A 230686-nucleotide genomic window follows, 5' to 3' on the forward strand; every position below is an offset into this window, starting at 1 on the left:
CCTGACCGGCGGTGTCGTCAGCGTCATCATCGATGGAACTCTGACCGATGTGCAGATCACCGGTGGAAACGCCACGGCGGACTTCGCCGGCGGCGCCGCGATCGTCACCGTGGACGCAGGCAGCAGCATTGAAGACAGCGCCATCACCGGCGGCAACGCCGGCGCCGGGGGCGCAGGTGGCGATGCCATCCTTTCTGCGACCAACGGAGCCGCGGTCACCGGAAGCACGGCCACCGGCGGCGACGGCAGCGACACCGCAGAAGGCGGTGCGGCCGCCATCGTCGCTGACGGGAGCGGCGCCACCGTCACCAACGTGACAGTCGCGGGCGGCAACGCCGGTAGCGGCGGCGACGGTGGCAGTGCCACCGTGACGGTCACGACGGGAAGCTCCGTCACCGACACCGAGGCCACGGGCGGCGACGGCGGTGCGGGCGGCGCCGGTGGGGCGGCTGCAGTGTCCGCCAGCGACGGCAGCACGATTGAATCGAGTTCGGCGACCGGCGGCAACGCTTCGGCCAGCGCCGCCGGCGGCGACGCATCGATCACCGCCGACGATGGCAGCCACATCACCGACAGCCACGTCACGGGTGGCGACGGTGGCGGCGGTGGCGAGGAGTTTGCGCGCGGCGGCTTCGGTATCTTCTCCGTCGGCGGCACCGATGGCGTCGGCGGCGCGGCCAGCATCACCGCCCTGAACGGCGGTGTGGTGAACGAGGCGTACGCATACGGCGGCAAGGGCGGCATCGGCACCAACGGCGGCACCGGCGGTGCCGGTGGGGTCGGTGAAGTTGTGGCCGATGGTGCGGGCAGCACCGCAACCGGTGAGGCTTACGGCGGCAGCGGCGGTGACGGTGACGGTGGTATCGGTGGCGTCGGCGGACGCGGCGCTGTCGAAGCACTTGGCGAGCAAAGCTCTGCCAGTGGTACCGGCACCGGCGGTAACGGTGGTGCCGGCATCGACGGCGGCAAGGGTGGTGCCGGTGCCGAGGGTTCCACCAATGCCACGACGAATGGCACCGCGAGCGGCGACAGCTACGGCGGCAACGGCGGGACGGCCACCGGTGACAACAGTGTCGGCGGTAACGGCAGTGGCGGCTGGGTTCAGGCCGGTTATGGCTCACCGTATGGCGGCAAGGCGACCGGAGAGGCCTATGGCGGTGACGGTGGCGCGGCCACCGGTGGCGGCAAAGGCGGCACCGGCGGCCAGGCCGTCATCCTGAGCAACGGCAACGGTTCGCAAGCTTCCGGCAGTGCGTATGGCGGCAACGGTGGCCGCGGTCTGGACGGCGGTACCGGCGGCAACGCCAGTGGCGCCACCGGCCAGGTGGGCGCGCTCTCCGACGGGGCCCATGCCGACGGTGTTGGCAAGGGCGGTAACGGCGGCGACGGTATCGGCCTCGGTAACACCGGCGGTAGCGGCAGGCTTGGTTGGATCGTGGCCCAGGGTGTGAACAGCACAGTCACCGGAAGCGGCACGGGCGGTAACGGCGGCGACGGGCACGACGGCATCAACGGTGCTGACGGAGGCTGGGGTTGGCTGCGGGTAACCGGTGAGGGCGGACAGATCCTCGACACCCATGTCGTCGGTGGTAACGGCGGGCCGGGCGCTACCGGTGGTTTTGTCACGGTGGAAGTGACTGGCGACGGCAGCATCGCGGGAAGCAGTTTCACCGGTGGTGACGCGGGGGCGGGCAGCGCCCATGTTGGCGCGGGCGGTGCTGTCAACGTGACCGTGACCGGTGGCGGCAGCGTCACCGACGTGCACCTCCTCGGTGGTGACGGCGGGGCCGGTGGCGCTGGTGGTGCGGCCTCGTTGACCGCGACCGACGGTGGCACCATCTCCGGCAGTCAGGCGATCGGTGGTAAGGGCAGTGACAGTGCTGCCGGTGGGGCGGCGCGCATCACCGCGACCGGTGTGGACAGCAGTGTCACTGGCTCCACTGCCACTGGTGGCAATGCCGGTATCGGGACCGCCGGTGGTGTCGGCGGTGCTGGTGGGGTGGCCGCGATCGTCGCTGAAAGCGGCGGCAAAGTGATCGGCACTGAGGCGACTGCTGGGGCTGGAGGTAGCGGCACCAATGGCACCGGAGGTAGGGGCGGCAACGCTGATGTCGAAGCCACCGATGGCGGCACCGTGCAGAACGGGGTCAGTGTCGGCGGTGTCGGCGGTAACGGTGCGGACGGTGGCACGGGCGGCAACGCCGGCCGGGGTTACCTGTGGTCGGTGAACAACGGCACCGTGGAAGGTGATGCCACCGGTGGCGACGGCGGTAACGCCAGCGGCGCGGGCAGCGTCGGTGGAAACGGGACGGTCGGCTACATCGCCGCGGGCCGCAACTTCGGGACGTCCACCGCAGATGGCGGTGGGCACGCGTCGGGGTCGGTGCAGGCGGGCAGCGGTGGTGACGCCATCGGTGCGGGCTCGCGCGGCGGCGACGGGAACCGGGCGGCCATCCAGGCCAGTGGTACCGGTGCGGTAGCCAGCGGCACGGTCACCGGTGGCAACGGTGGTGACGGTCAGGATGGTGGAAAGGGCGGCAACGGCAGCACCTTGGTCACCCAGATCACCGCATTGGGCAACGGTGCCGTTGCGACCGGCACCGTCGTTGTCGGCGGCACGGGTGGGCTGGGCATCAACCCGGGAGGAGTTGGTGGAACCGGCGGGTACGCCAATGTCGGGTCTTCCACCGGTGGGACCTACACCAACGGCGATATCACTGCGGGTAGCGGCGGGACCGGTACCGGCGTCGATAACAGCTCCGGGACGGGTGCGGGCCGTTCCTACGAGAAGTTCGCGGGCTCAGGCCAGACCATCGACGGTGAGGCGTGGACCGGTCCCAACGGGTCGGACAAACCCTAGTCCCCACCTGTGAGAACGCCACCGCGGGACCGGTCTATCAGACCGGTCCCGCGGTTGTCTTCTCAGCGCGTTTGGAAGATCAGGGTTCGCTGCACCACGAAATTGATGACGGTCGCGGTCCCCTGCGCGGCCACGAAAGCCACCGGCAGCGCCCACCGCTGATAGTCCAGCAGGTGCAGACACAGGTGATTGATCCCCACCTGCACGCCGAACGTCAGTGCGTAGAGCGCCATCACCGCGATGAAGCGGCCGGCATGGGCGGCGGACTGGAACGTCCAGCGCCGGTTGATCAGATACGCCGTTGTGGTGCCGGCGACGAAACTGAGCGCCTTGGCCAGGTCGACCGGAGCCCCTGCCCCCAGGTAGAGCAGCAGGTACAACCCGAAGTCCACCACCGCCGACAGTGCCCCGGTGATGAGAAACCGCCAGACCTGGGTCGACAGTTGCAGGGAGCGGGGCGTCGTCTCGGTCACCCGGGAAGCTTAAACAGCGGACCGAGTGCCCGCCGTCGTTATACCTGGCTACTGAGCGGCGCGAGTGGGGGTACGCGCCGACCACTGCCCATCTGCGGTGGTCAGGCGCGGCTGTGAATCGTCCGAAGCGTCCCCGAGAGATACCCCAGCAACCTAGGCGGACTCACAGTATTCCGCGCATTGCGAGCGAAAATCCGCCGCAGCATATCTTTGTGAATATGTGGACAATCTTCCACGGACCAGGCAGATGCTGCCAAGCAGTAGCAGGTAGTTCGGCCTGTTGAGTGCCACGGGGCGTCGTTGTCACGATGTGGTTGCCCCAATATTGTCGCCCGTGATAGCTTAACGCAAGCTAAGTAATTGACCGCTCCGTAAGCCGCCACCAGCTAACCGCACATCCGAAGGGGAACCATGTCGCATCGATCTGCTGCTAAGGCAAAGTCTGCCGCTAAGGCCAAGACCAGTCGACTCAGCCGTGCTGTAGGTGCTACCAGTGCTGCGGGTGCGTTCCTGGCTTTTGGTCTGACGCCCATCACGGCGGCGCCGGCCAGCGCCGACCTCGAGGACTTCGACTTCAGCGACCTGTTCAGCTGGATTGTGCCATCGTCGGCGGACTCGCCGTCGTTTGACTGGAGCAGCTTCGACTCGCTGTTTGACGCCGGTCTGCCGGGCTCGGCTGCCGTCAGCCCGATCGACAGCCTCAACGAGTTGGTGGCCAACACCCTCAACACAGTCATCTACCAGCCGATTTACGGCATCGGCCAGTTCCTGATCAGCGGCCTCGGCCTGCAGATCGACGGGGTCTTCGGCAACGGCGACGATGCCTTCGTCAGCATCGCCGGCAACGGCGACCTGGTCTACAACGCCGCCTCTGCCGGTGGCTTCCTGTTCGGTGACGGCGGTGACGGTGTATTCCTCAACGCCGACGGTGAGGTGCTTGGCGCGGATGGCGTGGTGCTGGTCGACGCCAGCGACAACGTGGTGACCCTGGCCGGAATCGAGGACGGCACGTATTCCTTCGGCAGCGCGGCCTTCAACCTCAATGGTGGCGACGCCGGCCTGATCGGCAACGGCGGCGACGGCGGCAGCTTCTTCGGTCTCGGTGGTGATGGTGGCGCCGGTGGCTACTTGATGGGCAACGGTGGCGCCGGTGGTCAGGGCGGCATCGGTGACATCGGCCTGATCGGTTTCGCTGGTGGCACCGGTGGTGACGGTGGCTTCCTGATCGGCAACGGCGGAGTCGGCGGTACCGGTGGTACCGGTGGCACGGGTGCCGCCGGTGGTATCGGTCAGGCCGGTGGCGCCGCCGGTAACGGTGGTGCGGGCGGCAACGGTGGGGTGGCCGGACTGTTCGGTAACTCCGGCGCTGGTGGCACCGGTGGTGTCGGGGGTGCCGGTGGCGCTGGTGGTGCTGGTGCTGCCGGTGACGAGAACGAGCCCGACGGCGGCGACGCCGGCGTCGGTGGCGCGGCCGGTAACGGTGGTGTCGGCGGTAACGGCGGCGCGGGTGGCTTCTTCGGTGTTCACACCGTGGGTGCCGCGGGCAACGGCGGTGCGGGCGGCGTCGGTGGCGCCGGCGGCAACGGTGGCGCCGGTCTGGCCGGTGCGGCGGGCACCTTCGCCGACGAGGGCGACGGTAACGGCGGTGCCGGTGGTGCCGGCGGCAACGGCGCACTCGGCGGTGCGGGCGGCGTCGGTGGTGCTGCCGGTGTCGGCTCTGTTGACGGTGTCGCGGGTGTCGACGGCAACGGCGGCGTCGGTGGTGCCGGCGGCGATGGTGGAGCTGGCGGCAATGGGGCTGTCGGGTTGGTCGATGCAGTCGGCGGTAACGGCGGCGCGGGCGGTAACGGTGGTGCTGCTGCAGCCGGTGGTGCGGCTGGTGGTGCAACCGGTAACGCCGGTGCGGCGGGCGTCGACGGCAATGGTGGCGACGGCGGCGCCGGTGGAAACGGCTTTACCGGCACAGCTGGCCTCGGCGGTCTGATCGAAAGCGGCGATGGTAGCGATGGTGTTGCCGGTGGCGACGCGGGTAACGGTGGCGCCGGTGGTCAGGGCGGCGGTGAGGCCGGCAACGGCGGCAACGGCGGCGCCGGTGGCGTCGGTGGCGCTGGTGGTGCTGGCGGCGCTGGCGCGACGGGTATTAACGACCCCGGCGGCAACGGTGGCAACGGTGCGGCCGGTGGCCAGGGCGGTGTCGGCGGTGCGGCCGGTGCCGGCGCCGTTGACGGTAACGACGGCAACGTCGGTGCTGACGGCAACGGCGGCGTTGGCGGTGCCGGTGGCGCTGGCGGCGCCGGGACGAACGGCAACGACGGTGCGGAAGACGGTGCCGCAGGTGGGACTGGCGTTGCCGGTGGCAACGGTGGCAACGGTGGAGCCGGTGGCGAGAGCGGCGGTGCGACCGGTCTCGGTGGCGACGGTGGTGCCGGCGGTCTCGGCGGCAACGGCGGCAACGGCGGCAACGGCGCGGCCGGAGCGCTGGCGGACGAAGGCGAGCCCGGTGGAGACGGCGGCAACGGCGGTAACGGTGCCGGAGGTGGCGCCGGTGGTGCCGGCGGCACTGCCGGTACCGGCGGAACTGACGGTGTCGACGGCAACGGCGGCAACGGCGGCAACGGCGGCAACGGCGGCAACGGAGCTGACGCCGTTGGAGCGCCGGGCGGTGTCGGAGGCACTGGCGGCACTGGTGCTGGCGGCGGCGCCGCTGGTGGCGGAACTGGTACGCCGGGTGCGAACGGTGTCAACGGCCAGAACGGCGCCAACGGTCAGGGCGCTCAGCCGTAGTAGTTCGCACAATGTAAAAGAAACACCCCGCACATTTGTGCGGGGTGTTTCTTTTACGATGGAGTCACTGCGCGGGCGGGTCGTGGCCTTGCAGTGCGAAATCTCCAGGCGCGAAAAGAATCTCGACACCGCAATACCCAGGTGATCGTTTGAACTGAAACGCTCCGTGCAGGGTCTCACTTGCCGCCGCAACAAATTCGCATCAGGTCGGCTTCCGCGCTCGAATATCAGCTTGCACTGCAATACAATTTGTCGCTATGTGGACAGTGTCGAGCGGACATCCCCGCGTCTTTCTCAGTGTTGCGACGGCAGGCATGGTCGCGCTGGCGGCCAGCGGCGTCGCGGCCATGCCCGACACGATTCCTGCAGTTCCTGCCCCGCCCGCGACGGTCTTCGCCCCGGTCGACCTCACGGCGTTGTCCGCCGATTCCAGCTTGATGGACATAATCGGTTCCCTGACCGGGTTGAATTTCATCATCCCGTTTCTGAACAGTCCCGATACTCCGCTGTTCCCGTTCGTCACCGCGTTCGAGACCCTGGGCCAGGCTTTCTTCGTCATTCCCGTGACCGTGGCAATCGGCGCCCCGCTACTGCTGCTCACCGAAGGATTCGAGGGCGTCCAGGACCTGTTCGTCGAGTTGGGCGCAATATTCGGGGTGGTGCAGGAAGCCTTCGACAACATCATGGACTGGTATGCGACGCGTAACTGGTTCACCGGCGAATTGCTCGACCCCGGTTCCAGTGCAGCGCTCGACCTGGCGGGCTGGGCCGATGTGTTCCTCGGCGCCGATGCGCAGGACCTCGTCCCGCCGACGGATCTCGACGCGGTGTTGCCCGCCGACGGTGTCGATTCCGGGGCCGTCCTGGACGGCTTCGAGGCCGTACTGGCCGACTTCGGTCTCGCCGACCTGATCGGCTGAGGTCCCGCCCGGGCCGACCCATCACGAAAGAGCCATGCGCGTTCTCGGGCGTGGTCCTGCAGAACGGCGCCGGCTACACCCAGTAGGCGACTCGCGAGCGGTACTTACGCAGCACCAGGGCCGCCACCGCCCAGCCGAGGACGGTCAGTGCCACCACCACCGCCCAGTGCCGCAGCGGCTGGTGGGCCCCGAGCAGCGGCAACCGCACCAGGTCCAGGTAGTGCATCAGCGGATTGAACTCCACCACCGCTGTCCAGCGTGAGGCGCCCTGCGCCCGCAGGGTGTCGTAGTTCCAGATGATCGGGGTCATCAAGAACAGCAACTGCACCACTGAGAACAGCAGGGGAGCGATGTCGCGGTAGCGGGTGGCCAGAATCCCGAAGCACAGCGATACCCACACACAGTTCAAGGCGATCAGGAGCAGGGCGGGAATCACCGAAAGATCAGCCCACGACCAGGGTTTCGGGAAGATCAGCGCAATCGGCAGGTAGATGACGATGTTGTGCGCGAAGAGGATCATCTGGCGCCACACCAGCCGGTAGACGTGCACGCTCAACGGCGTGGGGAGTTGCTTGATCAGGCCTTCGTTGGCCACGAACACGTCGGCGCCTTCCAAGATGGCGGCGTTGAGCAGGTTCCACACGATCAGGCCCAGCGTCACATACGGCAGGTGCACCGCCAGGTCCAGGTGGAACAGCTTGGAGTACAGTCCGCCCATCGCCACCGCGGTGGTGGCGGTGCCGATGGTGATCCAGAACGGGCCGAGCACGCTGCGGCGGTAACGCTGCTTGATGTCCTGCCAGCCCAGGTGCAGCCACAGCTCGTGACGGCGGAACCCGTCCACCAGATCAGCCCGCGCCCGTGCGAAGGTGTTGGACTGCGCGGCAATGTCGTCGAAGCTCATTGCTGCCCTTCTGGTTTGGTGAACTTTTCCCGTCGTCCCTGTCGGCGCAGCCGGGCCCACTCGAACAGGCCGGCCGGGTCGCGGCGCGTCACCAGGAAGTACCAGCCGAACCGCAGCCACTCCTGGATCAGCAACCGGCGCATCCCGGGCTGCGCCATCAGGTAGCCGCGGTTGCGGTAGGTGTAGAACCGCTTGGCGGCGCTGTCGGGATACTGGGCGTGCATGCGGCCGGCCAGAATCGGCTTGAACTCCTCGGAGCCGCACGGATGCAGGTATGCCGCGGACAGGCACGTCCCGAACGCCAGTCCGGACCGCGCCAGCCGGCGGTGCATCTCCACCTCGTCGCCGCGCATGAACAGTCGCAGGTCCGGTACGCCGATCACGTCCAGCGCGTCGGCGCGAAACAGTGCCCCGTTGAACAGCGAGGCGATCCCGGCAAGCACGTCCTGATCTGGTGCACCACTGCGCAATTCCTCCACTTTGCGTCGCCACACCAGCCCGCGTCGCAGCGGGAACGCCAACCGGGACGGGTCCTCGATGTTGCACACCATCGGTGATACCTCCGCCAGCTGATGCCGAGTCGCGCAGTTCAGCAGCGCCGCCAGCACCCCGGCATCCGCCGGGCGCCCGTCGTCGTCGGCCAGCCACAGCCAGTCCGCGCCCGCCGCCAGGGCGTGCAGCATGCCGAGGGCAAAGCCGCCCGCGCCTCCGAGATTTCGGCGCGACCCGAGGTAGGTGCAGGGCACCGGTTGCGCGGCCACCAGATCGGCCACCGCGGTGTCACCGGAGGAGAAGTCGTTGTCGACGACGATCACGTGGTCGGGCGCCCGGCTCTGGGTCGCCAGCGCCTTGAGGGACTCGGCCAGCTGCAGGGGCCGCCGATGGGTGACGACGACGGCATAGACGGTCTGGGTCACGCCTGGTCACCGGCCCGCGTCTCGGCAAGCACCTCGCGTACGTGCCGGGCCGCGTCGGGGCCTTCGTAGGCGCCGACCACTTCCTCGATCCCGCCGGTCATCCGCACGGTGCCGTGGTCGATCCACATCGCGGTCTTGCACAACCGGGCCAGGAACTCGTTGGAGTGACTGGCGAACACCAGGATTCCGGACCGTTCGACCAGTTTCTGCAGCCGGGTCTGGGCCTTTTTCAGAAACTCCGCGTCCACCGCGCCGATACCCTCGTCGAGCAGCAGGATCTCCGGGTCGATGCTGGTGACCACGCCCATGGCCAAACGCACCCGCATGCCGGTGGAGTAGGTGCGCAGCGGCATCGCCAGATAGTCGCCCAGCTCGGTGAACTCGGCGATCTCATCGACCTTGGCCGCCATCTGCTTTCGGGTTTGGCCGAGGAACAGCCCGCGGATGATGATGTTCTCGTAGCCGGAGATCTCCGGGTCCATCCCGACGCCCAGGTCGAACACCGGTGCCACCCGGCCCACCACCTTTGCGGACCCGCGAGTGGGCTCATAGATTCCCGAAAGCAGGCGCAGCAGTGTCGATTTGCCGGCGCCGTTGTGGCCCACCAGACCCACCCGGTCGCCCAGCGACAGTGACATGGTGATCTCGCGCAGCGCCTCCACCACCACCACGTTGGAGCTGTTGCGTCCGATCGCGCCGCCGGCCTTGCCGAGGAACGCCTTCTTCAGCGATCGCGACTTGGCGTCGAAGATCGGAAACTCCACCCAGGCGTCGCGGGTTTCGATACGGGGATCGTTGGCAGACAAGGTGATACCGAGGCTTACAGGTACTGGCCGGAGCCGGTGTGACCCGGGGTGTGCCCCCCGCCGGTGCCACCGGGCGGCAGTGCGCCGTGACGCATCTGCTCCAGCTGCGCCCGGGCAGCCATCTGCTGAGCGAACAACGCGGTCTGGATCCCGTGGAACAGACCCTCCAGCCAACCGACCAGCTGGGCCTGGGCGATGCGCAGCTCGGCGTCTGAGGGGGTGGAGTCCTCGCGCAGTTGCAGCGTCAGCCGATCCAGTTCCTCGCGCAGCTCCGGGGCCAGGCCGTCCTCGAGTTCGCGGATGCTCGCCGAATGAATCTCGCGCAGCCGGGCACGGCTGGCATCGTCGAGCGGTGCGGCCCGCACCTCTTCGAGCAGCTGCTTGATCATGGTGCCGATCCGCATCACCTTGGCGGGCTGTTCGATCAGATCGGTCAGCGGCGCCTCGTCGTCGGCGGCGGCGGCGGCGGCGCCGGCGGCGCCGGCGGCCAGCAGCCGCGGGTCGGCGCCGCTGATGATCTCGACGCCGTCTGAGTCGTCCGCGTCATTCCTGCCGGTGCTCACCGCGCCCGCCTCCCTGCCATTGATAGATGCTGGCCTCGCCATTGTCGTAGATCTTGGCCCACGACCGTGATTTCCCCAGTGACACTAGTCCGTCGGGCAGGGAGAACCCGCGCACCGTGGGGCTGCTGATCAGCACGTAGCGGATATTGAGGTCCGCCACCGCGGCCGCCACCCGGGGATCGTTGTCGGCGTCGTCGGCGTAGGCCCAGAAGATGTAGCGCTGCGGGCCGGGGCCCTGCTGCTGCGGAAAGTCGTAGTGCGTCCACAGCGGGTGCAGGCCCGCGACCGCATACATCCAGGCGCTGCCGTCGACGTTGGCGTTGCCGATCACCGTCTCGCGGGCTCCGGGCAACGTGGCCAGGTATGCGTATGCCTGCAGGTCGCAGGTGTCGACCATCACCGAGTCGTACTTGTCGCCGAATAAGAACGCGTGCCGGGGCAGGTAATGCCAGGCCAGCCCTACCGCGGCGGTGAGGACCAGCAGCCCGGTCACCGCAGGCCGCAGCCGCGCTCCCAGCGGCTTGCCCACCAGATCGGCCAGCGCCGCCAGACCGATCCCGGCCATCGGCACCAACAGCAGCGTCATCGCCGCCATGATCCGGCGCGGATCGTTGTAGAACAGGCCGGTGAAGGGGCCCAACAACGAACCGATGGGCCCACCGAGCGGAGCCGAAGACTGCACCACCGCCACCACCAGCACCGCCCACAGCCCCAATGGCCACCACACCCGGCGGGCGAGCAGCAGTACCGCTCCGGTCGCGGCCAGGGCCACCAGCGCGTACTGGATCGGGAAGTCATTGAGGTGGCGGGTGTGCATCAGCAGCGCGTCCCGCAGACCCGCCTTACGGCCCTCATGGGTCACGAAGGCGTGGCCGGCGATGATCTCAGCCTGCTTGCGTACGCTCAGCAGCTGCGGCACCAGCAGCAGGCCGGCCGGGATCAGCGCACCGGCCAGCGCGAGGGTGTCTCGCCGTTTCCCGCGCAGCGGATTCCACAGCGCCCCGTCCCGGGGGCTCAGCCACCAGGCCGCCAGCAGCAGGCCCGTCACCACCGCCCCGGTCGGGTGCACCGAGAACACCCCCACCAGCGCCAGTGCCGCCGCCGAGATGCGGTCGCGCAGGGTGCGCACCGAGGTGATCAGAGCGAAGGCCGGGGCCACCAGCCCGTAGGCCACCAGGTTGGGCATCGCCGCGGTGCCGAACTCCACGTAGGGCAGGGCGGTGAACGACGCCGACAGCGCGGCGGCGGCTGCTGACACGGCGGTCGCCGCGGTGCTCGCCGCCCGCTGCAGCAAGTTCCAGGTGAGCAGTGCGGCGCTCACCGGGAACAGCCATACCGAGGCGGCCAGGCCGGCCAGGGTGTAGCCGGCGGTGGGTGCGGCGCCGGTCAGCTGGCACAGCACCGCGGTCAGCGCGTGAAACGCCGACGGATAGTACAGCGCGGCGTGTGTTTCGACGTTGCGCAGCTCGCCCATGTGGGTCGGCGAGGCCTGGCCGGTGTCGAGAATGAAGCGAACGGTGTTGGCGTGCCACACCGCGTCCCAGGTGCTGGGAATGCTTTGCCAGTCGGGTAATCCCCGCACCGCGGCCCAGCCGATCAGCAATGCCCCCAGCAGCGTCCCGGCGGCCACCGTCAGGACCGGCCACCCGGCGGTCGAAGGCGCCGCCACATGAATGCCGGGGCGGCGTTGGAGCAAAGTTCGTGTGGCCTTGGCCAGGGCGCCGGTCAGGGCGCAGGTCGCCACCAGTGCAATCGCTGCTGTGCTTGCGTTCCAAGGGATTCCGAGCGCCCCGAAAGGGACGATGGCCAGGCCCACCGCGCCGTAGGTCAGTGCCGGTCCGACGGCGATGGCTAGCGGCCAGGCGAGCCGTGCGCTGATCGCCACTAGGGCGCCGGGCAGCACCAGCAGCAAAAGCGCTGCGACCATTCCGCACCCCAGAACCACTGCACTAGTATGTCTGCCAAGGTGGCGTAGCTGCGCAATGCGGGCGAGCTATCTCGTTTTGCGAGAGTTCACCGATCGCCGATCGCGAGAAGTTTGAGGGTGGCTGATATGGCCTATGACGTCGCTCGAGTGCGTGGACTGCACCCGACGCTCGGTGACGGATGGGTCCATTTCGATTCGCCCGCGGGCATGCTGATTCCCGACTCGGTGGCGACCACGGTGTCGACGGCGTTCCGCGGGTCGCTGGCGAAGGCCGCGGGTCCGCACCCGGCGGCGCGCCGCAGCGCCGCGGTGCTGGTCGCGGCGCGCCAGGCGGTGGCCGATCTGGTGGGCGCCGATCCTTCCGCGGTGGTGCTCGGTCCGGACCGCGCGGTGCTGTTGAGCGCACTGGCCGACGCCTCGTCATCGCGCGTGAGCCTGGGCTACGAGACCGTGGTCACCCGCCTCGACGACGAGGCCAACATCGCCCCGTGGACGCGGGCGGCCAACCGCTACGGCGCCAAGCTCAAGTGGGCCGAGGTGGACATCGAGACCGGGGAGCTGCCCAGTTGGCAGTGGGAGAACCTGATCACCCCGGCAACCCGCCTGGTGGCCCTCACCTCGGCGTCGGGTGTGCTGGGCACCGTGACCGATCTGCGGCCGGTCACCAAGTTGATCCACGACGTCGGCGGAGTGGCCGTCGTCGACCACTCGGCCGCCGCCCCGTACCAACTGTTGGACATCAAGGACGTCGAAGCAGACGTGGTGGCGCTCAACGCGGCGTCGTGGGGCGGGCCGCCGGTGGGCGCCCTGGTCTTCCGCGACCCCGCGCTGATCGACACCTTCAGCTCGGTGTCGCTGAACCCGCACGCGGTGGGCCCGGCCCGGCTGGAGGTGGGACTGCACCAGTTCGGCCTGCTGGCCGGGCTGGTCGCCAGCGTGGAGTACCTGGCGTCGCTGGATGAGTCGGCCCGGGGGAGCCGGCCCGAGCGGCTGGCGGTCTCGATGCGCTCGGCCGGGCAGTACCTGAACCGGTTGTTCGACTATCTGCTGAGCTCCCTGCGGTCGCTGCCGCTGGTGATGCTGATCGGCGAGCCGGAGGCGCGCATCCCGGTGGTCAGCTTCGCCGTGCAGAAGGTGCCGGCCGAACGCGTGGTGCAGCGCCTGGCAGACAACGGCGTACTGGCCATCGCCAACGCCGGGTCCCGGGTGCTCGATGCGATCGGCGTCAACGACATCGGCGGTGCGGTCACCATCGGGCTGAGCCCGTATTCGACGACAGCCGAGGTGGACCAGCTGGTCCGGGCGCTGGCGTCGCTGGGCTAGGTCGGGGCCGCCAACTCGGTTTATCGCCGGATGCGCTTCTGCCGGCTCCGCCGCGCAGGCGATCCGGCTACGCTGTGGGCCGTTACCCCAGCACTTTCGAAGGCAGACGTGACGATGGCAGAACCGACGAGTTCCCTGGCTCCCTTGGCCCTGGACACCCTCATTGACTTGCTGCAGCAGCAGGCTGCGCGTTTTGGGGACACTCCCGCGTTCATCTTCTGCCCCGAAGGCGATGCCGAAGAGAACCGGATCACCTACCGCGAACTGGACAGTCGCGCGCGTTCGATCGCCACAACTTTGCAGCGCCAAGGCGCCGCCGGTGAGCGTGTGCTGGTGCTGTGTCGCCCAGGTGTGGACAGTATCGTCGGGTTGTTCGGCTGTTTTTACGCCGGCGCCGTCGCCATTCCGGTCGACGAGCATTGGCCGATCCGGCGGATCGAGACCGTCGTCCCCGAAGCGGATGCCCGATTCGCGCTGGCGACGGCCAAGACCCAGGACAAGATGAAGTCGGCCGTGGATGGTCTCAGTGCCGGCCCGAAACTGACCTGGCTGGCCATGGATGAGGTCTCCGACGACGGCTCGGCCTGGGAACGGCAGAACGTCGCTGCGGACAGCCTGGCCATGATCCAGTACACGTCGGGGTCGACCGGGGTGCCGAAGGGTTGCGTGCTGACCCACCGGAACTATCTGAGCAACCTCGAGATCATGCGCTGGGCCCTCAATCCTGCCGACGACGCACCAGTGATGAACAGCCCGATCAGCGGGGTGTCTTGGCTGCCGCAGTACCACGACATGGGCTTCGTCGGGGGCATCCTCGGTACCATCTACGGCGGCCGCACCACGGTGCTGATGGCGCCGAGCGCCTTCTTGATGCGCCCGATCCGCTGGATGCAGGCCATATCGCGCTACCAGGCAACGATCACCGCCGGACCCAACTTCGCCTACGAGGCCTGCGTCAAACGCAGCACCCCACAGCAGCGCGCCGAACTCGACCTGTCGAGCCTGTCGATCGCCGTGCTCGGCGCCGGGCCCATCAGCGCTGAGACGCTGCGGTCCTTCACCGAGGCGTTCGCTCCCGCAGGATTCCGGCCCGAGGCATTCCTTCCCGCCTACGGGCTGGCCGAGGCCACCCTGGGCGTGACGGGAATGTCGGAGTCGCCGCTGCCGGTGGTGCGGCACTTCGACCGGAGCGCGCTCGGTGAGGAACGGGTCGTCGAGGTGAACATCGACGCAGCCGGGGCGCTACCGCTGGTGGGCTGTGGCGTCAAGCCGGAGACGCTGGAAATCCTGATCGTCGATCCCGAGACGCGGCTGGACCGCGGCCCGGAGGAGGTCGGCGAGATCTGGGTGTCCGGGCCGAGCGTCGGCGTGGGCTACTGGAACCGTCCCGAAGAGACGGAGCACGCCTTCGACGCACACTTGGCCGACACCGGCCAAGGCCCCTACCTGCGCAGTGGCGACCTGGGCTTCTTCCGTGACGGCGAACTGTTCGTCACGGGCCGGTGCAAAGACCTGATGACGATCGGCGGCTACAGCCATTACCCGAACGACATCGAATTGACCGTGCAGGACTGCCATCCGGCGCTGCTGCCCAGCCGTGGCGCGGTGTTCCAGTTGGAGACCGAGCGCTACGCCCCGGAGTACATGGTGGTGGTCCAGGAGATACAGCACCACCACGCCGAAGGGGTCGACCTCCCCGAACTGGTCGAAAAGATCCGCGCGGCGATCCGAACCCACCACGGGATCGAGGCGAAGGCGGTCATGTTGCTCAAGCCGATGCGGATACCGACTACCACCAGCGGCAAGATTCAGCGCAGCGCATGTCGCGACCAGTACCTCGCAGGTGAGCTGGTCGCGATGGCCCATTGGTCGGAGCCGCTGCCCAAGAGCGAGACCTCGATCGTCCAGAAGACCCTGCTCGCCGGCCTGGGCCGGTTGGTCGCGAACAACCTGGGGTTGAGCCGGGACTGATCGGGCCGGGGAACCCGCCGCGCTCTATAAGGCGGTTCGGCCACCCGCGCTCGCTGTCCGGCCGCGCCGAGCGCTTCGACGGCCCTCGGAGCGGCGGCTAAAGGCCGACTTCTCGCCCCCGCCCGCTCCTAAGCAGCGTCATCAGGATAATTTGGGCCCGGCGCTGCCCTACCTTAGCGATCAGCCAGACCGATTACAGGGTGTTAAGTAAGCGCGCGGCACAGCGCCTTGCCCCGGCTGAAGTTCCGCCACCTGGCCTTATAGGCCCCCAGACCCCTTGGTATCTATCGCCACACGTGGGATCTGGCAGTTTCCATGAAGTTTTTCCTTACTAAAATTCCCGTTCGACAAAACGGAAAACTCATGTAAGTTTAAGCAACGTCCGTAGTCAGTGTCCGTAGGAGAGCATGATGCAGCTGGCGCTTCGCCCGTACGTCACCCCCGGTGTCGCCATCGCGGGTGCCGCGTTGATCGCGGTAAACGGGGCCGTTCCCGCGGCGGTGCTGCGGCCCCAAGCTGAGCCACGCCAGGCTCTTCAAGTGGTGGAACACCTCCCCGTGAAACTCACGGCGGACTTCTTCGGCCCGTGGGCCGATCTGTTCACCAACACCGCCACCAACTTGGTGGCGATGGGCTCGGACAACGGCTGGGGCAACCTCGTCGAGCAGATCTTCACCGACCCCAGCTCGCTGACGCGGTTGCCGGAGGTCTTCGAGTTCCTGACCTCGATCATGCCCTCGATCAGCGGCTCCGACCCGCTGGAGGTCCTGCTCTCGCCGTTCCTGACGATCGGCATGGGCATGATCGGCCCGCTGGTCACGGTCAACGACGCGCTGCAGGACATCCTCAACCAGATCTTCAACCCCAATGACTTCCTGGACCCGTTCGCGGCCATCTTCACCGCCGTGCCGCGCCTGGTCGACGCCTGGCTGAACGGCACCAGCACCATCGACGTGGCCGGCATCAGCATTCCGGCGTTCAACGGCCTGCTGGTCCCCGGTCAGAACCTGATCATCGACCTGACCGGCAGCGAGCTGGCCGACAACCTCGGCATCGGCGACCAGACCATCGCCAGCCTGCTCGACCAGACCGGAATCGGCACGCTGGTGGTGTCGAACATGCTGACCGGGCTGCTCGACAGCGTCGGACTGGGTGACCAGACCCCCGTCGACGTGATCGACGCACTCGGTCTCGGCGACCTCCAGGTCGCCAACGTGCTCAGCACCGTCTTCGACGCGGTGGGAATCGGCAACCCCACCATCGCCGACATCATGGACCAGATCGGCATCGGCGACGTGCAGCTCGCCGACATCGCAATCGACTTCACCAACGCACTGGGCTTTGACAACCCGACCATCGTCGACCTCGCCGGTGACATCGGTCTGGCCGACCTCAAGCTGGCCGACCTCGGCCTGGATGTCCTCGAGGCGCTGGGCATCGGGGACCCGACCGTCAACGAGCTGCTCGGCACGCTTGGCGCCGACGATCTGACGCTCAACGGCCTGCTGCAGACCGCCCTCGAGGCGCTGGGTCTTTCCGGCTCGACCCCGGCCACCATGCTCGACGCGATGGGCATGGGTGACACCACCACCCACGAGTTCGTCAACAACCTGCTCGGCGGACTTGGTCTGGGCAACCAGACGATGATGGACCTGCTCGGTCAGGCCGGACTCGCCGACGCCGACATGTCGCAGCTGATCATCAGCATCCTCGGCTCATCGGGCGACGCCACGGTGGCCGACCTCATGGGCTACGCCGGGTTCGGCGCGGTCACGGTCAAGGACGTCACCGACCTGTTGGGCATCACCAACCTGTCGGTGGGCACGATCATGGGCAACCTGTCCTACATCACCGGCAACCTCACGATCAACGACATGCTCATCGCCACCGGCATGACCCCGCTGGACAAGGGTGGTGACGACCTGCTGTCCAACGCTCTGCAGGGCACCACCATCGCCAGCGTCCTGGGTGACCAGCTGAACGACCCGCTGATCTCGATGCTGGGCGCCACCGGCGAGATGACGATCGCCGACATGATCCAGACGAACTTCTCGATGACGCTGGGCCAGATGCTCGTCGACTCGGGCATGGCCGACCTGACCCTGGCGGACCTGGTGCTGGGCGGTTTGCCCGACGAGCCGCTGGCGAACCTGCTGGGGCCGCTGGGCACCACCACCTTCGCGGAGCTGGTCAACCAGATGGTGCCCGCCGACCAGACCATCGCCGACATGCTGAGCGAAGCCGGTATCGGTGACCAGACCCTGAGCCAGCTGCTCGACCAGACCTTCGGCGACCAGACCGTGGCCAACGCGCTCGACGACGCCGGCCTGGGCAGCATGCAGCTCGACGACATCATCCGGCAGGCGCTGGGCCCGCAGACCGTCAACGAGATGCTCAACGAGTTCGGTATCGGCGGGCAGTCGCTCAGCGATCTGTTCGACCAGTTCTTCGGCACCTCGACGATCAGCGACTGGATGATCGACCTGGGCCTGGGCGACCAGACTCTCAACGAGCTGATCGACTCGCTGTTCGGCCCGGCCACCGTGAGCGCGCTGCTCGGCGACTTCGGGCTTCAGACCGTCGACGAACTCTTGGCGTCGCTGGGCCTCGGCGACATCACCGTCATCAACGCACAGATCGGCGAATTCTTCGGTTCGATCTCCTACTGGCTCGACGGGCTGGGCGACCAGATCACGGCGGTGCTCGGTGGTTAATCGACAGGGAAGCTTCGGAACTTCAGTCCGGGAGGGCGTCATGCAGCAAACACTTCGTCCGTACGTCACCAGCGGCATGGCCGTTGCCGGGGTGGGCCTGGTCGCGGTGCCTTCGGTGGCCGCGACCCTGCCTCAGCTGCAGCACCAGATCGCGATCGCCCAGCAGCAGAGCGTCGCGCTGACGTCGGGCTTCTTCTCGCCCTACACCGACCTGTTCGAGAACACCATCGCCAACCTGCAGGCGTTGAACCAGAACTCCGTCGACATGTGGGGTCTGCTGCAGCACATCTTCACCCACCCCGACCAGGCGATCTCCGGCATCCCCGATGTCATCAACATCTTCACCAACTCGATGCCGTCCATCAACGTGCAGGCGCTGCCCTTCCCCGTCGGTGTCGACATCGAGCTCCCGCTGTGGATGAACTCGCTGCTGGCGGGCGTCGGTCCGTGGGTCACACTTTTCGAAGCCATGGGCGACGTGCTCCGCCAGGTCTTCGACTGGAGCGACCCGATGGCTGCGCTGTCCGCGCTGATCGGTGCGCCGGCGACCCTGCTGGACGCCTTCCTCAACGGCAGCAGCGGTCTGACCTTCGGCGACGCCAGCGTCCCGCTGTTCAACGGCGTCCTGACTCCGGGACAGCCGATCGACGCCAATTTCACCATCGGCAGTGTGGTGGAAGCCTCTGGCTTCGGCGACCTGACCATCACCCAGATGCTCTCCGACGCCGGAATCGGCGATGTTCCGCTGGAGACCCTGATCATCGATCTGCTGGACCAGGCTGGCTTCGGCCACATGACGCCGGTGGATGTGCTCAACGAGTTCGGGATCGGCACGCAGACGCTGTCCGAACTGCTGATCGGCGTGTTCAACGAGGCCGGCATCGGTAACCCGACGATCGCTCAGCTGCTCGAAGACCTCGGTGGCTTCACCGCGGACGACTCGGTCGCGAGCCTGCTGATCGCCCTGCTGAACTCCCCGGAAGTCGGGATCGGCAACCCCACCCTGTCCGAGATGATCCTGGACTTGGTGGGCGGTGACAACCAGACCGTGGGCGGGCTCATCAAGGATCTGCTCGGCGCTCAGGGCAACGAGTCGCTGGCCAGCCTGGTCGACCCGAGCTGGACTGTCGGCGGACTGATCAAGGACTCGATGCCCGATGTCCCGCTGACTGACTTTTTCGAGCAGATGGGCCTCGGCAACATCACCATCGGCGCGCTCCCCGCAATGTTGGGCGAGTACGGCGACCAGACACTGGTCGACCTGATCAACAGCGGATTCCTCGGGCCGGACATCACCGGCTCCACCCCGCTGATGGAACTGATGGCCGGCATGATGCCGCCCGGCTCCACCTTGGACAGCCTGCTGGGTGAGTTCGGCGACCAGACTCTCGGTGAGTTGATGGAGGGGATGCCGATCGGTGAGAACACCATCGGGTACGACCCTGACACCCCGATCACCGACGTGATCCTCGGGGACTTGCTGAAGACCCTGCCGGGCCAGGGCGGGGCGGCGACTTTGTTCGACACGCCGCTGGGTGTGCTCGCCCCCGACATGGCATCGCTGCTTGAGAAGGCCGGCAACCCGACTCTGGGCGCGGTGTTGGGTCCCAACACCGTCGGCGAGACCGTGCAGAACATGAACATGTACGACGTCACCGTTGTCCAGATGATGAACGCGATGGGCATCGGCAACTTCTCGGTCGAGTACCTGTTCGAGCAGCTCGGCGACATGACCGGCAACGTCACCCTCGAGCAGTTCTTCGACGCGTGGGGCTTCGACCCGACGCTCACCGCCCTCATGGAGAACGCGATCGCCGGCCTGGGGCTGACCGACACCACGCTGCTGCAGCTGTTCGAGGACTGGGGCATGGGCAGCCTCGGCCTCTACAACCTGATCGACAGCCTCGGCTTGGACAACATCTTCCTCCAGGAGACGCTGAACAACCTGGGCCTGAACAACATCAGCATCGACATGTTCATCGACCGCTTCGGGTTGAGCAGCATCTCGATCGCCGGGCTGCTCGCCGACCTCGGGTTCGACGTCCGGACTCTCGACGAGGTCATCGAGAGTCTGCTGGGTGGAGTGTCGATCGGCAGCATCCTGGGTGGACTGGGTCTCGACGAGGTCTACCTCGACACCTTCATCACCGACCTGATGACCAGCGTGCTCGGCGACCCGACCCTGGGCACGTTGCTCGGCTGGCTGGGCCTGGACACCTACGACCTGGACACCATCGTCGCCAACCTTGGCCTCGGCGGCGTGACGATCAACTCGCTGCTCACCGATCTCGGCCTCGGCAGCCTCGACATCAACGGTTTGGTCGAGGGCTTGGGCTTGGCGGACATCGGCCTGCTCAGCATCAACGGCGACTTCTTCGGAGTGGCCGCCGAATGGCTCAACGACATCCCGCAACAGATCGCCGCGGCGTTGGGCTACACAGGCTGAGCCTGCTGACGCAGGCAAGGCGCCGTACCAGACCAAATGACAGACAGAGCTAGCACAACTGTGGGCCACACAGATAGGAAATCCCAAATGGCAGTAGGGCGTAACACTTCGGGTCTCGGTCGGCAGAGTCGGCGCAGCCGACGACTGTTGGGTGCCGGTAGTGCGGTTGGGGCGTTTTTGACGTTTGGGATGGCGCCGTTGTCTGCGGCGCCTGCGGCGCATGCTGATGAGTTTGATTGGGTTGTGGACCTGCTGGGTGATGACCTGGCGGGTGCGTTCGCGGATCTGAGTCAGGCGTCGTCGTGGGAGACGTTGTTTGACGCGGGTTCGTGGGAGCCGTTGCTGTCGAACGTGGGGTTGTCGTTTGATGCGTCGGTGGCGGACCTGCCGGGTGGGGCGGCTGCGGATGACTGGTTCGGTTCGCTGTTCTACCAGCCGTTGTATGAGCTGGGGCAGGCTTGGATTCTGAGCCCGATCGGTGAGCAGGTCAATTCGTTTATCAACCTGTTCGGTTTCGGTCAGATGCTGATCGGTAACGGTGAAGACGGTATCGACGGTGGCACGTTGGCTGAGGCTGCTGGTGGTACCGGTGGTCTGTGGTTCGGTGATGGTGGTGCTGCGGGTACGTCGCTTGACGGTATCGGTGGTGTCGGTGGTTCGGCGGCATGTTCGGTAATGGTGGCGTCGGTGGTGACGGTTTTGACGGCGGCGATGGTGGTGCTGGTGGTGCCGGCGGTTGGTTGATGGGCATCGGTGGTGATGGTGGTGCTGGTGGCGCTGGCATTGCTGGTGGTGATGGTGGCCTCGGTGGCGCCGGTGGTGCGGGTATCGGTCTGTTCTACGGCGTTGGTGGTAACGGTGGTCTCGGTGGCGACGGCGCGTTGGGTGCGGCCGGTGTGGCTGGTTTGGCCGGGCTGGACGGGTTGGCCGGTGACAACGGTGGTGCCGGCGGTGCTGGTGGTGCCGGTGGTCGGGGTTCGTGGCTGATCGGTTCCGGTGGTAAGGGCGGCGCCGGTGGTGCCGGTGGCGCCGGTGGTGCCGGCGGCAATGGTGGTGCCGGTATCGACGGTGTGCTGGCCGGTGAAGACGGTGGCGACGCCGGTGACGGTGGCAACGGCGGTAATGGTGGTGCCGCGGGTGCTGCCGGTGCTGGTGGTGTCGGCGGTTGGATCGGTTCCAACGGTCTGGCCGGTGCGGTGGGTATCGGCGGTAATGGTGGCGCTGCCGGTATTGGTGGTAACGGTGGTGCGGGTGCTGACGGTGACGCGTCGAATCTTGATGGTGGTGCCGGTGGTCGTGGTGGCGACGCCGGTGTAGCCGGTAACGCGGGCGGCGCTGGTGGTGTCGCGGGTGCGGCGGCGACCTCCGGTGGTAACGGTGGCCGCGGTGGCGATGCTGCCGATGCGTTGGTGGCCGGTGGCAATGGTGGTGTGGGTGGTCGCGGTGGTGACGCGGGCAACCTGGGCGATGGTGGCGCCGGCGGTAATGGTGGCGCGGGTGCGGTCGGTGTCGCGGGCGCGACGGTCGGTGCCGATGGCACCGATGGCCTGGCCGGTGGTAACGGTGGCGCTGGTGGTGCCGGTGGTGCGGCCGGTTCGCTGGCCGGTAACGGTGGCGCTGGTGGTGTCGGTGGTGCCGGCGCCGCGGGTGGTGCCGGTGGTGCGGCGGCTGATGGGGACGCGGGTCTTAACGCGGTGGCCGGTAGCGGTGCTGACGGTGGTAACGGTGGCGATGCGACCGGTACCGCGGGCAACGGTGGCGCCGGTGGTGTTGGTGGTGACGGTGGCGCTGGTGGTGCGTCGGCGAAGGGTCTGGCCGGTGTGCACGGTGCCGGTGGTGTCGGTGGCGACGGTGGCGCCGGTGGCGCGGCCGGTAACGGTGGCACCGGTGGTGCTGGTGCCGGCGGTGGACTTTCCGCGGTGGCCGGTGCCGGTGGTAAGGGCGGTAACTCCAGCTCGGCGGCCGGTGCCGGTGGCGTCGGTGGTGCGGGTGGCTCCAGTGGCGGGTTGTTGGCGGCCTCGGGTGCTGACGGTGGCGAGGGTGCGGCCGGTAACGGTGGCGACGGTGGTGTCGGTGGCGCGGGCCAGGTCCTCGGTGATGGCACCGTCCAGGCCGGTGGTGCCGGTGGTGCCGGTGGCGACGCCGCCGACCACGGCAACGGCGGTAACGGTGGAGCCGGCGGCCAGGGCGCAACCGGTGTCGACGGCGAGACCGACCTCAGCGGCAACGGGACAGCTGGTGGCACCGGTGGCGTCGGCGGCAACGGTGGCACCGGCGGCGCGGGCGGTGCCCTCTCCGGTGTCGGTGGTACCGGTGGCGCTGGCGGCGTAGGCGGTACGGGCGGTAACGGCGGTACGGCAGCGGATGCGACGGTCGCAGGCGGAACCGGTGGTACCGGTGGTGACGCCGGCGCCGGTGGCCTCGGTGGTGACGGTGGCGCCGGTGGCGTCAGCAACACCGGTGGTGACGGTGGTGCCGGTGGCGCCGCGGGCAATGGTGGCGCGGCCGGCCAGGCCGCGGCTGGCGGTAAGGGCCTGGGCGGCGGCGGCCTCGACGCCGCCGGAGCGGGCGGCGCGGGCGGTAACGGCGGCGTCGGTGGCGCGGCCGGTACGGCCGGTCTGGGAACCGACGGCGGTGCGGACGGCAGTGCGGGCAGCGTCGGTGCCGGGAGTGCCGGTGGCGTCGGTGGTGCTGGTGGCGACGGTGTCGGTCTGGGCAGCGACGGCGTGACCGGCCAGGCCGGTGGCGCGGGTGGCGCTGGTGGTGACGCGGCGATTGACGGCAACGGTGGCGCCGGTGGTGCCGGCGGCCGTGGTGCGGACGGAACGGACGGAATCACCGACCTCTCCGGTAACGGCATCGCCGGCGGCAACGCCGGTGCCGGTGGTAAGGGCGGCGTCGGCGGTGCGGGCGGCAGCAACTCCGGTGACGGTGGCGCCGGTGGTGTCGGCGGTGCGGGCGGCATCGGCGGTAACGGTGGTGCGGCAGCTGACGCGACGGTCGCCGGTGCTGACGGCGGCAACGGCGGCGACGCCGGCTTCGGTGGCGCCGGTGGCGCGGGTGGCGCGGGCGGTACCGCGACGAACGGCACTGGCGGTGTAGGCGGCGACGGCGGCAACGGTGGTGCGGCCGGTCTGGCGGCTGCCGGAGGTACGGGCCTCGGCGGCAACGACCAGGACGCGGCCGGCAACGGCGGTAGCGGCGGAAACGGCGCCGACGGTGGCGCGGGCGGTAAGGCAGGCGCCGGTGGTGTCGGCGTTGACGGTGGCGCGGCCGGTGTCGCGGGCCTGGCAGGACTCAGCAGCGACGGGGCCAACGGTGGCGCCGGTGGCGCCGGTGTCGGTCTGGCCAGCGATGGTGCGACAGGCCAGGCCGGTGGTGCAGGTGGTGCCGGTGGAAACGCGGCAAGCATCGGCAACGGTGGCGACGGCGGTTTCGGTGGCATCGGTGCGACCGTGGCCGGCCTGACCGACATCAGCGGCAACGGGACCGCCGGCTTCCTCGGCGGCACGGGCGGCGCCGGTGGTACCGGCGGTGCCGGTGGATCGACCGCCGGTAACGGTGGTGCCGGCGGACACGGTGGCGCCGGCGGCAACGGTGGTGCCGGTGGCGCCGGAGCAGACGCGACGGTCGCCGACACCGCGGGCGGTCACGGCGGTGGCGGCGGTAGCGGCCAGCGGCCAGCAATGGCGTCGGCGGCGGTGCGCCGGTGCGGTGACGCGGCGGTGGGCGGGGCGGCGGCGCCGGTGGTGTCGGTGGTGGCGGCGGCTTGACCGGCAACGGTGGTGCCGGTGGTGCTGGTGGCGCCGGTGCGACGGTCAATGGAATTACGGCGGGCGACGGCAACGGCACCGACGGTGCCGACGGTGGTCTCGGTGGCCAGGGTGGCGCCGGTGGCGTCGGCGGGTCGCTCTCCGGCAACGGTGGCGCCGGCGGTAACGGCGGCGCGGCCGGCCACGGCGGTAACGGCGGTAACGGAGCGGACGGAACAGCGGGTGTTGACGCCGCTGCCGGCAGTGGCGGCGACGGTACCGACGGTGGCGACGCCGGAAACGGCGGAATCGGCGGTAACGGCGGAATCGGCGGTAACGGCGGCGCCGGCGGTGCTGCCGCCAACGGCGCGGCAGGAGCCGAGGGCCTCGGTGGGGCCGGTGGCAACGCGGGCGACGCGGGTAACGCCGGTAACGGTGGTGCCGGTGGTGCCGGTGCCGGCGGCGGGGTCGGCCTCAAGGCCGGCAACGGTGGCGACGGCGGCCAGGGCGGTGTCCGCGGGGTCGCGGGTGGCCACGCCGGAGTCGGCGGCTGGAACTCCAGCGGGACCGACCAGGCTGCCGGCGGTGCCGCGGGCGCCCTGGCGACCGGCGGTAACGGTGGTGCCGGTGGTGCCGGCGGTATCGGTCTGGTCCACGCGGACAGCACTCCGCAGGCCGGTGGCGACGGCGGTAACGGTGGCGCGGCCGGTCCGGTCGGCCTCGGTGGCGCGGGTGGTAACGGTGGTACCGGTTCGACCGGCACGGCCGGAACCGACGGCACCGTGGACGGCTTGGGCAACGGCGGAGACGGTACCCACGGCAGTGTCGGTGGTCTCGGCGGCAACGGTGGCAACGGTGGTGCCGGCGGCACCATCTCCGGCGACGCGGGCAACGGTGGCGCCGGTGGCGCCGGCGGTGCTGGTGGACGCGGTGGTTACGGCGCCGACGGCGCGAATGCCGCTGCGGTGGCGTTCGGCAGCGGGCTCGACGGCGGCAACGGTGGCCACGGCGGCAGCGGTGGCATCGGTGGACTCGGTGGCAACGGTGGCAACGGCGGCCAGGGTGGTCTCGCCACCCTCGGCGCTGACGGCCTGGTCGGTGCCGGCGGTGTCGGCGGCCAGGGTGGTGCCGCGGGTAACGCCGGCAACGGCGGTATCGGTGCCAACGGTGCCGGTGGCGGCCTGAACGCGATCGCGGGCAAGGGTGGTAACGGCGGCGACGGCGGCGACCGCGGCCAGTTCGGCTTCGGTGGTGTGGGCGGCTTGAGCGGCGCCGGCCAGCAGGCCGGCAACGGCGGCAACGGCGGCATCGGTTCGGGCGGCAACGGCGGGGCCGCTGGTCGCGGCGGCAACGGCGCGGTCCTGCCCAGTGGCAACCCGCAGGCCGGCGGTGCCGGCGGCGCGGGCGGTAACGCCGGAACCATCGGCAACGGTGGCGCAGGTGGCGCCGGTGGCTCGGGCAGCATCGGCGGCAACGGCGCGAACGGCAATGCGCTCGGCGTGATCCACGGTGCGAACGGTCAGTCCGGTGGGGACGCCGGTGCCGGTGGTGCCGGTGGTGCCGGTGGCTCGATCTCGGGTAACGGCGGTGCGGGCGGTGGCGCCGGCGTGGCGGGCACCGGAGGCAACGGTGGTAACGGCGCGCTCGGCAAGGCCGGTCTCGACGCCCCGGCAGGCAGCGGCGGTGTCGGCAGCAACGGCGGCAACGGTGGCAACGGCGGCAACGGTGGCCACGGTGGTGCCGGCGGTAACGGTGGTGTCGGCGGTGCCGCCACCAACGGTGTGGCCGGCGCCAACGGCCTGGGCTCGGTGGGCGGCAGCGGCGGTAACGCCGGCACGGGTGCCGACGGTGGCCGCGGTGGTCACGGTGCCGGTGGTGGCGTGAACCCGATCGCCGGCACCGGTGGTAACGGCGGTAGCGGCGGCGACATCGGCGCGGCCGGCATCGGAGGCACGGGCGGCTTCAACGGTGACGGCACCCAGCGTGCCGACGGCGCGGACGGCGCGGCCGCTGCTCATGGCGGCAACGGTGGGGCCGGCGGCAACGGCGGTAACGGGGCGCTCGGCTCCGGCCAGGCCGGCGGCAAGGCCGGCCACGGTGGCGCCGGCGGCAACGTCGGTAACGGTGGCGCGGGCGGTAACGGTGGTAACGGCGCGGACGGCTCGGCCGGAGTCACCGGCGGCGACGGCAACGGCACCAACGGTGGTTCGGGCGCTGCGGCAGGTATTGGCGGTAACGGTGGCGCCGGCGGTTCCCTCGCCGGTGACGGCGGTGCGGGCGGTAGCGGTGGCCGCGGCGGTAACGGCGGCAACGGCGGTAACGGTGCTGCCGGCGTCAGCGGCAGTAATGGCGGCCACGGCGGTAACGGCGGCCACTCGTCCGACGGCGCGGCCGGCGGTCTGGGCGGCAACGCCGTGGCGGGCAACGCGGGTGTCGGCGGTAACGGCGGCGCGGCCGGTAACGCCGGCAACGGTGGCGCTGGTGGTGTCGGCGGTGGCGGCGGCAACAACGCCGTGGCCGGCAACGGCGGCAACGGTGGCGTGGGTGGCAACCGGCTCGGTATCGCCGGCACCGGCGGTGCCGGTGGCTTCGGCCAAGGCGGTCAGGCGGACGCCGGCGCCAACGGCGCTGCGGGCAGTGGCGGCGACGGCGGCGCCGGTGGAAACGGTGGCGCCGGTCAGGTCTTGGCCGACCGGTCGTCGCAGGCAGGCGGTAACGGTGGCATCGGTGGTGCCGCGGGCATCATCGGCAACGGTGGCGCCGGCGGTAACGGTGGCGCCGGTGCGACCGGTGCCACGGGCCTCGTCGACCTCAACGGCAACGGCACCAACGGTGTCGGCGGCGCTACCGGTGGTAACGGCGGCGTCGGTGGCGCCGGCGGCAGCCAGTTCGGTAACGGTGGTGCCGGTGGACGCGGCGGTAACGGTGGTGCCGGTGGCGGCGGTGGCGTGGCCAACGGCATCGACGGCGCGCACGCAGCGGCGGGCAGTGGCAACTCCGGCGGCGACGGCACCGACGCGGGCCTCAGTGGTAACGGTGGTGTCGGCGGCCAGGGTGGCGCCGGTGCGCTCGGTGGCACCGCCACCAACGGTGCCCAGGGCGCTGCGGGTGTCGGCGGTAAGGGTGGCGACGGCGGTGTCGGTGGTGACGCCGGTCGCGGTGGTAACGGCGGTAACGGTGCTGGCGGCGGCGTGAACAACATCGCCGGCGATGGTGGTGCCGGTGGCCGCGGCGGCTTCGCGGGCGTCGGTGCGGCCGGCGGCGCGGGCGGCATCGGCGCCAACGGCCAGATCGCTGCCGGTGGAGCACACGGAGCGGCCGGTAACGCCGCCACCGGTAACGGTGGTAACGGCGGTCACGGCGGCGCAGGCGTCCTGCTGGGCAGCGGAATCTCGCAGTCCGGCGGTGACGGCGGCGCCGGTGGCGCGGGCGGCGCAGTGGGCACCGGCGGTGCCGGCGGTAACGGTGGTGCGGGCGCTGCCGGCACCAACGGCGCCACGCAGGGCACCGGCGAGGGTTCGCACGGCACCAACGGCGGCCACGGCGGTTCCGGCGGCACCGGCGGCAAGGGCGGCCTGACCTCCGGTAACGGCGGCGCGGGCGGTTTCGGTGGTGCCGGTGGCATCGGCGGCAACGGCGGAAACGCGGCCAACGGCGCCAACGGCGCCAACGCGGCTGCCAACAGCGGCTTGGCCGGCGGCAACGGCGGCGACGCCAACGGCCACGGCGGTAACGGCGGCGTCGGCGGTAACGGCGGCAACGGCGGCCTCGGCGGTACCGCGACCAACGGGTCCGCGGGCACCAACGGCGTCGGCGGCGCCGGCGCCCGGGGCGGCAACGCCGGTAACGCCGGCAGCGGTGGTAACGGTGGCAACGGCGGCACCCTCACGGTCGGTGCCGGCACGGTCGCCGGCGCCGGCGGCAACGGCGGCAACAGCAACAGCAACGCGGGCGCGGCCGGCATCGGCGGAACCGGCGGCTGGAACGGCAACCACACCGCGCAGGCAGCCAATGGGGCGATCGGTTCGGCCGGCGCCGTGGGTCACGGCGGTAACGGCGGTAACGGCGCCAACGGTGCCAACGGCAACGCCTCCAACCACGGCCAGTCCGGTGGCGCCGGTGGCGCCGGCGGCAGCGCGTTGCTCGACGGCAACGGCGGCAAGGGCGGTAACGGCGGTAACGGCGGCACCGGCAACACGGCCGGTACGGCGGGTACCACCGGAACTCAACCGGCAGCCCAATCCGGCCTCAAGGGTGGCACCGGTGGTGCCGGCAACGACGGCAAGAACGGCGGGAACGGCGGTGCGGGTGGTACCGGCGGTGCCAGCGGCTCCAACTCGGGTAACGCCGGGTCCGGCGGTAACGGCGGCAACGGTGCTACCGGTTCGGCCGGTGGCGCCGGTGGTAAGGGCGGTACCGGTGCTACGGGTAACAGCGCCACCATGGTCGGTGGCGAGGGCGGTGACGGCGGCGTCGGCGGTAAGGGCGGCAACGGCGGCACTGGCGGTACCGCGGGAGCGGCCGGCGCCCTCAACAACGGCAATGGAACTGCCGGCAGCAGCGGCACCACCGGTAACAACGCGGCCGGCGGCGCGGGCGGCAAGGGCGGCACCGGCGGCAACGGCGGCACGACCAGCAACTCCGGCGGTACCTTGCAGGGCGGCATAGGCGGTACCGGCGGCACCGGTGGCCAGGGCGGCACCAGCGGCGGCGGCAACATAGCCAACCCCGGCACCCCCGGCAACGCCGGCGGCAACCCGTCGGGTACCGGCAGTCGCACCGGCGGCACCGGTGGTGCCGGCGGTGCCGGCAGCGCGGGGGCCACCGGATGATGACCCGCGCCTGCCCACCCCAGCCAGGACGTCCGTGGACGGCGGCGCCGTCGGCGATCTGCTCGCCGACGGGGCTGTCGCCCCGGGCCCGCGTCGGCGTGCCGCGCGGCGGCCTGACTGATCTTCGACCTCTTCCCCGCGGTGCTGAGACCTCGGTACCGACAACATCAAAAACTTGATCCGAGAAAGCATCACCGACATGGGTTCGTCGCAGAATAGGGAGTCCCGCATGACTGGTAAGCAGCACCGCACAGGGCGTCGTGGTTTCACGGGCGCAGAGGCCCGACGGCGTAGTCGGAGCGTTGCGGCGGCCGGTAGTGCGGTTGGGGCGTTTTTGACGTTTGGGATGGCGCCGTTGTCTGCGGCGCCTGCGGCGCATGCTGATGAGTTTGATTGGGTTGTGGACCTGCTGGGTGATGACCTGGCGGGTGCGTTCGCGGATCTGAGTCAGGCGTCGTCGTGGGAGACGTTGTTTGACGCGGGTTCGTGGGAGCCGTTGCTGTCGAACGTGGGGTTGTCGTTTGATGCGTCGGTGGCGGACCTGCCGGGTGGGGCGGCTGCGGATGACTGGTTCGGTTCGCTGTTCTACCAGCCGTTGTATGAGCTGGGGCAGGCTTGGATTCTGAGCCCGATCGGTGAGCAGGTCAATTCGTTTATCAACCTGTTCGGTTTCGGTCAGATGCTGATCGGTAACGGTGAAGACGGTATCGACGGTGGCACGTTGGCTGAGGCTGCTGGTGGTACCGGTGGTCTGTGGTTCGGTGATGGTGGTGCTGCGGGTACGTCGCTTGACGGTATCGGTGGTGTCGGTGGTTCGGCCGGCATGTTCGGTAATGGTGGCGTCGGTGGTGACGGTTTTGACGGCGGCGATGGTGGTGCTGGTGGTGCCGGCGGTTGGTTGATGGGCATCGGTGGTGATGGTGGTGCTGGTGGCGCTGGCATTGCTGGTGGTGATGGTGGCCTCGGTGGCGCCGGTGGTGCGGGTATCGGTCTGTTCTACGGCGTTGGTGGTAACGGTGGTCTCGGTGGCGACGGCGCGCTGGGTGCGGCCGGTGTGGCTGGTTTGGCCGGGCTGGACGGGTTGGCCGGTGACAACGGTGGTGCCGGCGGTGCTGGTGGTGCCGGTGGTCGGGGTTCGTGGCTGATCGGTTCCGGTGGTAAGGGCGGCGCCGGTGGTGCCGGTGGCGCCGGTGGTGCCGGCGGCAATGGTGGTGCCGGTATCGACGGTGTGCTGGCCGGTGAAGACGGTGGCGACGCCGGTGACGGTGGCAACGGCGGTAATGGTGGTGCCGCGGGTGCTGCCGGTGCTGGTGGTGTCGGCGGTTGGATCGGTTCCAACGGTCTGGCCGGTGCGGTGGGTATCGGCGGTAATGGTGGCGCTGCCGGTATTGGTGGTAACGGTGGTGCGGGTGCTGACGGTGACGCGTCGAATCTTGATGGTGGTGCCGGTGGTCGTGGTGGCGACGCCGGTGTAGCCGGTAACGCGGGCGGCGCTGGTGGTGTCGCGGGTGCGGCGGCGACCTCCGGTGGTAACGGTGGCCGCGGTGGCGATGCTGCCGATGCGTTGGTGGCCGGTGGCAATGGTGGTGTGGGTGGTCGCGGTGGTGACGCGGGCAACCTGGGCGATGGTGGCGCCGGCGGTAACGGTGGTGCCGGTGCGGCCGGTGTCGCGGGCGCGACGGTCGGTGCCGATGGCACCGAGGGCCAGGCCGGTGGTAACGGTGGCGCTGGTGGTGCCGGTGGTGCGGCCGGTTCGCTGGCCGGTAACGGTGGCGCTGGTGGTGTCGGTGGTGCCGGCGCCGCGGGTGGTGCCGGTGGTGCTGCGGCTGATGGGGACGCGGGTCTTAACGCGGTGGCCGGTAGCGGTGCTGACGGTGGCGGCGGTGGCGATGCGACCGGTACCGCGGGCAACGGTGGCGCCGGTGGTCTTGGTGGTGACGGTGGCGCTGGTGGTGCGTCGGCGAAGGGTCTGGCCGGTGTGCACGGTGCCGGTGGTGTCGGTGGCGACGGTGGCGCCGGTGGCGCGGCCGGTAACGGTGGCACCGGTGGTGCTGGTGCCGGCGGTGGACTTTCCGCGGTGGCCGGTGCCGGTGGTAAGGGCGGTAACTCCAGCTCGGCGGCCGGTGCCGGTGGCGTCGGTGGTGCGGGTGGCTCCAGTGGCGGGTTGTTGGCGGCCTCGGGTGCTGACGGTGGCGAGGGTGCGGCCGGTAACGGTGGCGACGGTGGTGTCGGTGGCGCGGGCCAGGTCCTCGGTGATGGCACCGTCCAGGCCGGTGGTGCCGGTGGTGCCGGTGGCGACGCCGCCGACCACGGCAACGGCGGTAACGGTGGAGCCGGCGGCCAAGGCGCAACCGGCCAAGGCGGCAGCACCGACCTCAACGGCAACGGCACGACCGGTGGCACCGGCGCAGCCGGTGGCGTCGGCGGTACCGGTGGCGCCGGCGGACAGTACTCCGGCAACGGCGGTAACGGTGGTACCGGCGGCGTAGGTGGTACCGGTGGTGTCGGTGGCCGCGGCTACGACGGCGAGGACGGCATCGACGCGGCGGCCGGCAGTGGCGGCAGCGGTACCGACGGTGTGGACGCCGGCAACGGTGGCAACGGTGGCGTCGGTGGTGTCGGCGGCCAGGGTGGTGCCGGTGGTACGGCCGCAGCGGGCGCCGCCGGTCTCCAGGGTGACGGTGGTGCGGGTGGCCTCGGCGGTGCCGCCGGCGACGCCGGTAACGGCGGTAACGGTGGTGCGGGCGCCGGGGGCGGCGTCAACGCCACGGCGGGATCCGGCGGTAACGGTGGCGCCGGTGGTAACCGCGGTACGTCCGGTGCCGGTGGTGCCGGCGGTTGGAACGCGGACAACACCGCCCAGGCATCCTCCGGTGAGGCCGGGGCTGCCGGCAACGGCGGCAACGGCGGCGCGGGCGGTAAGGGCGGCGACGGCGACCTGCTCGGCGGCATCGTCGCTCAGCACGGCGGCAACGGTGGCGCGGGTGGCGCCGCCGGAAACGACGGCGACGGTGGCGCCGGTGGCGCCGGCGGTATCGGCGCATCCGGTGTTCACGGGACGACCGTCGTCATCGACGGCACCGCTGGTGGTGCCGGTGCTCTTGGCGGCAACGGCGGCGCGGGTGGTGCCGGTGGAGCCAACTCCGGAACCGGCGGCGCCGGTGGCGCCGGTGGCGCCGGTGGTCACGGTGGTAACGGCGGCGCCGCAGACGACGGTTACCTGCTGGACGGTGCGGGCGGCAACGGCGGTCACGCCGGCGCCGGTGGCGCGGGCGGCAGCGGCGGCGTCGGTGGTAACTCGGCCACCGGCACCGGTGGTGCGGGCGGTGACGCGGGTACCGGCGGTAACGCCGGCACCGCAGCAGCCGGCGGCCAGGGCAGTGGCGGTGGCGGCGGCACCAACGCCGGCGCGGGCGGCAACGGTGGCGATGGCGCCGTCGGCGGCGCGGCCGGCAAGGCGGGTGCAGGCGGCCTCGGCGTCATCGGTGGTGCCGCGGGTGCCGCGGGCGCGGCAGGCAGCAACACTGACGGTGCCGACGGCGGTCGTGGAGGCGACGGATTCGGGCTGATCACCGCGACCAACGTCGGCCAGGGTGGCGGCACCGGCGGCAGTGGCGGTAACGCCGCTGCGGTCGGAAATGGCGGCGCGGGTGGCACCGGTGGAACCGGCGCCACTGTCGACGGTGTGACCGGGAACGACGGCCACGGCACCGAGGGTGCTGTCGGTGGCGTCGGCGGTGACGGCGGGGTTGGCGGCGCGGGTGGTAGCACCTCCGGCAACGGTGGCGCGGGTGGCTTCGGCGGTATCGGCGGCCAGGGCGGTGCCGGTGGAGCCGGCGCGGACGCCACCGTCGCAGACGCGAACGGCGGCAACGGCGGTAACGCCGGGGTCGGCGGTTCCGGCGGCAACGGCGGTCAAGGCGGCTCGGCCACCAACGGCACCGGGGGCGACGGCGGGAACGCCGGCGTCGGCGGAGACGGCGGTGTGGCCGGGGCTGGTGGCGCGGGCCTCGGTGGCGGCGGTGCCGCGACCGCCGGCAACGGCGGTACCGGCGGTGACGGTGCCCTCGGTGGTTCGGCCGGCAAGGCGGGTGTTGGCGGTACTGGAACGACCAACGGGGCCAATGGATCCGCTCGCGAAGACGGGGTCGCCAGCGACGGCGGCGTCGGCGGCCAGGGCGGCCACGGCAGCGGCCTGTGGGGCCTCGTCGGCCAGGGCGGCGGTAACGGTGGTACCGGCGGCAACGCGGCCGCGGTCGGCAATGGTGGAGCCGGTGGAGCCGGTGGCATCGGGGCGACCGTCGACGGCATCACCGCTGGAGACGGCCACGGCACGAATGGTTACGTCGGTGGTGTCGGCGGAAACGGTGGTGTCGGCGGTCTCGGTGGCACCACGTCCGGTAACGGTGGCGCCGGTGGTAACGGTGGCGCCGGTGGCAAGGGCGGCGCCGGTGGCGCGGGTGCGGACGCGACGATCGCGGACGGCCACGGCGGCAACGCCGGCAACGCCGCAGCTGGCGGCGCGGGCGGCCACGGTGGCCAGGGCGGCGTGGCGAGCGCCGGTGTCGGTGGCGTCGGCGGTGACGCAGGCGACGGTGGTGCCGGCGGTGCCGGTGGTATCGGCGGTACCGGCCTCGGTGGCGGTGGCGGCACCAACGCGGGCAACGGTGGCGCGGGCGGTAACGGTGCCGATGGCGCCGCCGCAGGTGTCGCGGGTCTGGGTGGCGTCGGTTCGGAGGGCGACGGTGCCTCTGGAAGCAGCGGTGTTGCGGGGCTCGGCAGCGATGGTGGCGCGGGCGGTAACGGTGGTGCCGGCCTCGGCGTGATCGGCAGCACCGACATCGGCCAGGGCGGTGGTACCGGTGGCCTGGGCGGTAACGCGGCGACCTCTGGTAACGGTGGCGCGGGCGGTGCCGGTGGCGCGGGTGCAGCGGGCGCGGCCGGGATCACCGAGGTGGATGGCCACGGCACCAACGGCACCCACGGCGGCGTCGGCGGATCCGGCGGTATCGGTGGCCAGGGCGGCTCGGCCGCGGGCAACGGTGGCGCCGGCGGTGTCGGTGGCGCTGGTGGTGCCGGTGGTGACGCGGGTCATGGCGCGGACGGCATCAGCGCTGCGGTGGTCGCGATCGGCAGCGGTGCGTCCGGTGGCGACGGCACCGACGGCGGTAACGGTGGCATCGGCGGTAACGGTGGTGCCGGTGGCACCGGTGGAGTCGGCGGCACGGCGGCCAACGGCGCGGCGGGCGTTCAAGGCGCCGGCGGTGCCGGCGGTAACGCCGGTAACGCGGGCAACGCCGGTAACGGTGGACGCGGTGCCGACGGCACCGGCGGCGGTAGCGGTGCGGTTGCGGGCTCCGGCGGTAACGGCGGGCACGGTGGTGACCGTGGTTCGGCCGGCACGGCGGGTGTCGGCGGCTGGAACGCCTCCCACACCAGCCAGGCGGCCGCCGGCAGCGCCGGTACTGCGGCAATCGGCGGTAACGGTGGCGCGGGCGGTAAGGGCGGCAGCGGCTTGCTGCTGGGCGACGGCACCGCGCAGATCGGTGGCGCCGGCGGTCACGGCGGTAACGCCGGAACCATCGGTACCGGTGGCGCGGGCGGTAACGGCGGCGCGGGCGCGTCCGGTGCGACCGGGTCGGTCGCGACGGCCCACGGCGGAACGGGCGGCAACGGTGCCGCCGGCGGCAACGCCGGTAGCGGCGGTAAGGGCGGCACGATCTCCGGTAACGGCGGTCTCGGTGGTGTCGGTGGCGCCGGAGGTAACGGCGGCACCGGCGGCGCGGGCATCCAGGGCATCGCGGGTGCCGATGCGGTCGCGGGCAGCGGCGGCAACGGCGGCGACGGAACCAACGGTGGCAACGGTGGCGACGGCGGCCACGGTGGCGCCGGCGGTAACGGCGGCAAGGGTGGCTCCGCAACCAACGGTGCCGCGGGCCTGGAAGGCAGCGGCGGCCTGGGCGGCAACGGCGGTGCTTCCGGGCAGGCCGGCAACGGTGGTCACGGCGGCGCGGGTGCCGGCGGCGGTGTCGGCGACACGGCCGGAAACGGTGGCAACGGTGGAACCGGTGGCGACCGTGGTGTCGGCGGTGCGGCCGGCAAGGGCGGCCTGAGCGGTGACGGCGTCACCTACCGTGCCGACGGTTCGCTGGGCGCTGACGGCGGCGGCGGCAACGGCGGTAACGGCGGCGCCGGCGGTAACGGTTCGCTGCTCGCGGACGGCGTGAACGGCCAGGCCGGTGGCCTCGGTGGTAACGGTGGCGCCGCAGGCATCATCGGAACCGGTGGCGCCGGCGGTGCGGGCGGCCACGGCGGTAGCGGTGTCCTGGGTATCACCGACATTGACGGCAACGGCACGCTCGGCGGCAACGGTGGTGTCGGTGGAGCCGGTGGCCACGGCGGCCAGGGTGGTGCCGTCTCCGGCGCCGGTGGCCTCGGCGGCGCCGGAGGCACCGGCGGCAGCGGTGGCAACGGTGGCGACGGCAACCTCGCCGTGGCCGGTGGCACCGGTGGTAACGGTGGCCAGGGCGGCAACGCCGCCGCCGGTGGTGCCGGTGGTCTCGGCGGTAACGCCGCCAACGGCGCAGGCGGTGTCGGTGGTGCCGGCGGTAACGCGGGCGACGCCGGTAACGGTGGTGCCGGTGGTCACGGCGGTGACGGCGGTGTCGGCCTGGCTGCCGGTAACGGTGGCCACGGCGGCACGGGTGGTGACCGCAGCGTCGGCGGTGCCGGCGGTGCCGGCGGTCTCGGCGCGGGCGGCCAGGCCGGCAGCGGCCTGACGGGCACCAATGGTGCCGGCGGTGACGGTGGTGCCGGTGGTAACGGCGGCCACGGTGTCCTGCAGGCGGGCAACGTCGCCCAGGACGGTGGCGCCGGTGGTAGCGGTGGCGCAGCGGGTGCGATCGGTACCGGTGGCGCGGGCGGTAACGGTGGTGCCGGTACGGCCGGCGTCGACGGGATCACCGACGGGCTCGGCGATGGAACCGCGGGTACCGCGGGCGGTAACGGTGGCAGCGGCGGCCAGGGTGGTGCCGGTGGCACCACCGCGGGCAACGGTGGCACCGGCGGTCTCGGCGGCGGCGGTGGCGCGGGTGGCCACGGTGGCGCGGGTGCCAACGCGGCGCACGGTGGCGACGCGGCTGCCGGCAGCGGTGGCAACGGTGGCGACGGTTCCGACGCGACCAGCACCAACGGCAACGGTGGCGCGGGCGGTAACGGTGGCGCCGGTGGTGCCGGCGGCAACGCCAGCAACGGCGAGGCCGGACTGGACGGGGCCGGTGGCGCCGGTGGCGCCGGTGGAAACACCGGTAACGGCGCGAACGGCGGCAACGGCGGTCATGGCGCAGGTGGCGGCATAGAGGCGGTCGCCGGCTCGGGCGGTAACGGTGGTGCCGGTGGTATCGCCGGTACGGCGGGTGCCGGTGGCGCCGGTGGTCTCGGCGGCGATGGCATCGCGGCCGGCGCAGGCCTGGACGGCGCGATCCTCGGCGGAAACGGCGGCAACGGCGGTACCGGCGGTAACGCCGCGCTCGGACAGCTCGGCGGTAACGGCGGTAACGGTGGTGCGGCGACCACCATCGGCACCGGTGGCGCCGGTGGTGACGGCGGCGCCGGAGCCGACGGCGTGGCCGGCAGCACCGACGGATCCGGCAACGGCACGGACGGTACGGCCGGCACCGCGGGTGGTCACGGCGGCCAGGGTGGTGCCGGTGGCGCCATCGCCGGCGACGGCGGCCTCGGCGGTAACGGTGGCGTCGGCGGACACGGTGGTGCCGGTGGCCATGCGGCCAACGGCGCGGATGGCGTCCACGCCACTGCGGGCAGCGGTGCCAACGGTGGTGTCGGCGGCAACGCGACCGGAGTCGCAGGTCACGGCGCCGCAGGTGGTGCGGGCGGTAACGGCGGTACCGGTGGTGCCGCAACTGTCGGCAACGCCGGCGCGGACGGCGCCGGTGGCGTCGGTGGCGACGGTGGCGCGGGCGGTAACGCCGGCGTCGGCGGCCGCGGCGGCGACGGTGCGGGCGGCGGTTCCAACCTGGTGGCCGGTACCGGCGGTAACGGCGGTAACAGCAGCAGCATCGCGGGCACTGGTGGCGCGGCTGGCTCCGGTGGCCTCGGTGGCGACGGCGTGACGCAGGCCGACAGCGGTGCCGCGGGCAACGGCGGCAACGTCGCTACCGGTGGTACGGGCGGCAAGGGCGGCAACGGCGTGGTGCTGGGCAGCGGCCAGGCCCAGGCCGGCGGTAACGGCGGCTCGGGCGGTAACGCCTTCGGCGAGTACGGCAACGGCGGTGTCGGCGGTAACGGCGGTAACGGCGCCAACGGCACCTCCGGTACCAGCGCCGTGAACGGTGCCGGCGCCGCCGGCGGTAACGGCGGTAACGGCGGTGCGGCTGCCCAGCACGGCACCGGCGGCAATGGCGGTACCGCCGGCAACGGTGGCAACGCCGGGAACAACACCTCGGTTGCGGCGAACGGCGGGACCGGTGCCGTCAGCAAGGACATCAACGGCAACTCGATGCCCGGTGGAATCGGCGGCACCGGAGTCAAGGGCGCTAGCGGGTTTGCCGGCGGAGCCGGCGGCCGCGGTGGCGTGGGCGGTGCCGGTGGCACCGTCACCGGTGACGGCGGCCAGGGCGGCCTCGGCGGTAGCGGCGGCATCGGCGGCGGTGGCGGCAAGGGCGGCAACGGCGGTACGGGTGGCGCCGGTGGCGCCGGTGCCCTCGGTCTGCCCGGCCGTACCGGTGGTACCGGTGGCTTCGGCGGCCAGGGTGGCGACGGCGGCGTCGGCGGCGCGGCCGGCCTGGGCGGCGCCGGCGGTGTCGCACTGGGTGACGGGCAGTCCGGTGCACAGGGCGCCGGGGGCGTCGGCGGTAAGGGTGGCACCGGCGGTGTCGCCGGTAACGGTGGTCTCGGTGGTGCTGGTGGCGCCGGCTACAACGGCCTCGTCGGTCAGGGCACCGGCGGTGGTGGTACCGGTGGCTCCGGCGGCGTCGGCGGCCAGGGTGGCACCGGCGGTCAGGGCGGCCTGAACCCCGACGGCACCTATGGCCCGGGCGGTTCCGGCGGTCTTGGCGGTAACGGCGGCAATGGTGTCAACGGTGCCTCCCGGCCGAGCAAGTCCAACTGGGCAGGCGCCGGCGGTAGCGGTGGCCAGGGTGGTTCCGGCGGCACCAACGGCGACGGAGTCACCGGCGGTGCGGGTACCAACGGTGTCGCCGGCACTCCGGCGGGCGCTGGTAAGGGCCCGGCCGGCGTGGGCGGTGCCGGCGGTAAGGGCGGCGTCGGCGCACCGTAACGGGCGGTCAGTCCGGGCGGTCCGAGAACGGCTGCACAAGGACGAATCCCCGGTCCGACACTTCGGTGTCGGGTCCGGGGATTCGTCCTTTTCGGGTGAGCGGTGGTGCCGGCAAACGCACAAGGGCGGTGACGGAGTTGATCCGTCACCGCCCTTGTGGCGCTGGTCTATGGCCTCAGGCCGGGGTCTCCTCTGTGGGCCGCGGCCAGGCGAACAGTGCGATGTGCTGGTCCCATTTGGCGATGTAGTGCTCGCCGAGGAACTGCCCGCCCCGTCGCTCCCAGAACCGGCGGCCATGCGAGCCGGCGGCCTGGGAATCCCCGATGACTCGTCGACACTGCGACTCGGCCGCGAAGATGCTGGTGACCAGCGGGCCGAAAATGTTTGCCCCGTGGCCCTTCTCGACCATGTTGGGGTCGGCCATGGCACCGTGCAAGCCGATGTCGTACGGGTGAGCGTCGTAGACAGTCGCGATGTCGTCCTGTGCGGCCCGGAACAGCTCCATGTATCCCAACGGCTCGCCATGCAGGTTGTAGACGTAGGGGCGCGAGTAGGCGCCCTCGTGCTGGATCTCCAGGTGGCGGCGCCATTGGTCGGGCGGGTAGTCATAACCCCAGGTCGCGGCAAGGTGGGGCCGATTCATCCACTCGGAGATCATCGCGGAATCTTCGACCGGGTCCGCGAACCGGATGCTGTAGGGCTCGGCAAGGATCGGCAGTGGCGGTGGTGGAACCGCGAGTACCTCAGCGCTCAGGCCAACCCGCTGACGTGGCATGGGCGCGCTCATGATGCAGCCGATCCACTTGTCGCCGGGCCGGATTCGGTAGCCATGAAAAATCCTCCTGAAAGTGCTTAGACGGCAACGCCGTCACCGATCGGTGCATCGCTAATGCTACGTGCATACCGCCGGTATCAGCGTTGATATGCCGAACCCCTACAGCGTCAGGATCACCTTGCCGGTCACCTCGCCCGAGGACAGCAGCCGGTGCGCCTCACCCGCCTGCTCGATGGGCAGGCGGGCGCCGATCACCGGTGTGATCCGGCCGTCGCCCACCATCGGCCACACCTTTTCGGTCACCGCGGCCACCACCACGGCCTTACCGTTCGGTCCGTCCACCGGCCGGGCCCGCAGCGCGGTGCCGATCACCCGGGCCCGCTTGGCGATCAGCTTGCCCAGGTTCAGCTCGCCCTTGACCCCGCCCTGCATTCCGATCACCACCAGCTGCCCGTCGTTGGCCAGGGCGTCGATGTTGCGGTCCAGGTACGCCGCACCCATGATGTCCAGAATCACGTCGGCGCCGCCGGCTTCGCGAATCCGCGATACGAAGTCCTCATCCCGGTAGTTCACGGTGATCTCGGCGCCCAGGTCTCGGCAGAACGCCAACTTGGCCGCTGAGCCCGCGGTGACCGCCACCCACGCACCGAGTTGACGCGCGATCTGGATGGCGTGGCTGCCCACGCCGCTGGCGCCGCCGTGCACCAATAGCAGCTGCCCCTCGGACAACCCGGCCGTCAGCACCAGATTCGACCACACCGTGCACGCCACCTCGGGCAGGGCGGCGGCATCGGCCAGGTCCACGCCTTTGGGGATCGGGAGTACCTGTTGCGCCGGCACCGCGACGTACTCCGCGTAGCCGCCGCCGGCCAGCAGTGCGCAAACGCCTTGGCCAACCGCCCATTCCGTCACGCCGTCGCCCACCGCCGCGACGATTCCCGAGACCTCCAGGCCGATGATCTCGCTGGCCCCCGGCGGCGGGGGATACAGGCCGGCGGCCTGCAGCAGGTCGGCCCGGTTCACCCCGGCGGCCGCCACCCGGATCAGCACCTCGCCCGGTGCGGCGGTGACGTCGGGTACTTCCTGCCAGCTCAGTTCCTTGGGGGATTCGGCGATGATCGCACGCATGATGGCCAGGGTACGATCTCCCACGGTGGCGTGGCAGAGCGGCCTAATGCACTCGCCTTGAAAGCGAGAGACGGCTAACACCGTCCGGGGGTTCAAATCCCTCCGCCACCGCCACGAGGTCAGCTCATCGACTCTGCGTCCACCAGGCATCGCACTCGAACTTCTGCCTGGTGGGCGCAGAGTCAACGCGAAGAGATGGGGATCTGCGCGGTGATGGTGTTCATCAACGCCGTATAGCGTTTGACCTCCGGATCCTGTCCGGGCTTGCCGCTGGAGATCAGGCCGGCCGACAGCCCCCGCTCGGGGTCGGTCCAGATGGCGCAGTTGACCAGCCCGAGATGCCCGAAGGCGGCCGGCGCGTTCCGCCCGAAGGGCCCGAACCGCGCCGAACCCAACATGAATCCGGTTCCCCAGCGCAGCGGCGCCAGACCGGTCGCGACATCCGGCCGCAGCCGGCGGCACTGCGCCGTCGCGGCCCGCAGCGTCTGCGGTGTCAGCACCCGCACCCCATCGAGTTCGCCACCGCGGCGCCAGATCTCGGCGAACCGGGACAACTCGAACGCGGTGGAGATGGTGTTCGACGACGGCACCACCGTGGTGAGGAAGAACGGACTGTTGGTCACCGGGATGATCTCGTACACCGAGCCGCCGATGGCCTTACGGAACACCGCGACCGCCGCGCCCGTAGGCTGCTTGCCGGTCGCGTGACTGGGCGCCACCAGTGGAATGTCCTGCGGTGCAACGCCGTAATTGGTCCATCGGAATCCCAGTGGATCCAGGATCTCGGTCGCCAGGACCTCCCGGATGTCCTTACCGGTGGCCGCCCGCACGATCTCGCGGGTCAGCGGCCCCCAGGTCAGCGCGTGGTACATGTGCATCAAACCTGGGCGATACACCGGCCGCAGCTTGGCCAGCTGTGCCTGGGCGTACTCGGGGTCGTCGGCGCGGTTCAGGTCGGGCTTGGGCCCGGTGGCGAACGGCACCCCGGCGCTGTGGGTCATCACGTGCCGAATGGTGGTGCGGTGCTTGCCGTGACTGGTGTATTCCGGCAGGTAGTCGCACACCTTGTCGTCGAGTGCGAAGGCGCCGCGCTCGGCCAGCATGTGCATCACGGTGCTGGTGATGGCCTTGGCGGTCGAATACACGCAGAACGGGGTATCGACGCTCACCGGAACGTGTTCGGCGTCCTCGGGATCCTCCGGGCCGTTGCCCCAGCCGTGCCCGATCGCCCGGTTGAGGATTACGCGGCCGTTGTGGCGCAGGCACAACTGGATGGCGGGGTGCAGGCCGCCGGCATACCAGTACCGGGCGGCCTGCCAGATCCGCTCCACGGCCGCCGGGTCGATACCGGAGTGGTCCTCTTCGCCGACCGCGGTGACGGCGTCGAGGTCGGCGGGGATACGGACGGTGCCGTCGGGTGTCATGCCCGCCAGGTTACGTGGGCGGGTCGGCAGGCCTCAGCGTCGCGCGCCGCGGCCGAAATAGAGTTCCTGGGTGGCCAGGCAGACCAGCTGCCCCGTCCGGTTGTACATGGTCGAGGTCGTCAGGCCGCGCCCGGCGATGCCGCTGGGCGTGAACTGATCCGACAGCACCCAGTCGGCCAGGTCGACGGGCCGCTGAAACCACAGGGCGTGGTCGATCAGAGCGTTGAAGGTGCTGGCCTGGTCGGTGCGTCGCATGGCCAGCGCCGCCTCGACCATCTTCGTTCCGGACAGGTACGTCAGCAGGGCGCTGTGCATCACCGGATCAGCGGACACCGCCTCGACCGGCTTCCACCACATCCGCAGCCGCGGCGACGGCTCCCCGTGTTCCGCGGCCAACCGCGGCGGCGTGTCGACATAGCGCACGTCGAACGGGTGGGGCTGCACCCAGTAGCCGCCCAGTTCCTCGGCGTAGGCCGCGTGTTGCTGCTGCGCCGTCGGCAGCGACTCCGGGTCGGGAACGGCCGGCATCGGCTGCTGGTACTCGGGGGCGTCGACGGCGGTGGTGAACGACGAGAGCACTTCCAGCAGGATCTGGCCGTCCTGGCGGGCGGTGACCTGCCGCGTCGACAGCGTGCCGCCGTCGCGGGCCACCTCGACGTGCAGGTCGACCGGGCGGCGCGCATCCCCGGCCCGCAGGTAGTAGACGTGCATGCTGTGCGGCACCCGTTCCGGCGCGGTCCGGCTGGCGGCGATCAGCGCCTGACCGGCGATGTGCCCGCCGACGATGTGGTGAGCCGGATTGTCGAGTTGGGTGGCCACGAAGTGTTCGTCGTCCACCCGGTCGACGTCGAGGGTGGCGACGATGTCGGCCAACTCCGGTTGACGGTGCGCCATCCGGTCGCTCATGCGTGTGCCCCGATCTCCAGCAGGTAGACACCCGCGCCGATCAGCACCACGCCGCCGGCCATCGTCGGGGTGAACGGATCGTCGAACAGGAACCGGGCCAGCACCGCGGTCAACGTCAGCCCCACCCCCGACCACACTCCGTAGGCCACACCGACCGGGACGCCGCGCTTGAGCACCATGGCCAGCAACACGAAGGACACCACGTAGCCCACGGCGACCGGCAGCGCCCACTGCCACCGGCTGAAGCCGTCGGAGGCGCGCAACGACAGCGTCCCGGCAACCTCGAACCCGATCGCCCCGAGCAGCAGCAGCCAGGCCATCACTCGCCGGTGAAATGCGGCTTGCGTTTGCCCATCACGGCGCCGATACCCTCCAGCAGGTCCTTCGACGCCAGGAAGGCCGAGTTCCAGGCCGCGACGTAGCGCAGGCTGGCCGACACCCGGTCGGTGCGCTGCTGGTCGAGCACATCCTTGACCCCCGACACGGTCAGCGGAGGGTTGGCGGCAATCTCTGCCGCGGTGGCGTGTGCGGCGGCCAGGCAGGCGTCGGCGTCGGCGTAGACGTCATTGACCAGACCGATCTTCTCCGCCCGTGCCGCGTCGATGTCCTTGCCGGTCAGCGCGAGTTCCCGCAGGTGGCCGTCGGACAGGATCAGCGGAAGCCGGGCCAGGCTGCCGACGTCGGCGACGATCGCCAGCTTGACCTCGCGCACGCTGAACTTGGCGTCGGCAGACGCGTAGCGGAAGTCGACCGCGGAGATCAGGTCGACCCCACCGCCGATGCACCAGCCGTGCACCGACGCGATGGTCGGCGTCCGGCAGTCGGCCACCGCGGTGATCGCGGCCTGCATGCTCTGCAGGTCGCGGTGGAACTCCGCCCGCGGCCGGGCCAGCGCGCCCTCAGCCAACATCGGGGTCATGGTGCCGCCCATCGCGGCCAGATCCAGCCCGTAGCTGAAGTTCTTGCCGGAGCCGCTCAGCACGATCGCCCGCACGTCGCGGTCGGCGTCCAACGCGGCGAAGGCCTGCGGCAACTCCGCCCAGAATGCGGGGCCCATCGCGTTGCCCTTGCCCGGCCCGATCAAGGTGACCTGGGCAATGTGGTCTTTGATCTCTACGGTGAGCGACTCATAGGTCTCGGCCATACCACAGACCGTAGCGTGGTCACATGGCCTCCGATCTGCGACCCGGTCCCAACGATCCGCCTGCCGACGAGCTCGCCGCGGCCGAAGCCGCGTGGGCGGTGCTCGAGCAGGTGCTCAGCGGCATCACCAGCGACCAGTGGTCCAATCCGACGCCGTGCTCGGAGTTCGACGTGGCGCATCTGACCGAGCACCTGCTGCGCTCCATCACCCTGCTCGGCGGCGTGGCGGGCGCGCAGTTCGGGCCCGGCGAGCCCGGCGAGGCGCTCGCCGCGCGAGTCGGCTCGAAGGCCCGGCCCACCCTGGACGCCTGGCAACGCCGCGGGCTGGACGTAACCGTGTCGATCGGCGAGCATGAGCTGCCGGCGAGGGTCGCGGCCGGAATCCTGTCGGTGGAATTCCTGGTGCACGCCTGGGACTACGCGCAGGCGACCGGCCGCAGCGTGGACGCCGGCGAGCCGCTGGCGCAGTACGTGCTCGACTTGGCGCGCGCGATCATCACCCCGGAAGGCCGGGTGCAGGCGGGGTTCGACGAGCCTGTCGCGGTCGCCGACTCCGAACCGGCATTACGCCGGCTCCTCGCTTTCACCGGCCGGTCATAGCTTCGCTACCTGCGCGCCAGCCGTCTGTCGCCCACGCCGTCTAGCGTGGGTGACACATGAACGTCGCGGGGTGGGTTTGGGGGCTGACCGTCGTCGGCCTGATGGGGCTCGTGGTTTTCGACTTCGTCTTCCACGTGCGGGAACCGCACGTCCCGACGCTGCGGGAGGCCGCGATCTGGTCGGCCGGCTATGTCGGCGTCGCGGTGGCCTTCGGGCTCGGCCTGCTCGTGTTCGGCGGGGCCGGCGCCGGCTCGGAGTACTTCGCCGGCTACATCACCGAAAAGGCCCTCTCGGTCGACAACCTCTTCGTCTTCCTGGTCATCATCACCTCGTTCGGTGTTCCCCGCGAGCAGCAGCAGAAGGTGTTGCTGTTCGGGATCACCCTGTCCCTGCTCGCCCGGACCGGCTTCATCTTCCTCGGCGCCGCCCTGATCAGCACCTTCTCCTGGGCGTTCTACTTCTTCGGTCTGATCCTGCTGCTCACCGCTCACAAAATGCTGCGGTCGGGTCGGCGCGAAGCGTCGCACCAGGCCCACGCCGGCGTCGTCCGGTTGGCCCGGAAGGTCGTCGGGGGCCCGATGCTGCTGGTGATGACCGCTATCGCCGGCACGGATGTGATCTTCGCCCTCGACTCGATTCCGGCGATCTTCGGGCTCACCCAGAACACCTACATCGTGTTCACCGCCACGGCGTTCTCGCTGCTGGGCCTGCGGCAGCTCTACTTCTTGATCGACGGCCTGCTCGACCGGCTCGTCTACCTGTCCCAGGGCCTGTCGGTGATCCTCGGGTTCATCGGGGTGAAGCTGATCCTGCACGCATTGCACGACAACAACCTGCCGATGATCAACGGCGGCAAACCGGTCAACGTCATCGAGATCGGCACCGGGCCGTCACTGTTGGTGATCCTCGGCATATTGGGCGTCACCGTCGTCGCGTCGCTGGGCCACCGACGGGAAGCGCGGGACGCACATCAGAGCGAGACCGGGCGCCATCGAGAGCTTGCGCGGCGGCGCTGAGTCCCTGATCGCCGCGCAACGGCTTTAGCGGCGGTCGCCCTCGGTGTCGTCGAAGAACCGCCACTGGCCGTCGAGATCGACTTCCATCCGCCACCCCAATTCGGTGTTGTCGGCCTTGACGTCGACAAACCAGGCGTGCGCGTCTTCGGCACTGGCGATGTCTTTGGTGTCCACGACTTCGCCTCGTGGGTCCAGTACTCGATAGGTTGACATGCATTGGGGGTTCCCGCACGTCGGCGCGGCGAATCGTGGTTGTCCGCCGCAATCACGCTGAAGCGCGGCGCTACACCCGCTCGAGATAGAAGTAGAAGTACTTGCCGTTGTCCAGCACGCCCTTGCCGTTCATGATGCCCAGCACGGTGTCGTTGTCGATCCGCTTGAAGTGGTCGTGAGTGGGCTGGCCGTCGTAGACCATGGTCGCCACGACCTCGCCGCGGAACTCCTCGGCCCACAGGCTCGCCTCGCCCTTGCCGAGCTTGACGTTGGAGAACTTGTTGCCGTCGTCATCCAGGCACACCAGCGGCTGGACATCGGTCACCGAGTTGAAGGTCTTGCCGAACCAGCGGGCCTTTTCCAGCAGGCCGTTCATCCGGTGGCCGGTGACGAACTCCCCGCCGTGCCACTCGCCGATCATCTGGTCGAGGGTGGCCGGCGGCAGCAACGCCCAGAACTCGTCGATCTCGGCGTCGGGGATCTGCCCGGTGCGCTCCCGCAGGGCATTAAAGGTGGTGCGGGCCTGTTCTTCGTTCATGGTGGACATTCCTTTCAGGCGGCCTTGTTCACGGCCCGCTTGAGGCCGAACAGCAGGGCGTGGGAGAGCGCCGTGGCGATCCCGGGCAGGCGATTGTCGGCGCTGACGGTGTAACGGATCTCGGTACCGGATCCCGTCGGCCGCAGGGCCACTTCGCCGACGTAGTTGCGGAACGGGATGCCCGACACGCCCCGGTAGCTCAACCGCTGTTCCGGCTCGAACGCGATGATCTCCTCCACCAGCGGCGCCATCCCCGGCACGGCCTGAATACGACGCTGGGCGCCGACGCCGTTGGGCGCCGGGGTTCCCGGCGCGATCACGGTGATCTTCAGACCGGGTGCCCAGGCGGACATGCCCTCATAGTCGGTGAGCACCGCCCACACGTGAGCCGCGGATGCGGCGACGTTGGCAGTCGCGGTCGCGTGCATAAGTTCCTCCTCAGCGGTACGTCTGTGCGAACCGTAACAGCGCGTCGTTCTCCTCGGGCGCGCCGATGGTGACCCGGACGCCGTCCTGCCCGTAGGGGCGGACCACGATGGCCGCCGCCGCGGCGGCAGCCACGAAGTCGCCGGTGCGCTCGGCCAGCGGCAGCCACACGAAGTTGGACTGCGAATCCGGCAGTTCGAACCCGGCCGCTCGCAGCGCGGCGGCAACCCGGGACCGTTCGGCCACGACCGCGTCGGTGCGGGCCATCAGCTCATCTGCGGCGTCCAGCGACGCGATGCCGGCGACCTGCGCCGCGCTGGAGACCGTGAACGGGACGTAGACCTTGCCCAGCGCGGTGATGATCTCCGGATCGCCGACCGCATAGCCCAGTCGCAGGCCGGCCAGCCCGTAGGCTTTCGAGAAGGTCCGCAGCACAACCACATTCGGGTACCGGCGGACCAGCCCCAGGCTGTCGGGAACCAGGCCGTCGCGAATGTACTCCACGTAGGCCTCGTCGATGGCGACCAGAATGTGCGAGGGCACCGCGGCGACGAACCGTGCCAGCGCGGCGGGGTCGACCACGGTGGAGGTCGGATTGTTGGGATTGCACACGAAGATCAGCCGCGTGCGGTCGGTGATGGCGGCCAGCATCGCGTCCAGGTCGTAGGTGTGTTCGCGTAGGGGCACCTGCACCGGCACGGCGCCGGCGGTGCGCACCTGCAGGGGATAGATCTCGAAGCTGCGCCAGCCGAACACCACCTCGTCGCCCGCGCCGGCGCTGATCTGGATGAGCTGCTGGCACAGACTGACCGACCCGCAGCCGGCCGCGACGTGCTGCGGGCCGAAACCGACGTGCTCGGCCAGTCGGGCACGCAGGGCGGCGTAGCCGTTGTCGGGGTAGCGGTTCGTGTTGGCCAGGGCGGCCTCGACGGCCTTGACCACGCTGGGCAGCGGGGGCAACACCGTCTCGTTGCTGGCGAGTTTGATCGAACCCGGGACCGTCTTGCCCTCGACGTAGGCTGGCAGAGCGGCCATCTCGGGGCGCAGTCTGGCGGTCACGGACCACAGCATATGTGGGCCGGTACTGGCGTTGTGCCCCGCGGTTTCAGAAGTCGGGGAGTGATCCGGTACCCTCAACGAGTTCGAGGAGGCGTGCCAGAGCGGCCGAATGGGACTCACTGCTAATGAGTTGTCCCCTTTACGGGGGACCGGAGGTTCAAATCCTCTCGCCTCCGCAACGGCCGAGCTTGCTCGACCGACAACTGAAGACCGGCGCCCGTAGCTCAACGGATAGAGCATCTGACTACGGATCAGAAGGTTGGGGGTTCGAATCCCTTCGGGCGCACGCACGGTTCGTCCCGGCGCAGGTTGGGCCGGAACCACGCGTTCTTGGCCTGCCACGATCGCGCCAGTCCGTAGGCGAAGACAGCCACCGACAGGCTGACGCATACCAAGATGGCCGGGCCGCCGAATCGGCCCAGACAGATCGAGACGATTGCGACCACGCCGCCGGCCACCGCGAACCCCATGGCTGTCGAGTAGAGGACCAGCGTCGTCCTGGCCCGCTGATCGCGCCGTAGCGACCACATCAGCCGGCCGACATAGCCGGTCAGGAACGTCAGCAACGTGCACGTCGTCACTGCGAAGACGGTCAGCCAGCGATCGCCGGTCTGCCGGGTGAGCATGTCCGGCTCAAACGTGAGTGGGGAACTGACGAACGCCACCAGCATCACCGCGACACCCAGGCCCACCGGCATCAGGAGGTGCTTGCGCATGATCGGCCACACGTGCGGCGGGGCGGTGAGGCGCACCAGCATGTGGTAGATGTTGCCGATCACACCGGCGATAAGGCACAGCCAACCGGCCAGCTGCTGTACGTACCACAGCCCGAACAGGCCGTGCAGGGCCGGGCCCAGCTGGGTGCCGACCCACGGCGTCAGCAGGAACAGCGCGCACCCCTCCATCGCGATGGCGAAGGTGGCGCCGGCCTCCCACCGCGACCGCCAGGTGTCGCGGCGAACCCACAGGCAGTAACCGACGATCATCAGGGTGGCCGCGGTGATGGCAGATGTCAGCACTGGCCGTTCACCGCCGCCTGTCGCCGGGGGCGAACCAGGCGCTCTTGGCCTTCCAGGACCGAGCAGACCCGTAGGCGAAGGTTCCCCCCGCCACACAGATGCAGAACCAGATGCCGGGGCTGGCGTCGTCCCCGGCGACCCAGGACGAGCCGACCACGAGCAGGCCCGCGGCGATGGCAGCCGTCATCGAGACCAGGTGCAGGTCCAAGGTGCGCTTGGCGCGCGGATCATGGCGCAACGCCAACATCAGCCGGCTGGAGTAGGCGCTCAGGTAAAGCGCCAGCGAGCCGCCGACCAGGAAGTACACCAGCATCCAGCCATCGGCCCGGGGTGCGGCCAGCACATCGCGCTGGTAGGTCTGATCGGAACGCAGGTAGGCCAGCACCATCACGGCAACCCCCAGAACGATCGGAATCAGCAGGTGGCGGCGCATGATGACCCGCACGTGAACGGGGTCGGCGAGCCGCAGCAGCATGTGGTAGATGTTCGCCGTCACGGCCACGATCAGGCATAGGTGGCCGACCAGCGCCGGGGTGTTCCACACCCCGAGGACGTCGTGGAGCACTGGGCCGATGTCGGCTGCGGCCCACGGCGACATCAGGAGCAGCGCACAGGCCAGGAGCGCCAACGCGAGGGTGGCGGCGTTCTCCCAGCGCGTCGACCAGGTGTCGCGGCGCACCCAGAGGCTATAGGCGAGCAGCGCCAACGTGGCGATCAGGATTCCGGTCATCGCGTGTTCTCAGGACAGGGCTTGCGGGGGATTCGGCTGCGCCACCGGGCGTTCGGAGCTGGTGAACCACGCGGCTTTGGCCTGCCAGGACCGGGCCGAGCCGTAGGCGAAGATACAGATGGCTGCGCACACGCACAGCCAGACCAGGGTGCTCAGGTCGGCGTGGATCCAGGTGGTGCTCAACTGCGCCAGCATGCCCGCCAGGCCGAAGCCTGATGACAGCGTGTAGAGCTCGACGGTCTCCTTGGCCCGCGGATCCGACCGCGATATCAGTAACAGCCGGGTAGCGACGATGCCCAGGTAGATCAGCGTGGAGGAGACCACCGCCCAGTACGCGGTGTGCCAGTGGTTGGAGCCCACGGTTGCGAAGCCGTCCGCGTTGTAGCCGGAGTCGGCGGCCAGGAACAGCGCGACCATCGCGACCATGGCGACCTGGACTGGGCGCGCCACCCTCCGGCGGAACCAGGGACCCATCTGGTCCAGCGAGGCCACGCGTGCCAGGACGTGGTAGGCATTGGCCGCGACGGCGATGACGAAGCAGAGGTGACCGGCCAGCTGCTGAAGGTTCCACACCCCGGTGGCCCGGTGCATCAACGGCCCGAGAGTTTCGGAGACCCACGGCGACATCAGCGCCAATCCGATGGCCTCCAGCGCCAGGGCCAGGGTGACGCCGATCTCCCAGCGCGACCACCAGGTGTGGCGGCGCACCCACAGGCTGTACAGCGTCACCAGCACGGTGACACCCATGAGGGCCGACATCATGGGTCGACCGTACTTCGTGGCGACGCCGCTATACGGGCGGTTTGTCCAGATTGGCTTTGAGATCACCCAAGCGCAGCGGGGGCGTCGGGGGCGGCGCCGTTTCCAGGTATTCGGCCACGGCGTCGTGCTCGATCAATCCGAACCGCACCTGAAGGTCGACGGGATTGAGCCCGAAATACCTCGCCACTCGGATCAGGTTGTCCGCACTGATCAACCGCCCTTCATGGGCCGCTTTGTAGTAGGCGGACTTGCGGTAGCCGAATGCCTCGTAGACCTCGCTCGCGCCGAGCGGCCTGCCCACAAGGTACGGCAACACTACGGTTGGGTCTTTGTGACGATCGTCCACAGCAATACACCTTAGCTCTCGTTCGTGGACCGCACAAGTATTTTAGCGACTCGGCGGAGCGTAATTCCTACTGAGACCGACTGGGAGTAAGCAATTCAAGCATCCCACGGGCCGCAATCCTGGTTCCGGCCGGGATAGCGGAAAGGTCGATCACATAGTCCGGCGAATGCGGGGCATAAGGGAACAATTGACCCCGTTCAGCGCACTTCGCGTACACCTTCGGATCGGCGATTCCGACCAGGAGATACGCCAGCGGCACCTCATGATGTGGCCCTTTGAGCAGGTGACAGTCCTCCGAGCCCGTCCCCGCCGGCAGGTCACGCAAGACGTGGGATTCGCCCAGCAGATCGCCCAGCGCGGTGGCCACCCGATCGGTGAGAGCCGGGTCGTTGACCAGCGGGGGTGCGCCGCCGGCCATGGTGATGGTGGGCAACCGGTCATCGGGCATGCCGTAGCTGCGCGCTATCCCGGTGCAGATCGCCCGAATGCCGGTGAGCATCTGCTCGCGCACCTGCGGGTTGAACCAGCGCAGGTTGACCTTGAGCAGCGCCCGGTCCGGGATCACGTTGTAGGTGCCGCCGGCCTGCACCGAACCGACTGTGAGCACCGCGGTCTCGTTCGGCGCGATGGTGCGGCTGACGATCGACTGGAACTGCACGACGGCCTGCGCGGCCATCAACACGGTGTCGCGGGCCAACTGCGGCATCGACCCGTGCCCGCCGACGCCGTGGAAAACCACGTCGAGCTGGTCGGTGCCGGCCATCCGCTCGCCGCCGGCCGCGGCCACCATCCCCACCGGTAGCGGGACGGTGTGCAGGGCCAGGAACGCATCCGGCCGTGGGGCGACGTCGTAGAGGCCACCGGCGACCATGGCCGCCGCGCCGGCGATCAGCTCCTCGGCCGGCTGACCGACCAACACCGCCGTACCCGACCACGAGTCGGTGGTCTGGGCCAGCACCTTGGCCATCCCCAGCATCCAGGTGACGTGCGCGTCGTGGCCGCACATGTGGCCCAGTTCCGGGCTGCTGCTCGCGTAGTCCAGTCCGGTGGCCTCCGGCACGTGCAGCGCGTCCATGTCGGCGCGGTACATCACCACCGGGCCCGGGCCGTTGGCCAGCACAGCGACCACCCCGGTCTGGCCGATCCCGGTGGTCACCGTCAGGCCCAGGTCACTGAGTGCCTGTGCGACGGTTCGCGCGGTACGCACTTCGTGAAACCCCAACTCGGGGTGACGATGCAGATCCTTGAAGATCTCGACCAACCGCCGGGTATCGGCGGCGACGATGTCGTCGACGCGCTCGGCCAGGCCGGTCACGTCGCACCCGCCATCCAAGTGGTCTGGGCGCGCTCGAAAAGCCAGACGGCGGCCTGGTGCAAGGTCTCGCCGACTTCCCGGTCGGCCATTCCGGCGGAGGCCCGTGCCAGCGTTCCCTCGATCACGATGGCCAGTTTGAACCCGGCCATCACCGTGTACCACCCGATCTGCGACAGATCGCGGGAGCTGCCCGCGGCGTAGCGCTGAATCAGATCAGCGGTGGAGGCCAGCCCATCCATGCCCGTCAGCGTGTGGCTGAACACGCTCGACCCGTCGTCTTGGCGCCAGGTGGCCAGCAACCAGCCCAGGTCCAGCAGCGGGTCCCCGATGGTCGACATCTCCCAGTCCACGATCGCCGCCACTTCCGGTCCGGTGGGCGAGAACATCACGTTGGCAGCGTGATAGTCGCCGTGCAGGATTCCCGGTTGCCACGATGTCGGCACGTTGCGCTGCAGCCAGGCGGCGACCTCGTGCAACCCCGGCAGGTCCGGCCCCGGATAGTTCTCGAACTGCCCGTAGGAGTCCAGCTCGGCCAGCCAACGCGGAACCTGGCGTTCCAGGAAGCCGTCCGGCTTTCCGTAATCCGCCAACCCCACCGCGACATGGTCGACGGCGCCGAGCTTGGCCAGCGCGTCGGCCATCGACAGCCCCATCCCATACCGGACCGTCGGATCACCGGCGTGCAGGGCCGGCAGGTCGCCGCTGGCGTTGAACCCGTCGACGGGCTCCATCAGATAGAACACGGCGTCGCCGAGCACCGCCGCGTCGTCGCAGACGGCGATCAGGCCCGGGTGCGGCACATCGGTACCGGCCAGCGCGGCCAGCAGCCGGGTCTCGCGCAGCATCACCGCGTTGCTCCGTGGCCGCAGGTGCCGCGGACCGCGCCGCAGGACGTAGCTGCGACCGGCCCGGGTGAACCGCAGCATGACGTTCTGGGTGCCACCGGACAGCTCGGTGACGTCGTCCAGCGGGCCCTCGCCCAGGCCCTGAGCGGACATCCACGCCGCCACCGCTTCAAGGTTCACGGGGGGAAACCTACCCCCCGCCGCAGCGCGCTTGCGTGGAATTGCCGACCCGCGTCAGCTTTTCGGCCGCGCCTGCTGGGAGATCGTCTGCACCCGGATCGAGTCGTCGCCGAACACGAAGGTGTCCACCCCGTCGACTTCGAATGCCGCGGCCGCCAGCGACCATTCCAGCAGCAGCACATCGCCGCTGTAGGTCTGCGACTTGATCTCGAACTCGGCGTCGGCCAGTGCTGCCGACAGCTGGCTGAACGCGGCCCGGATTTCACCTCGGCCCCGCGCCACGCCGGCGGCGGTGATCAGCTCCGAGTCGTCGCTGTAGTCGACCAGCAGCTCGTCGACGTCGCCGGCGAGCAGGGCCTTGAGGTGGTGGTCGAAGATCTCTTGCGGTGAACGTGCCATCGGAAGAACATATCCGCGCGACCGACATACTGGAAGGCGATGACGGCGCCACGGGGATCGGTCGAGCGGGTGGTGATGGCGCGCGCCGACGGAAAGCCCATCACCGTGCTGGTGGTCGACGACGAGACGGTGCTGGCCGAGATGGTGTCGATGGCGCTGCGCTACGAGGGCTGGACCACCGTGACCGCCGGTGACGGCGCCTCGGCGATAGCCGCGGCGAAAGCCGAGCGTCCCGATGTCGTGGTGCTCGACGTGATGCTGCCCGACATGAGCGGGCTGGACGTGCTGCACCGGCTGCGGGACATCAACCCGCGGCTGCCGGTGCTGTTCCTGACGGCCAAGGACGGCCTGGAGGACCGCCTCGCGGGGCTGACCGCAGGCGGCGACGACTACGTCACCAAGCCGTTCAGCATCGAAGAGGTGGTGCTGCGGCTGCGGGCGCTGCTGCGCCGGTCCGGGGTGAGCACCGCCGAGGCCGGCGCTCAGATCGTGGTCGGGGACCTGGTGCTCGACGAGGACTCCCACGAGGTGACCCGCGGCGGTGACCCGATCACGCTGACGTCCACCGAGTTCGAGCTGCTGCGGTATCTGATGCACAACGCCAGACGGGTGCTGTCCAAGGCGCAGATATTGGACCGGGTGTGGGGCTATGACTTCGGTGGCCGGGCCAATATCGTCGAGCTCTACATCTCCTACCTGCGGAAGAAAATCGACAACGGTCGAGAACCGATGATCCACACGCTGCGCGGCGCCGGCTATGTGCTCAAGCCGGCTGGGTAAATCGCCGCACGCCGGCACCGGGCGAAACTGGTCGCTGCGGGCGCGGCTGCTGGTCAGTCAGATCGTCCTGCTGACCGTGGCCTGCCTGGGGATCGGCGCGGTCACCGAACTGGCCCTGTACCAGTTCTTGGTCAGTCAGCTCGATCACCAGCTCCAAGACGCCTCGCATCGCTCGGCGCGGCTGCACGGTCATCCGCTGGCCGCGCACCGGCATCACCGGCCCCGTCCGGGTCCCGGCCCGGACTTCCTGGACGCGCCCGGGCAGCCGGCGGGCATGGTCGGTGCGGTGGTGGATCCCGGCGGCCCGACCGCAGAAGGTCCCGATGTGCAGGCCGGCTATCTGAGTACCTCCGGCCAGCGCGAGCAGCTGAGTCCGTCGGCCGCAGCGCAATTGAGCGAGGTGACTGCGGGCGCCCCGGCGGTGACGCGCCGCCTCGAGGGGATCGGCCGCTACCGCGTGGTGGCGACCACCGCCCGTCGCGGTGACGATGTGGTGGTCACCGGGCTGCCGCTGGCGGCGGTGGAGGACACCATGGTCCGGGTGCTGCTGATCTTCGGGCTGGTAACCCTGGTTGCGGTGGCCGCGGTGGCCGCGGCCGCAGGCGTGGTCACCCGGCGCGCGCTGGCGCCGCTGCGCCGCGTCGCGCAGACCGCGGGCGAAGTAGCCGGCCTGCCCCTGGACCGCGGTGAGGTGACGCTGCCGGTGCGCGTCGCCGAATCCGACGCCAACCCCCGCACCGAGGTCGGGCAACTGGGCGCCGCGGTCAACCGGATGCTCGATCACATGGCCGCGGCACTGGCGACCCGGCAGGCCAGTGAGACCCGGGTGCGTCAGTTCGTCGCCGACGCCAGTCATGAGCTGCGCACGCCACTGACCGCGATCCGCGGTTATACCGAACTGGCGCAGCGTATTCCCGTCTCGGACGGTGCGGACTCCGCAGCGCTGTCGCACGCGCTGAGCCGGGTGCAGTCCGAGACCGAGCGGATGACCCAACTGGTCGAAGATCTGCTGCTGCTGGCGCGGCTGGACTCCGGCCGCCCCTTGGAGCACGAGCCGGTGGACCTGTCGCGGCTGGCGGTCGACACGGTCAGCGATGCCCACGTCGGCGGCCCGGAGCACCACTGGCGCCTCGAGCTGCCCGACGAGCCGGTGATCGTGCCCGGCGACGCCGCCCGGTTGCACCAGGTGGTGGCCAACCTGCTCACCAACGCCGCCGTCCACACCGGTCCGGGCACCATGGTCACGCTGCGGCTGGGCGTCGACGGCCGGGAGGCGGTGCTCAGCGTCACCGACGACGGCCCCGGCATCCAGGCGCAGTTCGCGGCGGAGATCTTCCAGCGGTTCGCCCGCGGAGACACCTCACGGTCCCGCACCGGGGGCAGCACCGGCCTGGGGTTGGCGATCGCCTCGGCGGTGGTCCGGGCGCACCGCGGGAGCATCGCCGTCAGCAGTGCACCGGGCCGCACCGTGTTCACCGTGCGCCTGCCCCGCTAGCACATCCCGGGTTTGCGCCCGGCCCCAGGCGGGTAGGCGATCGGGATGAATCCCGAACTGCCGCCCGAACCGGGCCGGCCGGACGAGCCACCGGAGCGCTTGGCGCCCGCGGAGACACCGGAACGCCTGGCGCCCGCCGAAGTGCCGGAACGGCTGGTCCCCGAAGACCCGCCGGAGGACTCCGCGCAGGCGGTGACCGATGCGCGCTGAAGAAGGCGACGAATCGATCCGCGACTACGCCCGCGAGGCACGCGAGACCCGGGACCGGGTCGCCCGCCCCTCGTGGCCGGCGCGGCTGCGCCACGCATTGACCGCGTTTCGGCGCCGCCGCTGACGCCTGCGGCCCGGCCCGCGGTGGCAAGCTGTGCGCCATGGACAACCAGCCGGTCAGCGCGTCGATCGAGGCCGCCCACGCGCAGCTGCGCGCCACCCTGCCCTTCGATGACACCGCCGATTTCGCCGATGCCGACCGCGGGTTCATCGCCGCCCTGACGCCCTGCGTCATCACCGCCGCCGACGGCCGGGTGGTCTGGGACAACGACAGTTACGACTTTCTCGCCGGCGATCCGCCCACATCGGTGCATCCCTCGCTGTGGCGACAATCCCAACTGGCCGCCAAGCAGGGTCTCTACGAAGTGGTCGAGGGCATCTACCAGGTGCGCGGCTTGGACATCTCCAACATCACCTTCGTCGAGGGCGACCACGGGGTCATCGTCATCGACCCGCTGATCTCCACCGAGGTCGCCGCCGCGGCACTGGCCCTCTACCGCGCGCACCGCGGCGGTGACCGGCCCGTCACCGCGGTCATCTACACGCACAGCCACATCGATCACTTCGGCGGCGTGCTGGGCGTGACGTCCCAGGTCGACGTCGACGCCGGCCGGGTGGCCGTGGTCGCGCCGGAGGGCTTCATCGAACACGCGGTGGCCGAAAACGTCTACGCCGGCACCGCGATGCTGCGCCGGGCCGGCTACATGTACGGCACCGTGCTGGCGCGGGGCCCGCGCGGGCAGGTCGGCTGCGGACTGGGGCAGAACACCTCGACCGGGGAAGTGTCGGTCATCGTCCCGACCGTCAGCATCTCCCATACCGGCCAAACACTGGACATCGACGGAGTGCGGATCGAATTCCAGATGGCGCCGGGAACCGAGGCGCCGGCGGAGATGCACTTCTACTTCCCGCAGTTCCGGGCGCTGTGCATGGCCGAGAACGCCACCCACAATCAGCACAACCTGCTCACACTGCGCGGCGCGCTGGTGCGCGACCCGCGGGCCTGGGCGGGCTATCTCACCGAGGCCATCGACACCTTCGCCGGGCGGTCCGATGTGGTGTTCGCCTCGCACCACTGGCCGACGTGGGGAACCGAGCGGATCGCGCAATACCTGGGGCTGCAGCGCGATCTGTACGCCTACCTGCATGACCAGACATTGCGCCTGCTCAACCGCGGTTTCACCGGAGCCGAGATTGCCGAGGAGTTCGCGCTGCCGCCCGCCCTGGACAACGCGTGGCACGCCCGTGGCTACTACGGGTCGGTGAGCCACAACGTCAAAGCCGTCTATCAGCGGTACCTGGGCTGGTTCGACGGCAACCCCGCCCGGCTGTGGCCGCACCCGCCCGAAGCCCTGGGCCCGCGCTATACGGCGGCTATGGGCGGGCTGGACCGGGTGGTCGAACTGGCCGCGGCCGCCTTCGAAGACGGTGATTTCCGGTGGGCGGCAACACTGCTCGATCATGCGATGTTCACCGACTCCGATCACGCCGGGGCGCGGGCGCTCTACGCCGACACGCTCGAACAGCTGGCCTTCGGCTCGGAGAACGCGACCTGGCGCAACTTCTTCCTGTCCGGGGCCACCGAACTGCGGACCGGCACCTTCGGGACTGCCGGCAACGTCACCTCGGCGGCGCTGCTCGCCCAGCTGAGCCCCGAGCAACTCTTCGAGAGCCTGGCGATCCGGGTCAATGGGCCGCGGGCCTGGGACCTGGAGCTGGCCCTGGATGTCGTGTTCGCCGACACCGGTGTCAACTACCGGCTCACCCTGTGCAACGGCGTGCTGGTGCACCGCAAGACGCCCGCGGACCCGGGCAGTGCGGATCTGACCGTCACGGCGGCCGACAAGTCGGCACTGCTGATGGCGCTGGTGGGCGCCGGGACTGTGGAGTTCTCCGGCGACCCCACCGCGTGGACCACCCTGCGCGACGTGCTCGAGCACCCTGACCCGAACTTCAACATCGTCACCCCGTGATGCCGGGCGTAACCGGCCCCTTAGGGTGGCAGGCGTGCAGTTGCTGCTGATCCGCCATGCGCTCCCGCTGCGCAGCGAGTATGGCCAGGGCTCAGACCCGGAGCTGTCCGAGACCGGATTCGCCCAAGCCCAGCGCCTGCCGGATGCGTTGGCTCGCTTCCCGATCACCCGCCTGGTCAGCAGCCCGCAGCGCCGGGCGATCCAGACCGCCGAGCCGCTCGCGGAGCAGCTCGGTCTCGGTATCGACATCGATGAGCGGTTCGCCGAATACGACCGGGAACTGGCCGGCTACCTACCGATCGAACAACTGCGCACCGAGCGGCCCCAGGACTGGGCGCGCATGGCCCAGGGGCATCTGCCCGCCGGTGTCGACGAGGCCGCGTTCTGCGCGCGGGTCGCCGCCGCCCTCGCCGATGTGGCCGCCGGCGCGGCACCAGACGACACCATCGCGGTATTCAGTCACGGCGGTGTGATCAACGTGGTGCTGCACCAGATTCTGGGCACCCAGCGGCTGCTGTCGTTTCCCATCGACTACGTGTCGGTCACCCGGCTGCTGTACTCCCGGTCGGGTCAGGCCGCGGTGGCGTCGACGAACTGCACCGAGCACGTGTGGGACCTGCTGCCGCGCAACCAGGCCCGGTTGCCCGGCGGCCAGCACGCCGCGGGCTGAGCGGCGGGTTACCGCTGAGCCGCGATGTTGCGCTTGGCGGCGCGCCGCAGCTGGAAGATCCGCGCGGTGCCGACCAGGGCGGTCAGCAGGCCGCCGCTGATCGCGGCCAGCAGGATCGCCACCCCCTTCGGCAGATTCCAGGTCCAGGCGAAAAATGCCAGGTCCACCGGTCCGGTGTTTTGCATGATGAATACCAGTAACACGATCAGGACCAGGAACCCGGCGATCAGCGCGCTCCACAGCGCACCGGCTCGGGTGAACGGCATCGACGCCGGCGGCGGCGGCGGTGTACTGGGGTGGCCCTGCGGGTCGACGGGCATTGTCGAGTCGCTGCTCATAAAGACATCTTGCCGGTTGGGCGCCCGAAATGGATCGGATCTCGCGGGTTTGCGCACCGGGGGCCGGTTTGCGCACCGGGGGCCGGTCTGCGGACCGGGGCCCGGTCCCTTACGGTGGGCTGATGAGCGCAGCCCCCTCTGGCCCGTGGCCAGCGATTTTGACCTGGCGGGCGCCCGACGCCCCCCGGATGGAGTCGGTGCGGGTGCAGCTGTCGGGAAACCGGATCAGGGCCAATGGCCGGATCGTGGCCGGAGCCACCACCGAGCACCCGGCGTTCGGTGTCTACTACGACCTGCACACCGATGAGTCCGGCGCCACCAAACGGCTGGGACTGACCGTCACGCTCGCCGAACGGGAACGTCAGCTGGTGATCGCCCGCGACGAGGAGAACATGTGGCTCATCACCGATGCCCGGGGACAGTCCCGCGCCGGGTATGACGGAGCCCTGGACGTCGACATGCTGTTCAGCCCGTTCTTCAACACCCTGCCGATCCGGCGGGCCCGGCTGCACGAGCGGGCGGCGGCGATCACCTTGCCCACGCTGTACCTGAACCTGCCCGAGATGTCCGTGGTGGCGGCGACCGCCACCTACAGCAGTGTCGGCACCGGGCCCGGGATCAAGGTGATCACCCCGGGAACCGACGCGCGCGGCACCATCGTGACCGTCGACTCAGAGGGGTTCGTCATCGACTATCCCGGGTTGGCAACGCGGATCTGATCACCCCGCCGGCCCGGCCCGCGGCGGCCAGCTCCCGGCGCCAGTCCTCGGCTCCGACGACCACCGTGACGATCTCAGTGCGCGGGAAGCTGTCGTAGCGGGTGCGCGCGGCATGTCCCTTGTTGACCAGTTCGGCCACCGAATCCGACGCCGACAGGGAGTCGCGCGCATCCGACAGCAGCGCGATGGCGCGGTCCAGCGCCGGCAGCAGTCGTCGCCAGTTGGCCTCGCACATCGCCCGGACCAGGTCCGGTGCCGTCCCGGCGACCCGGGTGCCGTCCCGGAACGATCCGGCGGCCAGCGCGAACGCCAACGGGACGTCGGCTGCGGTGACGGCCAGTGCCTCGGCCAGCAGATGCGGCAGATGGGAGATGGCGGCCGCGGCCGCGTCGTGCTCCTCCGAGCGTGCGGGCACCGCCACCGAACCGCAGTCCAGAATCAGGTCCAGCACCGTGGTGAACACCGCCGGATCCACATGGTCGTCGACGCTGATCACCCACGGTGCGCCCTTGAACAGATCTGCGTGCCCGGCCGGCCAGCCGGAGTGGGCGGTCCCGGCCATCGGGTGACCGCCGACGAAACGGGCTTGCAGCCCGGCGGCGGCGATCTCGTCGAGCACCGGGTTCTTGACGCTGGTGACATCGGTCAGGGGGCAGTCGGGGGCGAGCCGGGCGATGGGGCCGAGCAGCATCTGCAGCGCCGGTACCGGTACCGCGATCACGATCAGCGCATCGGTGTCAGCGGCGCGCGTCAGGGCCCTGTCCAGCTCGGTGGTGGCGTCGAAGCCGTCGGCTGTCGCGGCGTTCACCCCGTCTGCCGACCGGTTGTAGCCGAACGCGGTGCGGCCCGCCGCGGCGGCCGCGCGCAACACCGAGCCGCCGATCAGACCGAGCCCCAAGACACACACCGGAGTTTTCACTGTGCTTACCGCCACGTGTCCAGGTTGGCACACGCTGGTCAAGGGCGTGGACGGCGACTACCGTAGGCGCCCATGGAAGCACAGGGTCCGTCCACGCAGGACCGTCCAGCCGACACGCTGGACGGTTTCGGGATGGCCGTTGTGCGGGAAGACGGCCGGTGGCGTTGCACGTCGATGCGCGCCGCCGCGTTGACCAGTTTGGCCGGGGCGGAGACGGAGCTGCGCGAGTTGCGAAGCTCGGGCGCGGTGTTCGGTCTGATCAACGTGGACCACGAATTCTTCGTGATCGTGCGCCCGGGTCCGGCCGGTACCCGGCTGCTGCTCTCGGATGCCACGGCCGCCTTGGACTATGACCTGGCCGACGAGGTGCTCGAGGCGATCGACGCCGATATCGACACCGCCGACCTGGAGGATGCCGACCCGTTCGAGGAGGGCGACCTGGGGGTGCTCGCCGACATCGGGCTGCCCGCCGCGGTGCTCAGCGTCATCCTGGACGAGGCCGACCTGGCAATCGAGGAGCAGCTGCACCGGATCGCCAGCGAGATGGGGTTCGACGACGAGCTCAGCGCGGCACTGCCGCGGCGCCGTCGGTGACCGGCTCGCCCAGCGACGAGGATCTGATCCGCGCGGCCCTGGTGGCTGCCGGGCAGGCCGGGCCCCGTGACGTTCCGGTGGGAGCGGTGGTGGTGGGCGCCGACGGCACCGTGCTCGCCCAGGCGGCCAACGCCAGAGAAGCGCTGGCAGACCCCACCGCGCACGCCGAAATGCTGGCGATCCGCGCAGCGGCCGCCGTGCTGGGCGACGGTTGGCGGCTGACCGGCGCCACCCTGGCCGTCACGCTGGAGCCGTGCACCATGTGCGCCGGCGCACTGGTGGCCGCGCGGGTGGCCCGGCTGGTGTTCGGGGCGTTCGAACCCAAGACCGGCGCGGTCGGCTCGCTGTGGGACGTGGCGCGTGATCGCCGGCTCAACCACCGGCCCCAAGTGCGCGGCGGGGTGCTGGCCGCGGAGTGCGCTGCACCACTGGAAGCGTTCTTCGCCCGGCAGCGATTGGGCTGAGAGCCCCTTTGTTGGGTACGCTGTCCCGCGGTGGCGTGTCCGAGCGGCCTAAGGAGCACGCCTCGAAAGCGTGTGTGGGGTAACCCCCCACCGAGGGTTCAAATCCCTCCGCCACCGCCACGTGATGAATCACATCGGTCACGGATTTCCCCGGCCTCGTGCCGGGGTTTTCTGTTTGTCGGGCCGCATGCAGGCGACTCCGCCGGGGCCGAGGCGGCCTGTGACTGCGCGGTCCAGACCCTCGCCCGACGCTCCGATCGACGGTTCGGTGGAGAAGGCAGTACACCCGTTGTCCAGGTGAGTTTTTCGCCGCAGGAGCGGTGGGGCCCGCAGTGGGGGAGCAACGCTGCGGACGGCCCCACCGGCCGGTTGCCAACCGCGGTTGCGTCTGCGGCGCGCTGCGGGCGGGCCATGGATATACATCCTTGTATATCCAATACAGAAATGTAGAGTTGTGGCTGCGATCACGTTCAGCCCCTTCCTCCGGCGCTTGGCCCGCTGCCCGCCGAGGTCTCCGGCCCGGGATGCCCCGACCCAAGGAGCAGATATGCAGTCGACGAAGCCCGGTGACTGGGTCGAGACCGCACCCACCCTCGAGGACATCGACTTCGCCGGGTACCGGATGAACATCCCCACCGATCGCTACATCTGTCCGGAGATCGCCGAGCGCGAGGCCGAGCAGATCTGGAAGAAGGTCTGGCGCGTGGTGGGCCGGGTCAGTGAACTGCCCGAGACGGGGGACTGGAAGGAATACCGCATCCGCGACCAGTCCTATGTGATCGTCCGGGGCAAGGACGAGCGGATCCGGGGCTTCGTCAATGCCTGCCGGCACCGGGGGAACCGACTGTGCGAGGGCGCCGGCAACGCCAAGCGGGGCCTGCTCTGCCAATACCACCTGTGGTCCTACGGCCTCGATGGCCATCTGCGGGGCGTGCTGCGGGAGAAGGAGAACACACTGTCCCCGCTGGACAAGGAGGGGCTCTCGCTGCTGCCGGTGGCGGTCGAGTGCCTCGCCGGCTTCATCTTCCTCAATCCCGACCCTGATGCCGAACCGCTGAGTGAGTTTCTGGGACCCGAAATCGCCGAGATGCTCCAGCCCTACCACCTCGATGAGATGGTCACGGTGATGGACGTCAAAGAGGACCTGGAATGTAACTGGAAGGTTGTCATGGACGCCTTCGAGGAGGGCTATCACATCTCCGGGATCCACCCCCAGTTGCTGCGCGTCATCATGATCGACCCCTACAAGAGTCGGTACAAGCTTCTGGACAAGCACAGCATCTCCATGGCCCCGTTCGAAGTGGCCAATGCCGACACGTACAGCGCCGAAGAGCAAGTCGAAGGAATCCTGGAGCTGCCCGAGACCTTCCCCTCGGTGCAGGCGTCACTGCCACGGTTTCAGGAGCTGGTCGACGAATACCGGGATCAGGGGCGCGAGCTGGCGTTCCCCGAGGGGGTCACCGCGCGCACCCTGCTGCAGCGGGCAACCCGGGAAACCCTGCGCGGGATGGGCCTGGACGTCGACGGGTTGACCGATGCGCAGATGAGCGACAACCACGGCTGGGTGCTGTTCCCGAATTTCTTCATGACGATCCGTGCCGGTGAGGCAACCGTCATCATGTCCGAACCGCACCCCAGCGGTGATCCGAACAGATGCTCCTGGCACATCATGAGTTTCATGTGGCTGCCCGAAGAGCACCGCGGCGCCTTCAAGGCCGAGCCCATCGTGGTGGACGAGCCGGGTTCATACAAGTATTTCCTTGCCCTGCAGCAGGATTACGAACAGATGCCGCGTCAGCAGATCGGTCTGCGCAACGAGCGGTTGAAGCACATGTCATTGGTCAAAGAGGAGATCGTGATCGCCCATTACCACTCCGTCGTCGACCGCTACCTGGCCGGCGCCATCTAGTCTTGCCCGGGCATCGCGACTCAGCCATCCTCTCAACAAGATTGGGGCGACCTCGATGAGCGATATCGACTCCGTGATCGACAACCACCACGGCAACACGCGCACGGTATTGGAGTACAGCCGCACCGTGGGCAGGTTGGTGCACGAAGCCAAGAAGCCGGGGTTCACCGTCGAAAGCTGGGCTCCGCTCGCGCGGCTGGTCGACACCGAGAACTTCGTGCGTGTCGGGAACTTCAAAGAAGTCATGAACTGGGCGCAATACACGGCCTTTCTGACGGGCTGGGCAACGGCGTCCCTGTGGGACGCCACCTTCCGGCGGATCAGCACGGTCGAGGGGATTGTGTTCCTCGAGCTCGAGGAACACAGCACGATCGGGGACTTCCACAGCGTGGTGAACTCGGCCAGCATCTACGAGTTCGACGATGCCGGCAGGATCGCCCGCGTCGATGTCTACCTACAGATGGAACTGCCCAGCCCGGATCTGCTCGCCGGCGGGCTGAGCGGAGACACCGCGCAGTGATGCCGCCCCGCGGGTCAGCTGCCGCGCTGTGAACCGGGGCGGTTGCCGGCCGCCGGCTTGGGTCGCACACTGGCCAGCACCATCTGCAGAAACGGCGTCTGGAGGTCTTCGCCGTCCAGGTAGGAGCCGATGGTGATGCCCTCATTGGTGGCGACCAGCACCTTGGCCAGCTGGTGGGCCGGTACGGTCAGCTCTCCGCCGAGCCGGCTGCTGTGTTTTTCGATGTAGTCGGCCAGCGAGTTCAGGGCCTGTCGCCGCTTGCCCGCCAGGCGTTCGCGAGCCTCGGGATTGCGCAGCAGGAACAGCGAAAACTCATGGCCCAGGGCGGCGCTGTCGGGACCGCCTGTCACCAGCTCACGCCACCGCTGGGCGAACTGCGCCACATCGAGTTCCTCCAGCGTCTCGAACGAGCTGATGACGTCTTCGAAGCTGGACAAAAAGCGCTGCAGGTGCCGCTCGATGACGGCCAGGAACAACTCCTCCTTGGCCCCGAAATGCGAGTAGATCGCGCCGCGGGTGTACCCGGCGGCATCGGCGATGTCCTCAAGGGCCGCCCCGGCGTAGCCCCGCCGGGCGAACACCTCCTCGGCGGCGTCCAGCAACACGCTGCGGGTGTGTTCCACGCGCCGTTGCCGGGTCCATCGTTCCGCCACGGGATTTATTGTCCCAGCCCGGTTGCCATTGCGCCCACCAACGCCCCCAAACCCTAGATACGACGCTGTATTCAATATACAGTCCTGTATATGGTGCTGACGTGTCGTGCGGCTCGTGCCCGCCGAGCCGGCCGCGGCCCTCGTCGCCTTTCGCGAAACGTCTTTCACCACAACTTGTCACGTGAGGGAGGCCTGCTGTGAAGCTGGAGGATCGGATAGCCAAGCACCGCCGGATGGCGGAAAGCTACCGCGACAAGTACGTACTGCAGCAGGTTCAAGACGGCGAGACCTACGACGAATGGGAGTTCACCGACGACGCGGTCTACACGTCGCCGTACTTTGTGGCCGATCAGGAGTTGGTACTCAAAGACGTGGCCACCCATTGGAGCACCGCGGCCACCATCGAAGCCAAGGCCTACGGTTTGACCTTCCCGGACTGGAAACCCGTGGAATTCAAAGTCTGGCCCGCCGAAAACGGTTTCGTCCAGCGCTATCGCTGGGAGGGAACCAACGTCAACACCGGGCACGTCCAGGGCTTCTACTCGATCAGCTTCGTCGAGACCGACGACGACTGCAAGATTGTGCACTGGTCGACCTATGTCAACGACGACGAGTACGGACCCTTTCTGGAGGCGGCGATCGGCGCGCGTGGACCGTTCCACGGGGACGGCTATATGCAAGCCCTGGCAAGCCATTTCGAGAAGCACGGCATCACTTTCTAGTCGCCGGGTCGGTGCGCCGGAGCGCGGCGCCGGGTTTGCGGCTGGTATTCGGACGAAGGAACACACCATGACCACCAGTGCCGTCGACGAGTTGTACTACGACCCGTGGGACGCCGACCTCAACGCCGACCCGTACCCGATGTTCAAACGGTTCCGCGACGAGGCGCCCGTGTACTACAACGCCGCACACGACTTCTGGGCGGTGAGCCGCTTCGCCGACGTCAACCGGACGCTCCTCGACCACCAGACGTTCAGCTCCGCACGCGGCGTGGTGCTGGAGATCATCAAGTCCGGTATGGAGATCCCACCGGGAATGCTGATCTTCGAGGACCCGCCGATCCACGATATCCATCGGTCGCTGCTGGCGCGGGCGTTCACCCCGCGCAAGATCAGCGCCCTGGAGCCCAAGATCCGGGAGCTCACGCGAAAGTGCTTGGACCCCTTGATCGGCGGTGACCGCATCGACTTCGTCAAAGACCTGGGATCGGTGATGCCGCTGCGGGTGGTCGGGATGCTGTTCGGAATCCCGCAGGACTACCAGCGCCGCATTCAGGAAGACGGCGACAAGCACGTGCGCACCCAGCGCGGCGGGCAGATGACCGACAACGCCGACGGCGTCCTGGCCGACGGCCAACTGTTCGCCGAGTTCATCGACCATCGCGTCCGCCACCCGGCAGACGACCTCACCACCGAACTGCTCAACGTCGAGTTCGAGGACGAAACCGGAACCACCCGAAAGATGCGCCGCGACGAGCTGCTGATGTTCATGAACGTCGTCGCCGTTGCCGGCGCCGAGACCACCACCCGGCTTATCGGATGGACCGGCAAACTGCTCTCCGAACATCCCCACCAGCGCCGGCACCTCGCCGCCGACCGCTCCGCGCTGCCGCAGGCAATCGAGGAGATCCTGCGCTACGAGCCGCCGGCGCTGCAAGCGGCCCGCTACGTGACCCGCGACGTCGACGTCGCCGGAACCACCATCCCTGCAGGCAGTTCCATCCTGGCTCTGGTCGGCGCGGCCAATCGCGACGAGCGGCGGTTTGGGTCCGACGCCGAGTACTTCGATGTCCTCCGGCCACCGCGCAGCCACCTGACCTTCGGGGTCGGCGCGCACTACTGCCTGGGCAACGCCCTGGCGCGCATCGAAGGACGGGTCGCCCTCGACGAGATCCTGAACCGCTTCCCGGACTGGACCGTCGATCTGGACGAGGCGGTCTTCTCCTCCTCCTCGGCCGTGCGCGGGTGGGACAGCATGCCCGCCCGCCTCGGCACCTGACGGCCTACGCCGCGGCGCTCCGTCGTCGGCCGGGAATCAGCGCGGCCGGTCCACCGCATAGGTCCCGGCGTCGTCGGCGAACTCCACCAGCACCTGGCGTAAGGCGCCGTCGACCAGCACCGTGCAGGTGAAGCTGGCGCCCCTGCGCACCGTCGGGTTGCCCCCGTTGTTGCATCGGACGTCGGTCACGTCGTCGCGGCCGTAGCCGTTGACGGGGTCGGTCAGCACCCGGCGGACACCGTCTTGGGCTGCCCGCACGTCGAGTTGTATCTGCTCGGAATCGCCGACGGTGGCGCGCAGCACCCAGGCCAGGAGTACGCCCAGGGCGAGCAGCGCGGTGACGCCCGCGGTGATCAACAGGGTCCGGTTCGACGGGCGCTGCAGGTCGGGTTTCTGCGCGGCGGCATCCGGGGAGACCTGCGCGGGCCGCGGACGCGGGGCGGGCGCCAGCGGTCGCGCGCCCGGCGGTGGCCGGTGCGTCCGGGGCGGCGGTGCCGGTCGGCGGAACTCCAGATACCAGGGTTGCTCGGGCGGGCGTGGGCGCTGGTTTGCGGGGCCGGTCGGCCGGTGTGGTTGCTGTGGCGGCCGCGGAATCGGCCGGCCCTGCGGCGGCTTGCGCGGATCTTCCGGAGCGTTCATGACCTGCCGCTCATCCCGGGAACCGCTCGAAGCAGCCGTCGGTGTCGCCGTAGAGCCCGGACCGGAACGCGAGGATGCGGGTGAAACCCGCCGGCACGGTGTTGTCGTCGACGTCACTGGCGACGATCCCATTCATCAGCAGACCGGTGACCGCCTCGTCGAGGTCGCCGCCGGCCAGCATCAGACCCGGTCCGCCGGCCACCGTCATCGGTGCGGACATCCGGCGTTGGGCGACCCCGCTCAGACATGCGGTTCGCAACGCCGCGGTCGCCGACTCCAGGCCCGCTTCGCGCTCACGCTGCACCGCCAGCGCATAGCGCGACGTCACGGCCGACAAGCCGGTGTTGTCGCCCTGCGGCATACCGAGAGTCGATTGGTCTGTCGGCGCGCTGAGCTCCTGCAGTCCGGCCATGTCGACGACGATCAGGTTGGACTCCGGGCAGTAGGCCACCGGATCGGGATGGTGGCCGCTGGGGCACTTGCCCGACGTGGACAGCTCCGGCGGACGGGACAGGCCGAAGATCTGGCCCAGCTGTTCCATCAGGGTCGACAACACCGACTCGTCGATCGTGAGATCGCTTTGGGGAGTCTGCGCGTCGAACAGCGAGCCCGGCAGGTTGCCGCGGCGCTTGCGGACGTCATCCATGGTGATCTCGGCGCACATCTGCGCGTCGCCGTCGAAGCCGGTCTGGAAAGCGCCGACCCGGTCCAGCGCGGTGCCGTGTTCGTCGGAGACCGACACCGGATTGTCCGCCGTCGACACGGGGTCGCGGATCACGATCAGGCCGGCCAGTACGTGGTTGAGGCCGTCGCCGGTACTCAGCTGCAGCCGGGGGGAATTGCCCGCCGCCACCCACCGCAGGTACACGCCGGCGAAGCAGTCGGCCTGCTGTTCGCGGACCAGGGTGCGCGTCAGCGGGTTGACGGTGCCGGCCATGTGCTGCAGGGCGTGGCCGTATTCGTGCGCCAGCGTGCCGCTGATCGCCGTGTCGCCGAAGTACTTTCGCGCCGTGGGCAGAAATTTGGCGCGGTCCCAGGCGAGGGTGTCCGGCTTTCGGCAGTACATCGCGTTCGGCAGGTGGTAGACGTCGCCGCCGCACACCGACGGGCCGTCGGGATCGGTGGAGTCGTAGGACATCAGCGTCGAGACCGGGTCGAAGCGTCCCGGCAGCATCTGCGCGTAGTGCTGCGTCCAGAAATCCTCGATGTCGTCGATGGCCAGCAGCGACAACCGGTCGATCTGCCCACCGTCGCTGTTGTGCACTCGGGGGGTGACCGGGCCGACCTCACCGCGCGGCCCGCTGGGGCCTTCCGCGGTGGGCAAGCCGCCGACCCGCCCGGGGTCGTACAGCATTGCCATCGCGTGGCCGGCGATCACCGTCGGTGCGGTGGGCTCGGCGCAGGAGCACAACGCCAGCAGCAGGGCCGCCACCCCGAAAAGCGTTGCGGTCCGTCGGTGAGATCTGCGTCGCGGCATTTTCACCTGCTCAGGTAGGCCACGATTCCCGTGGCGACCGCCGCGGCGTACTGCGCTCGCCCGTCGGCGCTGTCCAACAGCGCCGCGTCCTGCGGGTTGCGCATGTTGCCCAGCTCGACCAGCACCGCCGGATATTCGGCCAGGTTCAGCCCGGCCAGATCCGCCCGCCCGTAGAGGCCGTCGGCGCCCAGGTAGCTCGACGGCGCGATCCCGGCGGCGCTCAGGGCATCCCGGATGTCGCCGGCCAGCGCCACGGCTGGGCCGGACTGGGCGTCGTTGAGCGGCGGGCTGGAGTAGTTGACGTGAAAGCCCCGGCCCGAGGCCGGCCCGCCGTCGGCGTGGATGGACACGATCGCGTCCGGGCGCGCGGCGTTGGCCGCGGCGGCCCGGGCGTCGATGCACGGGGCGGGCGAGGAGTCGTCACCGCGGGAGAGCTCGGTGTGCACGCCCAGGCTCTCCAGTTGCGCCCGGATCCGGTTGGTCACGTCCCAGTTCAGGCTGTGTTCGGGGTAGCCGGCGTCGGTTGCGGTTCCGCTGGTCTGGCACGGCTTGGTGCCGCCGCGGCCGTTGGGAACCTGCCGGGAGCTCGAAGCGTCGTTGGCGCCGCTGTGCCCCGGGTCCAGAAACACCGTCTTGCCGGCGACGCCGGGATCGGCCGAAGCGGTGGGCGCCACGATGCCGACCGCGAGTAAGCACGCGGCCGAGGCGACACAGACAACGGTCCGGCGACGCACGGGCCAAGACTAGCAAGCGGCAACGGGTGGGCCGGGGTGTAATAGATCGATGCAGCTGATGTCACCGCTCGATTCAGTATTCCTTCTGACCGAGACGCGTGAGCATCCGATGCACGTCGGCGGGCTGATGTTGCTGGAGCCGCCCGAGGGCGCCGGGCTGGAGTTCGTCGGCGAGATCTACCGGGACATGCTGGGTGCCCGGGACCTGCAGCCGGCTTTCCGCAAGCGCCCGGCGTCGCCGCTCGGGGGAGTCTCCAGCGTGGCCTGGGCCTTCGACGACGACGACGACGTCGACCTGGAGTACCACGTGCGGCGTTCGGCGCTGCCGGTGCCGGGCCGGGTGCGCGATCTGCTGGAGCTGACCTCACGGCTGCACGGCAGCCTGCTCGACCGGCACCGCCCGCTGTGGGAAGCCCACGTGGTCGAAGGCCTCAACGACGGCCGGTTCGCCGTCTACGTCAAGGTGCACCACAGCCTGATCGACGGTGTCTCGCTTTTGCGGCTGCTGGGCCGCACCCTTTCGACCGATCCGCGCGATCCCCAGCTGCGGACCCCGTGGACGGTCCGGCCCTCGTCGCGGCCGCGCCGTCCCGCCCCGTCCCGGCTGGGCGAACTGGCTCAGCTGGTCAAAGACACTGCGGCCCTGGGGCCCTCGACGGTGAAATTGGCGCGTGCCGCGCTGCTCGAGCAGCAGCTGACCCTGCCGTTCGAAGCGCCGCGCACCATGCTCAACGTCAAGATCGGCGGTGCCCGCCGCTGCGCGGCGCAGTCCTGGCCGGTGCACCGCGTGGCCGCGATCAAACGGGCGGCGGGGGTCACCCTCAACGACGTGGTGCTCGCGATGTGCGCCGGGGCGCTGCGCGCCTACCTCGACGAGCGCGATGCCCTGCCGGAGCATCCGCTGGTGGCGATGGTCCCGGTGAGCCTGCGCACCGAAGCCGAGGCCGACTCCGGCGGCAACCTGGTCGGCACCATCTTGTGCAACCTGGCCACCGACCTGAGCGACCCCGCTGCGCGGCTGGCGACCATCAGCGAGTCCACCCGCAGCAACAAGAAGGTGTTCAGCGAGCTGCCGCGCGCTCAGGCGCTGGCGCTGTCGGCGGCCAACATGGCGCCGTTGGCGCTGGCCGCCGTCCCGGGCTTCGTCTCGGTGGCCAAGCCGCCGTTCAACGTCGTCATCTCCAACGTGCCCGGCCCGGCGGAGCCGCTGTACTGGCGGGGCGCCCGCCTCGACGGCAACTACCCGATGTCGATCGCCCTGGATGGGCAGGCGCTGAACATCACGGTGATCAGCAACGCCGGCAACCTCGACTTCGGGCTGGTCGGCTGCCGGCGCTCGGTTCCGCACCTGCAACGGCTGCTGGGGCACCTGGACACCGCGCTGGAAGACCTGGAACGCGCTGTGGGTGTGTGAGCGTGGCCAGGCGCAGCGCCGGACTGCTGCTGTACCGGTGGGGGACCGGCGGTGGCGTCGAGGTGTTGATCGCCCACCCCGGCGGACCGTTCTGGGCGCGCAAGGACGACGGCGCATGGTCGATCCCCAAGGGGGAGCAACCCGACGGCGAGGACCCGTGGCAGACCGCGCGCCGGGAATTCGCCGAAGAGATCGGCCTGGAGCCGCCCGACGGTGCCCGGACCGAGCTCGGCGTGCTGCGTCAGGCCGGCGGCAAACTGGTCACGGTGTTCGCGGTGTGCGGCGATCTGGATGTCACCGGCGCACGCAGCAACACCTTCGAACTGGAGTGGCCGCCGCGGTCGGGGAAGCTTCGAGAGTTTCCCGAGGTCGACCGGGTCGGCTGGTTCCCGATCGAGCAGGCGCGCGTCAAACTATTGGCCGGACAGCGCCTCGCCCTGGACCGGTTGACGGGTCACCTGGGGATCGAGCCCTAGCCCTGGGGCGGCGGCGTTCCCTGTTGCTGCGAACGCCGCTGCGCCAAGCTGGAGACGATCATCCGGGCCAGCGTGCTCGCGCCCGTTGCCTGCGCGGACTGCACGGCGGGCGCGGCTGCGGCATGCCACTGCGCCAGCGGATTCAGTTCGCCGGCGAGGAACTGTCGCCGGCATTCGCCCCGCTGAATCTTGCCGCTTGAGGTGGTGGGCACCCGCATCGCCGGCACCAGCAACACGTCGTGGGTCACTAGGCCGTGCTGCTCGCGGACCGCCGCTCGGATGGACTCCATGATTGCGTCGTACTCGCTCTCGGCGACCTGCTGCCGAAAGTCCAGTTCCTGCACGACCACCAGTCGGGTGTCGCCATTCGGTTTCGGTTGCACCGAGAAGACCGCGCCGCGGTCCGCCAGCAGCCCCGGATGGCTGGCCTGCACCGTCGGCTCGATGTTGTTGGGGTAGTAGGTGCTGTCGCCGATGGTGATGAGGTCCTTCCACCGCCCGGTGACGAACACCTCGCCCTGGCAGAGGAATCCCATGTCGCCGGTGCGCAGAAAGGGGCCTTCGTCGGTGTCGGACAGGAATCCGGCGAAGGTGTGCGCGTTCTCTATCGGCCGTGCCCAGTAACCCTGCGCAACGCTGGGCCCGGACACCCAGATCTCGCCGACCTCGTCCGGTCCGAGACAGCGACGGGTCTCCGGGTCGGCGATCACGACCCGTTGGCCGTAGACCGGTGGGCCGCAGCTGACCACCGCGACCGCGGCGGTGTCGGCGGTGACGTCCACGGCGCGGTTCTCGCTGAGCGCCTTGCTGTCGACGTAGCGCACACCGGCGACGTCAGGAGTGGGGTCTGCCGAGACCAGCAGGGTGGCCTCGGCCAGGCCGTAGCACGGCAGAAACGACTGGATGCGGAATCCCGCCGGAGCGAACGCGTCGGCGAACTCCTGAATGGTCGACGCGTGGATCTGCTCGGAACTGCTTGCGGCGGTGGTCCAGTGCGACAGGTCCAGTGCCGCGCGCTCGTCGGGGGTGCTGTTTTTGACGCACAACCGGTAGGCGCTGTTGGGTGCTGCGGTCGTGTTGGCCTTGAACCGGGACATGGCCTCCAGCCACGCCATGGGCCGCTGGAAGAAGACGATCGGTGACATCAAGACGGTGGTGCAGCCGACGTAGATCATCTCCAGGACTCCGCCGATCAGTCCCATGTCGTGCTGCTGCGGCAGGAAGTAGACGGCTGTCTCATGCTCGTTGCCGTGGTAGGCCCGGCGGATGGACTCCAGGTTGTGCATGAGGTTGCCGTGCGTCACCACGACGCCCTTGGGTGATTTGGTCGAACCGGAGGTGTACTGGATCATCGCCGTGGTGCTCGGGTCGATGTCGGGCGGTTGCCACGCTTCGGGGGCGAGGTCTTGGTCGGTGGCAGACCACCGCAGCGCCGACATACCGGGCACATCGGCGGCCGCCATCCGAAGTTGGGTCTGCGTGGTGGAGGTCGCCACCGCGAAGATGGGCCGCGCGTCGGGTGCGACCAGTTTCAGGCGGGCCAGGGGGGTGTCGACCGGCACCGCGATCGCCCCGGCGTAAAAGCAGCCGAAAATGCTGATGATGCTGTCCAGGCCCGGTCGGCAGATCGCCAGCACCCGCTGCCCGGCGGCACCCTGGCGTTGCAGGTCGGCCGCCACCGCCCGAGCCTTGGCGTCGAGTTCCCGATACGTCAGGCTGGCCGTGACGTTATTGCCGTCCGGGGCGAAGCGGAACGCGACTTTGTCCCCATACCGGTCGGCTTGTATCCGCAGCATGTCCACTAAGGTGTGGGCGTCTGGCATGAACTGCTCTGGCATCCAGACACCATAATGCGTGCGGCCCGCGGCGGGGCTAGGAGCGGGGCGACTCCGCGTGGCCGGCGCACCACTGATCGGGCGGCACCTGCGCGCGTACGTCGGCGATGTGGTCGCCGCAGCCGTCCCAGGTGATCTTGCCGCAGACCCGACACGGCACGGGATAGCACATCGGCGGCTCCTTTCAGGTGGCGTCAGGTGGCGCGAAACGCAACCGCCAGAGTATCGATGACGTTGCGGATCTTCTCGCTCACCTCGGCGGCGATCTCCGCCAGCGCCGGGTTGTCGACGATCTCGGCCATCAGCTGCGGGTTCATCGCCTCCACCAGCACCGTGCCCGGGTGCTCGGTGTCCTCGCGGACCACGACGTTGCACGGCAGCAGCACCCCGATGCGCTTCTCGGCCGTCACGGCGCGGTGCGCCAGGGGCGGGTTGCAGGCGCCCAGGATCAGGTAGCGCTCGATCTGCTCGCCCAGCTTCGCTTTCAGCGTGGCCTGCACATCGATCTCGGTCAACACGCCGAAGCCGTTGTCTTTCAGAACCTCTCGCGTTTTTTCGGTAACCGCGTCGAAATCGGCGCCGGTCACCGCAGTGCTCAATGCCACGGACATGGGAACCTCCTCGGTTGGGATGCGATCAGTGTATCAGACACCCCCGGGGGTATATACCCGCCCGGTATCGTCACCGCATGCACACCCTGCGCACGCCCGAGGACAGGTTCGCCGGCCTCCCGGATTTCGCCTACCCGCCGCAGTTCTGCGACCTCGACGACGATGACGGCGGCACGCTGCGGGTGGCGTGGGTGCACGACGGTCCCGAGGACGGCGAACCGGTTCTGATGCTGCACGGTGAGCCGTCGTGGTCGTTCCTGTACCGCAAGATGATGCCGATCCTGGCGAAGGCCGGATATCGGGTGATCTGCCCGGATCTGGTCGGGTTCGGCCGGTCCGACAAGCCGGCCCGCGCTCACGACCACACCTATGCACGCCACGTCGAGTGGATGCGCGCGCTGGCGTTCGACGTCCTCGACCTGCATGGGGTGACCCTGGTGTGCCAGGACTGGGGAGGGCTGATCGGGCTGCGGGTGCTGGCGGAGAACCCGGACCGGTTCCGTGGCGTCGTCGTGGCCAACACCGGACTGCCCACCGGCGACATCGCGATGCCGGAGGTCTGGTGGCGTTTCCGGGAGGCGATCCAGGCCGCGCCCACGATCGACGTCGGCCGGTTCGTGCAGGCCGGGTGCCGTCGGTCGATGAGCGATGAGGTGCGGGCCGGCTACGACGCCCCGTTCCCCGACGACAGGTATTGCGTGGGACCGCGGACCATGCCGTCGCTGATCCCGACCACCCCCGAGGATCCCGCGGCCGCGGCCAACCGGGTGGCGTGGGCCGCGCTGTGCGCTTCGCAGATCCCGATGCTGGTCGCGTTCAGCGACAGCGACCCGATCACCGGCGCCATGGGGCCGATCTTCCAGCGCACGATGGCCGGTGCGCGGGGTCGCTCTCACCCGGTGATCGAAAACGCCGGGCATTTCCTGCAGGAGGATGCCGGCGAAGAGCTCGCGCGCCACGTGGTGGAGTTCCTGCGCCGCTGACGGTGTGCGCCCCCGGAGGGGTCTCGCTGGGGCGCGTCAGCCGGGGGAGAGGGCTCCCGCCGGGGAGCGTCCGCCGGGGAGTGATCCCGCCGGGGAGCGTCCGCCGGGGGGAGTGATCCCGCCGGGGAGCTTCCGCTGGGGAGTGATCCCGCCGGAGAGGCATTGTGATGTCTGCCCGCCTTTGAGCGACAACGTCGCCAGTCCGGCGCGGGCGGGCTGCGGTTTGTCGCTCAGAGGTGGGCAATAGACACATCACCCGCTGCGCCGTGAATTCTGTGACAGACGAGGTCGCAGCATCCATCATGGACACTATGGACCTGCCCGTGGCCCCGCCGGTGGCTCCGATGCTCGCCAAGGCGGCGGCCAAGGTTCCCGCCGACGACGGGGCAGTCGGAGCCTGGTCCTACGAACCGAAATGGGATGGCTTTCGTGCCATCGTGTTTCGCGACGGCGACGACGTGCTGCTGCAGTCCCGCAACGGCAAACCGCTGAGCCGCTACTTTCCCGAACTGCTGGACGCAGTGCGTGCCGAAGTCGCCCCGCGTTGCGTGCTCGACGGCGAGGTGGTGGTGCCGCGCCAGATCGGCGGCCGCACCCGGCTGGACTGGGACTCGCTGAGTCAGCGCATTCATCCCGCCCAGAGCCGCGTGCGCCTGCTGGCCGAACAGACGCCGGCGCAGTTCATCGCCTTCGACGCGCTGGCCGCCGGCGACACCGCCCTGCTCGACGAGCCGTTTCGGGTGCGGCGGGCGGCCCTGTCCGAGCTGATCACCGGTGGCGCCAGCTGTCATGTCACCCGCGCCACCGAGGACCCCGAGCAGGCCATGCGCTGGCTCATCACCTTCGAGGGTGCCGGGCTGGACGGGGTGGTGGCCAAGCGGACCGACGGGCCGTATCTGCCGGGCAAGCGGGAGATGGTCAAGATCAAGCACCACCGCGACGCCGACTGCGTGGTGATGGGATACCGCATCCACAAGAGCGGTGCGGGTATCGGTTCGCTGCTGCTGGGGCTCTACCGTCCCGACGGCGAGCTCGCGATGGTCGGCGGTGCGGCCTCGTTCAGCGACGCCGACCGGCTGGCGCTGCACCGCGAGCTGGAGCCGCTGCGCATCGGTGACGTCCGCGACGGCGAGCCCAGCCGGTGGAACTCGGCGGCCGACAAGCAGTGGATTCCGATCCGGCCGGAGCGCGTCGCCGAGGTCGCCTACGACCAGATGGAAGGAAACCGCTTCCGGCACACCGTGAAGCTGCTGCGGTGGCGCCCCGATCGGGACCCGGCCAGCTGCACCTTCGACCAGCTTGAGGTGCCGCTGAACTACGACCTCGCCGACGTGTTGGCGACCTGACATGGCCGAGCCCGAGGTGCTGGACGTCGACGGTGTCCCGGTCCGGCTCACCAGCCCCGACAAGGTCTATTTCCCCCGGTTGGGCGCCGGGGGCACCAAGCGGGCGCTGGCCGCGTACTACCTGGCGGTGGCGCGTGGCCCGCTGCTGCATGCCCTGGCCGACCGGCCCAGCCACCTGCAACGGTTCCCCGACGGCATCGACGGCGCCGAGGTCTACCAGAAACGACTGCCCAAGGGGCACCCACCGGAGCTGGAGACCTGCCGGGTCACGTTCCCGTCCGGGCGTACTGCCGATGCTCTGAAGGTCACCCGGCCCGCCGACATCCTGTGGGCGGTGCAGATGAGCACCGTGACCTTCCACCCCTGGCCGGTGCGCTGCGGTGACACCGACCACCCCGACGAGCTGCGGATCGACCTGGACCCGCAGCCCGGCACCGGATTCGACGAGGCCCGAGCGGTCGCGCTGCAGGTGCTGCGCCCGCTGCTCGACGAACTCGGGCTGATCGGCCACGTCAAGACCTCCGGTGGTCGCGGCCTGCACGTGTATCTGCGGATCAAGACCGACTGGGACTTCGTCGCGGTCCGCCGGGCCGGTATTGCGCTGGCCCGCGAAGTGGAGCGGCGCGCGCCGGAGGCGGTCACCACGTCGTGGTGGAAGGAAGAACGCGGCGCGCGGATCTTCGTCGACTTCAACCAGAACGCCCGCGATCGCACCATGGCATCGGCCTATTCGGCGCGGGCCACGCCGATCGCCACCGTCTCGACCCCGTTGACCTGGGACGAGTTGTCCGGAGCCGACCCCGACGACTACACCATCGCCACGGTGCCGGACTTGATCGCGCGGCGCGGCGATCCCTGGAGCGCCATAGATGACGTCGAACAGTCCCTCGACCCGCTGTTGGCCCTGGCGGCCGACGACGAGGCCCGCGGGCTCGGCGACCTGCCCTACCCGCCGAACTATCCGAAAATGCCCGGCGAACCCAAACGGGTGCAGCCGAGCCGGGAAAGATCAGACTGAGTCATTTCGGGGAGGACAGCAGTCCGATGCAGGTTGCGGTGAGTAGTCGGGTCAAAGCGGTGGTGAAGTTCAAATTCCAATCCGGGGGAACCTGAGCCTCCAACGCGTAGGCGTCGGCGAGGTCCGCGGAGGGATGGGCGATCTGCCACAACGGCGCCGCCAGCGAGTACGAGGCCAGCAGCAGGTCCAGGGCGCCTTCCTTGCCGAGACTGGGCAGGGCACGCTCGATGGCGTCGGCCATGGCCAGTCCCGCCGCGGTGCTCTTCCGCCGGACCTCGACGACGACGTCGGCGTCGACCTCATGTTCCAGATGCAGGTGCAGATTGGCCAGCATGTCGCAGAACAGCGGGTCTGCGACCAATCCGCTGGTCAGGGTGGTCGCGACACGTGCCGGGGACATCGGGCCGGGCTCGCTCAGTGCCGTGCAGACGTGGGATTCCCAGCGTTCCCAGCTCTCGGCCGCCAGCCGGAGCAGTACTTCCTTATGGGAGCTGAAGTAGCGCCGTACCGCCGAATAGTGCACTCCGGCGCGACCGGCGACAGCCGTCAGCGTCACCGACGCGACTCCGGTCTCGGACGCGACCGATCGGGCTGCCTCCATCAGCGCTTCGGCCCGCTGGCGCTTCTTCTCCTCGCTGCGGGCGCGTTGGAAGGTCGCCTGACGCACAGCGACGAGGATAACGCACACGATGTGCGTTGCAGGTCTCCGCGGAAGTGCTGTAGCGTGCGCTTACGCTCGTGAACGTGGGTTAGGGTACCCAAAGATGCTTGGCGAAGGGGACTCCGATTATCAAGGTATTGAGTCGGGTGTGGATACCCCTGGTGATACTGGCCGTGGCCGGTGTCGCCGCATTCACGGTTACGCGTATCCACGGCTTGTTCGGCTCCGAGAAACGCCCCTCCTACTCCGACGGCCAACTCGACGAGACCAAGCCCTTCAACCCCAAGCGATTGACCTACGAAATCTTCGGACCGCCCGGAACAGTCGCCGACATCAGCTATTTCGACGTCAACTCCGAGCCGCAACGCGTCCAGGACGTCCCGCTGCCGTGGCATCTGGACATCGTCACCACGCTCCCCTCCGTGGTGGGCAGCATCATGGCGCAGGGCAACAGTGACAGCATCGGCTGCCGCATCACCGTCGACGGCGAGGTCAAGGCCGAACGTATCTCCAACCAGGTGAACGCCTACACGTTCTGCCTGCTGAAGGCCGCATGAGCGGGCCCGAAACCCACGGCGCCGGCGCGCAGCCTCACCGACCGTTCATCGCACGCACCATTCGGCGATTCGCCATACCCATCATCCTGGGCTGGCTGGCCCTGATCGGGGTCCTGGTGGCCACCGTTCCGCCCCTGGAGGTGGTCAGCAAGCAGAACGCCGTCTCGGCGAGCCCCGCAGACGCGCCCTCCATGCTGGCCATGACCGAGATGGGCCGGGTCTTCCAGGAGTCGGACTACGACAGCACCGCCATGATCGTGCTCGAGGCCGACCACGAGCTGGGTGATGCTGAGCACGCCTACTACGCCGAACTGGTCGACAAGCTGCGCGCCGACACCGCACACGTCCAGCACATCCAGGATTTCTGGGGCGATCCGATGACCGCGGTCGGCGCCCAAAGTCCCGACGGCAGAGCCACCTACGTCCAATTGAACCTGGTCGGCAACATCGGGCAGTCCGCCGCGAACGAATCCATCGAGGCGGTCCGCGACATCGTGGACTCCGTCGAGACCCCGCCGGGGCTGACCGTCTATGTCACCGGCACCGCGGCGCTGGCCGCCGACATGAACCATGCCGGCGACAAGTCGATGTTCAAGATGATGGCGGTCACCATTCTGGTGATCCTGACCATGCTGCTGCTGGTCTACCGATCGATCACCACGGTCGTGCTGCTGCTGGGCATGGTCTATATGGAGATGAACGCCGCCAGCGGCGTGGTGGCGTTCATGGGCCATCACCACTGGGTCGGACTGACGACGTTCTCGGTGAACCTGCTGGTGTCGCTGGCGATCGCCGCCGGCACCGACTACGCGATCTTCCTGATCGGCCGCTACCACGAGGCGCGCCAGGCCGGCGAAGACCGGGAATCGGCGTACTACACCGCATTCGCGGGTGTCGCTCACGTCATCCTGGGCTCGGGGCTGACCATCGCCGGAGCGGTGTTCTGCCTGCACTTCACCCGCATGCCCTACTTCGTCACGCTGGGCATCCCCTGCGCCGTGGGAATGACCATCTCGGTCCTGGCGGCGTTGACGCTGGGCCCGGCGTTCATCACCGTCGGCAGCCGGTTCGGCCTGTTCGACCCCAAGCGCGCCACCAGCACCCGCGGCTGGCGGCGGGTCGCCACGGTGATCGTCCGCTGGCCCGGCCCGGTGCTGGTCGCCTCGCTGGCGGTCGCGGCCGTCGGCCTGCTGACCCTGCCCGGATACGCCCCGGCCTACGACGACCGCAAATACATCCCGGCCGACATCCCCGCCAACGAAGGCTTCTCCGCGGCGGACCGGCACTTCTCGCAGTCCCGGATGCTGCCGGAGGTCTTGCTGATCGAGTCCGACCACGACATGCGGAACCCGTCGGACTTCCTGATCATCGACAAGCTGGCCAAGTCGGTGTTCAAGGTCGTCGGGATCTCGCGGGTTCAGGCGATCACCCGCCCGCAGGGGACGCCGCTGGAACACACCTCGATCCCGTTCCAGATCAGCATGCAGAACGCCGGCCAGCTCCAGACCATGCAGTTCCAGAAGAAGCGCATGGACGACATGCTGACCCAGGCCGAGGCGATGGCGCAGACCATCGCCACCATGCGCCAGATGTACGGCTACATGAGCCAACTGGCCGGCACCACCCACGAGATGGTCGGCGACATGGACGTCCTGCAGCAGCAGATCTACGAGATCCGCGACCACATCGCCGATTTCGAAGACTTCTGGCGTCCGATCCGCAACTACTTCTACTGGGAACCGCACTGCTACGACATCCCCATCTGCTTCTCGCTGCGCTCGGCGTTCGACGTGGTCGACAGCGTCGATCCGATGAGCGACAGCATGGACAAGATGATCGCGCACATGGGCGACATGGATGCCCTCATGCCGCAGATGCTGACCACCTTCCCGCCGATGATCGAGACCATGGAAACCATGCGGACGATGATGCTGACGATGCACAGCACCATGTCCGGCATCTTCGAGCAGATGGACGAGATGAGCGAGAACGCCACCGCGATGGGTAAGGCGTTCGACGAGTCCAAGAATGACGATTCGTTCTATCTGCCGCCGGAGGTCTTCGAGAACCCCGACTTCAAGCGTGCGATGAACATGTTCTTCTCCCCAGACGGTAAGGCCGTCCGGATGATGATCTCGCACCGCGGCAATCCGGCCACGGCCGAAGGAATTTCGCACATCGACAAGATCCGCGTCGCCGCGGAGGAAGCGCTCAAGGGAACGCCCCTCGAGGACGCCAAGATCTATCTCGGCGGAACCGCATCGCTGTTCAAGGACATGCACGACGGTTCCAACTACGACCTGCTGATCGCCGGAATCGCTTCGCTGTGCCTGATTTTCATCATCATGCTGCTGATCACCCGGGCACTGATCGCCGCGCTGGTGATCGTCGGCACGGTGGCGCTGTCGCTCGGCGCCTCGTTCGGGTTGGCGGTGCTGTTCTGGCAGTACCTCATCGGCGTGCCGCTGCATTGGCTGGTGCTGGTGATGTCGGTGATCATCCTGCTGGCGGTGGGCTCCGACTACAACCTGCTGCTGGTGTCACGCTTCAAAGAAGAGATGCACGCCGGACTGCAGACCGGCATCATCCGGGCGATGGGCGGCACCGGCAAGGTCGTGACGTCGGCCGGGTTGGTGTTCGCCTTCACCATGACCTCGATGGCTGTGAGCGACCTGCAGATCATCGGCCAGATCGGCACCACCATCGGCCTGGGGTTGATGTTCGACACGCTGATCGTGCGGGCGTTCATGACGCCGTCGATAGCGGCGCTGCTGGGCCGCTGGTTCTGGTGGCCCATCAACGTGCTGCCCCACGTGGGCGGGAAAGCGGCCCGGCACCGAGCCGTTGCCGCCCGCGCGCGCGGCGAGGACGCCGAAACGACCGAGAATCTGGCCAACCGGTAGCGGCTGCTCACGGCACCGGAGGCCGAAAACTAATTAGGTAGCATGGCTAAAGTTATGTAGCATTGGGCATCGCGCCCGGGAGCGCCACGGCCCTCCGCCGCCGCACCCACCTCGCCGGATCGCCCCGCTCAGTGGCTTATCGGCGGGTTTTGGTGCTCGACAAACTCACAGAGGAAAGGACCGGGGGAATGGCTACAGTGGATCGCATGCGTATGCACCGCTCGACTCTCCGCGGGGCCGCCGTGGCCGCTGCTGCCGCAGGCGCGGCGGTGGCCGCCGTGTTGCTTCCTGCGACCGCCTCCGCCGACGCAACCGACGACTTCCCGATCCCGCGGCGGGTGATCCACACCGACTGCAGTGCCGAGCAGATGCTGGCCGCCAGCCGTGACCTGTCGCCGATCTACTACGAGCGCTACATGATCGACATGCACAACAAGCCGGTGCAGGTGCAGCAGGCCACCATCGACAAGATGCACTGGTTCTTCTCGCTCAGCCCCGAGCAGCGCCGGGCCTACTCGGAGGAGCTGGCGACCAATTTCGCCGACCCGCTGACCGTGGCCTGGCCCAACCACGCCAAGATCTTCTTCAACAACAAGGGCGTCGTCGCGAAGTCGACAACAGCCTGCGATCAGTACCCCCGCGACGACATGTCGGTGTGGGACTGGGCCCCCAAGCCCTAGCGGCAAGACCACCGGCCGCCGCACGCCCGCCCGGACTCGGGCATCACGTGTTCGCGCTGAGCCCCTCGCCGTCACCTCCGGCGAGCTGGTAGCGGCGGGTCAGGGCCCGCGCCTGCTGAGCCCGGTGTTGGTTGTCGGTCGCCGCATCGGAGACCACCCGGTGAACCTCGTGGGTCTTGGCGGTCAGGAACCGCTGGAATTGGCGGGATCCGGCGGGTGTGTCCAGCCCCGGCCAGGTCTCGGCCGATTCGCGGACCTCGGCCTCGATGGCATCCAGACGCTGCCGGGCATCGGCGTTGCTCTGCACGGCCTGCCGCAGCAGCGTTTGAAACTCCTGGTCGGCTGCTGCCGACGCCGCCAACTGCCGCGCAAGCGCGTCGTGGCGCGCGCGTGACGCATCCGCGGAGGTTCCGGGATTCTCGGCCATAGCGCTCAGGGTAGTCGGGCCGGATCGGACTCAGTTGTCCTTTTTCGCCCGCCGCTTGCCGGACGGGCGCGGTTTGTCAGCCGTGGCGCCGGCCGTCTCGGGTGCTTCCTCGCCCGCCGATTCGCCCTCGGGGGTTTCGGCGTCGGCGGTCTCGTCGGCGGTTTCGTCGGCCGCAGCGGTCTCGTCGGTGTCGTCAGCGGTCTCGTCGTCGCCGGTGTCTTCGTCGGTGTCCGAGTCCTCGGCCTCCGCGGCGTCGGCCTTCTTGTCCCGCCGGCGCTTGCGCTGCTTTTCCGCCTTCGGCTTGATCGGTTTCGGTGGTGGCGGCGGCATCTCGGCGACAAACGCCAGGTAGAACGCGCCGATGCCCAACAGGGCGATCGCGGCCGCGGCCCCGTAGATGCCGAACAACCACATGCCCGCGTCATCCAGCGACAGCCAGATCTCGCTGACCGCGGTGCCGGCGATCATCACGGCGGCCACCGCGTGCGCCACGATTGAGCCGGTCAGCAGAGTCAGCGCCAGCTGCGGGGTGCCGAACTCCGGCTTGCGGGCCTGCTTCAGCACTGCGGTCACCGGCAGTGCCATCGCCCCGATCAGCACGCCCAGGAGCACCCGCATCACGGTGCCCAGCGTGTGCGGGCTGAAGCCGGTCAGCTCCCACCATCGGGGCAGCACGAAGAGGAAGTAGAGGATGGCGGCCAGTGTTGCGAGTGACGCGTGCCAAACCGTGGCGACGGTACGACTCACGCCACCTCCCATGCTCGTCAGCTAGTGATTCAGGTGCGACCGGACCTTGATCGTTCGGTCCGGCCGCACCTGAATCGGGTGCGGAGGATAGGGGATTTGAACCCCTGAGGGCTATTAACCCAACCCGCGTTCCAGGCGAGCGCCATAGGCCACTAGGCGAATCCTCCGTCGGCAATGGTAGCTGAACCCCGGGCGAGCTCCGCACGCTGCTCATTTCCGCCCGGCTTCGCCGCGCTCGCGACCACCGCTGTGCCCGATGGCGGTGGCCCGCAGCGCCCGGCTTCGCCGCGCTCGCGACCACCGCTAGACTTGCGGGCGGACCCCGCGCGGCGTCCATCCTGTGAACTCCCCCAGGGCCGGAAGGCAGCAAGGGTCAATGGGCTCTGGCGGGTGCGCGGGGTCCCCTCATGTCGGGCCTTCGACGCTGAAAGGCGCACCCGTGTCGCTGCAATCCCTCAACCGTGCCGACCTGACCGCGCAGCATGAGCGCTACCAGCGGGACTACGCCGAACTGCAGGCCAAGAAGCTGTCCCTGGACCTCACCCGCGGCAAGCCGGCGCCGGAACAGCTCGACCTGGCCAACGGGCTGCTGGCTCTGCCCGGCCCCGACGACTTCCGGACCGACGACGGCACCGACACCCGCAATTACGGCGGCCTGCAGGGCCTGCCCGAGCTGCGGGCCATTTTCGGGGAGCTGCTCGGCATCGCGGTGCCCAACCTGATCGCCGGCAACAACGCCAGCCTCGAGTTCATGCACGACGTGGTCGTGTACTCGATGCTGCACGGGGGCGTGGACTCGCCGCGTCCGTGGGCCCAGGAGCCGGTCGTGAAGTTCTTGTGCCCGGTCCCCGGTTATGACCGGCACTTCGCGATCACCGAGACGCTGGGCATCGAGATGATCCCCGTGGCGATGCGCGAGGACGGCCCGGACGTCGACCTGATCGAGGAACTCGTCGCCGCCGACCCCGCGATCAAGGGCATGTGGACGGTGCCGGTGTTCGGCAACCCGACCGGCATCACCTATTCCTGGGAAACGGTGCGCCGGCTGGTGCAGATGAAGACCGCCGCGCCGGACTTCCGGCTGTTCTGGGACAACGCGTACGCGGTGCACACCCTGACCACCGAGTTTCCGCACCAGATCGATGTGCTCGGCCTGGCCGCCGCCGCGGGAAACCCCAACCGGCCGTACGTGTTCGCCTCCACCTCGAAGATCACCTTCGCCGGCGCCGGTGTCAGCTTCTTCGGTGGCTCACTGGGCAACATCGCCTGGTACCTGCAGTACGCCGGCAAGCGTTCGATCGGACCGGACAAGGTCAACCAGCTTCGCCACCTGCGGTTCTTCGGCGACGCCGACGGCGTCCGGGTGCACATGCGCCGTCACCAGGAGATCCTGGCCCCGAAGTTCGCGATGGCCGCCGAGATTCTGCAGCGGCGCCTCGCCGACGCCAAGATCGCGTCGTGGACCGACCCCAAGGGCGGCTACTTCATCAGCCTGGACGTCTGGCCGGGCACGGCGCGCCGCACCGTCGCGCTGGCCAAGGACGCCGGTATCGCGGTCACCGAGGCCGGGGCGTCCTTCCCGTACCGCAAGGACCCCGAGGACCAGAACATCCGGATCGCCCCGTCGTTCCCGTCCACCGACGATCTGCGCGACGCCGTTGACGGTCTGGCCACCTGCGCGCTGCTGGCCGCCGCCGAGCACATGTTGGGCTGAGCGTGCCGAAACCGGCGTCCGCGCCGGAGCCGCCGCCTAGCATTCACCGAAGTTGTGTCAGCAAGGCTGTCGAGAGTCCGGTGGAGGCCCGAGGAATGGCGATCAAGTTCGGTGTCGGCGGCTGCGCGGCGCTGGCGATAGGTCTTAGCGCGCTCGCGCAGGCACCCGCCGTACTGGCAGATCCCGTTCTCGACGTCTCCTCCGCGCAGGCGCTGGACATCGCCCCCGACACCGCCTTGTCGGCGATGCCGCCGCGGGTCGCCCAGGAGCTCGACGTCTTTCGGCGGGCCGCCGCCGATGCCGGACTGGGGCATCCCGTGATGTACGGGGACGGCCAGTGCTACCCGCTGGTCCAGGAGTACATCCACGCGGTGGGTGCCTCGTGGCGCAACAGAGACCCCAGCGGCAACGCCTTCGACCTCTACGAACATTTCCCCACCAATGGACTGGCCCAGTTCTTCGACCAGGTTCCGTTCGCCGGCGGTCTCAACGAGCCCCAGGTCGGGGACATCGTCGTCTACGGCCCGGGTGGGTATGTCAGCGAGCACGGGCACGCTGCGGTGGTCACCGATGTCCGCGGCAGCGGTCCCCTGCTGAGCTATGAGGCGGCCGAACAGAACTCCGGCGGCCGGCTGTTCGTGACGCTGAACTGGCGCGATTACAACCCCCTGTACAACACATTGGGCTATCTGCGCCCGAAGCTTTAGCGCTGTGCCTGCGGGGCCTGCACCGCCGTCGGCCCGAGCAAGTAACCTGCTGGCGTGGCGCTCTACCGCAAATACCGGCCGGCAACCTTCGCCGAAGTGGTGGGGCAGGAACACGTCACCGAACCGCTGTGCACCGCCTTGTCGGCGGGCCGGATCAACCACGCCTACCTGTTCTCGGGGCCTCGGGGCTGCGGCAAGACCTCGTCGGCGCGCATCCTGGCCCGGTCGCTGAACTGTGCCGGGGGCCCCACGCCGACGCCGTGTGGAACCTGCGACTCGTGCGTGGCGCTGGCCCCCAACGGGCCCGGCAGCATCGACGTCGTCGAACTGGACGCGGCAAGCCACGGCGGTGTCGACGACACCCGCGATCTGCGGGACCGCGCCTTCTACGCCCCGGCTCAGTCGCGCTACCGGATCTTCATCATCGACGAAGCGCACATGGTGACCACCGCGGGTTTCAACGCGCTGCTCAAGATCGTTGAGGAGCCGCCCGACCACCTGATCTTCATCTTCGCCACCACCGAGCCCGAGAAGGTGCTGCCGACCATCCGGTCCCGCACCCACCACTACCCTTTCCGGCTGCTGGCGCCGCGGACCATGCGTGAGTTGATCGGGCGGATCTGCGCGCAGGAGCGAGTCGCGGTCGATGACGCGGTCTATCCCCTGGTGATCCGTGCCGGCGGGGGATCGCCGCGGGACACCTTGTCGGTGCTCGACCAACTGCTGGCCGGTTCCGAGCCGATGCCCGACAGCCCCGACATCAGCCACGTCCACTACCAGCGGGCGCTGGGCCTGCTGGGCGCCACCGACGTCGCCTTGATCGACGAGGCGGTCGACGCCTTGGCGGCAGGGGACGCCGCGTCGCTGTTCGGTGCGGTGGAATCGGTGGTCGACGCCGGCCATGACCCGCGCCGGTTCGCCGTCGACCTGCTGGAGCGGTTCCGGGACCTGATCGTGCTGCAGGCCGTCCCCGACGCGGCGGCCAAGGGTGTGGTCGATGCGCCGGAAGACATGCTGGAGCGCATGCACGAGCAGGCCACCCGGCTGGGCCCGGCCACCCTGGCCCGCTTTGCCGAGGTGGTGCACGCCGGCCTCGGCGAGATGCGCGGTGCGACAGCACCCCGGCTGCTGCTCGAGGTGGTGTGCGCCCGGCTGCTGTTGCCGTCGGCGTCGGACACCGAAGCCGCACTGCTGCAACGGATCGAACGCATCGAGGGCCGCCTCGACATGTCGATTCCCGCGGCGCTGGCACGGCCCGGCGCCCCCGCGGGGGCGCCGCCGGCGGCAGCCGAAGCCGCGCAGGCGGCCAAACAGTTCACCCGCCGCTCGTCCCGCGCCGCCGAGCCCGAACCCGTGCCGGTAGCACCGCCGGCGCCGGCGCCGGAGCCGGCAGCCCCGGCAGCCCCGGCAGCCCCGGTAGCCCCGCCGGCACCGTCTGCCTCACCTGCTGCACCCGCACCGGCGCCTGTACCGGTTTCAGAAACGCAACCCGCACCCGCGCCGCGGCCAGTCCCCGAAGCCGCGCCGGCACCCGCGGCGGCAGCTACCCCCGGTGAGCCGGACGTGGCGGCCGTCCGCGCGATGTGGACCACGGTGCGCGACAAGGTGCGTCAGCGCAGCCGCACCACCGAGGTGATGCTGGCCGGTGCGACCGTGCGCGCGCTGGACGGCAACACCCTGGTGCTGACCCACGAATCCGCGCCACTGGCCCGGCGGCTGTGCGAACAGCGCAACGCCGAGGTCATCACCGAGGCACTCAAGGACGCCCTCGGGGTGAACTGGCGGGTGCGGTGCGAAGCCGGTAGCCCGGCCCCGGAAGCGGGCCGTGCGCCCGCGCTCGCCGAGGTCGACATGGAGTCGGCGCGGCGTGCCGACGAGAGGCGCTGCCGCGGCGCGATCCCGAAGAAGTGGCGCTGGAGCTGTTGCAGAACGAGCTGGGCGCCCGCCCCGTCCGGGGCGAGTGATCTAGGGCTGCCACCAGGGCCGCAGCGGCAGATCGTCGTCGCCGTCGCCGTCGACATTGCTGGCCAGCACCTGGTGCAGCTGAAACAGGTTGCGCTCGAAGCACAGCACCGACGCCGCCATGTACAGTCCCCACACCTTGGCCCGGCCCAGCCCCACCTGGGCGACGGCTTCGTCCCAGTGGGACACCAGGTTGCTGCTCCACTGCCGCAGCGTCATCGCGTAGTGGTGGCGGAAATCCTCTTCGTGCAGCACCTCGAGTCCGGTCTGCTGGATGTCGGAGATCACCCGTCCCGAGCCGGTGATCTCCCCGTCGGGAAAGACATACCGGTCGGTGAAGGCGTCGCCCCGGTAGATCGAGTTGTCCGGCAGTGTCACACATTGGTTGAGCAGCAGCCCCCCGGTGCGCACCTTCGACTTGAGGCAGCCGAAGAAGGTCTGGTAGTTCTTCACCCCGATGTGCTCGCTGACCCCGATGCTCGAAACGGCGTCGAAGCCGGTCTCGCGCACATCGCGGTAGTCGCAGTGGCGGACCTCGGCCAACTCCGACAGACCCTCGTCGGCGATGGCGCGCTGCGCCCACGCCACCTGCTGGGCGGACAGACTCACCCCCAGGGCGTGGACGCCCCGGCGGGCGGCATACCGAACCATGCCGCCCCAGCCGCAGCCCACGTCGAGCAGGCGGTCACCGGGCTGCAGGCGCAGCTTTTCGAAGATCAGCCGGTACTTGTTCTCCTGGGCCTGCTCCAGGGTGGCATCGGCCGTCGGGTAGATCGCGCAGCTGTAGGTCATCGACGGACCCAGCACCCACTCGTAGAAGGTGTTGGAGACGTCGTAGTGGTGATGGATCGCATCGGCGTCACGGGTTTTGGAGTGCCGCAGTCCCTCGGCTGCCCGGCGCCACTTGGGCGGCGCCTCCTCGGGTGGCGGCGCGATCGGCTTGAGGTTCTTCAACCCGATGGACCGGACGATATTGGCCAGTGCCCGCGGTGACGGGTGCTTGAACTCCAGATCCGTCAGCGCGTTGAGCACCGGATACGGATTGCCCGGATGCACCCCGTGCAGTTCCAGGTCCCCCGCCACGTAGGCGCGGGCGATCCCGAGTTGCCCCAACGAGGTGGCCAGGTAGTTGGTGGCGCGCGGAGTCAGCAACTCCACGCCCAGGGTCGCATCCGGCGGTCCGACGCTGCTGCCGTCATAGGCCGAGATCCGCAACGGCGGCGGCCCGCCGCCGGCGAGCAGCATCAAAACCTCGGCCAAGCCGAGGCGGTCTGTCTGGGTAACCGTCATCGCCGCATCCCCCCGGCGATACCGACAATGGCCCGCCCCCCCCGCGGTGGGCATCGCCTGCCAAAGAGCCTAGGGCCGGCCCATCCGCTGAGCAAGAGCGCCGCGGAACCGCAAAGAAACCCGTATGGCGTGCTGTCCGTTGTCTGCCCGGTAGCGTGGGCTGGCGTGACTGACACCACCACGTGCGCGATCGTCGGTGGTGGGCCGGCCGGTATGGTCCTGGGCCTGCTGCTGGCGCGAGCCGGCGTGCGGGTAACGCTGCTGGAGAAGCACTCCGACTTCCTGCGCGACTTCCGCGGCGATACCGTGCACCCCAGCACCCTGCGACTCCTCGACGAACTCGGCCTCTGGGAGCGCTTTTCGGCGTTGGCGCACAGCGAGATTCACCAAGTCCGGCTCGACATCGGCGGACGCGACACCACCGTGGTCGACTTCGGCCGGTTGCGCCGCCAGCCGCACCCCTACATCGCGATGGTGCCGCAGTGGGACCTGCTCAATCTGCTCGCCGAATCCGCCCAGGCCGAGCCGACATTCACCTTGCGCATGCGAACCGAGGTCACCGGACTGTTGCACGAGAACGGGCGGGTGGCCGGGGTCCGCTATCTCGGCGCCGACGGACCCGGCGAGCTGCGCGCCGATCTCACGGTGGCCTGCGACGGCCGTTCGTCGGTCGCGCGGCACGAAGCGGGCCTGCACTCGCGGGAGTTCCCGGTGAACTTCGACGTGTGGTGGTTTCGCCTGCCCACCCACGCCGCCGCCCAGCCCACCCTGCTGCCACGCCTCGGCCGGGGTGGCGTCGCGATCATGATCCCGCGGGACAACTACTTTCAGGTCGCCTATCTGGGCCGCAAGGGTACCGACGCAGACGTGCGGGCGCGCGGCATCGAGGCCTTCCGGCGCGAGGTGGTCGCGCTCATTCCCGAGGCCGCGGACTCGGTGGAGGCGCTGCGCAGCCTCGACGACGTCAAACACCTCGATGTGCGGGTCAACAGGTTGCGGCACTGGAGCATTGATGGACTGCTGTGTATCGGGGACGCCGCGCATGCCATGTCCCCGGTCGGCGGTGTCGGTATCAACCTGGCGGTGCAGGACGCGGTGGCCGCGGCGCGGATTCTGGCCGAACCGCTACGGCAGGGCCGGGTGAGTCGGCGTGACCTCGCCGCCGTGCAACGCCGCCGGGAATTTCCCACCGTCGTCACCCAGTCGATTCAGCGGGTGGCCCACCGAGCGCTGAACCCGATCCTGCGAGGTGAGGATCTGAGCCCGCCGGCGGCCGCGGGCACCGTGTTGGCCGTATTGCCGTGGCTGGCGGCTGTTCCGGCCTATCTGGTGGGGGTGGGAGTGCGCCCCGAACGCGCGCCGGATTTCGCGCGCCGCTAGGCCTGATGGCGGCGACCCGCGGCGCCCGGCTTCGCCGCGCTTGCGATCGCCGCGGGGCCTGATGGCGGCGACCCGCGGCGCCCGGCTTCGCCGCGCTTGCGATCGCCGCTAGGGCCGCCACCACGGCCGCAGCGGCAGATTCTGCGCACCGGCCCCGTTGGCCGCGAGCACGTGGTGCAACTGAATCGCGTTGTTTTCGAAGCCCAGCCGGGAGCCGGCCATGTACAGGCCCCACACCTTGGCGGTGGCCAACCCGACCTCGGCGACCGCGTCATCCCAGTGCGCCACCAGATTCGCGCACCAATCGCGCAGGGTCAGCTCGTAGTGGTTGCGCAGGTTCTCGTTGTGCAGCACTTCCATGCCGGCGTCCTGGATCTCGCTGATGATGCGGCCAGACCCGGCCAGTTCCCCATCGGGGAAGACGTAGCGGTCGATGAAATAGCCTGCCGTCACATTGGACTTGTTGTCCGCCCGGGTGATGCAGTGATTCAGCAGCAGCCCCCCGCGACGCAGCTTGGACTTCAGGAACCCGAAATATGCGGGATAGTTGGCGACGCCGATGTGCTCGGTCATGCCGATCGAGGAGACCGCGTCGAAGCCGGACTCGTCGACATCGCGGTAGTCGCAGTGCCGCACCTCGGCCAGCTCGGACAATTCCTCGTCGGCGATCGCGCGCTGGGCCCATCGGGCCTGCTCCGCCGAGAGCGTGGCGCCGATGGCGCGCACTCCCTGCCGGGCCGCGTAGCGCACCATGCCGCCCCAGCCGCATCCCACGTCGAGCAGGGTGTCGCCGGCGGACAGCCGCAGCTTGTCGAAGACCAGCCGGTACTTGTTCTCCTGGGCCAGCTCCAGTGTCGCCTCCGGGTGGGGGTAGACGGCACAGGTGTAGGTCATCGACGGGCCCAGCACCCACTCGTAGAAGTCGTTGGACACGTCGTAGTGATGGTGAATGGCCTCGGCATCACGGGATTTGCTGTGCCGCAAACCTTCCGCGACGCGTCGCCACCGGGGCAGGGACTCTTGGGGTGGCGGGGCGATCGGCACCAGGTGCTCGATGCCGATCGAGCGCACGATGTTGGCCAGCACACGCGGCGAGGGCCGTTTGAAGTGCAGTTCGTGGGCCAGCGCCTTGAGCAACAGGTAGGGATCGCCCGGGTGCACGCCGTGCACGCCCAGGTCGCCGGCGACGTAGGCGCGGGCCATTCCCAGATCGCCTGGAGCGGTGGCCAGGTAGGTGGTGCCGCGCGGGGTCAACAGCTCCAGGCCCAGCGGTGCGTCGTCGGGTCCGGTGCTGCTGCCGTCGTAGGCGGTGAAACGCAGCGGCAGGTGGTTGTCGGTGGTCAGAGTCTCCAGAACCTGGGCGAGGTTCAGGCGGCCGGTTGCAATGCGCAGCTGTTCGCTTTCGATCGTCATCGTCGTCGCACCGCCTTGGCGTAGAGGTCCAGAAGCCGGGAATCGGGGTCGTAGGTCTGCTTGATCGCCCGGTAGGTCGCCCCGCCGTAGAGCTCGTCGAACTCGCTGGGGGAGTAGTAGGCGTCGGAGTACAGCGACTTGTGGCCGTCGAGTTCGCTCACCTGGGCTTCGATGAGGCGGTTGGTGGCGCCTTCGGTGGCACCCGCCGGGACCGAGGACCAGAATCCGACGTTGACGTAGGTGCGGTTGGGCCGGATCGGGTACAGCGGCCACTGTTCGTCGCCGCGCAACCGCAGTGGGCACAACCACACCGGCTCGATCGGCACGTGAGCGAAGAACCAGTCGAGGAATTCCCCGCAGCGTTCCAGCGGGACCTCGATGTCTTGCACCACGCGCTCCCGCGGTGGGCGGTTATGCCGCTTTTCGATCCGGTCGGCGATGGAGAACCGCTGGTCGTAGGCGATCAGTTTCGAGTAGACGCTGCTGCGCCGGTAGCGCCGCGGCCACCACCGGCGTATCAGGGGGCGCTGCGCCCCGAACGCCCGCGAGCACCAGAACCAGTCGGTGTCCCAGCGCCAGAGGTAGTCGTGAATGGTCAGCCGGTCGTCTTTGATGCCGCCGCCATGCCGGATCGAGCGGTAGTAGATCTGCTGGCCGGTGTAGTCGCTGACCGCGCCGGGCGAGTCGGTCGCGATACCGACACACAGGTAGCTCTCCCGCGGGCTGAAGACCACCCCGTCGAGGTAGTCCACCGGGACTCCGTCCAGCCCGCCGGTGTCGATGATGCGGTCCATCGTCGACACCAGCTCGCCCAGGGAGTCGAAGCGGATGTGCCGCAATGCGACGAAGGGCTTGACGGCTTCCAGTTCGATGCGCAGTCGGGTCGAATATCCCAGGGTCCCGTAGGAATTCGGAAAGGCGTGGAACAGATCCTCATGCTGCCCGCGCGACACCGTGAGCAGTTCGCCCGCTCCGGTCAGCACGTCCATTTCCAGCACCGACTCGTGGGGGAGCCCGTTGCGAAACGATGCCGACTCGATTCCCAGGCCGCTGACCGCGCCGCCCACCGTGATCGTCTTCAGTTGCGGGACCACCAGCGGGGCCAGGCCGTAGGGGAGGGTGGCGGCGACCAGATCCTCATAGGTGCACATGCCGTCGACGTCGGCGGTCCGGTTCTCCGCGTCGATGGCGAGGACGCTGACCAGCCCGGAGGTGTCCAGGCCGGGGCCTTGGCGCTTGGCGCGTGCCCGAAACAGGTTGGAGGTGGGCTTGGCCAGCCGGACCGCTGCGTCAGCGGGGATGTTCCGGTAGCTGTCCAGCAGGCGTTGCACCCCCCGCGTGTGGGATGTCGGTGTATCGGCCGGCCGAACGGACATCACTTTCCACGCTAACGGCGGATCGGCAGATGTGCACGTACCGCCGCCGCGGGTCAGGGAATCAGCGTTTGGCTGCTCAGAAAGCTGGCGACGCCCCGCGCGACGGCGTCGGCGTAGCGCTGCCGGCCCGCCGGGCTTTCCATCAGGGCGGCGTCAGCAGCGTTTTTCATGTTGCCGAGCTCGACCAGGATCGACGGGTACTCGGCCAGGTTCAGCCCGGCCAGGTCGGCTCGCCCCTTGAGACCGTCGGAGCCGATGTAGTTGGCCGGGGGGATGCCGGCGGCCTGCAGCTGCCCCCGCATGACCTGCGCGAACCGTACCGCCGGGCCCTCCTGTGCCGGGTTGAGCGGCGGTGCGGAGTAGTTGACGTGGAAACCGCGGCCACTGGGCGCCCCGCCGTCGGCATGGATGGACACGATGGCGTTGGGGTGCAGGGAGTTGGCCATCGCGGCGCGCGCGTCGATGCAGGGCGCCGGGCCGTTGTCGTCGCCCCGCGACATCGCGGTGCGAACCCCCAGGGCGGTGAGTGCCTGCCGGATCCGCAGCGTGGTGTCCCAGGCGAAGCTGTGCTCGGGGTAGCCGGAATTGGTGGCGGTGCCGCTGGTCTGACAGTTCTTGGTGCCGCCCCGGCCGTTGGGCACCTGGCGGGCCAGGGCCGCGGGGTCGCCCCCGCCGCTGTGTCCGGGGTCGAGGAACACGATCATCCCGGCGATATTGGCCGGACCGGCCCAGGCCAAGGGAGCCAGCGGGGCGCTCGGTACCGCGGCGGCCACCACCACGCCGGCGGTGATCGCGATACCGACACGGACAAGAACTGGTACGCGCACGCCGCCAACGTAGGCTGAGGCCGACTACGCTGGGTTTCTCACACGCAGCGGGTCCCGGAGCTGAGACCAAGCCGCAACCCGGTCGAGACCGCGCTCACCACAACGCAAGGAGTGTCATGCAACCAGGAGGCCCGCCCGACATGTCGGCGCTGCTGGCCCAGGCTCAGCAGATGCAGCAGCGACTGCTGCAGGCGCAGCAGGAGCTGGCCGCCACCGAGGTGCACGGAGAAGCCGGCGGCGGCCTGGTCAAAGTCACTGCCAACGGCAGCGGCGAGGTGCTTGCGGTGCAGATCGACCCGAAGGTCGTCGACCCGGACGACATCGAGACGCTGCAGGACCTGATCGTGGGTGCGCTCGCCGACGCCTCGAAAAAGGCGCACACGCTGGCCCAGCAGCGGCTGTCGCCGTTGGCCGGCGGCATGGGCGGCGCGCTCGGCATGCCGGGGGCCTAGGTGTTTGAGGGTCCGGTTCAGGACCTGATCGACGAGCTGGGCAAGCTGCCGGGCATCGGCCCCAAGAGCGCCCAGCGGATCGCCTTTCACCTGTTGTCGGTGGAGCCGCCGGAGATCGATCGGCTGACCGCGGTGCTGACCAAGGTCCGCGATGGCGTGCAGTTCTGCGAGGTGTGCGGCAATGTCGCCGATGCGCAGCGTTGCCGGATCTGCGGGGATCCGCGCCGCGACTTCGCCCAGATCTGCGTCGTGGAGGAACCCAAGGACGTGGCGGCCATCGAGCGAACCCGGGAGTTCCGCGGCCGCTACCACGTGCTCGGCGGTGCGCTGGACCCGCTCTCCGGCATCGGCCCTGAGCAGCTGCGGGTGCGCGAGCTGCTGAATCGGGTCGGCGAGCGGATCGACGGGGTGGACGTCAGCGAGGTGATCATCGCCACCGACCCCAACACCGAGGGCGAGGCCACCGCCACCTATCTGGTGCGGGTGCTGCGCGACATCCCCGGTTTGGCCGTGACGCGTTTGGCGTCCGGGCTGCCGATGGGCGGTGACCTGGAATTCGCCGACGAGTTGACGCTGGGCCGGGCCTTTACCGGCCGGCGCGCGATGGCCTGACGCCCCGGCCGCTCGCCGCTACCGGGGACGGGCCACTTCCACCATCTCGAAATCGGCCTTGGCCGCACCGCAGTCCGGGCAGCTCCAGTCCTCGGGGATGTCGGCCCAGCGGGTACCGGGGTCGATGCCGTCCTCCGGCCAGCCCAGCGCCTCGTCGTATTCGAATCCGCACTGCAGGCACCGGAACAGCTTGTAGTCGGTCATCGGTTCGCTCCCGTCGATTCGTACCCGCAGCCCGGGCACTGGTATGCGGCCATCAGGGGACTGTCTGGTAGCGGGCGAGGATCTCTTCCCGGCGGCGCGGCGAGATGTTGGCCCGGGTGATGTCGCCGTCGTAGTGCGCGAGCACCCGGTGGTCCATCAGCCTGCGCCACAGCGGCGGGAAGTACGTCACCCCGATCAGGGCTCCGTAGCCGGCCGGCAGGTTCGGCGAGTCGTCGAAACTGCGCAGCGTCTGGTAGCGGCGGGTCGGATTGGCGTGGTGATCGCTGTGCCGCTGCAGGTGGTAGAGGAACAGGTTGGTGACGATGTGGTCGGAGTTCCAGCTGTGCTGCGGTGTGCAGCGCTCGTAACGGCCGTTGTCCCGCTTCTGCCGCACCAGCCCGTAGTGCTCCAGGTAGTTCACCGACTCCAGCAGCGAGGCCCCGTAGACCGCGTTGATCACGACGTAGGGCAGCAGGGCGACGCCGAACACCGCGATCATGACGCCCCAGAACACCACCGACATCGCCAACGCGTTCACCACGTCGTTGTCCGGCCAGGTCCGGGGGTTCCACGGGTTCTTGCCGGTCCGGCGGATGCGTTGCGCCTCCAGCTGCCACGCCGAGCGGATACCGCCGACAACGGTGCGCGGCAGGAACTCCCAGAACGACTCGCCGAAGCGCGCCGACGCGGGGTCTTCGGGGGTGGCCACGCGGACGTGATGGCCGCGGTTGTGCTCGACGTAGAAGTGCCCGTAGCAGACCTGGGCCAAGGTGATCTTGGCCAGCCAGCGCTCGAGCTTCTCGCGCTTGTGGCCCAACTCGTGGGCGGTGTTGATGCCCACCCCGGCCACCGTCGCCGCGGTGAACGCCACCCCGATCTTGCCCAGCCAGCCCAGCGAGCCGTCGTAGCCCAGCCAGCCCAGGTCCGAGGCGGTGAACAGGTAGGCGCCGAAGATGGCGGTGGCGTACTGGAAGGGGATGTAGGCGTAGGTGGCGTAGCGGTAGTACTTGTCCTCCTCCAGCGCCGCCATCACCTCATCCGGCGGGTTCTGCCCGTCGGCGCCGATCCAGAGGTCCAGAGTCGGAAGCAGCACGTAGATCAGGAACGGCCCGACCCACAGCAGTATCTGCGACGCGGTCTGCCAGCCGGCCTGGTTCATCGCCCACACCAGCGGCAGCACGGTGAACAGCATGGTGGGCGTGATCAGGCCCAACAGCCACAGGTGACGCTTCTTGTCCTGCCAGATCGCCGGCTCGCCGGCCACGTAGGTACTCACCGCGGTTCACCCTTTCGCCTGGGTCACGCCACCGCACCGGTGGATGCCCTGACGTTAGAGGGGGCCGTGGCCGCGCCGCTCGTCCCGTGCAGCCGGAATTCGGCCGGCTATATGTCCGCAGAGGACAACACGGCAGCGCCATACCACTGGCACAGCAGCAGGGCGATCTCGACGTCGAGACGGTCTTCGGCGATCGGGCGCCCGCGCCGCTCCACCGCCCGCTGCACCCGGTACTTCACCGTGTTGACATGCAGGTGAAGCTGCTCGCCGGCCGCTTTGAAGCTGGACCCAGTCCGCAGGAACACCCGCAGAGTCTCGCGCAGCCGGCCGTCGCCCTCGGTCGCGCAGGCCAGCGGGCCGAGCACCTCACCGACCCACGCCCGCGCGGCCGCCAGGTTCTCACCGCCGAGCAGCGCCGCGGCCGACAGTCCGGGGTCGCCGGCGGCGCTGACGCGAGCGGCGGGCTCGCCGGCGGCGACGGCCAGCCGGTGCGCCGCCATCGCCTGCTGGTGCGAGCGACGGAAACCCTCGACACCGGCGAGCGGATCACCGATGGACACCCAGGGTTCGTCGTCCGCGGCGAGCGCGCAGGCCCGGATCTGTTCCACCACATCGGCTTCGGCGGCCGATGGCAGCGGAAGCCAGGCCCACCCGGTGGTGCTGTCGGCCGGAACGAACAACGGCGCCCCGCGCACCGGCAGCGAGTCGGCCAGTTGCTTGACGAAACTCTCCGCTGCCGCCAGCCGGTCGCCGGCGGAGTCGGGATACCACACCACCACCCCCACGTGCGTGCGCCGCAGCGGGTAGCGGATCGCGGTGGTCATGGCATCGACGTCGAGGCTCTCGGCGGCAAGGATTTCGCGGACCCGCAACGCGCGCACGGCGTTTCGGCTCTCCAGCCAGCGTTCCCGCTCGGCCTGGTATACGGCGGACACCTGTTGGGACATCTCGTCGACATAGCCGAACATCAGCGTCGACATGCTGCCGAGAACGCTCAGACTCAGATCGGGGTCCAGCTCGGCGGCTCGGATCTCCGCCAGCACCAGTTGCAGCGCCACCGAGTGGCCCAGCCGGTAGCCGCGCACCAAGGCGTTGACCGGCACCCCGCGCTGGGCCAGCCGGCGGGCATGCTCCAGAGCGACTGCGGGGGCGGCGATCTCGGTGACCGGGATGTTGTGGCGGATCGCCGAGAAGTACGCCTCGACATTGGCCGCCACGGTCTCATGCAGCAGTTGCAGCAGCGACGAGTCGCTGGTCAGGTCCGGCGACTGCTTGGCAACCAGATCCTCGATCACCGCGATGGTCTCGCCCAGGCGATCGTAGAGGCGCTGCGAGATGGCGATCGCGGCCTCGGCGACGTTCGCGTCGTCGGTGGGAGCGGCCATAGCCAGACCGTAGTCGCCGGCTCGGCGATTGCAACGTGCCGGGCGATGCGGGCTAGACCCGCCGGGGTGCGGCCAGCCGTTCCCGGCGCAGCAGGTCCACTTCCGGCAGCTCCAGGGCGGGCAGGTCGCCGACCACCTTCGACAGCAGCAGATCCGCCAGTTCGGGGTTACGGGCCAGGCACGGGCCGTGCAGATAGGTGGCCACGACGCTGCCCTGCACCGCACCGTCGTAACCGTCGCCGTCCCGGTTTCCGGCACCCTTGGTGACCGCACTCAGCGGCGCGGCGTCCGGCCCCAGCACCGTGCCGCCGCGATGGTTCTCGAACCCGGTCAGCGGAGCGCTCAACCCCGCCAGCAGCGGGGTGGCGACCACTTCGCCGATGCTGCGCGACTCCTGCGGCGAGGTGGTCACGTCGAGCAACCCGACCCCGTCGACCCGTTCCCCGGCCGAGGTCTCATACCAGTGCCCGAGCACCTGGATCGCCGCGCAGATCGCCAGCACCGGCGCGCCGCGCGCGGCCGCGCGCTGCAACCCCGGGTGGGTGATCAGATGCCGGGTTGCCAGCCGCTGCGCGTAATCCTCGGCGCCGCCCAGGGTGTAGAGGTCCAAGGATTCGGGCACCGGGTCGGCCAGGGTGATCTCGACGATCTCGGCGGGGATGCCGCGCAGCAGCAGTCGCTGTCGCAGCACCACGGCGTTGCCCCCGTCGCCGTAGGTGCCCATCACGTCGGGCAGCACCAGCCCGATCCGCACGGTGCTAATTGCGCCGCCTCCTCCTCATCGCTGCGCTCTGCATCGTCGGCGCCGGTCTAGCCATTGCCCAGCCTCCGCTGCAACTGCAGGAACGCGGTGTAGTTGGCGACCACCTCGACCGGCCCGGGTGGGCACGACGCGATCGCCGCCAGGGTGTCGTGCACCAGCGTGTGCGCCACCCCGGCATAGCCGAGCCGCACCGCCAGATCGGTGCCGCGCTCGCCGGCCGCCACCACGGTGGTGTCCTCGAAGTGTTCGAAACGGACGTCCCACAGCCACGAGAGGTCTTCGCCGTCGGGTACCTGCCCGTTGACGGCGATCACCACCCCGGCGGCATGCTTGTCGACCATCGACAGGGCCTCTTGCCAACCGGCCGGGTTCTTGGCCAGCAGCATCCGCACGGTGTGGTCGCCCACCTGGATGCTGCGGTAGCGGCCGGCCACCTCGTGGACCGCGGACACCGCCGCCACCGCTTTGGCCGGATCGGCGCCCAGCGCTACCGCGGCCGCGACGGCCTGGGTGGCGTTACCGCGGTTGACGGTGCCGGGCAGCGCCAGATGCATCGGCAGCACCAGCCCGTCCGGCCCGTACAGGGAGTCGTCGTCGAACCACCACTGCGGGGTGGGGCGGCTGAACTCACTGCCCGTCGAGCGCCAGTGCTCCTCGCGGCGGTCGATCACCTCGCCGCTGCGCGGGCAGCTGACTGAGTCGCCGGACCAGCCGGCGCGTGCGGAGACCCAGACCACGTTGGGGCAGTCGTAGGCGGCCGAGGCCATCAGGACGTCATCGCAGTTGGCGACCACCACGGTCTGCGGGTGACGGGCCAGCCCCGTGCGCAGGGCGCGTTCCACGGCGTTGATCTCGCCGACGCGGTCCAGCTGGTCCCGCGACAGGTTGAGCAGCACCACCACGGCCGGTGACACCGCATCGGCGACGTGCGGGACATGCATCTCGTCGACTTCGAGCGCCGCCAGTTGCGCGCCCCGGTCGGCGGCCAGCGCCGCCACCAGCCCGGCGTCCATGTTGGCGCCCTCGGCATTGGTGGCCACCGCGCCCAGGTCCTGCAGGGCGGCGGCCAGCATGCGGGTGGTGGTCGACTTGCCGTTGGTGCCGGTGACGATGGCGGTGCGCCGCCCCGTCCCGAGCTGGCGCAGGATCGAGCGGTCCAGAGTCATGGCGACCAGTCCGCCGATCATCGCGCCGGCCCCGCGCCCGGTCACCCGCGACGCCCACCGGGCGCTCGCCCCGGCGGCCAGCGCCATGCGTCCGCGGGCGGTGATCATGGCAGCGATTTTAGGGTGGCGGCAAGCGCGGCGCGTGCGCCGGGCAGTTCGAGCGGCGACACGGGCGGCGGCGCTCCGTCTGGGACCCCCGGTCATGCCATCCTCGTCACATGAGTGCTCGGTGGGGCCGCCCGGTCCGCGAATCCGGCGACGGTTGGGTGGTTGTCGACGTCGAGACATCGGGCTTTCGGCCCGGGCAGGCCCGGGTGCTCAGCCTCGCCGCGCTGGTGCTCGACCCGCAGGGCCGGGTGGAACATTCGGTGTCACATCTGGTGAACCCCGGAACCGATCCGGGTCCCACCCATGTGCACGGGCTGACCGCCGAAATGCTGGCGGGGCAGCCACGATTCGCCGACGTCGTCGACGAGGTCGCGGCACTGCTGCCGGGGCGCACCCTGGTGGCCCACAACGTGACGTTCGACTACACGTTCCTGGCGGCCGAAGCCGAGATGGCCGGTGCCGAACTGCCCGTCGACTCGGTGATGTGCACTCTGGAGCTGGCCCGCCGACTGGATCTGGGTCTGCCCAACCTGCGGTTGCAGACGCTGGCCGCGCACTGGGGCGTGGTCGCGACCCGGGCGCATGACGCACTCGATGACGCCCGGGTGCTGGCCGGGGTGCTCCAGCCCGCGCTGCAGCGCGCCCGGGAACGCGACGTGTGGCTGCCGGTGCGGCCGGTGACCCGCCGCCGCTGGCCCAACGGCCGGATCACCCACGACGAACTGCGGCCCCTGAAGGCACTGGCCTCACGGATGCCGTGCGCGTACCTCAACCCGGGCCGCTACGTGCGGGGACGCCCGCTGGTGCAGGGCATGCGGGTGGCGCTGTCTGCGGAGTGCACCCGCACCCACGAGGAACTCGTGGAACGCATCCTGCATGCCGGCCTTGCCTACAGCGACGTCGTCGATGCCCACACCTCGCTGGTGATCTGCAACGAGGAGCGGCCCGAGCAGGGCAAGGGCTACCTGGCGCGTGCGCTCGGTGTGCCGACGGTCTCCGACCGCGACTTCATGGCCTGCGTCGAGCGGGTGGTCGACGGCACCGGCATCGAGGAGTTCGTCGACGCCGGTGCGACCGGCGAGCAGATTTCGCTGTTCTGACGCAACTTCCCCGTCCGTCACTGCAGCCGCTTCCGCCTTGACTGTCAGCGCTGGCGGGCGCAATGCGCGTGCCCGCCTCTGAGCGACAACCCGGCAACCGTCGCCGTTGCGGTCCGTTGTCGCTCAGAGGTGGGCGCACGTCACCCATCCGATCCGCGGTTGCCCGTGGGGCGGATGTGGCGAGGGGAACTTCAGCCGAGCCGGGCGGCCCGGTTCACCGCGGAGACCACCGCCCGCAGCGACGCGGTGGTGATCGACGGTGCGATCCCGACGCCCCAGACGGTGTTGTCGCCGACTCGCGCCTCCACGTAGGCCGCGGCCTGGGCTTCCTCGCCGGCACTCATCGCGTGCTCGGAGTAGTCCAGCACGTGCACGACCACGCCGACGTGACTCAGCGCGTCGACGAACGCGGCCAGCGGGCCATTGCCCGCCCCGGTGATGGTGGTCTCCTCGCCGTCGACCTTGACCACGGCCTCGATGCGGTCGATGCCGTCGTCGGTCTCGGCGGCGGTCAGCTTCTGGTGCATCCGCTCCAGCGGCCGGATCGGGTTGAGGTACTCCTCGGCGAAGGCGTCCCACATCTGTTTGGGGGTGACCTCGCCGCCCTCCCCGTCGGTCAGTTGCTGGATCACCTTGGAGAACTCGATCTGCAGCCGGCGCGGCAGCACCAGCCCGTGATCGGTCTTCATCACATACGCCACGCCGCCCTTGCCGGACTGCGAGTTGACCCGGATCACCGCCTCGTAGGTGCGGCCCACATCGCGGGGGTCGATCGGCAGGTAGGGCACCTGCCAGAGCATGTCGTCGACGTCGGAGTCCGCGGCGTCGGCGTCGAACTTCATCTGGTCCAGGCCCTTGTTGATGGCGTCCTGGTGACTGCCGGAGAACGCCGTGTAGACCAGGTCGCCTCCGTAGGGGTGGCGCTCGGGCACGCCCAGCTGGTTGCAGTACTCGACCGTGCGGCGGATCTCGTCGATGTTGGAGAAGTCGATCTGCGGGTCCACACCGCGGGAGAACATGTTCAGGCCCAGCGTCACCAGGCAGACGTTGCCGGTGCGTTCGCCGTTGCCGAACAGGCAGCCCTCGATCCGGTCGGCGCCGGCCTGGTAGCCCAGTTCCGCGGCGGCCACGGCGGTGCCGCGGTCGTTGTGCGGGTGCAGGCTCAAGATCACGCTGTCCCGGCGCTTGAGGTTGCGGCTCATCCACTCGATCGAGTCGGCGTAGACGTTCGGCGTGGCCATCTCCACCGTTGCCGGCAGGTTGAAGATGATCGGGTTGTCCGGCGTCGGCTCGATCACATCGCCCACCGCGTCACAGACCGCCTTGGCGTATTCGAGCTCGGTTCCGGTGTAGGACTCCGGCGAATACTCATAGCGCCACCGGGTGTCGGGGTACTTGGCTGCTTCCTCCAGGCACTTGCGCGCCCCGGCCACTGCGATGGCCTGCACCGCTGCCTGGTCGGCGCGGAACACCACCCGGCGCTGCAGGACCGACGTCGAGTTGTAGAAGTGCACAATCACGTTCTTCGCGCCCGCGCAGGCCTCGAAGGTGCGCTCGATGAGCTCGTCGCGGCACTGGGTCAGCACCTGCAGGGTGACGTCGTCGGGTACCGCGCCGGTCTCGATGATCCCGCGGACGAAGTCGAAGTCGGTCTGGCTGGCCGACGGGAAGCCGACCTCGATCTCCTTGTAGCCCATGGCGACCAGCAGATCGAACATCCGGCGTTTGCGGGCCGGGCTCATCGGGTCGATCAGGGCCTGGTTGCCGTCGCGCAGGTCGACCGCACACCACAGCGGGGCGCGATCGATGACCCGGTCGGGCCAGGTGCGGTCCGGCAGGGTGATCGGCTCGACCTCGTCGGCGAAGCTGCGATAGCGGTTGACGGGCATGGCAGAACCGCGCTGGGGGTTCCAGACGGGCTGGCCTGGGGCGCGCGGCCCCGCGGGTTGGGTGATGGCGCGCGCGGACGTGAAGGCGTCCGGGCTCGAGGGGGTGGAATAGGTGGTCACGATTTTCGCTCCGGCTTGTGAGGGCTTGTCCAAAAAGACTCAGACCGGCGCATCGGCGAAACCCGCGACGGGAAGCCGGTCCTGGTCAGACCCCGTCGCGGCGTCCGAGCAGGAGCGCGCGCAGCACGTGAAAGAGTTTACACGCCGACGGCGCGGCCCCGGCGCGATGTCCTCGCACGATGCCGCTCCGGAGGCCGAGTGAGCGGGCGGAATGCTTCCCCTATCCTTGTTGAGGTTATAGCGGCCCGATCAGTCAAATCGGCGGAAAGGACGACCGTGGCGCTCGTCGTGCAGAAATACGGCGGATCGTCGGTGGCCGACGCCGACCGGGTTCGTCGGGTCGCCGAGCGCATCGTCGAGACCAAAAGGGCCGGCAACGAGGTCGTGGTGGTCTGTTCGGCGATGGGCGACACCACCGACGACCTGCTGGACCTGGCGCAGCAGGTCTGCTCCGCGCCGCCGGCCCGTGAGCTGGACATGTTGCTGACCGCCGGGGAGCGGATCTCCAATGCGCTGGTGGCGATGGCCGTGGAGGAGCTGGGCTGCAACGCGCGGTCCTTCACCGGCTCGCAGGCCGGCGTCATCACCACCGGGGCCCACGGCAAGGCCAAGATCATCGACGTCACGCCGGGCCGGCTGCAGGCCGCGCTCGGTGAGGACCAGGTGGTGCTGGTCGCCGGCTTCCAGGGCGTCAGCCAGGACACCAAGGACGTCACCACGTTGGGCCGCGGCGGCTCGGACACCACCGCGGTGGCCCTGGCCGCGGCGCTGCACGCCGACGTCTGCGAGATCTACACCGATGTGGACGGCATCTTCAGCGCCGACCCGCGCATCGTGCCCAACGCCAAGCGCCTCGACGCCGTCACCTTCGAGGAGATGCTCGAACTCGCCGCCTGCGGCGCCAAGGTGCTCATGCTGCGCTGCGTGGAATATGCCCGCCGCTACCACCTGCCCATCCACGTCCGGTCCTCCTACTCGGACAAGCCCGGCACCATCGTTTCCGGATCGATCAAGGACATCCCCATGGAAGACGCCATCCTGACCGGAGTCGCGCACGACCGCAGCGAAGCCAAGGTGACCGTGGTCGGCATCCCCGACCTGCCCGGCTACGCCGCCAAGATCTTCCGGGCTGTCGCCGACGCCGACATCAACATCGACATGGTGTTGCAGAACGTCTCCAAGGTCGAGGACGGCAAGACCGACATCACCTTCACCTGCCCCCGCGACAGCGGCCCGGCCGCGGTGGCCAAGCTGGAGTCGCTCAAGAGCGAGATCGGCTTCGCCGAGGTGCTCTACGACGCCAAGGTGGGCAAGGTGTCGCTGATCGGCGCGGGGATGCGCAGCCACCCGGGCGTCACAGCCACGTTCTGCGAGACGCTGGCCGACAACGGGGTCAACATCGACTTGATCTCCACCTCCGAGATCCGGATCTCGGTGCTGTGCGCCGAGGACGATCTGGACAAGGCCGTCGTCGCCCTGCACGAGGCGTTCGCGCTCGGCAGCGACGAGGCGGCCACCGTCTACGGCGGGACGGGGCGCTAAATGGTCGCCATCGGTGTGGTCGGTGCCACCGGCCAGGTCGGCCAGGTGATGCGCGCCCTGCTCGAGGAGCGCAACTTCCCGGCCGAAGAGGTGCGGTTCTTCGCCTCGGCCCGCTCGGCCGGGCGCAAGCTGGCATTCCGGGGCGCCGAGATCGAGGTCGAGGACGCCGAGACCGCCGACCCGGCCGGGCTGGACATCGCGCTGTTCTCCGCCGGGGCGACCATGTCGCGGGTGCAGGCACCGCGGTTCGCCGCCGCCGGGGCCACGGTGGTCGACAACTCGTCGGCGTGGCGCAAGGACCCCGAGGTACCGCTGGTGGTCTCGGAGGTGAACTTCGACCGGGACGTGCGCGGCAAGACGTTGCCCAAGGGCATCATCGCCAACCCGAACTGCACCACGATGGCGGCGATGCCCGTGCTCAAGCCGCTGCACGACGAGGCCGGCCTGACCCGCCTGATCGTCTCCACCTACCAGGCGGTCTCGGGCAGCGGGCTGGCCGGCGTGCAGGAGCTGGCGACCCAGGTCCGGGCGGTGCTCGACGGCGCCGAGCAGCTGGTGCACGACGGTGGCGCGGTCGATTTCCCGGCACCCAACAAGTACGTCGCTCCGATCGCGTTCAACGTGGTGGCGCTGGCGGGTGCACTGGTCGACGACGGCTCGGGCGAGACCGACGAGGACCAGAAGCTGCGCTACGAGAGCCGCAAGATCCTCGGTATCCCCGAGCTTTTGGTCAGCGGCACCTGTGTCCGGGTGCCGGTGTTCACCGGCCACTCGCTGTCGATCAACGCCGAGTTCGCCCGGCCGCTGTCGCCGCAGCGCGCCACTGAGCTGCTGGCCCAGGCTCCGGGTGTGACGGTGACCGACGTGCCGACCCCGTTGGCCGCCGCCGGCGCCGACGACTCGCTGGTGGGCCGGATCCGGGTTGACCCGGGCGCTCCCGACGGGCGTGGTCTGGCGCTGTTCGTCTCCGGGGACAACTTGCGTAAGGGCGCGGCGCTCAACACGATTCAGATCGCCGAGCTGCTGGCTGAGGCTTCAGGCTCCTAACGCGGCTCCCCCCAGGCGCCGAACGTGTACTCAGCCCGAAATTCTCCAGGATTATTCGGGCTGAATACACGCTCGGCGTCATCGGCGGTGATGGCACTGCTGTTGGCGCTGCCCGCGACGGCGCACGCCGAGCCGCCCGCACCCATCCCACGTCCGGTGCTGTGGCCGCTCGCCGAGGGCCAAGTGGTGCGTATCGGCCCCACCGCCGGAACCGGCACCCCCACCGGCGATTACGGGATCGGCGCCACCGACCTGTGCGAGTTCATGGAGTTCCCCAGCGCGGTGCTGCAGATCTGCGGGGACAGTTTTGCCGGGCAGGGCGTGGGCTACGGCGGCTGGTATTCGCCGATCGCGCTGCGCGCCGACCCCGACTCGGTGGATGACCCCGCCGGAGTGCGCTACACCGGGGTGCTGGGGGTGGACAAGCCGCTGCTCGCCGACCAGGCGCCCGTGGGCGCAACCCAGCTGCCGGCCGGGATCGTGTCGATCAACCGGACCAACTATCTGCTGGTGACCACCGCGAAGACGTTGGTACCGCAGAGCTCGCGGCTGGTGAAAGCCGATCCGGCGCAACCGGGTTGGCAGACGGTGCCCGGATCGGTGCGACCCGCCTCCTATCAGGATCACGGCCAGTCCCAGATCAGCGGCTACTACGACCCGGTCCCGACGCCGGACTCGGCCACCGGCTGGGTGTACATCGTCGCCAACAACTTCGACCGTAGTGCCGCGGTGACGCTCTACCGGGTCGCCCCGGCCCGGTTCACCGACCGCAGCGCCTGGCAGGGCTGGTCGGCGAGCGCGGGCTGGGGACATCCGCCCACACGGCTGTGGAATGACCAGATCGGTGAGCTCAGTCTGCGCCAGGTCGACGGCAAGCCGGTGCTGTCCTACTTCAACGGCACCACCGGCAACATGGAGGTGCGGGTCGCCTACGAGCCGACCGGGCTGGGCACCGCCCCGGTGACCACGGTGGTGCAGCATGCCGAGTGGCCGGATCCGCCGGTGCCCGTGGAGACCCTGCCGTCACCGTTCGACAACCGCCTGGCCCAGCCCTACGGCGGCTACATCTCCCCGGGATCGACGCTGGACGAGCTGCGGGTGTTCGTCAGCCAGTGGAACACCCAGCCGCGGGACCGGGCGCCCTATCGGGTCGTCCAGTTCGCGGTCAACCCGTTCAAGCCCTGGTCGGTCAGTCCGCCGTCGTGATCGAGTCCCCGGTGATGCCCGCCGCACGGCGCGCCGCCAGCCGGCGCTTCTGCGGCTCGATGGTGTAGCGCGGGTCCTTCGCCGAGGCCATGCCGGCCTCGAAGATCCCGACCCGGGTCAGCGCCGATGCGCCCAGCAGCGCCAGACCTGAGAGCGCCGCAAGGCCGCGGCGCCGCCCGCCCACCAGCGTCCCGACACCGCCGGCGATCGCCAGCCGTTCACTCCACCGCAGCATCGCCCCGGGGCGGCCGCGCCGCAGCGGCTCGGCGGCGGTCGGGTCCATCCGGTGTTCCATGGCGCGCGTCGCGATGAGATCGCCGAGCACCCCGAGCACCGCCAGTCGCCGCGCCGGCCCGGCCTCGCGCACCGGCGTGGTCAGCATGGCCAGACCGCCGGAGGCCAGGCCGGCCGAGCTGACGAACACGAACGGCAGGTCGCGGTGCGCGCCGTGCCAGGTCGGGGTCGCGGTGTCGCCGAGCAACACCGCGGTGTAGACGGCCAGCGGTGCGGCGAACACCGCGGCCTCCAGCCCGGCCGGTCCCTCCGCGGCCCGAAGTGCGGCGCGCAGCGGGCCCAGGGGCAGTCGCCGGCCGGTCAGCCGATCCACCTCGGCGGCGGCCGCCACGGCGGTGCCCGCGCCGAACGCCGACAGGATCCATGAGCCCATGCTCATCGGTGAGGTCAACTTGATGGTGCGCAGCATGTTCACGAAGCGCTCCGGACGGCCCAGGTCGCTGATCAGGGCGGCCGTGCTCAGCCCGATCGCGCCGAGGGCGGACAGCCGGGCGTTGCGCCGCAACACCTTTCGGCCGGTGAGTTGGGCGCCGGCGGCCAGCAGGCCGGATCCGCCCGCCACGCCGCCCAGAAACAGATACGCGGCGATCTCATGGGACCACGGTGCCGGCTTGACCACCGGGCGCCCGTAGTAGGAGCTGAACTGCACGTCGGGAACCATCGCCATCTCGCGGCCACCGTCCCCGCCGCCACCGCGCCGGCGTTTGCCGCCACCGCGGCGTGGCCCGTCGGGTACCGCGCTCATCGGCGTCCTCCCCAGAAGGCGACGGCCGCGGCGGCCAGCATTCCCGCCGCCGCCATCGCCGATCGCTTGAGCATGGCCGGCAGGTCGGCGGTGCCCACCCGCGGGTCGGGCGGCAGCCCGTACACCTCCGGCTCGTCGAGCAGCAGGAAGACCGAACCGGTGCCGCCCACACCGTCATGCTCATTGGCCCCGTACAGCCGGGCCTCGGTACGGCCCTGGGCGTGCAGTTGGGCCACCCGCTGCCGGGCCCGCTCGACCAGGTCGTCGTGGTCGCCGAACCGGATGGACTGGGTCGGGCAGGTCTGCGCGCAGGCCGGCGGCGCTCCGTCGACCATCCGGTCGTAGCACAGCGTGCACTTTTGGGCGACGCCGCTGTTGGGCACCGGTTCCGGGCCGCGGCCGGTCCGCGGCGCGGCGGTGCCGTCGGTGCGGCGTTCGATCACCCCGAACGGGCACGCCGGCACGCAGTTGCCGCAGCCGTTGCAGACGTCGGCCTGCACCACCACCGTGCCGAACTCGGTGCGGAACAGCGAACCGGTCGGGCACACATCCAGGCAGCCCGCGTGCGTGCAGTGCTTGCAGACGTCCGAGGCCATCAGCCAGCGGAACTGATCGGTGTCCGGCGGCGCGAGATCCGGTGTGGTGTCGGGCATCTTCGGCATGCCCAGGCTGATCAGTCGGCGCCCGGACTCCCTGGCCTCTTCGATGCGGTCACGGTTCTGCTCGATGAACGCCACGTGCCGCCAGGTGCTGGCGCCCAGCGCGCCGGTGTTGTCGTAGGACGAGCCGAGCAACTCCAGCGGACCGTCCTGGGGGTTGTGGTTCCACTCCTTGCACGCCACTTCGCAGGCCTTGCAACCGATACAGATCGACGTGTCGGTGAAGAACCCCTTGCGTGCATGTTGCGCCGACCACCGGGCGTCGGCGGCCGGGTCGGTCGGCCCGGACAGTTGTCCCATCAGTCCCGCCCTTCCGGATCGATGGCATTATTGCCGGTCTGCGGCGTTGTGCCGGAGCGGCTTTGGTATTCGGCGATCAGGTGCAGCAGCTCTTGCCCGTGGGGGCGCCGGCCCGGGCGGATGTCGCACGCGCCGACCTTGGATTCCTGGATCTGCACGTTGGGATCCAGGGTCACCCCCAGCAGATCGTTGGCGGAGTCGCCGCTGACCATCGCATCCCCGCCGACTCCCCAGTGGTAGGGCAGCCCGATCTGGTGCACGGTATGACCGCCGACGATCAACGGTGTCATCCGGTCGGTCACCAGCACCCGCGCCTCGATCGCCGCGCGCGGCGAAACGATGGTGGCCCAGCCGAAATTCTCCAGGCCCCGTTCGGCGGCCAGCGCGGGGGAGACCTCGCAGAACATCTCCGGCTGGAGTTCGGCCAGATACGGCAGCCAGCGGCTCATGCCGCCGGCCGTGTGGTGCTCGGTGAGCCGGTAGGTGGTGAACACGTACGGGTAGACATCCACACCCGGCTCCCCGGCGCTGGGAGCCGTCAGATTGTCCTTGCGCGGGAAGGTGATTCGCGCGGGGTTGCGCTGCTGGTGGTAGACCGCGTTGGCGACCGGCGACTCCTGCGGCTCGTAGTGGGTGGGCAACGGGCCGTCCACCACCCCCTTGGGCGCGAACAGCCAGCCCTTGCCGTCGGACTGCATGATGAACGGGTCGTCGCCGGCCAGCGCGTCCGGGCCGCCCAGGGCCGAGTCGGGCCGCGCTCCCGGGGCGCGGTCGACGATGAAGTCGGGCACATCGTGACCCACCCAGCGGCCCAGCTCGGCGTCCCACCAGACGTAGCGTTTGCGTTCGCTCCACGGCACCCCGGCGGGGTCGGCCGAGGCCCGGTTGTACAGGATCCGCCGATCGGCCGGCCACGCCCAGCCCCACTCCGACTGGCTGGGTCCCGGCCCGCCGCCGGGGACCCGGCGGGCCGCCCGGTTGACACCGTCGGCGTAGACCCCGGCGTAGATCCAGCAGCCGGCGGCCGTGGATCCGTCGGCGCGCAGCTCGGCGAAGCCCGAGACGCACCGACCGGCATCCGGGCCCGTCAACTGTCGCCCGTTGACTTCGGCCAGCACGAATTCCGGGTCGGGGTCGCCGTGCTCGTCGACGGGATAGTCCCAGACCAGATCCAGCAGCGGCCGGTCCCGGGGATCGGTCGACGCGGCGAGCTTCTCGCGGATGCGGCTGCCCAGCCTGACGAAGAACTGCAGCTCGCTGATGCAGTCGCCCGGGGGTGCGACGGCCTGGTGTCGCCACTGCAGCAGGCGCTGGGTCTGGGTGAATGTCCCGGCCTTCTCGACGTGGCTGGCCGCCGGCAGGAAGAACACCTCGGTCTCGATGTCTTCGGTGCGCAGTTCGCCGGAGGCGATCTCGGGGCCGTCCTTCCACCAGGTGGCCGACTCGATCAGGTTCAGGTCCCGCACCACCAGCCACTTCAGATGCGACATGCCCAGGCGCTGCTGGCGGCCGTTGGCCGAACCGACGGCCGGGTTCTGCCCGAGCAGGAAATAGCCCTCCACCTCGTCGTCCAGCATGCCGGTCACGGTCTGGTAGGTGCCGTGAGCGCCGGTCAGCTTCGGCAGGTAGTCGAACGCCCAGTCGTTGTCGGCGGTCGCGGCGTCGCCCCACCACGCCCGCAACAGACTGACCAGATAGGCGTCGGCGTTGGCCCAAAAGCCCTTCTGGCCCTTCGAGCCGACCCGGTCCAGGTATTGGCCGAGGGTGTCGTCGCGCCCGGCCTTGGGCATCGGCAGATAGCCGGGCAGCATGTCGTAGAGGGTGGGGATATCGGTGGAGCCCTGAATGCTGGCATGGCCGCGCAGCGCCATGATCCCGCCGCCCGGCCGGCCCACGTTGCCCAACAGCAGCTGCAGGATCGCGGCGGTGCGAATGTATTGGGCGCCCAGGGTGTGTTGTGTCCAGCCGACCGCGTAGGCGAAGCAGGTGGTGCGTTCGCGTCCCGAGTTGGCCGTCACCGCACGGGCCAGGTAGGCGAACATCTCGGGGTCGATGCCGCAGACTTCGCGGACCATCTCGGGGGTGTAGCGCGCATAGTGCCGCTTGAGGATCTGGAAGACCGTCTGCGGGTGCTGCAGGGTTTCGTCGCGCAGTACCCGGGGGTGTTCGAGCGGCGGGCCGGCAGCGCCGAGTGTCTCGCCGGCCGCGCGCGCCGAGGCGCTGCTGCCGTGCTCGTGGCCGCCGCCGGGGGAGCCGATGACACCGTCATCGCGACTCTGATACGCCCAACTCGTCGGGTCGTACTGCCCGGTCTCGGGGTCGAACCCGGAGAACAACCCGCCCAGGTCCTCGGTGTCGCGGAAGTCCTCGCTGATCAGCGTCGCGGCGTTGGTGTAGGCGAGCACGTAGTCACGGAACCACAGGTCGTGGGTGAGCACGTGGTTGATCAGCGCACCCAGCAGCACCACGTCGGAGCCGGCCCGGATCGGGATGTGCTTGTCGCACACCGCCGAAGTCCGGGTGAACCGCGGATCGACATGGATCACCACCGCACCGCGGGCCTTGGCCTCCTCCACCCACTGGAATCCCACCGGATGGCATTCGGCCATGTTCGAGCCCTGGATGACGATGCAGTCGGCATTCGCCATGTCTTGCAGATATTGCGTCGCGCCACCGCGACCGAAGGAGGCTCCCAGACCGGGAACCGTGGCGGAGTGTCAAATACGAGCTTGGTTGTCGATCTGTATCACGCCGGCGGCGGTGAAGAGTTTCTTGATGACGTAGTTCTCTTCGTTGTCCAGGGTCGCACCGCCCAGCGAGGCGATGCCCCTGGTGCGCCGCAGCGGCCGGCCCGCGCTGTCGTGCTCCTGCCACTTGGTGCGCCGCGACGCGATGAACCGGTCGGCCACCATGTCGATCGCGGTGTCCAGTTCCAGCGGCTGCCACTGCGTAGCGCGCGGTGCCCGGTAGAGCACGGCGACCTGGCGGCCCGGTGAGTTGACCAACTGTTCGCTCGCCGCGCCTTTCGGGCACAGCCGACCGCGCGAGATCGGCGAGTTCGGATCGCCCTCGATCTGCACGACCTTCTCGTCTTTGACGTAGACGCGCTGGCCGCAGCCCACCGCGCAGTACGGGCAGACGCTGCTGACCACCCGGTCGGCGGTCGCGGTTCGCGGCGCAACGCTGCGGGTCTGCTCGGAGGTCACCGCCGGGCCGCGGCCGAACACGTCGCCGGTGCGCAGCTGCCGGATCACCGGCCACTCCAGGAATTTTCGCTGAGCCATCCCCGTAGCGTAGTCCGCAGAACTGCGCGTGACGCCCCCTTCGACGGCAACCGGGCGCCGCGGCCGACACCGACCCGCGATGATGGAGCGATGAGTCGGATAACGCAGCGCCGGCGGGTCAGCCGCCTCGTCGCAGGGCAGGCGACGCAGCGGCTGGAGACACTGGCGGTGGAGGAACCGCTGGAAATCCGGCTGGACGGCCGGCCGCTCACCGTCACCATGCGCACGCCGGGTTCCGATGTCGAGCTGGCGCAGGGCTTCTTGCTCTCCGAGGGCATCATCGCCGGGCGGGCCGACGTGCAGAGCGCGCGTTACTGCGGCGAATCGGGGTCCATCGACACCTACAACGTGCTGGACGTGACGCTGGCGCCGCACGTGCCACCGCCGGTGGTGGACATCTCCCGCAATTTCTATGCCACCTCCTCGTGTGGCATCTGCGGCAAGGCCGCCCTGGACGCGGTGCGTCTTTCGAGCCGATACCGCCCGGGCGACGACCCGGTCCGGTTGCCCGCGGCGGCGTTGACCGCGCTGCCCGAGCAGTTGCGGGCCGCGCAGGACGTCTTCGCCCGCACCGGAGGTCTGCATGCCGCGGCGCTGTTCGACTTCACCGACGGCGGCGCCATGCAGGTCGTCCGGGAGGACATCGGCCGGCACAACGCCGTCGACAAGGTGATCGGCTGGGCGCTGGAGCGCGGCCGGGTTCCGTTGACCGGGTCGGTGCTGCTGGTCAGTGGGCGGGCTTCGTTCGAGTTGACCCAGAAGGCGGTGATGGCCGGGGCGCCCATCCTGGCCGCGGTGTCGGCGCCGTCGTCGCTGGCGGTCGACTTGGCCGAGGAATGCGGGTTGACGCTGGTCGCGTTCCTGCGGGGCGACTCGATGAACGTCTACAGCCGTCCCGACCGCATCACCGCTGGCGATCTGCGGCAATAGATCGAAAACCTAGGTAAACGGCGTAGCATCAGGCCTCAGTTATCGACCGGACCGATTGCGTGCCGTCCGGGAAAGCGCTCCGTGCCCCCGCGATCGGCCCGGTTGCATCCTCGAGGGAACCCGAGCGGCCCGGTCCGCGACTAATCGGTAGTTGAGGAATAGGGGTGTGGAGATGAGCTTGTTGGATGCGCATATTCCGCAGTTGGTCGCCTCGGAGTCGGCGTTCGGCGCCAAGGCGGCGTTGATGCGGTCGACGATGGCGCAGGCGGAGCAGGCGGCGATGTCGGCGCAGGCGTTTCACGTCGGTGAGGCGGCGGCGGCGTTTCAGGGGTCGCATGCGCGGTTTGTGGCGATGGCGGCGCGGGTGAATGCGTTGCTGGACATGGCGCAGGTCAATCTGGCGGATGCCGGTTCGACGTATGTGGCCGCCGATGCGGCTGCGGCTTCGGGTTACACCGGGGTTTAGGGCTATCGGGGCCAGAGACAGGAGAACAGTCTGATGTCGCAGATTATGTACAACTACCCGGCGATGCTGGCGCATGCCGCGGAGATGAACACCTACGCCGGGACGTTGCAGGCCGTGGGTGCCGATATCGCCAGTGAGCAGGCGGCGTTGTCGGCGGCGTGGCACGGTGATACGTCGATGACGTATCAGGCGTGGCAGGCGCAGTGGAACCAGGCGATGGAGGAGTTGGTGCTGGCCTATCGGGCGATGGCCACCACGCACGAGACCAACACGTTGATGATGAACGCGCGCGACACCGCCGAAGCCGCCAAGTGGGGCTGACGCGGTTGCACCGTGCGCGGGTGGGGAGGGCGACATGCCGCTGATGCGCAGTGAAGGTGACAGCTGGGACATCACCAGCAGCGTGGGGTCGACCGCGCTGTTCGTCGCGGCGGCCCGGGCGCTGGAAGCCGCCAAGCCCGATCCGGCGGCGGTCGATCCCTATGCGAAGTTGTTCTGCCGGGCGGCCGGTGGCGACTGGGCGGCGGTGCTCGATGGCCGCCTGCCCGACCACGAACTGGCGTCCGCTGATTTCGGGGAGCCCTTCGTCAACTTCCAGGGCGCGCGCACCCGCTACTTCGACGACTACTTCAGCGCTGTCATGGCGGCCGGGGTGCGCCAGGTGGTGATTCTGGCGGCCGGGCTGGACTCCCGGGCGTACCGGCTGCCGTGGCCGGACGGAACGACGATCTTCGAGTTGGACCAGCCGCAGGTGCTCGCCTTCAAGAGCTATGTGCTGTCCCAGCGCGGTATCCGGCCCAGGGCGAAGCGCCATGAGGTCGCCGTCGACCTGCGGGACGACTGGTCGCAGGCGCTGCGTGACGCCGGCTTCGATCCCACTCGGCCCTCGGCGTGGATCGCCGAGGGTCTGCTGATCTATCTCCCCGCCGAGGCGCAACAGCAGCTGTTCGCCGGCATCGAGCGGCTGACGGCCCCGGGCAGTTATGTCGCGGTCGAGGACGGCGCGCCGATGCCGCCGCAGGACTACGAAGCGGCCGTGGCCGCCGAAGTCGAGGCGGGCGACGACAGCCGCATCTTCCATCGGCTGGTCTACAACGAGCGTCACGCGCCCGCCGATCTGTGGTTCGGCGCGCGCGGGTGGACCGTCACCGTGACGCCGCTGGAGTCCTGTCTGCGGGAGCTGGGTCGTCCGGTGCCGGATCCGGACACTCCGGCCGGGCAGATGATCCGGCGGAACTCCCTGGTGCGGGCCGTCAAGGGCTAGCTGCGGTCGTCAGAGCGAACCGTTGCCGACGAGTGAGCCGGCATGCGGTAGCGTGCAAAGCAATCGAAAATGATTTTCAATAAGGAGTCGGTCAATGGGTTGGAACGACGTCGGTGCGCCTACGTCCGGTCCGGGGGCGGTACGCCGCTTCGCGGCGGTGATGGAAGTCGCCCGGCGATCGCCTCGATCGACCTCGACAGTTAGCTTATGCAATGCTAACTTCAGCCGAATTGGTTCAGTCAATGACAGCGAAGGGGCGAGCCACGCATGAACAACGGTGATGCGGCTCTGCTCACCCCGCAGCCACGGGTCGACGAAGAAACCCTCAGCCGGTTCGCCACCTGCTGCCGGGCGCTGGGCATCGAGGTCTACCAGCGCAAACGCCCCGCCGACCTGGCCGCGGCCCGCAGCGGCTTCGCGGCGCTCACCCGGATCGCCCACGAGCAGTGCGACGCCTGGACCGGCCTGGCCGCCGCCGGCGACCAGTCGCCGCGGGTGTTGGCCGCCATTGCGCAGACCGCCCGCAGCTCGGGCGTTCTGCAGCGACGCCTCGACCTCAAGCAAGGCGAACTGGGCTTTCACTACGACACCGGGCTCTACCTGAAGCTGCGCGCCACCGAACCCGACGACTTCCACCTCGCCCACGCCGCGCAGCTGGCGATGGCCGGCCGGTGTGCCGAGGCCAATACCGTGGTCTCCGAGATCACCCAGCGCCGCCCCGGCTGGAACGACGCCCAGTGGCTGGCGATCGCGGTGAACCACCACGCCGGACGCTGGTCGGAAATGGTCAAGCTGCTGACCCCCATCGTCAACGACCCCGGGCGCGACGAGCTGTTCACCCACGCCGCCAAGATCGCGCTGGGAATCGCCCTGGCGCGGCTGGGCATGTACGCCCCGGCGCTGTCCTACCTGGAGGAGCCGGACGGGCCCATCGCCGTCGCGGCGACGGACGGAGCCCTGGCCAAGGGCCTGATCCTGCGCGCCCAGGACGACGAGGAGACCGCGGCCGAGGTGCTGCAGGACCTCTATGCCGCCAACCCGGAGAACGAACAGGTTCAGCAGGCGCTGCTGGACCACAGTTTCGGGATCGTCACCACCACCGCGGCCCGCATCGCGGCGCGCACCGATCCGTGGGACCCCGCCACCGAGCCCAGCGCCGAGGACTTCGTCGATCCATCCGCCCACGAGCGCAAGGCCGAACTGCTGGCCGAGGCCGAGCGCGAACTCGGCGAGTTCATCGGGCTCTCGGAAGTCAAGAACCAGGTGCAGCGGCTCAAGAGCTCGGTGGCCATGGAAGTGGTGCGCAAGCAGCACGGGCTGGCCGTCGGGCAGCGCACCCACCACCTGGTCTTCGCCGGGCCGCCCGGAACCGGTAAGACCACCATCGCGCGCGTGGTGGCCAAGATCTACTGCGGCCTGGGGCTGCTGAAGAAAGAGAACATCAAAGAGGTGCACCGGGCCGACCTGATCGGCCAGCACATCGGTGAGACCGAGGCCAAGACCAACGCCATCATCGACAGCGCGCTGGACGGCGTGCTGTTCCTCGACGAGGCCTACGCCCTGGTGGCCACCGGCGCCAAGAACGACTTCGGTCTGGTCGCCATCGACACCCTGCTGGCGCGGATGGAGAACGACCGTGACCGCCTGGTGGTGATCGTCGCGGGCTACCGCGCCGACCTGGACCGGTTCCTGGACACCAATGAAGGTCTGCGCTCGCGGTTCACCCGCAGCATCGACTTCCCGTCCTACCAGCCGCCGGAGCTGGTCGAGATCGCCGTCAAGATGGCCGAGCAACGCGACAGCCGTTTCGAGCAGGCCGCGCTCGAAGAGATGCAGGCGCTGTTCGGTCAGCTCGCCGCCGCGTCGCACCCCGACGCCAACGGCATCGACCGTCGCAGCCTCGACATCGCCGGTAACGGCCGGTTTGTGCGAAACGTCGTCGAACGCTCGGAGGAAGAGCGCGAATTCCGGCTTGACCATTCCGAGCAGTCCGGTACCGGGCTGTTCACCGATGAGGAGCTCATGACGATCACGACCGAAGACGTCCGCAACTCGGTGGCGCCGTTGCTGCGTGGCCTGGGCCTGGAGGCCAACCAATGAGCGCCGGTTTCGAGCGGCCCGACGACGAGCGGCGCTCGTTCGCCTCGCGCACCCCGGTCAACGACAACCCCGACCGGGTGGAGTACCGGCGCGGGTTCGTCACCAAACATCAGGTCAGCGGATGGCGTTTCGTCATGCGCCGGATCGCCTCCGGCGTCGCCCTGCACGACACCCGGATGCTGGTGGAGCCGCTGCGCTCCCAGACCCGTGCCGTGCTGATGGGCCTGCTGGTGCTGGTCACCGTGGTGGGCGGCTGCTTCGTGTTCACCCTGATCTGGCCCAACAGTGCGGCCAACGACGACCCGGTGCTGGCAGACCGCACCACCTCGGCGCTGTACGTGCGGGTCGGGGAGCAGTTGCACCCGGTGTTGAACCTGACGTCGGCGCGCCTGATCGCCGGGCGACCGGTCAACCCGACCATGGTGAAAGGTGCTGCGCTGGACAAATTCGCCCGCGGCAACCTCATCGGCATTCCCGGCGCCCCCGAACGCATGGTGCAGAACAGCAGCCGCGACGCCGAGTGGACGGTCTGCGACGCGGTGTCGGGTTCTACCGCCGGTGTGACGGTGATCGCCGGCCCGTTGGATCACAGTGGTTCTCGTGCCGGTGCGCCGGGCGCTGACGCAGTGGTGCTGGCCGACAACGGATCCGGCGCCTGGATGCTGTGGGACGGCAAGCGCAGCCGCATCGATCTTTCCGACCGGGCCGTCACCGCGGCACTGGGCCTCGGTGAGCGCGGCGCGGCGGTCCCCACGCCCCGCACGATCGCCACGGGCCTGTTCAACACCGTTCCGGAGGCGCCGGCTCTGGTGGCGCCGGTGATCGCCGGCGCGGGCGCCAAGCCGGCCTATGACTTGCCGGTAGCCGCCCCGGTGGGCGCCGTGGTGGCCGCGCACGTGCTCGACGGCGGCTCCGAGGCCGCGTTGCGCTACTACGCGGTGCTCGAAGACGGCTTGCAGCCGATTTCGGGAGTGCTTGCGGCGGTGCTGCGTAACACCGATTCGCATGGTTTGGAGCGGCCTCCGGTGTTGGGTGCTGATGACATTGCGCGGTTGCCGGTCTCGCGGGGGTTGGATGTTGCGCGGTTCCCGGAGCGGCCGGTGCATGTGGTCGACGGTGTGTCGGCGCCGGTGACGTGTGCACAGTGGAGTAAGCCGGCGGGGGCGAGCACCAGTTCGTTGACGTTGCTGTCGGGTTCGACGCTGCCGCTGCGCGAGGGTGTGGGCACGCTGGATCTGGTGGGCGCCGGAGTGGGCGGCACGGCCGCCCGCGTCGCCCTGACACCCGGAACGGGGTACTTCGTCCAGAGCGTCAGCAGCGATCCCACGGCCGATGCGAAAGCCGGTCCGCTGTTCTGGATCTCCGACACCGGTGTGCGGTACGGCATCAACACCGAGGCCGGCAGCGCCGGCGGTGACGGTGACACGGTCTCTGCCCTCGGTCTGAGTGAGCCGGCGTTGGCCGTTCCGTGGTCGGTGTTGTCGCAGTTCGCCCTTGGACCTACTTTGTCGCGTGCTGATGCGTTGCTGGCTCATGACGGGTTGGCGCCGGATCCCAGTCCGGGCCGTCGCGCCACCACTGAGCTGGGTACCGCTGCTAACGGGGGAGAGACCCGATGAGTCGTTTGATTTTTGAGGCGCGTCGTCGGTTGCCGGTGCCGCCGGTGGATCGGGGTGCGATCACGGTGGAGGCGCCGCCGGAGTTGCCGCGGTTGGTGCCGGCGTCGTTTTTGCAGCGGGCGTTGCCGGTGGTGATCGTGATTTTGATTGTGGGCATGGTGATTGCCATGGTCGCGACGGGGATGCGGTTGGTGTCTCCGGTGATGTTGTTCTTCCCGTTTGCGTTGTTGGTGGCGGCGGCGGGGATTTATCGGGGTGGGGATAAGAAGACTCGCACCGTTGAGATCGATGCTGAGCGGGCTGATTATCTGCGGTATCTGTCGGTGGTTCGGGACAATATTCGCGGGGCGGCGGCTAAGCAGCGGGCGGCGGCGGAGTGGTCGCATCCGGATCCGGTGGATTTGGTGGCGGCGCCGGGTTCGCGGCGGCAGTGGGAGCGCGATCCGCACGACGAGGATTTCCTGGTGGTGCGGGTAGGCCGGCACGTGGTGCCGTTGGCCAGTGCGGTGCGGGTGGCCGATATCGCCGATGAGATCGATCTGGAGCCGGTCTCGCATTCGGCGTTGCGGTCGTTGTTGGACACCCAGCGCACGGTGCGTGATGTGCCGGTGGGGCTGGATGTGGCGAAGGTGTCGCGGGTCACGGTGCTCGGTGAGGGTGAGGACGGCGCTGATGAGGTGCGGGCGGCGTTGCGGGCGTGGGTGGCTCAGGCGGTGACGTGGCATGACCCGACGGTGTTGGGGGTGGCGTTGGCGTCGCCGGAGTTGGAGTCGCCGGCGTGGTCGTGGTTGAAGTGGTTGCCGCATGCCGATATCGCCGGCTCTGTCGATGGGGTGGGCCCGGCCCGCTACCTGGCTTCGACTGCTGCGGAGTTGGTGGGGTTGTTGGCGCCGGAGTTGGCGTCGCGTCCGGCGTTCACCGGTGAGGCGGGTGAGACGGCACGGCATCTGCTGGTCATTGTCGATGACCCGGATTTCGATGTGGCGGGTTCGGTGTTGGGGGCCGCGCGGGCCGGGGTGACGGTGGTGCAGCGGGTGGCGGTGGCGCCGCATCGCGAGCAGTACGCCGATCCCGAACGCCCGATCCTGCGGGTCACCGCCGGTGGGGTGGCGTTGGATCGGTGGCAGGGTGGGGCCGGCTGGCAGCGTTGGGTCGATGCCGCGGACTCGTTGGGGGCGGCGGAGGCTGCGCATGTGGCGCGGCGGTTGTCGCGCTGGGATTCCAATCCGACGCATGCCGGGTTGCGGTCGGCGGGCACGCGGGGGGCGACGTTCACCACGTTGTTGGGGATCGCCGATGCCTCGCGGTTGGATGTGCCGGCGTTGTGGGCGCCGCGTAGCCGCGAGGAGGAGTTGCGGGTTCCGATCGGGGTGACCGCGACCGGTGAGCCGTTGTACTTCGATCTCAAGGATGAGGCCGAGGGCGGGATGGGCCCGCACGGGTTGATGATCGGCATGACCGGCTCAGGTAAGTCGCAGACGTTGATGTCGATCCTGTTGTCGTTGTTGACCACGCATTCGGCGGATCGGCTGATCGTGATCTACGCCGACTTCAAGGGGGAGGCCGGCGCGGACATCTTCCGGCATTTCCCGCAGGTGGTGGCGGTCATCTCGAATATGGCCGAGAAGAAGTCCCTAGCCGATCGGTTCGCCGACACCTTGCGTGGGGAGGTGGCGCGCCGCGAGTTGTTGCTGCGTGAGGCCGGCCGGCGGGTGCAGGGCAGTGCGTTTAACTCGGTGACCGAGTATGAGGCGGCGATCGCGGCCGGCCATGATCTGGCGCCGATCCCGACGTTGTTCATCGTGGCCGATGAGTTCACGTTGATGCTGGCCGATCACCCGGAGTATGCGGAGTTGTTCGACTATGTGGCCCGCAAGGGCCGCTCGTTCCGGATCCATATTCTGTTCGCGTCGCAGACTTTGGATGTCGGCAAGATCAAAGACATCGACAAGAACACCTCGTATCGGATCGGGTTGAAGGTCGCGAGCCCGAGTGTGTCGCGGCAGATCATCGGTGTCGAGGACGCCTATCACATCGAGTCGGGTAAAGAGCACAAAGGTGAGGGCTTTTTGGTGCCCGCTCCGGGGGCGGCGCCGATCAAGTTCCGCTCCACCTATGTCGATGGGATCTATGACCCGCCGCGCCAGGCACGGTCGGTGGTGATGCATGCCCTGCCGGAGCCGAAGTTGTTCACCGCTGCCGCGGTGGACTCCGGTGCGGAGACGGTGGTGGTCGGTGAGGCCGAGGATGAGGTGCTGGGTCCGCCCCGCAAGCTGATCGCCACCATTGGGGATCAGTTGGCCGGGTATGGGCCGCAGGCCCCGCCGTTGTGGTTGCCGCCGCTGGATGAGCCGATTCCGCTGGCGCAGACTTTGGCCGGGGCGGGCATCGGGGCGCGGCAGCTGCGCTGGCCGTTGGGGGAGATCGACAAGCCGTTCGACATGCGTCGGGACCCGCTGGTCTTCGATGCCCGCTCCGCGTCGGGCAACCTGCTGATTCACGGGGGCCCCAAGTCGGGCAAGACCACCGCGTTGCAGACGTTCATTCTGTCGGCCGCGCAGCTGCATTCCCCGCGGGAGGTCAGTTTCTATGTCCTCGATTACGGCGGCGGGCAGCTGCGGGCCCTGCAGGATCTGGCCCATGTGGGCAGTGTCGCCTCGGGGCTGGAGCCTGAGCGGATCCGGCGGACCTTCGGTGAACTCGAGCAACTGCTGACCGCCCGTCAGCAGCGGGAAGCGTTCCGTGACGGCAGTATCGGTGCCCTCAACGACGGTTACGGTGAAGTGTTTTTGGTCATCGACAACCTGTATGCGTTCAGCCGCGACAACACCGATGCGTTCAACACCCGCAACCCGTTGCTGGCCAAGGTGACCGAGCTGGTCAATGTCGGGCTGGCCTACGGCATCCACGTGGTGGTCACCACCCCCAGTTGGCTGGAGGTGCCGTTGGCGATGCGTGACGGGCTGGGTATGCGTCTGGAACTCAAACTCCACGACGCCCGCGACAGCAATGTGCGGGTCGCCGGGGCGTTGACGCGGCCCGCGGAGGCGGTGCCGGCCAACCAGCCCGGCCGGGGTCTGACCATGGCCGCTGAGCACTTCTTGATCGCCCAACCCGATCTGGGCCAGATCGCGGCGATCAATGCCCGCCATCCCGGGCTGGCCGCACCCCCGGTGCGTCTGCTGCCGACCAACCTGGCCCCCGAGGAGGTCGGCCCGATCTACCCGGCACCGGAACGCATCGTCATCGGGGTCCGCGAAGAGGACCTGGCCCCGGTGCAGGTGGACTTCACCGCCAACCCGTTGCTGCTGGTGCTCGGGGATGCCAAGTCCGGCAAGACCACCTTGTTGCGGCACATCATCCGCACCGTGCGGGAGCACTCCAGCGGCGAGCAGGTGGCGTTCACCGTCATCGATCGGCGCCTGCATCTGGTCGACGAACCGCTGTTCGACGACAACGAGTACACCGCCAATGTGGATCGGGTCATCCCGGCGATGCTGGGTCTCTCCGCGTTGATCGGATCAAGGCGGCCCCCGGCCGGTTTGTCGGCGGCGGATCTGGCCGCCTGGCGCTATGAAGGTCACACCCATTACCTGCTCATCGACGATGTCGACGCCATCCCCGACAGCCCGGCCCTGACCGGGCCCTACGCCGGGCAGCGGCCGTGGACCACCCTGATCGAACTGCTCTCCCAAGCGAGCGATCTGGGGTTGCGGGTCATCGTCACCGGCCGGGCCACCGGCTCCGGGCATGCCCTGATGACCAACACGCTGCTGCGGCGCCTCAACGACCTGCAGGCCACCACCCTGATGCTGTCGGGCAACCCCGCCGACAGCGGCAAGATCCGCGGCCAACGCTTCGCCCGCCTGCCCGCAGGCCGCGCAATCCTGCTCAACGACAACGACGAACCCACCTACCTACAACTGGTCAACCCCACGTTCACCGAAAGCCTCACCAACTGACACGAAAGTGCGGAAGGAGTAACTGTCATGACGCTCAACGTGGTTCCCGAAGGTCTCGCCGCCGCCGGCGCAGCGGTCGAAGCACTGACCGCTCGGCTGGCGGCCGCGCAGGCCGGCGCCGCCCCTCTGATCACCGCGGTGGTGCCGCCGGCGGCCGACCCGGTGTCGCTGCAGACCGCTGCCGGTTTCAGCGCCCAGGGCAGCGAGCACGCCGCAGTGGCCGCTCAGGGGGCCGCTGAGTTGGGCCGCGCCGGTATCGGTGTCGGTGATTCCGGTGTCAACTACGCCGCCGGTGATGCTGCGGGTGCGTCGACGTACTTCTTGGGCGCGCGGGGCTGATGGCCCTCGCCCCGGTCTGGATGGCCTCCCCTCCGGAGGTGCATTCAGCATTGCTGAGCAGCGGCCCCGGTGCGGGTCCGTTGTTGTCGGCTGCCGGGGTGTGGAATGCGCTCAGCGTCGAATACGCTGCGGCAGCAGACGAACTCACCGCGCTGCTGGGTACGGTGCAGGCCGGTGCGTGGCAAGGCCCCAGCGCTGAGCAGTACCTGGCGGCGCACGTGCCCTATCTGGCATGGCTGAGCCAGGCCAGCGCGGACAGCGCCGGGGTGGCCGCCCAGCACGAGGTGGCCGCAGCGGCCTACACCAGTGCGCTGGCCTCGATGCCGACCCTGGCCGAGCTGTCAGCCAACCGCATGACGCACGGGGTGCTGGTCGCCACCAACTTCTTCGGGATCAACACCGTCCCGATCGCGCTCAACGAAGCCGACTATGCCCGGATGTGGATCCAGGCGGCGGCAACGATGGGCACCTACCATGCGATATCGGGTGCAGCACTGGCGTCGGCGCCGCGAACCGCAGAAGCGCCTCCGGTAGTCACCTCGTCTTCCGCCGCCTTGCCCGCGGAAGACACCTCGCCGGGCAGCGGGGATTTCTTCACCGACCTGTGGAACCAGTTGGTACGGCTCTTCGAAGATCCGGTCGCAACGATTCAGGCCATCATCGCCAACCCGGCGGCCTGGTTCCCACTGTTATTCTTCGTCGCCTACGAGGCGTTCTTCATCCCGTTCGGTTTCACCTTCTGGGGCGTGATGCTGGGCGCCGCCATCATGGCGCCGATCGTGCTCGGCGTGGGCCTCGGCCTGCTGGCAGACTTCTTCGGCGGGGACTGGACTCGCGAGGACGTCGCGAAGCCGAAACCGGTACCGCTGGCGCCGTCCGACCGGCCGATCGTGGCGGTGGCGGGTTTTGGACCGGGCGTCGGCGCACCTGGTGCCGCGGGCGTTCCGGCAGCGCCGGCCACCTCGGCGGCGGCACCGCCCGCACCGGCGTCCGGGTCGATCGGCTTCGGCTACCTGGTCGGCGGTGCCGAACCGGGCACCGGACTGGGGCCCACCCTCACCGACCGCAACAAGGCGAAGGCCACGGCATCACGGGTGCCCGCCGCCGCGGCGGCGGCGGGCAGCTCGGCGCGGGAGAGGTCCCGCGCGCGCCGGCGGCGGCGCGCTGTCCTGCATGACCACGCGGACGAGTTCATGGACATGAATTCCGGTCCCGTCGAGGACAATCCGCCGACTGTGCCGTCGATGGCCGGTTCGCAACGTGGTGCCGGGGACCTTGGCTTCACCGGGACCGTGGGCAGCAGTGCTCGCAGCGGGGCTGCCGGCCTCGCCACCTTGACCGGTGACGGGTTCGGAGGCGGCCCGAATATGCCGATGCTGCCCGATACCTGGGGCGAAAAGGACTTTGCCGACTCCGCAGGGGAGCCGGAACAGGAACCGAAGAACAAGTAGAGAAAGGGGTGTGGAGATGAGCTTGTTGGATGCGCATATTCCGCAGTTGGTCGCCTCGGAGTCGGCGTTCGGCGCCAAGGCGGGGTTGATGCGGTCGACGATGGCGCAGGCGGAGCAGGCGGCGATGTCGGCGCAGGCGTTTCACGTCGGTGAGGCGGCGGCGGCGTTTCAGGGGTCGCATGCGCGGTTTGTGGCGATGGCGGCGCGGGTGAATGCGTTGCTGGACATGGCGCAGGTCAATCTGGCGGATGCCGGTTCGACGTATGTGGCCGCCGATGCGGCTGCGGCTTCGGGTTACACCGGGGTTTAGGGCTATCGGGGCCAGAGACAGGAGAACAGTCTGATGTCGCAGATTATGTACAACTACCCGGCGATGCTGGCGCATGCCGCGGAGATGAACACCTACGCCGGGACGTTGCAGGCCGTGGGTGCCGATATCGCCAGTGAGCAGGCGGCGTTGTCGGCGGCGTGGCACGGTGATACGTCGATGACGTATCAGGCGTGGCAGGCGCAGTGGAACCAGGCGATGGAGGAGTTGGTGCTGGCCTATCGGGCGATGGCCACCACGCACGAGACCAACACCTTGATGATGAACGCGCGCGACACCGCCGAAGCCGCCAAGTGGGGCTGACGTCCATGATCTGCTCGACGAGGGAAAGCAGCGATGGGTACTGAGCCCAACGCTGCCGAACTGACCGTCGAGCAAGCCTGGTACATCGCGGAAACCGTGGGTGCCGGGTCCTTCCCGTGGGTCTTGGCGATCACCATGCCCTACACCGACGCCGGGGAGCGCGGCGCGTTCATGGCGCGCCAGCGCGACGAACTGACCCGGATGGGAGTCGTCTCGCCGGACGGCACGGTCAACCCGGCCGTGGCCGAATGGATCCGAGTGGTGTGTTTCCCCGACCGGTGGCTGGACTTGCGCTATGTGAGTTCGGCCGCCGGCGGGACCCCGGAGATGCTGCGGGGCATCGTCGCGCGCCGCGATAAGCCCGGTAAGCCCGGCCGCACGGTGGTGGCACTGCGCAACGCGCAACTGGTCACCTTCACCGTGATGGACATCAACGACCCCCGCCTGCTGGTCCCGGTGCTCGGCGCGGGACTGCGCCAGCGCCCGCCCGCCCGTTTCGACGAGTTCACGTTGCCCGCCCGGGCCGGCGTGCGCGCCGACGAGCGCCTGCGCTCCGGTGCGCCTCTCGCCGAAGTGCTTGACTACCTGGGTATTCCCGCCTCGGCGAGGCCAATCGTCGAGTCGGTGTTCACCGGCTCGCGCAGCTATGTCGAGGTGGTGGCCGGGTGCGCACGCGACGGCCGGCACACCACCACCGAAGTCGGGCTGAGCCTGGTCGACTCCGACGCGGGACGCATCTTGGTCACCCCCTCACAGGCGTTCGACGGTGAATGGGTGTCGACCTTCCGCCCCGGAACCGACTTTGCGACAGCCGTCGCGATCGAGCAGTTGACCGCCACCCTGCCCGAAGGCAGCTGGTTCCCCGGCCGGCGCCTGACCCGAGATTTCACCCCCCAGCTGTCCTAGACAGCGCAACATCCCCAACAGCGAACAAAACGACCTCGTAGAGAACAGAACAGGGAACATCAATGACCGAAGCCCCGGTGCTGACCAGCGCCGCCATGCCGATTGTCCGCATCGCGGTGCTGGCCGACAGTCGGTTGACCGAGATCGCCGTGCCCGCGGAGCTGCCGCTGCGTGAGATTCTCCCGGCGGTGCAACGCCTGGTGGCCCCGGCCGCCGGCGACGACACCGAACCCGGGGACGGTGCCACGACCCGGCTGAGCCTGGCGCCCATCGGTGGCGCGCCGTTCAGCCTGGACGCCAGCCTGGACACCGTCGGAGTCGTCGACGGCGACCTGCTGGCGCTGCGGCCGGTACCGGCGGGCCCGGCGGCGCCCGGCATTGTCGAGGACATCGCCGATGCGGCCGTCATCTTCTCGGAGTCACGACGCAAACCCTGGGGAGCCAAGCACCTTCAGCGTGCTGCGCTGGCCGCCGGCGCGGGTTTGGTGCTGGCCGCCACCGGGCTGGCCACCGCGCACAGTGCGGTCACCGGCGAACCCGCGGGCCTGTTCGCGACCGGGGCCATCGCCTTGCTCACGGTGCTCGCCGCGCTGCTGTGCCGCACCCGGTCGGCCGAAGCCGCCCTGACCCTGTCGATCGCGGCGCTGGTACCGCTCGCCGCGGCGGGCACCCTGGCCGTTCCAGGTCTGTTCTGCCCCGCCCACGTGGTGCTGGGCGCGGCCGCGGTCAGCGCCTGGTCGCTGATCTGCCTGATCCTGCCCCCGGGCGGCCGCGGTGAGCGCGGGATCGCGTTCTTCACCGCGGCGGTGGTTGTCGGTGTCGGCGTGCTGGCCACGGCTGCGGTCAAGACGTTCTGGGAGTTGCCGCCCGTCAGCCTTGGATGCGGATTGATCACCGCGTCGCTGCTGTTGACCGTTGCCGCGCCGCAGGTTTCGGCGTTGTGGGCGCGTCTGCCGTTGCCGGTGATCCCGGCGCCGGGTGACCCCACCCCGTCGGCTCTGCCGGACAGCGTGCTTGCCGACCTGCCGCGCCGGGTCCGGGTCACCGATGCTCACCAGACCGGATTCATCGCCGGCTCGGTCCTGCTCGCGGTGCTGGGCTCGATTGCCATCGCGTATGCGCCCGAAGGGCTTTCGGGCTGGGCTTGGTACGTGGTCGCAGGTATCGCGGTTGCCTCGGTGCTGCGGGCCCGGGTGTGGGACTCGGCGTGGTGCAAGGCGTGGCTGTTGGCTGAGCCGCACCTGACGGCGATCGCACTGCTGGCCGTGTACGCGGCCACCGGCCGCTACCCGGCCGCCCTGGGCGCGGTGCTGGTGCTGGCCGCGCTCGCAGCGGTGTGGGCGGTGGTCGCGCTGAGCCCGACCGTCGCCTCGCCGGAGAGCTACTCGCTGCCGGTGCGGCGCCTGGTGGGCTTTGCGGCCTCCGGTGTCGACGCCACCCTGATCCCCGTCATGGCCTACCTGGTGGGCATCTTCGCCTGGGTTCTGTCTCGATGAACGTTGCCGCTCAGCGCAGCCGCGGCAGGTCGGCGGTCCGCGGGCTGGGCGCCGCGACGCTGGCCGCGCTGCTGACCAGTGCACCGGCGCTGGCGATCACCCCGCCGACGGTGGACCCGACCGTACCGCCGCCCAGCGGGGCGCCCGGCCCGGTCGCGGCCATGGAACAGCACGGGGACTGCGCCAGCTCGCTGCTGATGCCCGGCAGCGACGTCAGCACCGCACCGGCCGGGCAGCGGATGCTCGATCTGCCCACTGCGTGGCAGTTTTCCCGCGGCGAGGGCCAGACGGTGGCCGTCATCGACACCGGGGTCCGGCCCGGACCACGGCTGGGCACGGTCGACCCGGGCGGCGACTACATCGGCACCACCGACGGCCTGACCGACTGCGACGGGCACGGAACACTGGTCGCCGGCATCGTGGCCGGCCAGCCCGGGGACGACGGCTTCGCCGGAGTGGCCCCGGCGGCCCGCCTGCTGGCACTGCGGACCGCCTCGGCGACCATCTCACCGCGCCTGGCCGGCGAAGACCCGCGAACCACCCGCGTGATCACCGACATCACCGCATTGGCGCGCGCCATCGTGCACGCCGCGGACCTCGGTGCACGGGTCATCACCGTCTCCACCACCACCTGCCTGCCGGCCGATCGCAACGTCGACCAGACCGCGCTGGGCGCGGCCCTGCGCTACGCGGCGGTGGAGAAGGACGTGCTGATCGTGGCGGCCGCCGGCGACGCCGGGCAGACCGGATCGGTGGGCGGCGGCGGCGAGGCGTGCGAGTCCAACCCGCTCACCGACCTGAGCCGGCCGCAGGACCCCCGCAACTGGGCCGCGGTGACGTCGGTGTCGGTGCCGTCCTGGTGGCACCCCTACGTGCTGTCGGTGGCATCGCTGTCCTCGAGCGGCCGGCCGTCCGGTTTCACCATGGCCGGACCGTGGGTCGGCGTGGCGGCGCCCGGCGAGGACATCGTCTCGGTGAGCAACCGCGAGGACGGCGGGCTGGCCAATGCGCTGCCGGGCAACCAGGGCAGGCCGGTGCCGCTCAGCGGCACCGGGTACGCCGCCGGCTATGTGGCCGGGGTGGCCGCGCTGGTCCGCAGCCGCTACCCGGACCTCAACGCGATGCAGGTGGCGCACCGCATCGTCTCCACGGCCCATAACGCCGCACGCGCCCCGTCCGACGTGGTGGGCGCCGGGATCGTCGATCCGGTGGCCGCCCTGACCTGGGAGCTGCCGCCGGCTGCGGATCCGGCTGCCTCGCCCGCCAAGAAGATCTCCCCACCCCCGCCGCCGCAACCGGAGAACCCGGCCCCCCGGATCGTGGCCTTCGCCGGAACCGCGCTGCTGGCCGGGTTGGTCGTCGCGGTCGCCACCGGCGCCGCAGCGGCCGCCCGCCGACGAAAGGAAGACCAGTGAGCTCCTACCGAACCACCGTTCCACGCCCCGGGCCGGCCCGGATCGCTCTGGTGCTGCTGGCCGTGGTGCCCGCAGTGATGGCCAAACCCTGGGAGACCAGCACCCAGCGCTGGGTGCTGGCCGTCGGTGTTCTCGTCACGATCCTGCTGCTGGGCTGGTGGCGCGGACTGCACTTCACCACCATCGCCCGCCGGCGCCTGGCCATGCTGCGCTCGCGGGGCGGCGCCCACGCCGACCGGCCGGAGGTGGTCAACACCCGGACGACGGCGGCCCTGCGAATCAACGAGCCGGGGGCCGAGCCGAGCCTGCCGCTGCCGCTGATCGCGGGGTACCTGAACCGCTACGGTCTGCGGGCCGACACGGTCCGCCTCACCAGTCGGGTGTCGCGGTCGGACAGTGGCGCCACAACCACCGACACCTGGATCAGCCTGACGTACTCGGCCGAGCCGAACCTGGCTGCGCTGCAGGCGCGTTCGGCCGCCATTCCGCTGCAGCGCACCGTCGATGTCGCCGCCCGGCGCCTCGCCGACCATCTGCGCGAATTCGGCTGGGACACCACGATCGTCGCCGGTGAGGAGATTCCGTCGCTGAGCGGCGCGAAGGCCCGGGAAACCTGGCGGTGTCTGGAAGACGGCTCGGGCGACCATGTCGCGGCCTACCAGGTGGGTATCGACGCAGCGCTGGCCGACACCATCAGCCGGATTCAGGCGGTCAACGCCAACGAGGCCTGGACGGTGCTGGAATTCGCCGAGGCCGACGGTCAGCAGACCGTTGCCGCGGGCTGCGCCCTGCGTACCGGTTCGGTGCCCGACGGTGGCGCCCCCCTGGCGGGACTGCAGCCGCAGCAGGGCAATCATCGCCGCGCCCTGCTGGGCCTGCACCCGTTGTCCGGCAGTCGCCTGGGCGGTCATGCCCCGCTGGACGGCGACGAGATCGCCGCCCTGCGGTGGCCCGCTGCGGCGACGGTTGCGGCCGCGCGTTAGCGCACGGTTCTAGAACATGTAGGGCCGCAGGAACGCGGTCATCCTGCGCAGGTAGGCCGGCTGGCTGACGTGCAGTATGTGGTTCCCCGGGAACCAGTGCAGGGCACAGCGATCCCAGTGGTGCCACAGCATCTCGGACTGCTCCGGCGGTGCCAGCCGGTCGCCGAGACCGGTGATGATCAGTCGCCGTTCCCTGGCCACCAGCGGGGCGTAGTTCAACGGCGAGTGGAAGGCCGTCGCGGCCCCGAACTCGTCGCCGCCGACGCGCCCGAGCCGCTGTCCACCTGCGAGCACCATGTTCGCCGGGAACCAGTCGCGGATCTCCGATTCCACGGAGACCACCGGCACGTTCGGGACGACGGCCTGCAGCCGGGGCTCGACGGCGGCCAACAGGGCAGTGGTGTAGCCGCCCAGCGACAGACCGGTCAGCGCGAAGCGGTCGACGCCGGTGGACTCCAGATAGTCCAGCATCGAACGGAAGTCGTGGACCGCCTGGGCCATCGCTTCGGCGAATCCCGAAGCGCCGTGCGAGAAGTAGCCGTATCCGCTGAAGGGGGAATACTTTTCGGCGCGCCGACCGTGGAACGGCAGGGTGAACAGGGCGACATCGTATCCGGATCGGTAGAACCACGGCAGTGCGAAGAACAGGCCGTTGAACAGGTAAGCCGATCCCATGAACCCGTGGATGACGCACAACGTCGGCCGCGGCCCGTCCTCGTGGCGCCAATGCTGAAACCGCGCGGTGTTGTTGTTTCCCAGGGCGCTCCAGGAGTCGCGCATCGCCGGGTTGACGGCTTCGAAGCTGGAGCGGAAGGAGACGTTGTCCACGGTGCCGCGGGCAATCCGCTCAGCGATCGGGTTGGCCCGTCGCGCGGACACCCGCGGCGGCGCCGTCGGTGCGGGAAAGGATCGAGTCGGGTCCTGCGCCGATGCCAGCTCGGCGTAGAACTCCAGCCGCTCCCGCTCCCGCCGCGACTGCTTGCCGCCGACCGCCGTGGTGAGCACCGACGGAAACATCGCAGCGGCAACCATGGACGCGACCCCGGTGCGCAGCCCGATATCGGCGAAAGCCGAGGCGTCCACGATCAGCTTCTCCCGCAACGACAACTCGCTTCGGTGCGGCAGGCCCTGCGCGCCGGCGTCGGCGCCGGGAACATCGGGAATCGGAATAGGCGGCTGGATCGGGGTGAGGTCGGTGGGCACGGTCGCGGGCCTTTCTCGGGTGCGGGGCACGCCCTGGCCCCTATGGTCCCGGGTGCAACGGGGATGGTAACTCGATTGCGAACAGCTGCGCGGCGTTGTCGTGCAAAACCCCACGTAGCCAGTCGTCGTCGACCCCGGGAAGTGCGGTGAGCGCGTCCAGCGCCTCGCGGTAACCGTAGGGGATGTTCGGGAAATCGCTGCCGAACAGGATGCGCTCGCCCGCCTCGCGCAGTCGCGGATCGGTGCCGACCGGAAACGGCATGAGCTGGTCCACGAACGCGGTGAAGACCATCGTGGTATCCAGATGTACCGCTTGCGATTCCAGGCAGATGTCGAGGAAGTCGTCGTACTCCGGCATGCCCATGTGCGCGACGATCAGCGTCAGCCCCGGGTGGCGGCGCAGCAGCCGGCGAACCGGACCGGGCCCGGTGAACCGGCCGGGCTGCGGGCCGGAGCCGCAGTGGATCACCACGGGGGTGCCACTGTCTGCCAGCGACCCCCAAACCTCGTCGAGCAAAGGGTCGTTGGGGTCGTAGTCGCCGACCTGGATGTGTGCCTTGAAGACCTGCGCCCCGCCACTGATGGCGACGCCGACGTAGCCGGCGGCGCCGGGCTCGGGATAGAACGTCGCTGTCGACAGGCAATCCGGTGTCGCGCGGGCGAATTCGACTGCCCACTGGTTGAGCCAAGCAGCCATCTGGGGTTTGTGCGGATACACCAGGGAGGTGAAGCGGCGCACCCCGAAGGCACGCAGCGTGGCCAGGCGACCGGCCTCGTCCGCCCGGTAGTTGATCGGCCAGGGCCGGCCGAGCAGTGGGCCGGCCGAGTCGAAGTACTGCCACACCTTGTCCAGCACCGGCTTGGGCATGAAATGGGTGTGCACGTCGATGATCCCCGGCAGCCCCAGCGCCGACCAGACCTGGCGAACCGCCGCCGCTTCGGCGCCCCCTGTCACGCGCCGTCGTCCCAGGTGTTCTCGGAGACGAACTCGCCCAGGGGTTGTCGGTAGGCCCACTGGTCGATCTCCAGGGCCGGCCGGTCCGGAAACTCCGGTACCGGGCCCAGGCACAGGATCGCCACCGGCTCGGCATCCGGTGGCATGCCCACCAGTTGGGCCAGCGCCGCCGGTTCGAACAGCGACACCCATCCCATGCCGAGTCCTTCGGCGCGGGCGGCCAGCCACATGTTCTGGATCGCGCACGACACCGATGCCAGATCCATCTGCGGCAGGGTGCGGCGACCGAAGATGTGGGCCTGCCGGCCGTCGCGTAACGCCACCACCAACAGTTCGGCGCATTCGCGAATGCCTTCGACCTTCAGCGCCAGGAACTCCTGTTCGCGACGGCCCAGCGCCTCGGCGGTGCGATGGCGCTCCTCGTCGACCAAGGCATGGATCCGCTGCCGCAAGGCGGAGTCGGTGATCCGGATGAACCGCCACGGCTGCATGAGGCCCACACTCGGCGCGGCATGGGCCGCGGCCAGCAGCCGCGCCAGGACGTCGGGTTGCACGGTGCTGCCGGGTGAGAATCGCCGCATGTCCCGGCGTTCGGCGATCGCCCGGTACACCGCTTGGCGCTCCTGCTTGGTGAACGATGGATCAGCCACGGGATCATGGTAGGAGTCACACGAAAGGACGCTCGTGATGAAACGTTCGCAAATGCTCGACCAGTTGTGCGCCGACGCCCCCGGAGCTCTGGTTTACGGCGAACCCCACCAGACTCCCGACGGGGCGACCGTGATCACCGCGGCGCGCGTCACCACCTCGGGCCCCGGCGGTTCGCAGGTGACTGCCACGCCGCTCGGGGCCATGGTGATCCGTGGCGAGCAGGCCAAGTGGGTGGCGGCGGTCGATGCGAACCGGATCGCGTTGGTGGGCGTGTTCACCGGTCTGCTGGCCGCCGTCATCACGTCCCTGGCCGTTTTGCGCCGCCCGCCCTGGCCAGACCTGCGCTACGCCGGGGCGCGTGGAGAGGGAACGCAGTCGTGACACCTGCGCGTGCGGCCGCCCTGGGCTCGGTGGTGGGCGCGGCGGCGGTCTACGTGCTGATGTTGGTCGGCTACCGGCAGGGCTGGGGCTGGCTGGCCGGTATCGATGCCTCCGCGCTTCAGACGAGCTACGACATCGGGGTCAAACACCCTGTGTGGGTGCGGATCTGGGACGGCATCTCGACGGTCTTCGCGCCGGTGGTGTTCCGGGTGGTCAGCATGGTGGTGGCGGTGGTCGCCGCCCTGCGTCACCGGGTGCGCGTCGCGGTGTTCCTCTTGATTGCCGTGGAGACCAGCGGGACGCTGACCGCGCTGGCCAAGAACTCGGTCGACCGGCCGCGTCCGGTGACGGCACTGGTCTCGGCGCACTCGACGGCATTCCCGTCCGGGCATGCGCTGGGGGTGATGGTCGGCGCCGGCGCGCTGGCGCTGCTGGCGCTGCCCATGGTGCGGGGCAGGGCACGGCTCGCGGTGGTGCTGGTGGCAGCGCTGGTGGTCGGTGCGGTCGGCGTCTCCCGGGTGGCGCTCAACGTCCACCACCCCTCCGACGTGCTGGCCGGGTGGGCGCTGGGCTGGGCCTATCTGACGGTGTGGGCGCTGCTGCTGCAACCGTGGCGGCGACCTGAGCGGGTCACCGCGCCCGCCGCGGGATCGTCCTGATGTCCGGCTGCGGCGCCGACCCGGTGGGTGCGCTGATCTGCTCACGCAAGGGCTGCAGCGCCGACGCGGTCTACGGCATGTTGTGGAACAACCCGAAGCTGCACACACCAGAACGGCGCAAGGTGTGGCTGACCTGCGCGCAGCACCGGGAGTACTTCCGTGACTACCTGGGCTCCCGGGGCCTGCTCAAGGGTGAGGCGCCGGTCGCGGAGCTGCCCCGGCGCCCGGAGTAGTCCCCGGCGCGCCGTCAGCGGTGTTTGACCCGCTGCTGGGGTACGCAGATGATGAGCCGATGCGCCGCCTCGTGAGCCTGTTCAGCGCTGCTGTGTTCGGCGCCGCCGCGGTGACCGGCGTGCCGGGCGCCCACGCCGACGTCACGCCCTGGTTCGCCCGCTCGGTGGGCAACGCCACTCAGGTGATCTCCGTTGTCGGGGTTGGTGGTTCAGACGCCAAGATGGACGTTTACCAGCGCGGCGCTGCGGGCTGGCAGCCGGTGGCGGCCGGGATTCCGGCCCACGTCGGCTCGGCCGGCATGGCGGCCAAGGCCAAGAGCGGGTATCCGGCTACCCCGATGGGGGTTTTCACGCTGCCCTACGCGTTCGGCACCGCGCCCAACCCCGGTGGGGGACTGCAGTACGTCCAGGTCGGTCCCGACCACTGGTGGGACGGCGACGACCACAGCCCGACGTTCAACACCATGCAGGTGTGCAAGAGGGCGCAGTGCCCGTTCAACACCGGCGAGAGCGAGAATCTGCAGATCCCGCAGTACAAACACGCTGTGGTGATGGGCGTCAACACCGCGCGCACTCCCGGCGACGGTGCGGGCTTCTTCTTTCACACCACCGACGGCGGCCCGACCGCGGGCTGCGTGGCCATCGACGACGCCAAACTGGTGCAGATCATCGGGTGGCTGCGCCCCGGCGCGGTCATGGCGATCGCGCAGTAGCGGCAGGAGCCGTCAGGCCTGTTCGCAGTACGTGGCGTGGGCGATGCTGACGAACTGGGACGCCCTGGTGAGGGTCAGGCTGGGGTTGGCGTTCTTCACGGCCTTGGCCGCCTGGTTGGTGGTGTGGCCGTCGACGAGGTAGTCGCACACCGAATGCCCGCCGGCGACGGCGTCGGCGGCGTCGGGGTAGGAGATGCCCATTTTGTCCAGTGCGTTCAGAAACTCGCTGTCGCCGGGATCGGCGGTCGCCGGCGCCGCCAGGCCGAGCAGGCCGGCTACGGCGAATGCGGCCACTACAGGTTTACGTGCCCTCATCGTTTCCTCCCTCATTCCATCGATTCGGGACAGAACGCCGCTTGTGAGAACGTGACGAACCGGGCGGCGTTTTTGACCGACATCGCGCGGTTGGAGATCCGCACCGCGCGTGCCGCCGCGTCGACGTGATGGCCTGCCCCCAGGTAGGCGCAGACTTCCCGGCCGACGGCGACCGCGTCGGCGGCGTTGGTGTACTCGATCCCCGCTTGTTCGATGGTGCTGATGAACGCGGCGTCGGGATTGGGTTCGGGGTCGGCAGACGCCGGCGCGGCCCAGCCTGTCAGGGCCGCGGCGGTGGCCGCGGTCACGATCCATCGGGCGTGCTTCACAGTCTCGGAGCATCCTCGCCGCGGATTAATCCGTCGCAGCGACGGCATGAACGACGGATGAATACCGCCAGCCTGGCAAGTGCCTGTCAGGTAGCTGGCGAAATGACAATTCACAGACTTTCGCCCGTTTGAATGCTTTGCTGTAACCCGGAATTCACCGGTCGCGCGTTTGCTGATCGCCAGCGAGCTAACAACCAGCTGGCCGCAGTGACGGCTCTTGCCGAGGGGGTGCGATGTTCCTGGACTACGGTGTGCTTCCGCCGGAAATCAATTCGGGGCGCATGTATTCCGGACCCGGATCGGGTTCGTTGCTGACCGCGGCTTCGGCCTGGGAGAACCTGGCCGAAGAGCTGCAGACTGCCGCGTCCAGCTACGACTCGGTGACTACAGGACTGGTCACCGGGGGGTGGACCGGCCCGTCGGCGGCGGCGATGGCGGCCTCCGCCGCGCCGTATGTGACGTGGCTGCGCGGCACCGCCGCCCAGGCCGAGGAATCGGCCCGCCAGGCCGTGGCCGCGGCCCAGGCCTATTCGACCGCGGTGGCGGCGGTGGTGCCCCCACCGGTGATCGCCGCGAACCGGACCCTGCTGACGCAGCTGGTCGCCACCAACTTCTTCGGGCAGAACTCCCCGGCGATCGGGGAGGCCGAACTCCAATACGCGCAGATGTGGGCGCAGGACGCCGCCGCGATGTACCGCTACGCCGGCTCGTCGGCGGCCGCCTCGAACCTGGCCGCGTTCGACACCCCGCCGCAGACCACCAACGCCGCCGGGCCGGCCGCCCAGTCCGCCGCGGTCACCCAGGCGGCTTCGGATGCCGTGGCGGCCGGGCCGACGGACTTCATGAGTTGGTTGACATCGCTCATCGGCCAGATATCGCCGTTCACCGGGCTGACCACGCAGGGCCTGAGCGCGACGATGACCAGCTGGTCGGGCACGGCGAACATGCTCAGCAATGTCAACAACGGAATCGGCCTGGCCGCCTTTCAGGCCGAAAACCCCGCCGGCCTCGACGAGATTCTCCACCCGCCCAAGATCGGCCCGGCCGGCCTGGGCCTGGGCGGGCTGGGGCTGGGCAGCGCCGGGTTGGGCGGCGCCGGGACGTCGGCGGCCTCGGGTACCGCACTCAAGATCGGGGCGTTGTCGGTGCCCCACGCCTGGGCGATGCCGGTCACGCTGACCGCGGGCGGTACGCCGCTGCCGCCGTCTGTCGCGCCGCCGGTCGCGGCCGTCGCCGGCGGCGTGCCGGGTGCGGCGTTCGGCGAGACCATGCTCGGCACGCTGGCCGGGCGGGGGCTGGGAGCGGCGACGTCGCGTGCCGCCGCTTCGCGCCGCACCGTGGTCCCGCGTCCGCCGGCGGCCGGCTAGTGGCCGCCACCATGGACTTCGCGCTGCTTCCCCCGGAGATCAATTCCGGCCGGATGTACACCGGGCCCGGCGCGGGACCGATGCTCGCCGCGGCGGCGGCCTGGGACGCTGTGGCCGCCGAACTGGAGACCGCCGCGACCGGCTACTCCGGGGCGATCTCGGCTCTGCTCGGCCAGGCCTGGGCGGGCCCGGCGTCCGCCGCGATGGCCGGCGCTGCCGCACCCTACGTGGCGTGGCTGCAGGCCGGCGCCGCCAACGCCGAACAGACCGCGATCCAGGCCAAGGCCGTCGTCGCCGCCTACGAGGCCGCGTTCGCCGCGACGGTGCCGCCGCCGGTGATAGCCGCCAACCGGGTGTTGCTGGCCACCCTGGTCGCCACCAATTTCTTCGGCCAGAACACCCCGGCCATCGCCGCCACCGAGGCGGCGTATGCCGAGATGTGGGCCCAGGACGCGGTCGCGATGTACGGCTACGCGGCGGCGGCGATGCCGGCCAGCGCATTGCCGGAAGTCGACCAGGCCCCGCAGACCACCAACCCGGCCGGGCCCGGTGCGCAGTCGGCCGCGGTCGCGCAGGCTGTGGGCAACGGTCCCGCCACGACCCAGCTCAACGGTGCCGTGCAGAGTGCCCTGCAGCAGGTGCTCCAACCGGCGGCCGCCGCCACCGACCCGCCCTCGTGGTGGCAGACCCTGGTATCCGACCTGGGCCAGGTGACGCCGTACACCAGCATCGCCTCCAGCGGGCTCAGTTTCGACTCCAGCCTCTACACCGTGGTGAGCAACGGCGCCGGCTGGGGGCGCCTGGTGTATGTCCGCGGCGGTGCCGAGGGTGCGTTGACCTTCGAGGGGGTCGGACCACGCGGTGTGCTGTCGGCCGCCACGACGCCGGTAGGCGGTCCGGGTATCGGCCGGGCGATGCCGGTCGGCGGCCTGTCGGTGCCGCCGAACTGGGCGACCGCGGCCCCGGAGCTCAAGCCGATGGCCTACACGCTGGCTGCCGCCCAGTCGCCGGTGCCGGGTGCCGTCGGCGGACTGCCGCCGGGGGTGGCCTGCCAAGAGGCCATGATGGGCACCACCGCGGGTCAGGGGGCCACCGCCGAGACGACCAGTCGCCGCAACCAGAAGACCAACGACAAGGACACCGATCGCGAGGGCAAGCCGACACTGGACGGCAACGGCTGGCTGGCGGCGTCCTTGGCCTACCACAACCGGCCGCGTGAAGGGCAGCCGCTTCCGGCGCACTGGCGGACGGGTTAGCGCTCCTCGAGCGGGCCGGGTTCGCGGTGCAGATAGCGCACGACCATGTCGATCAACACCCGCCGCTCGGCCTGCCAGTCGAAGGGCCCACCGATGATCATCTGCGCCAGCACGATTCCGCGCAGCGCCGCCCAGATCACCTCGGCGACGCCCGCGTCGGCGGGATCATCGGAGACCAGCCGGCCCACGCGGCTGATCGCGTCGTTCATCTGCAACAGGTGCGCGTGCGACTGCTCGCCCAGGCTGCCGCGGGTGGCCCGCAGGATCTCGAACGCCGCCAGCGAGGTGGGGCTGGCGTAACAGCGCCACGCGGTGTCGACGACGGCTTCGATGCGCTCCCGCAGACCGAGCTCGCGGACGTCGACGGCGGACAGACTGGCCAGCAACGCGGCCACCCCGTCGTCGACCACGGCCATCAGCAGGCCGTTGCGGTCGCCGAAGTGGTACTGGATGACCCCCCACGTCACCCCGGCGCGTTCGGCGACGTGCTTGGCGGTCGCGGCGCCGAAACCCTCTTCGGTGATGCAGCGCACCGTTTCCTCGATGATCCGGGCGCGGGTGTCGTCGCCGCGTTTGCGGGGCGCGCTTGTTCGCCGGGTGGGGCCGGACGGCCGGGCGGGACCAGCGGAAACAGGCATTGTTGACTTTATAACATAGTCGGAACTATTTTTTACCGCGTGACCGAATCCAGGTATGCGTCGCTGTCCCGCGACGAGTTGGCCGTGCTGGTACCCGAACTGCTGCTGATCGGGCACATGATCGACCGATCCGGAATGGCCTGGTGCATCTCGGAGTTCGGCCGCGAGGAAATGGTGCAGATCGCCATCGAAGAATGGGCGGGCGCCAGTCCGATCTACACCCGGCGCATGCAGCGCGCGCTGGGCTACACCGGCGACGACATCTTCACCATCTTCAAAGGCCTGCAGTTCGACATCGGTTCACCGCCGCAGTTCATGGACTTCCGCTTCACCGTGCACGACCGCTGGAACGGTGAGTTCGAGCTGGCCAGCTGCGGCGCGCTGATCGATGTGGAGCCGATGGGCGACGAGTACGTCTTCGGCATGTGCCACACCATCGAAGACCCGACCTTCGACGCCACCGCGGTGGCCACCAACGTCCACGCGCAGGTCCGCCCCGTGCACCGGCCGCCCCGCACCCCGTCGGACCGGCAGCCGCACTGCCACTGGACCGTCATCATCGACCAGTCCTACCCGCCGGCCCAGCCGATCCCCGCATTGGCCGTGATCAGCCAGACCCGGGCGGCGACATGGGAGCTCGACGACATCGACCCCGCCGACGAGGGGCTGGCGGACTACACCGGGCCGCTGCTGAGCGACGTCGACTTCACCGCGTTCTCCCATTCGGCACTGGTCCGCATCGCCGACGAGGTGTGTCTGCAGATGCACCTGCTCTATCTGTCCTTCGCGCTGGCAGTGCGTGCCCGGGCCGGCTCGGACGAGCTGGCCGCCTCGGTGGGCCGGCGTCAGCTCACCGGCCTGGCCGGACTGGCCGCGATGCGCATCAAGAACGCGCTGAAGCTCCCGGCCGACATCGCCGGCGCGCAGCGGGTGTTCGAACTGCACCCGTTGTTCAACCCCATCGGCTACGTGCGCGCTGACTTCGGCGACAACTCCGTCGCGGTCCATCCGTCTCCCGCGCATCGCGACGGCGCCTGGATCAGCCTGTGCTCCCCGCAGGAGACCATTGCGCTGCAGGCCATCGCGACCGCGGTCAACCCGCACCTGCGGGTGCAGCTCGACGGGTCCGACGAGGCGTGGACGGCCCGCCTGGTCGAGGACGACACCGAGGCCAAGGAACTGCCCGAAGTGATGGTCGCCAAGGTGAGCAGCGGTGCGGGGTTCGTGTTTCGCCCCCGCACGTCACTGCCGCTGACGGTGGTATGAATCGGCTGATAGCCCGCAAACCGCCGGTGTGTCGCGAATCCGCGCCGCCGCCGCCCCGCCTAGGGTGAGGGCCATCCCAGCCGTTGCCGATCCAAGGTAGTCAGCCATGCCCGACCCGCAGGACGACGAGGCCACCAGGGAGGCGCACGCCGTCGACGCGACCGACATGGCGCCGACGGTGATGTCGACTCCCGAATCCGGTGCCGTCGTCGGCGCCCTCGCCTGGTCGCAGGAGGACGGCAGCGCCGGCGCCGAACCGGTGCCCTACGTCGACGACTTCTACGAGCACGACTTGGGCACCGGCCGGCGCCCGACGGTGGTGGTGCCCGCCGCGCCGGCTCCGGCCCCTCAAGCACCCTCCCGGCTGCCGCGAATCGCCCTCGGCGTGGGCATCCTGGTGGCGCTGATCGCCGTCGCCGGAGCGCTCGCCAGCCTGCTGGGCAGCCACCACGACACGACGCCGGTCACCCCCGAGAGCAGCGCCGTGGCGCCGCCCAGCGCGCCACCGCAGCCCAGCGCACCGGCGCCCCCGCCGGTGGCCACCACCTCTGTTGCGCCGCCGCCCACGACGTCTGTTGCACCGCCGCCGACCACGACGGCACCGGCCACCACGACCACCACCGCGCCGCCGACCACGACCACCACCACCAACCCGCCGACCACGACCACCACCACGGCGCCGCCCACCACGACGACTACCACCGCGCCGCCGACCACCACGGTTCCGCCGACCAGCGAGCCGCCCACCACCACGGTGGCCCCGACCGCCACCACCGTGCCGATGACCACCGAGTACCTGCGCATTCCCCTGGTGCCGGTGCCCATCCCCATCACCGTTCCGCAGAACTAGGCGCGAGCCTGGCCCCGCATGCGGCCGGCGTCCGGTGGTCGCCTGCGCATGGCCGGAATCGCCCGGCGCAGGCACACTGGGTGTGGCAGCGCGGTGAAAGGGGCTCGCAATGGGCGACAACGGGGCGTTCGGGTTCGACGCCGACGACTTGGATCGAATGATGCGTGAGGCCGGTGAGGGGCTGCGCGCGGCCTTCGACCGCTTCGCGGGAACCATGGGCACCGGCCGCGAGCGGGCCGGCTGGGGGGCCGTCTTCGCCGACCTGGCCCGTGCCGCGCGCGCGGAGCCGACGACTGCCGGCGAGACCGGTGACGGGGTCTGGGCCATCTTCACCGTCGGTGACGACGGCGCCGCCCGCGTCGAGCAGGTCTACGCCACCGAGATCGACGCCCTGCGGGCCAGCCAGCGCAATCCCGATCCGAAACGCCGGGTGCGGTTCCTGCCGTACGGGATCGCCGTCGGCGTGCTCGACGACAACGCCGACAACAATGAGGTGACATAAGGCACGCGCTCGGGCTTGTCCCGTTTGACACCGGTGCGGCGTGGGTTACATTGCCACCGTGCCAGAGATCAACCGCCGCCAAATAATGATGATGCTGGGTGTCGGCGCCGCCGCCGCCGTAGCTCCCGGCCCGGTGGCCAGCGCCGTTCCCGCGGCGCCCGGCGCACCGGGCGAGCCCGCCGCGCCCGGGACCCCCTCGGCGCCGGTGGCCAAGACCGCCGGCTTTTTGTGGCACGACGAGTTCGACGGCCCGGCCGGTTCGGCACCCGATCCCTCGAAGTGGACGATCTCCAACCACCGCACCCCGATCCGACGTCCGGTCGGTTGGGACCGGCCCGAGTACTTTCACCAGTACCGCGACAGCCGTAAGAACGTCTTCCTCGACGGCAATTCCAACCTGGTGATCCGCGGTACCCAGGAGGGCGAGCGCTACTTCGGCGGCTTGGTGCACGGCAACTGGCGCGGCGGTATCGGTACCACCTGGGAAGCGCGCATCAAGCTGAACTGCCAGACCTCCGGTGCCTGGCCCGCCTGGTGGCTGTCCAACGACGACCCGGGCCGCGAGGGTGAAATCGACCTGATGGAGTGGTACGGCAACGGCGAGTGGCCGTCGGGCACCACCGTGCACGCCAACCCGTACGGCACCGCATTCGAAACCTTCGCCTTCCCGGTCGACGGCAACTGGCACACCTGGCGGGTCACCTGGAATCAGAGCGGCATGTACTTCTGGCAGGACTACGCCGAGGGTATGGAACCCTACTTCTCGGTCCCGGCTGTTGGCATCGAGAACATCGACGAGCCGGGCCGGGAGTGGCCGTTCAACGACCCGGGCTACACCGTGTTCCCCATCCTGAACCTCGCTCTCGGGGGATCCGGGGGCGGCGACGCGCGCGCCGGGACCTACCCGGCGGACATGCTGATCGACTGGGTCCGGGTGTTCTAGAGCGGACTGACTCCGCCGGCTTCCGCGCCGTCCTCTCGGGCCTGAAGCCAGGCCTCACCCGCGCGGGCAGCCCGAATCAGTGCCCCGCGTTCGCCGAAGTAGCTGGCGAGCAGCCCGAGGCCGGGCAGCGAACCGAGGTGCTGGTAGAGCTTCTTGGGGTGCGGGCGCTTGCCCACCTCATCGAACGTCGCCCGCAGGATGCCGGCCAGCTGCCACACCGTCCGGGTCATCACCACCGGGGTCGACGACGTGATGGACCTCAGCGGTTTCCACCCCGGCGGCGGGCTCTCGGGAAGCGGTGGGGGATCGGACGGCGCCGGTAGCTCCAGGGTCTCGGGCAGATGCCGCCCGCACAGCACCTCGGCGAGCAGGCGCACCTTCGCGTCGCGATCGGTGACGCCGTACTCGCGGGCCAGCGCACACAGCACGACGGCTTGGTTGACGAATCCGGCCAGCTGGCCCACCGGCACCACACGGGCCAGCACCCCGAAGGCCCCCGGGGAAGCCACCACCAGCGTGTTCAGGGCGCCCACCCGGTGCACCCACCAGTGCGCGCGCTGGTCGCGGCTCATGCGCTCCCACGCCGCGGTGCCGGGGAGGTCGGCGGCATTGAGCAGTTGCGCCCCGGCGTTGAGGGCGCGGTCGGCGGCGCTGGGACCACGGCCGGCCTCGTGACGGCGCCGCCGCAGCCGGAACCGGCGGATGCGATGCGTCAACCCGTGAGGCGGTGCGGGCAACCGGCGGGTGCGTCTGCGCAGGCCGATGGGATCCGCCTGGGCGAGCAGGTCCAGCAGCGGGTCGATGACCGTGACCGCGCGGCTCAGCGCGTCGGCGACCTCGGCGTCGGTCAGGGTGGTGTGCGGCTTCGGAAACAGACCCATACCGGTGATTGTGGCGGGCCTCAGCCGGGCAGGGAGCGGTTTGGGGCCGTGATCACGCCGGCCCGGACGCGCGCCGGGACCCCGGCGGGGGCGCAGCGTAGGTCACCACCAGCACCTCGGCCGGGTCCGTGCCGACTTGTCGCAGCTTGTGCGGGGCGGATGCGTCGAAATAGGCGCAATCGCCGGTACCGAGCGTGACGAGGTGGCCGTCGTGATCGAGTTCGACCTCGCCGGCGTGCACGAAGACGAGCTCCTGGCCCAGGTGGGTCGAGTGGGGATGCGTTGCGAAGGTGCGGCCTGGACGCACGACGAAGGGTGACATGGACTTTCCCAGCATCTGAGACGCGATCGCGTGATGACGCACGGCGCCGCGCTCGGCGGCCCGCTCGACGCTGAAGGTGGAGACCTCTGGATCGTCGGAGAACAGCTGCGCCACATCGACATCGAGTGCCCGGGAGATCTTCAGGGCGGCGGCTATAGACGGAACACTCTGTCCGCGTTCGACCTTCGACAGATAACTCTTGGTCAAGCCGGTGTCGGCCGCCAGGGCGTCCAGCGTCATACCCCGCTGTTGGCGGACGGCGCGCAACGGGCCACTCACGGAATCCAAGATACATCATTGACTATAGGAAACCTTGCGTCATAGAGTTCCTCATGTGTCATGAGGTGCGGCGGAAGGGAGCTTCTGATGGCGGACACCATGGGCGACTCCAAGGCCGATCTGATGCGCCGCGCGCTCGACGACCTGACCCGCAACGTCGCCGAATCCCGGCTCACGCTCCGGGAGAAGCTGGCCCTGACCTGTCGTGCCCTGTTCGACGCCGGACACGACTCCGGCCTGGCCGGCCAGATCACCGCCCGCGCGGAGACGCCGGGAACCTACTACACCCAGCGCCTGGGCCTGGGCTTCGACGAGATCACCGCGGGGAATCTGCTGGTGGTGGACGAAGATCTCCACGTTGTCGACGGTGACGGAATGCCCAACCCCGCCAACCGATTCCACTCTTGGATCTACCGAGCTCGGCCGGACGTGAACTGCATCGTGCACACCCACCCGTTTCATGTGGCGGCGCTGTCCATGTTGGAAGTTCCGCTGATTGTCTCTCACATGGACATCGCACCGCTCTACGACGACTGCGCATTCCTGCCCGACTGGCCCGGCGTTCCGGTCGGAAACGAAGAGGGCGAGATCATTTCGGCCGCGCTGGGAGACAAGAAGGCCATCCTGCTGGCCCACCACGGGCACGTGGTCGCCGGAGCCAGCGTGGAGGAAGCCTGTTCGCTGGCGATGCTGATCGAACGAGGCGCCCGGCTGCAGCTGGCCGCCATGGCCGCGGGCACCATCGCGCCGCTGCCCAGCCGACTGGCCCGCGAGGCACACGACTGGACCCTGACACCCAAGCGCAGCCAGGCGAACTTCGCCTACTACGCCCGGCGCGCCCTGGTCCGCCACCCCGACGCCCTCGACCTCTGATCCCGCGACCCGAAAGACGCCCTGATGACCTCGACGCCCGAAATCCACGGCATCATCGCTTATCCCGTCACCCCATTCAGTCGCGAGGGCGGGGGTGTCGACACAGTGGCGCTGGCCGCCCTGGTCGAGCAGCTGGTCTCCACCGGCGCGCACGCCATCGCCCCCCTGGGCAGCACGGGGGAGTCGGCCTATCTGAGCGAGGCGGAGTTCGACACCGTCGTCGACACCACCGTCGGCGTCGTGAACGGCCGGGTGCCGGTGATCGTCGGGGCATCGGATCTGACGACCGCCAACACCATTCGGCGCGCCAAGCACGCCGAGCGGGCCGGTGCCGACGCGCTGATGGTCCTGCCGGTCTCCTACTGGAAACTGACCGACCGCGAGATCGCCCAGCACTACGCCAGCGTCGCCGCCGGCGTCGATCTGCCGATCATGGCCTACAACAATCCGGCCACCAGCGGGATCGACATGAGCCCCGAGCTGCTGGTGCAGATGTTCACCGACATCGACAACCTGACCATGGTCAAAGAGTCCACCGGCGACCTGACGCGCATGCAGCGCATCAAGGCGCTCTCCGCGGGGCAGCTGCCGTTCTACAACGGCAGCAATCCGCTGGTGCTCGATGCGCTGAACGAAGGTGCGGCCGGCTGGTGCACGGCGGCCCCGAACCTGCGGCCGCAACCATGCCTGGACCTCTACCGTGCGGTGCGCGACGGAGACCGGGCCGGGGCCCAGCAGATCTACGACGACCTCGCACCGCTGCTGCGCTTCATCGTCGCCGGGGGCCTGCCGACCACGGTCAAGGCGGGGTTGCAGCTGCTCGGCTTCGACGCCGGAGACCCCAGGGCGCCCCTGCTGCCGCTGGATGAGGCCGGCCGCGCCGAGCTCACAGCGATTTTGGCGGAGGTCTAGGCACTAGGCTGGACGGAGCCAAGATGCCGAGGGGCCGCCCGGTAACTCCGATAGCTGCGCAAAGACCTCATCAGAGTTCATTTGCTGTTGCAAAGACAAAACATAGATGACACATAACCTCATTAACGTTCGCCTCATGAAAATCGGCATAACAGCGATATTGCTTGCTGCCGCGCTCACGGGCGTGGCCACACCGGTGACAGCATCTGCGGCTTGCGGAGACCCCGGCGACGCGCCGTGCACGGGCCCCGCTCCCACCCCCGACGAGGTTCTCGGGGTGATGGCCGAGTTGACCGATCCGAACATTCCCGCCCTGAACAAATCCAATATCGTCACGCCCGGGTTCAGTCCCGGCGAAGCCCAGACGATCGACCAGCGCCTGAGGGAGACCCAAGACGCCGGGCTGCTGCCCTACCACTTCGTGGTCAGCAACATCCAGCCCGCGCCGGACAACTTCGCCGGGGCGACCGTCACGTCCGTGGGGGGCTTTCACGAAGAAAGCGCGCCCGAGTCCATCGTGCTGTCCAACCAGGGCGGACGGTGGCTGATCACCCACGACACCGCGGTCACCGTGCTCGAGCACTTCTGGCACAACGCCAACCGCCCCTTTGTCCCGATCGTCCCGTGGATCAAGTAAGCCGGTTTCCGGTCGATTGTTCGCGAGCGCCCGACCGCGACATGCGGGGCTACCTGGCGCCCCCTGCTGACGCGGGCCCGGCCCTGAGCCGGGCCGGCATCCGGGGCCGGCAGCGAGCGTTGTGGCTGCCGTGTACCTGGGGTGTCATCGACGACCGGTGATGCCTTCGGCGGCCGCACGTGTCGGTGGCCGCGGGTAGCTTCGCGGTTATGAACAGGACCGGCAGCCCGTGGGCAGCGACTGTCGCACACGGGATGTCGGGCGCGCTGGTTACCGCCGCCCTGGCCGTCTTCGGTGCTGCGCTCGGGGCAGCGCCCGCCGAAGCCGCGCCGCGCTGCCTGTTTCAGGGCGACTGGAACTGTGAAGGGCCCCCGCCCTACCACGGGCCGCTGCTGCCGACCTGGAACGCGCCCGGCACCTACGGCGGCTGGACCACCAACCCCGTCCAATGCGATGTGGTGACCAGGCAATGCCGGCAGGTCATGACCAAGCCCTGATTGGGGTGAGTGCGCAGTATCTCTGTTGCTCAAGCGTGGAGCCGATGACGGGAATCGAACCCGCGTATTCAGCTTGGCGGCGGCCGTCAACCGCAATACGCGGGCGTTCTTCAAGATGTTGCGAGGCAACACTTTCCGGTTTACCTAGTACGCCAAGATGCAGGTAAGTTCGTGCCGGATTGGGCGCGTTTGTGCGGGGAAAGTACGGAGGGCGCGCAAAGTCCCCGCGAGCGACGAGCGGCTTGCTAATCGTCGTCCTGTTCGGCAGTGAAGACGTGGCAGTCATGGCGCCGCGGCCTTGCCACGCGTGATACGAGCGGACACCCGATGGTGTGAGCCGGCCTAGATACGCGGGCAGTGCGCCGCCGACGAACGGCGCGTGGCCGGCGACGACGAGACGTGTGGGACCGGCGCGGGCAACACAACCAAAAGCAGAGAAGGGTGCTGCGGGACCCGGTCCTCAACCTCTTAGAGTTATACCTATGCCGCAGTACATGGGAGTGGATGCGAGCGACACTGGCCGAGTCTCGGTGGTCCTGTCGATTGTGTGTACAGGAGGTCCACCGGAGGCCGCGGGATGCTGGAGAAAGGCGTCATTTTCTGGCCGGTATGCATCTGCCTTGTATTCCGCCTGACATGGGACATTGGCCCGCCCAACAGGCGGATCCGCATCTCCTCCACCTGGCTTTCGGTGGAAGCCGGCCCGTTGCCAGGATGAGCGCCGAGCGGACCCGAAGGATTGGTGGCGATGAGCTCCGTCTGCTCGCGGCTGTCCGGGGCCCAGTGCGCGCGCTGGACGGCCGGCCTTCATTGCTGCTTGCAGATCGGCTCCTCGACAAGCGAATCGATTCTCAGCGCCACCCGCAGTGTGTTCCGTCGGCGGGGGGTGAGGTGCGTTGAGTGGTTTCCACGTCACTCAGATCGAGACGCACCTGCGATCGAACTCCAGCTCTGAAGACTGGAATGCGGACCTCGATGAGGTGAATAACCTATCGAGGCTCCTAGCCAAGTACGCCGTGCTATTGACACTTCCGGAATCGGGTGAGGCTTCGCAGAGCGTCGAGATTACGGATGGCGGAGGCGACCGTGGCATTGATGCCGTAGGCGTCGACGTCAACGCCAAGCTAGTAGTACTCGCCCAGTCAAAGTGGAGGAAGGACGGTAAGGGTTCAATTGTGTCAGGCGACGTCCTGAAGTTTCTCGACGGTGTTCGCGCCCTGCTCGGGATGAAGTCAGACAGTGAGCTCGTTCACGCGAGCGCCGAGATGCGCACGGCGATCCGAGACGTATTGATTACGCCGGGAGCTCGAATTCGACTCGTAACCGTGTCGACGGCCAGCGACCCCCTATCGGAAGACGTGGAGCGGCCCATCATTGATCTTTTGACGCAACTGAACGATCTAGAAGATGTAGACCCTGTAGCAACACACGACCACATCAACCAGGCAGACCTCTTCAGGTCCATTGTCGACAGCGGCCGTCAACAAATCGATATTGAGCTAACGATGAGCGATTGGGGTAAAGGCAATGACCCCATGAAGGTCTTCTACGGGCGAGTCAGTGCCGCCGAAATCGCTCATTGGTTCAAGACTTACGGGACAGACCTCTTTTCAGAAAACATACGAGTTGTCATTCCTCGCTCCGATATTAATGAAGGAATTCTAGACACAATCAAGTCCGAGCCCGACAAATTCTTCTATTACAACAATGGCATCACTATGCTCGCTAACGCCATTGTAACCAGCCCTACGGCGCATCTAAATCGCGAAACCGGCTATTTCAAGCTCATTGGTGCCAGTGTCGTTAACGGTGCTCAGACTGTATCTACCCTTGGGGCGGCGATCGGTACCCAGGCAGAAGATAACCTGGGCAAGGCTGTCGTTCTAGTCCGTTGTATCGAGGTCAAAGCCGAAGAGGGAGATCTAGGTCGACGAATAACTCGTTTCGCCAACACTCAAAATGTAGTCTCTAGCCAGGACTTTGCTTTCCTCGACCCGCAGCAGCACAGACTGGCTCATGAGTTGAAATCTCTGGGTTACGAGTATCTCCTGCGCGCTGCTGAAGTGCCGAAGTCAAAGGATCGGACCAAAGTCATCGAGGTTCGAGAAGCGGCAGTTGCTCTCGCCTGCGCCTCGTCGAATATTGGGCATGCGATGCTCGCTAAACGTGAAGTCTCACGACTATTTTCAGACCAATCGGTTTACAAAACGCTCTTCAATCCGTTGACCAGTCCCCTGCTGCTGCAGCGAGCGGTTCTCGTCTTGCGCGAAGTGGAGGACTACTTGGATGAACTGGCCGTCTTCTACAACGGTGGGCTCGACGCTGGCGTCGTCACCCACGGTGGCCGGGTTATTGCGCACCTCGTGATGCAGCGGATAACGCGCGAGTCGCTTGAAGACCCAGTATTCGATATTGAAGGTGAATTGCAGAAGATTAAAGACGAAGCCAAACACTACGCGGATGAAATGTATATTCATTTCCCTGAGAACGCCTACCCCGGCAATCTCTACAAAAATCAGACTCGGGTGTTGGAATTGCTTCAGCGGGCCAAACTAGTCCCGACATAGCAGCTATAACCGCCAGGACGCGTGGACCTCAGGTCGACCGTTCGCTCCACGGCAACCCGGTCGAGCAAGCGTTTCGTTTCGATTGCACCGGCCCGTTGGCGTCGCGGGTGCGCGTTCGGGTCGCTGCCACCGTCTTGGTCCGGCATGGCGTCGCGGCGCAACCCGCCACATTGATCAGGGGGGTGAGCCGTATTGCGAGAAGTTCCCCACCCATCGCCCCTGTGACGCACTCGATCGGATCGATCGGCGGCGAGCCGATCGTCACCTCGGGCAGATTCCAAGCTGTCCGACACGGCTGAACCGTTCTTCGAAAGTGCTTGCATTCTGTCACATCACTATGCAAACATAACATTTATGACGGAATCTTCGATCCCTTCGCTTCTTCAAGCCGTCCGTGCTGCACTCGACCTCACGCAGGCCGAGCTGGCCGAGCGGCTCGGTGTCTCGTTCGCCACGGTGAACCGGTGGGAAGCAGGTTCCAGCAAGCCACAGAGAGCCCAGCTCGCCAAGATCAACGCTCTGGCCGGGGATGTTGGCGTCGACGCCAGCGATGCCTCAGTCGCCGGTGGAGCGGTAGTCACCCGTCGTCGAGGCCGCCAAGCCAGACCCGCCGCTCCGACCACGAAGCCGATGGAACAGATGCTGTGGGATGCCGCTTGCTCGATTCGAGGCGAGAAGGACGCGCCGAAGTTCAAGGACTACCTGCTGCCGCTCCTCTTCCTGAAGCGCCTTTCCGATGTCTTCGACGATGAGATCGATCGACTTGCCGAAGAGTATGGCGACCGTGACGTCGCACTGGAGATCGCGGACAATGACCACGACCTTCTCCGCTTTTATCTACCAGCTGAGGCACGGTGGGCGGTCATCAGTGGACGTGGGCAGTACGACTGGCCTGACGACGAGCGCGGTCGGTCTACCCGACCACGCGACATCGGTGAGCACCTCACCAAGGCTGTGCGAGCCGTCGTCCGATTCAACCCGAGCCTCGCCGGAGTCATCGACGTCGTGGACTTCGCGGCTGAGCGCAATGGGGAGCGAGATATCAACCCTGCCAAGCTCAATGGCGTCGTCGAGACCTTCTCGGACCCGCGTTATCGCCTTGGCCTCGCCGACGTGCAGCCCGACTTCCTTGGCCGCGCATACGAGTATCTCCTGCGGAAGTTCGCAGAAGGCTCGGGCCAGAGTGCGGGAGAGTTCTTCACTCCCACCGAGGTTGGATTCCTCATGGCGCGCATCCTGCGGCCGAAGCCAGGACAGACCTGCCATGATTACGCTTGCGGTTCCGCCGGCCTGCTCATCAAGCTCCAGCTCATCGCACGTGAGCTGGACCCAACCGCGAAGGTTCCGCTCAAACTGTTTGGCCAAGAGCTCCAGGCCGAGAGCTACGCCGTGGCCCGGATGAACGCCATCATCCACGACATGGATGTCGACCTCCGCCGCGGCGACACAATGATCAATCCCAAATTCCGGACATCATCTGGCGCGCTCGATCAGTTCGACCTCGTCGTCGCCAACCCGATGTGGAACCAGCCTTTTGACCCGAGCATTTTCGAGGATGACCCCTACGACCGGTTCATCAAACACGGTGGCGCAACGGCAGGGAAAGGCGACTGGGCTTGGCTCCAGCAGACGCTGTCGGTGCTCAAAGACACCGGCCGGGCGGCGGTCGTCCTCGACACCGGTGCCGTAACTCGTGGTTCTGGCTCGAAGAGCCAAGATAAGGAACGCAACATCCGCAAGTGGTTCGTCGACCGCGACCTCGTCGAGGGCGTCATCTTGTTGCCCGACAACCTCTTCTACAACACGACGGCCGCTGGCGTCATCGTCGTGCTCAACAAGCGCAAGCCTGAGTCCAAGAAAGGCAAAATTACCCTGCTCAACGCGAGCAAGCGGGCCACCAAGGGCAAGCCCAAAAACCATCTCGCCGACGACGACGTCGTTGAACTCGCAAAGCTCTACAACACCGGTACTGCCGTCGAGGGAGAGGTTGCCGTAATCGACGTCGCACAGATTGCTGAGGCTGACTACAACCTCAGTCCCAGCCGCTGGGTTACGTCGGCGACCGTCGCCGAATCCATTGATCTTAAGGAGTTGGTCCGCGAACTCGGAGAACTGTCCGCCCAGATCGGCGAGTCTGATGCCGCAATCTTCAAGTTACTGGCGGGCGTAGTCCAGTGACCGCATGGCGAGTAGCAATGCTTGGCGATGAGATCGAACTCGCGTACGGCAAGTCCCTCCCCGAGCGATCTCGAATTGAGGGGCCGGTGGGCGTCTACGGCTCTAACGGTGCGGTCGGGAGTCATATCGAGCCATATGTGTCCGGACCCGGCATTATTGTCGGCAGAAAGGGCTCTGTTGGCGAGGTTGCCTATTCGTCGGGTGAATTCTGGCCGATTGATACGACTTACTATGTCGTGCAGAAGAACAACCACAATTGGCGGTTCCTCTACCACCTGCTTCGCTTCTGCGATCTGACAGACTTAAACAGCCACAGCACGATACCCGGCCTGAACCGCGAGGACGCATACAGGATCAAAGTCAGCCTTCCGGATCGGGCCGTTGAGGATCAACTCGCAGCCGCCCTTGATTGGATCGAAGGGGCCGCGCGCAAGGAATCCGACGCTATCGTCCGGACCGGACAGTTGAAGGCCGCTGCGATGCGGCGGTTGTTCTCGGAGGGTCTACGGGGGGAGGCGCAGAGGGAAACGGAGGTTGGCCCGATTCCCGAGAGTTGGGGGATAGCCGCTATCGACGAGCACTTCTCGGTCGTCTCCGGTGGTACACCGTCTCGAAGTAGCGCCACGTACTGGTCGGGGGGCACGATCCCATGGGTCAAGACGGCCGAGGTGAACTACTCGATGATCACCGAGACCGAGGAACACATCACACAGGCTGGGCTGACTGAATCGGCTGCGAAGCTGCTCTCCGCCGGCACGCTCCTGATGGCCATGTACGGGCAAGGCGTCACCCGCGGGAAGGTCGGGGTTCTTGGCATCCAGGCTTCCTGCAATCAGGCGTGCGCGGCAATAACTCCGACCGATGACGCCGTGGTCACGCAGTACCTCTACCACTACCTGACATGGCGGTATGAGGCGATCCGTTCGCTTGCTCACGGTGGGCAGCAACAGAACCTCAACCTCGACATCGTGCGCAAGATCGCCGTCGCAGTACCGCCAACCATCGTCGAACAGCAAGAGATCATCGATGTTCTAGATGCCTTCGACCGCAAAATCCACTTGCATCGTCGCAAGCATGCGGTGCTCGACCAGCTGTTCAAGTTGTTGTTGCACGACCTGATGACCGGCGAGATTTCGGTCGACGATCTCGACCTGAGCGCGTTACCCTCAATCGATCGGACTGCAGCATGAGCCAGATCAAGATCTCCGAGGCCAAGTCGGTGCAGTTCCCGATGGTGAAGCACGCTTCAGCCGTCGGCTGGGAACAAGTCACACCAGAGGAAGCCGAACGCATGCGTCGCGGTCGGGCCAACATGCTGTTCCCCGGGGTGCTGGAGAACAAGCTGCTGCAGTTCAACCCGTGGCTTACCGAGGACCAGGCCCGCGCGATCATCGAAAGCATTGAAGCTCTGCCCGCCACGATCGAGGGCAACCGGGAGGTGCTGCGATGGCTGCGAGGCGAACGCCAGTGGCACGACGAGAACGAACAGCGCCAGCGTCCGGTCCAGGTTGTCGAATTCGACCTACCCCACGAGAACGCCCTGCACGTCACGTGGGAGTGGAAGATCGAGCCGCCCGCCCGGGCAAAGGGCAACCGCGCCGACGTCATGTTCCTGGTCAACGGCATCCCGGTCACCATCGTCGAGCACAAGAACCCGAAGGACCGCGACGCTCTCACTAAAGCCGTTACCCAGCTTCGACGTTACGAGATGGAGACGCCAGAGCTCTTGGCTCAGGCGCAGCTTCACAACGAGACCCACCTGATCGACTACTGGTACGGCGTTACGTGGAACATCAACCGCCGCATGCTATTTAGGTGGAAGTACACGAGCGACGAGTCCTACCGCGATGCCGTACAGGCGTTCTTCGAACCGCGTGACTTTCTGCGCACTTTGCGCGAGTGGGTGCTCTTCTATGTCGAAGACGGTGAGACGAAGAAGTCGGTCCTTCGCGAGCACCAGCGAGGTGCAGTCAATGCGGTCGTCGAGCGGTGCGCCGACCAGACGAAGAGCAGGGGGCTGATCTGGCACACACAGGGCTCGGGCAAGACCTTCACCTTGCTGACGGCGGCGCAGTTGATCCTCCGCCAGAAGGACCGCTTCAAGAACGCAACCGTCATCCTCGTCGTTGACCGCACCGAGCTGGAGGGCCAGCTCAAGGAGTGGGTCGACAGACTGCTCGGCGAGATCCAGGCTAACGACATCCCAGTTCGGCGTGCCAACAGCAGGGATGACCTACAAGACATCTTCGATTCCGACTTCCGCGGCCTGGTCGTCTCGATGATCCACAAGTTCGAGACAATCCGGAAGGACAGCTCCAACCGCGACAACATCTTTGTCTTCATCGACGAGGCTCACCGGTCGGTCGCTGCTGACCTCGGCTCGTACCTCATGGCGGCGGTCCCAAACTCCACCATCATCGGCTTTACGGGCACCCCGGTCGGCGGCACAGAAGGCGGTGGCACAAGTTCGTTCCAGATCTTCGGATCACAGGACGAAATGGGCTACCTGCACAAGTACTCGATCATTGAGTCGATCGAGGACGAGACCACTCTGCCGATCAAGTACATGCTTGCGCCGTCGTCGATGTCCATGGCACCAGAGGACTTAGACGAGCAGTTCTACGCCCTTGCATCCGACGAGGCCGTCACCGACATCGATGAGCTCAACAAGGTTCTGCAGCGAGCAGTCGGACTGCGCACCTTCCTCGGCTCTGACAACCGTGTGACGCAGGTGGCTGAGTTCGTCGCGAACCACTTCAAGCAGAACGTAGATCCGCTGGGTTACAAGGCCTTTCTCGTCGCGGTCGACCGTGAGACATGTGCGAAGTACAAGCGCGCGCTCGACAAGCTGCTGCCGCCCGAGTGGTCCGAGGTGGTCTACAGCAAGAATGCGAGCGATGTCGTCGACCGTCCCGATGTACATGAGCTGCAGCTTTCCGATGACCGCGAGAAAGAGGTGCGCCGGCAGTTCAAGAAGGCCCATCAACAGCCCAAGATCCTTATCGTCACTGACAAGTTGCTCACCGGCTACGACGCGCCAATCTTGTACGCGATGTATCTCGACAAGCCGATGCGTGACCACGTTCTCCTCCAGGCGCTCGCGCGCGTAAACCGACCGTATGTGGATAGCGAGGGTGTGCAGAAGAAGGTGGGTCTCGTCGTCGACTTTGTTGGCATTTTGAAAGAACTTCACAAGGCGCTGCGGTTCGATTCCGCCGATGTGGAAGGCGCGCTGCAAGACCTCGATGTGCTGATGGCGGATCTCCTGCTGAAGGTCGACGGTGCGTCCGCCGAGTACCTGCAAGTCACGAGTGGCCACGGCGACGACGAGCAGTTAGAACGCATCGTTTACGGCAGATTCGTATCGGAGGACGAGCGCAAGAAGTTTTTCGACGACTACCGCGACATCGAGGCGTTGTGGGAAATTCTCTCGCCCTCAGCGGAGTTGCGCGACCACATCGCGACGTACAAGCGCCTATCTGTTCTATACGCGGCCGTGCGAAACGCCTACTCCGAGGCGACCACCTTCACTGCCGATCTGGAGCACAAGACAAAGCGTCTGATCGAGGAGACCGCAACTCAAGAAGGACTGGGTAGGTTCACCAAGGTTGCCACGTTCGACGTCCCAACGTTGGAGGCACTGGGTAGGGACGACGGACCACCCGAGGAGAAGGTCTATAACCTGTTGCGCGGCTTACGCAAAGAGATGGAAGACAACCCGGCGGCCGCGGTGGCGCTCCAGAGCATCAAAGAAAGGGCCGACCGTGTCATCGAAAATCTCGAAGAGCGAAAGGTCAGCGGTCTTGCCGCTCTAGACGAGCTCAAGGCAATCGCTGAGGAGAAGGACAAACTGCGTGAGTTCGCGAAGCAGAGCGGACTGTCGGATCGCGCCTTTGGCATCTACTCAGCATTGAGTTCCGAGGATTCCTTAAATGAGCTGAAGGTAGACATCCAACGGGTCGCGGTGAGCATCGAGGTGGCGGTAGATCAGTTTCCGCAGTGGCGGCAGAATCCCGACGAACGACGCCGCCTCCGAAGTGGACTCTACAAACCGCTGCTGGACAGTCAGGTTCCTGCAAATACCTGCGCCGACATCATCGACAACGTCATGAACGTGCTGGAGAAGCTTTAATGGTTCGGCGAAAGATGACGCTGACCGCCGATCAAGCGCTGACTCGGAAGGCTATGGCGTGGGCGAACAAGATTCGAGTCAATCCTTCCCGCATCATTATCTCTGAGCTGCCTACGAAGTGGGGCTCGTGCACGCCAGACGGTGCGATTACGCTCGCTGAGGACCTTGTCGACATGCCAGCGACCTTCCAGGACTATGTGGTCGTTCATGAACTGCTCCACCTGCGCTACCGGTCCCACGGAAGGGCGTTTACCGCAATGATGACTGCCCTCGTCCCGGGCTGGCGCGAGCTGGAAGCATCGAGCCCAGTGAGGGAGGGCGCGCGGCGACTTCCGCGGTAGTCGGGGCTCCCGCTAAATTCAGGCTGAAGTACTGATAGTGAAGCTGTTCATTTAGCCCCAGGCATCCTTTCATCGTCACCGAAAGAGTAGCCAGTGAGTAGCCGGTCAAAAGAAGCCGCTGAGGCCGCTATGCCCCGTCTGCGGGCTAGTCATGCCGGGGCAGCCCGACAAAGCGTAGCCCCACGATGATGGCGACACCCCGTGCCGTGGCAGTGGCCGCAATGTGCTGTGGCTGCGCAAAGCGCGGGTGCTCAGCGACCGGGAACTGGTGCAGTCGATGGCCCGCCACCCGCGCCGCATCAAGGGCAGCGTATGGGCCGCCTCCGGCGGCCTGCCGGGGGCTGGGCCGGCGGCGGTGACACCGGTCGCACACTCGCCGTCGAGACTTGGAACCAACGCACTGTGATTAGTCATAGGCGGTTGTCTCGAGCCGGATCCTGCCCCCGTACCGCCTTGGATCCACTCCACGATTGGAAGGCTTTGCAATGCCTGGAGCCGACCGCCGAACTCGGGCGACTCGACACCGTCAAATTCTCCGAGCCCCTAAGAATCCAAGAGCAGTCTTGGATCCATGCGGGGCTCGATCATCGAGCGAGCCCGGTATGCGCTGGAACTGCAGCCGTTCAAGCGTCGCCGCATCTCCATCATCGGGGCTTACCCGCGGTGTGCTCGTCGATCCACGTCAGCCCGCGCGCCCGAATCCGCGTATTGCCCTGGGCCAGCCCCCCCAGCACTCAGATCATCGACTCGTCCCACGGCTCGTCGGGCGTCGTGGCGACTGCCGATTTCACGCCGAGCTTTGACGAGTTGACAACAGCAGCCAGGTCGATCGCCTGAATCTGGTTGGCCACCTCCACCTGCCGCAGAATCAATGCGGCCAACGCAGGTCCCGTCGTCTTGGGGTCGTCGATCGCCGTCGCGATCCGATGCTGCAACGCAACGAGCAGTTGCCGGCGATCACCGCTCCTCGCTGCTTCCAGAACCGACTTCGGCAGCGCCTTCCGCGGAGCCCGCTTCGCGGGAGCCTCGCCCGCCTTCACGGCACGCAGTCTGCGCTCGGTCACGTCAGGAGCCTTCTTGTTGGAAAAATTGTGCGGAGGGGGTGGCGCCTATGCCTTGGGGGGCGCCGTTGTTCTTTCGAGGGGTCACCCGCCCCGGTCTGCTGCTCGGAGAGGGATGCCAGGTCACCGCCGGTGGAGGTATTCGCCGTAGTGGTGGTTGTCGTACGCGTTGATCGCCGCACGCAGGCGGGCGACGTCCGAGGCATCGAGGTCGTATGGGCCAAGCTCAAGGTGCATCCCGGCGGCGTTAGCTGTCACCCGGATCGGCATTGAGCAATACGAGTCGAGCTCGTCGATGTGGGGCTCGATCAGGCCAAGCTCTTCGAGTGCTAATCGGTCGAGTTCCGCGTTGGCGCCATGTCGGGAGTCGTCAAGTGCTGGGTATTGCGATGTCGTCATGGGAGTTACTCCTCGTAGGTGTGGTGGTGGCCTCGCGGCTGGCGCGCGCGGTGTGCGCTTCCCGGTGCGCCGGCCGCGGGACGGTCATGCGCCCCAGGCGTAGGCGATGGTGGCTTCGAACGACTGGTACCGCCGAAGTTGGGCAAAGTCGTTGAGGTCTTCGCCGGCGCTCGGGTTGTGCTTGACGTACTCGTTGACGATGCTGGTCCATCCGGCGTCGAGTGCACGTCCGAGCACTGCTGCGGCGAGGATTTTGTCGTCGGACCGTAGGGCTGCCGCGAATGCCTTTGCCGCCTCGTCACTTTGGGTGAGACGGGCTGCTCGGTCTTGCGAATCTCGATAGAGCAGAACTTGTCCGGGGTCGCTACTGGTCACACTGGACAGCCCGAACAGCCGTTTTTCGAGCTTCTGCTTCATGGCGTCGATGAGCTCCGTTTCCTTCTTGCGAAGATCTCGGAGCTGGTCGCGCGTTCGATCACGCTCGGCGTCACGCTTGGCCTGTCGGCCGACATCGGAGAGGCTGGCGTCGGTGGCGAGGCTGTCGCTGGCGCGGGCCGATCTCTTCTGGATGCTCGCGGCCTGTGCGCGTAGATCCGCGATTTGGGATTCGAGCTGTGCGAGAGACATTTGGTGCATTTCCTTTCGGGTGGGTTAGACCGCGGGTCGGTCCGCGGTGAGGTTCCAGAGTTCTTGTATGTGGGCTGCCACCGGGTGTTCGTCGAAGTGTCGGATGCCGGCCTGTACGACGTCTCTCCATCGCTCGTCGATCGCCACTCGCAGGATCCCGAGTACAGCGAAGCCGTCTGCGTTGTTGCTGGCGCAGATGAGGAGCCGGGCCGCGTCGGCCTCGTTCTTGAGGTCTTCGATGTCGCGGTTGTGGCCTGCGTTGCGCATCACGATGTGCCGCAGCTGCGCGACGCGTTCGGCGGTCCGGCGTTTGGCTTCGCTACGCCGTGTGGCCTCGACGGCTTCGCGGTCGATGTTCATCGCGGCCCGTTCGAAGATGGTCAGCCGGCGCGCGCTAATCGTCACCACCGCCGAGTAGCGATTTGATGAATGGTGCTTGGTCGTTTGCCGGTGACCTGCCTTTTTGTGGGCGCACCGATTCGATCAGTTCGTCGAATTCATCGTTGGGTAGCTCTCGAAGGTATTGCTCTACGCCCAGCAGTAGGTATTCCAGTGGGTTCACTTGCACTGACTTGCCTTTCGTTCGACGTACATGACGACGGTTCGTCGCGGGAAGAGCCATCGACCTCCGATGTCGCGCCCGTCGAGTTGGTCGCGGATGCGTCGGACCCAGCGGGTTGAGCAGCTCAGGATCGAGGCGGCCTCGGCCGTGTCGATGAGTTCTTCCTCTGTTGAGGGTGGCCATTGCGGTTGTGGGACACAAGTTTTGGTTCCGCGTACGGAACTGATGAGCTTGACGTGCAGAGTCTCGAACCCGTTCGGCAAGGGGGGTCGTATCCCGAGCCCAGCGCGGGCGACCAGATCACCGACGGCGTAGAGCAGCAGCTTGTTTTCGTCCGGGGTGAAGTTCATGATGCCAGCCGCCTTGCGCTCGTCGGCTTGCTCTTGCGATCGCCCTCATGTCGGCGTCTCACTACACGCGCGCGCGGTCGATGGATTACTTGGAAGTCCCCGGTTTGCGTAACCCTGTACGCAGACTCGGTAGGGGGTTTTGCGGCGCTCTTGCACCGCCAGGTGTATGAGCGGATGTGTATTCCAGCAGGTGTTTTCAGGTGTTGCACCAACGGGGGTGCAAGGTGTCCTGCACCGGTAGAGGTGCATGTTCGGACCCGTAACCTTGTACTTTTTTTGGTGCAAGGTGGCAGTGACCACCATGCACCAACGGGGGTGCAAGTTGAACGATCGGATGTTGCACCATTGGCAGTGCAAGGTTGAGCGGTCACAACGAGTCCCCTTTGGCATCATCGACCGACTTACGACATAACTTGGACGGCAGAACGATTGGCGCGGAGTAGTGGGATAGTTCGCCATCGGTGAAGCGGCGACCTCCGGCGCACACCACGTAGGCACGGCGCCTCTGTACCGGCTTGCCGTCGCGGACATACTCCCGGATCAGGAGCCGCTGATCCTTGACCGCTGCCCCGATGGCTGCTGTGACGCGCCGGCGGTTTCCAGGCCAGCCGAATTGCTCGGAGATTTCTGCAGCGGAGGTCTCCCAGAGCCGCCGGCCGGACTGGGCGGACGTTGCGACCGACAGCAGATAGGCCAGCACGGCGAATCCGTCGCTGCCGAGGGCGTTTTTATGCGGTCCGGTGCGGATCAGCTCGTCGGAGAGAATCGAGTAGCCAGTTCGCTGCTTATCGCCTACAACGTATATGGGGTTGCGGCGCCTCATCCCATCCACCTGCTTGTTTCTTCTGGCGTCCGTAGTTCGTCCGTCCGCCGTCCGGCACATGTCCGCTCGGAAGCTGGTATTCGGTACCGAATCTGGAAAGGTTTTCTTGACCGCTTGGACACCCCACTGGCTCCAGGGCAATTCCAGGCTGCAACCCCTCGGCTGACGAGTTGGCCAGCCATTAGGTATTCGGCTCGAACCGGCCACGGCGGTTAGTCGCCTGTTCCCGTCCTGCACCGGGGCCTACGAAAGCCGTCACTCTCCGAAGGTCCTCGGTGTTATCGGAATCAGGAATTAGACCGATGTCGGCGTGATTCTCTTGTGGCCAGCGCATCAGGCAGCGTCCGGCCCGGGCCGGACGGCGTGCTCCAGCCGCGCCAGGTACTCGTCAATCTGCCGATCCGTGCTGAAACGCCGACGTCCGATGGTGACCGAGGCCAGGTCGCCCGATGCCCATAGGTTGAAAACCACCGTTCGGCTCACGCCAAGGCGAGCACCTACTTCGGCGTGATTGTTATTCCGGTTCATCATCCTCCTGTCGAGTGCACGACCGTGCTGTCGCGAACTCGACAGTACCGATAAGTGTCGTGAAGTCAACAGTCGATATGCCATGATGTCGTCATGGACGACAGTAAAGGTTGGCCTCGGGAAGTCGCCGAGCGTCTTGGCGAGGCCGTCAGGTCGGCGCGTATAGAACGGGATATGTCGTACGTCCGTCTTGCGGAAGCGACCGAGAGGATCGGCGCCCCGGTTCACCGGGTAGCGATACCGCGGATTGAAAAGGGCGAACAGGGAGTCACACTGCCGGAACTGATTGCGCTCGGTGTCGCGTTGGAGGCGGATTGGTCCAAGTGGCTGGACAGGGCTACGGCGGGCGTCGACATTCCGGGCGCCCGCTCTGACCGGGCGATTCTGCGCATGTTGATCGCCGAAGTTGAAGAGAAGCTCGAGACGCAGCGCCACAACCTTTTCCAGGCTGAAGAGGGTGCCAAGCGCTTGAATATGCCCGAGGCCTATCGCGAGCGCCTTGTCGATGAAGCGGACCGGTACCGCGGGTTAATCGATTCGCTTGAAGTCGCTCTCCGCCGGTATCAACAAGACCTGCGCGGAATGGAAGACGATGCCTAGGCAACGCATGGCACCCGGGGAGCATGGGAAGATCACCGAACGCGAACGCAACGGAATCTACTATGCGACAACATATGTCAGACTACATAGCGGTAAGAGGCGGGAGCGTGAGGCGCGGTCGACAAAGTCCCCCGAGGATGCCCGTCGAACGCTGAAGCGACGTATCGCCGCGGAGCTAGTGGCAGGCGAACCCACCGGCGTGATCAACCATCGCACAACGCTTTCTGAGCTGTTCGACGCGTGGATTCCGGTGAAGGTCACCGAGGACCGGATCGGGGAGCGGACAGCGACGCTTTACCGGGATACGTGGAAATTGCACGGTAACCAACAGCTTGGTGCGCTCCGAATCTCGGAGCTGTCGACTAGCCGCGCGGACGCCTACCTGAAGGCCCTCCCGCCGGCGCCGGCCACCTATATGCGCATCATCTTGTCGGGCATGTATTCGTTGGCCGTCAGATTCGACGTTATGGGGCACAACCCGATCCGGGAGACGCGGACCGCGAAACATGATCGCAAGCCCGCGCGGGCTTTGACGGCGATGGAGTTCGAGCAGGTGCGTCTGGCGGTCAAGGCGTTCTGTGAACACAGGGGACCTGGGCCTCGGCGGGCTCGGATGCTGCTGGCGTTCGTCGAGCTGCTCGCGGCCACCGGCGCGCGGCCAGGGGAGGTGCTGGCGATCCGCTGGCAGGACGTCGACCTACTCGGTAAACCTCCGACTGTGACGGTCAACGGCACCGTGGTCGACGCGGGCAGAGTGGCAGGCAAGCCGCTCCATCGGCAGGACGGACGCAAAGGCGGTGCGCCCCCGCACACGGTGAGCTTGCCGGCGTTCGGTGTTCAGGTGCTGGCCGACCTGTACGCGGCGACGGGCCCCGAGGGGCCGGTGTTGACCAACCGTGACGGCGGTCTGGTGGCACTGACGAACATCCGGTCGTCGTTGCGGGAAGCGCTTGCCGGCCACGACCACCTCAAGTGGGTGACGCCGCACAGTTTTCGCCGAACCGTCGCTACGGTCGTGCGGGATGGACTCGGTGTCGAGGCGGCGCAGCGGCAGCTTGCGCATGCCCAGCTCGCAACAACAGAGGGTCATTACGTTCAGCGGGTGACGGCCGGTCCAGATGCCCGCGCTGTGCTGGAGGCATGGGCCAGCAACCAGTCTTGAGAATCGAATGTACGGGGAAAGTACGGGATTTCGAGCTTGCCGCTTAGCCGGCGAACTCGTGTACAGCCCCTACCAGGGCGCTTGGAGCCGATGACGGGAATCGAACCCGCGTATTCAGCTTGGGAAGCTGATGTTCTGCCATTGAACTACATCGGCACTGGTGCGCTAGCAGGCTAGCATCCCGCGCGAAACGCTCATCCGCTACGGCGAGCAGACACAGAATCGCACGTTTGTGGCGTGCTCGGTGCGATTCTGTGTCTGCTCGCCGACCGGCCCCGTACAGGCGACCGGCCACGTGCAGCGGATACGCTCGTGCGGTGCTGCTCTCCGATCGCGATCTGCGGGCCGAAATCGCCGCCGGCCGCCTCGGCATCGAACCGTTCGACGATGCCCTGGTACAGCCCTCCAGCGTGGACGTCCGCCTCGACAGCCTGTTTCGGGTGTTCAACAACACCCGCTACACCCACATCGACCCGGCGCAACAGCAGGACGAGCTGACCACGCTGGTCGAACCCAAGCCCGGTGAGCCGTTTGTGCTGCACCCCGGCGAGTTCGTGCTGGGCTCCACCCTGGAATGCTGCACGCTGCCCGAAGACCTCGCCGGCCGGCTGGAGGGCAAATCCAGTCTCGGGCGGCTGGGCCTGCTCACCCACTCCACCGCGGGGTTCATCGATCCGGGCTTCTCCGGACACATCACCTTAGAGCTGTCCAACGTGGCGAATCTGCCCATCACCCTGTGGCCGGGAATGAAGATCGGACAGCTGTGTCTGCTGCGCCTGACCAGTCCGGCAGAACACCCTTACGGCAGTACACGCGTAGGGTCGAAATATCAGGGCCAGCGCGGGCCGACGCCGTCCCGCTCGTACCAGAACTTCATCAAGTCCGGGTAGCCCTCGGATAGCAGGCCGCCCCGCGGCTGCGATGAAGCCGGTTTCGGCCAGCCCTGGTAGGGGTAAGGCCCGCATAGCTGGCCGAGCAGCAGCAGGGGAGGTTTTTGTGGAGATCGTTCTCGGGGTGTCGGTGGCGCCCTCGACGGTCCGCATGGTGTTGGTGGAAGGCGAGAACGCCGACGGGCTCACCGTGGAGCACGACAACTTCGACATCCCCGACGGAGCGCAAACCGCCACGCAACGGGCGGTGTCGGCGATCCTGGGCACCCATGAAGGTGCCCGCGACGGTGGTTATCAGCTCAGCTCCACCGGCGTGACCTGGAGCAGCGAAGCCGAGGCGACGGCGCTGCGCGAGGCGCTGGCCGGCCGCAAGATCGAGAACGTGATGCTGGTGTCGGCGTTCCTGGCCGCCGCCGCGCTGGCGCAGTCGGTGGGAAGCGCCACCCGGTATACCCGCACCGCCCTGCTGTTCGTCGAGCCGGAGACCGCCACCCTGGCCGTCGTCAACTCCGACGACGGTTCGATCTCCGAGATCCACCGCCAGCCGCTGTCACCCGACGACGACAGCGCCGTCGGCGAGATCACCGAACTGGCCGCCAACGCCCAGCGCCTGGAATCCCAGCCCGACGGACTGTTCGTCGTCGGCTCGGGCGTCAACGTGGCGATGATCAAACCGGAATTGGACAAAGCCACCCAGCTCCCGGTCAGCGTGCCGGAGGAACCGGACATGGCCCTGGCCCGCGGGGCTGCGCTGGCCAGCGCCCACGCGCCGTTGTTCTCGTGCTCCACCCGGGCGCAGGCCTGGGCGCAGGACCCGGGCACCGGGGAACTCGACCCCGCGCTGGCCGGCGCCTACGCCTATGCCGCAGCGCCCGGTATGGGCTACGGCGAGGACGTGGACTACAACGCCACCGCCAACAACGAGCCGCTCGCCTATAGCGCGGTTCCCGACCTCGCCGACGATCCCGCCCTGGTCGACTCCCGGATGCTGGACTTCACCACCGGTGTCCAGCCGCGGGAGCGCAAACCGATGCTGGTCACCGGCGGGGTCGCGGCGCTGTTCGTGATCGGCGTGCTGGGCCTGGCGATCGCGTTGGCCGTGGGCATGCGGGCCGCCAACCAGGACCGGCCCGACGTGCGGGCCAATATCGTCACCCCGCAAAAACCCCCGCCGGCGGCAGTGGTCACGCCTGCGCCACCGCCTCCAGCGGCACCGCCCGCCCCAGCCGGGGAGCCGGCTCCACCTCGGGCTCCGGTCCCTGCCGTCGAGGCGCCGGCGCCGGCCCCGCGGGCGCCGGCTCCCTTGCCGGTGGCACCGGCACCGCCACCCCCGGCCCTTCCGCCGCCTCCTCCGGCGCTACCGCCCCCGCCGCTTCCCAACCTGGGAATTCCGGGCCTGCCCGGCGGTCCGCCGCTGTTCGGCCCGCCCAAGGGCGGCGGCCGCGGCGGCGACGGCTGGGGACCCGGCCGCGGGCGGGGTCCCGGCGGCGGGCCCGGTGGCGGGCACGGCCGCGGCGGCGGCGGGTTCCCGTTCCCAATACCCGGCCTGCGCTTCTGAGCGGGCGTTCACTTCCTTGCGCTTGTAAGATGGGCTAAGAATCCGCTGGCAGTGGAGGAGGTGCGGTGGACATCGTCTTGGGGGTCTCGATGGCCCCGCTGTCGGTCCGCATGGTGCTGGTCGAAGGTGAGCGCGCCGGAGGCGTAACCGTCGACGAAGACGGCTTCGAAGTCGAGGCCGGCGACGCGGCGCTGCCGCACCAGGTCGTGTCGGCCATCCTGGGCACCCAGGAGAGTGCGCGCGAGAGCGGCTACCGGCTGGCCGCCACCGGGGTGACCGTCGCCGACCAGCTGCAGGCGGGTCGGTTGCGCGACGCCCTGGCCCAGCACCGGGTCGAGAACGTGATGTTGGTGTCGGCGTTCTTGGCAGCGGCCGCACTGGCGCAGACGGTGGGCAGCTCGGTCGGCTACCAGCGGACCGCGCTGATGTTCGTCGAGCCCGACGGGGCGACCCTGGCGGTCGTCGACTCAGCGGACGGCTCGATCACCGAGGTGCAGAAGGTGACACTGCCGGCCGATGACGCCGCCGCGAAAGGCGAGCTGACCCGGCTGGCCGCCGAGGCCGGCCGCCTGCCGTCGCAGCCCGAGGGTTTGTTCGTCGTCGGCTCCGGCGTCAACATCGGCGTGGTCAAGCCCGCACTGGATGCGGCCAGCGCACTGCCGGTCAGCGTGCCCGAGGAGCCGGAGACCGCGCTGGCCCGCGGCGCGGCGCTGGCCAGCGCGCACACGCCGCAATTCGACTCCTCGACGTCGGCGCTGGCCTGGGCCCGCGACCCGGGCACCGGCATGATCGACCCCGAGCTGGTCGCACTGGCATACGCCTATCCGGCCGATTACGACGCCACCATGGGCGAGTTTGCGCTGGCCTACAGCGCAGTTCCCGACGATGCCCCCAGCGGCTACCTGGACCTGGGCGCCGAGGGCTTCGACGGCACCGTCCTCGACTCCAACGACAGCTACCCGCCGAGTTCGGCGATCGGTGTGGTCGACGTGGATGAGCCCCTCCTGCGGCGCAGGCCATTCCTGCTGGCCAGCAGCGGACTCGCGGCGTTCTTCGTGGTCGGGGTCTCCAGCCTGGCGGTGGCGCTGGCGGTCAGCATCCGGCCCACCGCCGCCGATCATCCGGCGCCCAGTGGGCACATCATCGCGCCCACCCAGCAGGCGCCCGCCCCGGCGCCCGCACCCGAAGTGGCGCCCCTGCCCGCGCCCGAACCGCCGGCCGTCAAGGTCCCGGTGGCTCAGCCGGTGCCCGCTCCCGCGGCCCCGGCGCCCGCGCCCGCGGCTCCGGCAGTTCCGGTGCCCGCCCCAGCCGCTCCGGCGCCCGCCCCGGTGGCTCCCGTACCGGTACCGGTGCCGGTCCAAGTTCCGGCACCGGTCGAGGTTCCGGCCCCCGCCGCGCCGGTGCCCGCCCCACAGATCCAGCAACCCGAGCTGCCGCCGCTCTTTCGGCCGCCCGCCCAAAAGCCCTCCAACAACGGCGGCAATCCGTCGTGGCTGCCCGATAACGATGGTGGCGGCAAGAAGGGCGGTAACCCGTCCTGGTTCCCCGATAACGATGGGGGCAAGAAGGGCGGTAACCCGTCGTGGTTCCCCGATAACGATGGTGGCGGCAAGAAGGGCGGCAATCCGTCGCCATGGCTGCCCGGAATCGGCACCAACGGCGGCGGGGGAAATCCCTGGATCCCGGGGCTGGGGGGCGGAAGCAACGCCCGCGGCGGCGGAGGCGGCTCCTGGTTTCCCGGCTTCGGCGGGGGCGGTCAGGGTGGCGGCGGTAAGAGTGGCGGCTGGCCCTTCTGAGCAGGCGCACAATCCACTAGCCTGACGCCGTGGACTATGCCGCAGCACTGCTCGATGAGACCCGCGGATTCGGCGAGCTGATCCGGGCCGGCGATCCCGAGCGGGCGGTCCCGACGTGCCCCGGATGGAACCTCAACCAACTCTTCCGGCACTACGGACGCGGAAACCGTTGGGCTGCACAGATCATCGCTGACCGGATGGACCATCCGCTGGATCCGCGAGACGTTGCCGGCGGCAAGCCCCCCGCCGAGCCCGACGCCGCCATCGACTGGCTCTACGAAGGGGCGCAACTGGTACTGGACGCGGTCGCGCAGACGGGGCCGGACACGCCGGTCTGGACGTTCACCGGCCCGCGCCCCGCCGCATGGTGGGTGCGCCGCCGGCTGCACGAGGCCACCGTGCACCGCGCGGACGCCGCGCTGGCACTCGGTGATGCCGTTGCGGACTTCACGTTGCCTGCGGAGTTGGCCGCCGACGGGATCAGCGAGCTGCTGGATCTGACTCCGGCACTGCTGGCGCGCAACGGGCAGACACCGGCGCTTGCCGAGGGCCAGAGCGTTCACCTGCACGCCACCGACGAAGGCCTCGGAGCGGCGGGGGAATGGACGATCAGCCGGCCGGCCGGCGCCGACACGGTCAGCTGGTCGCATGACCATGGCAAAGGTTCGGTGGCACTGCGGGGTTCGGCCCTCGAGCTGTTTCTGGCGGTCACCCGCCGGGTCGCAGTCGCCGAGACCGGCGTCGCGGTCTTCGGCGACGCCGCGGTGTGGCAGAACTGGATCGACCACACCGCCTTCTGATCGGGCGGTAACTTGGGCGACCATGAGCACATCGGAGATCGCAACGGTACTTGCCTGGCACGACGCCCTGGCCGCCGGTGATCTAGACACGCTGGAACAACTGTCCAGCGACGATATCGAGTTGGCCGACGCCGACGGCGCCGGTCAGGGCCTCGAGGCATTGCGCCAGTGGGCCGCGTCAGTCGAGGTCAACGCCGGTATCGGCCGGATGTACTTCCATGACGGGGTGGTCGTGGCCGAACTGACCCCGGCGGGTGGCGGCGTGGCCCAAGCGGTCGCCTTCCGGGTGGTGCACGATCACGTCACCGCGGCGTTTCGCCACCAGGACCTGGAAGAGGCCCTGGCGGCGACGGAGCTCACCGAGGGCGATCGGGTCGATTAGTCCCCGGCGGGGATCCGCTTCACCCGGCTCCGCCGCGTTCGCGATCCCCGCTAAGCTCGACGCCATGCGCGGGATCATCCTGGCCGGTGGCTCCGGTACCCGCCTGCATCCGATCACCATGGGCGTCAGCAAACAGCTGCTGCCGGTCTACGACAAGCCGCTGGTCTACTACCCGCTGTGCACGCTGATGCTGGCGGGGATTCGGGACATTCAAGTGATCACCACGGGCCACGACGCCCCGGCCTTCCGGCGATTGCTCGGCGACGGTACGGCATTCGGCGTCGACATCAGCTACGCCGTCCAAGAGCAGCCGGACGGACTGGCGCGGGCATTCGTGATCGGCGCCGACCACATCGGCACCGAAAGCGTTGCGCTGGTGCTGGGGGACAACATCTTTTACGGCGCCGGCTTGGGAACCAGTCTACGGCGCCACCAATCACCTTCCGGTGCCGTGATTTTCGCTTACTGGATGGCCGACCCGTCGGCCTACGGGGTGGTCGAGTTCGATGCCGCCGGATCCGCGGTGTCGGTGGTGGAGAAGCCGGTGGCGCCGAGGTCGCACTACGCGATCCCGGGTCTGTACTTCTACGACAACGACGTCGTGGAAATCGCCAAGGGCCTCAAGCCCTCCGCGCGCGGCGAATACGAGATCGCCGACGTCAACCAGACCTACCTGGAGCAGGGCCGGCTCACGGTTGAGACGCTGGCCCGCGGCACCGCGTGGCTGGACACCGGCACCTTCGATTCCCTGCTGGACGCCGGCGACTACGTCCGCACCGTCGAACGCCGGCAGGGACTCAAGATCGGCGTCCCCGAAGAAGTGGCGTGGCGGATGGGTTTCATCGACGACGAGGCCCTGGCCGCGCGCGCCGCAGCCCTGTGCAAGTCTGGCTACGGGGACTACCTGCGGGGACTGCTGGCTCGGCCGTGAAGCCGCTCAGGGCCGGTAGCTGACCAGGAAGTTGCCCAGCCGCTCGATGGCGCTGGACAGGTCCCGGGCCCACGGCAGGGTCACGATCCGCAGATGATCCGGCGCCGGCCAGTTGAACCCGGTGCCCTGGGTGACCAGGATCTTCTCCTGCAGCAACAGGTCCAGCACCAACTGCTCGTCGCTGTCGATCGGGTAGACCTCGGGGTCCAACCGGGGGAACGCGTACAGCGCGCCGCGGGGCTTGACGCAGGTGACGCCCGGAATCTCGTTGAGCTTGTTCCACGCGACATCACGCTGTTCGAGCAGCCGCCCGCCCGGCAACACCAGGTCATCGATGCTCTGGTGACCGCCCAAGGCCACCTGAATGGCATGCTGGGCCGGCACATTCGGGCACAGCCGCATGTTGGCCAGCAGGTTGATGCCCTCCAGGAAACTGGTCGCGTGCTCCTTGGGGCCGGTGATCGCCACCCAGCCGGAACGGTAGCCGGCCACCCGGTAGGCCTTCGACAGGCCATTGAAGGTCAAACACAGCAGATCCGGGGCCAGGGTGGCCAGGCTGGTGTGTTCGGCGTCGTCGTAGAGGATCTTGTCGTAGATCTCGTCGGCCAGCAGCAGCAGCTGGTGCTTGCGGGCCAACTCGGCGATCTGGCTGAGCACCTCGCGGCTGTACACCGCCCCGGTCGGGTTGTTCGGGTTGATCACCACCAGCGCCTTGGTGCGTTCGGTGATCTTCGATTCGATATCGGCGATGTCGGGTTGCCAGTCCTGCGTCTCGTCGCACAGGTAGTGCACCGGTGTGCCGCCGGCCAGCGACGTCGAGGCCGTCCACAGCGGGTAGTCGGGGGCCGGGATCAGCACCTGGTCGCCGTTGTCCAGCAACGCCTGCAGCACCAGCGAGATCAGCTCTGATACGCCGTTGCCGAGGTAGACGTCATCGACGTCGAAGCGGGGAAAGCCCTCCACCAGTTCGTAGCGGGTGACCACCGCGCGGCGGGCCGGCAGGATGCCTTGCGAGTCCGAGTAGCCCTGCGCGTACGGCAGCGCCTGGATCATGTCGCGCATGATCACATCGGGTGCCTCGAACCCGAACGGCGCCGGGTTGCCGATGTTGAGCTTGAGGATGCGATGCCCCTCGGCCTCCATCCGGGCCGCCTGGGCGTGGATCGGACCGCGGATCTCGTAGAGGACGTCTTGCAGCTTGGTCGACTGCGCGAACGTACGCTGCCGTGGCTGACTGCCGGCGGCAGACCACGGCGTTTGATGCTGCAACGGATGAGCGGTCACGTTGACAATGCTCCCATAGCTGTCCAATCAAAATTTGCCAGAGAAATAAGTTGGGGCCGTATGTGCACCCATACGGCCCCAACCCGTTATCTCTAGCGTTTGCCCGGCGGTCGGGCCCCGCGCTGGATACCCAGGCCCTTCACCGGCGGCTGCTCCTTGGGTGCCTCGGCTGCCGGAGCCGGCTCGGGTGCCGCTTGCGCAGTCTCCGGCTCGGCCGCCACCGGCTCCGCGTCGACGGCAGCAGGCTGCGCGGCCGGGGCGGCCGGGGCCGCCTTCTTGGCGCCGGGGCGACGCGCGCCCGCAGCCATACCCAGTCCCTTCACCGGTGCAGCCGGTGCAGCCGACTCGGCGGGAGCGGCGGGTGCCGCCGGTGCGGCGGACTCAGCCGGAGCGGCAGCGGTCGGCTCGGCGGCGGTTGGGGCCGCCTTCTTGGCGCCGGGCCGCTTGGCCCCACCGGCGAGACCCAATCCCTTCACCGCCGGAGCCGCGGGTGCGGCAGCGGTCGCCTCGGCGGCGGGTGCGGCGGGTGCGGCGGGTGCGGCGGCGGCCGGGGCCGCCTTCTTGGCGCCGGGCCGCTTGGCCCCACCGGCGATCCCGAGCCCCGTGACCGGGGCCGCTGCGGCGGCCTTGGCCTCGGCAGCCGGCTTCTCAGGCGTCGCGGTGGTCGCAGCAGCCGGTGCCGCAGCCTTCTCGGCCACCTTCTTCGGCCCGGTCTCGGCGGCAGCCGCGGCGGCGGTGCCCTTGGCCGGCAACGTCACCGTCGACATGTCCAGGGACTCCAGCAGCAGCTGGGCGATGTCGCGCACGTCCACATCCGAACGCCCGGAGGCTTCGATGCGGTCGTCGACACCGTCGCTGACCATCACCCGGCAGAACGGGCAGCCGGTGGCGATGGTGGAGGCGCCGGTGGCCAGCGCCTCGTCGACGCGGTCGTGGTTCACCCGCTTACCGATGTGCTCTTCCATCCACATCCGGGCACCGCCGGCGCCGCAGCAGAAAGAGCGGTCCATGGTGCGCGGCATCTCGATCAGGTTGGCACCGGCAGCGGCGACCAGCTCGCGCGGCGGCTCGTAGACCTTGTTGTGCCGGCCCAGGAAGCACGGGTCGTGATAGGTGATGTCACGCGAGACCGGCGCCACCGGGATCAGTCGCTTGTCGCGGACCAGGCGGTTGAGCACCTGGCTGTGGTGCAACACCGTGTACTCGCTGCCCAGCTGCGGGTATTCGCGGGAGATCGTGTTGAAGCAGTGCGGGCAGCTGGCGATGATCTTGCGGTCCGGCTTGTCCAGGCCGTCGAAGACCTCGTTGAGCATCTCGACGTTCTGCGAGGCCAACTGCTGGAACAAGAACTCGTTGCCGGCCCGTCGGGCGGGGTCACCGGTACACGTCTCGCCGGTGCCCAGCACCAGGAACTTCACGCCGGCAGCGGCCAGCAGCTCCGCGGTGGCCTTGGTGGTCTTCTTGGCGCGGTCCTCGTAGGCACCGGCGCAGCCCACCCAGAACAGGTACTCGAAGCCGTCGAAGCTGTCGACGTCCTGGCCGTAGACCGGAATGTCGAAGTTGAGCTCATCGATCCAGGAGGTGCGCTCCTTGGCGTTCTGGCCCCACGGGTTGCCCTTGTTCTCCAGGTTCTTGAACAGCACACTCAACTCGGAGGGGAACTCCGACTCCACCAGCACCTGGTAGCGGCGCATGTCCACGATGTGGTCGATGTGTTCGATGTCCACCGGGCACTGCTCGACGCAGGCACCGCAGTTGGTGCACGACCACAGCACGTCGGGGTCGATCACCCCGCCTTCCTCGGCGGTGCCCACCAGCGGGCGGACCGCCTGCTCCGGGCCGGAGCCGCCGATACGCTCGAAGCCCTTCTCCGGCACGTGGTGCCCGGGCAGGGGCTTGGCGTCGGCCAGGTCGACCTCGCCGGTCGGCATCGGCTTCTCGCCGAGCAGGTAGGGGGCCTTGGCCATCCAGTGGTCGCGCAGGTCCATGATGACCAACTTGGGGCTCAGCGGTTTGCCGGTGTTCCAGGCGGGGCACTGCGACTGGCAGCGACCACACTCGGTACAGGTGGCGAAGTCGAGCATGCCCTTCCAGCTGAAGTCTTCGATCTTGCCGCGTCCGAACACTGCGTCTTCGGGCGGGTTGTCGAAGTCCAGGGGCTCGCCCTGGTACTCGATCGGCAGCAGCGGGCCCAGGCCATTGGGCAGGCGCTTGAAGGTGACGTTGATCGGGGCCAGGAAGATGTGCAGGTGCTTGGAGTGCAGCACGAGCAGCAGGAAGCCCAACGCAACACCGACGTGCAGCAGCAGTGAGACGGTCTCGATGGTCTCGTTGGCCGACAGGCTCAGCGGCGCCATGATCTTGCCCATGAGGTGGGACAGGTAGGCGGCCTTACCGTAGGGCAGGCTGCCGGTGTTGGCGGCGGCCCCGCGCAGCAGCAGGAACGTCCACACCACGTTGAGGATCATCACCAGGATCAGCCACGCGCCGCCGTTGTGCGAGCCGTAGAACCGCGAGGACCGGCCATGCTCGGCCGGGTTGCGCAGGATCCGGATGATCATGAAGACGAAGATGGACAGCGTGACCGCGGTGATGAAGAAGTCCTGCATGAAGCCCAGCACGTCCCAGTGCCCGATCAGCGGGATGGCGAAGTCGTGCTGGAACATCTGCCCGTAGGCCTCGATGTAGACCGTGATCAGGACGAAGAACGCCCACATGGTGAAGAAGTGGGCGATACCCGGGATGGACCACTTCAGCAGCTTGGCCTGCCCGGCGACCTCACGGATCTGCGTCTCGATCCGGTTCTTGATGTCCGAAGTGCGCTCAGGCCCGACCTTCTGACCGGATTTGACCAGGTTGAACAGCCAAAGTACCCGGCGTGCGGCCAGCGCGCCCACCAACGCCGTCATGGACAGGCCGACCACCAGCCTGATCAGCATCTGGGTATTTTCGGTCACGGAGAGCCTCTCCCATCCACAAGTTACCGGCCAGTAACTTCATCGTAGTTACTGGTTAGTAACTTACCGCCAATCGTGCGCAGGACCAGTTCAAGCCCTGCTCGGTGCTCGCTCATAGTGCCACCTCGGGGTCGCTCAGCGCGACAAAGGCTGACCTAACTGTATCGGCCGACGACCGTTCCGACGGGCGATCGCGGGCGGGCAGGCGACGCGGTATTCAGCGTCCGGGCAGCGGGATCACGATCGCCGGCGGCTGTCGTGTGGTGGTGGGCGTCGCGGGTGCGGTCGTGGTGTTCGGCGCGGTGGTCGTGCCCGGAGGCTCGGTGGTGGTCGGCGGCTCGGTGCTGCCGGTAGTGGTGGTCGGCGGTTCGGTGGTCGCCGGCGGCGGGGAAGTCGGGGGCTCGGTCTCCGGGGCGGGCGGCTCGCTTGCGCCCGGCGGGGCGCCGGGCGGCACCCACTGCGGGGCCGGGGCGCTGCGTTCCCCGGCGGGGGCGGTGGTCGTCGGGGTGGCCGGAGCCCCGGGGTCGGACTGTCTGTGCACCAGGCGGACCATGCTCCACACCAACAGGGTGATCAAGATCGCCGTGAGCGCGCCCAGGCCGACCAGCGCGACCGGCCGCTGATACCACGGGGTGGGTGGCGTTGACCGGTCGCGCTGGCGGTACTGGCTGTCGTAAGCCGGCTCGCTGTAGCCGCCGTAGTGGCCGTTCCCGCTGTAGTCGGCCATCTGGGTCGGCTCGTGGTGCGGGTCGTCCGGCGCTCGGCTCACACCCGTAGAGGGTAGGCGCCACGTCTGACGAAATGCCGCGCCAGCACCTGACGACAAGCTGTGCGACCTGGGGAAACCGCCTTAGCGGGGGACGCGGCGCCGCCGGGCGGCCAAGAAAACGGCTCGCCAGCCGAGCAGGAAAACCGCGGTCACCGTCGATGCGACCAGGATGAAACTCTTGGCCACGCCGGCCGAGGTCGCTTCGCGCAGCAGCATGCCGACCAGCACCGTCGAGACCCAGACGGTGACCCCGGTGGGCCACACGGCGGTGGGCCTGCGCCAGCCGCGGCTCAGCAACCAGCCCAGCACCGTGCCGCTCAGAAAAGGCCAGGTGGTGGTCGCCAAGCCGGTGATGGTCAGACCCTCGTCGTGGCTACGGCGGCCCAGCGCGCAGAAGATCAGCACGGCCACCACATCCATGCCGAGCCAGGCCGGCTTCTGCGGTTGCATGCGGCGAGAGTACCGGGGAGCCGGCCTACCGGTGCGGCGGCAGGGTGATCACCGTCGGCAGATCGGGCAGCTTGGGCACCGGCGGGATGGTGATCACCGACGGCAACGCCGGCAGGCGCGGCCGGTAGCGGTTCGGCGGCTCCTCGGGAGGCGGCGCCTGCTGCGCCGGAGGCTGTTGGGGCGGCGCCTGCCGGGGTGGGGCCGGCGGCGCGGTGGGGGCGCTCGACGGCGTGGTGGTGGCGCTACCGGTGGTGCTGGTCGCGCTGCTGGTGGTGCTCGACGAGCTGGTGGTCTGCGGGGTCGTGGTGCCGCCGGGGCCGCGACTGGTCAGCTGGACGATTCCCCAGATCACCAGCCCGAGCATCACCGCGATAAGCCCGAACCAAGCGATCAGCACCGAGCGGCGGCGAAACCACGGCAGCGCCGTGGGTGCCGCGAAATCGGTGGTCGGCGCTGCGGGCTGCTCCTCGAAAGGGTTGTAGGCGGCGGCGTACTGGGTGGGCGCACTACCGGTGTGATGGCTCGGATCGGCCGAGTGTGGCCCCGGACGTGGGGGGCCCATGGGCGCCGGGGCCGGGCCGGGCGGCTGCGGGCCGCGCTGACCGTAGGGCATGGACCGAGTCTGGTCCTCGCCGGGTTTGCCGGAACCACCTGAAGATCCGAAGCGCGCCATTTCACCGATCGTAACGGAAAGCCCTGGCAGGCGACTTGGACGAGAGATCAGAAGGTGTCGACGTTGTCGATGCTGACCACCATCCCGTGGCCGCTGCGGTCGTTGGTGAACCGGGTGCCGTCGATATCGGCATTGATCGTCCACCCCTGCGCCCGGTAGGTCAGGTAGTCGATGGTCACGACCGGAATATCGCCCAGGTTGCCCAGCACCCACTGCACGGTGCCGTCGGCGCTGACGCTGACCCCGTTGGCGTGCTGCCCGTCCTTGAGGGGGGAGTTGGTGAACTCCGCCTCACAGTCGACTTGCGGTGACGAGATCTGACAGCGGGTCCGCCCGGATTTCGTCTCGATGAAGACGTAACCGTTGTCGTCCGGCGGCAGCGGGATGGCATCGGCCGGCTGGTTCGGCGTCGCCGACGGAGCCGGGCGCGGGGGGCTCGACGGCGTCGTGCTGGTCCGGGGCGGCCGCAGCGACGGCTCCGGCGGACCACCGCCGCCCGGCGCTGCGGTCGGGTGACCGTCGACGGTGGTGCTGCAACCCGCCAGCAGCAGTGCGGCCGCCAGCGTCAGCTTTACGACCGTCGGGGGCTTCGCCTGCTCTGGTGCTCGCACTCATTCCCTCGCTGCCATGTATTGCGGCTCAGCGTACGCACCAAGTGACTCCCGTGGCTGTAGTGACGCGCGGTGCCCCGGTGGCGCGGGGGTCAGGAAAGATCGCGGAAGGCCAGTACCGCACCGGTGGCCGCCAGCACCGCCGCGAGCGCATAACCAGCCATCGACCACCAGCCGCCGTGCAGGGCCGCGGCGATTGCGACGATCGCGATGGCGCTGAAGATCAGCACCATTCCGTACAGCGGGGGCTTGGCTGCATAACGGTTGCGGGCCATGGGATCGCGCCTTACTACTCGTCCTACTCGTCGAAATCGGGCGGCACGGCCGCGGGCCGAGCCTGATCGTGCTCCGGCGCTGCAAGCGTGGCAGCGGCCTGGACCCGACCGCGCACCAGAAACCAGCCGCCGAACAGTGCCGGGCCCCCGATCAGCAGCACGCCCCAGACAAACGGGCCGCTGCGCTGGTCGAACAGCATCAGGCCCAGCACGCCGGCCAGGAACGCCAACGTCACGTAGCCGCTGTAGGGGGCCAGCGGCATCCGGAACGACGGCCGCTGCATGACGCCGGCGTTGGCGAGTCGGTGCAGCCGCAGCTGGCAGGCCACGATCGTGGCCCAGGCCGCCATCACCCCGACCGCGGCGATGTTGAGCACGATCTCGAACGCCTGCCCGGGGCGCACCGCGTTGAGCACCACGCCGAGCAGGCCTACCGCGCTGGTCAGCAGGATGCCGCCATAGGGCACCCCGTTCTTCGACATCTTGGCGGTGAACGCCGGCCCGCTGCCGTTGACCGCCATCGAGCGCAGAATCCGCCCCGTGGAGTACAGCCCCGCGTTGAGGCTGGAGAAGGCCGCGGTCAGCACCACCACGTTCATCAGACTGCCTGCGCCGGTGAAGCCCACCTTGGAGAAGAAGGTGACGAAGGGGCTCTGGTGTTCCTTGAACGCGGTGTAGGGCAGCAGCAGCGCCAGCAGCAACACCGATCCCACGTAGAAGATCGCAATGCGGGCCACCACCGAGTTGATCGCCCGCGGCATGATCTTCTCGGGGTCGGCGGTCTCCCCGGCCGCGGTGCCCACCAGCTCCACCCCGGCGTAGGAGAACACCACTCCGGACGTCACCAGCACCAGGGGCAGCAGGCCCGTGGGCAGCAGCCCGCCGTTGTCGGCCAACAGCTGCAGGCCGGTGTCCTGGCCGTCGACCTGGTAGCGGCCGCCCAGGAAGATGGTGCCGACGACCAGGAACGTCAGCAGCGCGACGACTTTGATCAGCGCTGCCCAGAACTCCAGCTCACCGAAGAGCTTGACCGAGATCAGGTTCATCGACAGCACCGCCAACAGCGCTATCAGGGCCAACGTCCATTGCGGGACCACCCCGAACAGGTGCCAGTAGTGGAAATAACTGGCGATCGCCGTGGTGTCGACAATCCCGGTCATCGACCAGTTCAAGAAGTACAGCCACCCCGCCACGTAGGCGGTCTTCTCCCCGAAGAATTCGCGCGCGTAGGAGACGAACGATCCCGACGTCGGCCGGTGCAGCACCAGCTCGCCGAGTGCGCGCAGGATGAGGAAGGCAAAGCCGCCGCATACCGCGTAGACGATGAACAAGCCCGGGCCGGCCGAGGCGAGCCGGCCGCCGGCGCCGAAAAACAGCCCGGTGCCGATGGCGCCACCCAGGCCGATCATCTGCAACTGCCGGGGGGTCAGGTCTTTGTGGTAGCCCTCGTCCTCGCGGGCCAGTGCGGCGGGAGAAGCCGGCTGCGGGGCGGGGGAAAGTGACATCGCTGCGAGGGTAACGCACGGAGATTGCCGATCCGGATCAAAACCGTGGTCACGGGCACGGCGGCTGCGCTCGGGCGCGGCGTCGCGCGACCACCCCGCCGCAGCCGCCCCGCAGCCGGATGCCATGGTGATCTGGTCAGGGAGGTGGACATGGGTGCGATCAGGTGCGGTATAGCGGGGTCGGGCTCATGAGGTGGCGAATCGCCGTCGTGGGCGCCGGCGTAGCCGGGCTGGCGAGCGCGGTCGGGCTGCACCGGGGCGGCCATGACGTCACCGTCTTCGAAGAGCGCACCGACACCTCCTCAGGCGCCGGCATCAGCATCTGGCCCAATGCGCTGGCCGCCCTGGACCGACTCGGTCTCGGGGATGCGGTCCGCGCGGTGGGTGGGCGGATCACGGCCGGGGCGGCGCGTTGGCACGACGGGTCCTGGCTGCGCCGCCCGGAGCCCGAACGAATAGTCAGGGCGCTCGGTGAACCGCTCGTCGTCGTGCAACGCTGGGCGCTGCGCGACATCGTCGCCGGCGCGTTGCCGGTGGGCGCCGTCGAGTACGGTCTGGCCGCCACCGACGTGGCGACCACCGGTGCGGCGGTGCGGCTGCAATTCTCGGACGGTTCGGCCCGCACCTTCGATGCCGTGATCGGTGCCGACGGCACGCACTCGGTGGTGGCCCGCCAGCTCAACGGCCCGCTGCAGCAGCGCTACGTCGGGTACACCGCGTGGCGCGGCGTCGCCGCCTATGCGATGGATCCGGACCTGGCCGGCAAGACCCTGGGGCCCGGCGTGGAGACCGGCCACGTGCCGATGGGGCCGGGGCTGACCTATTGGTTTGCCACCGAGCGGGCGCCCGCGGCGCAGCGGTCCCCCGAGGAGGAGCTGGCCTACCTGCGGGCGAAGTTCGCCCGGTGGGCCGAGCCGCTGCCCAGCATTCTTGCCGCCACCGCGGCGGCCGACGTCCTGCGCGACGATCTCTACGACCGCACCCCGGCCCGGCGCTGGGCGCGCGGACCGATCGTGCTGGTGGGCGACGCGGCCCACCCGATGCGCCCGCACCTCGGCCAGGGCGGCTGCCAGGGCTTGGAGGACGCGGCAATCCTGGCCGCATTCATCGACCAGGCCCCCGACCCGGCGACCGCCTTCGCGCGTTTCGAGTCCTTTCGCCGGCGCCGCGTCACCTCGGTGGTGCGGGAGTCGGCCTGGCTCGGCAAGGCCATCAACGTGCGGTCGGATCTGCTCAGCAGCCTCGTCAGCCGCTCCACGGCGATGGTGCCGGAGGTCGTGTTGATGAGGCATCTGGCATCGATCGCCGCGCGCACGGCGTTCGCGCTGCCGGGCGCCGGTGCGCGCCGATGAGGATCCCCGGCGGCGGTCGATGATGCAACCGGGTCTGTGGCTGCGGTGGGCGGTATTGCACGGGCTGCCGCGCGCACTTCTGGCCGTGCAGGCGCGGCGGGGAGAACCGATGGCACGCCTGTTGGTCGGCCCGCTGCGCGGCGGCGACCAGGCGCCGTTGATCGAGCAGATCCGCGCGCGTGGGCGTCTGACGCGCACGCCGGCCGCGCTGGTGACCGCCGACCATGAGATGTGCCGAACCATCCTGCGCGACGACAGCTTCGGGGCGAGCAATCCGGCCAACATGAATCTGCCCAAGCCTGTTCGCTGGGTGTTCTACCGGACCGATCCCCAGTTGCCGAATCCGGCCGAACCGCCCTCGATGCTCGTGGTGGACCCGCCTGCCCACACCCGCTACCGGCGAGCTGTGGTGCGGGCCTTCACTCCCCGCGCGATCGAGCGGCTGCAGACCCGGATCGTGGAGATCACCGAGGAGCTGCTGGACCGGATGGCGACGGCGGCGCATCCGGACCTGATCGCCGATTTCGCCGCTCCCTTACCCGCCTTGATCATCGCCGAGATCCTGGGAATACCGCAGGATCAGCGGTCGCAGATGCTCGACCGGGGCGACCGGAGTGCCCCGTTGCTCGATATCGGGTTGTCCTGGAAGACCTTTCGATGCGCCATGCGCTCTCTTCGAGAAGGCGACCGCGAGTTCAGCGACCACATCGAGCTGTTGCGTGCCGACCCCGGCGAGGACGTCTACAGCCAGGTGATTCGCGACGGGCAGCTGGACCGGCGCGAGCTGGGCGTGACGGCCTTGCTGCTCGCCGGCGCGGGCTTTGAGACCACCGCCAACCTGATCGGTAACGCGATCGTGCTGTTACTGCGCCACCCGGATCAGCTGGCGAAGCTGCGCGACGACCCCGGTCTGTGGCCGGCCGCCGTCGAAGAAGTCCTGCGCTACGACAGCCCCGTACAGATGACCTCGCGCAACGCGCTGTGCGACCTGGAGCTGGCGGGGCAGCAGGTGGCCGCCGGCGAGACGGTGGCACTGCTGCTGGGAGGCGCCAACCACGACCCCGGCGTGTTCACCGAGCCGGACCGCTTCGACATCACCCGGGCCAACGCCAAAGACCATCTGTCTTTCAGCAGCGGAATCCACGCCTGTCTGGGAGCCAACCTGGCCCGCATGGAAGCCACCATCGCCCTGCGCGCACTGTTCGAACGCTTCCCCGACCTGCAGCTGGACGGGCCGCCGACTCCCCGTGGGTTGGCCACCCTGCGCGGTTTCCAGCGGATGCCGGCGACCACCTGATCCATTGCCCGGGTGTCATTCAGGGCGTGACACCTTCGACGTGACCAGCCGTGCGCCCAGTTCGCCGGGCTCGATGCGGTGACCTTCGGTGCAGCGAATCTCAACCAGGGCGTCCGCGCCGCAGTCCAGATGCGTCAGACGTAGTCGCCCCCGGTTGGGCAGGTGGCGTTGTCCCCACTGGAACATGGCCCAGACCACCGGCATGAATTCAGTGCCGGCTTCGGTCAGGACGTACTCGTCGCGGCTGCGCTGGCCGGGCTCACGGTAGGGCCGGCGGGCCAGCAACCCGAGGTCGACAAGTTCTGCGAGCCGTTTCGCGGTCGCTGCTTTGGTGATGCCGACCCGGATCGCGAAGTCATCGAATCGGGTCGTGCCGTAATAGGCCTCGCGCATGATCAGCATCGCGGACTTCGTGCCGACCACCGCCATGGTCTTCTCCACCGGGCACTCACCGATCGCCGACCAGCTGTCGCGGTCTGCCAGCGGTCCCTGCAGGAATTTCATCGCAGTCCACCTCCCTATCTGGGTTGACTCTACTATACCCAGGGTGTATAGCTGAGTATAGATAACGATACTTAGCTAGCCAGGAGGGCCATGATGGCCGAATATCAAGGTCGCGACGCCGTCATCGTCGGCGCCGTTCGCACTCCGATCGGCAGGGGCAAGCCCGGCGGCGCACTCCACGAGGTCCTGCCTGCCGACCTGTTGGCGCACAGCCTGCGAGAGCTGGTGCAGCGAACGGGAATCGATCCGATTCAGGTCGACGATGTCATCGCCGGCGCCGTCACCCAGGTGGGTGATCAGGCCTTCAATATCGGCCGCAATGCGCTGCTGGGTGCCGGCTTCCCGGAATCGGTTCCCGGCACCACGATCGACCGACAGTGCGGCAGTAGTCAACAGGCGATCAGCTTCGCCGCCCAAGGCGTGGTGGCCGGCGCCTACGACGTCGTCATCGCCGCAGGAGTCGAGTCGATGAGCCGCGTACCGATGGGGGCGTCGCTGCTGCCGGGCAGTCGTCCCCGTGGTGAAGCGATGACCCGACGCTATCCGGAAGGTCTGGTGCCGCAGGGCATCAGCGCCGAGCTGATCGCAGCGCGATGGGGGTTCTCCCGGACCGAACTCGACGAGTTCTCCGCCAACAGTCACGAGAAGGCGGCGCGGGCGACCAAGGACGGGCTCTTCGATGACGAGCTCACTCCGATCGCAGGCCTGACCACCGACGAGATCATCCGGCCCGGAACCAGCGTGGCCGCTTTGGCAGGGTTGAACCCGGCGTTCTACGACGAGGCGATGAAGGCACGCTTCCCGCAGATCAATTGGGAGATCACCCCCGGCAACTCGTCACCGCTGTCGGACGGCAGCGCAGCGGTGTTGATCACCAGCGGCGAGTTCGCCCGAAAGATGGGTCTGCGACCGCTGGCGCGGATTCACACCAGCACGGTCGTTGGGTCGGATCCGCTCTACATGCTGACCGGGGTGATTCCGGCCACGGAGAGGGCATTGCGCCGTGCCGGGCTCCGTCTGTCCGACATCGATCTGTTCGAGGTCAACGAGGCCTTTGCCCCCGTCGTACTGGCATGGGCCAAGGACACCGGTGCAGATCTGGCCAAGACGAACGTCAACGGCGGAGCCATCGCGATAGGGCATCCGTTGGGCGCCAGTGGCGCGCGCCTGATGACAACCCTGGTCCACGCGTTGCAGCACAGCGGAGCACGTTTCGGTCTGCAGACCATGTGTGAGGGCGGCGGGATGGCCAACGCCACCATCATCGAGCGGATCGAGGGCTGACGACGATGAGCACGATTCGAGCAGCGGCGGTGCAGATCAGCCCGGTGCTGTACAGCCGGCAAGGGACCGTCGAACGGGTGGTGGCGAAGATCGAGCAGCTGGCCCGCCACGCAGTGCAGTTCGCGGCCTTTCCGGAGACGGTGATCCCTTACTACCCCCATTTCTCTTTCGTCCAACGTCCGTTCGAGATGCGCCCGCAACACCTCACGCTGATGGAACAGGCCGTGACCATCCCATCGGCGGAAGTCGATGCGATCGGAGCAGCGGCCCGGCAGGCGAAAATGGTCGTCTCGATCGGTGTCACCGAACGTGATGGCGGCTCCCTGTACAACACGCAGCTGCTCTTCGACGCCGACGGAAGCCTGCTGCAGCGCAGGCGCAAGATCATGCCCACCTATCACGAGCGGATGCTCTGGGGGCAGGGCGACGGCAGCGGACTGCGTGCAGTCGACAGCACGGTCGGGCGGGTCGGGCAACTGGCCTGTTGGGAGCACTACATGCCGCTGGCGCGCTACGCCCTGATCGCCGACGGGGAACAGATCCACTCGGGCATGTGGCCGGGATCGTTCGCCGGCGACCTGTTTGCCCAACAGATCGAGACCAGCGTGCGCAATCACGCCCTCGAGTCGGCCGCATTCGTCGTCAACGCCACCGCATGGTTGGACCCCGACCAACAGGCGCGGATCATGGCCGACACCGGATGTCCGATCGGGCCCATCTCCGGCGGGTGCTTCACTGCGATCATCAGCCCGCACGGCGAACTGCTCGGCGAGCCGTTGCGCTCCGGTGAGGGCGAGGTGATTGCCGACCTGGACTTCACGCTGATCGATGCCCGCAAGTCGCAGATGGACTCCCGCGGGCACTACAGCCGCACAGACCTGCTGACCCTGCTGGTGGATCGCACCCCGCGTGTATCTGTCCAGGACCGTGTCGGCGGCGAGATTGCCGGCGCCGAGGTCGAGGAGGTGGATCGTGTCGCAGTGTGATCCTCAGGAGCGCCGATTCTCCGGCGTCCAGATGCGGTATCAGAGCACTAAGAGTTACGAGGAGCTGGTTGCTGCGTTGCTTGCCGACGTGGGCGAGCGGCCGGTTCCGATCGATGATTTCCCGAAGGATCACAGCAGCTGGGAAACCTACCGATACGAGGTCGAATCCCACGTCGGCGCAAGCGGATTCATGCTGTTCGCGACGTTCGACCATGGCGGATGGATCAAGAAGGCCGGGATCGACCGCAAGGTACTGCGTGTGATCATCGGCAACCCGCTGATCGCGCTCACGATGTTGCGTCACGATGTGACCGCGGGGCTGTTCGCTCCGGTGGAGCTGCTGCTCGTCGGCGAGGAAAGTGCTGGCAGCAGCCTGATATACGTCAAACCGTCCTCGTTGATGGTCGTCGAACCCAACCCCGCCCTGCTTGCAGCCGCTGAGGAACTCGACGCCAAGTTGGCTGCGCTGGCGAGGAAGGTCGCGGGATGAGCATGCGCGTGTTCTTTGCGGGTGCTTCGGGTGTGATCGGGAGCCGGCTGGTTCCGATGCTCGTCGAAGCGGGCCATACCGTCGGCGCCATGACGAGGTCGGCCCAGAAGGTCGACCAGCTGGCCGCAATGGGTGCACAGCCGATCGTCTGCGACGTATTCGATCGTCCGGCTCTGACCCGGGCCGTCCGTTGGTTTGCGCCGCACGTGTTGCTGCATGAGCTGACCGATTTACCAGACAATCTGGCCGACCTGCCGCAGGAGTCGCTGCTCAACGCGCGTATCCGGGCCGAGGGCACCCGCAACCTCGTCGGGGCGTTGGAGGGATTGGGCGCGACGAAGATCATCGCCCAAAGCGTCGCATGGAGGATTCGTCCCGGCCCCGAAGCCGATGCGGTCGCACAGCTTGAGGAAGCGGTGCTGGTGGCGAACGGCGTAGTCCTCCGCTACGGACTGTTCTACGGGCCCGGCACCTACTACCAGGGCGAACTGCCTCCGGAACCACGGGTGAACATCGCCACCGCCGCCGCGCGGACGTTCGACGCACTCGATGCTCCCGCGGGCATCCTGACGGTTGTCGACGACTGATTCGGCTGTGCCGCGCCAGGCGATCCGTCTGTGCCTCTTTCGCCGGCACTGTGCCATTCGGGAACAAACCGGGAACCCAGCCCGTTGACCACATCGACAAGGTTGAGTCGGAATCGCTCAAGTCCAAGTTGACAGCGAGGCTGGCAAAGGAGGATCGTTGAGCGCAGTCCGCTCAGACTAGGGATTATCGTCTACCAGGGAGGAACCACAATGGCTCGTGCGGTCGGAATCGACCTCGGGACCACCAACTCGTGCGTCGCAGTGCTGGAGGGCGGGGACCCCGTCGTCGTAGCCAACTCGGAGGGCTCGCGCACCACCCCGTCGGTCGTCGCGTTCGCCCGTAACGGCGAAGTGCTCGTCGGCCAGCCCGCCAAGAACCAGGCGGTCACCAACGTCGACCGCACCATTCGCTCGGTCAAGCGCCACATCGGCTCGGACTGGAAAGTCGAGATCGACGGCAAGGACTACACCGCGCAGGAGATCAGCGCCCGCGTGCTGATGAAGCTCAAGCGCGACGCGGAGGCCTACCTCGGTGAGGACATCACCGACGCCGTGATCACCGTGCCCGCCTACTTCAACGACGCCCAGCGTCAGGCCACCAAGGACGCCGGTCAGATCGCCGGCCTGAACGTGCTGCGCATCGTCAACGAGCCGACCGCGGCCGCGCTGGCCTACGGCCTGGACAAGGGCCACAAGGAACAGACCATCTTGGTGTTCGACCTCGGCGGCGGCACCTTCGACGTCTCCCTGCTGGAGATCGGCGAGGGTGTGGTCGAGGTGCGGGCCACGTCCGGTGACAACCACCTCGGTGGTGACGACTGGGACGACCGCGTCGTGGACTGGCTGGTCGACAAGTTCAAGGGCACCTCGGGTATCGACCTGACCAAGGACAAGATGGCCATGCAGCGGCTGCGCGAGGCCGCCGAGAAGGCCAAGATCGAGCTGTCGAGCTCGCAGAGCACCTCGATCAACCTGCCCTACATCACCGTGGACGCCGACAAGAACCCGCTGTTCCTCGACGAGCAGCTCACCCGGGCGGAGTTCCAGCGGATCACCCAGGACCTGCTGGACCGCACCCGCAAGCCGTTCCAGTCGGTGATCAAGGACGCCGGTATCTCGGTGTCGGAGATCGACCACGTGGTGCTGGTGGGCGGTTCCACCCGGATGCCCGCGGTCACCGACCTGGTCAAGGAGCTGACCGGCGGCCAGGAGCCCAACAAGGGCGTCAACCCCGACGAGGTTGTCGCCGTGGGCGCCGCGCTGCAGGCCGGCGTGCTCAAGGGTGAGGTCAAAGACGTTCTGCTGCTTGACGTCACACCGCTGTCGCTGGGTATCGAAACCAAGGGCGGCGTGATGACCAAGCTGATCGAGCGCAACACCACCATCCCGACCAAGCGCAGCGAGACCTTCACCACCGCCGACGACAACCAGCCGTCGGTGCAGATCCAGGTCTTCCAGGGTGAGCGTGAGATCGCCTCGCACAACAAGCTGCTCGGCTCCTTCGAGCTCACCGGCATACCGCCGGCCCCGCGCGGTGTCCCGCAGATCGAGGTCACCTTCGACATCGACGCCAACGGCATCGTGCACGTCACCGCCAAGGACAAGGGCACCGGCAAGGAGAACACGATCAAGATCCAGGAAGGCTCCGGCCTTTCCCAGGACGAGATCGACCGGATGATCAAGGACGCCGAGGCCCACGCCGAGGAGGACCGCCAGCGGCGCGAAGAGGCCGACGTGCGCAACCAGGCCGAGTCGCTGGTCTACCAGACGGAGAAGTTCGTCGCCGAGCAGCGCGGAGCCGAGGGCGGCTCCAAGGTTCCCGAGGACACCCTGGCCAAGGTCGGCGCCGCGATCGGCGACGCCAAGAAGGCGTTGGAGGGCACCGACATCGGCGCCATCAAGTCGGCCATGGAGAAGCTGGGAGTCGAATCGCAGGCGCTGGGCCAGGCCATCTACGAGGCCACCCAGGCTGAGCAGGCCGCTGCGGCCACACCGGACTCCGGCGGCGACGACGACGTCGTGGACGCAGAGGTGGTCGATGATGGAGACATCAAGTGAGCCCCGAGGGCGCCGCGAACGGCTCCGACGTCCCGCCGGAGACCATCACCGTCACCGATAAGCGGCGTATCGACCCCGAAACCGGTGAGGTGCGGGAGAGTTCCTCCGGACCGGCCCCCAGTGGGCCGGCTCCGGAGGAGCCGCCCGCCGAAGAAGACCAGGACGACCCGCTGGCCGAACTCACTGCGGACCTGCAGCGAGTGCAGGCGGACTTCGCCAACTACCGCAAGCGGGCGCTGCGCGATCAGCAAGGTGTTGCCGATCGCGCCAAGGCCTCGGTGGTGACCGAACTGCTCGCGATCCTCGACGATCTGGATCGCGCCCGCAGCCACGGTGACCTGGAATCGGGTCCGCTCAAGGCGATTGCCGACAAGTTGACCGGTGTGCTCACCGGGATGGGCCTGTCGTCGTTCGGCGTCGAGGGCGATGAATTCGACCCGCAGCTGCACGAAGCGGTCCAGCATGAGGGTGACGGCACGCACTCGGTGATCGGCACCGTCCTGCGGCGGGGCTACAAGCTCGGCGAGCAGGTGTTGCGGCACGCGATGGTCGGCGTCGTAGACACCGTCCCGGACGCCGGATCGGGCGGAGCAGTTGTCGACGGCGACAGCGCCGACAAGAATTGACAGGTAAGGAGGTGACGCGGCATGGCTCAGCGTGAATGGGTCGAAAAAGACTTCTACAAGGAGTTGGGCGTCTCCTCCGACGCCAGCGAGAAAGAGATCAAGAGCGCCTACCGCAAGTTGGCCTCCGAACTGCATCCGGACCGCAACCCGAACAACCCGGCTGCCGCGGAGCGATTCAAGGCGGTCTCGGAGGCCTACAGCGTCTTGTCCGATGAGGCCAAGCGCAAGGAATACGACGAGACCCGACGGCTGTTCGCCGGCGGCGGCTTCGGCCGGCGCTTCAACGGCGGGGGCGGCGGCTTCGGCGGCGGCAACTTCGACCGGTTCTCCACCGGCGCCGACGGCGGCGAGTTCAACCTCAACGACCTGTTCGGCGCCGCCGGGCAGACCGGTGGGGCCAACATAGGCGATCTCTTCGGCGGCCTGTTCGGGCGCGGGGCTCAGCAACGGCCCAGCCGGCCGCGGCGGGGAAACGACCTGGAGACCGAATCCGAGCTCAGTTTCCTCGAGGCCACCAAGGGTGTGGAGATGCCGCTGCGCCTGACCAGTGCCGCGCCGTGCACCAACTGTCACGGCAGCGGCGCCCGGCCGGGCACCAGCCCGCGGGTGTGCGTGTCCTGTAACGGATCCGGGGTGATCAGCAGCAACCAGGGCGCGTTCGGGTTCTCCGAGCCGTGTACCGAATGTCGCGGCAGCGGCTCGATCATCGAACACCCGTGCACCGAGTGCAAGGGGACCGGGCGGGCCGCCCGGACCCGAACCATCAACGTGCGGATTCCGCCGGGCGTCGAAGACGGCCAACGGATTCGGCTGGCCGGTCAGGGAGAGGCAGGCCTGCGCGGCGCTCCCTCGGGCGACCTCTACGTGACGGTACGGGTGCGCCCGGACAAGGTCTTCGGCCGCGACGGCGACGACCTGACGGTCACCATCCCGGTGAGTTTCGCCGAACTGGCCCTGGGCACCACCTTGTCGGTACCGACACTGGACGGCAAGGTCGGCGTGCGGGTTCCCAAGGGCACCGCAGACGGCCGGATTCTGCGGGTGCGGGGGCGCGGCGTGCCCAAGCGCGGCGGCGGCCACGGCGATCTGCTCGTCACCGTCAAGGTTGCGGTTCCCCCCAATCTGGAAGGCTCGGCGCAGGCGGCGCTCGAGGCCTACGCGGCGGCGGAGCAGGCCAGCGGGTTCGACCCGCGGGCCGGATGGGCGGGTAACCGGTCATGAGCAACTCGGAGAACTCCCGCACCTTCTTGATCTCGGTGGCCGCGGAGCTGGCCGGGATGCACGCGCAGACGCTGCGCACCTATGACCGCATCGGGCTGGTCAGTCCCCGGCGCAGTTCCGGTGGCGGGCGCCGCTACTCCGAACGTGACGTGGACATGCTGCGCGAGGTGCAGCGGCTCTCCCAGGACGAGGGCGTCAACCTGGCCGGGATCAAGCGCATCATCGAGCTGACCAATCAGGTGGAGGCGCTGCAGTCGCGGATCAAGGAGATGTCGGCCGAGCTGGAGATGTTGCGCGCCAAGCAGCGTCGGGAGCTCGCCGTCTTGCCCAAGAGCACCGCCGTGGTGGTCTGGCAGCCCCGCAGCTAGCGATTTCCCCGCTGACTCTGCGCCCACCAGGCAATCCACTCGCACATCTGCCGGGTACGCGCAGAGTCAATGCTCAGGCGAGCCGGATCGAGAACTGGGCCACACCCGGCCGGCCCGAGCGCGCCACCGCGTAGCCGCCGCGGCGCAGCGCGTCGGTGGGCGCGGCCATCGGCTCGAAGCAGACCACGTCGTCGGTGGCCGGCGCATAGATCTGCGCCGCCGGATACCCCGCGTCGAAACACACCTCCACGCGGCGGCCGCCGCCGGAGACCGCGAACACCGATCCCGGCTGCACCTCGTCGAAACCATGGTCGAAGACCTGCTCGCCCAACAACTGCGTGGTTGCCGGGTGTGCGGCGACCGCCCCGGTGGGGATGCCGTGCGGGTCCACGATCCGGGACCGCATCGCCGGGGTCTGGATCAGCCACTGCGATCGGGGCACGTCGGGAAGCTGCAGATAGGGGTGGAAACCGAAGCACAGCGGCACCACCGTGTCACCGGTGGCTGTGACCGTGGTGCGCACCGTCAAGGTGCGGTCCGCCAGTGTCACCGCCAGCTCCAGCAGGTGCGGGAACGGAAACGCCGCGAGCAGATCCGGGCGCGATCCGAAGTCGAGCTGCGCGGTCAGCGCCGACGCCGACCGGGCAGTCACCCGCCAACCGGGCTCGCCGGCCAGGATCCCGTGGATCGGGGCGCCGTAGTCGTCGGTGTGCACCCCGCCGGCCCCGGGGGCCAGCGTCACCGTCGTATCGCCCACCCGGTAGGTGTTGGCGCTCAAGCGATTCGCCCACGGATACAGCAGCGGGATGCCCATGGTCTTGTGCTCGGTGACATAGGCGGCCACACCCCGCAGTTGGCCGAGCAGTTCCACGCCGTCGTCGGCCAGCGAGGTGCCGATCATGCCGGCGTGCGGCCGGAAGGTCGCCGTCAGCGGTGACGACGGATCCGACAGGACGCAGGCGGCGAGATCGGTCACGCCGACAGGGGGTCGTGTTGAATGCGTTGCGGGGGAGTTCCTTTGGCGATGAGGGCGGCCACGGTCGCGCGTGTCATCTCCGGGCCGCCGCAGACCAGGATCTGCCGATCGCCCCAGTTGCCGTAACGGGTGACCACGTCTGCCAGTCGCCCGGTCTGGCGCAGATGCAGTCCGCGCGGCGGTGTCACGTCGGGATAGTCTGCGGACCAGTCGGGGTCGCGCGGGTATTCCGACACCGGGGTCACCGATAGCCAGGGATTGTGCGCCGCGATCTGCCACAGGGTGGGCAGATCGTAGAGCTCGCAGGGATAGCGGCCGCCGAAGAACAGGTGCACGCGCGGATTCTCGCCCCAGCGGGTCAGGTCCATGATCATCGACCGCAGCGGCGCCAGGCCGGTGCTGCCGGCCACCATCAGGACATCGCCGCCGCCCCGGTCCACGTGCAGGCCGCCCAACGGGCTGGACAGGCGCCACCGGTCGCCGGGCCGGGTCTCGTTGACGATCGCGGTGCTGACCAGTCCGGCCGGAACCGCCCGCACGTGAAACTCGATCGCCCCGGTTTCGTCGGCCGGAATGCTGGGGCTCAGGTAGCGCCACGACCGAGGGCACTGAGGTACCTCGACTTTGACGTATTGGCCGGGGTGGTACGGCATCGGCTGATCCAGCTGGAGCCGGATGACGGCGATGTCGCGCGAGACCCGGAGATGCTCGATGACGGTGCCGTCCCACCAGGCCGGACCTTCTTCGGCATCGGCGGCGCCGCCCATCACGCCGATGATCAGGTTCAGCGCCTCGCGGGCGGCTTCGTCGACGGCCGCAGTCCAGCGGTCGGCCAACGCCTCCCGCAGGGTGACCAACAGCACCTGGCCCACGCTCTGGTAATGGCGTTGGGTCACACCGTACTTGCGGTGATCGCGGCCCAGTTGAGCCAGGAACGACACGGGTGGTTGCGCCCGATGGGCGAGGAATTCACCCAGCACCCAGCTCATGGCGTGGGCGAAGGCGTCCCGCTGGGGGCTCAGGTCGGCGGGGAACAGGTCGCGGACCGACGGGTCGGTGCCGAACCATCGGTTGAAGAACTGGGCGACAACACCGGAAGCGTCGCACGGCGCAGCGAACGCGTCATGCAGAACGCGCAGCGCATCGCGGTCGTCCAGGCCCACGGCGCGATCTTAACGGCGCCGGTGGGTCGCCGGTCAGAGCGCGTGAATCCCGTTGTAGACCACCATCGCACCGATCAGGATCAGGATCACCGCGACCAGTGCGGCGTGCTGGCGCTCCATCCAGTCTTTGAGCCGGTGCAGTGCCGGATCCAGCCGGTCGCTGGCGGCCACGTAGCCCAGAATGGGAATCAGGACCGAGGAGGCGGAGAGCGCGACGAAGAATGCCGCCGTGGGCCAGCTGTCCTCGGCGGGCAGTCCGGCGCTGCCGATGGTCAGGCCGGCGGCGGCGCACATGAACAACACCTCCGGCCGGACGACGGCCAGTACCGCGCCCATCAGGCCGGCGCGCAGCGGTGCCATCGTGGTGAAGGCGCGCATCCAGCGGGGCATTTCGCTGTGCCCGTGCCGGGCCGTCCACCGGTAGAGGCCGAACCCGATCAGCGCAGTACCGACGACGATCCGCAACCAGGACGCCCAGCCCGGCGGCGTCCTCTGCAGACCGCCGGCCAGGCCGGATGCCGCGACGAACGCGGCGGTCAGAGCCGCCAGACCGGCCAGCCATCCGAGCAGGAAGGCCAGACCGGTCTGCCTCGGGCGCGCGGTGTGCAGCACGAGCACGGCCGGGATAACGGTGATCGGGGACAGCGCCACCACCAGGGCAAGGGGTATCAGGGCAGTCCACACCGAAGCCAGGCTGGTCGTCATAGCTGCACCGTAGCGGACCGGATCGGACCGGCCGTGCACCCCGGGCACGCCTTGCCAGATACCCCTACGGGGTATAGGTTCAGCGTCACAACCTTGGGGAGGGCGGGATATGTCAGCTACGCCGCAGCGCGACTTGGCCGGTTCGGCGAAGCCTGCCGGACGCAGGTTCGGGGTGGCGGGAGCGTTCGCCGCGCTGACCTGCACGCTGGCCTGTTGTCTCCCGGCGGTCCTGGCCGCAGTCGGCGCCGGAGCCTCCGCGGCGGCCGGCGCCGGCCACGGCGCGCACGACGGCGCGCGGCCCCGGGGATCAGGTGGCGCTGCGCTCGAGGCGTTACATCGGATCAGTCCCGTCCTGCTGATCGTGTCGATCGTGTTCGTCACGGTCGCGCTGACCCTGCGGCGTCGGGCTGCCGCGCTGCCCGCGCTGATCGTCGGGGTGGCGCTCTACCTCAGCGTGCACGGCCAGTCGGATCCCACCGTCATGTATGCCGGGATGGCATTGGGCTACGGCGCCTGGATCGCGCTGTTCCTCTGGAGCCGGCCACCGGCCGGCGCCCGATCGTGCGAGACGTCGGCATCGTGTGAGACCTCAGGGTCCTGAATCGCCGGTCCCGGCCAGGCCCGCCAGCACCAGCGCGGTCGCGAAGGCGACCAGCTCGGCGCGGCTGGCGCGCAGCCGGCCATCGGCCCAGTCGAGAACCAGCGCGGTCAGAGCTCCCGACAGTGCGCTGGCGTGCATGGCGCGGCTGGTGGGGCTGCCCGGCGGGTCGGTGACGCCCGCGGAACCGGCCAGCTCGGTCAGGAGCCCGGGCAGTACATCGGCCCGGTGGGCGGCGAGCAGATTGCTGGACTGCGGCTCGCGCAACAGGATCCGCAACCGACGGGGGTCTGCCTCGAAGTAGCCGGCGGCAGCGTCGACCGCCGCCGCGACGGGAGATTCCGGGTCGGTGGCGCCGGCGATGGCGTCCAGCAGCTCGGCGTTGCAGCGATCGTAGACCGACAGCATCAATTCATCTGTGTCGCTGAAACTTTCATAGAAGTAGCGCGGGCTCAGCCCGGCGTGCCGGCAGACCGCCCGCATGGTGACTCCCGAGGTGCCCTCGGTGCCCAGCAGCTCGAATCCGGCCCGCATCAGTTGCGCTCGGCGGAGTTGGGCCCGGTCGTCATGAGTCTGGCCACGCCATACTCGCGGCGCCGTCGTGTCCATTGGGCCACCCCATCCGCTTGAGAATCACTTGATTCTACTTCCTCGGCCTGCTTTGATTGCGGGAATCAGGTGATTCCAATGCGGCGGGAAGGTGGGTGGCATGTTCGACGAGGCGCTGTTCAGGGAGGCCATCGCCAAGCCGAGGCTGCGTCAGCCGCTACCGGATTACCTGCCCGGAAACCGCGCCGGCGGCAAGGTCAAGGTGCTCACCGAGCCCGAGCTCAACGCCATGACCGAGCAGTGGTTCCTCGACCTGGACCGCAAGATCGCGCACTACGCCGAGCGCGGGATCGACGTGGCCTTCGCCGCCGAATGGGCCAAGAAGTATTGGTGGAGTTGGCTGATGCGGGATATGTCGCTCAACCACGAGCTCTACACGCCGGATCTGCGCTACAAAGACCCCACCACCTTCGGCCGCATCATCGTCGGTCTCGAGGAGTTCGAGCGCTACAACTTCTCCTTCCTCGACGCCATCCCGGACTGGCGCTACGACCCGCTGCCCGGGCAGGTCTATTTCGACGTCACGCCCGAGGGCGAGACGCGGGTGATCGTCCGCTACATCGGCAGCGGACACTTCAGCGGCACGCTGCGCTTCTACCCCTACGACGAGTCGGCTCCGGCGATCCACGGCGTCGGCACCTTCGTGCAGTGCACCGCGGTGGACCGCTACCACTTCAACGCCGACGGGCTCATGTACGAGGGGGAGACGCTGTTCGACCTGCTCGACGCCACCCAATCGGCCGGCGTGCTCCCCTCGGACGACAGCTGGCTGTTCCGGGCGCTGATGGGCGCCTCGCGGTTGCCCCGGATGATGCAGGATGCCCGTCGCGCGTTGCGTCTTGGCTGATCGGGCGGGGTAAGTCGGCACTCAGGAGAATTGATCAGACCTGAGCGGAACAGACTCAACGTTGACGGCGTTGGAAAACACGACAAGCATTTTTGGCGGGCGTTTGTGAGGCCCGTCACTAACCCCGAATGGAGGTGTCGTGGACTCTTTCAACCCGACCACCAAGACGCAGGCAGCCCTCACCGCCGCTTTGCAAACGGCCACGGTCGCCGGCAACCCCGAAATCCGGCCTGCGCACCTGCTGCAGGCCCTGCTGACCCAGAACGACGGGATCGCGGCGCCGCTGCTGGAGGCGGTCGGGGTGAACCCCGCGACGGTCCGGACCGAGGCGCAGCGGCTGATCGATCTGGCGCCGCAGGTGACCAACTCCAACGCGCAACCGCAGCTGTCCCGCGACGCGCTGGCCGCGATCACCGTTGCCCAGCAGTTGGCCACCGAACTCGACGACGAGTACGTGTCGACCGAACACCTGATGGTGGGCCTGTCCACCGGCGACTCCGATGTCGCCAAGCTGCTGACCGGTCACGGTGCCTCTCCGCAGGCATTGCGGGAGGCGTTCGTGAAGGTGCGCGGCAGTGCGCGGGTCACCAGCGCGGACCCCGAGGCCAGCTACCAGGCGTTGGAGAAGTACTCCACCGATCTGACCGCCCGTGCGCGTGAGGGCAAGCTGGACCCGGTGATCGGGCGTGACACCGAGATCCGCCGGGTGGTACAGGTTTTGAGCCGGCGCACCAAGAACAACCCGGTGCTCATCGGCGAGCCCGGCGTCGGCAAGACCGCGATCGTCGAGGGACTGGCGCAGCGCATCGTCGCTGGCGACGTCCCGGAGAGCCTGCGCGACAAGACCGTCGTCAGCCTGGACCTGGGTTCGATGGTGGCCGGCGCCAAGTACCGCGGCGAGTTCGAAGAACGCCTCAAGGCCGTCCTGGACGAGATCAAGGAGTCGGCCGGGCAGATCATCACATTCATCGACGAGCTGCACACCATCGTGGGCGCCGGTGCCACCGGCGAGGGCGCGATGGACGCCGGCAACATGATCAAGCCGATGCTCGCGCGCGGCGAGCTGCGACTCGTGGGCGCGACCACGCTCGAGGAATACCGCAAGTACATCGAGAAGGACGCCGCCCTGGAGCGCCGCTTCCAGCAGGTCTACGTCGGCGAACCGTCGGCAGAGGACACCATCGGCATCCTGCGCGGCCTCAAGGACCGCTACGAAGTCCACCACGGGGTGCGCATCACCGACTCGGCGCTGGTGGCCGCGGCCACGCTGTCCGACCGCTACATCACGGCCCGATTCCTGCCGGACAAGGCCATCGACCTGGTCGACGAGGCGGCCTCGCGACTGCGCATGGAGATCGACTCCCGGCCGGTCGAGATCGACGAGGTCGAGCGCCTGGTGCGGCGCCTGGAGATCGAAGAGATGGCCCTGACCAAGGAGTCCGACGAGGCCTCCAAGGACCGGCTGGACAAGCTGCGCGCCGAATTGGCCGACCACAAAGAGAAGCTCGCCGAGCTCACAACCAGGTGGCAGAACGAGAAGAACGCCATCGACGTCGTCCGCGAACTCAAGGAGCAGCTTGAGGCGTTGCGTGGCGAGTCCGACCGTGCCGAACGCGACGGCGACCTGGCCAAGGCCGCTGAGCTGCGCTACGGCCGAATCCCGGAGGTGGAGAAGAAGCTTGACGCCGCACTGCCGGTTGCTCACGCTCAAGAAGACCTCATGCTCAAGGAAGAGGTCGGCCCCGACGACATCGCCGATGTGGTGAGCGCCTGGACGGGTATCCCGGCAGGCCGGCTGCTGGAGGGCGAGACCGCCAAGCTGCTGCGCATGGAGGACGAGCTCGGCAAGCGGGTCGTCGGTCAGCGCAAACCGGTGCAGGCGGTCTCGGACGCGGTGCGGCGCAGCCGGGCAGGTGTCGCCGACCCCAACCGGCCCACAGGCTCCTTCCTGTTCCTGGGACCCACCGGCGTGGGCAAGACCGAGCTGGCCAAGGCGCTGGCCGACTTCCTGTTCGACGACGAACGGGCCATGGTCCGCATCGACATGAGCGAATACGGCGAGAAGCACTCGGTGGCTCGCCTGGTCGGCGCGCCTCCCGGCTACGTCGGTTACGACCAGGGCGGTCAGCTGACCGAGGCGGTACGCCGCCGGCCCTACACGGTGGTGCTGTTCGACGAAGTCGAGAAGGCGCACCCGGACGTGTTCGACGTGCTGCTGCAGGTCCTCGACGAGGGCCGGCTCACCGACGGCCAGGGCCGCACGGTGGACTTCCGCAACACGATCTTGATCCTGACGTCCAACCTGGGTTCGGGTGGCACCGACGACGAGGTGATGGCCGCGGTGCGGGCCGCGTTCAAGCCGGAGTTCATCAACCGGCTGGACGACGTGCTCATCTTCGAGGGCCTCAACCCCGAGGAACTGGTGCAGATCGTCGACATCCAGCTGCAGCAACTGGCCAAGCGCCTGGCGCAACGGCGGCTGACCATCGAGGTCTCCTTGGAGGCCAAGAAGTGGCTGGCCCGTCGTGGCTTCGACCCGGTCTATGGGGCGCGCCCCCTGCGCCGGCTCATCCAGCAGGCCATCGGCGACCAGCTGGCCAAGATGCTGCTGGCCGGCCAGGTGCACGACGGCGACGTGGTGCCGATCAACATCAGCGCGGACGGCGAGTCGCTGATCCTGGGCTGAGCCCGCCCAGACGTCACAGCCCCCCGGATTGGTTCCGGGGGGGCCGTGACGTAGGACGCCTGCTTTACGGATGCGGTGTTCTGGCTGATCGGTTAGCCTTGCCGTTACTGAGAAATTCCCGCGAGTTTCGGGTGGCGGGCGTCCAATCGGAGGGGTGATCATGGCAAGTCGTCGCCATCGGCTGGTGGGTGCCGTCGGCGCCGCCGGCGCATTGCTGGCGCTGAGCGCCCCGGCCCCCGCCGCGCACGCCGACTGGGACGACCTGCTGCAGCCCCTGCTCGACGCGATCAGCTGGGTAGACCCCGGTATCGCCGCCGACACCGATCCGGGTTCGGCCCTGGCCTCGCTGGACACCCTGTTCAACGGCTGGTACCAGGACCTGGTCTACAACCCGCTGAACAGCATCGCGCCGTGGCTGTTCGGCCCCGATGTCGCCGGCAGCGCCGCCGACTACGGCCCCGACACCCCGCTCGCCGATCTCCCCACCAGCTTCACCGTCCCGATGGACGTCAACCTGGTCACCCAGCCGGTCATCAACGTCTCCGTCGGCGGCGGCCCGCAGACCGAGGTCCTGGTCGACACCGGCGCCGCCGGACTGGTCATGCCGATCTGGAACATCAACCCCTTCGGCATCACCGGCCTGCCGACCGGATTCAACATCGGCCAGTTCGGTGGCTACCTGAACTACTTCTACCTGGAACTGCCCACCACGGTCACCTTCACCGGCTTCGATGAGAACGACGTCGCCGGTACGGTCACCGCCGACACCTCGGTCGCCGCGGTGCTGTTCGCGTTCCCGGCGGACTTCAACATCTTCGGCCCGTGGTCCATCCACGACTACCTGGCCGGATCCTCCACCGGCATCTTGGGCATCGGGCCCAACGCGCTCGGCCCCACACCCGACCACATTCCGACCGCCGATCTGCCGGGCGAGCTCGGCCGCGGCGTGCTGATCGACCAGCCCAACGGGGAACTGATCTTCGGGGCCAACCCGCTGGAAGGTGGGATCGCCGTCAACGGCGCCCCGTGGTCGGCCCTGTACGTGAGCCTCAACGGCGCCACACCTCAGCAGGTCAACGGGGTGATCGACTCCGGCGGGGTGTTCGGAACCATGCCGTCGTCGGTGCTGAGCAGCGCGGGCATCACGCCGACGGCCAACGGCACCCTCCCGGACGGGACGCTGATCCGGGTCTACACCCCGGGCGGGCAGCTGCTCTACTCCTACACCGTGAGTTCGACGACCTACTCGAACGACCCCGCCGACGCGTCGACCCGTGGCCCGGTGGTGATCAGCGGCAACAGCATGAACACCGGTAACTTGCCGTTCGCGATGGAGCCGATTTACGTCTCCTACGACACCGGGCAGACCATCTTCGGCGGGGTCGCGCCGAACACCGTGCAAATGTGACGTTGACCTGTTGGAACAGTGCTGATACACGGTTGTGACCTGCGAGCATTCTCGGTTCGGGCCCGAGAGCAGATACGCTAGGCCCAATGGTCCCGCTTTGGTTCACGCTGTCCGCGCTGTGCTTCGTCGGCGCGGCAGTACTGCTGTACGTGGACATCGACCAGCGGCGCGGCCGCAGCCGGCGCCGTAAGTCCTGGGCACGGTCGCACGGCTTCGACTTCGAACCGGAATCCACCGAGATTCTGCGCCGCTGGACACGCGGCGTGATATCGAGCGTGGGCGGCGAGGCGCCGGTGCGCAACGTGGTGCTCGGCCAGATCCGCGGCGAGGCCGTCTACATCTTCGACCTCGACGAAGTGGCCACGGTGATCGCCCTGCATCGCAAGGTCGCCACCAACGTCGTGGTCGATGTGCGGCTCAAGGGCCTCAAGGAGCCCCGCGAGAACGACATCTGGCTGCTCGGTGCGATCGGCCCGCGCATGGTCTACTCCACCAACCTCGACGCGGCACGCCGGGCCTGCGACCGGCGGATGGTCACCTTCGCCCACAGCGCTCCCGACTGCGCGGAAATCATGTGGAACGAGGAGAACTGGACGCTGGTGAGCATGCCCATCACCAGCACCCGCAGCCAGTGGGACGAGGGCCTGCGCAGCGTCCGCCAGTTCAACGACCTCCTGCGGGTGCTGCCCCCGGTCCCACGCCGCCAGACCGCCGAGACCACCACGGGACGCCGCAACGGCCAGCCCAGCCGTCCGGCCGGGCCGCCGAGCGCCGCGGAGGCAGCCGACGACAGTGCAGCCGACCAGCCCGCATCGGCATCGCGGGCGCCCGCGTCCGCTCCGGGCGAGCCGGCGCCGCGCCGCCGGGCCGGCCGGGACGCCGCCTCGGACGGGCGTTCGGCCAAGGGCGGTCACAACGTGCGGCAGACCGCGCACTATCAGCGCTGACGGCCGACGCCGCTCGACACCAGCGGCTTGGTTACGCTGACGGGCATGTCTCGCCCCGTCGCCGTGGTCACCGGGCCCACCTCTGGGCTGGGCGCCGGCTACGCGCGCCGCTTCGCCGCCGACGGACATGACCTGGTGCTGGTCGCCCGCGATGTCGAGCGCCTGGAAGCACTGGCCACCGAACTGCGCGACGCCCACGGCGCCGCCGTCGAGGTACTGCCCGCGGACCTGGCCGACGCCCACGGGCGCGCGCGTGTCGCCGAGCGCCTGGCCGCCGGGGTGCAGGTACTGGTCAACAACGCCGGATTCGGCACCGCCGGGGAGTTCTGGACCGCCGACCCCGCGCTGCTGCAGGCGCAGCTGGACGTCAACGTCACCGCGGTGATGCAGCTGACCCGGGCGGCGCTGCCCGCGATGATCGACAAGGGCGCCGGCCGCGTCATCAACATCGCCAGCGTCGCCGGGCTGCTGTCGGGACGCGGCTCGACCTACTCGGCATCCAAAGCCTGGGTGGTGTCGTTCACCGAGGGACTGGCCGGCGGCCTGCACGGCACCGGCGTCGGCATCCATGTGGTCTGCCCCGGATACGTCCACACCGAATTCCACCAGCGTGCCGGCATCGAGATGGCCACCTTGCCGTCGTTCCTGTGGATGGAGGTCGACGACGTGGTCGCGGCGAGCCTGGCCGACATCGCCCGGGGCGAGGTGGTCAGCGTCCCGGGCCTGCAGTACAAGGCATTGGCAGGCGTCAGCCGACTGGTTCCGCGCGGGCTGTCGCGGACGCTGACCAACAAATTCGGGAGGGGCCGTGGCCGCACTTAACAACGACGAACGCGACGAGCTGGCCGCGCTGGTGCGCAAGCTGTCGGTGGTGCACGGCCGCGTGACCCTGTCCTCGGGAGCCGAAGCCGACTACTACGTCGACCTTCGCCGTTCCACCCTGCACCATCGCGCCGGTGCCCTGATCGGACGGCTGGTCCGTCAGCTCACCGATGACTGGGACTATGTCGCGGTGGGCGGCCTGACCCTGGGCGCCGACCCGGTGGCGACCGCCGTCATGCACGCCCCGGGCCGCCCGATCGACGCTTTCGTGGTGCGCAAATCAGTGAAAAGCCATGGCATGCAGCGCCTTATCGAAGGATTCGACGTCGCCGGCCACCCGGTGCTGGTGGTCGAGGACACCAGTACCACCGGCGGGTCGGCGCTGACCGCGGTGCGGGCGGTGCGGGAAGCCGGCGGTCACGTGGTGGGCGTGGCCACCGTGGTCGACCGTGCCACCGGAGCAGCCGAGGCCATCGAGGCCGAGGGCGTGCCCTACCGCAGTGTGCTCGGACTGGCCGAGCTGGGGCTGGACTGAACGCACCGAGGACCGTTGTGCGAAGTCTGATCGCGCTGGTGTCGGCGCTGGCCGTCGCCTGCGTCGCGGCCTGCGGGGGCTCGGAAACGGCCGGCCCCTACGGCGCCCACGGCACCCGGCTGGGTTCGCCGCTGACCTTCCTCGGCTGGGAGATGACCCTGTCCAACCTGCGGTGGGAGGTCGACTACGCCCTGATCGACGTCAAGGCCCAGGTCGCCGAGGAGCACGGTCCCCACGCCGCGCCCGGCGATCTGCGGTTCGGGGTGTACGGCACCCCTCCGCATCCCATCGAAGCCACCGGACGTAGCAGCTGCACGCTGCTGGGCGAACTGGTGCCGGCGCCGCTGTCGGCCCCGCAACCCGATCGGCTGAGCGGCACCGTGTGTCTGGGCCCGCTCAAGGAACGCAGCGCCCTGCGCGGCGTGTACCTGTATTCGCCTGCCGACCGGATCAAAGACACCACGGTGGCCTACCCCGCGGCGTTCCCGGTGGGGCTGGCGCCGGTCAACCCCGCCGACACCGGTCTGCTGCTCACCGCCCAGGGAGTGGCCGCCTACCGCGCCGACGGCGTGCCGCTGGCCCCGACCGCCCTGGGCGACCCGAAGGCGTTCACCGGCAACGGCTACATGGTGCTGAGCCTGACGGCCGACGCGGTGCCCGGCCAGTACCGAGACGAGGCAGTCGCGCGGGGCGGACCGCTGATGCTGGTCGCCGGGCCGTCGACACCGATGCCCGGGTTGGGCCCGGACTGCCTGGCGGTCGGGTCATCGGTGCTGATCCTGCCGGAGGCCTCGCTGAACTCGGTGCACGTACCGACAGCGCTGTGCACGCATGGCGAGATCAACGCCGCGCTGCTCTACCCCTCGGTGTCGGTGGTCGGCACGCATGCCGCCGTGTGGACCACCGGGTGAGCGAGCGCTCCGAGGGGCCCGGCCCCACTGAGTGGTTCTCGCCGGCGGACAACGGGGTGGGGCCCTGGGCGGGGCCACTGCCCAGCGACCCGCGGTACGACCCGGAACTGCTGCGCGACGGCGACAGTCGCAACGTCGTCGATGCCTACCGCTACTGGACCCGCGAGGCGATCATCGCCGATATCGATCGCCGTCGGCATCGGCTGCACGTCGCGATCGAGAACTTCGGCCACGACGCCAACATCGGTTCGGTGGTGCGGACCGCCAACGCCTTCGCCGTGCACACCGTGCACATCGTGGGGCGGCGGCGGTGGAATAGGCGCGGCGCCATGGTCACCGACCGCTACCAGCGGCTGGTGCATCACGAGACGGCCGCCGACCTGCTGGATTTCGCTGCGCGGCAGGGACTGACCGTGGTCGCGGCGGACAATGTCGCCGGCGCCGCGCGCCTGGAGCAGACCCGGCTGCCCGCCGACTGCCTGCTGGTGTTCGGCAGCGAAGGCCTCGGCATCAGCGACGAGGTGCGAGCCGGTGCCGGCCTGACGGTGTCCATCGCCCAGTTCGGCTCGACTCGCAGCATCAACGTCGGGGTGGCCGCCGGGATCGTGATGCACGCCTGGATCACCGCGCACGCGGATTTCGATCAGGCTTGGTGATCGGCGGCCGAGGAGCCGTACCCGTCAAGTTCTCATAGGGGCCTCAGAACCTGCTGGCGTTAAGACCCCGCCAAGATGCGCAGGTGAGGAGTGCTGTTCCAGGCGCAAAGTCCAGGGATTTCCCTGTATCGGACGCGGGGCCGCCGTCGCTAGCGTGGCGACTATCAGGTTCTTGTCAGAAATGAGGAATTCACCATGCACGCACGTACGAAAACGCGTCCCTACGCCCTCTTCGGCGCCGCGCTGGTGGGCGCCGGTGCCATCGTGACCGCGCCCGCGGTGGTGCCGGCCCTGCCGGCCGACGCCATCGCTGCCGATGTGGCACTGACCGCCCTGGACTGGCCGGATGTCGATGTCTTGACCCCCGACGGCTGGTTGACCTTCGACTCCCTTGCCGCGGCGCAGGCCTATGCCGAGGAACTGACCGCCACCACCCTGTCCTACGCCCAAACGGCCGTCGAGTGGGCTGGCTGGCTGGACCCGTTCCTCTCCTTCGCCGGAATCTCGGGGCTGGGGGACTGGGTGTCCGATCGCTACGACATGTTCGAAGAGATCCTCAGCCCCGGCTGGAATCCGCTGACCTGGATCGAAGGGTTACTCGAGTCCATCAGCGCTGACCCCGAAGTTCTCTTCGGCCCCGTCGCCGACTTCGACCTGGGCTGGCTGTACAGCCTGCTGGGAGTCTCGGCGCAGGACGGCGAGCAACTGGACAGCCTGCTGGAACTCGCCTCCGGCTACTACGGCGGTCAGATCACCTTGGGGTTGCTGACCGTCTATGGAACAGGGCCCGGGGCGATCAACGCGATTGCCGACGGCATCATCACCCTCGACGACCTGTTCCCCGAGCTGGGCAGCGAGCTCGACGTGCTCAACAACCTGGCCGGCGAATCGATCACCACCTGGTTGACGGAGGCGGAAGAGACGCTGACCGCCCAGATCGAGTTCGCCTCGGACGTCCTTGAGGCCGCACCGGCGATCCAGTGGATTCTGGACCTCTTCGGCCAGCTCACCGACGGGGGCGGCTTCGAGCTGCCCTTCTGACCCCTGAGCGCAGGATCTTCCCGCGGATCGCCGGTCCGCGGGAAGATCCTCGTTCGGCGAATACGGCAAGATCAACGGCTATGGACCACCTCTGGGCGAACCGTGCCGAAAGCGCCGAAGCCGCGGTCACCTCACGCCACCTCAAGTCGCTGTGGCATCTGCCCGGCACGCAGCTGGGCGTCGTGGCGTGGCCGCCGATCAAGCGCGCCCCGCACTGGCACTACTGGTGGCAGGCGCATCTGCTGGACTGCCTGATCGACGCCCAGCTGCGCGACCCGCAGCCCGAACGGGCCACCCGCATCAAGCGGCAGATCCGCACACACCGGCTGCGCAACGTGGGCCGCTGGACCAACGCCTACTACGACGACATGGCCTGGCTGGCGCTGGCGATCCAGCGGGCGGCCACAGTCATCGGCGTGGACCGGCGCCGCGCCTTGGGTACCTTGACCCGCCAGTTGACCGACTCCTGGATGCCCGAAGCCGGCGGCGGCATCCCGTGGCGCAAGGACGAGCAGTCCACCGAACCGTTCTTCAACGCGCCGGCCAACGGACCTGCCGGAATTTTCCTGGCCCGCGAACCGGGGTGGCTGCAGCGCGCCGTGGAGATGGGCGACTGGATCGATGCCACGCTGATCGACCCGGAGACCCACCTGGTGTTCGACGGCATCCGGGCCGGTTCGCTGGTGCGGGCGCAGTACACCTACTGCCAGGGCGTGGTGCTCGGTCTGGAAACCGAACTGGCGGCGCGCACCGGTGCCGAAAGGCACTTCGTCCGGGTCCACCGGCTGGTGGCCGCCGTGCGCGAGCATATGGCTCCCGGCGGAGTGATCAAGGGAGCCGGTGGTGGCGACGGCGGGCTGTTCGCCGGGATCACCGCCCGCTACCTGGCGTTGACGGCCACCGCGCTGCCCGGGGACAGCGCGGCCGACACCGAGGCACGCGACACCGCGGCACAGCTGGTGCTGGCGTCGGCGAAGTCGGCGTGGGACTACCGGCAATCGGTGAACGGACTACCGCTCTTCGGTGCGTTCTGGGACCGGGCCGCCGAGGTGCCCCGTGGTGACGGCGCGGTGGCCACCTCGATTTCCGGCGCGGTGTATGAATCCGAGGTCCCCGAGCGGGATCTGTCGGTGCAGTTGGGCGGGTGGATGCTGATGGAGGCCGCGGCAAGTCTGCGTTGACTCTGCGCTGACCAGCCGCCCTACTCGGAGTTTTGCGTGGTGAGCGCAGAGTCAGCGTCACCTGAAGGGGCCCTGCGCCGGGACAGATACGCCTTGACCGCCGAGTAGATCGCCGGAAGCAGCGAGACGAACAGAATCCCGATGATGATCAATTCCAGGTGGTCGGTGATGCCCGGCACCTTGGTGCCCAGCCAGTACCCCGTCAGGGTCATCCCGGCGCCCCACACGACGCCACCCACGATGTCGAACGCCAGGTAGACCGGGTAGCGCATGTAGGACACGCCGGCGATCGCCGGGACGAACGTCCTGGCGAACGGTACGAAGCGGGCCAGAATGATGGCGGCCGGCCCGTACTTCTCGAAGAAGGCGTGCGAATCGGTCACGTAGTGCTTCTTGAAGAAGCGGGAGTCCTCTTTCTTGAACAGTGCCGGCCCGATGCGGCGGCCGATGAAGTAGCCGGTCTGATCGCCCAATATCGCCACGACCGCCACGGCCGGGGCCAGCACCCAGATGTCGGGGTTGCCGGCGGCGGCCAGCAGACCGCCGGTGACCAACAGCGATTCGCCGGGCAGCAGAGGAAACAGCAGACCGGTTTCGACGAAGACGATCACCAGGATGGCCGGCAGGACCGCGTGCTCGAACAGGCCGCCCTGCCCGATCCAGTACATCGGGTCCAATATGTGGGGCATCGCCGCCACCGTCATGCTCATGAGGCCCCAACATACCGGTGTCGTGGGCGATTAACCGTTGGGGATACTGGGGGGACACCGTTTGCACCCAGGAGGAGAGAGTTCCATGCCCATCGCTACCCCCGAGGTCTACGCCGAGATGCTGGCCCGCGCCAAGGAGAACTCCTACGCGTTCCCGGCGATCAACTGCACATCGTCGGAGACCATCAACGCGGCGATCAAGGGCTTTGCCGACGCCGGCAGCGACGGCATCATCCAGTTCTCCACCGGCGGCGCGGAGTTCGGCTCCGGCCTGGGTGTCAAGGACATGGTGACCGGGGCGGTGGCCCTGGCCGAATTCGCCCACGTGATCGCCGCCAAGTACTCGATCAACGTGGCCCTGCACACCGACCACTGCCCGAAGGACAAGCTGGACGGCTTCGTGCGGCCGCTGCTGGCGATCTCGGCTGACCGGGTCAAGGCCGGCCAGAACCCGCTGTTCCAGTCGCACATGTGGGACGGCTCGGCCGTGCCGATCGATGAGAACCTGACCATCGCCCAGGAGCTGCTGGCGCAGGCAGTGGCCGCCAGGATCATCCTCGAGGTCGAGATCGGTGTGGTCGGTGGCGAAGAGGACGGCGTGGAAGCCGAGATCAACGAGAAGCTCTACACCTCGCCCGAAGACTTCGAGAAGACCGTCGCCGCCCTCGGTGCCGGCGAGCAGGGCCACTACCTGCTGGCCGCCACCTTCGGCAACGTGCACGGCGTCTACAAGCCGGGCAACGTCAAGCTGCGCCCGGACATCCTGGCCGAGGGTCAGAAGGTGGCGTCGGCCAAGCTGGGCCTGGCCGAGGGTTCCAAGCCGTTCGACTTCGTCTTCCACGGCGGTTCGGGCTCGCTGAAGTCCGAGATCGAGGAGGCGCTGCGCTACGGCGTGGTGAAGATGAACGTCGACACCGACACCCAGTACGCCTTCACCCGCCCGGTCGCCGCGCACATGTTCACCAACTACGACGGTGTCCTCAAGGTGGACGGCGAGGTCGGCAACAAGAAGACCTACGACCCGCGCAGCTACCTCAAGAAGGCCGAGGCCTCCATGACCGAGCGGGTCATCGAAGCCTGCAACGACCTGCACAGCGCCGGCAAGGCCCTGGCCTGAGTCGTTGACTCTGCGTCCACGGCGGGGAAGTTCGAGTGAGCCCCGCCGTAGGCGCAGAGTCAACGAACGTCATCAGCTGCCGTGCGACTGGCAGATCTTCCACTGGTCGTCACGGAACTGCAGGTCGAAGCTGCGGGTTGAGCGCACCCGCGGCTCGTAGGCCATGAACGCGGTGACGTTGGCCTCGGCGTGGCCGTCGTTGACCACCACCTCGTCGATGCTGGCAACCACCGGGTACTGCTTGGCCGCCGCGATCCGGCGGTAGGTCTCGTCCCAGACCTTCTGGTCGTAGTTGACGTAGCGGTCGCGGATGTCGCCGCAGGTGAGACTGCGCAGCGTCGCCAGATCGCCGTTCTGCGTGGCGATGTCGAAACTTTGGATCGTGGACCGGACGTGTTCCTCCTGGGAGGCCGCCTGGCGGGTTTCGCGGGTCAGCCACAGCGTGCCCAGCACGGCGATCACCGCGAGCGCCAGGATGATCAGGATCACCGCCATCACCCAGCCCCAGCTGCGCGAGACGGTGCTGGGCAGCTTGGTGCCGACCCGTGCCGGAATCTGTTGCGGTATCGCCTTGCCCGCGTCATCGCTCTGCTGAGCGATCAGTTCGGTGTCGGCATCATCCACCGACGGGATGACTTCGGTGTGCCCGGCGTCGAACCCGGGAGCGGTGAACCTGCGCTCCGGTGAACCGTCGGTACCGGGCGCGGCCTCGGTGGCGATCACCTCGGTGACAGCGTCGGCGTCGGCCGGTGTCTCCGCCAGGGCGGCCGTCGCCGTCTCGTCGTCTGAGTCGACGGGCTGGATCTGGGTGACCTGGTCGTCGCCGTCGGGATGCTGCTCGACCGGGGCAGCGCCGGTCCCGGAACCCTGATCGGATGCGGGCGGTGCGGGAACGTCGTCGCGGTCGGGGCCGGATGGGTTCGGCATGGGCTACGGCTGTCCTCCCGCTAGCTAATCTGCTACGCGCCAGCTTACTGAGGGAGCCGGCGGATTGCCGGAGTGGCTGGCCATGGACGGCACGGCAGAATGGACGATGTGACTCACACCGGTGATCTCCTCCGACCCGATCCGACCCTGCTGCCCGGCGACCCCGACGCCGAGGCCGCTCTGCGGGGCAACCAGAACCCCGAAGTTGTCGCGGCCGCGTATCCGGCCGCCTCGGTGGCGTGGGCGGTGCTGGCCGAAGCGGCATTGGCCGAGAACAAGGCTGTCACTGCCTACGCCTACGCGCGCACCGGTTACCACCGGGGCCTGGACCAGCTGCGCCGCAACGGGTGGAAGGGCTACGGCCCGGTGCCGTATTCGCATGAACCCAACCGTGGTTTCTTGCGGTGTGTGGCCGCGCTGGCGCGTGCCGCCACCAGCATCGGCGAAGCCGACGAGCAGGCACGCTGCCTGGCTCTGCTAGACGACTGCGATCCCGGCGCCCGCTCCGCGCTGGGGCTGAGCTGACCCCTCAGCATCCGAGCGGGCAACGAACCCCCTGCCCGGCAGGCTCCACCTGCACGGTGGCGTGCGTCAACCCGCGAGCGGCCAGCACGGCGCGCGCGTCGGCCAGCACCCGGCCCGGATCAGCGCTGGTGCCCAGGTGCGCTGTGGCCATGTCCTGCCCCGGAACCAGCGTCCACACGTGCAGATCGTGAACGTCGGTGACACCGTCGATGCCGGCGAGTGCCGCGCGGAGTTCCGCGACGTCGATGTGGCTCGGTGAGGCCTCCGAGAGAATTCGCAGTGCCGCCCCCGCCAGGGCGAACGCGCGCGGCAACACCCACAGCGCGACGAAGACCGCGACCACCACGTCGGCGTAGGGCCACCCGGTGGTGAGGGTGACAACCCCGGCGATCAGCACGCCCACGCTGCCGACGGTGTCGGCCAGCACCTCCATGTACGCGCCGCGCACCGCCAGACTCACCGTGGAGTGGGACCGCAACAGCGCGGCGACCCCGAGGTTGACGACAAGTCCGGCCAGTGCCACCACGATCATCGGCACACCGGGCACATCGGGCGCGGTACCGATGCGGCGGATCGCCTCGGTGAGGATGAACGTCGCCACCCCGATCAGCAGCACCGCGTTGGCGACCGCGGTGAAGACCTCGGCGCGGTGCCAGCCATAGGTGTGCGACGGCGGGGTGCTGCCGCGCCGGGCCAGCATCACCGCCGCCGCCCCCATGAACAGGGCGGCCAGGTCGGTCAGCAGATGGCCGGCGTCAGCCAGCAGCGCCATCGAATTGATCATGATCGCGGTGGTCAGCTCGACGGCGAAGAACGCAGTCAGGATCGCGGCGCCGATGACCATCCGCGACAGTCGGGTGTCGGTGGTGGTGTGCTCGTGACCGGAGCCCATGGGAGGTGAATATAGGCGGGCGGGCCCGCCGCCGGGTGAAGTCGGGTTGCGGCGCGAGGCTGACCCGCGACGCCGGGCCCTGTCAGAACCAGGCGTTCCAGAACTGGGTCAGGCTCAGCCCCCACGAGACCAGCAGCCGCGGCACGGCGAAGAGGTCGAAGAACCACAACACCAGGGCGAAGAACTTCTGGCTCAACGCCGGTGAGGCGAACAGCAGCACCACCAGCGCCAACAGGCCCCACTGTTGGAACGGTGCCACGGCGCGGCGGGTCGCCGGACTTAAGTGCGGCTCCAGCGCGCCGTAGCCGTCCAGCCCCGGCACCGGCAGCAGATTGAGCACCAGCGCGGTCACCTGCAGGAAGCCCAGAAACGCCACCCCGGACCAGAACACCGGATAAGCGGGGTCGTAGAACGCGCGCGTGACGCCCAGCAGCCCCACCGCGAGCACCAGGTTGGCCGCCGGGCCCGCCAGGCTGACCAGGGTGCGCCGCCGCGGCGTCATCGCCGAGGTCTGCACGTAAACGGCCCCGCCCGGCAGCCCGATCCCGCCCAGCGCGATGACCAGCAGGGGCAGCACCAGTGAGAGGCCGGGATGGGTGTAACGCAAAGGGTTGAGGGTCAGATAGCCGCGCATTTCCGCACCACGGTCGCCGAACCGCCAGGCGGTGTAGGCGTGGCCGAATTCGTGCAGGCACAGCGAGACCAGCCACCCGGCGATGACGAGCACGAACACCCCGGCGTAGGCCAGCGGCCCGATCTTTTCGCCCGCCCGCCAGGCGAGTGCGCCGCCGACGGCGGCCAGCGCCACCAGACCCAGGAACACCGGGCTGGGCCGGACCGCCCGGCCGCGCAGGGGTTGCACGTTCACCGCCCGAACCTATCGACTTTGCCGGAGCTTCGCTGGCCCGGCCCGCGCGGTCATCGCACGAGCAGCCAGTCCTCGATGTGGCGGTAGAAGGTGGATCGCTTCACGGTACGGCTGCCACAGACCCCGTCGCGTACCACCAGCGCGCCGGTGGTGCCCAGCTGCGCCGCCCGGCCCGCCACCCAGCGCCGTGCCCGGCGGCGCCGGGGCAGCACCGCGGCGCGCACACCCGGGCCGGTGCCGGTCGGCTCGATCACCACCCCGGCGACATCCCCGTCGAACAGGGCGGTGTCATCGACGATGCCCTCCCCGTGCAGCACCTGGGCGCCGTCCACCGGCAGCCAGCGGGCGGTGCCCACCAGGACGGTCCCGGCGTCGTCACGGACCAGCGGCACCGGATGGGCGGCGCCCCGCAGGGCCCTCCGCGCGGCCCGCCATCCCGCCGGCAGCCGGTAGGCCGCGGTGGCCGGTGTCCGGCCTCTGGGCGCATAACCCACCTCGACGTCGAGCCGGTCGGTGCGCAGCAGCCGGGTCGCCAGGCACGCCAGGTCGGCGTCGGCGCCGACGACCACCAGCCGGCGGTACCGGTCGATGGCCGCGTCGAAATCCTCGCGTCCGCTACCGTCGCCGAACCGCACGGTGGGCAGCCCCCGCAAGGGGCGCGGCAGCGGCCGTCCGTCGAACACTAAGACGGCGGTTTGCGGCGCCGTCACAGGCGCTCCGTGCCCTTAGTGGCGTTCAACACGCTCCTCGTGAATCGCTTCAGATAGGCTCAGTCCCCGGCTGGACCACAGTAAGCCAAGACAGTTAGCGAGAAATCCATGCCGGCAATCGTCGTCATCGGCGCCCAATGGGGTGACGAGGGCAAAGGGAAAGCGACCGACCTACTCGGCGAACGAGTGCAGTGGGTGGTGCGCTACCAGGGCGGCAACAACGCCGGCCACACCGTGGTTCTGCCCACCGGGGAGAACTTCGCACTGCACCTGATCCCCTCCGGGGTGTTGTCGCCGCACGTCACCAACGTGATCGGCAACGGTGTGGTGGTCGATCCGGGTGTGCTGCTCGAGGAGCTGGCGGGCTTGGAGGGTCGCGGTGTCGACACCTCCCGGCTGCTGATCTCCGCGGATGCGCACCTGCTGATGCCCTACCACGTCGCCATCGACAAGGTGACCGAGCGCTACATGGGCAGCAAGAAGATCGGCACCACCGGTCGCGGCATCGGCCCCTGCTACCAGGACAAGATCGCCCGGATCGGGATCCGGGTCGCCGACGTGCTCGACCAGGAGTCGCTGGCCGCCAAGATCGAAGCCGCCCTGGACTTCAAGAACCAGGTGCTGGTCAAGATCTACAACCGCAAGGCGCTGGAGCCCGAGCAGGTCCTTGAAGATCTGCTGGAGCAGGCCGAGGGTTTCAAGCACCGGATCGCCGACACCAGCCTGCTGCTGGGCGCCGCGCTGGACCGGGGCGAGAACGTGCTGCTGGAAGGCTCGCAGGGCACCTTGCTCGACGTCGACCACGGCACCTACCCCTACGTGACGTCGAGCAACCCGACCGCGGGCGGGGCAGCCGTGGGTTCAGGTGTCGGGCCGACGCGCATCACCACGGTGCTGGGCATCCTCAAGGCCTACACCACCCGGGTCGGTTCGGGGCCGTTCCCCACCGAGCTGTTCGACGCGCACGGCGAGTACCTGTCCAAGACCGGCGGCGAAGTCGGGGTGACCACTGGGCGCCGGCGCCGGTGCGGCTGGTTCGACGCGGTGATCGCCCGCTACGCCACCCGGGTCAACGGCATCACCGATTACTTCCTGACCAAACTCGATGTGCTCTCCAGCTTGGAGACGGTCCCGGTCTGCGTCGGCTACACCGTGGACGGCAAACGCACCGACGAGCTGCCGATGACGCAGGAGGAGTTCGCCCGCGCCGAGCCGGTCTACGAGGAACTGCCTGGCTGGTGGGAGGACATCTCCGCGGCCCGCACGTTCGAGGAGTTGCCCGCCAACGCACGCGACTACGTCTCGCGGGTCGAGGAGATCGCCGGTGCGCAGATCTCCTGCATCGGGGTCGGTCCCGGACGGGAACAGACCATCGTGCGCCGCGACGTCGTCAGGGATCGTGCGTGAGCGAGCCCCAGCCAGAGGATCTCGACCCCGACTACGCCACCCACGGGGGCTTCCCCGACCACGCGGTGGTCGACCCGAGCCCGGGTTTCGTCCGGTTCCTGACCACCATGCGGCGCCTGCAGGATCTGGCGGTGTCCACCGACCCCGACGACAGCACCTGGGACGACGCCGCTGATCGTGCCGAGGCATTGGTGGGGTTGTTGGAGCGGTTTCCGGCGCCCGAGGGTGTGGCCCCGGCCGGGCGGGCGCCTTCCCTGGAGGGCATGGGCAGCCTGTTGATGCCGCCGTGGCGGATCAGCCGGTTCGACCCCGATGGCGTCTCGATGTCCGGGTCGTTCAGCCGCTTCCACGTCGGCGGCAACTCCGCGGTGCACGGCGGTGTGCTGCCGCTGCTGTTCGACTGGTTGTTCGGGATGGTGGTGCATGCCGCGAACCGGCCGATCAGCCGGACAGCGTTCCTGCATGTCGATTACCGCAAGGTCACACCGATCGACACCCGGCTGTTCGCGCACGGCCGCATCGAGAGGGCCGAAGGGCGCAAGGCGTTCATCGGTGCCGAACTCACCGACGCCGACGGCACCGTGCTGGCCGAGGGGCAGGGGCTGATGGTGCGGCTGCTGCCGGGGCAGCCGTAGCGATGCGGCGCGCTCGGCTCTAGCGCCGGGCGCTGCGTTGCGGACCGCTGAGCGTCATCGCCGCGAACAGCGTCAGCAGCGACGCTGCCGGCACGGTGTTGGCGATGCTGTCGCGGACCCGGATATGCGCGCCGACGGCAAGGACGAAGTACAGCGTCAACGCGGCGGTGGTCAGCCGTGCCAGCCGCGGAAACCGGTGCACCGACAGCAGCCCGACCGCCGCAGCGGCCTTGACGACCGGCAGGATCGGTCTGATCTCCTGCGGGCATCCGACGGTGTCGAGTGCTGTCGTGATGAACGGTGCCGGGATGGCGCACAGCGCCGCGTCGGCGGCTTGCAGTGCGGCCAGGCCCGTGTAGGTCTTCGGTGACGTCAGCACACTCATGGAACCGACTCTAGGCCTGGGCGGTAAGGCCCGGCACCCCTGCGCGCAGCAAACAACCGGTCCGTTCCCCCGGGTTCGCCGGCGCTGCAGCACCGTGAGCGTTCCCCCTATCCTGGAGCGGCATGCAACATTGCCGGGGAGGGGTGGCGGTGACGAGCGAGGCGGGCGAGATCGTGACCGAGCGGCTGGCCGCGGACGGTCCCAGCCGCACCAGGGTGGCGTTGCTCGGGTCCGGTGATCTCAGCCGTGAACTGGTGCGGGCGCTGCAGCGCCTGGGTGCCGAGGTGATCGCCGTCGACCGCTACGCCGACGCCCCGCTGCACGGGGTTGTCGATCGTACGGTGGTGGTCGACCTGGGCGACAACGACGAACTGGCGGCGGCCATCCGGTGGCTGCAGCCGAAATATGTGGTGGCGGGCTCCGAGGTGGTGGCCACCGACGCGCTGACCGCCGCCGTCGACACCGGCTTCACCCAGCTGGTGCCGGGCATCCGCGGGGCCCGGCTGGCCGCAGACCCCGAGTTGATGCGGCGGCTGGCCTCCGAGGAACTGGGGCTGCCCACCGCGCCCTTCTGGTTTGTCGGATCGGTTGAGGAACTGCGGGCGGTGGCCGAGCAGGCCGGCTACCCGATGTCGGTCAAACCGGTGGGCGGGGCGCTCGGGGAGGGCCGCTCGGTGATGGTCCGCGACAGCGATATCGAGCCGGCCTGGCAGCGTGCCGTGGCGGCCTGCGCCCCGGACATACCGCCGCGGGTGTTGGCCGAGACGGTGGTGGAGGTCGACAGCGAGGTCATACTGCTGGCGGTGCTCCGCGACGGCCACGACGGACCCGCCCTGGACTTCTGCGCACCGATCGGTCATCGCAGCATCGAGGAGCCGAACGGGCAGCTGACGGTGGAGTTCTGGCAGCCGCACCCGATGAGCTCCGTGGCCCTGGATGCGGCCAAGTCGATCACCGCGCGGGTCGCCCGGGCGCTGGGCGGCCGCGGCCTGTTCGGGGTGGAGCTGCTGGTACACGGCGACGAGGTGTACTTCGGCGGGGTCACGGTGCGCCCCTACGACGCTGCGCTGCTGACCTTGCGCACCCAGCGGCTCTCCGGTTTCGAGCTGCAGGCGCGCGGGATCTTGGGCATGGCGACCGACACCATCATGGTCTCGCCCGGCGCCGCCCGGCTGATCTACTCTCGCCGCGGCGCCGGCACCGGGGCCGTCACCACTTCGGACAGCGTGGCGGTGGTCGCCGATGCACTCAGCGTGACCGAAAGTGACGTTGTGGTGTTCGGTCACCATGAAGGCCACCCCCGCCGCCGGCTGGGCTTGGCGCTTGCCACCGGGCCAGACGTCGCGGTCGCGCGCGACCGCGCGGCGCGGGTGGCCACCGTGCTGGGCACGCTCTGGCCCTGACCCCCCGTGGCGGGAAACCGCCCCAGGTGCGACACTTCCGCAGGTGAGCTACGCAGGAGATATCACGCCCGAGCAGGCCTGGGAGATACTGCGCGACGACCCGGCGGCGACGCTCATCGACGTGCGGACCGACGCCGAATGGCGCTTCGTCGGGCTGCCCGACCTGTCCGCGCTGGGCCGCGAGGTGCTCTGTATCGAGTGGGTCCACTCCGACGGCACACCCAACCGCGACTTCTCCCGCCAACTGGCGGCCCGGGTCGCCGGCGGGCCCGCGATCTTCCTGTGTCGCTCCGGCAACCGCTCCATCGGGGCCGCTGAGACGGGTACCGCGCTGGGGCTGACCCCGTCCTACAACGTGCTCGACGGTTTCGAAGGCCACCTCGACGAGCACGCTCACCGGGGCGGAACCGGCTGGAGGGCGGTCGGGCTGCCCTGGACGCAGTCATGAGCGAGCCTGGCCCCGCCCGCTCGGTCCGGCGGCCCAAACCGCTTCCCGAGGGTGTCAGTGCGGCGACCATCGGCGTGCGCGGCGGCCTGCTGCGAACGCAGTTCGAGGAGACCGCCGAGGGATTGTTCCTCACCTCGGGGTATGTCTATGAGTCTGCGGCCGCTGCCGAGCAGGCATTCACCGGCGAAGTGGACCGCTTCGTCTACTCCCGCTACGGCAACCCGACGGTGTCGATGTTCGAGGAGCGGCTGCGCCTGATCGAGGGGGCGCCGGCGGCCTTCGCCACCGCCAGTGGCATGGCGGCGGTGTTCGTGGCGCTGGGCGCGCTGCTGAAGGCCGGTGATCGTCTGGTGGCCGCGCGCAGCCTGTTCGGGTCCTGCTTTGTGGTCTGCAACGAGATTCTGCCCCGCTGGGGGGTCGAGACCGTCTTCGTCGACGGCGAGGATCTGGCGCAGTGGGAGCAGGCGTTGTCGGTGCCCACCGATGCGGTGTTCTTCGAGACGCCGTCCAATCCGATGCAGTCTCTGGTGGACATCGCCGCGGTCACCGAGCTGGCTCATGCCGCCGGCGCGAAAGTGGTGCTGGACAACGTGTTCGCCACGCCGCTACTGCAGCAGGGGTTCCCGCTGGGGGTGGACGTCGTGGTGTATTCGGGCACCAAACACCTCGACGGGCAGGGTCGGGTCCTGGGTGGGGCGATCCTGGGCGACCAGGACTACATCGACGGCCCCGTGCAGACCCTGATGCGTCATACCGGCCCGGCGCTGAGCGCCTTCAACGCCTGGGTCCTGTTGAAAGGCCTTGAAACGCTGGCTGTTCGGGTCGACTACGCGAACTCTGCGGCGCTGAAGATCGCGCAGTTCCTGGAACAGCATCCGGCGGTGCGCTGGGTGCGTTACCCGTTCTTGGCGTCGCACCCGCAGTACGAGCTGGCGCGCAAGCAGATGTCGGGCGGCGGCACCGTCATCACTTTTGAGCTCGACAGTCCTGACAGTGCTGCCAAGCAGCGGGCCTTCGAGTTGTTGGACAAGCTGAAGCTGATCGACATCTCCAACAACCTGGGCGACGTGAAGTCCTTGATCACCCACCCGGCAACCACCACCCACCGGGCCATGGGCCCGCAGGGGCGTGCCGCGATCGGACTCGGCGACGGGGTGGTGCGGATCTCGGTGGGCCTGGAAGGCACCGACGACCTGATCGCCGACCTCGATCAGGCGCTGGGATAGCGGGGCTGCTCAGTCGCCTTCGACGACGCCGGTGGCGTGCTGCGCGCGATCCTCGTAGGCCTTGCGGGCCGCGGTGTCGAACTGCAGGAAGACGGTGTCGTTGTGGGTCTTCTTGTTCAGCCAGCGACGGCCCCGGTCCGGCAGCAGGCTGGCCAGGATCGAGACGCGACGCCCGAACCCGGGCACCGAGAGCAGGGTCCGGGGCTTGTCGAGCACCTTGACGACACCGGCGGCGATGTCTTCGGGCTCCACCGGCTTCTGGGCGCCAGAGGGCGTGGTGCCCGAAATCAATTCGGTGTTGGTGAAGGTCGGCAGCACGGCGGAGACCTTGACGCCCTGCGGGGCGAACTCGTCGGACATCGCGGTGCTGAGCCCCACCACCGCGAACTTGGTTCCGGCGTAGAGCACCTGACCGGGCACCGCCACGATGCCGGCCAGCGAGGCGATGTTGATGATGTGGCCGCTGCGCCGCTTGATCATTTCCGGCAGCACCAGCTGGCAGCCGTTGAGCACGCCGTAGAAGTTGACCTCGGTCGCCGAGCGGATGGACTCCGGTGACTGCTCCAGGAACGGGCCCACCGGCATGACGCCGGCATTGTTGATCAGCACGTCGATGTGGCCGTCGCCGTCGGCGCGGGCCTTGTCCAGGAAGGTCGAGAAGGATTCGCGGTCGGTCACGTCGAGCGGGTGGCCGCTGACCTGGCCGCTGGCACTGAGTCGCTTGACGGCGTGCTCGAGGACCGCGACGTCGCGGTCGCCGATGACGACGCGGGCGCCCCTGGCGAGCAGGGCCGTGGCAGTGGCCAGCCCGATACCCCGGGCGGCACCGGTGATAGCAATGGTCTTACCGCGAATGTTATCCACGGCGACAAACTTAACACGTGTCAAGTTCGGTTGTCGACGGCAGGGGATGGTAATGGGACCGCCGGTCAGCGGAAAGCGGAAAGACCGGTGAACGCCTGGCCCAGGACCAGCTGGTGCATCTCCGGAGTGCCCTCGTAGGTCAGCACCGACTCCAGGTTGACCATGTGCCGAATCACCGGATATTCCAGGGATATCCCGTTGCCGCCCAGAATGGTCCGCGCGGTACGACAGATCTCCAGCGCGGTCCGCGTGTTGTTGAGCTTGCCGAAGCTGACCTGCTCGGGCCGCAGCCCGGCGCTGTCCTTGAGCCGGCCCAGGTGCAGGGACAGCAGTTGCCCCTTGTGCAGCTCGAGGGCCATGTCGACGAGCTTGGCCTGGGTGAGCTGGAAGCCGGCGATCGGTTTGCCGAACTGGGTGCGCTGGGTGGCGTAGTCGCGGGCCGCCTGCCAGGCCGAGCGTGCCGCGCCCATCGCACCCCAGATGATCCCGTACCGCGCCTCGGACAGGCTGGCCAACGCTCCCTTGACGCCGCGCGCCCCGGGAAGCAACGCCTCCGCCGGCAGGCGCACGTCGTCCAGCACCAGCTCACTGGTGATCGACGCGCGCAGCGACAGCTTGTGGTGGATGGTGTTGGAGGTGAAGCCGGGGGAGTCGGTGGGCACGATGAAGCCGCGGATGCCCTCGTCGGTGGCCGCCCACACCACCGCCACGTCGGCGATCGAGCCGTTGGTGATCCACATCTTGCGGCCGTTGAGGATCCAGTCGGACCCGTCCCGCCTGGCCCGGGTGGTCATGGCCGCCGGATCGGAGCCGACGTCGGGCTCGGTCAGCCCGAAGCAGCCGATCAGCTCACCGGCCGCCATCCCCGGCAACCACTGCTGCTTCTGTTCTTCGGAGCCGTTGTTGTAGATCGAGTACATCGCCAGGGAGCCCTGCACGCTCACCAGCGAACGCAGGCCGGAGTCGGCGGCCTCCAGCTCCACGCAGGCCAGGCCGTAGTGCACCGCCGATGACCCGCCGCAGCCGTAACCGTTCAGGTGCATGCCCAGCAGCCCGAGCTTGCCGAACTCCCGGGCCAGTTCGCGGGCCGGCAGGTCGCCGATCTCGAACCAGTCGCCCACATGCGGCAAGACGTGCTCGGCGCAGAACTTGGCGACGGTGTCGCGCAGCGCGATTTCGTCGTCGGAGAGCAGGGTGTCCAGGCTCAGCGGATCGATCGGATCGAAAGGCGCGACGCTGCCGGTTGCCATCCGTTCATCCTGCCACCTGTTCGGCGGCGTGGATCAGGTCAGCTTGGGCTGTCGGAGCCTGCGCTGGGTGTCCCGGGCGCGCCCGGGGTTCCGTCGGCCCCGCCGGTCCCGCCGGTGCCGCCCGCCGCACCGGTCACACCATCGGGCTCGCCGTCGGCGCCGTTGCCGCCGGGTCCGCCGTTGCCGTCGCCCTTCGGGCCGATCTGGCCGCCGGTGCCGCCGGCGCCGCCCGCGCCGCCAGCCCCACCGGGGCCGGTCTCGGTGGCGTGTGCGCCGTTACCGCCGTTGCCGCCGGCACCCCCGTCGCCGCCATCGGCCGCCGAATTGCCAAGGCCGCCGTCGCCGCCGGCGCCACCGGTGCCGCCGGCACCTCCCGGCTGGGTGGTGGAGTCAGTCGAGTCGTCGCCCGGCGTCGTGTGGTTCCGGCCGCTGAGGCCGGCGTCTCCGCCGGTCCCGCCGGCCCCGCCGGTGCCGCCGTCCAGCCCAGCGCCGCCGTTTCCGCCGGCACCGCCCTGCGCGGTGGTGCTCACGCCGCCGGTGCCGCCGGTGCCGCCGGTGCTGCCGCTACCGATTCCGGCACCCCCGTTGCCGCCGGTGCCGCCGGCGACGCCGCCGCCGATGGCAGGCAGGAGGCCGCCCTTGGCGCCGGCGCCGCCGGTGCCTCCGGTCCCGCCGTCGATTCCGGCGCCCCCGGTGCCGCCCTGGCCGCCGGCGGACTGGACACCGGCACCGCCGGCACCACCATTGCCGCCGGTACCGGCGTTACCAGCACCGCCACCGCCGCCACCGCCGCCACCACCCGTGCCGAGCGGCGGCGGGGTGCCGCCGTTGGCGATATTGCCGAGTCCGTCGAAGAAGCCACCGATCCCGGCGGCGCCGCTGCCGCCGGCACCGCCCTGGCCGACAACTCCGCCGTTGCTGCCGCCCCCGGCCCCACCTGTTCCGCCGTTGCCGCCGGTGCCGTTGAAGAAAGAACCCGCGCCGCCGGCGCCGCCCGCGCCGCCGTACCCGGCGGCTGCACCGCCGGTGCCGTCTCCGCCCGTCCCGCCGTTTCCGCCGTTGCCTCCGTCGCCGGAGAACAGGCCGGCCGATGCGCCGTTTCCGCCGTTTCCGCCGTTGCCGGCGAGAGCGTCGGTGCCGCTGGCGCCGCCACCGTCACCGCCGCGGCCACCAGTCCCCGGCATACCCGAGCTGCCCAGCAGGCTGCCGCCGCTGCCGTCGCCGCCATGCCCGCCGTCACCGGCGTGCCCGCCGGCGCCGCTGGCGTTGCCGCCGGTTCCGCCGGCACCGCCATCAGCGCCGGTGCCCCCGAAAGCCGAGGTCAGTGCGGCCAGCGGATTTCCAGCCAGCCCGGGCAGTCCGGTGAGCTCGTCGAGCCGGGCTTGCACTTCCTCCGGCGATCTGCCGGACATGACCGAGAGTTGGGTGAGGGCGGCACCCAACTGGTCGGGCGAGCCGAAGACGCTGCCGAGCGAACCGGCATTGCCGCCGGCACCGCCGTCGCCCGCGGTGCCGCCGGTACCGGTGCTGGCGCCGCCCGTTCCTCCGGCGCCGCCGGTGCCGGCGCTACCACCGCTGACCACTCCGCCCAGTCCGCCGCCACCCCCGTCGCCGCCCGCGCCGCCGACGCTGTTGGCGCCCGTGACCGCGCCGCCGGACCCGCCGGTGCCGCCGGTCCCGCCCTGTCCGCCGAACAGGAATCCGCCGATGCCCCCGAAGCCCCCGTCGCCGCCCGCGCCTGCCGTGCTGCCGGCGCCATCGGCGGCTCCGCCGGCACCACCGTTACCGCCTGCCCCGCCGCTTCCGCCGAAGATCGCGAGGGTGGTGCCGCCCTGCCCGCCGATGCCGCCGGCTCCTGCGGTGGCCAGGTCGCCGTTGACGGCGCCACCGGCGCCGCCCTGGCCTCCGGTGGCGCCGGTGCCCCCGAACAGTGCGAAGGTGCCGCCGCCCAGGCCGCCGTTGCCGCCCGCGCCGGCCACCTCGGTGGCATCGCCGCCGGTGCCACCATCACCGCCAGCCCCGCCGACGATCCCGCCGTATCGTGCCCACGACAAGCCGCCGTCGCCGCCGGTGCCCCCCGCGCCGCCGGTCAGGCCGCTACCACCGGCGCCGCCGGTGCCCCCGGCGCCGCCGATCTTGAACAGCCGGGCCCCGATCGCCGGCCTCGAGCCGTCGGCGACCGGGCCGTTCGGGCCGGCGGTGCCCCCCTCGCCGCCGCGGCCGCCGGCCCCGCCTGCGCCGTCCAGCGCGTCGCCGCCGGTGCCGCCGTTGCCGCCGACGCCGCCGAAGGAGAACCACTTCCCGACCGCGTCGCCGCCGTCGCCGCCGTCGCCGCCGTTGGCCCCGGCCAGACCCGCGCCACCCTCGCCGCCGGCACCGCCGAAGCCGATCAGCGTTCCGCTGGTGCCGCCGTCGCCGCCGTCGGCGCCGTCGCCACCGATCCCGCCGGCCCCGCCGTTCCCGAACCAGCCGGCCGCGCCGCCGTCGCCGCCGGCTATCCCGGCGATGTCGGAGTCATATCCCGCGCCGCCGTCGCCGAACAACCAGCCGCCGGTGCCGCCGTCGGGGTCGATCTCGGTGCCGTCGACGCCGTTGCAGATCAGTCCGCACACCGTGTCGGAGGAAAACAGTGGGTTGATCAGATCGCCGAGCTGCTGCCCGAACGAGCTGGACATCCAGTCCTGCATGCCGGTGTGCACCTGCAGATAGATGCTCTGGGCGAAGTCGTCGAGGCTGAAGGCGGCGAAGCTGTAGTCGGCCGCGCCCAGACCGTCGAACCAGCTCGAGAGATCCCCAAAGCCCAGGGCGCCCGGCTCGAACACCGCGCTGCCGACATCGCCGAAGCTGCTGGAGTCCGACCAGTTGGCCGGTTCGAACCAGTAACTCGGGTCGAGGAGATCTTCCAAGTCGGCGTTGGCGGTGGGTACCCACACCAGCGGGCTCAGCCCCAGGGCCAGCACGGCCGCCGGCACCCCCATGGCGAGTCCCCGGCGGCGGTGGGCGATCTTGCGTCGACGCGACATAATGGCCTCTCAATGGGGGCGGTCGCGGCGGCAACACCGAACCGGATCAGTTGTGATCCGGAATTTACCGTAACTTAAGTAATTTCGCAGTGCGCTGACTGGCCGGCGTTGGTCAATGCAAAGGGTGACGGAGTCCCAAGCGGCACCGCCGGGCAAAGCCGCCATTCCTTTTATTGATCACCGTGACTTTTTGATGCCGCCAATCGTCGCTCTGCGACAACCGGATCGCAGCCGCGGCATCGGCTGTCGGAAAACGCGAATGGTGTGCCGCGAGCGCATCGGCGCCTGGTTGTGATGGGCGTCTCAATTGCGCGCTGCACCAAGGGAAATGGGCGATTCTGCGCGCGCGATGACCATCCGGATGACGGAAAGTGAACGGAATTTGAACATTGCCGTCGGAGGGGCTTCAGGGGTCGCCTGACCGGGCGGGAAACGGCTACGTTCTTCCACGCCCGGCGCAGCATCGCCGGCGCGCAGAAGTCAGGAAGGACGTCGCGGATGAGCAGTCCCCGCCGGGGTGGATCGGGCCGCGGGAGAGCGGTGCGTGCCCGGATATCGGCGACCGTGATGTCCGCGGGACTGTGGCTGCTGGCCGCACCGACGGCGCAGGCCGACTTCGACGACATGCTGGACACCCTGTTCGGCGTGGCCGGCGCAGACCCTGCCCTCGTGGCCAACCTGCCCGACGCACCGCTGGACTTCCGTACTTCCGACGCCGACCCGCTGGCCCAGCTCGAAGAGGTGCTACGCCGCGCACCCGCTGACTCCGACGCTCCCGGCGACACCACCCGGCCGGGGGACTCGCCTGCGACCGACGATTCCGGCGATCCGCCGAGCCTGCCGAAATTCAACATGCCCGGCGCCGGCAGCGGCGGCAGCGGGGGCTCCGGCGGTGGTGGGGGCGGCCCCAGTAACCCGGCGCCCGCCCACAGCAAGACCAAGACGAACGCCAGCGCCGCCAAGCACAGCGCCCCCCTGCCCAAAGAAACCGGCGCCGAGTAGGAGGTCGGCTGCGGCGCTGAGCCGCGCGATGGCAGTCTGAACCGGTGCCAGGTTCGATCTGCGACATCCTGCCGTCCGCGGCAGCTCTGCTGGGCGTTCCCGGCGCGACCGACACGCTCGGTCTGCGCGAGCCTGTCGGCGACGTGCAACGGGTGGCGGTGGTGCTCGTCGATGGGCTGGGTTATCACCTGTTGCCGCAGCTGGCCAGGGATGCGCCGTTGCTGTCCGCGGTGCTGGCCGGCTCCACCGGCCACCTGATCGAACTGCGCAGTACCTTTCCCTCCACCACGCCCACCAGCCTGGTCTCCCTGGGTACCGGCGTATCGCCGGGCGAGCACGGCGTGCTGGGCTTCACCGTCAACATTCCCGGGACCGAGCAGGTGCTGACGCACATCTACTGGGGGGACGAGCCGTCACCGGCGCTCTGGCAGCCCGTACCCACCTGGTTCGAGCGACTGCGCGCCGCCGGGGTGAGTGCCCGCGCAGTGCTGCCGGAGATGTTCATCGGCAGCGGTTTGACCGAGTCCGCTTATCGGGGCGCAGAGTTTCGTCCGGTGGCCAAAGGCCAGCCCTACGTGCAGCGGTTCGTCGAGGCGCTCGATTCCCCGGGACTGGTCTACGGCTACACCGCCGCGCTCGACCACGCCGCACACGTGTCGGGGATCGGCTCATCGCACTGGCATGCCGCAGCCGCCAAGGTCGATGCGCTGCTGGGGCATCTGCTCGAGGAGCTGCCCGGCGATACCGTGCTGATGGTCACCGCCGACCACGGCGGCATCAACGTGCCCGATGCGGCGCGCCTCGACCTCGATGCCGACCCGGCGCTGCGTGCCGGGATCCGGATGGTCGCCGGTGAGCCGCGGGTGCGCTACCTGCACACCGAACCCGGTGCCACGGCCGACGTGCTGGCGGCCTGGACCGAGCGGCTGGCGGGCCGGGCGTCGGTGCAGACCCGCGAGCAGGCGGTGGCCTCTGGGGTTTTCGGGCCGGTCCGCGACGAGCACTTAGCGCGCATCGGCGACATCGTGGTGACCTGCACCGGCGACAACGCGATTCTGGCGACCGCGCACGAGCCGCCGCAGGCGGCACAACTGGTCGGCTTCCACGGCGGGTTGGCGCCGGAGGAGACGGCGATACCCCTGATCGTCTTCTCCCGTTGACTCTGCGCCCACCAGGCAGTCCACTCGCACTTCTACCCGGTACACGCAGAGTCAGCGGGTGGCGCGGTTACTCAGAGTCGCCGTACTCGTCGAACCAGTGGGCCAGCTTGCCGCGCCGGCTGACTGCCCGCAGCCGGCGTTCGGCCGACACGCGGGTCTTGGTGGTGGTGACGATCAGCAGTTCATCGCCGACAGTGATACGGGTGTCGGGTTGGGGCACGAAGGTGTCGCCGTTGCGGATGATCAAGGTGATGACGCTCGGATCGGGCAGCCGCAACTCGAGCACCGAGACGTTGTGCAACTTCGAGCCGGGCTGCACCGTCATCGTCAACAGCTCCGCCTCCAGGACGTCCAGCGGCGCGGCCTCCACCTGGATCTCCCGGGTGCTGTCGCGCGAGATCAGGTGCAGCCAATGCGCGACCAGTCCCAGGCTGGGACCCTGCACCACGGTGTAGACCACGACCAGGATGAAGACGATGTTGAGCAGGCGATAACTGTCCGGGACGCCCTCCACGATGGGGAAAGTGGCGAGCACGATCGGCACCGCGCCGCGCAGGCCTGCCCAGGACAGGAAGATCTGCTCACGCCACGGCACCCGGAACCAGATCAGCGAAGCCACCACCGACAACGGCCGGCTCAACAGCAGTAGCACCGCCCCGACGATCAGCCCCGGCACCAGCTCCCCGGACAACTGGCTGGGGCTGACCAACAGCCCGAGCAACACGAACAGCCCGATCTGCGCCAGCCAGCCCAGGCCCTCGGCGAACGAGCGGATGGCCGCCCGGTGCGGCAGGCCGGAGTTCGCCAGCACCACGCCGGACAGGTATGCCGCGATGAAACCGCTGGCATGCGCCGAGGAGGCCGCGGCGAACGCCACCATCGCCAGCCCGAACGTCGCCAAGGGGTACAGACCGGACGCCGGCAGCGCAGCACGGCGCAGCATCATCGCGCCGAGCAGCCCGGCGATCAGGCCGATAGCCGAGCCGGCCACCAGCTCATAGAACACGCTGCCGACGGCGTGGACCGGGTCGATCACCAGTGGGGTGGTGCTCAGCATCAGCACCACGATCGCCGCCGGCGCGTCGTTGAAACCGGACTCGGCTTCCAACAGGCCGGCCACTCGCCGTGGCAGCGGCAGCACGCGCAGGATGGAGAACACGGCGGCGGCGTCGGTGGGCGACACGATCGCGCCGAGCAGGAAGGACAGCTGCCAACTGAGACCCAGGAGCAGGTGCGCGGCCACCGCGATCACTGCCATGCTGACCGCGACGCCGACGGTGGCCAGCACGGCCGCCGGCGCCAACAATCGGCGGATGTTGGCGAAGCGGGTCGTCAGACCGCCTTCGACCAGGATCACCGCCAGCGCGGTGGTGCCCAGGTCGCTGGCCAGTTGCACATCGGAGAAGTCCAGGCCCAGGCCGTCGTTTCCGATCGCCACCCCGACGAACAGGAACAGCAACAGGCTGGGCAATCCGACCCGATCAGCCGCGCGGGTGGCGATGATGCTGGCCAGCAATACCAAGCCCCCGATCAGCAGAGCTATGTAGAGCTGTTCCAGGCTCATCTGCTCCCCGTTCGGGCTGTTGGTGGCGGTCGGACCCGCCGGTGTGATTCGCTCAGGGGCAGCGGGTTCGTGTTAGGTGTCAGTAAATCAGTACCTCTGTCACAACCGTGTTACGCCCGTAATGGCCGGGGCCAGCCCGGGGACGAGGGGAGTCAGCATGCGCATCGGGATCGCCGGCGCCGGCGCGGTCGGGCGATCGGTCGCCAGAGAGTTGATCGGTGACGGCCACCGGGTGCTGCTGATCGAGCGCAACCCCGATCACTACCGGCCCAGCACCGTCCCGGAGGCAGAGTGGCTGCTGGCCGACGCCTGCGAGCTGAGCTCGCTGCGGGAATGCGGCATCGAGATGTGCGATGTGGTGATCGCTGCCACCGGTGACGACAAGGCCAACCTGGCCACGGCGTTGCTGGCCAAGGCGGAGTTCGGGGTGGCGCGGGTGGTGGCTCGGGTCAACAACGCCCGCAACGAGTCCCTGTTCACCGAGGAGTGGGGTATCGACGTCGCGGTCTCCACCCCGCGGGCGATGGTCGCCGCGGTGGAGGGCGCCATCGACGTCGGTCATCTGGTGCCGTTGATGGCCTTGCAGCGCGGTCAGGCCAGCCTGACGAAACTGACGCTGCCCGACGACAACCCGCTGATCGGCCGGCGGGTCTGCGATATCGAGCTGCCCGAGGGCGCGGCCCTGGTCGTGGTGCAGCGGGGCGACCGGGTGATCCTGCCGCGCGCGACCGATGAGCTGCAGGCTGGAGACGAGATGCTGTTCGCCGCGGCGACCGGGACCGACGACGAGGTGCGTGCGGTGGTGCACGGTGTGCCCGCCGGCAGAAGGTCGTATTGACGCCATGCCGCTGCGGCCGGCACCCGTCAGCGCGACGCCCACCGGGCGCGACGACGCCGGGAGCCTTGCCGGCGATGCCGGGGTCATGGCCACGGTAGTGGCGGCCGCGCGGGCCGCGGCGGTGTCGCGCGGCCTGATCAACGACCCCTTCGCGGCCCCGCTGATGCACAAGGTGGGCCTGCAGTTCTGCATTCGGATGGCCGACGGCGACCTGGACATCAGCGGGCTGGGCAAAGACGGCGGGTTTCCCCGGCTCGCGGAGTTCTCCGCGGCGCGAACCCACTACTTCGACGTGTTCTTCACCGACGCGGCCCGCGGCGGCATCCGCCAGGCGGTGATCTTGGGGGCGGGGCTGGACACCCGTGCCTACCGGCTGTGGTGGCCACCGGAGACCACCGTTTACGAGGTCGACCATCCGCATGTCGTGGACTTCAAGACCGCCACGATGCGCACCTGGGGCGCCACCCCCAGCGTCGACCGCCGGGCCGTGGGGGTGGACCTGCGCGGTGACTGGCCGCAGGCGCTGCGGCGGGTGGGCTTCGACGTTGCCGCGCCCACGGTGTGGGTCCTCGAGGGACTGCTGGTCTGGCAGCTGGCCTCGGATGCGCAGAACCGATTGCTCGACGGTGTGACCGAACTCAGTGCCGCGGGCAGCAGGCTCGCGGCCGATCACGCGGTGCCCCCGAGCCGGCCCCAGGCGGTGCACCAGCAGTCCCTCGTCGACGGGTGGCGACGACGCGGCCTGAGCGTCACCGGGCCGGGACCCATCTACTCCGGAGAGCACACCGACGTGGTGCGGCATCTCACCGAAAGTGGCTGGACTACCAGCGATTCCGGCATAGCGCAGGTGTTCGCGGCGGCGCGGTTGCCCCGGCTTTCCGAGCGTGAGCTCGATGGCGCACTCGCGGCCATCCGCTACCTTGCGGCCAGCCGGAACTGACCGGCCGGCGTCATCCCGCCATGAATTCCGCGTAGGCCGAAGCCAATTCGGGCGGAAGTGCCGTGGTGTTGCATTGACGCTGGGTCTCCCCGATCGGTGCCAGAATCCCCCGCAGTTCGAAGTACTCCTGGGGGTGAGCGGTGAAGTAGTTGCGGATGTCGGCGGCGGCCTGCGGCCGAGGCAATCCGACGGCGTGGTTCACCACGGCGCCGGCTCCGGGGTGGGTGGCCAAATACTGCTGGGCTGAACCGGTGACCGCGTTCACCGTGTTGGACACCCCAGCCGGACTGCAGTCCGGCGTTGCCACAGCCGTTGGGGCGCCGACCACGGCGGCAACGGTAGCGCCGCAGAGTCCGGCTCCCAAAGAGAATCGGCGAATCCTGGTGAGGCCGTGTGCTTTCGGCATGAAGGCTTCCTTCCGGGTTGTGAGTGCGATTCCCGTCCGAAGCCCAACGTACGCGCGGCCCACGGCGGCGCCGTGCGTCCCGACGCGCCCCGATCCCAGGTGACCGCGGGCGTTTGCGGCAGATGTCGGCGATTTCGTCCCAAGCACCCGCAGGTGCGGAGACCGACGCTAAGACCCGTTCTTAATGTCCGTGGTCGGCGCTTATCCGATTGTGACCTTAAAGTTTGCCCGCCCGGGCGATCGCGGCCTCGGCGGCCTCCTGGATGGGCCCGTGCCAGACATCGCCGTGGCCGGGCGCCAGGATCTCGGTCTCCAGCAGCGCCAGCGCACTGAGGCTGCGAACACTGTCCTGCTGGCTGTAGCTGAACAGCGCGGGCAACAGCTGCGGTCCGGAGTGGGCCAGGACCGGGTGACCGGTGATCAGGGCGTCCCCGCTGGCCAAGACACCGTCGACCAGATACGAGCAATGCCCTCGGGTGTGCCCGGGGGTGGGGATGGCGATCGGCTTTCCCGGCAATTCGGCGGCGACCTCACCGGTCAGCGGTTGCGCCGACGGAATCCCCTCGCGGCTCAGGCCGCCGCTGCGCACCACGTGCGCGGTCCACAGCGCCCAGCTCGGCCGCCACAGGCGCGCACCCAGCGCCAACGGCGAGACCTGCTCCAGGTACTCGCGTTTGGCGTGGCCGACCTCCTCGGCGTGACAGTAGACCGGGGTGCCGTACGTTTTCGCCAGCCAGACCGCCGCACCGAAATGATCGACGTGGGCGTGGGTGAGCAACACCGCACGCACATCGCCGGGCGCAAAGCCCAGCGCACCCAGCGACGCCAGCACATCGGTGCGATCGCCGGGGTAGCCGGCGTCGATCAGCATCACGCCGGTGTCGTCGGCGACCAGCAGCCAATTGACGGCTTCGCCGCGGGCCACATGCACGTGCTCGGTCACCGGAACAAGTTCGACGAGCTTCTCACCCATGCCCGTGAGTTTAGAAAGGGGACGGGAGAGTAGAAAAGGTGGAATGGCGCAACTGAAACTCGGGTACAAGGCATCGGCGGAACAGTTCGGACCTCGCGAACTGGTGGAACTGGGCGTAGCCGCCGAAGCGCACGGCATGGACAGTGCCACCGTCAGCGACCATTTCCAGCCCTGGCGTCACGAGGGCGGGCACGCCCCCTTCTCGTTGGCGTGGATGACCGCGGTCGGCGAGCGCACGCACAAAATCCAGTTGGGCACCTCGGTGCTGACCCCGACGTTCCGGTACAACCCCGCCGTCGTCGCGCAGGCGTTCGCGACGATGAGCTGCCTGTATCCGCAGCGCATCTTTCTCGGTGTCGGAACCGGCGAGGCCTTGAACGAGATCGCCACCGGCTTCACCGGCGAGTGGCCCGAGTTCAAGGAGCGGTTCGGGCGGCTGCGCGAGTCGGTGCGGCTGATGCGCGAACTGTGGCGCGGCGACCGGGTGGATTTCGACGGCGACTACTACAAGCTCAAGGGCGCCTCGATCTACGACGTGCCCGAGGGCGGGGTCCCGGTCTACATCGCGGCCGGTGGGCCGGCGGTGGCCAAGTATGCGGGGCGCGCCGGCGACGGCTTCATCTGCACCTCGGGCAAGGGCGCGGAGCTCTACACCGACAAGCTGATGCCGGCGGTGCTGGAAGGCGCAGCGGCCGCCGAGCGCGACGCCGACGCGATCGACAAGATGATCGAGATCAAGATCTCCTACGACCCGGACCCCGAACTGGCGTTGAACAACACGCGGTTCTGGGCGCCGTTGTCGCTGAGCGCCGAACAGAAGCACTCCATCGACGACCCGATCGAGATGGAGAAGGCCGCCGACGCGCTGCCGATCGAGCAGATCGCCAAGCGCTGGATCGTGGCCTCAGACCCCGACGATGCCGTGGAACAGGTCGGCCAGTATGTGAAGTGGGGACTCAATCACCTGGTCTTCCACGCGCCCGGCCACGACCAACGGCGCTTCCTGGAACTGTTCGCCACCGATCTCGAGCCGCGGCTGCGCCGGCTGGCCTGAGGCCACGCCCTCAGGCGTAGCCGCACCCGGGATCGGCCGCGTCCTCGAACAGCGGGGCGCCGATCGGCAACAGATAGACCGCCTGCATCACCACCGGGGTGGAGCCCAGGTTGCGGCCGATGTGTGCGTGCGCCGGCCCGCCGGGCTCGGTGATGGGGTCGCCGGGACCGTAGACGCCGTCGAGGCTGCAGTCGGCGCGGTTGTGGGTCAACGTGCCCTGCCGGACCACCCCGAACACGGTGCCGTCGTGCCAGTGCCAGCCGGTGCTGCCGCCGGGTTCGATGGTGATCTCGCGCAGCAGGTAGTCGCGGCCGTCGACCGTGGTGTGCGACAGGGTCACCCCGTTGGTCTGGTCGCTGGGCGTGGCGGTGGCGCTCGGCGGCAGCGCGGCCGAGGACACGGCGGCCGCCACGAGCGCCGATAACGCGGAAACTTCCCGAAGCCGGCTGCTCATGGCCAGTTATCGTTTCACACCGGCGGGCGAGCTAGAACGTGCTCATGGGCCGCACCGCGTTCGCGGTGTCGACCAGCCGATAGCGATGCTCCTGGGTGGGCGCCAGCCGGGCCAGGGCACGCAGCGCCATCTCCACCCCGAGCCGCAGCCCGTGCTCGGTGAACGGGAATCCGAGGATGTGGTTGGTGCTGGCCTCGTGTTCGGTCAGCCAGTCCATGGCCGCGCCCAGGACCAGCGCCCGGATCTGCAGCACGCGCGGTTCGGTGTCCGGCAATGCCTCGACCCGGCGTGCGGCATCGCGGATCTGTGCCTCGGTGATCTCGCTGGACGACCGTCCCGACAGCAGCGTCACCGCACTGGTCAACCGCGCAGTGGTGAAATGTCTTGAGGTGGCCGGAACTTCGTCAAGGGTGCGAACCGCCGCGGTCCGGTCGCCCTCCACAGACAGGGCGCGCGCCAAACCGAAGGCGGCGGAGATGACGCTGTCGTCGGTGCGCCACACCGCCTCATAGAAGCCGCGCTCGTCTTCGGTCCCGGCCAGCTCGGCGGTGGCGGCCAGGGCCATCTTGGGTGCCAGCTCGCCGGGGAACATGTCGAGCACCTCGGTGAAATCCTTGCGGGCTGCCTCGTAGTCCCCGGTGAGCAGCTCGGCCACCCCGCGGAACCACACCAGCCGCCATTGCCACCCCACCTGCTCGGCCAGTTCGTCGAGCTTGCTGGTGGCTTTGGTGACGTTGCCCAGATCGAGCAGGGCGCGCACCTCCATCAACGGCAGTCCGGCGGACGCCGACAAGTCGATACCCTCGGAGTCCAGCGAACTGTTCCGCACGGCGCGCAGCGACTCCAGCGTCTGCACCGGCTCGCTGAGCTCCATCGACGACAACAGCGGGGCGGCGACGTCCCCTGGGTCGATCAGCGGCACCTGCAACGCGGTGACGATCTCGCGTGCGGTCAGGTTCTGGGAGTGCACGTGCCCGTCGAGGTAGACGTCGGTGTGCGCCACCAGCAGATGCACGCCGAAGGTGGACCGGGAACGGGTGAACACGGTGGAAAGCCCCGGACGGGGTGTACCGGTGTCGCGGGCGACCACCTCGCGCAGCACGCCCATCAGCTGCGCGGACATCTCCTCTGCGGAGGTGAACCGCCGGCGCGGGTCGGGATCGATGGCGCGGCGCAGCAGCCGCCGGTAGGAGTCGTACTTCTTCAAGACGGGGTCGTCGTCGGGCAGGCCGTCGACGTAGCGGCCGTCGCGGGTGCGCAGCTTGAGGGTGAGCGCGGCCAGGGTCCGGCCCACGGTGTAGATGTCGGTGGCCACGGTGGGCCCGGTGCGGACGATGTCGGGCGCCTGGAAGCCCGGGGTGCCGTAGAGGTAGCCGAACGAGTTGATGCGTGCCACCGCGCCGAGGTCGATCAGCTTCAGCTGCTCGGCCGTCAACACGATGTTCTCCGGCTTGAGGTCGTTGTAGGTCAACCCCAGCGAGTGCAGGTATCCCAGCGCGGGAAGGATTTCCAGCATGTAAGCGATGGCCTGCGCGACCGGCAGCCGGGTATCGCGGCGCTGTTTGAGCGACTGCCCGCCGACGTATTCCATCACGATGTAGCCGACCGGATCGCCGTGGGAATCCGGGTGCTGGACGAAGTTGAAGATCTTGACGATCGAGGGATGGGTGACCGCGGCGAGGAACTGCCGCTCGGCCATCGCGATGGCCTGGGCTTCGGCGTCGCCGGAATGCACCAGGCCCTTGAGCACCACCGGGCGCTCGTTGACGTTGTGGTCGACCGCCAGATACACCCACCCCAGACCACCGTGGGCCACGCAGCCCTTGATCTCGTATTGTCCGGCCACCATGTCGCCCGGTTTCAGCTGCGGCAAAAAGGAGTACGGACTTCCGCAGTGCGGGCACCAACCTTCCGCGGCGCCCTTGGCCGCACCGGTGGACCGGCCCACCGGCCGGCCGCAGTTCCAGCAGAAGCGCTTGGACTCGGCGACCTCGGGATCGACCATGAGCGCCGCAAGCGGATCGATCTCGGGAACGCGGGGGATCTCCACCAGGCCACCGCCCAACCGGCGTCGCGGCGCGACGGTGCGCACCACCGTCTGGTGCGAATCGCCGGAGCCCGGGGTGTTCGAACCCTCCCGGGGACGGAAGATCGCCTGGGTCGACATCGGCCGGCGCACCGACGACGACTCGGCCAGCACCTCCGCTCGCTGGGTGGCCGGGCCGTCGTCGTCGGCCTCGGCATCGCCGCGGTGTGCGTCGTCGTGGTCGCGGGCGGTCATCAGTCCGAATACCTCGGGGCAGGGGGCACCGGGGCCGGCCCGAGCACCGTCAACCACTTGCGGTACAGGGTGTTCCAGGTCCCGTCGCGGCGGATTCGCTCCAGCGTGCCGTTGACGAAGCGCACCAGCCCGGTGTTGTCCAGCTTGATCCCGATGCCGTAGGGCTCCTCGTCCATGGACGGCCCGACGATGTGCAGGTAGGGGTCCTGCGCCATCAGACCAGCCAGGATGGAGTCATCGGTGCTGACGGCGTCGACCTGGCGCTGTTGCAGCGCCACCAGGCAGTCGGCCCAGTTCACCACCGAAACGATGATCGGCGCCGGTGCGATGTCGCGGATGCGGCGCAGCGAGGTGGTGCCCTGCGCCACACAGACCCGCTTGCCCGACAGGTCCGAGGCCTGGCGGATCGCGGAGTCGCGCGGCACCAGCAGACGCTGGTTGGCGACCAGATACACCGTCGAGAAGTTCACCAGTTCCCGGCGGCGGCAGGTGATACTCATGGTCTTGACCACGATATCGACCTCGGATTTCTGCAGCGCCGCAATCCGTTCGGCCGACGCCAGGATTCGGTACTCGACTTGCGTCGGTGTACCGAAGATGTCGCGGGCCACCTCGCCGGCGATGTCGACGTCGAAGCCGGTGATCTCCCCGGTGATCGGATCGCGGAAGCTGAACAGGTTGCTGCCGATGTCCAGGCCGACCACCAGCCGGCCGCGCTGACGGATCTTGGCCACCGCCGCATCGGCTTCGGCCTTGGTATGGAAGGGCCGCAGGCTGGCGGTGGCGTCGCAGTCCTCGGTGCGCGGCTCCGGCGGGCGCGGCGCCTCGGGCGCCAGTTCCTCCATGCCGGCCGGGGTGGGCGGCGGCAACGTGGGCATCGCCGTCGCGGTCACGAACTCGGTGCGCCCGCAGGCGGTGAGGCCGGACAACACCAACGCCGTGCTCAGCGCGGCGAGCAGGAAACGGGGCCGACGGCGGATCATCATCTGTACTCGTTCAGTCGAGGCCACAACCCGAGCGCGACCGCGATCGCGGCGCCCATGCTGAGCACCGCGCCCCCCACCGGGGCCACCGACAGTACCCGACGGGCGTTGAGGACATCGCCACGCAGCTGGTTGCGGCTGTGCTGCAGTGCCTTGTCCAGCGCCGCGTCGAGCTGGTCGAACGCCGGTGTCGAGTCGTCGCCGCTGCCGCCCAGCGCCACCTGGGTGGCGGCCCGGTAGTTGCCGACGCCGATGTAGGCGTTCATCCGGTCGTTGGCCTGGCGCCAGCGCGCCAGCAGCTGCCCGGCGTTGGCCAAATCCGCCTTGTCCACGGCGTCGGCGCGCTCCAGGTAGGACTCCAGCTGCTGCTGCATGGTGTCGATGCGCTGGTAGAAAGTCTGCT

General features: G+C 68.8%; 206 protein-coding genes, 6 tRNA genes, 1 other RNA gene and 2 pseudogenes (1 of these 215 cut by a window edge). 120 read left to right on the plus strand and 95 right to left on the minus strand.

Annotation, left to right across the window (positions count from 1 at the left end):
- Window positions 1–2922 precede the first annotated feature (2922 nt).
- Window positions 2923–3333, minus strand: a complete 411-nt coding sequence (locus G6N14_RS18395; RefSeq protein ID WP_085136200.1) for a GtrA family protein — start codon at window positions 3331–3333, stop codon at window positions 2923–2925.
- Between the two features lie 1131 nt (window positions 3334–4464).
- On the opposite strand from G6N14_RS18395, the pseudogene G6N14_RS21290 reads away from it, so the two are divergent.
- A pseudogene (locus G6N14_RS21290) lies at window positions 4465–6105 on the plus strand (hypothetical protein); the annotation flags it as partial.
- Between the two features lie 269 nt (window positions 6106–6374).
- A complete protein-coding gene (locus tag G6N14_RS18405; RefSeq protein ID WP_133054925.1) occupies window positions 6375–7037 on the plus strand; it encodes a hypothetical protein in 663 nt (220 codons plus the stop codon).
- Window positions 7038–7110: 73 nt separating this feature from the next.
- On the opposite strand, the gene wzm is transcribed toward G6N14_RS18405, so the two are convergent.
- From wzm to G6N14_RS18430, 5 genes are read right to left on the minus strand one after another with little or no spacing between them, the layout of a single operon-like run.
- Complete coding sequence (wzm, locus tag G6N14_RS18410) at window positions 7111–7941, minus strand: galactan export ABC transporter permease subunit Wzm/RfbD (RefSeq protein ID WP_085136203.1); 831 nt, start codon at window positions 7939–7941, stop codon at window positions 7111–7113.
- Window positions 7938–8858, minus strand: coding sequence for a galactofuranosyltransferase GlfT1 (glfT1, locus tag G6N14_RS18415; RefSeq protein ID WP_085136204.1), 921 nt, complete (start codon window positions 8856–8858; stop codon window positions 7938–7940). The genes wzm and glfT1 overlap by 4 nt, the downstream gene beginning before the upstream one ends.
- A complete protein-coding gene (gene wzt, locus G6N14_RS18420) occupies window positions 8855–9664 on the minus strand; it encodes a galactan export ABC transporter ATP-binding subunit Wzt/RfbE (RefSeq protein ID WP_085136205.1) in 810 nt (269 codons plus the stop codon). The genes glfT1 and wzt overlap by 4 nt, the downstream gene beginning before the upstream one ends.
- Window positions 9665–9678: 14 nt before the next feature.
- Window positions 9679–10269: a bacterial proteasome activator family protein gene (locus G6N14_RS18425; RefSeq protein WP_109559848.1), complete on the minus strand. Its 591-nt coding sequence runs from the start codon at window positions 10267–10269 to the stop codon at window positions 9679–9681.
- The gene (locus G6N14_RS18430) at window positions 10208–12154 is read right to left on the minus strand and encodes a DUF6541 family protein (RefSeq protein WP_275986882.1); all 1947 of its coding nucleotides are present in this window, start codon (window positions 12152–12154) and stop codon (window positions 10208–10210) included. The genes G6N14_RS18425 and G6N14_RS18430 overlap by 62 nt, the downstream gene beginning before the upstream one ends.
- A gap of 126 nt (window positions 12155–12280) precedes the next feature.
- Here G6N14_RS18430 and G6N14_RS18435 point away from each other — a divergent pair, with 126 nt between their 5' ends.
- The 5 genes from G6N14_RS18435 (at window position 12281) to G6N14_RS21500 (ending at window position 24381) form a co-directional block, all read left to right on the plus strand.
- On the plus strand, window positions 12281–13477 hold the full coding sequence (locus G6N14_RS18435) for a cysteine desulfurase-like protein (protein ID WP_085136208.1): 1197 nt from the start codon (window positions 12281–12283) through the stop codon (window positions 13475–13477).
- Between the two features lie 114 nt (window positions 13478–13591).
- The gene (locus G6N14_RS18440) at window positions 13592–15448 is read left to right on the plus strand and encodes a fatty acyl-AMP ligase (RefSeq protein ID WP_165756889.1); all 1857 of its coding nucleotides are present in this window, start codon (window positions 13592–13594) and stop codon (window positions 15446–15448) included.
- 410 nt (window positions 15449–15858) lie between these two features.
- On the plus strand, window positions 15859–18162 hold the full coding sequence (locus tag G6N14_RS18445; RefSeq protein WP_085136274.1) for an autotransporter outer membrane beta-barrel domain-containing protein: 2304 nt from the start codon (window positions 15859–15861) through the stop codon (window positions 18160–18162).
- A gap of 40 nt (window positions 18163–18202) precedes the next feature.
- A complete protein-coding gene (locus G6N14_RS18450; RefSeq protein ID WP_085136210.1) occupies window positions 18203–20608 on the plus strand; it encodes a hypothetical protein in 2406 nt (801 codons plus the stop codon).
- A 743-nt stretch (window positions 20609–21351) separates the two neighbouring features.
- A complete protein-coding gene (locus tag G6N14_RS21500; protein ID WP_456085369.1) occupies window positions 21352–24381 on the plus strand; it encodes a PE family protein in 3030 nt (1009 codons plus the stop codon).
- 4509 nt (window positions 24382–28890) lie between these two features.
- Here the strand turns inward: G6N14_RS21500 and G6N14_RS21545 are convergent.
- The 3 genes from G6N14_RS21545 to G6N14_RS18475 form a co-directional block, all read right to left on the minus strand.
- Window positions 28891–38529: a beta strand repeat-containing protein gene (locus G6N14_RS21545; protein WP_163787253.1), complete on the minus strand. Its 9639-nt coding sequence runs from the start codon at window positions 38527–38529 to the stop codon at window positions 28891–28893.
- Window positions 38530–38665: 136 nt separating this feature from the next.
- Window positions 38666–39277: a GNAT family N-acetyltransferase gene (locus tag G6N14_RS18470; RefSeq protein WP_234808954.1), complete on the minus strand. Its 612-nt coding sequence runs from the start codon at window positions 39275–39277 to the stop codon at window positions 38666–38668.
- A 147-nt stretch (window positions 39278–39424) separates the two neighbouring features.
- Window positions 39425–40393, minus strand: coding sequence for an NAD(P)H-quinone oxidoreductase (locus G6N14_RS18475; RefSeq protein WP_085136213.1), 969 nt, complete (start codon window positions 40391–40393; stop codon window positions 39425–39427).
- Between the two features lie 24 nt (window positions 40394–40417).
- On the opposite strand from G6N14_RS18475, the gene G6N14_RS18480 reads away from it, so the two are divergent.
- Window positions 40418–40507, plus strand: a tRNA-Ser gene (locus G6N14_RS18480).
- Window positions 40508–40575: 68 nt separating this feature from the next.
- Here the strand turns inward: G6N14_RS18480 and lipE are convergent.
- The 4 genes from lipE to G6N14_RS18500 are packed head-to-tail and all read right to left on the minus strand — an operon-like array spanning window position 40576 to window position 43867.
- Window positions 40576–41817, minus strand: coding sequence for a lipase LipE (gene lipE / locus G6N14_RS18485; protein WP_085136214.1), 1242 nt, complete (start codon window positions 41815–41817; stop codon window positions 40576–40578).
- A gap of 33 nt (window positions 41818–41850) precedes the next feature.
- Window positions 41851–42723 (minus strand): acyl-CoA thioesterase, encoded by an 873-nt coding sequence (locus G6N14_RS18490; RefSeq protein WP_085136215.1) that lies wholly within the window; start codon window positions 42721–42723, stop codon window positions 41851–41853.
- Window positions 42720–43043 carry a DMT family transporter gene (locus G6N14_RS18495; RefSeq protein WP_085136275.1) on the minus strand — a complete coding sequence of 108 codons (324 nt, stop codon included), beginning with the start codon at window positions 43041–43043 and terminating at the stop codon, window positions 42720–42722. The genes G6N14_RS18490 and G6N14_RS18495 overlap by 4 nt, the downstream gene beginning before the upstream one ends.
- Entirely contained in the window at window positions 43043–43867 is an 825-nt protein-coding gene (locus tag G6N14_RS18500; RefSeq protein WP_085136216.1) for a crotonase/enoyl-CoA hydratase family protein, read from the minus strand. Before G6N14_RS18500 ends, G6N14_RS18495 begins: the two co-directional genes overlap by 1 nt.
- A gap of 23 nt (window positions 43868–43890) precedes the next feature.
- On the opposite strand from G6N14_RS18500, the gene G6N14_RS18505 reads away from it, so the two are divergent.
- A complete protein-coding gene (locus tag G6N14_RS18505; RefSeq protein WP_085136217.1) occupies window positions 43891–44466 on the plus strand; it encodes a TIGR03086 family metal-binding protein in 576 nt (191 codons plus the stop codon).
- A gap of 56 nt (window positions 44467–44522) precedes the next feature.
- The gene (locus G6N14_RS18510) at window positions 44523–45482 is read left to right on the plus strand and encodes a TerC family protein (RefSeq protein WP_085136218.1); all 960 of its coding nucleotides are present in this window, start codon (window positions 44523–44525) and stop codon (window positions 45480–45482) included.
- A gap of 24 nt (window positions 45483–45506) precedes the next feature.
- Here G6N14_RS18510 and G6N14_RS18515 read toward each other — a convergent pair whose 3' ends face one another.
- From G6N14_RS18515 to hisC, 4 genes are all read right to left on the minus strand, one after another.
- Window positions 45507–45695, minus strand: coding sequence for a hypothetical protein (locus G6N14_RS18515; RefSeq protein WP_085136219.1), 189 nt, complete (start codon window positions 45693–45695; stop codon window positions 45507–45509).
- 70 nt (window positions 45696–45765) lie between these two features.
- Window positions 45766–46233: a DUF4334 domain-containing protein gene (locus G6N14_RS18520; RefSeq protein ID WP_085136276.1), complete on the minus strand. Its 468-nt coding sequence runs from the start codon at window positions 46231–46233 to the stop codon at window positions 45766–45768.
- Window positions 46234–46247: 14 nt separating this feature from the next.
- On the minus strand, window positions 46248–46661 hold the full coding sequence (locus G6N14_RS18525) for an SRPBCC family protein (protein WP_085136220.1): 414 nt from the start codon (window positions 46659–46661) through the stop codon (window positions 46248–46250).
- A gap of 10 nt (window positions 46662–46671) precedes the next feature.
- On the minus strand, window positions 46672–47730 hold the full coding sequence (hisC, locus tag G6N14_RS18530) for a histidinol-phosphate transaminase (protein ID WP_085136221.1): 1059 nt from the start codon (window positions 47728–47730) through the stop codon (window positions 46672–46674).
- Between the two features lie 75 nt (window positions 47731–47805).
- Between hisC and G6N14_RS18535 the strand changes: the two genes are divergently transcribed.
- A tRNA-Ser gene (locus G6N14_RS18535) sits at window positions 47806–47894 on the plus strand.
- Window positions 47895–47931: 37 nt separating this feature from the next.
- Window positions 47932–48004 (plus strand) — tRNA-Arg (locus G6N14_RS18540).
- On the opposite strand, the gene G6N14_RS18545 is transcribed toward G6N14_RS18540, so the two are convergent.
- The 7 genes from G6N14_RS18545 to G6N14_RS18575 form a co-directional block, all read right to left on the minus strand.
- Window positions 47970–48737, minus strand: a complete 768-nt coding sequence (locus G6N14_RS18545; RefSeq protein ID WP_234808955.1) for a hypothetical protein — start codon at window positions 48735–48737, stop codon at window positions 47970–47972. The genes G6N14_RS18540 and G6N14_RS18545 overlap by 35 nt on opposite strands.
- 7 nt (window positions 48738–48744) lie before the next feature.
- Entirely contained in the window at window positions 48745–49467 is a 723-nt protein-coding gene (locus G6N14_RS18550; RefSeq protein ID WP_085136222.1) for a hypothetical protein, read from the minus strand.
- Between the two features lie 9 nt (window positions 49468–49476).
- Window positions 49477–50229, minus strand: a complete 753-nt coding sequence (locus G6N14_RS18555; RefSeq protein ID WP_085136223.1) for a hypothetical protein — start codon at window positions 50227–50229, stop codon at window positions 49477–49479.
- A gap of 28 nt (window positions 50230–50257) precedes the next feature.
- On the minus strand, window positions 50258–50575 hold the full coding sequence (locus G6N14_RS18560) for a hypothetical protein (protein ID WP_085136224.1): 318 nt from the start codon (window positions 50573–50575) through the stop codon (window positions 50258–50260).
- 67 nt (window positions 50576–50642) lie between these two features.
- Window positions 50643–51890: an amidohydrolase gene (locus tag G6N14_RS18565; protein WP_085136225.1), complete on the minus strand. Its 1248-nt coding sequence runs from the start codon at window positions 51888–51890 to the stop codon at window positions 50643–50645.
- A complete protein-coding gene (locus G6N14_RS18570; protein WP_085136278.1) occupies window positions 51887–52888 on the minus strand; it encodes a phosphotransferase family protein in 1002 nt (333 codons plus the stop codon). Before G6N14_RS18570 ends, G6N14_RS18565 begins: the two co-directional genes overlap by 4 nt.
- An 81-nt stretch (window positions 52889–52969) precedes the next feature.
- The gene (locus G6N14_RS18575; RefSeq protein WP_085136226.1) at window positions 52970–53314 is read right to left on the minus strand and encodes a nuclear transport factor 2 family protein; all 345 of its coding nucleotides are present in this window, start codon (window positions 53312–53314) and stop codon (window positions 52970–52972) included.
- A gap of 75 nt (window positions 53315–53389) precedes the next feature.
- Here G6N14_RS18575 and G6N14_RS18580 point away from each other — a divergent pair, with 75 nt between their 5' ends.
- From G6N14_RS18580 to G6N14_RS18595, 6 genes are read left to right on the plus strand one after another with little or no spacing between them, the layout of a single operon-like run.
- Window positions 53390–54094 (plus strand): response regulator transcription factor, encoded by a 705-nt coding sequence (locus G6N14_RS18580; RefSeq protein WP_085136279.1) that lies wholly within the window; start codon window positions 53390–53392, stop codon window positions 54092–54094.
- Window positions 54072–55589, plus strand: coding sequence for a sensor histidine kinase (locus G6N14_RS18585; protein ID WP_085136227.1), 1518 nt, complete (start codon window positions 54072–54074; stop codon window positions 55587–55589). Before G6N14_RS18580 ends, G6N14_RS18585 begins: the two co-directional genes overlap by 23 nt.
- A gap of 45 nt (window positions 55590–55634) precedes the next feature.
- The gene (locus G6N14_RS20590; RefSeq protein WP_165756890.1) at window positions 55635–55799 is read left to right on the plus strand and encodes a hypothetical protein; all 165 of its coding nucleotides are present in this window, start codon (window positions 55635–55637) and stop codon (window positions 55797–55799) included.
- The gene (locus tag G6N14_RS21310; RefSeq protein WP_264079877.1) at window positions 55789–55923 is read left to right on the plus strand and encodes a hypothetical protein; all 135 of its coding nucleotides are present in this window, start codon (window positions 55789–55791) and stop codon (window positions 55921–55923) included. Before G6N14_RS20590 ends, G6N14_RS21310 begins: the two co-directional genes overlap by 11 nt.
- Window positions 55924–55960: 37 nt before the next feature.
- Window positions 55961–57832 (plus strand): alkyl/aryl-sulfatase, encoded by a 1872-nt coding sequence (locus G6N14_RS18590; protein ID WP_085136228.1) that lies wholly within the window; start codon window positions 55961–55963, stop codon window positions 57830–57832.
- 34 nt (window positions 57833–57866) lie between these two features.
- Entirely contained in the window at window positions 57867–58502 is a 636-nt protein-coding gene (locus G6N14_RS18595; protein ID WP_085136229.1) for a histidine phosphatase family protein, read from the plus strand.
- 8 nt (window positions 58503–58510) lie between these two features.
- On the opposite strand, the gene G6N14_RS18600 is transcribed toward G6N14_RS18595, so the two are convergent.
- Complete coding sequence (locus tag G6N14_RS18600; protein ID WP_085136230.1) at window positions 58511–58840, minus strand: LapA family protein; 330 nt, start codon at window positions 58838–58840, stop codon at window positions 58511–58513.
- A 122-nt stretch (window positions 58841–58962) separates the two neighbouring features.
- On the opposite strand from G6N14_RS18600, the gene G6N14_RS18605 reads away from it, so the two are divergent.
- A complete protein-coding gene (locus G6N14_RS18605; RefSeq protein ID WP_085136231.1) occupies window positions 58963–59559 on the plus strand; it encodes a putative glycolipid-binding domain-containing protein in 597 nt (198 codons plus the stop codon).
- On the opposite strand, the gene G6N14_RS18610 is transcribed toward G6N14_RS18605, so the two are convergent.
- Window positions 59525–60466: a prephenate dehydrogenase gene (locus G6N14_RS18610; protein WP_234808957.1), complete on the minus strand. Its 942-nt coding sequence runs from the start codon at window positions 60464–60466 to the stop codon at window positions 59525–59527. The genes G6N14_RS18605 and G6N14_RS18610 overlap by 35 nt on opposite strands.
- Before the next feature lie 84 nt (window positions 60467–60550).
- Between G6N14_RS18610 and G6N14_RS18615 the strand changes: the two genes are divergently transcribed.
- The 5 genes from G6N14_RS18615 to G6N14_RS18635 all read left to right on the plus strand — a co-directional run bounded on the left by G6N14_RS18615 (window position 60551) and on the right by G6N14_RS18635 (window position 63965).
- Window positions 60551–61072 (plus strand): tRNA adenosine deaminase-associated protein, encoded by a 522-nt coding sequence (locus tag G6N14_RS18615; RefSeq protein ID WP_085136233.1) that lies wholly within the window; start codon window positions 60551–60553, stop codon window positions 61070–61072.
- Entirely contained in the window at window positions 61069–61536 is a 468-nt protein-coding gene (locus tag G6N14_RS18620) for a nucleoside deaminase (protein WP_085136234.1), read from the plus strand. The genes G6N14_RS18615 and G6N14_RS18620 overlap by 4 nt, the downstream gene beginning before the upstream one ends.
- Window positions 61537–61565: 29 nt before the next feature.
- A tRNA-Ser gene (locus G6N14_RS18625) sits at window positions 61566–61656 on the plus strand.
- A gap of 427 nt (window positions 61657–62083) precedes the next feature.
- Window positions 62084–63445, plus strand: coding sequence for an aromatic ring-hydroxylating oxygenase subunit alpha (locus G6N14_RS18630; protein ID WP_085136235.1), 1362 nt, complete (start codon window positions 62084–62086; stop codon window positions 63443–63445).
- A 55-nt stretch (window positions 63446–63500) separates the two neighbouring features.
- A complete protein-coding gene (locus G6N14_RS18635; protein WP_085136236.1) occupies window positions 63501–63965 on the plus strand; it encodes a hypothetical protein in 465 nt (154 codons plus the stop codon).
- A 14-nt stretch (window positions 63966–63979) separates the two neighbouring features.
- Here G6N14_RS18635 and G6N14_RS18640 read toward each other — a convergent pair whose 3' ends face one another.
- Window positions 63980–64618, minus strand: a complete 639-nt coding sequence (locus G6N14_RS18640; RefSeq protein WP_085136237.1) for a TetR/AcrR family transcriptional regulator — start codon at window positions 64616–64618, stop codon at window positions 63980–63982.
- A 197-nt stretch (window positions 64619–64815) separates the two neighbouring features.
- Here G6N14_RS18640 and G6N14_RS18645 point away from each other — a divergent pair, with 197 nt between their 5' ends.
- Together G6N14_RS18645 and G6N14_RS18650 are read left to right on the plus strand one after the other, a co-directional pair.
- Window positions 64816–65340, plus strand: coding sequence for a nuclear transport factor 2-like protein (locus G6N14_RS18645; protein WP_085136238.1), 525 nt, complete (start codon window positions 64816–64818; stop codon window positions 65338–65340).
- A 67-nt stretch (window positions 65341–65407) separates the two neighbouring features.
- Complete coding sequence (locus tag G6N14_RS18650) at window positions 65408–66616, plus strand: cytochrome P450 (protein ID WP_085136239.1); 1209 nt, start codon at window positions 65408–65410, stop codon at window positions 66614–66616.
- A gap of 36 nt (window positions 66617–66652) precedes the next feature.
- Here G6N14_RS18650 and G6N14_RS18655 read toward each other — a convergent pair whose 3' ends face one another.
- Genes G6N14_RS18655 through G6N14_RS18665 form a run of 3 tightly spaced genes read right to left on the minus strand, consistent with a single transcriptional unit; the run spans window position 66653 to window position 69466 of the window.
- On the minus strand, window positions 66653–67255 hold the full coding sequence (locus G6N14_RS18655) for a DUF4333 domain-containing protein (RefSeq protein WP_085136240.1): 603 nt from the start codon (window positions 67253–67255) through the stop codon (window positions 66653–66655).
- A 10-nt stretch (window positions 67256–67265) separates the two neighbouring features.
- Window positions 67266–68732, minus strand: coding sequence for a neutral zinc metallopeptidase (locus tag G6N14_RS18660; protein WP_085136241.1), 1467 nt, complete (start codon window positions 68730–68732; stop codon window positions 67266–67268).
- A gap of 2 nt (window positions 68733–68734) precedes the next feature.
- The gene (locus G6N14_RS18665) at window positions 68735–69466 is read right to left on the minus strand and encodes an Rv3717 family N-acetylmuramoyl-L-alanine amidase (RefSeq protein WP_085136242.1); all 732 of its coding nucleotides are present in this window, start codon (window positions 69464–69466) and stop codon (window positions 68735–68737) included.
- Between the two features lie 49 nt (window positions 69467–69515).
- Here G6N14_RS18665 and G6N14_RS18670 point away from each other — a divergent pair, with 49 nt between their 5' ends.
- The gene (locus G6N14_RS18670) at window positions 69516–70880 is read left to right on the plus strand and encodes a WS/DGAT/MGAT family O-acyltransferase (RefSeq protein WP_085136243.1); all 1365 of its coding nucleotides are present in this window, start codon (window positions 69516–69518) and stop codon (window positions 70878–70880) included.
- 2 nt (window positions 70881–70882) lie between these two features.
- Entirely contained in the window at window positions 70883–71356 is a 474-nt protein-coding gene (locus G6N14_RS18675) for an NUDIX hydrolase (protein ID WP_085136280.1), read from the plus strand.
- On the opposite strand, the gene G6N14_RS18680 is transcribed toward G6N14_RS18675, so the two are convergent.
- Genes G6N14_RS18680 through G6N14_RS18685 form a run of 3 tightly spaced genes read right to left on the minus strand, consistent with a single transcriptional unit; the run spans window position 71353 to window position 73802 of the window.
- Complete coding sequence (locus tag G6N14_RS18680) at window positions 71353–73194, minus strand: fatty acyl-AMP ligase (protein ID WP_234808956.1); 1842 nt, start codon at window positions 73192–73194, stop codon at window positions 71353–71355. The genes G6N14_RS18675 and G6N14_RS18680 overlap by 4 nt on opposite strands.
- 34 nt (window positions 73195–73228) lie before the next feature.
- Window positions 73229–73363, minus strand: a complete 135-nt coding sequence (locus G6N14_RS21315; protein WP_264079878.1) for a DUF8730 family Cys-rich protein — start codon at window positions 73361–73363, stop codon at window positions 73229–73231.
- 22 nt (window positions 73364–73385) lie between these two features.
- Window positions 73386–73802, minus strand: a complete 417-nt coding sequence (locus G6N14_RS18685) for a DUF302 domain-containing protein (protein ID WP_085136244.1) — start codon at window positions 73800–73802, stop codon at window positions 73386–73388.
- A gap of 77 nt (window positions 73803–73879) precedes the next feature.
- Here G6N14_RS18685 and G6N14_RS18690 point away from each other — a divergent pair, with 77 nt between their 5' ends.
- From G6N14_RS18690 to G6N14_RS18700, 3 genes are all read left to right on the plus strand, one after another.
- Entirely contained in the window at window positions 73880–74785 is a 906-nt protein-coding gene (locus G6N14_RS18690; RefSeq protein ID WP_085136245.1) for a haloalkane dehalogenase, read from the plus strand.
- Between the two features lie 302 nt (window positions 74786–75087).
- Entirely contained in the window at window positions 75088–76131 is a 1044-nt protein-coding gene (locus G6N14_RS18695; protein ID WP_085136282.1) for an ATP-dependent DNA ligase, read from the plus strand.
- A gap of 1 nt (window position 76132) precedes the next feature.
- Window positions 76133–77149 (plus strand): DNA polymerase domain-containing protein, encoded by a 1017-nt coding sequence (locus G6N14_RS18700; RefSeq protein WP_085136246.1) that lies wholly within the window; start codon window positions 76133–76135, stop codon window positions 77147–77149.
- A gap of 1 nt (window position 77150) precedes the next feature.
- On the opposite strand, the gene G6N14_RS18705 is transcribed toward G6N14_RS18700, so the two are convergent.
- Window positions 77151–77816 (minus strand): TetR/AcrR family transcriptional regulator, encoded by a 666-nt coding sequence (locus tag G6N14_RS18705; protein WP_085136247.1) that lies wholly within the window; start codon window positions 77814–77816, stop codon window positions 77151–77153.
- Window positions 77817–77947: 131 nt separating this feature from the next.
- Between G6N14_RS18705 and G6N14_RS18710 the strand changes: the two genes are divergently transcribed.
- The 3 genes from G6N14_RS18710 (at window position 77948) to G6N14_RS18720 (ending at window position 81950) form a co-directional block, all read left to right on the plus strand.
- Window positions 77948–78367, plus strand: coding sequence for an MmpS family transport accessory protein (locus G6N14_RS18710; protein WP_085136248.1), 420 nt, complete (start codon window positions 77948–77950; stop codon window positions 78365–78367).
- Complete coding sequence (locus tag G6N14_RS18715; RefSeq protein ID WP_085136249.1) at window positions 78364–81270, plus strand: MMPL/RND family transporter; 2907 nt, start codon at window positions 78364–78366, stop codon at window positions 81268–81270. The genes G6N14_RS18710 and G6N14_RS18715 overlap by 4 nt, the downstream gene beginning before the upstream one ends.
- Window positions 81271–81482: 212 nt before the next feature.
- Window positions 81483–81950 carry a DUF5078 domain-containing protein gene (locus G6N14_RS18720; protein ID WP_046316061.1) on the plus strand — a complete coding sequence of 156 codons (468 nt, stop codon included), beginning with the start codon at window positions 81483–81485 and terminating at the stop codon, window positions 81948–81950.
- Between the two features lie 43 nt (window positions 81951–81993).
- Here the strand turns inward: G6N14_RS18720 and G6N14_RS18725 are convergent, their stop codons facing one another.
- The 3 genes from G6N14_RS18725 to G6N14_RS18735 all read right to left on the minus strand — a co-directional run bounded on the left by G6N14_RS18725 (window position 81994) and on the right by G6N14_RS18735 (window position 83291).
- On the minus strand, window positions 81994–82377 hold the full coding sequence (locus G6N14_RS18725; RefSeq protein ID WP_085136250.1) for a DUF4226 domain-containing protein: 384 nt from the start codon (window positions 82375–82377) through the stop codon (window positions 81994–81996).
- Between the two features lie 30 nt (window positions 82378–82407).
- Window positions 82408–83124 (minus strand): lipid uptake coordinator LucA, encoded by a 717-nt coding sequence (locus tag G6N14_RS18730; RefSeq protein ID WP_085136251.1) that lies wholly within the window; start codon window positions 83122–83124, stop codon window positions 82408–82410.
- Between the two features lie 81 nt (window positions 83125–83205).
- Window positions 83206–83291, minus strand: a tRNA-Ser gene (locus G6N14_RS18735).
- A 147-nt stretch (window positions 83292–83438) separates the two neighbouring features.
- Between G6N14_RS18735 and ffs the strand changes: the two genes are divergently transcribed.
- From ffs to G6N14_RS18755, 4 genes and pseudogenes are all read left to right on the plus strand, one after another.
- Window positions 83439–83533: signal recognition particle sRNA small type (ffs, locus tag G6N14_RS18740), an RNA gene on the plus strand.
- 30 nt (window positions 83534–83563) lie between these two features.
- A complete protein-coding gene (locus tag G6N14_RS18745) occupies window positions 83564–84838 on the plus strand; it encodes an aspartate aminotransferase type Ic (RefSeq protein WP_085136252.1) in 1275 nt (424 codons plus the stop codon).
- Window positions 84839–84933: 95 nt separating this feature from the next.
- Window positions 84934–85545: a CHAP domain-containing protein gene (locus G6N14_RS18750; RefSeq protein ID WP_085136253.1), complete on the plus strand. Its 612-nt coding sequence runs from the start codon at window positions 84934–84936 to the stop codon at window positions 85543–85545.
- A gap of 54 nt (window positions 85546–85599) precedes the next feature.
- Window positions 85600–87509: pseudogene (locus G6N14_RS18755) on the plus strand (DNA polymerase III subunits gamma/tau).
- 1 nt (window position 87510) lies between these two features.
- Here G6N14_RS18755 and G6N14_RS20690 read toward each other — a convergent pair.
- On the minus strand, window positions 87511–88797 hold the full coding sequence (locus G6N14_RS20690; protein ID WP_085136255.1) for a class I SAM-dependent methyltransferase: 1287 nt from the start codon (window positions 88795–88797) through the stop codon (window positions 87511–87513).
- Window positions 88798–88962: 165 nt separating this feature from the next.
- On the opposite strand from G6N14_RS20690, the gene G6N14_RS18765 reads away from it, so the two are divergent.
- Entirely contained in the window at window positions 88963–90177 is a 1215-nt protein-coding gene (locus G6N14_RS18765) for an FAD-dependent oxidoreductase (protein ID WP_109559851.1), read from the plus strand.
- A gap of 108 nt (window positions 90178–90285) precedes the next feature.
- Here the strand turns inward: G6N14_RS18765 and G6N14_RS18770 are convergent, their stop codons facing one another.
- Genes G6N14_RS18770 through G6N14_RS18780 form a run of 3 tightly spaced genes read right to left on the minus strand, consistent with a single transcriptional unit; the run spans window position 90286 to window position 93793 of the window.
- On the minus strand, window positions 90286–91590 hold the full coding sequence (locus G6N14_RS18770; protein WP_085136257.1) for a class I SAM-dependent methyltransferase: 1305 nt from the start codon (window positions 91588–91590) through the stop codon (window positions 90286–90288).
- Window positions 91587–92966, minus strand: a complete 1380-nt coding sequence (locus G6N14_RS18775) for an FAD-binding oxidoreductase (protein WP_085136258.1) — start codon at window positions 92964–92966, stop codon at window positions 91587–91589. Before G6N14_RS18775 ends, G6N14_RS18770 begins: the two co-directional genes overlap by 4 nt.
- Window positions 92967–93019: 53 nt before the next feature.
- Window positions 93020–93793 carry an Rv3717 family N-acetylmuramoyl-L-alanine amidase gene (locus G6N14_RS18780; protein WP_085136259.1) on the minus strand — a complete coding sequence of 258 codons (774 nt, stop codon included), beginning with the start codon at window positions 93791–93793 and terminating at the stop codon, window positions 93020–93022.
- 116 nt (window positions 93794–93909) lie between these two features.
- Between G6N14_RS18780 and G6N14_RS18785 the strand changes: the two genes are divergently transcribed.
- Window positions 93910–94245, plus strand: a complete 336-nt coding sequence (locus G6N14_RS18785) for a YbaB/EbfC family nucleoid-associated protein (RefSeq protein ID WP_085136260.1) — start codon at window positions 93910–93912, stop codon at window positions 94243–94245.
- Window positions 94246–94857 carry a recombination mediator RecR gene (recR, locus tag G6N14_RS18790; protein WP_046316084.1) on the plus strand — a complete coding sequence of 204 codons (612 nt, stop codon included), beginning with the start codon at window positions 94246–94248 and terminating at the stop codon, window positions 94855–94857.
- A gap of 18 nt (window positions 94858–94875) precedes the next feature.
- Here recR and G6N14_RS18795 read toward each other — a convergent pair whose 3' ends face one another.
- The 5 genes from G6N14_RS18795 to G6N14_RS18815 form a co-directional block, all read right to left on the minus strand.
- Window positions 94876–95061: a rubredoxin gene (locus tag G6N14_RS18795; protein ID WP_046316088.1), complete on the minus strand. Its 186-nt coding sequence runs from the start codon at window positions 95059–95061 to the stop codon at window positions 94876–94878.
- A 52-nt stretch (window positions 95062–95113) separates the two neighbouring features.
- Complete coding sequence (locus G6N14_RS18800; protein WP_085136261.1) at window positions 95114–96337, minus strand: alkane 1-monooxygenase; 1224 nt, start codon at window positions 96335–96337, stop codon at window positions 95114–95116.
- Window positions 96338–96444: 107 nt separating this feature from the next.
- A complete protein-coding gene (locus G6N14_RS18805; RefSeq protein WP_085136262.1) occupies window positions 96445–97722 on the minus strand; it encodes a PucR family transcriptional regulator in 1278 nt (425 codons plus the stop codon).
- A gap of 52 nt (window positions 97723–97774) precedes the next feature.
- A complete protein-coding gene (locus tag G6N14_RS18810) occupies window positions 97775–98476 on the minus strand; it encodes a type 1 glutamine amidotransferase (RefSeq protein WP_085136263.1) in 702 nt (233 codons plus the stop codon).
- Between the two features lie 56 nt (window positions 98477–98532).
- Complete coding sequence (locus G6N14_RS18815) at window positions 98533–99759, minus strand: Mur ligase family protein (RefSeq protein WP_085136264.1); 1227 nt, start codon at window positions 99757–99759, stop codon at window positions 98533–98535.
- 110 nt (window positions 99760–99869) lie between these two features.
- Between G6N14_RS18815 and G6N14_RS18820 the strand changes: the two genes are divergently transcribed.
- Window positions 99870–100859 (plus strand): DEDDh family exonuclease, encoded by a 990-nt coding sequence (locus tag G6N14_RS18820; protein ID WP_085136265.1) that lies wholly within the window; start codon window positions 99870–99872, stop codon window positions 100857–100859.
- A gap of 191 nt (window positions 100860–101050) precedes the next feature.
- On the opposite strand, the gene leuA is transcribed toward G6N14_RS18820, so the two are convergent.
- On the minus strand, window positions 101051–102868 hold the full coding sequence (leuA, locus tag G6N14_RS18825) for a 2-isopropylmalate synthase (protein WP_085136266.1): 1818 nt from the start codon (window positions 102866–102868) through the stop codon (window positions 101051–101053).
- Window positions 102869–103144: 276 nt separating this feature from the next.
- Between leuA and G6N14_RS18830 the strand changes: the two genes are divergently transcribed.
- The 3 genes from G6N14_RS18830 to G6N14_RS18840 all read left to right on the plus strand — a co-directional run bounded on the left by G6N14_RS18830 (window position 103145) and on the right by G6N14_RS18840 (window position 106663).
- Window positions 103145–104410, plus strand: a complete 1266-nt coding sequence (locus G6N14_RS18830) for an aspartate kinase (RefSeq protein ID WP_085136267.1) — start codon at window positions 103145–103147, stop codon at window positions 104408–104410.
- Window positions 104411–105457 (plus strand): aspartate-semialdehyde dehydrogenase, encoded by a 1047-nt coding sequence (locus tag G6N14_RS18835; protein ID WP_085136268.1) that lies wholly within the window; start codon window positions 104411–104413, stop codon window positions 105455–105457.
- A 90-nt stretch (window positions 105458–105547) separates the two neighbouring features.
- Window positions 105548–106663: a DUF4185 domain-containing protein gene (locus G6N14_RS18840; RefSeq protein WP_085136269.1), complete on the plus strand. Its 1116-nt coding sequence runs from the start codon at window positions 105548–105550 to the stop codon at window positions 106661–106663.
- On the opposite strand, the gene nrfD is transcribed toward G6N14_RS18840, so the two are convergent.
- The 3 genes from nrfD to fdh are packed head-to-tail and all read right to left on the minus strand — an operon-like array spanning window position 106647 to window position 111945.
- Complete coding sequence (nrfD, locus tag G6N14_RS18845) at window positions 106647–107702, minus strand: NrfD/PsrC family molybdoenzyme membrane anchor subunit (RefSeq protein ID WP_085136270.1); 1056 nt, start codon at window positions 107700–107702, stop codon at window positions 106647–106649. The two genes, G6N14_RS18840 and nrfD, sit on opposite strands and share 17 nt — an antisense overlap.
- A complete protein-coding gene (locus G6N14_RS18850; protein ID WP_085136271.1) occupies window positions 107699–108661 on the minus strand; it encodes a 4Fe-4S dicluster domain-containing protein in 963 nt (320 codons plus the stop codon). Before G6N14_RS18850 ends, nrfD begins: the two co-directional genes overlap by 4 nt.
- Entirely contained in the window at window positions 108661–111945 is a 3285-nt protein-coding gene (fdh, locus tag G6N14_RS18855; RefSeq protein WP_085136272.1) for a formate dehydrogenase, read from the minus strand. The genes G6N14_RS18850 and fdh overlap by 1 nt, the downstream gene beginning before the upstream one ends.
- A 90-nt stretch (window positions 111946–112035) precedes the next feature.
- On the opposite strand from fdh, the gene fdhD reads away from it, so the two are divergent.
- The 15 genes from fdhD (at window position 112036) to eccE (ending at window position 129507) form a co-directional block, all read left to right on the plus strand.
- Complete coding sequence (gene fdhD / locus G6N14_RS18860; RefSeq protein WP_085136273.1) at window positions 112036–112875, plus strand: formate dehydrogenase accessory sulfurtransferase FdhD; 840 nt, start codon at window positions 112036–112038, stop codon at window positions 112873–112875.
- Window positions 112876–113047: 172 nt separating this feature from the next.
- On the plus strand, window positions 113048–113341 hold the full coding sequence (locus G6N14_RS18865; RefSeq protein ID WP_067968459.1) for a type VII secretion protein EsxS: 294 nt from the start codon (window positions 113048–113050) through the stop codon (window positions 113339–113341).
- 33 nt (window positions 113342–113374) lie between these two features.
- Window positions 113375–113662, plus strand: coding sequence for a WXG100 family type VII secretion target (locus G6N14_RS18870; RefSeq protein ID WP_046322721.1), 288 nt, complete (start codon window positions 113375–113377; stop codon window positions 113660–113662).
- 43 nt (window positions 113663–113705) lie between these two features.
- Window positions 113706–114605 carry a class I SAM-dependent methyltransferase gene (locus tag G6N14_RS18875; RefSeq protein WP_085137903.1) on the plus strand — a complete coding sequence of 300 codons (900 nt, stop codon included), beginning with the start codon at window positions 113706–113708 and terminating at the stop codon, window positions 114603–114605.
- A gap of 267 nt (window positions 114606–114872) precedes the next feature.
- On the plus strand, window positions 114873–116705 hold the full coding sequence (gene eccA / locus G6N14_RS18880; RefSeq protein WP_085137899.1) for a type VII secretion AAA-ATPase EccA: 1833 nt from the start codon (window positions 114873–114875) through the stop codon (window positions 116703–116705).
- The gene (gene eccB / locus G6N14_RS18885) at window positions 116702–118324 is read left to right on the plus strand and encodes a type VII secretion protein EccB (RefSeq protein WP_085137901.1); all 1623 of its coding nucleotides are present in this window, start codon (window positions 116702–116704) and stop codon (window positions 118322–118324) included. Before eccA ends, eccB begins: the two co-directional genes overlap by 4 nt.
- Window positions 118321–122286, plus strand: coding sequence for a type VII secretion protein EccCa (eccCa, locus tag G6N14_RS18890; protein WP_163787257.1), 3966 nt, complete (start codon window positions 118321–118323; stop codon window positions 122284–122286). Before eccB ends, eccCa begins: the two co-directional genes overlap by 4 nt.
- A 27-nt stretch (window positions 122287–122313) precedes the next feature.
- Window positions 122314–122625 (plus strand): PE family protein, encoded by a 312-nt coding sequence (locus G6N14_RS18895; protein ID WP_085137905.1) that lies wholly within the window; start codon window positions 122314–122316, stop codon window positions 122623–122625.
- Window positions 122625–124076 carry a PPE family protein gene (locus tag G6N14_RS18900; protein WP_264079967.1) on the plus strand — a complete coding sequence of 484 codons (1452 nt, stop codon included), beginning with the start codon at window positions 122625–122627 and terminating at the stop codon, window positions 124074–124076. Before G6N14_RS18895 ends, G6N14_RS18900 begins: the two co-directional genes overlap by 1 nt.
- A gap of 16 nt (window positions 124077–124092) precedes the next feature.
- On the plus strand, window positions 124093–124386 hold the full coding sequence (locus tag G6N14_RS18905) for a type VII secretion protein EsxS (RefSeq protein ID WP_163787259.1): 294 nt from the start codon (window positions 124093–124095) through the stop codon (window positions 124384–124386).
- Between the two features lie 33 nt (window positions 124387–124419).
- Window positions 124420–124707, plus strand: coding sequence for a WXG100 family type VII secretion target (locus G6N14_RS18910; RefSeq protein WP_046322721.1), 288 nt, complete (start codon window positions 124420–124422; stop codon window positions 124705–124707).
- Between the two features lie 33 nt (window positions 124708–124740).
- Window positions 124741–125613, plus strand: a complete 873-nt coding sequence (locus G6N14_RS18915; protein ID WP_085136359.1) for an ESX secretion-associated protein EspG — start codon at window positions 124741–124743, stop codon at window positions 125611–125613.
- Between the two features lie 62 nt (window positions 125614–125675).
- A complete protein-coding gene (eccD, locus tag G6N14_RS18920; RefSeq protein WP_085136360.1) occupies window positions 125676–127109 on the plus strand; it encodes a type VII secretion integral membrane protein EccD in 1434 nt (477 codons plus the stop codon).
- Window positions 127106–128524, plus strand: a complete 1419-nt coding sequence (gene mycP, locus G6N14_RS18925; RefSeq protein ID WP_085136361.1) for a type VII secretion-associated serine protease mycosin — start codon at window positions 127106–127108, stop codon at window positions 128522–128524. The genes eccD and mycP overlap by 4 nt, the downstream gene beginning before the upstream one ends.
- The gene (gene eccE, locus G6N14_RS18930; protein ID WP_085136362.1) at window positions 128521–129507 is read left to right on the plus strand and encodes a type VII secretion protein EccE; all 987 of its coding nucleotides are present in this window, start codon (window positions 128521–128523) and stop codon (window positions 129505–129507) included. Before mycP ends, eccE begins: the two co-directional genes overlap by 4 nt.
- A gap of 9 nt (window positions 129508–129516) precedes the next feature.
- Here the strand turns inward: eccE and G6N14_RS18935 are convergent, their stop codons facing one another.
- Genes G6N14_RS18935 through bluB form a run of 3 tightly spaced genes read right to left on the minus strand, consistent with a single transcriptional unit; the run spans window position 129517 to window position 132315 of the window.
- Window positions 129517–130710 carry an alpha/beta fold hydrolase gene (locus tag G6N14_RS18935; RefSeq protein ID WP_085136363.1) on the minus strand — a complete coding sequence of 398 codons (1194 nt, stop codon included), beginning with the start codon at window positions 130708–130710 and terminating at the stop codon, window positions 129517–129519.
- Window positions 130711–130750: 40 nt separating this feature from the next.
- A complete protein-coding gene (locus tag G6N14_RS18940) occupies window positions 130751–131665 on the minus strand; it encodes an amidohydrolase family protein (RefSeq protein WP_085136364.1) in 915 nt (304 codons plus the stop codon).
- Window positions 131662–132315 carry a 5,6-dimethylbenzimidazole synthase gene (gene bluB, locus G6N14_RS18945; RefSeq protein ID WP_085136365.1) on the minus strand — a complete coding sequence of 218 codons (654 nt, stop codon included), beginning with the start codon at window positions 132313–132315 and terminating at the stop codon, window positions 131662–131664. The genes G6N14_RS18940 and bluB overlap by 4 nt, the downstream gene beginning before the upstream one ends.
- Before the next feature lie 37 nt (window positions 132316–132352).
- Here bluB and G6N14_RS18950 point away from each other — a divergent pair, with 37 nt between their 5' ends.
- Genes G6N14_RS18950 through G6N14_RS18965 form a run of 4 tightly spaced genes read left to right on the plus strand, consistent with a single transcriptional unit; the run spans window position 132353 to window position 134302 of the window.
- Entirely contained in the window at window positions 132353–132697 is a 345-nt protein-coding gene (locus G6N14_RS18950) for a hypothetical protein (protein ID WP_085136366.1), read from the plus strand.
- Window positions 132694–133356: a phosphatase PAP2 family protein gene (locus tag G6N14_RS18955; protein ID WP_234808962.1), complete on the plus strand. Its 663-nt coding sequence runs from the start codon at window positions 132694–132696 to the stop codon at window positions 133354–133356. The genes G6N14_RS18950 and G6N14_RS18955 overlap by 4 nt, the downstream gene beginning before the upstream one ends.
- Window positions 133356–133589 carry a hypothetical protein gene (locus G6N14_RS18960; RefSeq protein ID WP_085136367.1) on the plus strand — a complete coding sequence of 78 codons (234 nt, stop codon included), beginning with the start codon at window positions 133356–133358 and terminating at the stop codon, window positions 133587–133589. The genes G6N14_RS18955 and G6N14_RS18960 overlap by 1 nt, the downstream gene beginning before the upstream one ends.
- A 59-nt stretch (window positions 133590–133648) precedes the next feature.
- Window positions 133649–134302 (plus strand): L,D-transpeptidase family protein, encoded by a 654-nt coding sequence (locus G6N14_RS18965; RefSeq protein ID WP_085136717.1) that lies wholly within the window; start codon window positions 133649–133651, stop codon window positions 134300–134302.
- Window positions 134303–134314: 12 nt separating this feature from the next.
- On the opposite strand, the gene G6N14_RS18970 is transcribed toward G6N14_RS18965, so the two are convergent.
- Both G6N14_RS18970 and G6N14_RS18975 read right to left on the minus strand, forming a co-directional pair.
- A complete protein-coding gene (locus tag G6N14_RS18970; protein ID WP_163787262.1) occupies window positions 134315–134617 on the minus strand; it encodes a DUF732 domain-containing protein in 303 nt (100 codons plus the stop codon).
- An 11-nt stretch (window positions 134618–134628) separates the two neighbouring features.
- Complete coding sequence (locus tag G6N14_RS18975; RefSeq protein WP_085136369.1) at window positions 134629–134946, minus strand: DUF732 domain-containing protein; 318 nt, start codon at window positions 134944–134946, stop codon at window positions 134629–134631.
- Between the two features lie 233 nt (window positions 134947–135179).
- On the opposite strand from G6N14_RS18975, the gene G6N14_RS18980 reads away from it, so the two are divergent.
- Window positions 135180–136313, plus strand: coding sequence for a PPE family protein (locus G6N14_RS18980; protein WP_109559864.1), 1134 nt, complete (start codon window positions 135180–135182; stop codon window positions 136311–136313).
- An 11-nt stretch (window positions 136314–136324) separates the two neighbouring features.
- Complete coding sequence (locus G6N14_RS18985; protein WP_133054928.1) at window positions 136325–137569, plus strand: PPE family protein; 1245 nt, start codon at window positions 136325–136327, stop codon at window positions 137567–137569.
- Here the strand turns inward: G6N14_RS18985 and G6N14_RS18990 are convergent.
- On the minus strand, window positions 137566–138207 hold the full coding sequence (locus G6N14_RS18990; RefSeq protein WP_085136371.1) for a TetR/AcrR family transcriptional regulator: 642 nt from the start codon (window positions 138205–138207) through the stop codon (window positions 137566–137568). The genes G6N14_RS18985 and G6N14_RS18990 overlap by 4 nt on opposite strands.
- Before the next feature lie 39 nt (window positions 138208–138246).
- Here G6N14_RS18990 and G6N14_RS18995 point away from each other — a divergent pair, with 39 nt between their 5' ends.
- The 4 genes from G6N14_RS18995 (at window position 138247) to G6N14_RS19010 (ending at window position 141768) form a co-directional block, all read left to right on the plus strand.
- A complete protein-coding gene (locus G6N14_RS18995) occupies window positions 138247–139473 on the plus strand; it encodes a hypothetical protein (RefSeq protein WP_085136372.1) in 1227 nt (408 codons plus the stop codon).
- A 106-nt stretch (window positions 139474–139579) separates the two neighbouring features.
- Entirely contained in the window at window positions 139580–140323 is a 744-nt protein-coding gene (locus G6N14_RS19000) for a hypothetical protein (RefSeq protein WP_109559865.1), read from the plus strand.
- 109 nt (window positions 140324–140432) lie between these two features.
- Window positions 140433–140825 (plus strand): Rv0313 family protein, encoded by a 393-nt coding sequence (locus tag G6N14_RS19005; RefSeq protein WP_085136373.1) that lies wholly within the window; start codon window positions 140433–140435, stop codon window positions 140823–140825.
- 85 nt (window positions 140826–140910) lie between these two features.
- Window positions 140911–141768, plus strand: coding sequence for a glycoside hydrolase family 16 protein (locus G6N14_RS19010; protein WP_085136374.1), 858 nt, complete (start codon window positions 140911–140913; stop codon window positions 141766–141768).
- On the opposite strand, the gene G6N14_RS19015 is transcribed toward G6N14_RS19010, so the two are convergent.
- The gene (locus G6N14_RS19015) at window positions 141765–142649 is read right to left on the minus strand and encodes a hypothetical protein (RefSeq protein WP_085136375.1); all 885 of its coding nucleotides are present in this window, start codon (window positions 142647–142649) and stop codon (window positions 141765–141767) included. The two genes, G6N14_RS19010 and G6N14_RS19015, sit on opposite strands and share 4 nt — an antisense overlap.
- 52 nt (window positions 142650–142701) lie before the next feature.
- A complete protein-coding gene (locus G6N14_RS19020) occupies window positions 142702–143250 on the minus strand; it encodes a helix-turn-helix domain-containing protein (protein ID WP_085136376.1) in 549 nt (182 codons plus the stop codon).
- Window positions 143251–143337: 87 nt separating this feature from the next.
- Between G6N14_RS19020 and G6N14_RS19025 the strand changes: the two genes are divergently transcribed.
- From G6N14_RS19025 to G6N14_RS19065, 9 genes are all read left to right on the plus strand, one after another.
- Window positions 143338–144123 carry an aldolase gene (locus G6N14_RS19025; RefSeq protein WP_085136377.1) on the plus strand — a complete coding sequence of 262 codons (786 nt, stop codon included), beginning with the start codon at window positions 143338–143340 and terminating at the stop codon, window positions 144121–144123.
- Between the two features lie 24 nt (window positions 144124–144147).
- On the plus strand, window positions 144148–145035 hold the full coding sequence (locus tag G6N14_RS19030) for a dihydrodipicolinate synthase family protein (protein WP_085136378.1): 888 nt from the start codon (window positions 144148–144150) through the stop codon (window positions 145033–145035).
- Between the two features lie 136 nt (window positions 145036–145171).
- The gene (locus G6N14_RS19035; protein ID WP_133054929.1) at window positions 145172–145672 is read left to right on the plus strand and encodes an MTB12 C-terminal domain-containing protein; all 501 of its coding nucleotides are present in this window, start codon (window positions 145172–145174) and stop codon (window positions 145670–145672) included.
- A gap of 209 nt (window positions 145673–145881) precedes the next feature.
- Window positions 145882–146169: a hypothetical protein gene (locus G6N14_RS19040; RefSeq protein WP_133054930.1), complete on the plus strand. Its 288-nt coding sequence runs from the start codon at window positions 145882–145884 to the stop codon at window positions 146167–146169.
- Window positions 146170–147065: 896 nt separating this feature from the next.
- Window positions 147066–148736 carry an AIPR family protein gene (locus G6N14_RS19045; protein WP_085136381.1) on the plus strand — a complete coding sequence of 557 codons (1671 nt, stop codon included), beginning with the start codon at window positions 147066–147068 and terminating at the stop codon, window positions 148734–148736.
- A 354-nt stretch (window positions 148737–149090) separates the two neighbouring features.
- The gene (locus G6N14_RS19050; protein WP_085136382.1) at window positions 149091–150914 is read left to right on the plus strand and encodes an N-6 DNA methylase; all 1824 of its coding nucleotides are present in this window, start codon (window positions 149091–149093) and stop codon (window positions 150912–150914) included.
- A gap of 17 nt (window positions 150915–150931) precedes the next feature.
- On the plus strand, window positions 150932–152104 hold the full coding sequence (locus G6N14_RS19055) for a restriction endonuclease subunit S (RefSeq protein ID WP_085136383.1): 1173 nt from the start codon (window positions 150932–150934) through the stop codon (window positions 152102–152104).
- Window positions 152101–155046: a type I restriction endonuclease subunit R gene (locus G6N14_RS19060; protein WP_085136384.1), complete on the plus strand. Its 2946-nt coding sequence runs from the start codon at window positions 152101–152103 to the stop codon at window positions 155044–155046. Before G6N14_RS19055 ends, G6N14_RS19060 begins: the two co-directional genes overlap by 4 nt.
- Window positions 155047–155060: 14 nt before the next feature.
- Window positions 155061–155387 carry a M48 metallopeptidase family protein gene (locus G6N14_RS19065; protein ID WP_234808963.1) on the plus strand — a complete coding sequence of 109 codons (327 nt, stop codon included), beginning with the start codon at window positions 155061–155063 and terminating at the stop codon, window positions 155385–155387.
- Between the two features lie 734 nt (window positions 155388–156121).
- Here G6N14_RS19065 and G6N14_RS19070 read toward each other — a convergent pair.
- The 7 genes from G6N14_RS19070 to G6N14_RS21100 all read right to left on the minus strand — a co-directional run bounded on the left by G6N14_RS19070 (window position 156122) and on the right by G6N14_RS21100 (window position 159737).
- Entirely contained in the window at window positions 156122–156451 is a 330-nt protein-coding gene (locus G6N14_RS19070; RefSeq protein ID WP_109559866.1) for a hypothetical protein, read from the minus strand.
- Window positions 156452–156571: 120 nt separating this feature from the next.
- Entirely contained in the window at window positions 156572–156847 is a 276-nt protein-coding gene (locus G6N14_RS19075; RefSeq protein WP_085136387.1) for a hypothetical protein, read from the minus strand.
- Between the two features lie 84 nt (window positions 156848–156931).
- On the minus strand, window positions 156932–157474 hold the full coding sequence (locus G6N14_RS19080; RefSeq protein WP_133054931.1) for a hypothetical protein: 543 nt from the start codon (window positions 157472–157474) through the stop codon (window positions 156932–156934).
- Window positions 157475–157498: 24 nt separating this feature from the next.
- Window positions 157499–157879, minus strand: a complete 381-nt coding sequence (locus tag G6N14_RS19085) for a hypothetical protein (RefSeq protein WP_133054932.1) — start codon at window positions 157877–157879, stop codon at window positions 157499–157501.
- Window positions 157880–158032: 153 nt separating this feature from the next.
- The gene (locus G6N14_RS19090) at window positions 158033–158386 is read right to left on the minus strand and encodes a helix-turn-helix domain-containing protein (protein WP_085136390.1); all 354 of its coding nucleotides are present in this window, start codon (window positions 158384–158386) and stop codon (window positions 158033–158035) included.
- 367 nt (window positions 158387–158753) lie between these two features.
- Window positions 158754–159209, minus strand: a complete 456-nt coding sequence (locus G6N14_RS19095) for a hypothetical protein (RefSeq protein WP_109559867.1) — start codon at window positions 159207–159209, stop codon at window positions 158754–158756.
- Between the two features lie 333 nt (window positions 159210–159542).
- On the minus strand, window positions 159543–159737 hold the full coding sequence (locus tag G6N14_RS21100) for a hypothetical protein (RefSeq protein WP_085136721.1): 195 nt from the start codon (window positions 159735–159737) through the stop codon (window positions 159543–159545).
- A 93-nt stretch (window positions 159738–159830) separates the two neighbouring features.
- On the opposite strand from G6N14_RS21100, the gene G6N14_RS19100 reads away from it, so the two are divergent.
- The gene (locus G6N14_RS19100) at window positions 159831–160337 is read left to right on the plus strand and encodes a helix-turn-helix domain-containing protein (protein WP_133054933.1); all 507 of its coding nucleotides are present in this window, start codon (window positions 159831–159833) and stop codon (window positions 160335–160337) included.
- Window positions 160330–161499, plus strand: a complete 1170-nt coding sequence (locus G6N14_RS19105) for a tyrosine-type recombinase/integrase (RefSeq protein WP_085136392.1) — start codon at window positions 160330–160332, stop codon at window positions 161497–161499. The genes G6N14_RS19100 and G6N14_RS19105 overlap by 8 nt, the downstream gene beginning before the upstream one ends.
- An 82-nt stretch (window positions 161500–161581) precedes the next feature.
- On the opposite strand, the gene G6N14_RS19110 is transcribed toward G6N14_RS19105, so the two are convergent.
- Window positions 161582–161655 (minus strand) — tRNA-Gly (locus G6N14_RS19110).
- A 161-nt stretch (window positions 161656–161816) separates the two neighbouring features.
- Between G6N14_RS19110 and dcd the strand changes: the two genes are divergently transcribed.
- The 6 genes from dcd (at window position 161817) to rfbA (ending at window position 167856) form a co-directional block, all read left to right on the plus strand.
- On the plus strand, window positions 161817–162389 hold the full coding sequence (dcd, locus tag G6N14_RS19115) for a dCTP deaminase (protein ID WP_085136393.1): 573 nt from the start codon (window positions 161817–161819) through the stop codon (window positions 162387–162389).
- A 106-nt stretch (window positions 162390–162495) separates the two neighbouring features.
- Window positions 162496–163947 (plus strand): DUF7159 family protein, encoded by a 1452-nt coding sequence (locus tag G6N14_RS19120; protein ID WP_234808964.1) that lies wholly within the window; start codon window positions 162496–162498, stop codon window positions 163945–163947.
- A 65-nt stretch (window positions 163948–164012) separates the two neighbouring features.
- On the plus strand, window positions 164013–165743 hold the full coding sequence (locus G6N14_RS19125; RefSeq protein ID WP_165756892.1) for a DUF7159 family protein: 1731 nt from the start codon (window positions 164013–164015) through the stop codon (window positions 165741–165743).
- Window positions 165744–165772: 29 nt separating this feature from the next.
- The gene (locus G6N14_RS19130) at window positions 165773–166543 is read left to right on the plus strand and encodes a maleylpyruvate isomerase family mycothiol-dependent enzyme (protein WP_085136394.1); all 771 of its coding nucleotides are present in this window, start codon (window positions 165773–165775) and stop codon (window positions 166541–166543) included.
- A gap of 22 nt (window positions 166544–166565) precedes the next feature.
- Complete coding sequence (locus G6N14_RS19135) at window positions 166566–166925, plus strand: nuclear transport factor 2 family protein (protein WP_085136395.1); 360 nt, start codon at window positions 166566–166568, stop codon at window positions 166923–166925.
- Window positions 166926–166989: 64 nt separating this feature from the next.
- A complete protein-coding gene (gene rfbA, locus G6N14_RS19140; protein WP_085136396.1) occupies window positions 166990–167856 on the plus strand; it encodes a glucose-1-phosphate thymidylyltransferase RfbA in 867 nt (288 codons plus the stop codon).
- 6 nt (window positions 167857–167862) lie between these two features.
- On the opposite strand, the gene G6N14_RS19145 is transcribed toward rfbA, so the two are convergent.
- The 8 genes from G6N14_RS19145 to G6N14_RS19180 form a co-directional block, all read right to left on the minus strand.
- Entirely contained in the window at window positions 167863–169167 is a 1305-nt protein-coding gene (locus G6N14_RS19145) for a pyridoxal phosphate-dependent aminotransferase (protein ID WP_085136397.1), read from the minus strand.
- A gap of 65 nt (window positions 169168–169232) precedes the next feature.
- Window positions 169233–172079, minus strand: coding sequence for a (Fe-S)-binding protein (locus G6N14_RS19150; RefSeq protein ID WP_085136723.1), 2847 nt, complete (start codon window positions 172077–172079; stop codon window positions 169233–169235).
- Window positions 172080–172314: 235 nt separating this feature from the next.
- A complete protein-coding gene (locus G6N14_RS19155; protein WP_085136398.1) occupies window positions 172315–172866 on the minus strand; it encodes a hypothetical protein in 552 nt (183 codons plus the stop codon).
- A gap of 81 nt (window positions 172867–172947) precedes the next feature.
- Window positions 172948–173316 carry a DUF3054 domain-containing protein gene (locus tag G6N14_RS19160; RefSeq protein WP_085136399.1) on the minus strand — a complete coding sequence of 123 codons (369 nt, stop codon included), beginning with the start codon at window positions 173314–173316 and terminating at the stop codon, window positions 172948–172950.
- Window positions 173317–173341: 25 nt separating this feature from the next.
- Window positions 173342–173989: a hypothetical protein gene (locus G6N14_RS19165; RefSeq protein WP_085136400.1), complete on the minus strand. Its 648-nt coding sequence runs from the start codon at window positions 173987–173989 to the stop codon at window positions 173342–173344.
- Window positions 173990–174036: 47 nt separating this feature from the next.
- Window positions 174037–174558 carry a hypothetical protein gene (locus G6N14_RS19170; protein WP_179960899.1) on the minus strand — a complete coding sequence of 174 codons (522 nt, stop codon included), beginning with the start codon at window positions 174556–174558 and terminating at the stop codon, window positions 174037–174039.
- A gap of 134 nt (window positions 174559–174692) precedes the next feature.
- Complete coding sequence (locus G6N14_RS19175) at window positions 174693–174875, minus strand: hypothetical protein (RefSeq protein ID WP_085136401.1); 183 nt, start codon at window positions 174873–174875, stop codon at window positions 174693–174695.
- Between the two features lie 23 nt (window positions 174876–174898).
- The gene (locus G6N14_RS19180; RefSeq protein WP_085136402.1) at window positions 174899–176380 is read right to left on the minus strand and encodes an amino acid permease; all 1482 of its coding nucleotides are present in this window, start codon (window positions 176378–176380) and stop codon (window positions 174899–174901) included.
- 188 nt (window positions 176381–176568) lie between these two features.
- On the opposite strand from G6N14_RS19180, the gene G6N14_RS19185 reads away from it, so the two are divergent.
- The gene (locus G6N14_RS19185) at window positions 176569–177732 is read left to right on the plus strand and encodes an FAD-dependent monooxygenase (RefSeq protein WP_085136403.1); all 1164 of its coding nucleotides are present in this window, start codon (window positions 176569–176571) and stop codon (window positions 177730–177732) included.
- Window positions 177733–177754: 22 nt separating this feature from the next.
- Entirely contained in the window at window positions 177755–179029 is a 1275-nt protein-coding gene (locus G6N14_RS19190) for a cytochrome P450 (protein WP_085136725.1), read from the plus strand.
- 15 nt (window positions 179030–179044) lie between these two features.
- Here G6N14_RS19190 and G6N14_RS19195 read toward each other — a convergent pair whose 3' ends face one another.
- The gene (locus G6N14_RS19195; RefSeq protein WP_085136404.1) at window positions 179045–179533 is read right to left on the minus strand and encodes a winged helix-turn-helix transcriptional regulator; all 489 of its coding nucleotides are present in this window, start codon (window positions 179531–179533) and stop codon (window positions 179045–179047) included.
- A gap of 93 nt (window positions 179534–179626) precedes the next feature.
- Between G6N14_RS19195 and G6N14_RS19200 the strand changes: the two genes are divergently transcribed.
- From G6N14_RS19200 to G6N14_RS19235, 8 genes are all read left to right on the plus strand, one after another.
- Window positions 179627–180817 carry a thiolase family protein gene (locus G6N14_RS19200; RefSeq protein ID WP_085136726.1) on the plus strand — a complete coding sequence of 397 codons (1191 nt, stop codon included), beginning with the start codon at window positions 179627–179629 and terminating at the stop codon, window positions 180815–180817.
- Between the two features lie 5 nt (window positions 180818–180822).
- Window positions 180823–181803 (plus strand): nitrilase-related carbon-nitrogen hydrolase, encoded by a 981-nt coding sequence (locus G6N14_RS19205; protein ID WP_085136405.1) that lies wholly within the window; start codon window positions 180823–180825, stop codon window positions 181801–181803.
- Between the two features lie 31 nt (window positions 181804–181834).
- On the plus strand, window positions 181835–182293 hold the full coding sequence (locus G6N14_RS19210) for a DUF302 domain-containing protein (RefSeq protein ID WP_085136406.1): 459 nt from the start codon (window positions 181835–181837) through the stop codon (window positions 182291–182293).
- A 2-nt stretch (window positions 182294–182295) separates the two neighbouring features.
- Window positions 182296–182880, plus strand: coding sequence for an NAD-dependent epimerase/dehydratase family protein (locus G6N14_RS19215; protein ID WP_085136407.1), 585 nt, complete (start codon window positions 182296–182298; stop codon window positions 182878–182880).
- Window positions 182881–183090: 210 nt separating this feature from the next.
- Window positions 183091–184938: a molecular chaperone DnaK gene (gene dnaK / locus G6N14_RS19220; RefSeq protein WP_085136408.1), complete on the plus strand. Its 1848-nt coding sequence runs from the start codon at window positions 183091–183093 to the stop codon at window positions 184936–184938.
- Entirely contained in the window at window positions 184935–185564 is a 630-nt protein-coding gene (gene grpE, locus G6N14_RS19225) for a nucleotide exchange factor GrpE (protein WP_085136409.1), read from the plus strand. The genes dnaK and grpE overlap by 4 nt, the downstream gene beginning before the upstream one ends.
- A 21-nt stretch (window positions 185565–185585) precedes the next feature.
- Window positions 185586–186785 (plus strand): molecular chaperone DnaJ, encoded by a 1200-nt coding sequence (gene dnaJ / locus G6N14_RS19230; RefSeq protein ID WP_085136410.1) that lies wholly within the window; start codon window positions 185586–185588, stop codon window positions 186783–186785.
- Entirely contained in the window at window positions 186782–187153 is a 372-nt protein-coding gene (locus tag G6N14_RS19235; RefSeq protein WP_085136411.1) for a heat shock protein transcriptional repressor HspR, read from the plus strand. Before dnaJ ends, G6N14_RS19235 begins: the two co-directional genes overlap by 4 nt.
- A gap of 73 nt (window positions 187154–187226) precedes the next feature.
- Here the strand turns inward: G6N14_RS19235 and G6N14_RS19240 are convergent, their stop codons facing one another.
- The 3 genes from G6N14_RS19240 to G6N14_RS19250 are packed head-to-tail and all read right to left on the minus strand — an operon-like array spanning window position 187227 to window position 189997.
- Complete coding sequence (locus tag G6N14_RS19240) at window positions 187227–188129, minus strand: aldose 1-epimerase (RefSeq protein WP_234808966.1); 903 nt, start codon at window positions 188127–188129, stop codon at window positions 187227–187229.
- On the minus strand, window positions 188126–189292 hold the full coding sequence (locus G6N14_RS19245) for an FAD-binding oxidoreductase (protein WP_085136412.1): 1167 nt from the start codon (window positions 189290–189292) through the stop codon (window positions 188126–188128). Before G6N14_RS19245 ends, G6N14_RS19240 begins: the two co-directional genes overlap by 4 nt.
- A 33-nt stretch (window positions 189293–189325) precedes the next feature.
- Window positions 189326–189997 (minus strand): GAP family protein, encoded by a 672-nt coding sequence (locus G6N14_RS19250; RefSeq protein WP_085136413.1) that lies wholly within the window; start codon window positions 189995–189997, stop codon window positions 189326–189328.
- A 109-nt stretch (window positions 189998–190106) separates the two neighbouring features.
- Here G6N14_RS19250 and G6N14_RS19255 point away from each other — a divergent pair, with 109 nt between their 5' ends.
- On the plus strand, window positions 190107–190598 hold the full coding sequence (locus tag G6N14_RS19255) for a hypothetical protein (RefSeq protein ID WP_133054934.1): 492 nt from the start codon (window positions 190107–190109) through the stop codon (window positions 190596–190598).
- Here the strand turns inward: G6N14_RS19255 and G6N14_RS19260 are convergent.
- Window positions 190587–191204, minus strand: coding sequence for a TetR/AcrR family transcriptional regulator (locus G6N14_RS19260; RefSeq protein WP_085136415.1), 618 nt, complete (start codon window positions 191202–191204; stop codon window positions 190587–190589). The genes G6N14_RS19255 and G6N14_RS19260 overlap by 12 nt on opposite strands.
- A gap of 100 nt (window positions 191205–191304) precedes the next feature.
- On the opposite strand from G6N14_RS19260, the gene G6N14_RS19265 reads away from it, so the two are divergent.
- From G6N14_RS19265 to G6N14_RS19310, 10 genes are all read left to right on the plus strand, one after another.
- Complete coding sequence (locus G6N14_RS19265; protein ID WP_085136728.1) at window positions 191305–192051, plus strand: nuclear transport factor 2 family protein; 747 nt, start codon at window positions 191305–191307, stop codon at window positions 192049–192051.
- 139 nt (window positions 192052–192190) lie between these two features.
- Window positions 192191–194737, plus strand: coding sequence for an ATP-dependent chaperone ClpB (clpB, locus tag G6N14_RS19270; protein WP_085136416.1), 2547 nt, complete (start codon window positions 192191–192193; stop codon window positions 194735–194737).
- A 160-nt stretch (window positions 194738–194897) separates the two neighbouring features.
- Window positions 194898–196145 (plus strand): PecA family PE domain-processing aspartic protease, encoded by a 1248-nt coding sequence (locus G6N14_RS19275; protein ID WP_085136729.1) that lies wholly within the window; start codon window positions 194898–194900, stop codon window positions 196143–196145.
- An 86-nt stretch (window positions 196146–196231) separates the two neighbouring features.
- Window positions 196232–197092, plus strand: a complete 861-nt coding sequence (gene ttfA, locus G6N14_RS19280; RefSeq protein ID WP_085136417.1) for a trehalose monomycolate transport factor TtfA — start codon at window positions 196232–196234, stop codon at window positions 197090–197092.
- A gap of 45 nt (window positions 197093–197137) precedes the next feature.
- Entirely contained in the window at window positions 197138–197914 is a 777-nt protein-coding gene (locus G6N14_RS19285; protein WP_085136418.1) for an SDR family NAD(P)-dependent oxidoreductase, read from the plus strand.
- Window positions 197901–198449, plus strand: a complete 549-nt coding sequence (gene pyrE, locus G6N14_RS19290) for an orotate phosphoribosyltransferase (protein ID WP_085136419.1) — start codon at window positions 197901–197903, stop codon at window positions 198447–198449. Before G6N14_RS19285 ends, pyrE begins: the two co-directional genes overlap by 14 nt.
- A 17-nt stretch (window positions 198450–198466) precedes the next feature.
- A complete protein-coding gene (locus G6N14_RS19295) occupies window positions 198467–199360 on the plus strand; it encodes a hypothetical protein (RefSeq protein ID WP_085136420.1) in 894 nt (297 codons plus the stop codon).
- A complete protein-coding gene (locus G6N14_RS19300; protein WP_407663147.1) occupies window positions 199357–200016 on the plus strand; it encodes a TrmH family RNA methyltransferase in 660 nt (219 codons plus the stop codon). The genes G6N14_RS19295 and G6N14_RS19300 overlap by 4 nt, the downstream gene beginning before the upstream one ends.
- 195 nt (window positions 200017–200211) lie before the next feature.
- Complete coding sequence (locus G6N14_RS19305) at window positions 200212–201057, plus strand: hypothetical protein (RefSeq protein WP_085136422.1); 846 nt, start codon at window positions 200212–200214, stop codon at window positions 201055–201057.
- Window positions 201058–201137: 80 nt separating this feature from the next.
- Window positions 201138–202238 carry a glycoside hydrolase family 76 protein gene (locus G6N14_RS19310; RefSeq protein WP_085136423.1) on the plus strand — a complete coding sequence of 367 codons (1101 nt, stop codon included), beginning with the start codon at window positions 201138–201140 and terminating at the stop codon, window positions 202236–202238.
- A 20-nt stretch (window positions 202239–202258) separates the two neighbouring features.
- Here the strand turns inward: G6N14_RS19310 and G6N14_RS19315 are convergent, their stop codons facing one another.
- Window positions 202259–202948, minus strand: a complete 690-nt coding sequence (locus tag G6N14_RS19315; RefSeq protein WP_085136424.1) for a DedA family protein — start codon at window positions 202946–202948, stop codon at window positions 202259–202261.
- 85 nt (window positions 202949–203033) lie between these two features.
- Between G6N14_RS19315 and fbaA the strand changes: the two genes are divergently transcribed.
- Window positions 203034–204065 (plus strand): class II fructose-bisphosphate aldolase, encoded by a 1032-nt coding sequence (gene fbaA, locus G6N14_RS19320; protein WP_085136425.1) that lies wholly within the window; start codon window positions 203034–203036, stop codon window positions 204063–204065.
- A gap of 72 nt (window positions 204066–204137) precedes the next feature.
- On the opposite strand, the gene G6N14_RS19325 is transcribed toward fbaA, so the two are convergent.
- On the minus strand, window positions 204138–204992 hold the full coding sequence (locus G6N14_RS19325) for an Rv0361 family membrane protein (protein WP_085136426.1): 855 nt from the start codon (window positions 204990–204992) through the stop codon (window positions 204138–204140).
- Window positions 204993–205100: 108 nt separating this feature from the next.
- On the opposite strand from G6N14_RS19325, the gene G6N14_RS19330 reads away from it, so the two are divergent.
- A complete protein-coding gene (locus tag G6N14_RS19330; RefSeq protein ID WP_179960900.1) occupies window positions 205101–205517 on the plus strand; it encodes a DUF3151 domain-containing protein in 417 nt (138 codons plus the stop codon).
- Between the two features lie 4 nt (window positions 205518–205521).
- Here the strand turns inward: G6N14_RS19330 and G6N14_RS19335 are convergent, their stop codons facing one another.
- The 3 genes from G6N14_RS19335 to G6N14_RS19345 form a co-directional block, all read right to left on the minus strand.
- A complete protein-coding gene (locus tag G6N14_RS19335; protein WP_085136428.1) occupies window positions 205522–206409 on the minus strand; it encodes a cation diffusion facilitator family transporter in 888 nt (295 codons plus the stop codon).
- 82 nt (window positions 206410–206491) lie between these two features.
- Window positions 206492–207277: a site-2 protease family protein gene (locus tag G6N14_RS19340; protein WP_085136429.1), complete on the minus strand. Its 786-nt coding sequence runs from the start codon at window positions 207275–207277 to the stop codon at window positions 206492–206494.
- A gap of 50 nt (window positions 207278–207327) precedes the next feature.
- On the minus strand, window positions 207328–207987 hold the full coding sequence (locus G6N14_RS19345; RefSeq protein ID WP_085136430.1) for a peptidase M50: 660 nt from the start codon (window positions 207985–207987) through the stop codon (window positions 207328–207330).
- Window positions 207988–208095: 108 nt separating this feature from the next.
- On the opposite strand from G6N14_RS19345, the gene G6N14_RS19350 reads away from it, so the two are divergent.
- Together G6N14_RS19350 and G6N14_RS19355 are read left to right on the plus strand one after the other, a co-directional pair.
- Window positions 208096–209394: an adenylosuccinate synthase gene (locus G6N14_RS19350; protein ID WP_085136431.1), complete on the plus strand. Its 1299-nt coding sequence runs from the start codon at window positions 208096–208098 to the stop codon at window positions 209392–209394.
- On the plus strand, window positions 209391–210029 hold the full coding sequence (locus G6N14_RS19355) for a PaaI family thioesterase (protein WP_085136432.1): 639 nt from the start codon (window positions 209391–209393) through the stop codon (window positions 210027–210029). The genes G6N14_RS19350 and G6N14_RS19355 overlap by 4 nt, the downstream gene beginning before the upstream one ends.
- A 19-nt stretch (window positions 210030–210048) precedes the next feature.
- Here G6N14_RS19355 and G6N14_RS19360 read toward each other — a convergent pair whose 3' ends face one another.
- Window positions 210049–210414 carry a DoxX family protein gene (locus G6N14_RS19360; RefSeq protein WP_085126911.1) on the minus strand — a complete coding sequence of 122 codons (366 nt, stop codon included), beginning with the start codon at window positions 210412–210414 and terminating at the stop codon, window positions 210049–210051.
- A gap of 149 nt (window positions 210415–210563) precedes the next feature.
- On the opposite strand from G6N14_RS19360, the gene purT reads away from it, so the two are divergent.
- From purT to G6N14_RS19375, 3 genes are read left to right on the plus strand one after another with little or no spacing between them, the layout of a single operon-like run.
- Window positions 210564–211817 carry a formate-dependent phosphoribosylglycinamide formyltransferase gene (gene purT, locus G6N14_RS19365; protein WP_234808967.1) on the plus strand — a complete coding sequence of 418 codons (1254 nt, stop codon included), beginning with the start codon at window positions 210564–210566 and terminating at the stop codon, window positions 211815–211817.
- A 43-nt stretch (window positions 211818–211860) separates the two neighbouring features.
- On the plus strand, window positions 211861–212265 hold the full coding sequence (locus tag G6N14_RS19370; protein ID WP_085136434.1) for a rhodanese-like domain-containing protein: 405 nt from the start codon (window positions 211861–211863) through the stop codon (window positions 212263–212265).
- Complete coding sequence (locus G6N14_RS19375; protein WP_085136435.1) at window positions 212262–213491, plus strand: O-succinylhomoserine sulfhydrylase; 1230 nt, start codon at window positions 212262–212264, stop codon at window positions 213489–213491. Before G6N14_RS19370 ends, G6N14_RS19375 begins: the two co-directional genes overlap by 4 nt.
- A gap of 9 nt (window positions 213492–213500) precedes the next feature.
- On the opposite strand, the gene G6N14_RS19380 is transcribed toward G6N14_RS19375, so the two are convergent.
- The 3 genes from G6N14_RS19380 to G6N14_RS19390 form a co-directional block, all read right to left on the minus strand.
- Window positions 213501–214355: an SDR family oxidoreductase gene (locus G6N14_RS19380; protein WP_085136436.1), complete on the minus strand. Its 855-nt coding sequence runs from the start codon at window positions 214353–214355 to the stop codon at window positions 213501–213503.
- 65 nt (window positions 214356–214420) lie between these two features.
- Entirely contained in the window at window positions 214421–215605 is a 1185-nt protein-coding gene (locus G6N14_RS19385) for an acyl-CoA dehydrogenase family protein (RefSeq protein WP_085136437.1), read from the minus strand.
- Between the two features lie 38 nt (window positions 215606–215643).
- Window positions 215644–218628 (minus strand): PGRS repeat-containing protein, encoded by a 2985-nt coding sequence (locus G6N14_RS19390; RefSeq protein WP_133054935.1) that lies wholly within the window; start codon window positions 218626–218628, stop codon window positions 215644–215646.
- Between the two features lie 498 nt (window positions 218629–219126).
- On the opposite strand from G6N14_RS19390, the gene G6N14_RS20675 reads away from it, so the two are divergent.
- Window positions 219127–219630 carry a hypothetical protein gene (locus G6N14_RS20675; protein ID WP_179960855.1) on the plus strand — a complete coding sequence of 168 codons (504 nt, stop codon included), beginning with the start codon at window positions 219127–219129 and terminating at the stop codon, window positions 219628–219630.
- A 44-nt stretch (window positions 219631–219674) separates the two neighbouring features.
- Window positions 219675–220790 carry an alkaline phosphatase family protein gene (locus tag G6N14_RS19400; RefSeq protein WP_085136440.1) on the plus strand — a complete coding sequence of 372 codons (1116 nt, stop codon included), beginning with the start codon at window positions 219675–219677 and terminating at the stop codon, window positions 220788–220790.
- A 67-nt stretch (window positions 220791–220857) separates the two neighbouring features.
- On the opposite strand, the gene G6N14_RS19405 is transcribed toward G6N14_RS19400, so the two are convergent.
- Window positions 220858–222354, minus strand: coding sequence for a potassium/proton antiporter (locus G6N14_RS19405; RefSeq protein WP_085136441.1), 1497 nt, complete (start codon window positions 222352–222354; stop codon window positions 220858–220860).
- Window positions 222355–222511: 157 nt separating this feature from the next.
- On the opposite strand from G6N14_RS19405, the gene G6N14_RS19410 reads away from it, so the two are divergent.
- Both G6N14_RS19410 and G6N14_RS19415 read left to right on the plus strand, forming a co-directional pair.
- The gene (locus G6N14_RS19410) at window positions 222512–223192 is read left to right on the plus strand and encodes a potassium channel family protein (protein ID WP_085126895.1); all 681 of its coding nucleotides are present in this window, start codon (window positions 222512–222514) and stop codon (window positions 223190–223192) included.
- Window positions 223193–223196: 4 nt separating this feature from the next.
- Window positions 223197–224132, plus strand: a complete 936-nt coding sequence (locus tag G6N14_RS19415; protein ID WP_085136442.1) for an SAM-dependent methyltransferase — start codon at window positions 223197–223199, stop codon at window positions 224130–224132.
- A gap of 10 nt (window positions 224133–224142) precedes the next feature.
- On the opposite strand, the gene G6N14_RS19420 is transcribed toward G6N14_RS19415, so the two are convergent.
- Together G6N14_RS19420 and G6N14_RS19425 are read right to left on the minus strand one after the other, a co-directional pair.
- Window positions 224143–224538: a heme-binding protein gene (locus G6N14_RS19420; protein WP_085136443.1), complete on the minus strand. Its 396-nt coding sequence runs from the start codon at window positions 224536–224538 to the stop codon at window positions 224143–224145.
- A 217-nt stretch (window positions 224539–224755) separates the two neighbouring features.
- Entirely contained in the window at window positions 224756–225511 is a 756-nt protein-coding gene (locus G6N14_RS19425; RefSeq protein WP_085136444.1) for an MBL fold metallo-hydrolase, read from the minus strand.
- A 43-nt stretch (window positions 225512–225554) separates the two neighbouring features.
- Here G6N14_RS19425 and fgd point away from each other — a divergent pair, with 43 nt between their 5' ends.
- Window positions 225555–226565: a glucose-6-phosphate dehydrogenase (coenzyme-F420) gene (gene fgd / locus G6N14_RS19430; RefSeq protein ID WP_046319696.1), complete on the plus strand. Its 1011-nt coding sequence runs from the start codon at window positions 225555–225557 to the stop codon at window positions 226563–226565.
- A 10-nt stretch (window positions 226566–226575) separates the two neighbouring features.
- Here the strand turns inward: fgd and G6N14_RS19435 are convergent, their stop codons facing one another.
- The 4 genes in view from G6N14_RS19435 to glnX are tightly spaced (at most 31 nt apart) and all read right to left on the minus strand, a layout consistent with a single transcriptional unit that may run on beyond the window.
- A complete protein-coding gene (locus G6N14_RS19435) occupies window positions 226576–227019 on the minus strand; it encodes a cupin domain-containing protein (protein ID WP_085136445.1) in 444 nt (147 codons plus the stop codon).
- A 31-nt stretch (window positions 227020–227050) separates the two neighbouring features.
- Entirely contained in the window at window positions 227051–229300 is a 2250-nt protein-coding gene (locus tag G6N14_RS19440) for a serine/threonine-protein kinase PknG (protein WP_085136730.1), read from the minus strand.
- A complete protein-coding gene (locus G6N14_RS19445) occupies window positions 229300–230286 on the minus strand; it encodes a glutamate ABC transporter substrate-binding protein (protein WP_109559869.1) in 987 nt (328 codons plus the stop codon). Before G6N14_RS19445 ends, G6N14_RS19440 begins: the two co-directional genes overlap by 1 nt.
- On the minus strand, window positions 230283–230686 hold the end of the coding sequence (gene glnX, locus G6N14_RS19450; protein WP_085126886.1) for a protein kinase G-activating protein GlnX. 916 nt of this gene lie beyond the right edge of the window; 404 of the gene's 1320 nt are visible here — the last part of the coding sequence; its start codon lies beyond the right edge, outside the window; its stop codon occupies window positions 230283–230285. Before glnX ends, G6N14_RS19445 begins: the two co-directional genes overlap by 4 nt.

Source organism: Mycolicibacter hiberniae, from assembly GCF_010729485.1.
GTDB lineage: Bacteria > Actinomycetota > Actinomycetes > Mycobacteriales > Mycobacteriaceae > Mycobacterium > Mycobacterium hiberniae.

Bases quoted from the DNA above. Each gene is read 5' to 3' on its own strand.
- G6N14_RS18405 (WP_133054925.1), top strand. From the start codon at position 6,375: ATGTGGACAGTGTCGAGCGGACATCCCCGCGTCTTTCTCAGTGTTGCG.
- wzm (WP_085136203.1), bottom strand. From the start codon at position 7,941: ATGAGCTTCGACGACATTGCCGCGCAGTCCAACACCTTCGCACGGGCG.
- G6N14_RS18425 (WP_109559848.1), bottom strand. From the start codon at position 10,269: ATGGCGAGGCCAGCATCTATCAATGGCAGGGAGGCGGGCGCGGTGAGC.
- G6N14_RS18430 (WP_275986882.1), bottom strand. From the start codon at position 12,154: ATGGTCGCAGCGCTTTTGCTGCTGGTGCTGCCCGGCGCCCTAGTGGCG.
- G6N14_RS18435 (WP_085136208.1), top strand. From the start codon at position 12,281: ATGGCCTATGACGTCGCTCGAGTGCGTGGACTGCACCCGACGCTCGGT.
- G6N14_RS18440 (WP_165756889.1), top strand. From the start codon at position 13,592: ATGGCAGAACCGACGAGTTCCCTGGCTCCCTTGGCCCTGGACACCCTC.
- G6N14_RS18445 (WP_085136274.1), top strand. From the start codon at position 15,859: ATGCAGCTGGCGCTTCGCCCGTACGTCACCCCCGGTGTCGCCATCGCG.
- G6N14_RS18450 (WP_085136210.1), top strand. From the start codon at position 18,203: ATGCAGCAAACACTTCGTCCGTACGTCACCAGCGGCATGGCCGTTGCC.
- G6N14_RS21500 (WP_456085369.1), top strand. From the start codon at position 21,352: ATGGGCATCGGTGGTGATGGTGGTGCTGGTGGCGCTGGCATTGCTGGT.
- G6N14_RS18470 (WP_234808954.1), bottom strand. From the start codon at position 39,277: ATGAGCGCGCCCATGCCACGTCAGCGGGTTGGCCTGAGCGCTGAGGTA.
- G6N14_RS18475 (WP_085136213.1), bottom strand. From the start codon at position 40,393: ATGCGTGCGATCATCGCCGAATCCCCCAAGGAACTGAGCTGGCAGGAA.
- lipE (WP_085136214.1), bottom strand. From the start codon at position 41,817: ATGACACCCGACGGCACCGTCCGTATCCCCGCCGACCTCGACGCCGTC.
- G6N14_RS18490 (WP_085136215.1), bottom strand. From the start codon at position 42,723: ATGAGCGACCGGATGGCGCACCGTCAACCGGAGTTGGCCGACATCGTC.
- G6N14_RS18495 (WP_085136275.1), bottom strand. From the start codon at position 43,043: ATGGCCTGGCTGCTGCTGCTCGGGGCGATCGGGTTCGAGGTTGCCGGG.
- G6N14_RS18500 (WP_085136216.1), bottom strand. From the start codon at position 43,867: ATGGCCGAGACCTATGAGTCGCTCACCGTAGAGATCAAAGACCACATT.
- G6N14_RS18505 (WP_085136217.1), top strand. From the start codon at position 43,891: ATGGCCTCCGATCTGCGACCCGGTCCCAACGATCCGCCTGCCGACGAG.
- G6N14_RS18510 (WP_085136218.1), top strand. From the start codon at position 44,523: ATGAACGTCGCGGGGTGGGTTTGGGGGCTGACCGTCGTCGGCCTGATG.
- G6N14_RS18515 (WP_085136219.1), bottom strand. From the start codon at position 45,695: ATGTCAACCTATCGAGTACTGGACCCACGAGGCGAAGTCGTGGACACC.
- G6N14_RS18520 (WP_085136276.1), bottom strand. From the start codon at position 46,233: ATGAACGAAGAACAGGCCCGCACCACCTTTAATGCCCTGCGGGAGCGC.
- G6N14_RS18525 (WP_085136220.1), bottom strand. From the start codon at position 46,661: ATGCACGCGACCGCGACTGCCAACGTCGCCGCATCCGCGGCTCACGTG.
- hisC (WP_085136221.1), bottom strand. From the start codon at position 47,730: ATGCTGTGGTCCGTGACCGCCAGACTGCGCCCCGAGATGGCCGCTCTG.
- G6N14_RS18550 (WP_085136222.1), bottom strand. From the start codon at position 49,467: ATGACCGGAATCCTGATCGCCACGTTGGCGCTGCTCGCCTATAGCCTC.
- G6N14_RS18555 (WP_085136223.1), bottom strand. From the start codon at position 50,229: ATGATGTCGGCCCTCATGGGTGTCACCGTGCTGGTGACGCTGTACAGC.
- G6N14_RS18570 (WP_085136278.1), bottom strand. From the start codon at position 52,888: ATGTCCGCTCAGGGCCTGGGCGAGGGCCCGCTGGACGACGTCACCGAG.
- G6N14_RS18575 (WP_085136226.1), bottom strand. From the start codon at position 53,314: ATGGCACGTTCACCGCAAGAGATCTTCGACCACCACCTCAAGGCCCTG.
- G6N14_RS18580 (WP_085136279.1), top strand. From the start codon at position 53,390: ATGGCGCGCGCCGACGGAAAGCCCATCACCGTGCTGGTGGTCGACGAC.
- G6N14_RS18585 (WP_085136227.1), top strand. From the start codon at position 54,072: ATGTGCTCAAGCCGGCTGGGTAAATCGCCGCACGCCGGCACCGGGCGA.
- G6N14_RS20590 (WP_165756890.1), top strand. From the start codon at position 55,635: ATGAATCCCGAACTGCCGCCCGAACCGGGCCGGCCGGACGAGCCACCG.
- G6N14_RS21310 (WP_264079877.1), top strand. From the start codon at position 55,789: ATGCGCGCTGAAGAAGGCGACGAATCGATCCGCGACTACGCCCGCGAG.
- G6N14_RS18590 (WP_085136228.1), top strand. From the start codon at position 55,961: ATGGACAACCAGCCGGTCAGCGCGTCGATCGAGGCCGCCCACGCGCAG.
- G6N14_RS18600 (WP_085136230.1), bottom strand. From the start codon at position 58,840: ATGAGCAGCGACTCGACAATGCCCGTCGACCCGCAGGGCCACCCCAGT.
- G6N14_RS18605 (WP_085136231.1), top strand. From the start codon at position 58,963: ATGAGCGCAGCCCCCTCTGGCCCGTGGCCAGCGATTTTGACCTGGCGG.
- G6N14_RS18615 (WP_085136233.1), top strand. From the start codon at position 60,551: ATGGAAGCACAGGGTCCGTCCACGCAGGACCGTCCAGCCGACACGCTG.
- G6N14_RS18630 (WP_085136235.1), top strand. From the start codon at position 62,084: ATGCAGTCGACGAAGCCCGGTGACTGGGTCGAGACCGCACCCACCCTC.
- G6N14_RS18635 (WP_085136236.1), top strand. From the start codon at position 63,501: ATGAGCGATATCGACTCCGTGATCGACAACCACCACGGCAACACGCGC.
- G6N14_RS18650 (WP_085136239.1), top strand. From the start codon at position 65,408: ATGACCACCAGTGCCGTCGACGAGTTGTACTACGACCCGTGGGACGCC.
- G6N14_RS18655 (WP_085136240.1), bottom strand. From the start codon at position 67,255: ATGAACGCTCCGGAAGATCCGCGCAAGCCGCCGCAGGGCCGGCCGATT.
- G6N14_RS18660 (WP_085136241.1), bottom strand. From the start codon at position 68,732: ATGCCGCGACGCAGATCTCACCGACGGACCGCAACGCTTTTCGGGGTG.
- G6N14_RS18670 (WP_085136243.1), top strand. From the start codon at position 69,516: ATGCAGCTGATGTCACCGCTCGATTCAGTATTCCTTCTGACCGAGACG.
- G6N14_RS18680 (WP_234808956.1), bottom strand. From the start codon at position 73,194: ATGCCAGAGCAGTTCATGCCAGACGCCCACACCTTAGTGGACATGCTG.
- G6N14_RS21315 (WP_264079878.1), bottom strand. From the start codon at position 73,363: ATGTGCTATCCCGTGCCGTGTCGGGTCTGCGGCAAGATCACCTGGGAC.
- G6N14_RS18685 (WP_085136244.1), bottom strand. From the start codon at position 73,802: ATGTCCGTGGCATTGAGCACTGCGGTGACCGGCGCCGATTTCGACGCG.
- G6N14_RS18690 (WP_085136245.1), top strand. From the start codon at position 73,880: ATGCACACCCTGCGCACGCCCGAGGACAGGTTCGCCGGCCTCCCGGAT.
- G6N14_RS18695 (WP_085136282.1), top strand. From the start codon at position 75,088: ATGGACACTATGGACCTGCCCGTGGCCCCGCCGGTGGCTCCGATGCTC.
- G6N14_RS18700 (WP_085136246.1), top strand. From the start codon at position 76,133: ATGGCCGAGCCCGAGGTGCTGGACGTCGACGGTGTCCCGGTCCGGCTC.
- G6N14_RS18715 (WP_085136249.1), top strand. From the start codon at position 78,364: ATGAGCGGGCCCGAAACCCACGGCGCCGGCGCGCAGCCTCACCGACCG.
- G6N14_RS18720 (WP_046316061.1), top strand. From the start codon at position 81,483: ATGCACCGCTCGACTCTCCGCGGGGCCGCCGTGGCCGCTGCTGCCGCA.
- G6N14_RS18725 (WP_085136250.1), bottom strand. From the start codon at position 82,377: ATGGCCGAGAATCCCGGAACCTCCGCGGATGCGTCACGCGCGCGCCAC.
- G6N14_RS18750 (WP_085136253.1), top strand. From the start codon at position 84,934: ATGGCGATCAAGTTCGGTGTCGGCGGCTGCGCGGCGCTGGCGATAGGT.
- G6N14_RS20690 (WP_085136255.1), bottom strand. From the start codon at position 88,797: ATGACGGTTACCCAGACAGACCGCCTCGGCTTGGCCGAGGTTTTGATG.
- G6N14_RS18770 (WP_085136257.1), bottom strand. From the start codon at position 91,590: ATGACGATCGAAAGCGAACAGCTGCGCATTGCAACCGGCCGCCTGAAC.
- G6N14_RS18775 (WP_085136258.1), bottom strand. From the start codon at position 92,966: ATGTCCGTTCGGCCGGCCGATACACCGACATCCCACACGCGGGGGGTG.
- G6N14_RS18785 (WP_085136260.1), top strand. From the start codon at position 93,910: ATGCAACCAGGAGGCCCGCCCGACATGTCGGCGCTGCTGGCCCAGGCT.
- G6N14_RS18795 (WP_046316088.1), bottom strand. From the start codon at position 95,061: ATGACCGACTACAAGCTGTTCCGGTGCCTGCAGTGCGGATTCGAATAC.
- G6N14_RS18805 (WP_085136262.1), bottom strand. From the start codon at position 97,722: ATGGCCGCTCCCACCGACGACGCGAACGTCGCCGAGGCCGCGATCGCC.
- G6N14_RS18815 (WP_085136264.1), bottom strand. From the start codon at position 99,759: ATGATCACCGCCCGCGGACGCATGGCGCTGGCCGCCGGGGCGAGCGCC.
- G6N14_RS18820 (WP_085136265.1), top strand. From the start codon at position 99,870: ATGAGTGCTCGGTGGGGCCGCCCGGTCCGCGAATCCGGCGACGGTTGG.
- G6N14_RS18835 (WP_085136268.1), top strand. From the start codon at position 104,411: ATGGTCGCCATCGGTGTGGTCGGTGCCACCGGCCAGGTCGGCCAGGTG.
- G6N14_RS18840 (WP_085136269.1), top strand. From the start codon at position 105,548: ATGGCACTGCTGTTGGCGCTGCCCGCGACGGCGCACGCCGAGCCGCCC.
- nrfD (WP_085136270.1), bottom strand. From the start codon at position 107,702: ATGAGCGCGGTACCCGACGGGCCACGCCGCGGTGGCGGCAAACGCCGG.
- G6N14_RS18850 (WP_085136271.1), bottom strand. From the start codon at position 108,661: ATGGGACAACTGTCCGGGCCGACCGACCCGGCCGCCGACGCCCGGTGG.
- fdhD (WP_085136273.1), top strand. From the start codon at position 112,036: ATGAGTCGGATAACGCAGCGCCGGCGGGTCAGCCGCCTCGTCGCAGGG.
- G6N14_RS18865 (WP_067968459.1), top strand. From the start codon at position 113,048: ATGAGCTTGTTGGATGCGCATATTCCGCAGTTGGTCGCCTCGGAGTCG.
- G6N14_RS18870 (WP_046322721.1), top strand. From the start codon at position 113,375: ATGTCGCAGATTATGTACAACTACCCGGCGATGCTGGCGCATGCCGCG.
- G6N14_RS18875 (WP_085137903.1), top strand. From the start codon at position 113,706: ATGCGCAGTGAAGGTGACAGCTGGGACATCACCAGCAGCGTGGGGTCG.
- eccA (WP_085137899.1), top strand. From the start codon at position 114,873: ATGAACAACGGTGATGCGGCTCTGCTCACCCCGCAGCCACGGGTCGAC.
- eccB (WP_085137901.1), top strand. From the start codon at position 116,702: ATGAGCGCCGGTTTCGAGCGGCCCGACGACGAGCGGCGCTCGTTCGCC.
- eccCa (WP_163787257.1), top strand. From the start codon at position 118,321: ATGAGTCGTTTGATTTTTGAGGCGCGTCGTCGGTTGCCGGTGCCGCCG.
- G6N14_RS18895 (WP_085137905.1), top strand. From the start codon at position 122,314: ATGACGCTCAACGTGGTTCCCGAAGGTCTCGCCGCCGCCGGCGCAGCG.
- G6N14_RS18900 (WP_264079967.1), top strand. From the start codon at position 122,625: ATGGCCCTCGCCCCGGTCTGGATGGCCTCCCCTCCGGAGGTGCATTCA.
- G6N14_RS18905 (WP_163787259.1), top strand. From the start codon at position 124,093: ATGAGCTTGTTGGATGCGCATATTCCGCAGTTGGTCGCCTCGGAGTCG.
- G6N14_RS18910 (WP_046322721.1), top strand. From the start codon at position 124,420: ATGTCGCAGATTATGTACAACTACCCGGCGATGCTGGCGCATGCCGCG.
- G6N14_RS18915 (WP_085136359.1), top strand. From the start codon at position 124,741: ATGGGTACTGAGCCCAACGCTGCCGAACTGACCGTCGAGCAAGCCTGG.
- eccD (WP_085136360.1), top strand. From the start codon at position 125,676: ATGACCGAAGCCCCGGTGCTGACCAGCGCCGCCATGCCGATTGTCCGC.
- mycP (WP_085136361.1), top strand. From the start codon at position 127,106: ATGAACGTTGCCGCTCAGCGCAGCCGCGGCAGGTCGGCGGTCCGCGGG.
- G6N14_RS18950 (WP_085136366.1), top strand. From the start codon at position 132,353: ATGAAACGTTCGCAAATGCTCGACCAGTTGTGCGCCGACGCCCCCGGA.
- G6N14_RS18960 (WP_085136367.1), top strand. From the start codon at position 133,356: ATGTCCGGCTGCGGCGCCGACCCGGTGGGTGCGCTGATCTGCTCACGC.
- G6N14_RS18965 (WP_085136717.1), top strand. From the start codon at position 133,649: ATGCGCCGCCTCGTGAGCCTGTTCAGCGCTGCTGTGTTCGGCGCCGCC.
- G6N14_RS18970 (WP_163787262.1), bottom strand. From the start codon at position 134,617: ATGAGGGCACGTAAACCTGTAGTGGCCGCATTCGCCGTAGCCGGCCTG.
- G6N14_RS18980 (WP_109559864.1), top strand. From the start codon at position 135,180: ATGTTCCTGGACTACGGTGTGCTTCCGCCGGAAATCAATTCGGGGCGC.
- G6N14_RS18985 (WP_133054928.1), top strand. From the start codon at position 136,325: ATGGACTTCGCGCTGCTTCCCCCGGAGATCAATTCCGGCCGGATGTAC.
- G6N14_RS18990 (WP_085136371.1), bottom strand. From the start codon at position 138,207: ATGCCTGTTTCCGCTGGTCCCGCCCGGCCGTCCGGCCCCACCCGGCGA.
- G6N14_RS19000 (WP_109559865.1), top strand. From the start codon at position 139,580: ATGCCCGACCCGCAGGACGACGAGGCCACCAGGGAGGCGCACGCCGTC.
- G6N14_RS19005 (WP_085136373.1), top strand. From the start codon at position 140,433: ATGGGCGACAACGGGGCGTTCGGGTTCGACGCCGACGACTTGGATCGA.
- G6N14_RS19010 (WP_085136374.1), top strand. From the start codon at position 140,911: ATGATGATGCTGGGTGTCGGCGCCGCCGCCGCCGTAGCTCCCGGCCCG.
- G6N14_RS19015 (WP_085136375.1), bottom strand. From the start codon at position 142,649: ATGGGTCTGTTTCCGAAGCCGCACACCACCCTGACCGACGCCGAGGTC.
- G6N14_RS19025 (WP_085136377.1), top strand. From the start codon at position 143,338: ATGGCGGACACCATGGGCGACTCCAAGGCCGATCTGATGCGCCGCGCG.
- G6N14_RS19030 (WP_085136378.1), top strand. From the start codon at position 144,148: ATGACCTCGACGCCCGAAATCCACGGCATCATCGCTTATCCCGTCACC.
- G6N14_RS19035 (WP_133054929.1), top strand. From the start codon at position 145,172: ATGAAAATCGGCATAACAGCGATATTGCTTGCTGCCGCGCTCACGGGC.
- G6N14_RS19040 (WP_133054930.1), top strand. From the start codon at position 145,882: ATGAACAGGACCGGCAGCCCGTGGGCAGCGACTGTCGCACACGGGATG.
- G6N14_RS19050 (WP_085136382.1), top strand. From the start codon at position 149,091: ATGACGGAATCTTCGATCCCTTCGCTTCTTCAAGCCGTCCGTGCTGCA.
- G6N14_RS19055 (WP_085136383.1), top strand. From the start codon at position 150,932: ATGCTTGGCGATGAGATCGAACTCGCGTACGGCAAGTCCCTCCCCGAG.
- G6N14_RS19060 (WP_085136384.1), top strand. From the start codon at position 152,101: ATGAGCCAGATCAAGATCTCCGAGGCCAAGTCGGTGCAGTTCCCGATG.
- G6N14_RS19065 (WP_234808963.1), top strand. From the start codon at position 155,061: ATGACGCTGACCGCCGATCAAGCGCTGACTCGGAAGGCTATGGCGTGG.
- G6N14_RS19075 (WP_085136387.1), bottom strand. From the start codon at position 156,847: ATGACGACATCGCAATACCCAGCACTTGACGACTCCCGACATGGCGCC.
- G6N14_RS19080 (WP_133054931.1), bottom strand. From the start codon at position 157,474: ATGTCTCTCGCACAGCTCGAATCCCAAATCGCGGATCTACGCGCACAG.
- G6N14_RS19090 (WP_085136390.1), bottom strand. From the start codon at position 158,386: ATGAACTTCACCCCGGACGAAAACAAGCTGCTGCTCTACGCCGTCGGT.
- G6N14_RS19095 (WP_109559867.1), bottom strand. From the start codon at position 159,209: ATGAGGCGCCGCAACCCCATATACGTTGTAGGCGATAAGCAGCGAACT.
- G6N14_RS21100 (WP_085136721.1), bottom strand. From the start codon at position 159,737: ATGAACCGGAATAACAATCACGCCGAAGTAGGTGCTCGCCTTGGCGTG.
- G6N14_RS19100 (WP_133054933.1), top strand. From the start codon at position 159,831: ATGGACGACAGTAAAGGTTGGCCTCGGGAAGTCGCCGAGCGTCTTGGC.
- G6N14_RS19105 (WP_085136392.1), top strand. From the start codon at position 160,330: ATGCCTAGGCAACGCATGGCACCCGGGGAGCATGGGAAGATCACCGAA.
- G6N14_RS19135 (WP_085136395.1), top strand. From the start codon at position 166,566: ATGAGCACATCGGAGATCGCAACGGTACTTGCCTGGCACGACGCCCTG.
- rfbA (WP_085136396.1), top strand. From the start codon at position 166,990: ATGCGCGGGATCATCCTGGCCGGTGGCTCCGGTACCCGCCTGCATCCG.
- G6N14_RS19150 (WP_085136723.1), bottom strand. From the start codon at position 172,079: ATGCTGATCAGGCTGGTGGTCGGCCTGTCCATGACGGCGTTGGTGGGC.
- G6N14_RS19160 (WP_085136399.1), bottom strand. From the start codon at position 173,316: ATGCAACCGCAGAAGCCGGCCTGGCTCGGCATGGATGTGGTGGCCGTG.
- G6N14_RS19165 (WP_085136400.1), bottom strand. From the start codon at position 173,989: ATGGCGCGCTTCGGATCTTCAGGTGGTTCCGGCAAACCCGGCGAGGAC.
- G6N14_RS19175 (WP_085136401.1), bottom strand. From the start codon at position 174,875: ATGGCCCGCAACCGTTATGCAGCCAAGCCCCCGCTGTACGGAATGGTG.
- G6N14_RS19180 (WP_085136402.1), bottom strand. From the start codon at position 176,380: ATGTCACTTTCCCCCGCCCCGCAGCCGGCTTCTCCCGCCGCACTGGCC.
- G6N14_RS19185 (WP_085136403.1), top strand. From the start codon at position 176,569: ATGAGGTGGCGAATCGCCGTCGTGGGCGCCGGCGTAGCCGGGCTGGCG.
- G6N14_RS19190 (WP_085136725.1), top strand. From the start codon at position 177,755: ATGCAACCGGGTCTGTGGCTGCGGTGGGCGGTATTGCACGGGCTGCCG.
- G6N14_RS19195 (WP_085136404.1), bottom strand. From the start codon at position 179,533: ATGAAATTCCTGCAGGGACCGCTGGCAGACCGCGACAGCTGGTCGGCG.
- G6N14_RS19200 (WP_085136726.1), top strand. From the start codon at position 179,627: ATGGCCGAATATCAAGGTCGCGACGCCGTCATCGTCGGCGCCGTTCGC.
- G6N14_RS19205 (WP_085136405.1), top strand. From the start codon at position 180,823: ATGAGCACGATTCGAGCAGCGGCGGTGCAGATCAGCCCGGTGCTGTAC.
- G6N14_RS19210 (WP_085136406.1), top strand. From the start codon at position 181,835: ATGCGGTATCAGAGCACTAAGAGTTACGAGGAGCTGGTTGCTGCGTTG.
- G6N14_RS19215 (WP_085136407.1), top strand. From the start codon at position 182,296: ATGCGCGTGTTCTTTGCGGGTGCTTCGGGTGTGATCGGGAGCCGGCTG.
- dnaK (WP_085136408.1), top strand. From the start codon at position 183,091: ATGGCTCGTGCGGTCGGAATCGACCTCGGGACCACCAACTCGTGCGTC.
- dnaJ (WP_085136410.1), top strand. From the start codon at position 185,586: ATGGCTCAGCGTGAATGGGTCGAAAAAGACTTCTACAAGGAGTTGGGC.
- G6N14_RS19235 (WP_085136411.1), top strand. From the start codon at position 186,782: ATGAGCAACTCGGAGAACTCCCGCACCTTCTTGATCTCGGTGGCCGCG.
- G6N14_RS19250 (WP_085136413.1), bottom strand. From the start codon at position 189,997: ATGACGACCAGCCTGGCTTCGGTGTGGACTGCCCTGATACCCCTTGCC.
- G6N14_RS19255 (WP_133054934.1), top strand. From the start codon at position 190,107: ATGTCAGCTACGCCGCAGCGCGACTTGGCCGGTTCGGCGAAGCCTGCC.
- G6N14_RS19260 (WP_085136415.1), bottom strand. From the start codon at position 191,204: ATGGACACGACGGCGCCGCGAGTATGGCGTGGCCAGACTCATGACGAC.
- G6N14_RS19265 (WP_085136728.1), top strand. From the start codon at position 191,305: ATGTTCGACGAGGCGCTGTTCAGGGAGGCCATCGCCAAGCCGAGGCTG.
- G6N14_RS19275 (WP_085136729.1), top strand. From the start codon at position 194,898: ATGGCAAGTCGTCGCCATCGGCTGGTGGGTGCCGTCGGCGCCGCCGGC.
- ttfA (WP_085136417.1), top strand. From the start codon at position 196,232: ATGGTCCCGCTTTGGTTCACGCTGTCCGCGCTGTGCTTCGTCGGCGCG.
- G6N14_RS19285 (WP_085136418.1), top strand. From the start codon at position 197,138: ATGTCTCGCCCCGTCGCCGTGGTCACCGGGCCCACCTCTGGGCTGGGC.
- G6N14_RS19305 (WP_085136422.1), top strand. From the start codon at position 200,212: ATGCACGCACGTACGAAAACGCGTCCCTACGCCCTCTTCGGCGCCGCG.
- G6N14_RS19310 (WP_085136423.1), top strand. From the start codon at position 201,138: ATGGACCACCTCTGGGCGAACCGTGCCGAAAGCGCCGAAGCCGCGGTC.
- G6N14_RS19315 (WP_085136424.1), bottom strand. From the start codon at position 202,948: ATGAGCATGACGGTGGCGGCGATGCCCCACATATTGGACCCGATGTAC.
- fbaA (WP_085136425.1), top strand. From the start codon at position 203,034: ATGCCCATCGCTACCCCCGAGGTCTACGCCGAGATGCTGGCCCGCGCC.
- G6N14_RS19325 (WP_085136426.1), bottom strand. From the start codon at position 204,992: ATGCCGAACCCATCCGGCCCCGACCGCGACGACGTTCCCGCACCGCCC.
- G6N14_RS19335 (WP_085136428.1), bottom strand. From the start codon at position 206,409: ATGGGCTCCGGTCACGAGCACACCACCACCGACACCCGACTGTCGCGG.
- G6N14_RS19350 (WP_085136431.1), top strand. From the start codon at position 208,096: ATGCCGGCAATCGTCGTCATCGGCGCCCAATGGGGTGACGAGGGCAAA.
- G6N14_RS19360 (WP_085126911.1), bottom strand. From the start codon at position 210,414: ATGAGTGTGCTGACGTCACCGAAGACCTACACGGGCCTGGCCGCACTG.
- G6N14_RS19375 (WP_085136435.1), top strand. From the start codon at position 212,262: ATGAGCGAGCCTGGCCCCGCCCGCTCGGTCCGGCGGCCCAAACCGCTT.
- G6N14_RS19385 (WP_085136437.1), bottom strand. From the start codon at position 215,605: ATGGCAACCGGCAGCGTCGCGCCTTTCGATCCGATCGATCCGCTGAGC.
- G6N14_RS19390 (WP_133054935.1), bottom strand. From the start codon at position 218,628: ATGTCGCGTCGACGCAAGATCGCCCACCGCCGCCGGGGACTCGCCATG.
- G6N14_RS20675 (WP_179960855.1), top strand. From the start codon at position 219,127: ATGAGCAGTCCCCGCCGGGGTGGATCGGGCCGCGGGAGAGCGGTGCGT.
- G6N14_RS19405 (WP_085136441.1), bottom strand. From the start codon at position 222,354: ATGAGCCTGGAACAGCTCTACATAGCTCTGCTGATCGGGGGCTTGGTA.
- G6N14_RS19410 (WP_085126895.1), top strand. From the start codon at position 222,512: ATGCGCATCGGGATCGCCGGCGCCGGCGCGGTCGGGCGATCGGTCGCC.
- G6N14_RS19415 (WP_085136442.1), top strand. From the start codon at position 223,197: ATGCCGCTGCGGCCGGCACCCGTCAGCGCGACGCCCACCGGGCGCGAC.
- G6N14_RS19420 (WP_085136443.1), bottom strand. From the start codon at position 224,538: ATGCCGAAAGCACACGGCCTCACCAGGATTCGCCGATTCTCTTTGGGA.
- G6N14_RS19425 (WP_085136444.1), bottom strand. From the start codon at position 225,511: ATGGGTGAGAAGCTCGTCGAACTTGTTCCGGTGACCGAGCACGTGCAT.
- fgd (WP_046319696.1), top strand. From the start codon at position 225,555: ATGGCGCAACTGAAACTCGGGTACAAGGCATCGGCGGAACAGTTCGGA.
- G6N14_RS19435 (WP_085136445.1), bottom strand. From the start codon at position 227,019: ATGAGCAGCCGGCTTCGGGAAGTTTCCGCGTTATCGGCGCTCGTGGCG.
- G6N14_RS19440 (WP_085136730.1), bottom strand. From the start codon at position 229,300: ATGACCGCCCGCGACCACGACGACGCACACCGCGGCGATGCCGAGGCC.
- G6N14_RS19445 (WP_109559869.1), bottom strand. From the start codon at position 230,286: ATGATGATCCGCCGTCGGCCCCGTTTCCTGCTCGCCGCGCTGAGCACG.